General features: G+C 46.4%; 216 protein-coding genes and 5 tRNA genes (2 of these 221 cut by a window edge). 159 read left to right on the top strand and 62 right to left on the bottom strand.

What is annotated here, in order from left to right; genetic code table 11:
* The 6 genes in view from thiC to thiH are tightly spaced (at most 16 nt apart) and all read left to right on the top strand, a layout consistent with a single transcriptional unit that may run on beyond the window.
* Nucleotides 1-1,299, top strand: the 3' portion of a protein-coding gene (gene thiC / locus GT360_RS14475; protein ID WP_164649526.1) for a phosphomethylpyrimidine synthase ThiC. 639 nt of this gene lie to the left of the window's left edge; 1,299 of the gene's 1,938 nt are visible here — the last part of the coding sequence; its start codon lies beyond the left edge, outside the window; it ends in the stop codon at nucleotides 1,297-1,299.
* The gene (locus tag GT360_RS14470) at nucleotides 1,300-2,553 is read left to right on the top strand and encodes a thiamine phosphate synthase (protein WP_164649525.1); all 1,254 of its coding nucleotides are present in this window, start codon (nucleotides 1,300-1,302) and stop codon (nucleotides 2,551-2,553) included.
* On the top strand, nucleotides 2,546-3,337 hold the full coding sequence (locus GT360_RS14465; RefSeq protein WP_164649524.1) for a HesA/MoeB/ThiF family protein: 792 nt from the start codon (nucleotides 2,546-2,548) through the stop codon (nucleotides 3,335-3,337). Before GT360_RS14470 ends, GT360_RS14465 begins: the two co-directional genes overlap by 8 nt.
* Complete coding sequence (gene thiS / locus GT360_RS14460) at nucleotides 3,334-3,543, top strand: sulfur carrier protein ThiS (protein ID WP_164649523.1); 210 nt, start codon at nucleotides 3,334-3,336, stop codon at nucleotides 3,541-3,543. The genes GT360_RS14465 and thiS overlap by 4 nt, the downstream gene beginning before the upstream one ends.
* A gap of 3 nt (nucleotides 3,544-3,546) precedes the next feature.
* A complete protein-coding gene (locus tag GT360_RS14455) occupies nucleotides 3,547-4,314 on the top strand; it encodes a thiazole synthase (RefSeq protein ID WP_164649522.1) in 768 nt (255 codons plus the stop codon).
* A gap of 16 nt (nucleotides 4,315-4,330) precedes the next feature.
* Nucleotides 4,331-5,443: a 2-iminoacetate synthase ThiH gene (gene thiH, locus GT360_RS14450; protein ID WP_164649521.1), complete on the top strand. Its 1,113-nt coding sequence runs from the start codon at nucleotides 4,331-4,333 to the stop codon at nucleotides 5,441-5,443.
* Between the two features lie 129 nt (nucleotides 5,444-5,572).
* On the opposite strand, the gene GT360_RS14445 is transcribed toward thiH, so the two are convergent.
* Entirely contained in the window at nucleotides 5,573-7,363 is a 1,791-nt protein-coding gene (locus tag GT360_RS14445) for an aminopeptidase P family protein (RefSeq protein WP_164649520.1), read from the bottom strand.
* Nucleotides 7,364-7,432: 69 nt separating this feature from the next.
* Nucleotides 7,433-8,368: a LysR substrate-binding domain-containing protein gene (locus tag GT360_RS14440; protein WP_164649519.1), complete on the bottom strand. Its 936-nt coding sequence runs from the start codon at nucleotides 8,366-8,368 to the stop codon at nucleotides 7,433-7,435.
* Between the two features lie 110 nt (nucleotides 8,369-8,478).
* Here GT360_RS14440 and GT360_RS14435 point away from each other — a divergent pair, with 110 nt between their 5' ends.
* Complete coding sequence (locus GT360_RS14435; protein WP_164649518.1) at nucleotides 8,479-9,663, top strand: multidrug effflux MFS transporter; 1,185 nt, start codon at nucleotides 8,479-8,481, stop codon at nucleotides 9,661-9,663.
* 177 nt (nucleotides 9,664-9,840) lie between these two features.
* Nucleotides 9,841-10,125 (top strand): H-NS-like global regulator TsrA, encoded by a 285-nt coding sequence (tsrA, locus tag GT360_RS14430; protein WP_164649517.1) that lies wholly within the window; start codon nucleotides 9,841-9,843, stop codon nucleotides 10,123-10,125.
* An 8-nt stretch (nucleotides 10,126-10,133) separates the two neighbouring features.
* Here tsrA and asnC read toward each other — a convergent pair whose 3' ends face one another.
* Nucleotides 10,134-10,592, bottom strand: coding sequence for a transcriptional regulator AsnC (gene asnC / locus GT360_RS14425; protein ID WP_164649516.1), 459 nt, complete (start codon nucleotides 10,590-10,592; stop codon nucleotides 10,134-10,136).
* A 110-nt stretch (nucleotides 10,593-10,702) separates the two neighbouring features.
* Here asnC and GT360_RS14420 point away from each other — a divergent pair, with 110 nt between their 5' ends.
* Both GT360_RS14420 and GT360_RS14415 read left to right on the top strand, forming a co-directional pair.
* Nucleotides 10,703-11,488 (top strand): class I SAM-dependent methyltransferase, encoded by a 786-nt coding sequence (locus GT360_RS14420; protein WP_164649515.1) that lies wholly within the window; start codon nucleotides 10,703-10,705, stop codon nucleotides 11,486-11,488.
* A gap of 80 nt (nucleotides 11,489-11,568) precedes the next feature.
* Nucleotides 11,569-12,093 (top strand): hypothetical protein, encoded by a 525-nt coding sequence (locus tag GT360_RS14415; RefSeq protein WP_164649514.1) that lies wholly within the window; start codon nucleotides 11,569-11,571, stop codon nucleotides 12,091-12,093.
* Between the two features lie 9 nt (nucleotides 12,094-12,102).
* On the opposite strand, the gene GT360_RS14410 is transcribed toward GT360_RS14415, so the two are convergent.
* Nucleotides 12,103-12,528 carry a universal stress protein gene (locus GT360_RS14410; protein WP_164649513.1) on the bottom strand — a complete coding sequence of 142 codons (426 nt, stop codon included), beginning with the start codon at nucleotides 12,526-12,528 and terminating at the stop codon, nucleotides 12,103-12,105.
* A 209-nt stretch (nucleotides 12,529-12,737) separates the two neighbouring features.
* Between GT360_RS14410 and ftnA the strand changes: the two genes are divergently transcribed.
* From ftnA to GT360_RS14395, 3 genes are all read left to right on the top strand, one after another.
* On the top strand, nucleotides 12,738-13,265 hold the full coding sequence (gene ftnA / locus GT360_RS14405; protein ID WP_164649512.1) for a non-heme ferritin: 528 nt from the start codon (nucleotides 12,738-12,740) through the stop codon (nucleotides 13,263-13,265).
* Between the two features lie 77 nt (nucleotides 13,266-13,342).
* Complete coding sequence (gene uspB / locus GT360_RS14400) at nucleotides 13,343-13,666, top strand: universal stress protein UspB (protein ID WP_164649511.1); 324 nt, start codon at nucleotides 13,343-13,345, stop codon at nucleotides 13,664-13,666.
* Between the two features lie 112 nt (nucleotides 13,667-13,778).
* Entirely contained in the window at nucleotides 13,779-14,972 is a 1,194-nt protein-coding gene (locus tag GT360_RS14395) for a BaiN/RdsA family NAD(P)/FAD-dependent oxidoreductase (RefSeq protein ID WP_164649510.1), read from the top strand.
* Between the two features lie 58 nt (nucleotides 14,973-15,030).
* Here the strand turns inward: GT360_RS14395 and GT360_RS14390 are convergent, their stop codons facing one another.
* Together GT360_RS14390 and GT360_RS14385 are read right to left on the bottom strand one after the other, a co-directional pair.
* Complete coding sequence (locus tag GT360_RS14390; protein WP_164649509.1) at nucleotides 15,031-17,082, bottom strand: sensor domain-containing protein; 2,052 nt, start codon at nucleotides 17,080-17,082, stop codon at nucleotides 15,031-15,033.
* Nucleotides 17,083-17,233: 151 nt separating this feature from the next.
* Nucleotides 17,234-18,148: a DMT family transporter gene (locus GT360_RS14385; RefSeq protein WP_164649508.1), complete on the bottom strand. Its 915-nt coding sequence runs from the start codon at nucleotides 18,146-18,148 to the stop codon at nucleotides 17,234-17,236.
* A gap of 132 nt (nucleotides 18,149-18,280) precedes the next feature.
* Between GT360_RS14385 and rmuC the strand changes: the two genes are divergently transcribed.
* The 7 genes from rmuC to tatC all read left to right on the top strand — a co-directional run bounded on the left by rmuC (nucleotide 18,281) and on the right by tatC (nucleotide 24,508).
* Nucleotides 18,281-19,810 carry a DNA recombination protein RmuC gene (gene rmuC, locus GT360_RS14380; protein ID WP_164649507.1) on the top strand — a complete coding sequence of 510 codons (1,530 nt, stop codon included), beginning with the start codon at nucleotides 18,281-18,283 and terminating at the stop codon, nucleotides 19,808-19,810.
* A 77-nt stretch (nucleotides 19,811-19,887) separates the two neighbouring features.
* Nucleotides 19,888-20,670 carry a bifunctional demethylmenaquinone methyltransferase/2-methoxy-6-polyprenyl-1,4-benzoquinol methylase UbiE gene (gene ubiE / locus GT360_RS14375; protein ID WP_164649506.1) on the top strand — a complete coding sequence of 261 codons (783 nt, stop codon included), beginning with the start codon at nucleotides 19,888-19,890 and terminating at the stop codon, nucleotides 20,668-20,670.
* A gap of 9 nt (nucleotides 20,671-20,679) precedes the next feature.
* A complete protein-coding gene (locus GT360_RS14370; protein WP_164649505.1) occupies nucleotides 20,680-21,285 on the top strand; it encodes a ubiquinone biosynthesis accessory factor UbiJ in 606 nt (201 codons plus the stop codon).
* Nucleotides 21,282-22,946, top strand: a complete 1,665-nt coding sequence (gene ubiB / locus GT360_RS14365) for a ubiquinone biosynthesis regulatory protein kinase UbiB (RefSeq protein ID WP_164649504.1) — start codon at nucleotides 21,282-21,284, stop codon at nucleotides 22,944-22,946. The genes GT360_RS14370 and ubiB overlap by 4 nt, the downstream gene beginning before the upstream one ends.
* 36 nt (nucleotides 22,947-22,982) lie before the next feature.
* The gene (gene tatA, locus GT360_RS14360) at nucleotides 22,983-23,225 is read left to right on the top strand and encodes a Sec-independent protein translocase subunit TatA (protein WP_164649503.1); all 243 of its coding nucleotides are present in this window, start codon (nucleotides 22,983-22,985) and stop codon (nucleotides 23,223-23,225) included.
* Between the two features lie 3 nt (nucleotides 23,226-23,228).
* Complete coding sequence (gene tatB / locus GT360_RS14355) at nucleotides 23,229-23,651, top strand: Sec-independent protein translocase protein TatB (RefSeq protein WP_164649502.1); 423 nt, start codon at nucleotides 23,229-23,231, stop codon at nucleotides 23,649-23,651.
* A 110-nt stretch (nucleotides 23,652-23,761) separates the two neighbouring features.
* Entirely contained in the window at nucleotides 23,762-24,508 is a 747-nt protein-coding gene (gene tatC / locus GT360_RS14350) for a twin-arginine translocase subunit TatC (protein WP_164649501.1), read from the top strand.
* 83 nt (nucleotides 24,509-24,591) lie between these two features.
* Here the strand turns inward: tatC and GT360_RS14345 are convergent, their stop codons facing one another.
* Nucleotides 24,592-25,353, bottom strand: coding sequence for a TatD family hydrolase (locus GT360_RS14345; RefSeq protein WP_164649500.1), 762 nt, complete (start codon nucleotides 25,351-25,353; stop codon nucleotides 24,592-24,594).
* A 240-nt stretch (nucleotides 25,354-25,593) separates the two neighbouring features.
* On the opposite strand from GT360_RS14345, the gene hemB reads away from it, so the two are divergent.
* From hemB to spfP, 4 genes are all read left to right on the top strand, one after another.
* Nucleotides 25,594-26,598, top strand: a complete 1,005-nt coding sequence (gene hemB, locus GT360_RS14340; protein WP_476718531.1) for a porphobilinogen synthase — start codon at nucleotides 25,594-25,596, stop codon at nucleotides 26,596-26,598.
* A gap of 89 nt (nucleotides 26,599-26,687) precedes the next feature.
* The gene (locus GT360_RS14335) at nucleotides 26,688-27,140 is read left to right on the top strand and encodes a GNAT family N-acetyltransferase (RefSeq protein WP_164649498.1); all 453 of its coding nucleotides are present in this window, start codon (nucleotides 26,688-26,690) and stop codon (nucleotides 27,138-27,140) included.
* A gap of 661 nt (nucleotides 27,141-27,801) precedes the next feature.
* Nucleotides 27,802-30,597, top strand: a complete 2,796-nt coding sequence (gene polA, locus GT360_RS14330) for a DNA polymerase I (protein ID WP_164649497.1) — start codon at nucleotides 27,802-27,804, stop codon at nucleotides 30,595-30,597.
* A 193-nt stretch (nucleotides 30,598-30,790) separates the two neighbouring features.
* Complete coding sequence (gene spfP / locus GT360_RS22130) at nucleotides 30,791-30,838, top strand: small protein SpfP (protein WP_438356636.1); 48 nt, start codon at nucleotides 30,791-30,793, stop codon at nucleotides 30,836-30,838.
* 508 nt (nucleotides 30,839-31,346) lie between these two features.
* Here the strand turns inward: spfP and yihA are convergent.
* Nucleotides 31,347-32,015 (bottom strand): ribosome biogenesis GTP-binding protein YihA/YsxC, encoded by a 669-nt coding sequence (gene yihA, locus GT360_RS14325; protein ID WP_164649496.1) that lies wholly within the window; start codon nucleotides 32,013-32,015, stop codon nucleotides 31,347-31,349.
* Nucleotides 32,016-32,164: 149 nt separating this feature from the next.
* Here yihA and GT360_RS14320 point away from each other — a divergent pair, with 149 nt between their 5' ends.
* The 5 genes from GT360_RS14320 to hemN all read left to right on the top strand — a co-directional run bounded on the left by GT360_RS14320 (nucleotide 32,165) and on the right by hemN (nucleotide 36,608).
* On the top strand, nucleotides 32,165-32,782 hold the full coding sequence (locus tag GT360_RS14320) for a c-type cytochrome (RefSeq protein ID WP_164649495.1): 618 nt from the start codon (nucleotides 32,165-32,167) through the stop codon (nucleotides 32,780-32,782).
* Nucleotides 32,783-33,453: 671 nt separating this feature from the next.
* Nucleotides 33,454-34,095, top strand: a complete 642-nt coding sequence (locus tag GT360_RS14315) for a class I SAM-dependent methyltransferase (protein WP_164649494.1) — start codon at nucleotides 33,454-33,456, stop codon at nucleotides 34,093-34,095.
* On the top strand, nucleotides 34,092-34,655 hold the full coding sequence (yihI, locus tag GT360_RS14310; RefSeq protein WP_164649493.1) for a Der GTPase-activating protein YihI: 564 nt from the start codon (nucleotides 34,092-34,094) through the stop codon (nucleotides 34,653-34,655). The genes GT360_RS14315 and yihI overlap by 4 nt, the downstream gene beginning before the upstream one ends.
* Before the next feature lie 8 nt (nucleotides 34,656-34,663).
* Nucleotides 34,664-35,152 (top strand): DUF2489 domain-containing protein, encoded by a 489-nt coding sequence (locus tag GT360_RS14305; RefSeq protein WP_164649492.1) that lies wholly within the window; start codon nucleotides 34,664-34,666, stop codon nucleotides 35,150-35,152.
* 52 nt (nucleotides 35,153-35,204) lie between these two features.
* Nucleotides 35,205-36,608: an oxygen-independent coproporphyrinogen III oxidase gene (gene hemN, locus GT360_RS14300; protein WP_164649491.1), complete on the top strand. Its 1,404-nt coding sequence runs from the start codon at nucleotides 35,205-35,207 to the stop codon at nucleotides 36,606-36,608.
* 59 nt (nucleotides 36,609-36,667) lie between these two features.
* Here hemN and ilvY read toward each other — a convergent pair whose 3' ends face one another.
* Nucleotides 36,668-37,558 (bottom strand): HTH-type transcriptional activator IlvY, encoded by an 891-nt coding sequence (gene ilvY / locus GT360_RS14295; protein ID WP_164649490.1) that lies wholly within the window; start codon nucleotides 37,556-37,558, stop codon nucleotides 36,668-36,670.
* 171 nt (nucleotides 37,559-37,729) lie between these two features.
* Here ilvY and ilvC point away from each other — a divergent pair, with 171 nt between their 5' ends.
* Complete coding sequence (gene ilvC, locus GT360_RS14290) at nucleotides 37,730-39,214, top strand: ketol-acid reductoisomerase (RefSeq protein WP_164649489.1); 1,485 nt, start codon at nucleotides 37,730-37,732, stop codon at nucleotides 39,212-39,214.
* Between the two features lie 178 nt (nucleotides 39,215-39,392).
* Here the strand turns inward: ilvC and ubiK are convergent, their stop codons facing one another.
* From ubiK to GT360_RS14270, 4 genes are all read right to left on the bottom strand, one after another.
* Nucleotides 39,393-39,644 (bottom strand): ubiquinone biosynthesis accessory factor UbiK, encoded by a 252-nt coding sequence (gene ubiK / locus GT360_RS14285; protein WP_164649488.1) that lies wholly within the window; start codon nucleotides 39,642-39,644, stop codon nucleotides 39,393-39,395.
* Nucleotides 39,645-39,758: 114 nt separating this feature from the next.
* Nucleotides 39,759-42,881 (bottom strand): multidrug efflux RND transporter permease subunit, encoded by a 3,123-nt coding sequence (locus GT360_RS14280; protein WP_164649487.1) that lies wholly within the window; start codon nucleotides 42,879-42,881, stop codon nucleotides 39,759-39,761.
* A gap of 11 nt (nucleotides 42,882-42,892) precedes the next feature.
* Nucleotides 42,893-43,999 (bottom strand): efflux RND transporter periplasmic adaptor subunit, encoded by a 1,107-nt coding sequence (locus GT360_RS14275; protein ID WP_164649486.1) that lies wholly within the window; start codon nucleotides 43,997-43,999, stop codon nucleotides 42,893-42,895.
* A gap of 18 nt (nucleotides 44,000-44,017) precedes the next feature.
* Nucleotides 44,018-44,596, bottom strand: coding sequence for a TetR/AcrR family transcriptional regulator (locus tag GT360_RS14270; RefSeq protein WP_239502566.1), 579 nt, complete (start codon nucleotides 44,594-44,596; stop codon nucleotides 44,018-44,020).
* Between the two features lie 281 nt (nucleotides 44,597-44,877).
* Between GT360_RS14270 and rep the strand changes: the two genes are divergently transcribed.
* Nucleotides 44,878-46,893 (top strand): DNA helicase Rep, encoded by a 2,016-nt coding sequence (gene rep / locus GT360_RS14265; RefSeq protein WP_164649484.1) that lies wholly within the window; start codon nucleotides 44,878-44,880, stop codon nucleotides 46,891-46,893.
* 161 nt (nucleotides 46,894-47,054) lie between these two features.
* Here the strand turns inward: rep and GT360_RS14260 are convergent, their stop codons facing one another.
* A complete protein-coding gene (locus GT360_RS14260; protein ID WP_164649679.1) occupies nucleotides 47,055-47,471 on the bottom strand; it encodes a c-type cytochrome in 417 nt (138 codons plus the stop codon).
* A gap of 306 nt (nucleotides 47,472-47,777) precedes the next feature.
* Between GT360_RS14260 and GT360_RS14255 the strand changes: the two genes are divergently transcribed.
* From GT360_RS14255 to GT360_RS14210, 10 genes are all read left to right on the top strand, one after another.
* Nucleotides 47,778-47,854 (top strand) — tRNA-Arg (locus GT360_RS14255).
* A gap of 33 nt (nucleotides 47,855-47,887) precedes the next feature.
* A tRNA-His gene (locus GT360_RS14250) sits at nucleotides 47,888-47,963 on the top strand.
* Between the two features lie 65 nt (nucleotides 47,964-48,028).
* Nucleotides 48,029-48,105, top strand: a tRNA-Pro gene (locus GT360_RS14245).
* 47 nt (nucleotides 48,106-48,152) lie between these two features.
* Nucleotides 48,153-48,228 (top strand) — tRNA-His (locus tag GT360_RS14240).
* A 65-nt stretch (nucleotides 48,229-48,293) separates the two neighbouring features.
* Nucleotides 48,294-48,370, top strand: a tRNA-Pro gene (locus GT360_RS14235).
* 795 nt (nucleotides 48,371-49,165) lie between these two features.
* Nucleotides 49,166-50,887 (top strand): dipeptide ABC transporter ATP-binding protein, encoded by a 1,722-nt coding sequence (locus GT360_RS14230; RefSeq protein ID WP_164649483.1) that lies wholly within the window; start codon nucleotides 49,166-49,168, stop codon nucleotides 50,885-50,887.
* 125 nt (nucleotides 50,888-51,012) lie between these two features.
* Nucleotides 51,013-52,563: an ABC transporter substrate-binding protein gene (locus GT360_RS14225; RefSeq protein ID WP_164649482.1), complete on the top strand. Its 1,551-nt coding sequence runs from the start codon at nucleotides 51,013-51,015 to the stop codon at nucleotides 52,561-52,563.
* Nucleotides 52,564-52,797: 234 nt separating this feature from the next.
* Nucleotides 52,798-53,775, top strand: coding sequence for an ABC transporter permease (locus GT360_RS14220; protein WP_164649481.1), 978 nt, complete (start codon nucleotides 52,798-52,800; stop codon nucleotides 53,773-53,775).
* 2 nt (nucleotides 53,776-53,777) lie between these two features.
* Nucleotides 53,778-54,716: an ABC transporter permease gene (locus GT360_RS14215; protein ID WP_164649480.1), complete on the top strand. Its 939-nt coding sequence runs from the start codon at nucleotides 53,778-53,780 to the stop codon at nucleotides 54,714-54,716.
* A gap of 116 nt (nucleotides 54,717-54,832) precedes the next feature.
* The gene (locus GT360_RS14210; RefSeq protein WP_164649479.1) at nucleotides 54,833-55,771 is read left to right on the top strand and encodes an SPOR domain-containing protein; all 939 of its coding nucleotides are present in this window, start codon (nucleotides 54,833-54,835) and stop codon (nucleotides 55,769-55,771) included.
* Between the two features lie 66 nt (nucleotides 55,772-55,837).
* On the opposite strand, the gene GT360_RS14205 is transcribed toward GT360_RS14210, so the two are convergent.
* From GT360_RS14205 to rpmE, 5 genes are all read right to left on the bottom strand, one after another.
* Nucleotides 55,838-56,992: a conjugal transfer protein TraF gene (locus GT360_RS14205; protein ID WP_164649478.1), complete on the bottom strand. Its 1,155-nt coding sequence runs from the start codon at nucleotides 56,990-56,992 to the stop codon at nucleotides 55,838-55,840.
* Nucleotides 56,993-57,182: 190 nt separating this feature from the next.
* Nucleotides 57,183-57,770, bottom strand: a complete 588-nt coding sequence (locus GT360_RS14200; protein ID WP_164649477.1) for an ECF-type sigma factor — start codon at nucleotides 57,768-57,770, stop codon at nucleotides 57,183-57,185.
* Complete coding sequence (locus tag GT360_RS14195) at nucleotides 57,770-59,080, bottom strand: serine/threonine protein kinase (RefSeq protein WP_164649476.1); 1,311 nt, start codon at nucleotides 59,078-59,080, stop codon at nucleotides 57,770-57,772. Before GT360_RS14195 ends, GT360_RS14200 begins: the two co-directional genes overlap by 1 nt.
* Nucleotides 59,081-59,230: 150 nt before the next feature.
* Nucleotides 59,231-60,514, bottom strand: coding sequence for a malic enzyme-like NAD(P)-binding protein (locus tag GT360_RS14190; RefSeq protein WP_164649475.1), 1,284 nt, complete (start codon nucleotides 60,512-60,514; stop codon nucleotides 59,231-59,233).
* Between the two features lie 267 nt (nucleotides 60,515-60,781).
* Nucleotides 60,782-61,000, bottom strand: a complete 219-nt coding sequence (rpmE, locus tag GT360_RS14185) for a 50S ribosomal protein L31 (RefSeq protein ID WP_164649474.1) — start codon at nucleotides 60,998-61,000, stop codon at nucleotides 60,782-60,784.
* 276 nt (nucleotides 61,001-61,276) lie between these two features.
* Between rpmE and priA the strand changes: the two genes are divergently transcribed.
* From priA to GT360_RS14155, 6 genes are all read left to right on the top strand, one after another.
* Nucleotides 61,277-63,472 (top strand): primosomal protein N', encoded by a 2,196-nt coding sequence (gene priA / locus GT360_RS14180; protein ID WP_164649473.1) that lies wholly within the window; start codon nucleotides 61,277-61,279, stop codon nucleotides 63,470-63,472.
* A 158-nt stretch (nucleotides 63,473-63,630) separates the two neighbouring features.
* Nucleotides 63,631-64,638, top strand: a complete 1,008-nt coding sequence (gene cytR, locus GT360_RS14175) for a DNA-binding transcriptional regulator CytR (RefSeq protein WP_164649472.1) — start codon at nucleotides 63,631-63,633, stop codon at nucleotides 64,636-64,638.
* Between the two features lie 152 nt (nucleotides 64,639-64,790).
* A complete protein-coding gene (locus GT360_RS14170) occupies nucleotides 64,791-65,336 on the top strand; it encodes an SPOR domain-containing protein (RefSeq protein WP_164649471.1) in 546 nt (181 codons plus the stop codon).
* Nucleotides 65,337-65,648: 312 nt separating this feature from the next.
* A complete protein-coding gene (gene hslV, locus GT360_RS14165) occupies nucleotides 65,649-66,188 on the top strand; it encodes an ATP-dependent protease subunit HslV (protein WP_164649470.1) in 540 nt (179 codons plus the stop codon).
* 48 nt (nucleotides 66,189-66,236) lie between these two features.
* Nucleotides 66,237-67,568, top strand: a complete 1,332-nt coding sequence (gene hslU, locus GT360_RS14160; protein ID WP_164649469.1) for an HslU--HslV peptidase ATPase subunit — start codon at nucleotides 66,237-66,239, stop codon at nucleotides 67,566-67,568.
* A 142-nt stretch (nucleotides 67,569-67,710) separates the two neighbouring features.
* Nucleotides 67,711-68,280: an outer membrane beta-barrel protein gene (locus GT360_RS14155; RefSeq protein ID WP_164649468.1), complete on the top strand. Its 570-nt coding sequence runs from the start codon at nucleotides 67,711-67,713 to the stop codon at nucleotides 68,278-68,280.
* A gap of 78 nt (nucleotides 68,281-68,358) precedes the next feature.
* Here the strand turns inward: GT360_RS14155 and GT360_RS14150 are convergent, their stop codons facing one another.
* The 6 genes from GT360_RS14150 to frdA all read right to left on the bottom strand — a co-directional run bounded on the left by GT360_RS14150 (nucleotide 68,359) and on the right by frdA (nucleotide 74,961).
* Nucleotides 68,359-70,416, bottom strand: coding sequence for an alkyl/aryl-sulfatase (locus tag GT360_RS14150; RefSeq protein WP_164649678.1), 2,058 nt, complete (start codon nucleotides 70,414-70,416; stop codon nucleotides 68,359-68,361).
* A 151-nt stretch (nucleotides 70,417-70,567) separates the two neighbouring features.
* The gene (locus GT360_RS14145) at nucleotides 70,568-71,461 is read right to left on the bottom strand and encodes a LysR family transcriptional regulator (RefSeq protein ID WP_164649467.1); all 894 of its coding nucleotides are present in this window, start codon (nucleotides 71,459-71,461) and stop codon (nucleotides 70,568-70,570) included.
* Between the two features lie 135 nt (nucleotides 71,462-71,596).
* A complete protein-coding gene (frdD, locus tag GT360_RS14140) occupies nucleotides 71,597-71,977 on the bottom strand; it encodes a fumarate reductase subunit FrdD (protein ID WP_420825429.1) in 381 nt (126 codons plus the stop codon).
* Nucleotides 71,978-71,987: 10 nt separating this feature from the next.
* Nucleotides 71,988-72,371 carry a fumarate reductase subunit FrdC gene (frdC, locus tag GT360_RS14135; RefSeq protein WP_164649466.1) on the bottom strand — a complete coding sequence of 128 codons (384 nt, stop codon included), beginning with the start codon at nucleotides 72,369-72,371 and terminating at the stop codon, nucleotides 71,988-71,990.
* 2 nt (nucleotides 72,372-72,373) lie between these two features.
* A complete protein-coding gene (locus tag GT360_RS14130) occupies nucleotides 72,374-73,132 on the bottom strand; it encodes a succinate dehydrogenase/fumarate reductase iron-sulfur subunit (RefSeq protein ID WP_164649465.1) in 759 nt (252 codons plus the stop codon).
* A complete protein-coding gene (frdA, locus tag GT360_RS14125; protein WP_164649464.1) occupies nucleotides 73,132-74,961 on the bottom strand; it encodes a fumarate reductase (quinol) flavoprotein subunit in 1,830 nt (609 codons plus the stop codon). The genes GT360_RS14130 and frdA overlap by 1 nt, the downstream gene beginning before the upstream one ends.
* Before the next feature lie 309 nt (nucleotides 74,962-75,270).
* On the opposite strand from frdA, the gene epmA reads away from it, so the two are divergent.
* Nucleotides 75,271-76,245, top strand: a complete 975-nt coding sequence (epmA, locus tag GT360_RS14120) for an elongation factor P--(R)-beta-lysine ligase (protein WP_164649463.1) — start codon at nucleotides 75,271-75,273, stop codon at nucleotides 76,243-76,245.
* A gap of 63 nt (nucleotides 76,246-76,308) precedes the next feature.
* Here the strand turns inward: epmA and flhA are convergent, their stop codons facing one another.
* From flhA to GT360_RS14085, 7 genes are read right to left on the bottom strand one after another with little or no spacing between them, the layout of a single operon-like run.
* Nucleotides 76,309-78,402, bottom strand: a complete 2,094-nt coding sequence (gene flhA / locus GT360_RS14115) for a flagellar biosynthesis protein FlhA (protein WP_164649462.1) — start codon at nucleotides 78,400-78,402, stop codon at nucleotides 76,309-76,311.
* A gap of 51 nt (nucleotides 78,403-78,453) precedes the next feature.
* Entirely contained in the window at nucleotides 78,454-79,587 is a 1,134-nt protein-coding gene (gene flhB / locus GT360_RS14110) for a flagellar biosynthesis protein FlhB (RefSeq protein ID WP_164649460.1), read from the bottom strand.
* A 2-nt stretch (nucleotides 79,588-79,589) separates the two neighbouring features.
* The gene (gene fliR / locus GT360_RS14105; RefSeq protein ID WP_164649459.1) at nucleotides 79,590-80,363 is read right to left on the bottom strand and encodes a flagellar biosynthetic protein FliR; all 774 of its coding nucleotides are present in this window, start codon (nucleotides 80,361-80,363) and stop codon (nucleotides 79,590-79,592) included.
* A 5-nt stretch (nucleotides 80,364-80,368) separates the two neighbouring features.
* The gene (locus GT360_RS14100) at nucleotides 80,369-80,635 is read right to left on the bottom strand and encodes a flagellar biosynthetic protein FliQ (protein WP_164649458.1); all 267 of its coding nucleotides are present in this window, start codon (nucleotides 80,633-80,635) and stop codon (nucleotides 80,369-80,371) included.
* Between the two features lie 2 nt (nucleotides 80,636-80,637).
* Nucleotides 80,638-81,378 carry a flagellar type III secretion system pore protein FliP gene (gene fliP / locus GT360_RS14095; RefSeq protein WP_164649676.1) on the bottom strand — a complete coding sequence of 247 codons (741 nt, stop codon included), beginning with the start codon at nucleotides 81,376-81,378 and terminating at the stop codon, nucleotides 80,638-80,640.
* Nucleotides 81,379-81,394: 16 nt separating this feature from the next.
* Entirely contained in the window at nucleotides 81,395-81,772 is a 378-nt protein-coding gene (fliN, locus tag GT360_RS14090) for a flagellar motor switch protein FliN (RefSeq protein WP_164649457.1), read from the bottom strand.
* The gene (locus GT360_RS14085) at nucleotides 81,769-82,638 is read right to left on the bottom strand and encodes a FliM/FliN family flagellar motor switch protein (RefSeq protein ID WP_164649455.1); all 870 of its coding nucleotides are present in this window, start codon (nucleotides 82,636-82,638) and stop codon (nucleotides 81,769-81,771) included. The genes fliN and GT360_RS14085 overlap by 4 nt, the downstream gene beginning before the upstream one ends.
* 663 nt (nucleotides 82,639-83,301) lie before the next feature.
* Between GT360_RS14085 and GT360_RS14080 the strand changes: the two genes are divergently transcribed.
* Genes GT360_RS14080 through GT360_RS14045 form a run of 8 tightly spaced genes read left to right on the top strand, consistent with a single transcriptional unit; the run spans nucleotide 83,302 to nucleotide 91,284 of the window.
* Nucleotides 83,302-84,165 carry a MotY family protein gene (locus GT360_RS14080; protein ID WP_164649454.1) on the top strand — a complete coding sequence of 288 codons (864 nt, stop codon included), beginning with the start codon at nucleotides 83,302-83,304 and terminating at the stop codon, nucleotides 84,163-84,165.
* Nucleotides 84,166-84,185: 20 nt separating this feature from the next.
* A complete protein-coding gene (locus GT360_RS14075) occupies nucleotides 84,186-85,541 on the top strand; it encodes a sigma-54-dependent transcriptional regulator (RefSeq protein WP_394242860.1) in 1,356 nt (451 codons plus the stop codon).
* A 16-nt stretch (nucleotides 85,542-85,557) separates the two neighbouring features.
* On the top strand, nucleotides 85,558-85,890 hold the full coding sequence (gene fliE, locus GT360_RS22010) for a flagellar hook-basal body complex protein FliE (RefSeq protein WP_164649453.1): 333 nt from the start codon (nucleotides 85,558-85,560) through the stop codon (nucleotides 85,888-85,890).
* A 10-nt stretch (nucleotides 85,891-85,900) separates the two neighbouring features.
* Nucleotides 85,901-87,634, top strand: a complete 1,734-nt coding sequence (gene fliF, locus GT360_RS14065) for a flagellar basal-body MS-ring/collar protein FliF (protein ID WP_164649452.1) — start codon at nucleotides 85,901-85,903, stop codon at nucleotides 87,632-87,634.
* Complete coding sequence (locus GT360_RS14060) at nucleotides 87,624-88,649, top strand: FliG C-terminal domain-containing protein (protein ID WP_164649451.1); 1,026 nt, start codon at nucleotides 87,624-87,626, stop codon at nucleotides 88,647-88,649. The genes fliF and GT360_RS14060 overlap by 11 nt, the downstream gene beginning before the upstream one ends.
* Nucleotide 88,650: 1 nt before the next feature.
* The gene (gene fliH, locus GT360_RS14055) at nucleotides 88,651-89,511 is read left to right on the top strand and encodes a flagellar assembly protein FliH (RefSeq protein ID WP_164649450.1); all 861 of its coding nucleotides are present in this window, start codon (nucleotides 88,651-88,653) and stop codon (nucleotides 89,509-89,511) included.
* Nucleotides 89,508-90,851 (top strand): flagellar protein export ATPase FliI, encoded by a 1,344-nt coding sequence (gene fliI, locus GT360_RS14050; protein ID WP_164649449.1) that lies wholly within the window; start codon nucleotides 89,508-89,510, stop codon nucleotides 90,849-90,851. The genes fliH and fliI overlap by 4 nt, the downstream gene beginning before the upstream one ends.
* A complete protein-coding gene (locus tag GT360_RS14045; RefSeq protein WP_164649448.1) occupies nucleotides 90,841-91,284 on the top strand; it encodes a flagellar FliJ family protein in 444 nt (147 codons plus the stop codon). Before fliI ends, GT360_RS14045 begins: the two co-directional genes overlap by 11 nt.
* A gap of 9 nt (nucleotides 91,285-91,293) precedes the next feature.
* Here the strand turns inward: GT360_RS14045 and GT360_RS14040 are convergent, their stop codons facing one another.
* The 3 genes from GT360_RS14040 to flgA all read right to left on the bottom strand — a co-directional run bounded on the left by GT360_RS14040 (nucleotide 91,294) and on the right by flgA (nucleotide 92,843).
* Nucleotides 91,294-91,731 carry a flagella synthesis protein FlgN gene (locus GT360_RS14040; RefSeq protein WP_164649447.1) on the bottom strand — a complete coding sequence of 146 codons (438 nt, stop codon included), beginning with the start codon at nucleotides 91,729-91,731 and terminating at the stop codon, nucleotides 91,294-91,296.
* 8 nt (nucleotides 91,732-91,739) lie between these two features.
* Nucleotides 91,740-92,030 carry a flagellar biosynthesis anti-sigma factor FlgM gene (flgM, locus tag GT360_RS14035; protein WP_164649446.1) on the bottom strand — a complete coding sequence of 97 codons (291 nt, stop codon included), beginning with the start codon at nucleotides 92,028-92,030 and terminating at the stop codon, nucleotides 91,740-91,742.
* Between the two features lie 81 nt (nucleotides 92,031-92,111).
* Nucleotides 92,112-92,843 carry a flagellar basal body P-ring formation chaperone FlgA gene (gene flgA / locus GT360_RS14030; protein WP_164649445.1) on the bottom strand — a complete coding sequence of 244 codons (732 nt, stop codon included), beginning with the start codon at nucleotides 92,841-92,843 and terminating at the stop codon, nucleotides 92,112-92,114.
* A gap of 192 nt (nucleotides 92,844-93,035) precedes the next feature.
* Between flgA and flgB the strand changes: the two genes are divergently transcribed.
* From flgB to GT360_RS13960, 14 genes are all read left to right on the top strand, one after another.
* The gene (gene flgB / locus GT360_RS14025) at nucleotides 93,036-93,401 is read left to right on the top strand and encodes a flagellar basal body rod protein FlgB (protein WP_164649444.1); all 366 of its coding nucleotides are present in this window, start codon (nucleotides 93,036-93,038) and stop codon (nucleotides 93,399-93,401) included.
* Between the two features lie 3 nt (nucleotides 93,402-93,404).
* Nucleotides 93,405-93,839: a flagellar basal body rod protein FlgC gene (flgC, locus tag GT360_RS14020; RefSeq protein ID WP_164649443.1), complete on the top strand. Its 435-nt coding sequence runs from the start codon at nucleotides 93,405-93,407 to the stop codon at nucleotides 93,837-93,839.
* Nucleotides 93,840-93,849: 10 nt separating this feature from the next.
* Nucleotides 93,850-94,560 (top strand): flagellar hook capping FlgD N-terminal domain-containing protein, encoded by a 711-nt coding sequence (locus GT360_RS14015; protein ID WP_164649442.1) that lies wholly within the window; start codon nucleotides 93,850-93,852, stop codon nucleotides 94,558-94,560.
* Nucleotides 94,561-94,617: 57 nt separating this feature from the next.
* The gene (gene flgE / locus GT360_RS14010; RefSeq protein ID WP_164649441.1) at nucleotides 94,618-95,808 is read left to right on the top strand and encodes a flagellar hook protein FlgE; all 1,191 of its coding nucleotides are present in this window, start codon (nucleotides 94,618-94,620) and stop codon (nucleotides 95,806-95,808) included.
* Nucleotides 95,809-95,819: 11 nt separating this feature from the next.
* Complete coding sequence (locus GT360_RS14005; RefSeq protein WP_164649440.1) at nucleotides 95,820-96,551, top strand: flagellar basal body rod protein FlgF; 732 nt, start codon at nucleotides 95,820-95,822, stop codon at nucleotides 96,549-96,551.
* 11 nt (nucleotides 96,552-96,562) lie between these two features.
* Complete coding sequence (gene flgG / locus GT360_RS14000; RefSeq protein WP_164649439.1) at nucleotides 96,563-97,348, top strand: flagellar basal-body rod protein FlgG; 786 nt, start codon at nucleotides 96,563-96,565, stop codon at nucleotides 97,346-97,348.
* A gap of 20 nt (nucleotides 97,349-97,368) precedes the next feature.
* A complete protein-coding gene (gene flgH / locus GT360_RS13995; RefSeq protein ID WP_164649438.1) occupies nucleotides 97,369-98,046 on the top strand; it encodes a flagellar basal body L-ring protein FlgH in 678 nt (225 codons plus the stop codon).
* A gap of 24 nt (nucleotides 98,047-98,070) precedes the next feature.
* On the top strand, nucleotides 98,071-99,195 hold the full coding sequence (locus GT360_RS13990; protein WP_164649674.1) for a flagellar basal body P-ring protein FlgI: 1,125 nt from the start codon (nucleotides 98,071-98,073) through the stop codon (nucleotides 99,193-99,195).
* A gap of 9 nt (nucleotides 99,196-99,204) precedes the next feature.
* Nucleotides 99,205-99,771: a rod-binding protein gene (locus tag GT360_RS13985; RefSeq protein WP_164649437.1), complete on the top strand. Its 567-nt coding sequence runs from the start codon at nucleotides 99,205-99,207 to the stop codon at nucleotides 99,769-99,771.
* Nucleotides 99,768-101,141: a flagellar hook-associated protein FlgK gene (gene flgK / locus GT360_RS13980; protein ID WP_164649436.1), complete on the top strand. Its 1,374-nt coding sequence runs from the start codon at nucleotides 99,768-99,770 to the stop codon at nucleotides 101,139-101,141. The genes GT360_RS13985 and flgK overlap by 4 nt, the downstream gene beginning before the upstream one ends.
* Before the next feature lie 9 nt (nucleotides 101,142-101,150).
* Nucleotides 101,151-102,059: a flagellar hook-associated protein FlgL gene (gene flgL / locus GT360_RS13975; protein ID WP_164649435.1), complete on the top strand. Its 909-nt coding sequence runs from the start codon at nucleotides 101,151-101,153 to the stop codon at nucleotides 102,057-102,059.
* Nucleotides 102,060-102,128: 69 nt separating this feature from the next.
* Complete coding sequence (locus GT360_RS13970; RefSeq protein ID WP_164649434.1) at nucleotides 102,129-103,184, top strand: hypothetical protein; 1,056 nt, start codon at nucleotides 102,129-102,131, stop codon at nucleotides 103,182-103,184.
* Between the two features lie 94 nt (nucleotides 103,185-103,278).
* A complete protein-coding gene (locus GT360_RS13965; protein WP_164649433.1) occupies nucleotides 103,279-103,866 on the top strand; it encodes a hypothetical protein in 588 nt (195 codons plus the stop codon).
* 179 nt (nucleotides 103,867-104,045) lie between these two features.
* Nucleotides 104,046-104,888, top strand: coding sequence for a flagellin N-terminal helical domain-containing protein (locus GT360_RS13960; protein WP_164649432.1), 843 nt, complete (start codon nucleotides 104,046-104,048; stop codon nucleotides 104,886-104,888).
* A gap of 511 nt (nucleotides 104,889-105,399) precedes the next feature.
* Here GT360_RS13960 and GT360_RS13955 read toward each other — a convergent pair.
* Nucleotides 105,400-105,570: a hypothetical protein gene (locus GT360_RS13955; RefSeq protein WP_164649431.1), complete on the bottom strand. Its 171-nt coding sequence runs from the start codon at nucleotides 105,568-105,570 to the stop codon at nucleotides 105,400-105,402.
* A 135-nt stretch (nucleotides 105,571-105,705) separates the two neighbouring features.
* Here GT360_RS13955 and fliD point away from each other — a divergent pair, with 135 nt between their 5' ends.
* Genes fliD through GT360_RS13915 form a run of 8 tightly spaced genes read left to right on the top strand, consistent with a single transcriptional unit; the run spans nucleotide 105,706 to nucleotide 111,831 of the window.
* Entirely contained in the window at nucleotides 105,706-107,037 is a 1,332-nt protein-coding gene (gene fliD, locus GT360_RS13950; protein WP_164649430.1) for a flagellar filament capping protein FliD, read from the top strand.
* Between the two features lie 9 nt (nucleotides 107,038-107,046).
* Nucleotides 107,047-107,445 (top strand): flagellar export chaperone FliS, encoded by a 399-nt coding sequence (gene fliS / locus GT360_RS13945; RefSeq protein ID WP_164649429.1) that lies wholly within the window; start codon nucleotides 107,047-107,049, stop codon nucleotides 107,443-107,445.
* Entirely contained in the window at nucleotides 107,432-107,737 is a 306-nt protein-coding gene (locus tag GT360_RS13940) for a hypothetical protein (RefSeq protein ID WP_164649428.1), read from the top strand. Before fliS ends, GT360_RS13940 begins: the two co-directional genes overlap by 14 nt.
* Nucleotides 107,734-108,774: a flagellar hook-length control protein FliK gene (locus GT360_RS13935; RefSeq protein WP_164649427.1), complete on the top strand. Its 1,041-nt coding sequence runs from the start codon at nucleotides 107,734-107,736 to the stop codon at nucleotides 108,772-108,774. The genes GT360_RS13940 and GT360_RS13935 overlap by 4 nt, the downstream gene beginning before the upstream one ends.
* Before the next feature lie 9 nt (nucleotides 108,775-108,783).
* Entirely contained in the window at nucleotides 108,784-109,251 is a 468-nt protein-coding gene (locus GT360_RS13930) for a flagellar basal body-associated FliL family protein (RefSeq protein WP_164649426.1), read from the top strand.
* A 12-nt stretch (nucleotides 109,252-109,263) separates the two neighbouring features.
* On the top strand, nucleotides 109,264-109,995 hold the full coding sequence (gene fliA / locus GT360_RS13925; protein WP_164649425.1) for an RNA polymerase sigma factor FliA: 732 nt from the start codon (nucleotides 109,264-109,266) through the stop codon (nucleotides 109,993-109,995).
* Between the two features lie 10 nt (nucleotides 109,996-110,005).
* A complete protein-coding gene (gene motA, locus GT360_RS13920; protein WP_164649424.1) occupies nucleotides 110,006-110,863 on the top strand; it encodes a flagellar motor stator protein MotA in 858 nt (285 codons plus the stop codon).
* Entirely contained in the window at nucleotides 110,863-111,831 is a 969-nt protein-coding gene (locus tag GT360_RS13915) for a flagellar motor protein MotB (RefSeq protein WP_164649423.1), read from the top strand. The genes motA and GT360_RS13915 overlap by 1 nt, the downstream gene beginning before the upstream one ends.
* Nucleotides 111,832-111,886: 55 nt before the next feature.
* Here GT360_RS13915 and add read toward each other — a convergent pair whose 3' ends face one another.
* The 5 genes from add to glnA form a co-directional block, all read right to left on the bottom strand.
* Nucleotides 111,887-112,888 (bottom strand): adenosine deaminase, encoded by a 1,002-nt coding sequence (gene add, locus GT360_RS13910; protein WP_164649422.1) that lies wholly within the window; start codon nucleotides 112,886-112,888, stop codon nucleotides 111,887-111,889.
* 212 nt (nucleotides 112,889-113,100) lie between these two features.
* Entirely contained in the window at nucleotides 113,101-114,501 is a 1,401-nt protein-coding gene (glnG, locus tag GT360_RS13905) for a nitrogen regulation protein NR(I) (protein ID WP_164649421.1), read from the bottom strand.
* Nucleotides 114,502-114,647: 146 nt separating this feature from the next.
* On the bottom strand, nucleotides 114,648-115,742 hold the full coding sequence (glnL, locus tag GT360_RS13900) for a nitrogen regulation protein NR(II) (RefSeq protein ID WP_204274537.1): 1,095 nt from the start codon (nucleotides 115,740-115,742) through the stop codon (nucleotides 114,648-114,650).
* An 80-nt stretch (nucleotides 115,743-115,822) separates the two neighbouring features.
* Nucleotides 115,823-116,362, bottom strand: a complete 540-nt coding sequence (locus tag GT360_RS13895; RefSeq protein ID WP_164649419.1) for a DUF4124 domain-containing protein — start codon at nucleotides 116,360-116,362, stop codon at nucleotides 115,823-115,825.
* A 134-nt stretch (nucleotides 116,363-116,496) separates the two neighbouring features.
* Nucleotides 116,497-117,906, bottom strand: coding sequence for a glutamate--ammonia ligase (gene glnA / locus GT360_RS13890; protein ID WP_164649418.1), 1,410 nt, complete (start codon nucleotides 117,904-117,906; stop codon nucleotides 116,497-116,499).
* A 511-nt stretch (nucleotides 117,907-118,417) separates the two neighbouring features.
* Here glnA and typA point away from each other — a divergent pair.
* Nucleotides 118,418-120,247 carry a translational GTPase TypA gene (gene typA / locus GT360_RS13885; RefSeq protein ID WP_164649417.1) on the top strand — a complete coding sequence of 610 codons (1,830 nt, stop codon included), beginning with the start codon at nucleotides 118,418-118,420 and terminating at the stop codon, nucleotides 120,245-120,247.
* A 128-nt stretch (nucleotides 120,248-120,375) separates the two neighbouring features.
* Here typA and GT360_RS13880 read toward each other — a convergent pair whose 3' ends face one another.
* Together GT360_RS13880 and GT360_RS13875 are read right to left on the bottom strand one after the other, a co-directional pair.
* The gene (locus GT360_RS13880; RefSeq protein ID WP_164649416.1) at nucleotides 120,376-120,900 is read right to left on the bottom strand and encodes an AAA family ATPase; all 525 of its coding nucleotides are present in this window, start codon (nucleotides 120,898-120,900) and stop codon (nucleotides 120,376-120,378) included.
* A gap of 211 nt (nucleotides 120,901-121,111) precedes the next feature.
* Nucleotides 121,112-121,750: a DUF2959 domain-containing protein gene (locus GT360_RS13875; protein WP_164649415.1), complete on the bottom strand. Its 639-nt coding sequence runs from the start codon at nucleotides 121,748-121,750 to the stop codon at nucleotides 121,112-121,114.
* A 173-nt stretch (nucleotides 121,751-121,923) separates the two neighbouring features.
* On the opposite strand from GT360_RS13875, the gene GT360_RS13870 reads away from it, so the two are divergent.
* Genes GT360_RS13870 through GT360_RS13860 form a run of 3 tightly spaced genes read left to right on the top strand, consistent with a single transcriptional unit; the run spans nucleotide 121,924 to nucleotide 124,140 of the window.
* Complete coding sequence (locus GT360_RS13870; RefSeq protein WP_239502638.1) at nucleotides 121,924-122,787, top strand: virulence factor BrkB family protein; 864 nt, start codon at nucleotides 121,924-121,926, stop codon at nucleotides 122,785-122,787.
* The gene (gene dtd / locus GT360_RS13865) at nucleotides 122,759-123,193 is read left to right on the top strand and encodes a D-aminoacyl-tRNA deacylase (RefSeq protein ID WP_164649413.1); all 435 of its coding nucleotides are present in this window, start codon (nucleotides 122,759-122,761) and stop codon (nucleotides 123,191-123,193) included. The genes GT360_RS13870 and dtd overlap by 29 nt, the downstream gene beginning before the upstream one ends.
* A gap of 29 nt (nucleotides 123,194-123,222) precedes the next feature.
* On the top strand, nucleotides 123,223-124,140 hold the full coding sequence (locus GT360_RS13860) for a bifunctional GNAT family N-acetyltransferase/hotdog fold thioesterase (RefSeq protein WP_164649412.1): 918 nt from the start codon (nucleotides 123,223-123,225) through the stop codon (nucleotides 124,138-124,140).
* A gap of 481 nt (nucleotides 124,141-124,621) precedes the next feature.
* Here the strand turns inward: GT360_RS13860 and GT360_RS13855 are convergent, their stop codons facing one another.
* The 4 genes from GT360_RS13855 to hslR all read right to left on the bottom strand — a co-directional run bounded on the left by GT360_RS13855 (nucleotide 124,622) and on the right by hslR (nucleotide 129,933).
* Entirely contained in the window at nucleotides 124,622-126,535 is a 1,914-nt protein-coding gene (locus GT360_RS13855) for an AsmA family protein (protein WP_164649411.1), read from the bottom strand.
* 133 nt (nucleotides 126,536-126,668) lie between these two features.
* Complete coding sequence (pckA, locus tag GT360_RS13850; protein ID WP_164649410.1) at nucleotides 126,669-128,294, bottom strand: phosphoenolpyruvate carboxykinase (ATP); 1,626 nt, start codon at nucleotides 128,292-128,294, stop codon at nucleotides 126,669-126,671.
* A 333-nt stretch (nucleotides 128,295-128,627) separates the two neighbouring features.
* Nucleotides 128,628-129,509: an Hsp33 family molecular chaperone HslO gene (hslO, locus tag GT360_RS13845; protein ID WP_164649409.1), complete on the bottom strand. Its 882-nt coding sequence runs from the start codon at nucleotides 129,507-129,509 to the stop codon at nucleotides 128,628-128,630.
* 16 nt (nucleotides 129,510-129,525) lie between these two features.
* Nucleotides 129,526-129,933 carry a ribosome-associated heat shock protein Hsp15 gene (hslR, locus tag GT360_RS13840; protein ID WP_164649408.1) on the bottom strand — a complete coding sequence of 136 codons (408 nt, stop codon included), beginning with the start codon at nucleotides 129,931-129,933 and terminating at the stop codon, nucleotides 129,526-129,528.
* A gap of 261 nt (nucleotides 129,934-130,194) precedes the next feature.
* On the opposite strand from hslR, the gene gspC reads away from it, so the two are divergent.
* From gspC to GT360_RS13780, 12 genes are all read left to right on the top strand, one after another.
* Entirely contained in the window at nucleotides 130,195-131,034 is an 840-nt protein-coding gene (gspC, locus tag GT360_RS13835) for a type II secretion system protein GspC (protein WP_239502637.1), read from the top strand.
* 38 nt (nucleotides 131,035-131,072) lie between these two features.
* Nucleotides 131,073-133,094 carry a type II secretion system secretin GspD gene (gene gspD, locus GT360_RS13830; RefSeq protein WP_164649406.1) on the top strand — a complete coding sequence of 674 codons (2,022 nt, stop codon included), beginning with the start codon at nucleotides 131,073-131,075 and terminating at the stop codon, nucleotides 133,092-133,094.
* Nucleotides 133,094-134,578, top strand: coding sequence for a type II secretion system ATPase GspE (gene gspE / locus GT360_RS13825; protein ID WP_164649405.1), 1,485 nt, complete (start codon nucleotides 133,094-133,096; stop codon nucleotides 134,576-134,578). The genes gspD and gspE overlap by 1 nt, the downstream gene beginning before the upstream one ends.
* The gene (gspF, locus tag GT360_RS13820; RefSeq protein ID WP_164649404.1) at nucleotides 134,578-135,801 is read left to right on the top strand and encodes a type II secretion system inner membrane protein GspF; all 1,224 of its coding nucleotides are present in this window, start codon (nucleotides 134,578-134,580) and stop codon (nucleotides 135,799-135,801) included. The genes gspE and gspF overlap by 1 nt, the downstream gene beginning before the upstream one ends.
* Nucleotides 135,802-135,887: 86 nt before the next feature.
* The gene (gene gspG, locus GT360_RS13815) at nucleotides 135,888-136,331 is read left to right on the top strand and encodes a type II secretion system major pseudopilin GspG (protein ID WP_164649403.1); all 444 of its coding nucleotides are present in this window, start codon (nucleotides 135,888-135,890) and stop codon (nucleotides 136,329-136,331) included.
* 78 nt (nucleotides 136,332-136,409) lie between these two features.
* Entirely contained in the window at nucleotides 136,410-137,000 is a 591-nt protein-coding gene (gene gspH / locus GT360_RS13810) for a type II secretion system minor pseudopilin GspH (RefSeq protein WP_164649673.1), read from the top strand.
* Nucleotides 136,997-137,350: a type II secretion system minor pseudopilin GspI gene (gspI, locus tag GT360_RS13805; protein ID WP_164649402.1), complete on the top strand. Its 354-nt coding sequence runs from the start codon at nucleotides 136,997-136,999 to the stop codon at nucleotides 137,348-137,350. Before gspH ends, gspI begins: the two co-directional genes overlap by 4 nt.
* Before the next feature lie 4 nt (nucleotides 137,351-137,354).
* Nucleotides 137,355-137,996: a type II secretion system minor pseudopilin GspJ gene (gene gspJ / locus GT360_RS13800; RefSeq protein WP_164649672.1), complete on the top strand. Its 642-nt coding sequence runs from the start codon at nucleotides 137,355-137,357 to the stop codon at nucleotides 137,994-137,996.
* A complete protein-coding gene (gene gspK / locus GT360_RS13795) occupies nucleotides 137,989-139,029 on the top strand; it encodes a type II secretion system minor pseudopilin GspK (RefSeq protein ID WP_164649401.1) in 1,041 nt (346 codons plus the stop codon). Before gspJ ends, gspK begins: the two co-directional genes overlap by 8 nt.
* Complete coding sequence (gspL, locus tag GT360_RS13790) at nucleotides 138,998-140,209, top strand: type II secretion system protein GspL (RefSeq protein WP_164649400.1); 1,212 nt, start codon at nucleotides 138,998-139,000, stop codon at nucleotides 140,207-140,209. The genes gspK and gspL overlap by 32 nt, the downstream gene beginning before the upstream one ends.
* 6 nt (nucleotides 140,210-140,215) lie before the next feature.
* Entirely contained in the window at nucleotides 140,216-140,713 is a 498-nt protein-coding gene (locus tag GT360_RS13785; RefSeq protein WP_164649399.1) for a type II secretion system protein M, read from the top strand.
* Complete coding sequence (locus tag GT360_RS13780) at nucleotides 140,713-141,468, top strand: type II secretion system protein N (RefSeq protein ID WP_164649398.1); 756 nt, start codon at nucleotides 140,713-140,715, stop codon at nucleotides 141,466-141,468. Before GT360_RS13785 ends, GT360_RS13780 begins: the two co-directional genes overlap by 1 nt.
* A gap of 100 nt (nucleotides 141,469-141,568) precedes the next feature.
* Here the strand turns inward: GT360_RS13780 and cysQ are convergent, their stop codons facing one another.
* Together cysQ and nudE are read right to left on the bottom strand one after the other, a co-directional pair.
* Nucleotides 141,569-142,396 carry a 3'(2'),5'-bisphosphate nucleotidase CysQ gene (gene cysQ / locus GT360_RS13775; RefSeq protein ID WP_164649397.1) on the bottom strand — a complete coding sequence of 276 codons (828 nt, stop codon included), beginning with the start codon at nucleotides 142,394-142,396 and terminating at the stop codon, nucleotides 141,569-141,571.
* Between the two features lie 36 nt (nucleotides 142,397-142,432).
* Nucleotides 142,433-142,984, bottom strand: a complete 552-nt coding sequence (gene nudE, locus GT360_RS13770) for an ADP compounds hydrolase NudE (protein ID WP_164649396.1) — start codon at nucleotides 142,982-142,984, stop codon at nucleotides 142,433-142,435.
* Between the two features lie 191 nt (nucleotides 142,985-143,175).
* On the opposite strand from nudE, the gene GT360_RS13765 reads away from it, so the two are divergent.
* Nucleotides 143,176-143,883, top strand: coding sequence for an SDR family oxidoreductase (locus tag GT360_RS13765; RefSeq protein WP_164649395.1), 708 nt, complete (start codon nucleotides 143,176-143,178; stop codon nucleotides 143,881-143,883).
* Nucleotides 143,884-143,943: 60 nt separating this feature from the next.
* Here GT360_RS13765 and nfuA read toward each other — a convergent pair whose 3' ends face one another.
* Nucleotides 143,944-144,531, bottom strand: a complete 588-nt coding sequence (gene nfuA, locus GT360_RS13760; RefSeq protein WP_164649394.1) for a Fe-S biogenesis protein NfuA — start codon at nucleotides 144,529-144,531, stop codon at nucleotides 143,944-143,946.
* 93 nt (nucleotides 144,532-144,624) lie between these two features.
* On the bottom strand, nucleotides 144,625-145,077 hold the full coding sequence (locus GT360_RS21920) for a ComF family protein (RefSeq protein ID WP_239502563.1): 453 nt from the start codon (nucleotides 145,075-145,077) through the stop codon (nucleotides 144,625-144,627).
* Nucleotides 145,078-145,439: 362 nt separating this feature from the next.
* Between GT360_RS21920 and bioH the strand changes: the two genes are divergently transcribed.
* On the top strand, nucleotides 145,440-146,204 hold the full coding sequence (bioH, locus tag GT360_RS13750) for a pimeloyl-ACP methyl ester esterase BioH (protein WP_164649392.1): 765 nt from the start codon (nucleotides 145,440-145,442) through the stop codon (nucleotides 146,202-146,204).
* 129 nt (nucleotides 146,205-146,333) lie between these two features.
* Nucleotides 146,334-146,795, top strand: coding sequence for an ATP-dependent Lon protease (locus GT360_RS13745; protein WP_164649391.1), 462 nt, complete (start codon nucleotides 146,334-146,336; stop codon nucleotides 146,793-146,795).
* A gap of 203 nt (nucleotides 146,796-146,998) precedes the next feature.
* Here GT360_RS13745 and GT360_RS13740 read toward each other — a convergent pair whose 3' ends face one another.
* On the bottom strand, nucleotides 146,999-149,332 hold the full coding sequence (locus GT360_RS13740; RefSeq protein ID WP_164649390.1) for a Tex family protein: 2,334 nt from the start codon (nucleotides 149,330-149,332) through the stop codon (nucleotides 146,999-147,001).
* A 252-nt stretch (nucleotides 149,333-149,584) separates the two neighbouring features.
* Here GT360_RS13740 and GT360_RS13735 point away from each other — a divergent pair, with 252 nt between their 5' ends.
* From GT360_RS13735 to envZ, 4 genes are all read left to right on the top strand, one after another.
* Nucleotides 149,585-151,483, top strand: a complete 1,899-nt coding sequence (locus tag GT360_RS13735) for a putative ATP-dependent zinc protease (protein ID WP_164649389.1) — start codon at nucleotides 149,585-149,587, stop codon at nucleotides 151,481-151,483.
* Between the two features lie 59 nt (nucleotides 151,484-151,542).
* Nucleotides 151,543-152,031 (top strand): transcription elongation factor GreB, encoded by a 489-nt coding sequence (gene greB / locus GT360_RS13730; protein WP_164649388.1) that lies wholly within the window; start codon nucleotides 151,543-151,545, stop codon nucleotides 152,029-152,031.
* 151 nt (nucleotides 152,032-152,182) lie between these two features.
* Nucleotides 152,183-152,902: an osmolarity response regulator transcription factor OmpR gene (ompR, locus tag GT360_RS13725; protein WP_164649387.1), complete on the top strand. Its 720-nt coding sequence runs from the start codon at nucleotides 152,183-152,185 to the stop codon at nucleotides 152,900-152,902.
* Nucleotides 152,903-152,986: 84 nt separating this feature from the next.
* A complete protein-coding gene (gene envZ, locus GT360_RS13720) occupies nucleotides 152,987-154,291 on the top strand; it encodes a two-component system sensor histidine kinase EnvZ (RefSeq protein WP_164649386.1) in 1,305 nt (434 codons plus the stop codon).
* Nucleotides 154,292-154,344: 53 nt separating this feature from the next.
* On the opposite strand, the gene recG is transcribed toward envZ, so the two are convergent.
* Complete coding sequence (gene recG, locus GT360_RS13715) at nucleotides 154,345-156,423, bottom strand: ATP-dependent DNA helicase RecG (protein ID WP_164649385.1); 2,079 nt, start codon at nucleotides 156,421-156,423, stop codon at nucleotides 154,345-154,347.
* 422 nt (nucleotides 156,424-156,845) lie between these two features.
* On the opposite strand from recG, the gene rpmB reads away from it, so the two are divergent.
* The 4 genes from rpmB (at nucleotide 156,846) to mutM (ending at nucleotide 159,125) form a co-directional block, all read left to right on the top strand.
* Entirely contained in the window at nucleotides 156,846-157,082 is a 237-nt protein-coding gene (gene rpmB / locus GT360_RS13710; RefSeq protein ID WP_004728407.1) for a 50S ribosomal protein L28, read from the top strand.
* A gap of 13 nt (nucleotides 157,083-157,095) precedes the next feature.
* On the top strand, nucleotides 157,096-157,263 hold the full coding sequence (rpmG, locus tag GT360_RS13705; RefSeq protein WP_002535344.1) for a 50S ribosomal protein L33: 168 nt from the start codon (nucleotides 157,096-157,098) through the stop codon (nucleotides 157,261-157,263).
* 381 nt (nucleotides 157,264-157,644) lie between these two features.
* Nucleotides 157,645-158,154 carry a hypothetical protein gene (locus GT360_RS13700; RefSeq protein ID WP_164649384.1) on the top strand — a complete coding sequence of 170 codons (510 nt, stop codon included), beginning with the start codon at nucleotides 157,645-157,647 and terminating at the stop codon, nucleotides 158,152-158,154.
* Nucleotides 158,155-158,309: 155 nt separating this feature from the next.
* Nucleotides 158,310-159,125: a bifunctional DNA-formamidopyrimidine glycosylase/DNA-(apurinic or apyrimidinic site) lyase gene (gene mutM / locus GT360_RS13695; protein WP_164649383.1), complete on the top strand. Its 816-nt coding sequence runs from the start codon at nucleotides 158,310-158,312 to the stop codon at nucleotides 159,123-159,125.
* Between the two features lie 16 nt (nucleotides 159,126-159,141).
* Here the strand turns inward: mutM and GT360_RS13690 are convergent, their stop codons facing one another.
* Nucleotides 159,142-159,912: a glycosyltransferase family 25 protein gene (locus tag GT360_RS13690; protein WP_164649382.1), complete on the bottom strand. Its 771-nt coding sequence runs from the start codon at nucleotides 159,910-159,912 to the stop codon at nucleotides 159,142-159,144.
* Between the two features lie 124 nt (nucleotides 159,913-160,036).
* Complete coding sequence (locus GT360_RS13685; RefSeq protein WP_239502562.1) at nucleotides 160,037-161,128, bottom strand: glycosyltransferase family 4 protein; 1,092 nt, start codon at nucleotides 161,126-161,128, stop codon at nucleotides 160,037-160,039.
* A gap of 184 nt (nucleotides 161,129-161,312) precedes the next feature.
* Between GT360_RS13685 and GT360_RS13680 the strand changes: the two genes are divergently transcribed.
* The 5 genes from GT360_RS13680 (at nucleotide 161,313) to GT360_RS13660 (ending at nucleotide 166,871) form a co-directional block, all read left to right on the top strand.
* Nucleotides 161,313-162,305 carry a glycosyltransferase family 9 protein gene (locus tag GT360_RS13680; protein ID WP_164649381.1) on the top strand — a complete coding sequence of 331 codons (993 nt, stop codon included), beginning with the start codon at nucleotides 161,313-161,315 and terminating at the stop codon, nucleotides 162,303-162,305.
* A gap of 105 nt (nucleotides 162,306-162,410) precedes the next feature.
* Complete coding sequence (locus GT360_RS13675; protein WP_420825428.1) at nucleotides 162,411-163,334, top strand: glycosyl transferase family 90; 924 nt, start codon at nucleotides 162,411-162,413, stop codon at nucleotides 163,332-163,334.
* Nucleotides 163,335-163,336: 2 nt separating this feature from the next.
* A complete protein-coding gene (waaF, locus tag GT360_RS13670) occupies nucleotides 163,337-164,392 on the top strand; it encodes a lipopolysaccharide heptosyltransferase II (RefSeq protein ID WP_164649380.1) in 1,056 nt (351 codons plus the stop codon).
* A gap of 5 nt (nucleotides 164,393-164,397) precedes the next feature.
* The gene (waaA, locus tag GT360_RS13665; protein WP_164649379.1) at nucleotides 164,398-165,663 is read left to right on the top strand and encodes a lipid IV(A) 3-deoxy-D-manno-octulosonic acid transferase; all 1,266 of its coding nucleotides are present in this window, start codon (nucleotides 164,398-164,400) and stop codon (nucleotides 165,661-165,663) included.
* Nucleotides 165,660-166,871 carry an O-antigen ligase family protein gene (locus GT360_RS13660; protein WP_164649378.1) on the top strand — a complete coding sequence of 404 codons (1,212 nt, stop codon included), beginning with the start codon at nucleotides 165,660-165,662 and terminating at the stop codon, nucleotides 166,869-166,871. Before waaA ends, GT360_RS13660 begins: the two co-directional genes overlap by 4 nt.
* On the opposite strand, the gene GT360_RS13655 is transcribed toward GT360_RS13660, so the two are convergent.
* The gene (locus GT360_RS13655) at nucleotides 166,833-167,552 is read right to left on the bottom strand and encodes a 3-deoxy-D-manno-octulosonic acid kinase (RefSeq protein ID WP_164649669.1); all 720 of its coding nucleotides are present in this window, start codon (nucleotides 167,550-167,552) and stop codon (nucleotides 166,833-166,835) included. The genes GT360_RS13660 and GT360_RS13655 overlap by 39 nt on opposite strands.
* Before the next feature lie 84 nt (nucleotides 167,553-167,636).
* Between GT360_RS13655 and GT360_RS13650 the strand changes: the two genes are divergently transcribed.
* The 4 genes from GT360_RS13650 to GT360_RS13635 are packed head-to-tail and all read left to right on the top strand — an operon-like array spanning nucleotide 167,637 to nucleotide 171,239.
* Nucleotides 167,637-168,731 (top strand): glycosyltransferase family 9 protein, encoded by a 1,095-nt coding sequence (locus GT360_RS13650; RefSeq protein WP_164649377.1) that lies wholly within the window; start codon nucleotides 167,637-167,639, stop codon nucleotides 168,729-168,731.
* Nucleotides 168,724-169,746: a glycosyltransferase family 9 protein gene (locus GT360_RS13645; RefSeq protein WP_420825427.1), complete on the top strand. Its 1,023-nt coding sequence runs from the start codon at nucleotides 168,724-168,726 to the stop codon at nucleotides 169,744-169,746. The genes GT360_RS13650 and GT360_RS13645 overlap by 8 nt, the downstream gene beginning before the upstream one ends.
* 33 nt (nucleotides 169,747-169,779) lie before the next feature.
* Nucleotides 169,780-170,259, top strand: a complete 480-nt coding sequence (gene coaD, locus GT360_RS13640) for a pantetheine-phosphate adenylyltransferase (RefSeq protein ID WP_164649375.1) — start codon at nucleotides 169,780-169,782, stop codon at nucleotides 170,257-170,259.
* 11 nt (nucleotides 170,260-170,270) lie between these two features.
* Nucleotides 170,271-171,239, top strand: a complete 969-nt coding sequence (locus GT360_RS13635) for a glycosyltransferase (protein ID WP_164649374.1) — start codon at nucleotides 170,271-170,273, stop codon at nucleotides 171,237-171,239.
* A gap of 98 nt (nucleotides 171,240-171,337) precedes the next feature.
* Here the strand turns inward: GT360_RS13635 and lpxM are convergent, their stop codons facing one another.
* Nucleotides 171,338-172,300 (bottom strand): lauroyl-Kdo(2)-lipid IV(A) myristoyltransferase, encoded by a 963-nt coding sequence (lpxM, locus tag GT360_RS13630; RefSeq protein WP_164649373.1) that lies wholly within the window; start codon nucleotides 172,298-172,300, stop codon nucleotides 171,338-171,340.
* Between the two features lie 200 nt (nucleotides 172,301-172,500).
* Nucleotides 172,501-173,442 carry an ADP-glyceromanno-heptose 6-epimerase gene (gene rfaD, locus GT360_RS13625; protein WP_164649372.1) on the bottom strand — a complete coding sequence of 314 codons (942 nt, stop codon included), beginning with the start codon at nucleotides 173,440-173,442 and terminating at the stop codon, nucleotides 172,501-172,503.
* 593 nt (nucleotides 173,443-174,035) lie between these two features.
* Between rfaD and GT360_RS13620 the strand changes: the two genes are divergently transcribed.
* The 15 genes from GT360_RS13620 (at nucleotide 174,036) to GT360_RS13550 (ending at nucleotide 191,673) form a co-directional block, all read left to right on the top strand.
* Complete coding sequence (locus GT360_RS13620) at nucleotides 174,036-174,440, top strand: hypothetical protein (protein WP_164649371.1); 405 nt, start codon at nucleotides 174,036-174,038, stop codon at nucleotides 174,438-174,440.
* 20 nt (nucleotides 174,441-174,460) lie between these two features.
* Nucleotides 174,461-176,197 carry a polysaccharide biosynthesis/export family protein gene (locus GT360_RS13615; protein WP_239502560.1) on the top strand — a complete coding sequence of 579 codons (1,737 nt, stop codon included), beginning with the start codon at nucleotides 174,461-174,463 and terminating at the stop codon, nucleotides 176,195-176,197.
* A gap of 47 nt (nucleotides 176,198-176,244) precedes the next feature.
* A complete protein-coding gene (locus GT360_RS13610) occupies nucleotides 176,245-177,030 on the top strand; it encodes an ABC transporter permease (RefSeq protein WP_164649370.1) in 786 nt (261 codons plus the stop codon).
* Between the two features lie 235 nt (nucleotides 177,031-177,265).
* On the top strand, nucleotides 177,266-178,714 hold the full coding sequence (locus GT360_RS13605; RefSeq protein WP_164649369.1) for a KpsE/RkpR family capsule polysaccharide export protein: 1,449 nt from the start codon (nucleotides 177,266-177,268) through the stop codon (nucleotides 178,712-178,714).
* A gap of 39 nt (nucleotides 178,715-178,753) precedes the next feature.
* Nucleotides 178,754-179,647, top strand: coding sequence for a glucose-1-phosphate thymidylyltransferase RfbA (gene rfbA, locus GT360_RS13600; protein ID WP_164649368.1), 894 nt, complete (start codon nucleotides 178,754-178,756; stop codon nucleotides 179,645-179,647).
* A 357-nt stretch (nucleotides 179,648-180,004) separates the two neighbouring features.
* Entirely contained in the window at nucleotides 180,005-180,550 is a 546-nt protein-coding gene (gene rfbC, locus GT360_RS13595) for a dTDP-4-dehydrorhamnose 3,5-epimerase (protein ID WP_164649367.1), read from the top strand.
* A 179-nt stretch (nucleotides 180,551-180,729) separates the two neighbouring features.
* Complete coding sequence (locus tag GT360_RS13590; protein WP_164649366.1) at nucleotides 180,730-181,545, top strand: glycosyltransferase family 2 protein; 816 nt, start codon at nucleotides 180,730-180,732, stop codon at nucleotides 181,543-181,545.
* Nucleotides 181,526-182,440, top strand: a complete 915-nt coding sequence (locus GT360_RS13585; protein WP_164649365.1) for a glycosyltransferase family 2 protein — start codon at nucleotides 181,526-181,528, stop codon at nucleotides 182,438-182,440. Before GT360_RS13590 ends, GT360_RS13585 begins: the two co-directional genes overlap by 20 nt.
* Entirely contained in the window at nucleotides 182,415-183,323 is a 909-nt protein-coding gene (rfbD, locus tag GT360_RS13580; protein WP_164649667.1) for a dTDP-4-dehydrorhamnose reductase, read from the top strand. Before GT360_RS13585 ends, rfbD begins: the two co-directional genes overlap by 26 nt.
* Before the next feature lie 147 nt (nucleotides 183,324-183,470).
* Nucleotides 183,471-184,595 carry a dTDP-glucose 4,6-dehydratase gene (gene rfbB / locus GT360_RS13575; protein ID WP_164649364.1) on the top strand — a complete coding sequence of 375 codons (1,125 nt, stop codon included), beginning with the start codon at nucleotides 183,471-183,473 and terminating at the stop codon, nucleotides 184,593-184,595.
* Between the two features lie 9 nt (nucleotides 184,596-184,604).
* Nucleotides 184,605-186,965, top strand: a complete 2,361-nt coding sequence (locus tag GT360_RS22005) for a glycosyltransferase family 2 protein (RefSeq protein WP_164649363.1) — start codon at nucleotides 184,605-184,607, stop codon at nucleotides 186,963-186,965.
* A gap of 4 nt (nucleotides 186,966-186,969) precedes the next feature.
* Nucleotides 186,970-188,205, top strand: a complete 1,236-nt coding sequence (locus tag GT360_RS13565; RefSeq protein WP_164649362.1) for a glycosyltransferase family 4 protein — start codon at nucleotides 186,970-186,972, stop codon at nucleotides 188,203-188,205.
* Nucleotides 188,205-189,197 (top strand): hypothetical protein, encoded by a 993-nt coding sequence (locus tag GT360_RS13560; protein ID WP_164649361.1) that lies wholly within the window; start codon nucleotides 188,205-188,207, stop codon nucleotides 189,195-189,197. Before GT360_RS13565 ends, GT360_RS13560 begins: the two co-directional genes overlap by 1 nt.
* A 60-nt stretch (nucleotides 189,198-189,257) precedes the next feature.
* Nucleotides 189,258-190,385 carry a glycosyltransferase family 2 protein gene (locus GT360_RS13555; RefSeq protein ID WP_164649360.1) on the top strand — a complete coding sequence of 376 codons (1,128 nt, stop codon included), beginning with the start codon at nucleotides 189,258-189,260 and terminating at the stop codon, nucleotides 190,383-190,385.
* On the top strand, nucleotides 190,378-191,673 hold the full coding sequence (locus GT360_RS13550) for an alginate O-acetyltransferase AlgX-related protein (protein WP_164649359.1): 1,296 nt from the start codon (nucleotides 190,378-190,380) through the stop codon (nucleotides 191,671-191,673). The genes GT360_RS13555 and GT360_RS13550 overlap by 8 nt, the downstream gene beginning before the upstream one ends.
* Nucleotides 191,674-191,857: 184 nt before the next feature.
* Here GT360_RS13550 and GT360_RS13545 read toward each other — a convergent pair whose 3' ends face one another.
* The 3 genes from GT360_RS13545 to GT360_RS13535 all read right to left on the bottom strand — a co-directional run bounded on the left by GT360_RS13545 (nucleotide 191,858) and on the right by GT360_RS13535 (nucleotide 193,136).
* On the bottom strand, nucleotides 191,858-192,187 hold the full coding sequence (locus tag GT360_RS13545) for a hypothetical protein (RefSeq protein WP_164649358.1): 330 nt from the start codon (nucleotides 192,185-192,187) through the stop codon (nucleotides 191,858-191,860).
* A 58-nt stretch (nucleotides 192,188-192,245) separates the two neighbouring features.
* Nucleotides 192,246-192,656, bottom strand: a complete 411-nt coding sequence (locus tag GT360_RS13540) for an N-acetylmuramoyl-L-alanine amidase (protein ID WP_164649357.1) — start codon at nucleotides 192,654-192,656, stop codon at nucleotides 192,246-192,248.
* 66 nt (nucleotides 192,657-192,722) lie between these two features.
* A complete protein-coding gene (locus tag GT360_RS13535; RefSeq protein WP_164649356.1) occupies nucleotides 192,723-193,136 on the bottom strand; it encodes a hypothetical protein in 414 nt (137 codons plus the stop codon).
* Between the two features lie 248 nt (nucleotides 193,137-193,384).
* On the opposite strand from GT360_RS13535, the gene GT360_RS13530 reads away from it, so the two are divergent.
* The 15 genes from GT360_RS13530 (at nucleotide 193,385) to cysN (ending at nucleotide 210,543) form a co-directional block, all read left to right on the top strand.
* On the top strand, nucleotides 193,385-194,125 hold the full coding sequence (locus GT360_RS13530; protein ID WP_164649355.1) for a helix-turn-helix domain-containing protein: 741 nt from the start codon (nucleotides 193,385-193,387) through the stop codon (nucleotides 194,123-194,125).
* Complete coding sequence (locus GT360_RS13525; RefSeq protein WP_164649354.1) at nucleotides 194,125-194,451, top strand: hypothetical protein; 327 nt, start codon at nucleotides 194,125-194,127, stop codon at nucleotides 194,449-194,451. The genes GT360_RS13530 and GT360_RS13525 overlap by 1 nt, the downstream gene beginning before the upstream one ends.
* Nucleotides 194,452-194,530: 79 nt before the next feature.
* The gene (locus GT360_RS13520) at nucleotides 194,531-196,678 is read left to right on the top strand and encodes a glycosyltransferase family 2 protein (protein ID WP_164649353.1); all 2,148 of its coding nucleotides are present in this window, start codon (nucleotides 194,531-194,533) and stop codon (nucleotides 196,676-196,678) included.
* Complete coding sequence (locus tag GT360_RS13515; RefSeq protein WP_164649352.1) at nucleotides 196,678-197,784, top strand: glycosyltransferase family 2 protein; 1,107 nt, start codon at nucleotides 196,678-196,680, stop codon at nucleotides 197,782-197,784. Before GT360_RS13520 ends, GT360_RS13515 begins: the two co-directional genes overlap by 1 nt.
* A gap of 2 nt (nucleotides 197,785-197,786) precedes the next feature.
* Nucleotides 197,787-198,368: a sulfotransferase gene (locus GT360_RS13510; RefSeq protein ID WP_164649351.1), complete on the top strand. Its 582-nt coding sequence runs from the start codon at nucleotides 197,787-197,789 to the stop codon at nucleotides 198,366-198,368.
* Nucleotides 198,359-199,699: a hypothetical protein gene (locus tag GT360_RS13505; RefSeq protein ID WP_164649350.1), complete on the top strand. Its 1,341-nt coding sequence runs from the start codon at nucleotides 198,359-198,361 to the stop codon at nucleotides 199,697-199,699. The genes GT360_RS13510 and GT360_RS13505 overlap by 10 nt, the downstream gene beginning before the upstream one ends.
* Nucleotides 199,696-201,480: a glycosyltransferase family 2 protein gene (locus GT360_RS13500; protein WP_164649349.1), complete on the top strand. Its 1,785-nt coding sequence runs from the start codon at nucleotides 199,696-199,698 to the stop codon at nucleotides 201,478-201,480. Before GT360_RS13505 ends, GT360_RS13500 begins: the two co-directional genes overlap by 4 nt.
* 279 nt (nucleotides 201,481-201,759) lie before the next feature.
* Entirely contained in the window at nucleotides 201,760-202,644 is an 885-nt protein-coding gene (gene galU, locus GT360_RS13495; protein WP_164649348.1) for a UTP--glucose-1-phosphate uridylyltransferase GalU, read from the top strand.
* Nucleotides 202,645-203,048: 404 nt separating this feature from the next.
* Entirely contained in the window at nucleotides 203,049-203,699 is a 651-nt protein-coding gene (locus GT360_RS13490) for an ABC transporter ATP-binding protein (protein ID WP_164649347.1), read from the top strand.
* Nucleotides 203,700-204,095: 396 nt separating this feature from the next.
* A complete protein-coding gene (locus GT360_RS13485) occupies nucleotides 204,096-205,829 on the top strand; it encodes an SLC13 family permease (protein ID WP_164649346.1) in 1,734 nt (577 codons plus the stop codon).
* 52 nt (nucleotides 205,830-205,881) lie between these two features.
* The gene (gene cysD, locus GT360_RS13480; RefSeq protein WP_164649345.1) at nucleotides 205,882-206,796 is read left to right on the top strand and encodes a sulfate adenylyltransferase subunit CysD; all 915 of its coding nucleotides are present in this window, start codon (nucleotides 205,882-205,884) and stop codon (nucleotides 206,794-206,796) included.
* Between the two features lie 66 nt (nucleotides 206,797-206,862).
* A complete protein-coding gene (locus GT360_RS13475; RefSeq protein ID WP_164649344.1) occupies nucleotides 206,863-207,213 on the top strand; it encodes a four helix bundle protein in 351 nt (116 codons plus the stop codon).
* Nucleotides 207,214-207,409: 196 nt separating this feature from the next.
* The gene (cysC, locus tag GT360_RS13470) at nucleotides 207,410-208,057 is read left to right on the top strand and encodes an adenylyl-sulfate kinase (protein ID WP_164649343.1); all 648 of its coding nucleotides are present in this window, start codon (nucleotides 207,410-207,412) and stop codon (nucleotides 208,055-208,057) included.
* On the top strand, nucleotides 208,057-209,019 hold the full coding sequence (locus GT360_RS13465) for a DHH family phosphoesterase (protein ID WP_164649342.1): 963 nt from the start codon (nucleotides 208,057-208,059) through the stop codon (nucleotides 209,017-209,019). Before cysC ends, GT360_RS13465 begins: the two co-directional genes overlap by 1 nt.
* Nucleotides 209,020-209,133: 114 nt before the next feature.
* A complete protein-coding gene (gene cysN, locus GT360_RS13460; protein ID WP_164649341.1) occupies nucleotides 209,134-210,543 on the top strand; it encodes a sulfate adenylyltransferase subunit CysN in 1,410 nt (469 codons plus the stop codon).
* A gap of 114 nt (nucleotides 210,544-210,657) precedes the next feature.
* Here cysN and GT360_RS13455 read toward each other — a convergent pair whose 3' ends face one another.
* A complete protein-coding gene (locus GT360_RS13455; RefSeq protein ID WP_164649340.1) occupies nucleotides 210,658-211,701 on the bottom strand; it encodes an undecaprenyl-phosphate alpha-N-acetylglucosaminyl 1-phosphate transferase in 1,044 nt (347 codons plus the stop codon).
* 420 nt (nucleotides 211,702-212,121) lie between these two features.
* Between GT360_RS13455 and GT360_RS13450 the strand changes: the two genes are divergently transcribed.
* The 15 genes from GT360_RS13450 to GT360_RS13380 all read left to right on the top strand — a co-directional run.
* Nucleotides 212,122-213,435 carry a capsule assembly Wzi family protein gene (locus GT360_RS13450; protein ID WP_164649339.1) on the top strand — a complete coding sequence of 438 codons (1,314 nt, stop codon included), beginning with the start codon at nucleotides 212,122-212,124 and terminating at the stop codon, nucleotides 213,433-213,435.
* A 41-nt stretch (nucleotides 213,436-213,476) separates the two neighbouring features.
* Complete coding sequence (locus GT360_RS13445; RefSeq protein WP_164649338.1) at nucleotides 213,477-216,215, top strand: SLBB domain-containing protein; 2,739 nt, start codon at nucleotides 213,477-213,479, stop codon at nucleotides 216,213-216,215.
* A gap of 109 nt (nucleotides 216,216-216,324) precedes the next feature.
* Entirely contained in the window at nucleotides 216,325-217,305 is a 981-nt protein-coding gene (locus tag GT360_RS13440) for a Wzz/FepE/Etk N-terminal domain-containing protein (RefSeq protein ID WP_164649337.1), read from the top strand.
* A 101-nt stretch (nucleotides 217,306-217,406) separates the two neighbouring features.
* Nucleotides 217,407-218,930 carry an oligosaccharide flippase family protein gene (locus GT360_RS13435; protein ID WP_204274535.1) on the top strand — a complete coding sequence of 508 codons (1,524 nt, stop codon included), beginning with the start codon at nucleotides 217,407-217,409 and terminating at the stop codon, nucleotides 218,928-218,930.
* On the top strand, nucleotides 218,927-219,988 hold the full coding sequence (locus GT360_RS13430; RefSeq protein WP_204274534.1) for an NAD-dependent epimerase/dehydratase family protein: 1,062 nt from the start codon (nucleotides 218,927-218,929) through the stop codon (nucleotides 219,986-219,988). The genes GT360_RS13435 and GT360_RS13430 overlap by 4 nt, the downstream gene beginning before the upstream one ends.
* Before the next feature lie 12 nt (nucleotides 219,989-220,000).
* On the top strand, nucleotides 220,001-221,737 hold the full coding sequence (locus GT360_RS13425; protein ID WP_164649336.1) for a thiamine pyrophosphate-binding protein: 1,737 nt from the start codon (nucleotides 220,001-220,003) through the stop codon (nucleotides 221,735-221,737).
* A gap of 1 nt (nucleotide 221,738) precedes the next feature.
* Entirely contained in the window at nucleotides 221,739-222,827 is a 1,089-nt protein-coding gene (locus GT360_RS13420; protein WP_164649335.1) for a polysaccharide pyruvyl transferase family protein, read from the top strand.
* A 29-nt stretch (nucleotides 222,828-222,856) separates the two neighbouring features.
* A complete protein-coding gene (locus tag GT360_RS13415) occupies nucleotides 222,857-223,852 on the top strand; it encodes a glycosyltransferase family 2 protein (protein WP_164649334.1) in 996 nt (331 codons plus the stop codon).
* A gap of 50 nt (nucleotides 223,853-223,902) precedes the next feature.
* Entirely contained in the window at nucleotides 223,903-224,772 is an 870-nt protein-coding gene (locus GT360_RS13410; protein WP_164649333.1) for a hypothetical protein, read from the top strand.
* The gene (locus GT360_RS13405) at nucleotides 224,762-226,015 is read left to right on the top strand and encodes an O-antigen ligase family protein (protein WP_164649332.1); all 1,254 of its coding nucleotides are present in this window, start codon (nucleotides 224,762-224,764) and stop codon (nucleotides 226,013-226,015) included. The genes GT360_RS13410 and GT360_RS13405 overlap by 11 nt, the downstream gene beginning before the upstream one ends.
* Before the next feature lie 111 nt (nucleotides 226,016-226,126).
* Nucleotides 226,127-227,269, top strand: coding sequence for a glycosyltransferase family 4 protein (locus GT360_RS13400; RefSeq protein ID WP_239502558.1), 1,143 nt, complete (start codon nucleotides 226,127-226,129; stop codon nucleotides 227,267-227,269).
* Entirely contained in the window at nucleotides 227,265-227,861 is a 597-nt protein-coding gene (locus GT360_RS13395; protein ID WP_164649664.1) for a sugar transferase, read from the top strand. The genes GT360_RS13400 and GT360_RS13395 overlap by 5 nt, the downstream gene beginning before the upstream one ends.
* Complete coding sequence (locus GT360_RS13390; protein ID WP_164649330.1) at nucleotides 227,858-228,490, top strand: acetyltransferase; 633 nt, start codon at nucleotides 227,858-227,860, stop codon at nucleotides 228,488-228,490. The genes GT360_RS13395 and GT360_RS13390 overlap by 4 nt, the downstream gene beginning before the upstream one ends.
* A 15-nt stretch (nucleotides 228,491-228,505) precedes the next feature.
* Entirely contained in the window at nucleotides 228,506-229,684 is a 1,179-nt protein-coding gene (locus tag GT360_RS13385; protein ID WP_164649329.1) for a DegT/DnrJ/EryC1/StrS family aminotransferase, read from the top strand.
* A gap of 191 nt (nucleotides 229,685-229,875) precedes the next feature.
* Nucleotides 229,876-230,686, top strand: partial view of a polysaccharide biosynthesis protein gene (locus GT360_RS13380; protein ID WP_164649328.1) — the 5' end (the start) only. 1,133 nt of this gene lie beyond the right edge of the window; the window shows 811 of its 1,944 coding nt (coding positions 1-811); the start codon lies at nucleotides 229,876-229,878; its stop codon lies off the right edge, out of view.

Raw genomic sequence — 230,686 nt, 5'->3', positions numbered from 1 at the left:
ATCAACCATCCAGAATCTGAGCCAATGATCATTGGCCGTAACTTCTTGGTTAAAGTGAATGCCAATATTGGTAACTCTTCTGTTTCGTCTTCAATCGAAGAGGAGGTGGAGAAACTGGTTTGGTCAACGCGCTGGGGAGGCGATACCGTCATGGATCTCTCGACTGGGCGAAATATTCACGAGACGCGAGAGTGGATTCTGCGCAACAGTCCCGTGCCTATCGGCACGGTTCCCATGTATCAAGCACTGGAGAAAGTGAATGGCATTGCTGAAAACCTCAACTGGGAGGTGATGAGAGATACGCTAATTGAGCAAGCAGAGCAGGGGGTAGATTACTTTACAATTCATGCAGGCTTACTCCTAAGATACGTTCCAATGACGGCAAAACGTGTGACAGGCATCGTCTCTCGTGGCGGCTCTATCATCGCTAAATGGTGTCTAGCGCACCATCAAGAGAGCTTCCTATACACCCATTTCCGTGAGATTTGTGAAATATGCGCCAAGTACGATGTTGCTCTTTCATTGGGTGATGGGCTGCGTCCTGGCTCGATTGCAGATGCCAATGATGAGGCGCAGTTCGCTGAGCTCCGTACTCTGGGTGAGCTGACCAAAGTCGCTTGGGAGTATGATGTTCAAGTGATTATCGAAGGCCCTGGTCACGTGCCGATGCATATGATTAAGGAGAACATGGATGAGCAGCTTAAGCATTGTCATGAAGCACCATTTTATACACTTGGTCCACTCACCACTGACATTGCACCTGGCTATGACCATATCACCTCAGGGATTGGGGCAGCGATGATTGGTTGGTATGGCTGCGCAATGCTGTGTTATGTGACGCCAAAAGAGCATCTGGGGCTGCCAAATAAAGATGACGTAAAGACAGGTTTAATTACCTACAAGCTTGCCGCTCATGCAGCAGACCTGGCTAAAGGCCATCCAGGGGCTCAAGTAAGAGATAATGCGCTCTCTAAAGCGCGCTTTGAGTTCCGTTGGGAAGACCAGTTCAATCTCTCTTTAGACCCGGATACCGCGCGTTGTTTCCACGACGAGACTCTTCCACAAGAGTCGGGTAAGGTCGCGCACTTTTGCTCTATGTGTGGGCCTAAGTTCTGTTCAATGAAGATTTCACAAGAAGTACGAGAGTACGCTAAAGACACCGAACAAGTCGCTGCTGACCAAGCCATCGAGATCAAAATGCTCGATAACCCGCTCGAAGGCATGCGTCAAAAATCACAAGAATTTCGTAATACTGGGTCAGAGCTCTATCACCCAGCCGCCACTTTAGAGGAAGACTAAATGCAACTGCTCGTTCCGCATCAGCAGATCGAATTAACCGAGAAGTTACAGCAGTGTCTATCCGTTGCACAACAACATGGTTTTGCAACGGATTCAGTGATGTTGGGTGTAAGCCCAACATCTTGCTTTCAACTTCAAAGCGACAACACCACGACGACGATTACTCATGATCTAGGATTCGGTTCTGATAGTGATGATTACGTGGATCTTCAGTTTCACTATAACGCTCAGCTCACGGTTGATGATTATCGAGCGAGTAATACGCGTTCGAACCAAATCTTTGTTGGTATTGAAGATAGCGAATGCGACATTGACCTTTGGCAGCATCAAGGGGAAACTCGCGCACTTCGTTATGACTCGTCGTTCAACCGCGATGCGCTGGAGCATTTTTCTTGGGTCGTCACACTGCTCGCTCTCGATTTTCCGATTGAAGATGCGCTGACATTTTCCCGAGCACAGCTTAATGTTTCACGTGAAACATGGGCACATGATTACCAAGTGTTTCCTACACCGATCTTGGACGATGCCCGCTTGAACGTCCGTGTCGGGTGGGCGGCGAATGCTGAACAGACGCAGTTTCCATCCATGGATAAACACCAGATCGGTCTTTATCCAGTGGTTGATAGCGTTGATTGGATTGAAGCTGTACTCAAGCTAGGGGTTAAAACCACACAACTGCGAATCAAAGATACACGTACACCCGATCTAGAGGCTCAAGTGAGGCGAGCGATTGAGCTGGGGCGTGAGTATGATGCTCAAGTGTTTATCAACGACTACTGGCAACTCGCCATTAAGCATGGTGCATACGGCGTGCATCTTGGGCAAGAGGACATTGAAGAGTCGAACCTGAGCCAGTTAGCCCAAGCAGGCATTTGCCTTGGTTTATCAACACATGGTTACTATGAGCTATTGCGTATTGTTCAAATCAATCCGAGCTATATCGCTCTAGGGCATATATTCCCGACCACCACCAAACAGATGCCTTCAAAACCACAAGGTTTGATTCGTCTGGCGCACTATCAAAGTCTGATAGACTCGATTCCGTACACTAGCGAGAGTGACTTAGGTTATCCAACGGTAGCGATCGGCGGTATCGATTTAACCAATGCTAAGCAAGTATGGCAGTGTGGCGTATCAAGTTTAGCGGTGGTTAGAGCGATCACATTGGCCGATGACCCTCTGGCGGTTAAGGTGCAATTTGACGCGGTAATGAGTGATAGATCTCGCGTCGTATTGGAGTCAAACTATGCTTAGCGACCAAGAATTCCTGCGCTACCAACGTCAGATCGCTTTGCCCAATATTGGAGAACACGGTCAATCCCGTTTGTCTGATAGCCACGTTTTGATTATCGGTTGTGGTGGTTTAGGCTCTGCGGCAGGTCTGTATCTTGCCGCTGCAGGCGTCGGCCGCGTGGTGCTGGTGGATGATGATTGCGTTGATTCGAGTAATCTTCAGCGACAAGTGGTGTATCGCGATGTACAGGTTGGACAAGACAAGACCGCCGCAATGGCCGAGCAACTTAGACAACTTAATCCGTTGGTGAACGTGCGTGTCATCAATAAGCGATTGGCCGAAAGTCAGCTAAACCTTGAGGTGATGCTAGCGGATGTCGTTCTTGATTGTACCGATAATATTCAATCTCGACAGCTGATCAATCGTGTCTGCTTTAATCAATCAACGCCGTTGGTATTTGCATCTGCTATCGGTTGGCAGGGACAGTTCTGTGTCTTTGACTTTGCATCAGAAAAAAGTGCTGGATGCTATCGATGTATCTATCCGTTTGATGAGCTACCACAGGCGGGTAAGTGTAGCGATAGTGGCATCATCGGCCCAGTGGTTGGCACCATGGGTAATTATCAATCCCTAGCTGCCATTCAGTTTCTCGCTCTCGGCGCCTTTGCACTCAAGCCTAATACCTTACACCTGTTTGATGGATTAACCATGGGCTGGCAACAGCTCTCAACAAGCAGGGATAGTACCTGTTTGGTTTGTGCATCATCAAATTCAAGCCATGATAATAATGAGATCGCATCATGAACCTAATTAACATTGTGATTAACGACCAAGCGCAGCAAGTCGAAGCTCAATCGAGCTTAGAAGATATTATTAGTCAGTTTTCGTTGCCTAATTTAGGGTGCGTATTTTCTATTAACAACCAAGTTATTTCTCGTGATAAATGGTCATCAACCTTGCTTAGCGAAGGCGATGCGATTTCACTGTTTCAAGCAATTGCCGGAGGATAAACCATGCTAAAGATTGCAGACAAAACCTTTTCATCTCGCCTTTTTACCGGTACTGGTAAATTCTCTAGCAGCCAGTTGATGACGCAAGCGATTCAAGAGTCGGGGAGTCAGTTAGCGACGATGGCGCTAAAGCGTGTGGATGTGAACGACCAGCAAGATGACATTCTCCAGCCTTTGGTGGCGTGTGGCGTGAGCCTACTGCCTAACACCTCTGGTGCCAAGAACGCGAAAGATGCGATTTTCGCCGCCCACTTAGCCCGAGAAGCGTTGGGTACGTCATGGTTGAAACTCGAGATTCATCCCGACCCTAAGTATCTTATGCCTGACCCAATTGAAACGCTAGCGGCCGCAGAGCAGTTGGTGCGTGATGGCTTCACAGTGTTGCCATACTGCCATGCTGACCCGGTGCTATGTAAACGATTAGAAGAGGTGGGTTGTGCCGCGGTGATGCCTTTGGGAGCGCCAATTGGTTCGAACAAAGGCATTGCGTCTCACGATTTTCTCGAGATTATCATCGACCAAGCGAATGTGCCTGTTGTTGTCGATGCGGGTATTGGTGCGCCATCCCATGCCGCCCGTGCAATGGAAATGGGCGCGGATGCCGTTTTGGTGAATACGGCAATCGCTGCATCATCAAACCCAGTGGCTATGGCGCGTGCATTTAAGCAAGCTGTTGAAGCAGGACGGACTGCTTATGAGGCAGGGCTTGCTGGGCAGGTTTCTCATGCGGTGGCGTCGAGTCCACTCACCTCATTCCTTGATGAGCTGTAATAGCTAGGGAGCCACGATGAGTTTTTTGCAGCGCTTTAATCAAATGGATTGGGACGATATATCGCTCTCAATCATGAGCAAGACCGGCCATGATGTTGAACGTGCCTTAAATAAGCCTAAGCGTGATCTGGAAGATTTTAAGGCACTCATTTCGCCAGCGGCAGAGCCATATTTGGAGCAGATGGCGCAGCAGTCTTATGCGTTAACTCGTAAGCGATTTGGCAACACCATGTCGCTGTACATTCCACTCTACCTTTCAAACTTATGCGCTAACGCTTGCACCTATTGTGGCTTCTCAATGGAGAACCGCATTAAGCGCCGTACTCTCGATCAGCAAGAAATTGAGGCTGAGGTAGCGGCGATTAAGAAGATGAAGTTTGATAGTGTGCTGTTGGTGACGGGTGAACATGAAACCAAAGTCGGGATGAACTACTTCCGCCAAATGGTCCCGGTGATCAAGCAGCAGTTTAACTATCTTGCAATGGAAGTTCAGCCTCTTGAGCAAGAGCAGTATGCTGAGCTCAAACAGCTAGGTTTGGATGCGGTGATGGTCTATCAAGAGACGTATCACCCATCGACTTATGCTCAGCATCATCTTCGTGGTAAGAAGCAGGACTTTGACTATCGACTGGAAACCCCCGATCGATTGGCTAAGGCGGGCATCGATAAGATTGGGATTGGCGCGTTGATTGGTCTTGAAGAGTGGCGTACTGACTGTTTCTATGTTGCTGCTCATTTGGATTACCTTGAGCGTACTTATTGGCAAACGCGTTACTCGATCTCTTTCCCACGCCTTCGCCCTTGTGAGGGTGGTTTACAACCCAAGTCAGTAATGAACGACAAGCAGTTAGTTCAACTAATTTGCGCCTACCGCTTACTTAATCCAGAAGTGGAATTGTCACTATCAACTCGAGAATCGCAGGCGTTTAGAGATGCGGTTTTGCCATTGGGGATCACGACTATGTCGGCGGCTTCCAAGACGCAACCCGGGGGGTATGCGATGGATGACGTCGAGTTAGAACAGTTCGAAATTAGTGATGAGCGCAGCGCTTCGTGTGTAGAGCAAGCCATTCGCGCCAAAGGGTTTGACCCTGTTTGGCGTGACTGGCACTCTGCTTATTCAGGATAATTCCGATTATCACGTTAGTGTTTCACGTGAAACAGTCCAACAAAAAGCGCCTCTTGGTTTTCCAAGAGGCGCTTTAATTTATACAGAGCTCTTACTTATACGGAATAGTGTGTATTGAGCGATGGGTTTTTAGCTGTGTTTAAGTGGCTGTGTTGCTCGCTCAAGCCAGTGCTTAGTATCACCCTCAACTTGCTCATGGAGGTCATGCCATACTTTAGCATGGTAGTCATTGAGCCAAGCCAGTTCTGGTTTGGTGAGCAGATCCACTTCAATATTTCGCACATCGATTGGACAACGAGTTAACGACTCAAATGCCAGCACTGGGAAGTCACCGTGTGTCGGCAGTTCTACCACCAACTCAAGGTTTTCAATGCGAATGCCGAATGCATCAGCACGGTAGTAACCCGGCTCGTTAGAGAGCACCATCCCTTTTTCTAATGCGACATCGATTTGGCGCTTGGAGATACTTTGTGGTCCTTCATGCACACTGAGGAAGTGACCCACACCGTGACCGGTACCGTGGTCATAATCAAAGCCTTCGGCCCACAAGTGCTGGCGAGCTAGCGTATCAAGTTGATAGCCACGAGTGCCCGCAGGGAATCGCGCACGCGCAATACCGATGTGACCTTTAAGAGCGAGTGTAAATTGGCGCTTCATTTCATCACTCGGTTGACCGATAGCGATGGTTCGTGTGATATCCGTGGTACCGTCAAGGTACTGACCGCCAGAATCAACAAGGTATAAAGAGTCCATGCTGAGCTTGCCTGGCTCAGGTTGGTTCTCATGATTATAGTGACACATAGCGGCATTACTGCCAGCTGCAGAAATGGTATCAAAGCTCAGGTCGATAAGTGTTGGATCGAGACGTCGGAATGCTTCTAGCTTGTCAGCAAGTTGTGCCTCATCAAATAGATTGCCTTGAGAGACTTCACTGTCTAGCCATGAAAGAAAGTTAACCATCGCAATACCGTCACGTACATGGCTGGCTTTCATACCCGCAATTTCAACGTCGTTTTTACGTGCTTTCGGCAGTAGGCAAGGGTCAGCTTGAGCAATCACTTTTGCGCCACTATTTTGCAGTACGAGCTTAATCCAAGCATTGCTGGTTGCAGGATCCACAATCACTGATTTGCCTGATAGCGCTTCAAGCTTTTGTTCAAGTAGTGCTGGCTCAACAACTGACACACCCTCACCGACATGCTGGCTGAACGTATCAGGAAGACGAGAGGGTTCAATGAAAAACTCGACCTGTCCGTCGCGGTGTAAAATGGCGTGGGAGAGCAGAACCGGTAAGCGTGATACATCCAAGCCACGGATATTGAGGAGCCACGCAATTGAGTCTAGGGCAGTAATGACCGCGGCATCTGCATCCGCTTGCTCGACGAGTTTGGCAATCGATGTACGCTTGGCTTGGCTATCTAGACCGACAGCTTGCGTTTCCATCAAACGCACTTCCGATAACTGTGGTGCAGGGCGATCATGCCATAAAGCGTCAATAGGGTTTGCTTCAACCAGAACCACTTGGTGCTTTTTGCTTAGTTTAGCTTGAGCAGCTTCAAGCCAATTGGCATTGTGCATACGAGGGTCAATGGCAATACGGCCATTTTCTGCAACATTATCAACAATCCAATCTAATGCCGGCTCTTCGATAAGGTGGCGATATTCAAACACAGTGTCAGGAACCTGCTTAGTCACCTGAACGGTATAGCGACCATCAACAAAAATCGCCGCCTTAGTAGACGTCACAACTGCCGCGCCAGCGGAACCCGTGAAGCCAGTTAACCAGTGTAAGCGTTCGTTGTGCTGAGGAATGTATTCGCCTAGATACTCGTCTTCATGGGGCAGAATAAAAGCGTCAAATTGCTGCTCGCTCAACCAATTACGTAGTTGAGTCACCTTTTGCTGTGTTTGTTGATCCATCCGGATAGTTTCCTTTGTTGTTTTTGCACTTCGCATCGCCATTAGAGTGCGAAAGCCTAGACACTCTTTTTATCTTAGATGGGCGGTTTTTTCTACGATAATCTTCTTGAGCCAGTTTATTGCTGGGTCAGATTCTCTCTCTTTACTCCAAAATAGAGTGTATGCCATCGGTGGAAATCTCATTGGCAGCGGCAGTAGTTTTAACCCCAGTTGATGACTTACCATCTTAGTAAAGTGGGCTGGGGCGGTGAACACTAAGTCTGAATAGGTACATAAACTGGCTGCGCTGTTAAAGTCTGGCACCGTGATGGCGATGTCTCGCTCTAATCCTCGATCGGCAAGTCGATAATCAAGCAGCCAGCGATCATTGCCATCACAACGAACTTGGACATGGCGAAGGCTAAGATAGTTCTCCAATGTCCATGGCTGTTTGAGGACAGGATGATCGCTGCGTACTACACACATCTGCTCATCACGATAGATCTCTTGCTCACCAATACCACTCGGAGCAAGCATCGTGAGTCTGGCGTCGTTGATATCAATATCCTTACCCGTGATCCCCATATCGAGTTCACCATCGAGAATGCGTTTAAAGGTATTGCTGTCCCAAGTGTGAGTGGAAAAGTTGATGTTTGGCGCATGGCTAAAGACGTCTGGCATAAAGTAAGGCAAGACCAGTGGGTATACACTCTCTACGGCCGCGAGCTGAAAACGGTGTTGACTTGATTTGGGCTCAAAGTGCTCGGGCTCATTAAGCTGGTCCAGCTGATACACCATTTGCCGAACTCTGGGTTTAAGCGCGAGTGCGCGAGGGGTTGGGCTCAAGCCTTGCGGTGTCCGGATGAATAGGGGGTCATCAAACTGCAGTCGCAGACGAGCAAGGTTTTTACTCACAGCGGACTGGCTTAAACACAGTCGATTCGCAGCCCGAGTGACATTGAGTTCTTCAAGAAGAACATCAAGTTGAATAAGGAGATTGAGATCAACTCTGGTTGTTTTGGCCATACATTACATTCCAATTGGGAATAATAGATATGACTAATTACCACTTCTAGTCATATTGTTGATTCTATACGATATACGGCAAATTACACTTATTCAGTTTAGGTTCCTGCATGCCATCTCCAACCTGTTCCAAATCTATGATTGCTGTACTCGCACTTTTGGTTCTGTTTAGTCCGCTCGGTATCGATATTTACTTACCGGCACTACCGGAGATTGGTGCGGAGTTTCACGTGGAACCTACTTTAGTCAAAGATACGATTACCTGGTTTATGATTGCCATGGGTGTTGGGCAACTATTTACTGGTCCCTTAGCTGATAGCGTTGGTCGCAAACAAGTGGCTTTGATTGGCGCTTCGATCTACGGAGTAGCCTCGGTATTGGCTTGGTTTAGTTCAAGTATCGAATGGTTGTTAGTCGCACGTATACTGCAAGGTTTAGGCGCGTGTGCGACATCAGTGGCCGCGTTTGCCTCTGTGAGGGATATCTACGGAGCGAAAGAGAGCGGCAAAATGATCAGCTACCTCAATGGCATCATTTGTTTTATACCGGCGATGGCTCCTATCTTGGGCGCTTGGCTGACGGAGTGGTTTGGTTGGCGCGCGAACTTTACGACTATGGCGGTGTTCGCTTTGGTTGTTGGCTTGATCGTACTGGTACTCATGCCAAGTGAAAAGCGATCCGATGAAGCGGTAAAAGTCGTCAATGTTCAGCACTACAAAGACGTGCTGAGCCACCCAAGCTTTCTGTTCCATGCCTCGATGTGTTTGATCGCCATGGGGGTGATTCTTGGTTATGTTACCGCCGCACCGAATTTGTTGATGGGCCAGTTAGGGCTGAGTATGTCAGAGTTTACCGTTTGGTTTACCATTAATGCATGCATTAATATTGCCGCGTGTTTTATCGGGCCGCGCTTCCTGCAATCAATGGGCGCCTATCGCACATTGATTATCGGGATCAGCTTGCTGGTGTTTGCGGCGGTATTGATGGCATACGGTGCCAACAATGCAACACCGATGGCATTTATGTTGCCAGTGTTTATTGCTTCAACAGGGTTTGCCTTTATCCTTGGCGCAGCAGCAGGACAAGCACTTGCCCCCTTTGGTGATAAAGCGGGAACGGCTTCCGCCTTGTTAGGGCTGTTTCAAATGACAGGCGCCGGGCTATTAGTCACGTTAACTCAAGGCTGGTTTGAACAATCGAGTCATCATATGGTGTTCCTAATGCTATTGAGTGCACCAGGCTTGTTGGTTCTGATGACTCAATCAGCTAAGCGCTGGCACGGTGAAATCGCATAAGAGCGAGGTGCGGTCGCAAGTGAACTGACTTACAGTGCTTTGTTTTTGCGCACTTTGTGGGTATATTTGTACGCCTCGTACTCTTTTAAAAAATACCCACTCAGTAAAAGTGCGTTTTCGACGCGTGGCACTCTCCAAATACACTCTGAGTCTGGGTTCATACAGTGGAAAATAATCATGTCGTTAACGACCTATGAAATGGCAAAACTACTTGAGCAACTAGACTCGAGCCCAGAAAAGGTAATGTATGGTAAGTTGCTTAGTGAGCTAGGCAACCAAAGTGCAGAGCGTATTCGCAGCGCTGCAAAGCAAGTCCCGATTGAGATGCTGCGTGATATGGTTTTCCACTTTCAGGAAGTGATTGAATCACGAAAGTCAGAGCAAGTGGATATTCTAGCAAAGCAACTCGCAGAGCAAGGTATCAGCCCTGAAGAGTTGCGTGAGTTCCTAGCTAAGAAGTAACGCTGGTATTACGGATTGACATTGCGATTGATGGGGTTTTGCAGCGAGATTAGCGTCTCGGTGGATTGTACTTCATCAATTGCTTGCAGTTTATCAATCAAAACAAACTGTAGCTCTTCAATCGATTTACACATCAGTTTGACGAAGATGTTATACGCGCCTGTCGTGTAATACGCTTCGACCACTTCATCTAATGCGTTCAGCTTTTCCAGTGCAGAGTGGTAGTCCCTTGCTGCATTGAGATTAATACCAATAAAACAGCACACGTCATAACCGAGCTTTTTGGTGTTCACGATCACCTCGGTGCCTTGGATAATGTCTGCCGCCTTCATCTTTTCGATGCGTACGTGAATCGTTGCAGGACTGACATCAAACTCTTTGGCCATTTCAGCGTAAGGAGTGCGTGCATCTTCCATTAACGTTTTTAGAATGGCGCGATCAAGGTCATCGAGTTTTGTGGTCTGCATTGCGATAGACTCCATTTCTATCGGTGAAAAGTGCTGTTTATCTTAGAGCATCCCAGTAAAATTGGGTACACTCACCATGACACAAATTTGTACTTATTTCGGAGCCTACCTTGCGCCTACAGTTGATCTGCGAAGATACATCGCAAACTACTCATTTTGAACAGCTGGTTTCTCGCTGGGGATTACAACATGACTCTAGTAGTGAGTTTGCCTTGGTGCTGACGCCTGAGCGTTTGGAGCTGCGTAAGCTTGATGAGCCGAAGCTTGGGGCGATCTTTGTGGATTTTGTTACTGGTGCTGTTGCTCATCGTCGCAAATTTGGTGGTGGAAAAGGTCAATCTATTGCTAAGGCAGTGGGATTAAACAAAGGCGTGACTCCAACCGTGTTGGATGGCACTGCTGGTTTAGGGCGTGACTCTTTTGTGTTTGCATCACTTGGCTGCAATGTGCAGATGGTAGAGCGTCACCCCGTGGTCGCAGCGCTACTTGACGATGGTTTGGCTCGCGCGCAGCAAGATTCGGAGATAGGCCATTGGGTGAGTGAGCGTATGTCGCTACTCCACGCGTCCAGTCATGATGCGCTCGATGAACTGGCTGATCGAGAGGGCTTTGTTCAGCCAGATGTGGTGTATCTCGACCCAATGTACCCACATCCGGATAACAAAAAGAAATCGGCTTTAGTGAAAAAGGAGATGCGAGTGTTTCAATCTCTGGTAGGAGCCGATCACGATGCGGATGGCTTGTGGCAACCCGCCATGCACCTGGCAACGAAACGTGTGGTTGTGAAAAGGCCTGATTACGCGCCATTTTTGGCTGACCAAGCGCCTTCAATGAAGATCGAAACTAAGAAGAATCGATTTGATGTCTACGTCAAAGCGGCAATGGACAGCGAGTAAGCGATTAACCGCTTGCGTGCGCTTCAGATTCGCGTTATACCTAATTAAGAATCATTATTATTTTTAGTTAGGTAAGCGGTATGACTAAACGTCTTTGCAAACTGAATCGACGCGACATCCAAGAGCATTTGGGGGATATCCATCGCTTGGTTGCTGAGCCAAAGTTTGTATGTCGTTCGTGCGCGCGCAGTGCCGACGACCAATCCCGTCTATGCAAGCCAGCCGCTATCCCGCCTCTATCTTGTCAGAAAAAAGCTCAACAGGAGCAACAGAGCCAATGTGGCTTGCTGCAAGAGACGATAACCCAGCCCGCTGAAATACGGCCAGAACCAATAGTGAATAAAGTCGCAGATGAGAAGCTCACTCAGATAACGGCGCTACCGTTAGTCAAGAGTGATAGCCCAATCGAGTTCGATAGCAGTGAACAAACGCTTAAACAGGCGAAGAAAGCGATTAAGAAACAGAAAAAGCATCTTAAAGCGATGAAAAAGGTGCTTAAAAAGCAGCGCAAGTTGGCGAAGAAGCATCAAAAGCTCAAGCAAAAAATCGAACAGGCATCGAGTGTGAGCCTTAGCCAAGATGCTTCGGTAGAATCGCTACATTAATCGGATTCGTTAGTCCTTAATTGGCACCACAAGCACATCCACCGGTGTGCAGTTAATCAACTGGCGCGTAGACGATAGCAGCTTACTCCAGAAGTCTTGGTGGTGACCGCAAACCACTAAGTCGATATCCATCTCTTCAACCGATTCACACAGCTCACTACTGAGATCTCCGGCACCCACCAGTGTGTTTGCAATCGGATAATCTGTTGCTTCACAAAGCTCATTAAGCTGGCGTAGGGAGCCGGCAGCGGCTTGATCTTGGGTCTGGGCGAGATTGATATCCACTAAACCAGTGTATAGCTCAGCATAGTTCACATCGATATGTGCCAGCGAGACTTTGGCACCCAAAGGTTGGGCTAGAGAGACCGCTTTATCGATCAGCAATCGGCTGTCTGGCGTTAGGTCGACAGCCACCAGAATATGTTGATAACTCATAACTACACCTCCATGAACACCGTTTGATTAACCTCAGCTTAGCACTAACCCTTTGGGGGGAATGTTGCAGTGATCGCATATCCACTTCTTTGGTACAAAGTGTTATCTTTGATCTCAAAGGTATGCTGATAAGTCAAAAGAGGTCACGTTAAAACGTGCCGCAGCGGCGTACACTAGCGGATATTAGAATAAAGGTACTAGGAGTCCCAATGTTAGCTAACGAAATGGTAGAGCAGCTCAACGAGCAAATTAATCTGGAATTTTTCTCATCCAATCTATACTTACAAATGAGTGCTTGGTGTGAAGACAAGGGGTTTGAGGGAGCGGCTGAATTCTTACGTGCTCATGCTGTAGAAGAGATGGAGCACATGCAGCGCCTCTTTACGTATGTAAGTGAGACGGGTGCGATGCCGATTCTGGGTGCGATTGAAGCACCAAAGCACCAATTTGAGAGTCTTGGTGATGTGTTCCGAGAAACCTATGAGCATGAGCAGATGATTACGCAAAAAATCAACAAGCTGGCACATGTGGCGTTCTCTTCTCAAGACTATTCTACCTTTAACTTCTTGCAGTGGTACGTGGCAGAGCAACACGAGGAAGAGAAGCTATTTAAGGGAATTTTAGACAAGCTGGATCTGGTTGGTGAAGATGGTAAAGCGTTGTTCTTCATTGATAAAGATTTAGCTGCAATGGCAAAAGAAGGCTCATCTTCGATCATGGATTCGCCAGCGGAGTAAGATATATCCCGACGGCCCTGCGCTAAGGACTATCACGATCATCTCTGCTCGCCCATGACAAGGTGTAGGGAGGAGAGATGATCAGCAGCGATGTTATTCTATTTTCACTAATGGTAGTGAGTACCGTCAATTTGGCGAGATACCTCACCGCACTGCGATCCCTGATATATATAATGCGCGAAGCTCACCCATTGCTTTATCAGCAAGTAGATGGTGGGGGCTTCTTCACCACACATGGAAACTACACCAAACAGGTGCGCCTGTTCCACTATCTACGCACGCGGGAGTATCTGCAACACCACGATACCGCGTTCATAGACAAGTGTGTGCGAGTTCGGGGCTTATTCGTCTTGAGCATGACCCTTCTTGCTGTGACGGTGTTTGCTGCGTTTATGTTGTGACAATAAACTAAAGTTGGCATGGATAGGCTTTGCCGCTAAAATAGCCACCAATCATGGAGGATGTGCATTTGCACATCCTTTTTTATTTCTGCTTAAAAGTGAGTAACAAGTGATGAGTAAGCACGTTGATGTAGTGATTATTGGTGCGGGCGCAGCAGGATTAATGTGTGCGGCTGAAGCTGGTAAGCGAGGGCGTCGCGTACTTGTTGTGGACCACGCAAAAAAGCCGGGACGTAAAATTCTTATCTCTGGCGGTGGTCGTTGTAACTTCACCAATTACGATGTCAGCGCGCAGAATTACCTGTGCAACAACCCACATTTTGTGAAGTCAGCGCTTTCGCAATACACCAATTGGGACTTTATCTCTATGGTGAGCAAGCATGGTATCGAGTTTGAAGAACGCGACCATGGTCAGCTATTTTGTGTTGGGGATCATACGGCAAAAGACATCGTAAAAATGCTGCTGGCAGAGTGTGACATGCCTAATGTAGCGCTGCAGTATCAGGCGGATGTTCACTCGATTGAGAAACGAGAACAGGGGTTCTCCTTGAGTATCAATACCGAGTCATACACATGTGATTCTTTGGTGGTGGCGACCGGTGGCTTGTCGATGCCAAAGCTTGGCGCAACGCCATTTGGGTATAAAATTGCTGAGCAGTTTGGGCTGCCAGTGATGCCAACCACCGCAGGTCTGGTGCCATTTACCTTGCACAAAGAAGATAAGCAGGCATTAGATGAGCTGTCGGGTATTGCGATTCCGAGCGAGATCACCGCGCAAGATGGCACCATGTTTAAAGAAGCGCTGTTGTTCACTCATCGTGGTTTATCTGGCCCTTCGGTGTTGCAGATCTCCTCTTTCTGGAAAGCAGGTCAGCCTGTGAGCATCAACTTGGTACCGAATGACGATATCGCCAGCTTGCTTGAGAACTCGCGAGAGAAGCACCCGAACCAAAGCCTCAAGAACACGCTGGCAAAAGTACTGCCTAAGCGTTTAGTGGAAGTGCTAATTGCTCGCCGAGAGTTAGATGATAAGCCGCTGAAACAATACAATGCTAAGCAGTTTGAACAGATTGTCGAGCGTTTAGAAAATTGGACTATCCTACCGAATGGTACAGAGGGTTACCGAACCGCCGAAGTGACTTTAGGTGGTGTTGATACAGACCATCTATCATCAAAAACCATGGAGTGTAAGTCAGTTGAAGGCCTGTACTTTGTTGGTGAGGTGATGGATGTGACGGGTTGGCTGGGAGGCTACAATTTTCAGTGGTGTTGGAGCTCAGGGTTTGTGGCAGGCCAGTGGGTCTAAGCTTCACCGATGTAGACCGAGATTTTATATACCCAGCATCAGTGATGCTGGGTTTTTCTTATCTGATGACTTGGGTGGCATCGTTTGTCGTGAGTGGTTTACCAAGGAAATAGCCTTGGCCACTGTGGCAGCCACTTTGGGTTAAATAGTCCATCTGTTCTGCCTGCTCAATCCCTTCTGCAATCACCTCTAGGGAAAGCGTTTTAGCCATTGCAATAATCGCATTAACGATCGAGTTGCTTTCATTGTTGTCAGGTACATCATTGATGAACGAGCGATCAATCTTGAGTTTGTTGAGCGGCAAGCCTTTCAAGTACGAGAGAGAAGAGTAACCGGTACCAAAGTCATCCAGCGCGACACTCACACCAAGCTTTTGCAGCAGTTGCAGATCATGAATGGCCTGATCTTTGTTATCAATTAGGAAACCCTCAGTGATCTCTATCTCGATACGACTGGCAGGGCAGCCCGTGTTGAGTAGGATTTGAGTGAGCTTATCAATAAAATCACGCTGTCTCAGTTGTACCGCAGAGACATTCACCGCGATCTTTCCGAAGTTATGCCCCTCATCCAGCCAGCGCTTTGCTTGTTGGCATGCACTGGTTAACACCCAATACCCAATGGCTTGAATCAACCCTGTGCGCTCAGCAATGGGGATAAACTGTGCAGGGGAGACATTACCGAGCTCCGGATGCGTCCAGCGCAACAGTGCCTCAAACCCTTTTAACTGGTTATTGGCTAGGTCGAACTGAGGTTGATACGCGAGGGAAAACTGCTCTTGCTCTAGCGCATTATGCAGGGCTGATTGAATGCGCACATGTGAGAGAGCGACATCGGTTAATTCAGGGGTGTAAAAGGCGTAACCGTTGCGCCCATTGTTTTTGGCAAGATACATCGCTGTATCAGCATTTTTTAGTAACGCTTCTGCATCAAGTCCATCACTTGGGTACATGGCAATGCCAATGCTGGTGGAAATACGCAGAGACTCGTTGGGTATTAAGTTGAAGCTTTGGTTGAACAAGCTAAAGATGCGCTCAACAACCGCAGTCACTTCAACCATAGAGACGATATCTGTAATCAAAATAACAAACTCGTCCCCCCCGATACGAGCAATATGGTCATGACGACCAAGCTGAGAGCGAAGTCTGCGAGCAAGCTCGGTTAGAATCTGATCGCCACTTTGATGACCGAAGGAGTCATTGATGTGCTTGAAGTGGTCTATGTCGAGAAATAGGGTTGCAAACATCTGCTGCGTGTTACTGGCATGAATGATCTGCTCATTCATGGTCTTAAGCAGAGTCGCTCGGTTCGGAAGCTCTGTTAGATGGTCAAAGAAAGCGAGCTTTTCGAGTTTTTCTTCATGCGCCTTTTGTACCGAGACATCTTCAAATACGCAGATGAAGTTCATCAACTGCTGGTTATTGTCCAGAACCTTAGTAATGGTGGTCATTTGTGGATATAGGGAGCCATCTTTTCGGCGATTAATAAACTCACCTTTCCACTGCAGGTCATTTTCGAGTGTGCTCCACATTGAGCGATAAAAGTCGACATTATGCATGCCCGATTGAAGCAGACGAGGATTGCGGCCAATGACTTCAGAAAGCGTATATCCCGTAATGTTAGAAAAAGCAGGGTTTGCATCCATGATGTTGCCGCGCACATCAGTGATTATCATACCTTCATTGGAGTTGTGAAAAATTTTTGCTGCCAGCGCAAGTTGGTTTTCTACCTGCTTTCTGCGGGTGACGTTACGTGTCATACCAGAAACCCCAATGACCTGGCCGTCATCGTCAATCACAGGGGATTTAATGGTTTCCAGCCATATCTCTTGGCCATTCTCATCAGCCCGAGCACACTCTTCGACGATGTGCTGTTTTCCGGTAGAAAGGGCAATGTTGTCGGTCACCAAGAATTTGTCGGCGAGATCTTTGTCGAAGATCTCGTAGTCGGTTTTGCCAATAATGGATGAGAGAGGGCGACTCCAGGCTTTTTCGACGGCGGTATTACATTGTACATAAACCCCATTGAGATCCTTTATCCAAGCGTGGTCATCAAGGCCATCCCAAAACTGTTTGAGAGTCGCCTCGAGCTGGTGGGGTTTTTTACTGGACATGTGATGCTCCAATCCATGTTACTTGCACACTGGGTGCTATAAGAAGCCTAACTACTTAGGCTTCTATCTATAAAGCAAGAAAATAGGCCCCACATGATACGCCTGTTGTTGAGTATGATCGAGTCCAGTTGTATAGACTTGAATACGTTTCTCAGGCTTTGCGTTCGGAAGCTGAATTGTTGTTGGTTGGCCTTATTTTTAGTTGTTGTATCACCAAGCCAATAATAATCAGCACGAGTCCTACCAACGTGCTCGGGTGGATATCCTCGCCGATAATAGTCGATAAAAGCATGAGGGAAATAAAGGGCGAAGCAAATATCAGGTTACTGATGCGTGCCGTGTTGTTGGTCAGCTTGAGAGCAGATAGCCACAAAACGAAGGTCACCCCCATTTCAAAAAGACCCACATAAGTCACAGCAAGCCAGCCCTGTTGGGTAATATTGGCAAAGCCGATACCTTCATAAATCATCAATCCAATGGCAAATGGAATCGCCACCAAAAAACCGAGAAGAACGGCGACAATAGGGTCCGCTTTGTTTTTGGTATTGAGGATCCAGTAACCCGCCCACAGCAGTGTCGAGAGTAGGGCGAGACCAACACCAAGTGGGCTCTCAAAGTTGAGGCTCAATAGATCACCTTGGGTCGCAATGACAATCACGCCAAAGTAACTCAATGCGCAAGCTATCCAGTCTTGTTTGCGGATTTTCTGGCCAAGAAATACGGCCGCCATCAGGGTTAAGGTGATTGCCCAACTGTAGTTGATGGCTTGTGCTTGTGAGGCAGGAAGCAGATCGTAAGCTTTGAACAGAATGAGATAATAGGCCAAAGGATTGATCAAGCCGAGCAATAGGTAGTAGCCAGGGTTGGCGAGAAAGGTTGGTGCTATTTGCTTGAGGGTTCCTTTTGCCGCGCAGACGCAAAACAAGGCAAGCGCGGAAACCATGCTGGCGATGGTGAGCATTTGAATCGGAGAAAACTCGGCTAGCGTCAATTTGAATGCGGTGGCCACCGTTGACCAAAGAAGCACGGCAGATAGGCCAAATAACAGAGCGCGGCGCTCGTTCATGATGATGTCCATATAAAAACGGGTTAGGGACGCCTAGTTTATAGCCACTCTTATTTGCGTCAAAACTGGACATTTATCCAGTATAAAAATACCATTATTAGAGACTTACTCGCTAACTTAAGGATTGTGACCATGCAGTGGCTCCTCGATCATCAAACCACACTAATGGCATTGGCTGGAGGCAGCATAATTAGCGCCGGTGTTGCCAGCTGGTGGATGAAAAATAAGTTACAGGCACAATGCCAACTGCTTGAGCAAGAGCTTGAGCTGAAAAGCCAGCTACATCAATCAGAGAGTCAACAACTAAAACAGAGTTTAGTGCAGAGCCAGCAAGAGTTGGACGAGCTCGATATTGAAAGAGATAAAGCTGCGCACGAGCTCAAACAAACCCATGGCAAGATGATGGCAATGCTCGAAAAACTGCGTCATTTTGAGTCACTGCGCAATGAGCGCGAGCAGTATGCTCATGACTTGGAGGTAATGCGTGAACAAAAGTCAGAGCTTGAGGCGAGCCTGCGTGAGCAAGAAGCGCGTCACCAACAAGAGAGCAAAGCAAATCAAGAGAAGTTGCAGTTGCTTGAACAAGCCGAAGAGCGCTTGAAACAGCAGTTTGAGCAACTTGCTAATCAGTTGTTTGAGGCGAAAACCGCCAAGGTTGATCAGCAAAACAAGACCAGTTTAGAAGGGTTGTTATCCCCCCTTAAAGAGCAATTAGAAGGGTTCAAGAAACAGGTCAGTGATAGCTTTACCGTTGAAGCCAAAGAGCGTCACACCTTAGTTCATGAGCTGCAAAAATTGCAGCAGCTGAATGAGCGAATGACCCAGGAAGCCGTCAACTTAACCAACGCACTGAAAGGCGATAATAAGCAACAGGGCAACTGGGGGGAAGTGGTGCTTGCGCGTGTATTGGCTGAATCAGGACTGCGTGAAGGGCACGAATACACAACACAAACCAGCTATAAGAGTGAGCTAGGTAAACGCTATCAGCCCGATGTGATCGTCAATCTACCGCAAGGCAAGCAGGTGATTATTGATGCTAAGATGACGCTTGTCGCCTATGAACGCTATTTTAACGCACAGGAAGATACCGAGCGAAAACGTGCGTTAAGTGAGCACTTGCTATCGGTTAGAGCGCATATTAAAGGGTTAGGGCAGAAAGACTATCATCAACTGCAAGGTATCGAGAGCCTTGATTATGTGTTGATGTTTATCCCGGTAGAGCCTGCTTTCCAAGTCGCCATTGAGGCTGACCCAAGCTTAGTGAGTGATGCGTTCGATAACAACATCTTACTGGTGAGCCCAACCACGTTGTTGGTGGCCTTGCGCACGATTGACAATCTGTGGCGCAATGATCGCCAGAATCAAAATGCCAAGCTGATTGCTGAGCGTGCAGGCAAGCTTTATGACAAGTTGCGCCTATTTGTTGATGATATGGAAGGCCTCGGTGGGGCATTAGACAAAGCAAACCAGCAATATCAAGGTGCAATGAACAAGCTGGCAACAGGTCGAGGCAACGCTATTCGTCAGGCAGAAAGCTTTAAACAGCTAGGTGTAGAGATAAAGCGTCCAATTTCTCCAGCCCTGTCTGAGCTGTCGCACAATGATCCAGATACACAAATGCAACAAGCAGAAAGACAACCGATAGAGGATAAAGTAAACTAGTTCGCTGCAGCATTAGGGAGGCGTAAGATACGCTTAAGTTCTTCCCCACGACGTTCGCTGCACCAAGAGGACAGATAATGACGGACACCAGTGTAAACACGCAACTAGAGCAAGAAAACCCTAGCACCACTCACTTTGGCTTTACGACGGTAGCGAAAGAAGAGAAGGTGCAGAAAGTAGCGCAAGTCTTCCACTCAGTGGCAGCAAAATATGACCTAATGAACGACTTAATGTCGGGTGGTATCCACCGCATTTGGAAGCGCTTTACGATTGATTGCAGTGGTGCTCGCCCAGGTCAGCGTATTCTCGATCTTGGTGGTGGTACTGGTGACCTGACCGCAAAATTCTCGCGAATTGTGGGTGAAAAAGGCCATGTTGTTTTAGCCGATATCAACAATTCAATGCTGAATGTGGGTCGCGACAAGCTGCGCGATTCAGGTATCGTTGGTAACGTGCACTATGTGCAAGCGAATGCCGAAGAGCTGCCATTCCCTGATGACTATTTTGATGCCATTACGATTAGCTTCTGTCTACGTAATGTGACCGATAAAGACAAAGCCCTGCGCTCTATGTATCGCGTTCTTAAGCCTGGCGGTCGTTTGTTGGTGCTAGAGTTCTCTAAACCGATCCTTGACCCTCTCTCTAAAATCTACGATGCGTACTCTTTCCACTTATTGCCGAAAATGGGTGAGCTGGTGGCAAACGATGCAGAAAGTTACCGCTACCTGGCTGAATCCATTCGCATGCACCCAGATCAAGAGACTCTGCAGGGTATGATGGATAACGCCGGTTTTGACCAGACGAGCTACTATAATCTGACGGGCGGTATTGTGGCGCTTCACCGAGGCTACAAGTTTTAGGGAGGCTGTATGCCATTGATGCCATTAGTCACCGCGGGCATTGAGACCGCGTTGAACCTCTGTATTAACGAGAGTAGTGATGCTCAGCAGCGCCTTGCTCGCTTAAAGGGGAAGGTGATTCGGGTTCACATCAAAGAGCTCAATCATGGCCTGACTTTTGTCTTTAGCCAGCAAATTGATGTGTTGGCGGCTTATGAGGGCGAGCCTGACTGCGATCTCTCTTTATCGCTTGCTGTGCTGCCTGAGTTGAAAGACCAATCGAATATCACGCGTTTGATCAAACAAGATAAGTTGGTGCTTGAAGGTGATATTCAGCTGGCTCAATCATTAGCAAAACTTTTTGATGAGGCGAAACCAGACGTGGAAGAGTGGCTGTCAAAAGCGACAGGTGATGCTTTTGCTCATTCAGCGGTGTATAGCGTCAAACAAGTTGGGCAGTTTGTTCAACAACGAGCGCAGCGTCATCAAAGGCACATCGCAGAGGTGTTAACAGAAGAGTGGCGCATTGCACCTGCACCGTTAGAGGTAGCTCATTTTTGTGACCAAGTCGATGATGTAAAAAGCCAAGCTGCGCAGGTTGAAGCTCGCCTCAATGCACTGCTGGAGACGCTATGACACTGTCAGAGCTAAAACGTCTCTATCGCATCATTCAAGTCCATCTTGAGTATGGTTTGGATGATCTCCTGCCTAACGAGCAATCTCCGTTTAGTGCGGACGTTTCGCAACGCTTCAAAACTCCGCGTTTGATGCGTAAAACGCTGTTTTGGATGAAAAATCGTCACAGTGACAAGGAGCTTGGCGAGCGTTTACGTGAGGCACTGCAAGAACTTGGCCCAGTATGGATTAAGTTTGGCCAAATGATGTCAACGCGCAGAGACCTGCTTCCGCCGCACATCGCCGACCCACTAGCAGAGTTGCAAGATAACGTCGCCCCCTTTGATGGCCGAATGGCCCGTGAACAAATGGAAAAGGCGTTAGGTGGTAAGCTTGAGCAGTGGTTTACCGACTTTGATGAGGTGCCACTGGCTTCTGCGTCAATTGCTCAGGTTCACACAGCCAAACTAAAAGACTCTGGTCGAGAGGTGGTACTCAAGGTCATTCGCCCGGATATTCGTCCGGTGATTGATGCGGATCTCAAACTGATGTTCCGCATGGCGCACCTGGTGGCTAAGATGCTTCCTGAAGCGCGTCGGCTCAAGCCAGTCGAAGTCGTACGGGAATACGAAAAGACCCTGATTGATGAACTGGATTTGCGCCGTGAGGCGGCAAATGCGATTCAACTGCGACGCAACTTTGAAGGCAGTGAAGAGCTCTACGTACCGGAGGTGATTACCGACCATAGCAATGAGACGGTGATGGTTTCTGAGCGTATCTATGGTTATCAGGTTTCCGATATCGAAGGTTTGCGTGCCAATGGTACGAACATGAAGCTGTTGGCCGAGCGCGGTGTGAGTGTGTTCTTCACTCAAGTGTTCCGTGACAGTTTTTTCCATGCCGATATGCACCCTGGTAATGTGTTTGTTGAAAAAGCACACCCAGAGAATCCTCAGTGGATTGGTCTGGACTGCGGTATCGTCGGCACGCTAAACAGCGACGATAAGCGTTATCTTGCTGAGAACTTTCTTGCGTTCTTTAACCGTGATTATCGACGTGTTGCTGAGCTTCATGTTGAGTCGGGTTGGGTTCCACGTGAAACCAATGTCGATGAGTTTGAGTTCGCAATCCGTATTGTTTGTGAGCCTATTTTTGCTAAGCCGCTGTGTGAGATTTCGTTTGGCCACGTATTGTTAAATCTGTTCAATACCGCCCGCCGCTTCAATATGGAAGTGCAGCCACAGTTGGTGTTATTGCAAAAGACGCTGCTTTACGTTGAAGGATTAGGGCGTCAACTCTATCCACAGCTAGACTTATGGGATACGGCGAAGCCGTTTCTTGAAAAGTGGATGATGAATCAAGTCGGCCCAATGGCGGTTGTGAACGCAGTGAAAGATCGCGCACCATTTTGGGCGGAAAAATTGCCTGAATTGCCAGAACTGCTGTACGATAGCTTGAAGCAAGGTAAGTCGATGAATGTGAAGATGGAAAGGCTCTATCAAGGGTATAGAGATTCCAAACGCAATCAGGCGACTGGACAGTTTTTATTTGGTATCGGTGCCACACTTATGGTGTGTTCAGCGATACTAATGAATCACCATCAGTATGATGAATTATCACTGTTTGGTGCGGTTGGTGGGTGCGTTGCTTGGCTACTAAGCTGGCGAGCATACCGTCGATAGTTGAGATTTTCTTAATAATAACCCGAGGAATAGAGAATGGGTGGTATTAGTGTTTGGCAACTTCTTATTATTGCCGTAATCGTTGTTCTACTGTTTGGTACAAAGAAACTACGTAACATCGGTGGTGATCTTGGTAGCGCAGTAAAGGGCTTCAAGAATGCGATGAACGATGATGAGGCAGCAAAGAAAAAAGACGCTGACTTCGAACAGAAAAACATCGAACAGCAGAAGACCGACGCTTCTGTTGAAGAAACAAAGAAAGACAAAGAGCAGGCGTAATCCGTGTTTGATATCGGTTTTTGGGAACTGGTATTAATCTCTGTTGTGGGGCTGGTGGTTCTGGGGCCAGAGCGCCTACCTCACGCGATTCGCAGTGTGTCTCGCTTTATCTCCGGCGCGAAAGCAATGGCGAATAATGTAAAAGACGAACTGTCTCATGAGCTCAAGGTTCAAGAACTGCAAGAGAACCTGAAAAAAGCGGAGCAAATGGGAATGCAGGACCTCTCTCCAGAGTTGAAGTCTTCCATCGATGAGCTAAAGCAAGCAGCGCAAGACGTGCAGCGACCATATGCTGCAACCAAAGAGAATGCGTCTGCCGAGCCGAATCAGACAGACACGGTCGATACGCAGCCTAAGCGATCAGTAGACGTGTCCGCGGCTAGCGAAACATTAGATGTTAAGCAGCCAGACTCGAAAGCTGATTAATAGATAGAGCTGCATTGTGCAGCTCTTTTTGCCTTTATGATTATTGGATAACGGCATGGCTTACTGCCATGTCTCATCGTCATCCCAAGAGGATATCCAAGAGGATAATTATGTCTTCTGTTGAACAAACCCAGCCACTGATCGCGCACTTACTAGAGCTGCGCGACCGCCTATTGCGCGCTATCGCAGCGGTATTGGTGATCTTCATTGGCTTGATTTACTTTTCAAACGAAATATATGAGTTTGTTTCAGCGCCTTTAGTAGAGCGCTTGCCTGAAGGGGCAACCATGATTGCAACCGATGTTGCCTCTCCCTTCTTTACACCGTTAAAGCTAACGTTGATTAGTGCGGTATTTATCGCGGTACCCTTTATTTTGTATCAGGTGTGGGCATTTGTTGCTCCAGGCCTCTACAAACATGAGCGTAAGCTGATCATGCCGCTGATGTTCTCAAGCTCGCTGCTGTTTTATTGTGGTGTTGCCTTTGCTTACTTTGTGGTATTCCCACTGGTATTTGGCTTCTTTACCGCGATTTCATTGGGTGGAGTTGAGTTTGCTACCGACATCTCGAGCTATCTCGATTTCGTATTGGCACTGTTCATGGCCTTTGGTATTGCGTTTGAGGTGCCTGTTGCCATTATCTTGCTATGTTGGACAGGAGCAACAGACCCGAAAACACTGGCAGAAAAGCGCCCATATATCATTGTTGGTGCGTTCGTCGTTGGCATGATGCTCACGCCACCGGATATGATTTCGCAAACCCTATTGGCAATCCCAATGTGTTTGTTGTTTGAGGTCGGTTTGTTCTTTGCTCGTTTTTATACTCGTAAAGAAGCCCCAGAAGCGGAAGAAGAGTAGCTGAGATAAACGCTCGATACTTATAAACTCGACACCTATAAACAGACCAAGCCTTGTGCTTGGTCTGTTTGTTTTTTGGGAAGTTAAAGCTTGAAGAGCTTTCGCGCATTGTCGGTGGTGAGAACATCAACCTCTTCTATGCTCATTTCACGAAGATCAGCGACACGCTGAGCGACTAATTGAGTATAGGCCGGTTCATTGCGCTTACCGCGATGTGGTACTGGTGCAAGGTAAGGACAGTCTGTTTCTAGGATAACTTTGCTAAGATCAAGATGTGGAATAACCTTATCCATACCCCCATTTTTAAAGGTAGAAACGCCGCCTAAGCCAAGATGAAAGCCAAGCTCGTTGATCGCTTTCGCTTCATCAACACTGCCACCGAAGCAGTGGAATACCCCTCGTAGCTGACCATCTTGCTCCTGTTCAAGCAGGGTCAAGGTCTCTTCTATCGAATCACGCGTGTGGATGACGACGGGTAGGTTAAGCGCTTTAGCCCAATTAAGTTGAGTCGTGAACGCCCACTCTTGCTCTTGACGATAGGTCTTATCCCAATAGAGATCGATACCAATCTCTCCCACAGCAATAAATGGGTGTTTATCGAACCAGACCTTGACCGTCGCAAGTGTTTGCTCAACATCGCCATCGACATAACAAGGGTGTAGTCCCATCATAGAGCGGCAGACGTCTGGGTAACGAGCTTCCGTTGCCAGCATAGGCACTATCGAATCGAGGTCGATATTTGGGAGTAGGATTTGGTTAATACCCTGAGCAAGGGCGCGCTCGACAACCTCATCGCGGTCTTGGTCGAACTCAGAAGCATAGATATGGGCGTGGGTATCAATCATGGTTAGCTATTCATTTTGTCTTCGATAGATAGGTGATAGCTTACCCTTGCGCTTTTTCAAAGCAAGCAGTGATTTTGTGCTGTATTTGCTAGCGCGATTAACGCATAGTGATATTATTCAAACACGTTTTCTTATAATTGCTCACCGCTGAGTAGGTTAGTTTTTATGAGTTTGAGGATATTACCAGTCAAGGAGAACTTTGTGTCAGCAGCAGTATTAGGTCAATTCCCTCTTCGCCGTATGCGCCGTATGCGCAAACATGACTTTAGTCGTCGCTTGATGGCAGAAAATCAACTCTCTGCGAGCGACTTGATCTATCCAATGTTCATTCTTATGGGTAAAGATCGCCGAGAATCAATTGAATCGATGCCGGGTATTGAACGCTTGTCGATCGACTTGATGTTGGAAGAAGCAAAATACCTTGCCGAGCTTGGTGTACCGGCAATTGCCTTGTTCCCTGTGGTGAACCAAGATGCCAAAACCCTATGTGCGGCTGAATCATTCAACCCAGAGGGCTTAGTTCAACGTGCTGTGCGTGAGCTTAAAGAGCATGTGCCAGAAATGGGTGTGATCACTGATGTTGCGCTAGACCCATTCACCACGCATGGGCAAGATGGCATCATCGATGAAGACGGTTATGTACTCAATGATGAGACGACAGCTGTGCTGATTAAGCAGGCGCTATCTCATGCTGAAGCCGGTGCTGATGTGGTCGCACCATCAGATATGATGGATGGACGTATCGGTGAGATTCGCGCTGCGTTAGAAGAAGCAGGTCATATTAATACTCAAATTATGGCTTACTCTGCGAAGTACGCATCATGCTATTACGGCCCGTTCCGCGATGCGGTTGGCTCAGCGTCTAACCTCAAAGGTGGTAACAAGAAAAACTACCAGATGGACCCTGCTAATAGCGATGAAGCGATTCAAGAAGTGGCGATGGACATCAATGAGGGTGCGGATATGGTGATGGTCAAACCAGGCATGCCTTATCTGGACATTGTTCGCCGTGTGAAGAGTGAGCTTCAGGTGCCGACTTTTGCTTACCAAGTCTCTGGCGAGTACGCGATGCATAAAGCCGCGATTGAAAATGGTTGGCTAAGCGAGCGGGACACGGTGCTTGAGTCGCTATTATGTTTCAAACGTGCAGGCGCGGATGGTATTTTGACTTACTTTGCTAAGCAAGTAGCAGAGTGGTTGGCAGAAGATAACGCACAAGCGGCAAAAGCGCTTAAATCAGATTAACGATACAGTTGCTAAGCTTGGTCTTATGCTTTTTGTGGGCTGATGCTCCTTATCAGAGCATCAGCCCTTTTTATTTGGGAGAAAGCAAAATGTCAGCGATTGAAATTCGACCGGGTACGCTCGAGGAAGTGGTGCAGGTGGTTGAGCAAATTACAGAGTTTGCACGCAAAGAAACAACCGATAGCCTTGCTCTGAGGCTCGATGATAAGCAAGGCGTGCTCGTGCTCGTGGCTCTGGAAGGAGAGCAGTTACTTGGCTTTAAGATTGGCTACCAAATCGATCAGCAAACTTACTATAGCTGGTTCGGTGGTGTCTCTCCTGCGGCGAGGAACAAAGGGGTCGCTCAAAAGCTATTAGATAGGCAAGAAGCGTGGGTTGCCGATAGAGGTTATCGAGGTCTTAAAGTGAAATCACGCAATCAGTTTCCAAGTATGCTGCGCTTGTTGATCCGCAATGGTTATCAAATTGAGGACTTTGAGTCAGTGGATCCATTACGCGAATCGCGTATCCACTTCATTAAAAGCCTTGTGGATCTCAAATAGGCAGAAAGATGAGATTAATTCTCAATTAACGCTTGCATTTGAAAATGAGAACTATTATTGTTTATTTCGTCAAAGGGAATAAAGGCAAAGGCGAAGTATCGGGTGGAAAGGTGCTTCATGGTAGCTTCAGCTGCGCCAATGACTTTGTTCACTCAGACACGACATTGCTCACATTGCTTCCAGTGTAATTTGTAGCTTTCGGTGTAGTGGCTGTATTTCTTATGAAATCATTACAACCTCATTTGCTAAGCGGCTCTCATAATGAAGCCGCTTTTTTCTTTTTGGCTTGTTCCTATTTGATCTTATCCAATGACCGACTATGTTTTAGTCGTATGTGTTGCGCAATTGGATCGAAGATTCAGGTGCGTTATCACTAATGCAAATACATTTTTCCACAATCAAGGATCATTCAGCGATCGAAATGCTAGGTGTGGATCTTGAGTTAATCTTCTTTAAAACAGGGGTTTAACTATTTTTTTTTGCTAGAGTGTGAATAACTGCTCTCCATGGCGAAAATTATATGAACAGACTTATCCACAGGCCTTGGTTGCGGCTGTCAAGAAAATAGTCCAGCGTTTTCCTCTGTATCGCATAGAAACCTAGCCTTTGTCGTGGCATTCTAAGCACACTATTTTCAGCTCATCTTTGGATACCTCAAATTATGGCTCGTATTCCTGATAATCCGTTGATTCTTATCGACGGTTCTTCTTACTTATACCGCGCTTTTCATGCTTACCCAGGCACGATGAGTAATGGCGACATTCCTACCAATGCCGTCTATGGCGTTGTGAATATGCTGCGCAGTATGATGCGTCAATTCTCTTCTGAGCGAATCGCGGTGGTGTTTGATGCGAAAGGGAAGACGTTCCGTGATGATATGTATCCAGAATATAAAGCGAATAGACCACCAATGCCGGATGATTTGCGCTGCCAAATTGAGCCGTTACACAATGTCATTCGTGCAATGGGTCTGCCGTTAATATCGATTCCGGGTGTTGAAGCCGATGATGTGATTGGTACGCTGGCATATCAAGCTTCTCAAGCAGGGATGCCGGTGTTGATCAGTACGGGTGATAAAGATATGGCCCAGTTGGTGGATGAGAACGTCACTTTGATCAATACCATGACCAATGTCGTGTTGGATCGTGAGGGCGTTATCGAGAAGTTTGGTATCCCACCTGAGCTGATCATCGATTATCTTGCGTTGATGGGTGATAAAGTCGATAACATTCCTGGTGTTCCTGGTGTTGGTGATAAGACGGCGACGGCACTGCTGCAAGGTATTGGTGGCCTGACGAAACTGTATGAGCAGCTTGATGATATTGCACCGCTTGGCTTCCGCGGTTCGAAAACGATGGCCAAGAAGCTGGTGGACAACAAAGACAACGCCATGCTGTCTTATGAGTTAGCGACGATTAAGCTGGACGTGGAGCTTGAAGAAACGCCAGAATCTCTGGTTAAACAAGACCCAAACAAAGATGAATTGATTCAACTGTTTGGTCAGTTGGTCTTCAAGTCTTGGCTAAATGAGCTTCTAGAGGGTGGTACAGGTGTTGTGGAAGCCGATGGCTCAGCTGCATCAAACTCAAGCAATTCTTCTTCGACATCTCAGTCACAGATGGATACATCAGCGGTGACGATTGATCGCAGTCAGTACGAAACCGTGCTTGATCAAGCGACATTTGCTCAGTGGTTAGACAAGCTCAAAGCCAGTGAGGTCTTTGCTTTTGACACTGAAACAGACAGCTTGGACTACATGGTTGCTAACTTGGTTGGTCTCTCTTTCGCAACAGAGGAAGGGGTGGCCGCTTACGTTCCTGTCGCGCATGACTACCTTGATGCACCAGAGCAGCTTGATCGTGATTGGGTACTGGCGCAGCTCAAGCCTATTCTGGAAGATGAGAACCAAGCTAAGGTTGGCCAAAACCTCAAGTACGACGCTAGCGTGCTAGCGCGCTACGAGATTGAGATGAAGGGCATTAAGCACGATACCATGTTGGCTTCTTACGTATTCAATAGTGTTGGTGGCAAGCATGATATGGATAGCTTGGCACTGCGCTTCTTGCAGCATAGCTGCATCTCATTTGAGCAGATAGCGGGTAAGGGCAAAAAGCAGCTGACCTTTAACCAAATTGAACTTGAGCAAGCGTCGCCATATGCAGCAGAAGATGCCGATGTAACCTTGCGCTTGCACAACCGCTTGAGCCAAAGCCTTGAGCAAGATGAGAAACTTAATCGAATCTATCAAGAGATCGAGGTGCCGTTGGTGCCGGTTCTCTCACGAATGGAGCGCACAGGCGTATTTATTGATGACATGCTTCTTGGTGCGCAATCACAAGAGATTGCCGCTCGTCTCGATGAGCTTGAGCAGCAGGCGTATGAGATAGCGGAGCAAGAGTTCAACATGAACTCGCCAAAGCAGCTACAAGCGATCTTGTTTGAAAAAATGGGGCTGCCAGTGGTAAAGAAAACACCATCAGGCGCACCATCAACCAATGAGGAAGTGCTTCAAGAGCTTGCGCTGGATTACCCGCTACCAAAATTGATTCTCGAATATCGTGGCTTAGCGAAGTTGAAGTCAACTTACACGGATAAACTGCCTAAGATGATCAACGCTGAAACAGGTCGTGTGCATACCTCTTATCATCAAGCGGTCACCGCGACAGGTCGTTTGTCATCGACGGATCCAAACCTGCAGAACATCCCTATCCGTAACGAAGAGGGGCGTCGTATTCGTCAGGCATTTGTTGCGCCGCATGGCTACAAGATTCTCGCTGTCGATTACTCGCAAATTGAGTTGCGTATCATGGCGCACCTGTCTGGTGATGAAGCGCTACTATCGGCTTTCCGTGACGGTAAAGATATCCACGCAGCGACAGCCGCTGAGATCATTGGGGTTGATATCGCAGATGTCACCAGTGAGCAGCGTCGCCGAGCAAAAGCGGTGAACTTCGGTCTCATCTACGGCATGAGTGCCTTTGGTTTGGCAAAACAGCTGGGTATTCCGCGTGGTGAAGCGCAGTCGTACATGGACAAATACTTCGAGCGTTACCCTGGTGTTATGCAGTACATGGAGGACACTCGCAGTGCGGCTTCAGAGCAGGGCTATGTAGAGACTATCTTTGGTCGTCGCTTACATCTGCCTGAAATCAAGTCACGTAATGGCATGCGTCGAAAGGCGGCGGAACGTGCGGCCATTAACGCGCCGATGCAGGGTACTGCTGCAGATATCATCAAAAAGGCGATGTTGTTGGTGGATGAATGGATTGAAGCTCACGGTGAGGGGCGTGTGAAACTACTGATGCAAGTACACGATGAACTGGTATTGGAAGTGGAAGAGTCATCATTGTCCGAAATTGAAAGTAAAGTACAAGAATTAATGGAGTCTGCTGCTGAATTAGCCGTTCCACTTGTTGCTGAAGCGGGTCATGGTGATAACTGGGATCAGGCGCACTAGACAAAAAATGCACAAAATCGACTAAATTACATGAGCCAGCCCACAAGAGTTGGCTTTTTTTTATCGTTAATTAACCTAGGTACGACAGGTGTTTACTGTAAGTTAATAAAACTTTAATGAAAAAAAACTACAAAATCAGTTTCATTTTCTGACTGATTGTTGTACATTTATCTGCGTAGGGTACAGAGGTAAGATGTTCTATCTTTCAGACCTTTTGTTTCACGTTATTGGATTAGGCTGATTCAGCCGCCCCAGCTAGTTTTTAGCTGGGGCGTTTTTTATTGGGCGAAAGAAAAATATCGCATATTAAAATCAATGACTTAAGGTCTGTCATTTTCTTTTGCTAGCGCTCTGTTTTTATACTCTTCATGGACAGAGACGAACATTTCCCATCTTCAAACGACAGAAAATTTCCAACGAGTTATGTAGCAAAATGACAATCACACTTTTGTTATTTTAAGCTTTCAATCAACTGCTCTAAAATCTCATATTTTTGCATATCTAGTTGTTTTTAATAAATTTTATTGTAATTTAGTCTTGTGTTGCGCACCTGTTAAAAGTGATTGAAACGTAACCAAAAATCGGGAATGCTATACGCATAATAATTATTACCTTAATTTCTCTCCCGTTACCCCACTCACCGCAGTGGGGTTTTTATTTTTCTACCATTTGATCGAGAAACCACAGATATAAAAAAGCCCCACTCATTGATGAGTGAGGCGATATTTCAGAACCGATAAGGCCTGAGCTTAAGCGTCAGCTTGACCTTCGTCGTCGCTTTGTTGCTCTTCTTCAGTTTGTGCTAGCGCTTCGATAGCCGGTGCGAACCACTCATCGAGCTTGTTGCGCAGAACATCAACGCCAAGTCCCTTTAATGACGAGAATGCGTCGACACGTACATCACCACCGAACGCTTTTGCTTCTTCGCGGATTTTCAATACTTGTGCTTTGCGAGCGCCTTGCTTGAGTTTGTCCGCTTTAGTCAGCAGAACTTGAACAGGAATACCACTATCCACTGCCCAGTAGATAAGCTGCTGGTCAAGGTCTTTCATTGGGTGACGGATATCCATCAAAACCACCAAGCCTTTCAAGCATTGGCGTTTCTGTAGGTATTCACCGAGAGACTTTTGCCACTTTTTCTTCATCTCAAGTGGTACTTGCGCAAAGCCATACCCTGGTAGGTCAACGATGTGGCAGCCGTCCGTCACCTTAAATAGGTTGATCAGCTGAGTACGGCCCGGTGTTTTACTGGTTTTGGCTAGGCTACGCTGGTTAGTCAAACGGTTCAGTGAGCTAGACTTACCCGCATTGGAACGTCCAGCGAACGCAATTTCGATGCCCTCATCTTCTGGAAGATGACGAATATCTGGCGCACTGGTAATAAAGTGGGTGTTTTGATAATGAATTTTTACGCTCACTGTTAACTCCATCTCGACTTTGTGTAGTCGATTGATTACTTTTTTGTGAAATTGTGTAAAATAACTGTGCTCGGCACAAGGTCGCAATAGTGTACCATGAGTGACACCCCACAGTGGTACTGGAAGCTTGATAATTATAATGGAATGTCATGAAGAAATTAGCGCTAATCTTAAGCCTTATCGTCAGTTGTTCGGCTTGGGCAACAGGCAATATTGAAGCTGGTAAGGCAAAATCTCTCACGTGTGCAGCTTGTCATGGAGCCGATGGCAACAGTCAGCTTGCTATCTATCCAACCATAGCAGGTCAACACGCAAAGTACATTGAAAAGCAGTTACAAGATTTCAAACTGGGGATGACCAGTGCCGGAAAGCAAGGCCGTTATGACCCAGTGATGAGTGGGATGGCGATGCCTCTGTCTGATGAAGATATGGCTGACCTTGCTGCTTACTACGCATCGGTGCCAATTGCGCATGCAACAACACCCGAAGATGTCGTTGACCAAGGAAAAGTGCTTTACGCCGCCGGTGATGCGGAGCGCGGTTTGACTGCGTGTATCGCCTGTCATGGTCCGCGAGGTAATGGTACTGAGTTGTCTGGCTTTCCTAAAATTTCAGGTCAGCAACCAGACTATATTAAAGCGCAGCTTGAGAGGTTCCGATCAGGTGAGCGTGGCAATGATATGAATGCCATGATGCGTGATATTGCTCAGAAACTGACTGATGACGATATTGCTATCCTGTCGCAGTATGTTGGCGGGTTGCACTAAGATCGACATCGGTCTGATGAATAGAATTTGTATGATAAGGCACCGAAGGGTGCCTTATTTGTTTTCTGTGATGTCAAACAAGTTTCGATTTTTCAGTGAAAATCAGTAGCACACTAAATTGCCATAGAGCGTGTGCGAGATCTGCCATACTGTAAATGGCAATTTGCGGATTGTTTTTTTTAAGTTGCTAATATTAAAGTAAATGAGAAAAAATAGTGAAATTAGGTTGAAAAATCCCGATTTTGAGCTTGTTCCAAATAGCGGCTGGGATAAAGTACTCCCATCAGCAGGATGCTGATTAAGGACGATAGACCAAGAAGGTCTCCAAGGAAGCAGGCTTGGAAGCTTGAAAGAACCAGCATGGATAGAACAATCGGCAGGACGCTTATTGCGATATGGATGGTTAACTTTCGTCTAAGGAAAAGACAGTGGAATGGAGCAGGCTAAAGATTAGCTCAGCAACAGGAAGTAAAGACGGATCGGAAAAACTCATCAGGATGATGAACAAATAAAACTTTTTGCAGGGAAAGCGAAAAAAACAAATGGAATATTGGTGCACCTCATTGAGTGCAACACATTTTAGCCGTTAAGGCAGTCAGAAAGCGATAGGGTGACCTATCGCTTTTTTTCTATTTCTGGTATGTTTCGCATCCTTATTTGAGGATCTCGTTATGCATTCATGTCCCTTGTGTTATCACAATGACACACAGCACTTTTTTCAAGACAAACGTAGGAGCTATCAGCAGTGCCAACGTTGTCAGTTAGTGTTTGTGCCGCAAGAGCAGCGATTGGATGCGGAGGCAGAAAAGTCTCACTACGATCTTCATGATAATAATCCGCAAGATATGGGTTACCGAGGGTTTCTTTCACGAGTCGTCGACCCCATACTCGAACGTATTCAACCCGCTTCATCTGGCCTCGATTTTGGCTGTGGACCTGGTCCAACACTACACTTAATGATGCAAGAAGCGGGACACTCAATGGCGCTGTACGATATTTACTATCATCCGCAGCGAGAAGTATTGAGTCAGGCCTATGACTTTATGACGGCAACGGAGGTGATCGAGCATCTCTATGAGCCGGGTAAAGTGTGGCAACAATGGTTGAATCTGGTTAAGCCGGGAGGCTGGATTGGTCTTATGACCAAGATGGTTATCGACGCAGAGGCGTTTGCTGCGTGGCACTACAAAAATGACCCAACTCATGTGGTCTTTTTCAGTCGTGCAACGTTTCAGTTCTTGGCGGAGCGGGATAGGCTCGAACTTGAATTTATTGGTAAAGACGTAATTTTACTGAGGAAGACCCAGCAATGAGTCGTACAAAGAAAGCAAGATCAGGCGGTAACTTAGACGTTATCGTTGTTCGTAATCGTACACAGTCAGATGTAGAAGGCCGTGAGCGTAAAAGACTAAAGAAGCGCAAAGGTTTAAAAACAGGTAACCGCAACTCAGATGCGAAAGCTGAGAAGGCGCAAACCACAGGTCAACAGCGCGACCCTCGCTTGGGCAGCAAGAAGAAGATCCCTCTGATTGTTGAAGCGCCGAAGAAGAAGACCAAAGCAGAGCGTCGTGTCTCTGCTGAGCAAGAGTTGGCTGCGATCGAGAACGATGCACAGTTGATTGTGCTGTTGGATCGCCTTGAAAACGGTGAGAAGCTAGGTGCAGGTCTGCAGAAATACGTTGACCAGAAACTTGATCGCATGGAAGTGCTGATGAAGCAACTGGGCATCTACGACGAAGATCTAGAAGACGAGATCGACGTGGAAGAAGAGATGATTGTTGAACAGCCTGTGAAGGCTGCGAAGCGTCCAGCAAGCGATGATGATCTTCTTTCTCAATTTGAAGACTTAGATCTGAACGATTTTAAAGGATAATAACGGCTATGAATGTAACCTTACTAGCGATCATTGGAGGGCTGATTGTTGTCGGCCTGGCCAGCTATGCTGGTTACCTTCTGCTGCAACTTAAAAAGCAAACGGAGTTGCAACAGCACCACATGAAGTTGGCTATCGAGAAGCGCAATAGCAATATTTTCGATAGCGTTAACACCCTTTGCGCCGCTGGCATCGAAGGGCAGTGTGACCTCTCTGAGATCAGTATCCGTGTGTACAGCATCATGGATTATGTTCAGGGAGAAGACAGAGTGGATTTTGATGCGACTTATCCAGCCATTTCGGAGCTATATCATGTGGTTAAAGACATGGCTCGAGGTGAGGAGCGTCAAGCATTGGAAAAACGTGAGCGAATGAAACAGAACTTGGCTCGCCAAAAGGCAGAGTCACGTTTGAATGATGCGATTGTTGAGGAGCTGAAGCAGCTTAAGCAGCAGATTCAGCCCTTGAACAATCAAATTAATATTCAGATGGTGTAGCATCAGGTGCCCATAGCATTTTCTCTGATAGTGATAAATTGGAATTATGACCATGTCTCATGAAGTAAAGTCTCAACTGGACGATAACCAGCAACAGATTGTTTGGGATCAAGCGGTACTGGATAAATACAACTATTCAGGGCCTCGTTATACCTCATACCCAACTGCGTTGGAGTTTCATGAGATGTTTACGGTGTCAGATTACGATATGGCTTGTACTCAGTACCCAGAACGCCCGCTATCTCTGTACATCCACATCCCATTCTGTCACAAGCTTTGTTACTACTGTGGCTGTAATAAAGTGATCACTCGTCACTCGCACAAAGCGGATGAGTACTTGGATATGCTAGAGCTTGAGATCCGCACTCGTGCTTCGCTACTGCAAGGGCGTCGTGTGACTCAGCTGCATTTTGGCGGAGGCACGCCAACCTTCTTGTCAGAAGAGCAAATCAGCCGTGTTATGGCCATCCTGCGTGGTGAATTTGCCTTTGATGAGACGGCAGAAATCAGCATTGAAGTTGACCCGCGCGAGATTGAGCTGACCATGCTTGATCACCTGCGCAGTGAGGGCTTTAACCGTCTGAGTATTGGCGTGCAAGATTTCAACAAAGAAGTACAGAAACTGGTCAATCGTGAGCAAGATGAAGCGTTCATTATTGCGATGGTTGAGCGGGCGAAAAAGCTTGGCTTCCGCTCCACCAACCTCGATCTCATTTATGGCTTGCCAAAACAGACTAAAGAGTCGTTTGCTGCCACGCTCGAGCAGGTATTAGCAATGCAGCCAGGCCGTTTGTCTGTCTTTAACTATGCTCACATGCCTCAGCTGTTTGCTGCACAGCGCAAAATAAAAGATGAAGACCTACCACAAGCCAAAGAGAAGATGGCTATCTTGCAAGATACTATCGCGACTTTGACGGGGGCTGGCTACCAGTTCATCGGTATGGACCACTTTGCGCTGCCAGATGATGAACTAGCTGTTGCCCAGCGCGAAGGTGAGCTGCATCGTAATTTCCAGGGTTATACGACTCAGGGAGAGTGCGACCTCATCGGCTTTGGTGTATCGGCGATTTCGATGGCAGGTGATGCTTATGCACAGAACCAAAAAGAGCTGAAGCACTACTACGCTCAAGTGGAGGAGCAGCGTCATGCGATATGGCGTGGCGTGGCACTCGACAATGATGACCTGATTCGTCGTGAAGTGATTAAGGAGCTTATCTGTAACTTTAAGTTGGATAAGACCGCCATTGAACGTCGCTTTGACCTTCAGTTTGAGCAGTACTTCAAGCAAGACCTTGAACTGCTACAGACCTTCATCAATGATGAATTGGTTGAGGTGTCTCCAACGCAGATTGAAGTCACATTGCGTGGTCGCCTGCTGATCAGAAACATCTGTATGTGCTTTGATAAATACCTTCGTGACAAGGCGCGTCAGCAGCAGTTCTCTCGCGTGATTTAACTTATCATTGAATGCAAAAGAGCAAGCCAACGGATTGCTCTTTTGCTTTGCAGGGTTAACTAAGGCGCAATGTAGGTATTTTCTGCCACCTGCCATAACGCTTTGACCAGCGGATTATCCTTTTGTGAGCCTTTGCAAACCACGCCAAGCTTAAAGGGCGCGATTGAGGTGGTTTTTAGTCGAGTGATTTTATCTTTCACTGGGCTGTTGTTGATCACGACATCGGGGGCTATGCCAACCCCACAGCCTAGCGCGACCATACTGACAATCGCCTCATGCCCAGACACTTGAGCATAGATATTAGGCTTTATCTTCATTGCTTTAAACCAACTATTGGCTCGCTCCCGAGCTGTTCCAGCCTCCGAGACAATAAAGGGGACTTGATTCCAATCTATCTCATTGCCTTGCAGTGCTTCGCTAAACTGGCTGACCCCTGAAGGCGCAATTACGGAAAGTGGTATCTCACTAATCGTCTCAAACTCTAAGCGAGCGGGTAGGGTGTCGGGCTGAGCTGAGATGGCAATATCGGCCTCGTCATTCAAGACTTTATCTATCGCTTGAGCGGGATCGCCTGTCGACAGCTTAAACTCAATGAAAGGGTGTTGCAGACGGAACTCTGAGAGCAAATCTGGCAAATGGCTATAGCTGGCGGTGACGGAACAAAATAGACGTATCTCGCCCTTTAAGATTTGCTCTTCACTGCTATTTGAGGTGTGGAACTGATGCCACTCAGAGACAATCTTCATGGCGACAGGAAAGAGTCGTTTTCCGGCTGGCGTTAACTCAACGCTACGGTTGTCTCGCACGAACAGTCGTTGACCCGCTTCCTGTTCGAGCTTTTGAATCTGGCGACTTAATGCCGAAGGACTGATGTGCATCGCGGTCGCTGTGCGACTAAAACTTTGGCTGTCACACAAATGTATGAACAATTGGAGAGACTTGATATTCATGGTTGTGTGTTGCATTCCTTGCAAAAAGTAGGTTGTTGCATTATTTGCAACGACAAGTTGTGAATATATCACTTTAAGCAATCAAATGCCTGATTTAGTATGGAATCATTCAGCAAAGATGCTGACCTCAACCAAGTTTGATGGATGAATTCACTGTAAGGAGAAGCCCTCATGGCTAACTATTTCAATACCCTAAACCTACGCCAACAATTGGACCAACTAGGTCGCTGTCGTTTTATGGATCGTGAAGAATTTGCAACAGAAGCAGATTTCCTAAAAGGTAAGAAAATAGTCATCGTGGGCTGTGGCGCACAAGGCCTTAACCAAGGTCTAAACATGCGTGATTCTGGTCTGGACGTGTCATACGCACTTCGCCAAGCAGCGATTGATGAGCAGCGTCAATCATACAAAAACGCAAAAGAGAACGGCTTCAATGTGGGCGCATACGAGACGCTCATCCCTGAAGCTGACCTAGTGGTAAACCTAACTCCGGATAAGCAGCACACTAACGTTGTAGAAACGGTAATGCCACTAATGAAAGAAGGTGCGGCATTGGGTTACTCACACGGTTTCAACATTGTTGAAGAGGGTATGCAAATTCGCCCTGACATCACCGTTGTGATGGTGGCTCCTAAGTGTCCTGGTACTGAGGTTCGTGAAGAGTATAAGCGCGGCTTTGGTGTTCCAACTCTGATTGCCGTTCACCCAGAGAACGATCCGAAAGGCGAAGGTTGGGATATCGCTAAGGCATGGGCAGCGGCAACCGGTGGTCACCGTGCAGGTTGTCTAGAGTCTTCATTCGTCGCTGAGGTAAAATCTGACCTTATGGGTGAGCAGACAATCCTTTGTGGCATGCTTCAAGCTGGCTCAATCGTGTGCTACGAGAAGATGATTGCTGACGGTATCGACCCAAGCTACGCAGGTAAACTACTTCAATTTGGTTGGGAAACAATTACAGAAGCACTGAAGTTTGGTGGTATCACCCACATGATGGACCGCCTATCTAACCCAGCGAAAATCCGTGCATTTGAGCTTTCAGAAGAGTTGAAAGAACTGATGCGTCCGCTTTACAACAAGCACATGGATGACATCATCGAAGGTGAGTTTTCAAGTACGATGATGGCTGACTGGGCAAATGATGACAAAAATCTACTAGGCTGGCGCGCAGAGACGGCAGAAACAGCGTTTGAAAACTACCCATCGAGTGATCTTGAAATCGCTGAACAAGAGTACTTCGACAACGGTATCTTGATGGTTGCTATGGTTCGTGCTGGTGTTGAGCTAGCATTTGAAGCAATGACAGCTTCTGGTATCATCGACGAGTCGGCTTATTACGAGTCACTACACGAACTACCGCTAATCGCAAACACAGTTGCACGTAAGCGCCTGTACGAGATGAATGTGGTTATCTCCGATACAGCAGAGTACGGTAACTACCTATTTGCGAACGTAGCAACACCACTACTACGTGAAAAGTTCATGCCATCGGTGAACACAGATGTCATTGGTAAAGGTCTAGGTGAGTCTTCTAACCAAGTCGATAACCAGCGCCTAATCGAAGTTAACGATGCTATCCGCAACCACCCAGTTGAGTACATCGGTGAAGAGCTACGTGGTTACATGACAGACATGAAGCACATCGCTGTTGGTGGCTAATTAATTAGCACACAATAGAAACACACCTAACAAAAAAGCTTGCCAACCTGGCAAGCTTTTTCAATTCTGGCCTTGAGCCTTGAGCCTTGAGCCTTGAGCCTTGAGCCTTGAGCCTTGAGCCTTGAGCCTTGAGCCTTGAGCCTTGAGCCTTGAGCCTTGAGCCTTGAGCCTTGAGCCTTTACTTATCAGCGATCTTAGCTTCTAAATCTGCCAACTTTTGCTCCATTTCTGTCAGCTTTTGACGTGTGCGTAATAGAACTTGTGTTTGCACATCAAACTCTTCGCGGCTAACAACATCTAGCTTATTGAGTTGGCCTTGGATAACTTGGCGAACTTTTTGGTCTACGTCTGCACCTAGGTCTTTCACTGGTTGTGGCATAGAGTCATGAATTTGCTTTGCAACTTGCTCTAGTTTCTTTGGATCAAACATGATGAATCAAACTCCTATCAATTTGTTCACATTCTATGTAATCACTACGAAGTTGTCGCCATATCAGGGCGAAAAAAAGACCACTTTCGTGGCCTTTTGTCGATTAGCGCTTGTTTAGCTCTTCTCTGCTAACTCTCGATGGGCGGCTTTGCACTCATCAACACGCGCCAGTTTGTCCAGGTCTTTGTCCTCAACGAATACCGGTAGCGGTTTGTGTTGTTCCGCGAGGTAGCTGTAAATCACTGGCAGAACGAACAAGGTAAAGAGCGTACCAATTGCGAGGCCAGCAACGATAACAATACCAATACTAAAGCGCTGCGCAGCACCGGCACCGGTTGCGTACATCAGTGGAATCAGACCGGCAATCATTGCGGCCGTCGTCATCAAGATTGGACGAAGACGCACTTTCGCCGCTTCCATTACTGCATCCATCTTCGATAGCTTGTTGTGTAGCTGCTCTTCTTTGGCAACCTCACAGATCAAGATACCGTGCTTGGTGATAAGCCCCACGAGGGTGATCAAACCTACCTGCGAGTAGATGTTCATGGTGGCAGCGCCCCAGGCCAGGGCAATCAAGGCACCACAAATAGCGAGTGGTACGGAGACCATAATCACCACCGGGTCTTTGATCGATTCAAACTGAATCGCCAATACCAAGAAGATGATCGCCAGTGCCAAACCAAAGGTGGCGTAGAGTGCACTACCTTCTGTCACATATTGACGAGCCTCACCCATATAGTCGTGGTTATAGCCACTTGGCAGCTTGCTCTGCGCAATGTCCTCGAACCAATTGATGGCATCACCCATAGCCACGCCCGGGCTATTTACTGCACCAATAGTCGCCGAGTTGAGCTGGTTGAAGTGAGGCAGTGAGCGAGGCTCGGCCACCACATCAATCGTAATCAGACTACCGAGTGGGATAGCATTGCTATTGGCAGCACGCACATAGTATTGATTCATCGACTCAGGGTTCAGACGCCACTTACGCTCAACTTGTGGGATCACCTCATACGAGCGACCATCCAAGTCGATACGGTTAACGTAACCATCCGCCATCATGGTACTCAGTGTGATACCAATATCTTGCATAGACACACCGTAAGCACCGGCTTTGTCTTTATCGATACTGATTTTCATCGTTGCCGAGTCGTAGTTCAGGTCCAGGTCGGTGTAGACAAACAGTGGGCTTGCCGTCACTTCCGCAAGAATATCGCTGGCGATAGTAAATAGACTCTCGAAGCTACTTGGCGTGGTGATAACAAACTGAATCGGTAGACCAGAACCGGCACCCGGAAGCTCAGGCATCTGGAATGCTGTCACCGCCATGCCAGGTACATTCGCCACTAAGCCACTGACACGGTTTGCTACTTCAGACTGGCTAGCTTCACGCTGACTCCAAGGAACCATAGAGGCAATACCAAACGCTTGGTTAGAGTTAGGCACACCAGTAAACACCTGAGCAAACGCAACCTCTGGCTGATCAGAGAGGATTTCATTGACGTCATTCATGGTGTTTTGCATAAAGTCGAGATTGGCATTGGATGGTGCAGTACCCATCAACATCACCACGCCTTTATCCTCAGCTGGTGCAAGCTCACTTGGGATGAACTTGAATAGCATTGGAAGTGTTGCAAACACGATGATCGCAAAGCCAATGATGACAGGGCGGTGCAACATGACAGCCTTAAGCATGTTGGCGTACCGCTCGGTCATGCGGTCAAGCACGCTATGAACCTTCTGCTCAAACTTGCTCGGCTTCTCGTTGGCCTTAAGCATCTTTGAACACATCATTGGTGATAGCGTCAATGCCACGATACCCGAGACAAATACCGCCCCCGCAAGCGTTAATGCAAACTCTTTAAATAGGGAGCCTGTAATACCACCCATTAATGCAATCGGTGCGTATACCGCGCCTAGGGTCAAAGTCATCGCGATAACCGGCACGGCGATTTCTCGCGTACCGATAATGGCTGCGCGAAATGGTGATTCTCCAAGCTTGATATGACGGTCAACGTTCTCTAGGACAACGATGGCGTCATCGACCACCAAACCAATCGCCAATACCATCGCCAGAAGGGTCATCAAGTTCCATGAGAAACCCATCGCTTGCATCACCATTGCTACACCAATCAAAGAGAGAGGAATAGTCACGATAGGGATAAGAACCGCACGGAATGAGCCAAGGAACAGGGTGATGACCACCAATACGATAATCGCTGCCTCAACGATGGTTTTGATAACCTCATTGATGGATTCGTTGATCGCGACGGTCGAGTCATACATGACGTTCATGCTGATATTGCTTGGCAGATTGCGCTCTAGTTGAGGCAATAAGTCCAAGACATCAGCGGCGATGTTGATCGGGTTAGCACTCGGTGCGGCGTTGATGGCAGCAACGACGGCTTCTTGTCCGTTGGCACTTGCACGGTAAACATCATGACTCTTCTCAAGCGTCACTTTTGCAATATCCACCAAGCGGATGATGTTACCGTTAATCGAGCCCACCACGAGGTTTTCCAGTTCAGCAACGTTAGACACCTGGGTATCTGCCGAGCCGTTATATAGCACAAACTCGCCGACTGCTTGACCAGTTGCAGATTGATAGTTGTTGGCGTTGAGCACGCCCATCACGTCAGTCGCCGTTAGGTCGAGCGCCGCCATTTTTGCAGGATCAAGCCATACGCGCAGCGCGTATTTCATACCACCATACAAATCAACTTTAGACACACCGTTCACCGTAAACAGCTGCGGGTTGATTACGCGCTCTAGGTAGTCGGTAATCTGACTTGAGGACAACTCATCACTGGTAAAGCCGATATACAGCACCGCGGTCGTTGACCCGGTAGACATGGTTACCGTTGGATCCTCAGCCTCACTTGGCAGCTGGGAGCGAACCGAGTTGGTTTTTGCCAATATGTCTGACAATGCCGCATTCGGGTCGGTATTGAGCTTCATGTTGACGGTAATGGTTGACGTACCCAGCACCGACGATGACGTCATGTAGTCAATGTTGTCAGCCTGAGCGATAGCTTGCTCGAGCGGCTGAGTGATAAAACCTTGGATAAGGTCAGCGGACGCACCGTAGTAACTGGTTGTCACCGTAACTACCGTGTTGGTCATGTCAGGGTACTCGCGAACCTGCATCTTGAACATTGCTTGCATACCAAGCAGTGCGATCAAGAAGCTGATCGATACGGCGAGTACCGGACGTTTAATAAAAACATCAGTAAAACGCATAGTCGCCTCGCTTACAGCATCGGAGTTTCAGCAGGTGGTGTTGTCGCATCGCTTTCAACCACCTTCACTTTGGCGCCATTACTCAAACGCACCTGACCGGAAGTGACCACGGTGTCACCCGGTTTCACACCTTCAAGAATGTGTGCAATATCGGCTGTGCGTTCACCCACTTTTATTACCTGTTGCTTAACGCGGGTTTCACCGTCTTCTTCACTCACGATATAGACGTTATCGCCATAAAGCGTAAAGGTAATCGCCGTTTGCGGGAGTGTTACCTGATCAACGATTTTTGGCAGGATGATGTGGGCGCGAGCAAACATACCAGAGCGCAGCAGACCATCACTGTTTGGGATATCCGCTTGCACTTGGATCAGACCACTTTGTACGTTAACTGCTGGTTCGATCGCCGAAATAGAGCCTTGGAAGGTTTTCTCTGGATACGCATCAACGAAGATTTCGATGCTTTGGTCGATGTGGATACGAGAGATGTCAGTTTGCGGCACGGTAAAGCGCAGTCGCATCACAGACGTATCTTCAAGACGCACAATATCCGTACCAGCCTGCAGGTATTGACCCAGATAGACGTTACGAATACCCACGATACCGGCGAAAGGCGCTTTGATTTCACGGCGGTCAATCGACGCCTCAAGGCTATCGATGTCAGCTAAAAGAGAGAAATACGTTGCCTCAGCCTCATCGAATGCTTCTTTCGACACAGAGCCTTTTTTGAATAGGCCTTGGTAGCGTTCATACTTTGCTTTTGCCGCGGGTAGGCGAGCTTGTGAACTCTTAAGGTTTGCTTGTTCGACTTCCGAGTCCAGTAGCACCAGCTTCTGGTTCTCTTCGACTTGTTTACCTGAATCGAACAGAATCTTCTTGATGACACCGCTGGTTTCGTTTGCCACAGTAACACCTTGGTTTGGCTCGATAAAACCAATCGCATCGATCACAGGAACCCAATCGACAGCGTCGACTTTAACGGCCGTTACTGGGAATTCTGGCTCTGGCCTGTTGGCCATGTATTCAGCGATTTTTTGTTGTTTGAACATGTTAAAGCCAATCACGCTACCAAACAGTAGGATGGCAATAAGCAACATGAAGAAAGTCCACTTTTTCATTCTGTTCTGAACTCCGAATTAGTGATTAATAATGGCATCCCAACTGGCATTAAATGCAGCTTCAATATCTTGGGGTGATAACACGTAAAGGCCCATAGCGTTTTTACGCGAGATCGTGGCGCAAGCCTCAAATGTCAGCCCAGCGAGAATCTCATTCGCCAACGGCTTAAAGATTCCTTGCTCCTTACCATCATCAAAGATCTGATTGACCTTGGAGAATAATTGTAGCTCTTGCTTTCGCTTTCGGTAGAAATCAGAGCAGGGTAGTGAGTCGTACTGTAGTCGGCTGCTAAATGATGATGCGTTTGATTCAGCGAGATGCCAGATGTTGAACCACGCTTGTCGATATCGCTGTTTGACGTCGGTGGATTCATCAAGATCTTTCTGAACTTCTGTGGCCACACGGCGCATAACATCAATTCTGACTTCGTCGAGTAGGTGATCCTTATCTTCGAAGTAGCGGTAGATGGTACCTGCCGCAACGCCCGCATCTTTTGCCAGTCGGTTCATTGAGAGCCCTTGGAAGCCGACTTCAGCAATGAGCTTCTCTGCCGATTCCAGGATTCGTTGTCGCTTATCGGATTCCTTCTTACTCATAAATCCTCCAAGTGAATGAACGTTCATTCATTATAAATCGTTACCAATGGTAAAAATCAATGAAAAGTTATTTTTACTTTAGATTCATTTTGCTTGTCGGTTGGTAACTTGGTTATAACAGGTGTAAGCAAAAGTAACCTCAAAGTCCATTGGCGATTTATAATGTAGATTGTTGAGCACGGCAGTAGATGCGCTGTCGCTCGCATCAAAGTAGTGATTAGGTATATCATTGCCCACCAAAATCGCCTTACCCGTTTGCTTAGTAAAAGAGAGTAGTCTTAATGAAACTGAATCCAGCTCAAGATGAAGCAGTGAAATACGTCTCTGGTCCATGCCTCGTGCTTGCTGGTGCTGGCTCGGGCAAGACGCGTGTGATCACCAATAAGATTGCCTATTTAGTTCAGCAGTGTGGCTACAAAGCCAGAAACATTGCGGCGGTGACTTTTACAAATAAAGCGGCACGTGAGATGAAAGAGCGTGTAGGGCAAACTCTGGGCAAAGCCGAATCAAAAGGTTTGATGGTCTCAACATTCCATACTTTGGGTTTGAACCTCATCAAGCGCGAGTATAAACACTTGGGTTTAAAGGCCAGCTTTTCCCTTTTTGATGACCAAGATCAGTTAGCGCTGCTCAAAGAGCTGACAGAAAAGCAATTGGACGGCGATAAAGATTTATTAAGACAGCTTCTTAGTACAATTTCGAACTGGAAGAACGATATGCTGACGCCACAGCAGGCGATAGCACGTGCGCAAGGTGAACAGCAGCAGTTGTTTGCTTTCTGTTTTGAAATGTACGACAAGCAGATGAAGGCCTATAACGCACTTGATTTCGATGACTTAATTCTGCTTCCAGTACTGCTGCTGCGCAGCAATGAAGAAGTCCGCCAGCGTTGGCAGAGTCGCATCCGTTACCTGCTGGTGGATGAATACCAAGATACCAATACCAGTCAGTATGAGTTGGTGAAGTTATTGGTCGGTGAACGCGGGCGTTTGACCGTCGTTGGTGATGATGACCAGTCGATCTACTCTTGGCGTGGTGCAAAGCCGCAAAACCTTGTGTTGCTTGGCGAGGACTATCCAAGCTTACGTTTGATTAAACTTGAGCAAAACTATCGCTCGACCAGTCGAATCTTGCGCGCGGCGAACATTCTTATTGCTAACAACCCACACGTTTACGAAAAGTCACTGTTCTCGGAAATTCCAGATGGTGAAAAGCTCAAAGTGTTGAATGCGAAAAATGAAGAGCACGAAGCTGAGCGCATCACGGGTGAAATCATCGCTCACAAGTTTCTAAATCGTACTCACTACGGTGATTACGCCATCTTATATAGAGGCAACCACCAATCGCGTTTGATTGAAAAATCTCTAATGCAAAACCGTGTGCCATATAAAATTTCTGGTGGTACGTCTTTCTTCGCACGAGCAGAGATCAAAGACATCATGGCTTATTTGCGCGTATTGGTGAACCCGGATGATGACAATGCATTTTTGCGCATCGTTAACACGCCGCGCCGTGAGATAGGACCGGTGACGCTAGAGAAACTCGGCAGCTATGCCAATATGCGTGGCAAAAGTCTGTTTGAATGCAGCTTCGAGATGGGACTGGAGCAAACCTTATCGGGACGTGGTTTGGAAAACCTACGTCGCTTTACCAAGTGGTTGGTTGCTGTGGCTGACCAAGCCGAGCGCGGTAATACCGTTGAAGCCGTGCGTTCATTGGTGCGTGACATCAACTATGAAGATTGGCTCTACGAGACGTCAAGTAGCCCTAAAGCGGCAGAGATGAGAATGAAAAACGTCTCTGATCTCTACTCTTGGATAGTCTCTGACCTTGAAGGAGACAACTATGACCAAGAAGAGAAGACACTCAAAGAGGTGGTTCAGCGCCTGACACTGCGCGACATGATGGAGCGTGGTGAAGAAGAAGAGGACAGTGATGCTGTTCAGTTGATGACTCTGCATGCATCTAAAGGTCTTGAGTTTCCATACGTATACCTCATGGGAACAGAAGAGGGCATTTTGCCTCACCAAACCAGTATTGATGAAGACAATGTCGAAGAGGAACGTCGTCTGATGTATGTGGGCATTACACGTGCCCAGCGAGAGCTGACCTTTACCATGTGTAAAGAGCGCCGCCAGTTTGGTGAACTGATTAAACCGACCCAAAGCAGGTTTTTAGACGAGTTGCCTCACGATGACGTAGAGTGGGAAGTGGTTAAAAAGCCAGTGACCCAGGAGGAGCGTATGGCGAAAGGGCAAGCACATATCGCCAATCTTCGTTCGATGTTCAAGAAGTAGCAAGGACAGGTAAAAGAAGAAGTTAGATTTCAGACTACAGAGGATCCAACACGAGCACCTCTGTATTCTGATTTTTTGACACGGAAACGAGTAACGAGAACAATCCCTTTAACCTTTAACCTTTAACCTTTAACCTTTAACCTTTAACCTTTAACCTTTAACTAAATCCCTTCAATCATATGCTCAATCGCAGCAATGATCTCGTCATCAGAACAATCCATACACGAGCCTTTCGGTGGCATGGCATTAAAGCCATTGATGGCGTGGTCAGCTAACACGTCCATACCTTGTGCGATACGTGGCGACCAGTCTCCCGCGTCACCCGTTTTCGGCGCACCAGTAACGCCAGTGCCGTGACAGGCGGTACAGAACATACTGTACACCGTAGCACCATCACGTGGCCCTGATGCAACTTCTTCAACCACCGGCTCACTGCCTGCAAGGTAAACATTACCTACGGGTTGGATGCGCTGTTCAATGGCATCGTATTCTGCTTGGCTTACGTTAGCAGTCATCGCTGCGCTAGAAAAAGCTAGGGTGGCAAAAAATGCACTAATCATTTTACGAGACATATCCAATAAACTCACTTTACGTTCCGAGGCGGGCAAAGCCGACCTTTTTATTGTTGTAGGCTGCTTCCATGCGCTGCTTTGCGAGAAAGAAAGGCATATAGCTGTTAAATCATTGTAAATATCAGGTGATTATATCCCGATAATTTGTTGCAATAAACCGATTGAAACTGTGTTGTCACTGTTTTTTACGACCAAAATAGGTACTCGTCACACTTTGATTGACGAAAAAGGCATCAAACGCAAAAAAAGTTAAAAAAAACACTAGACGACCTTGTGTGATATCCGTATTATTCCACTCCGCCGATAGGGCATGCGCCCGTAGCTCAGCTGGATAGAGCGTTGGCCTCCGGAGCCAAAGGTCGAAGGTTCGAATCCTTTCGGGCGTGCCATTGCCCTGGAGGATGTATCGGTAAAAAATAATGGTGGCTATAGCTCAGTTGGTAGAGCCCTGGATTGTGATTCCGGTGGTCGCGAGTTCGAATCTCGTTAGCCACCCCATTCTTTCTTTTTTGAATGGGTATGGTAGCATTAGCTTCCTTTCTCGAAAGAGATAAAACATAAGTCGGTGAATAGCGCAGCTTGGTAGCGCATCTGGTTTGGGACCAGAGGGTCGGGGGTTCGAATCCCTCTTCACCGACCACTCTTTATTTTATGGCTATAATATAGCGGTAAATGCAAAAATTGATGGTGGCTATAGCTCAGTTGGTAGAGCCCTGGATTGTGATTCCGGTGGTCGCGAGTTCGAATCTCGTTAGCCACCCCATTAATTTCTTTTAATTAGGACGGTAACGTTTAAGTTTCCCTTCTCACTAGAGATAAAACACAAGTCGGTGAATAGCGCAGCTTGGTAGCGCATCTGGTTTGGGACCAGAGGGTCGGGGGTTCGAATCCCTCTTCACCGACCACTACACAGAACCCTCGTCGAAAGACGGGGGTTTTTGCTATCTGCCCTACAGCGGTAGAGAAAGTGCATGCGGGTCGTGGGCTGGAACGCCAGTCCGATCGAATCCCTCTTCACCGACCACTACATGAAACGCTTGTCGAAAGACGAGGTTTTTTTCGTTTCAGGGGAAAAGAAGAATACAGAAGCCAAGCGTGTGCACCTCTGTACTCTAAAATCTGTATTCTAAAAACTCGTCTTCATTTCCTAAGCAGCAAAACTTCCCTCCAACCTCCCACTGCACCACAATGAATCACCCATCCTACCATAACGCCACAGTTTACAATTTAACCAGATGAAATGTCTGTCCTTTCCTTATTTTACTTATAATTGATCCTGTATTTTTATTTCTAGCTAGGTTAATGTTTTAACTATGTTAAATTTAACGTCGAGATATGACTATTCATCTTTTATGCACTATCTTGGTGCACATGAAAACAGCTCAAGTACAGTTAGTCCGTGCTGCAGAGTGTTTATGCCGACGATTGTGCTGTCAAAAGCATTGGTTAGGCGTGAATTAATATATATCAATCGATTAATAAATATTCAGTCAGAAATGCTTTTGATAGGGAAAATTGAGTTTTTATCCCTTCTTTGTTGCTTTTTCGTGAAATATTTGCCACATTGTCATCCTTGTAATTAGCCAGAATAAAATTCTGGTTTGAATGGAATCATATTGATTTGGTGTTTTGCGTGGATTGCGCGATAGCCGGATCTCAGACAGGGCAGAAAACTGTCTAAAGCAGTAGAGGTCTGATACATGTCTCTTTTAGAAGTTAGAAATCTTCGCATCGAGTACCCATCTCGGCATGGTGTACACGCCGCTGTAAAAGCACTTTCCTTTAATATTGAGCGAGGAGAGATCGTTGGTGTTGTTGGTGAATCGGGTGCCGGTAAGTCAACCGTAGGTAACGCGGTGATCGATCTCCTTAGCCCTCCAGGCACCATTGCTGATGGTGAAGTGTTTCTTGATGGTGAAAAGATCTCTGGCTTAACTCCTGAGCAGATGCGTAAAGTACGCGGCTCAAAAATTGGTTTTATCTTCCAAGATCCAATGACTTCTTTGAATCCACTTTTTACTGTTGAACAGCAGTTGAAAGAGACGATTCACGCCAATATGAACGTCAGTGATGAAGAAGCGTATGAACGTGCGCTATCTCTAATGAATCAAGTGGGCATCCCACAGCCTGAAAACCGCCTAAAACAGTATCCTCACCAATTCTCTGGCGGTATGCGTCAGCGTGTGGTGATTGCGATAGCGCTTGCGGGTGAGCCTGACCTGATCATCGCTGATGAACCGACCACCGCACTTGATGTGTCGATTCAAGACCAAATCCTTGGGTTGATTCGTGAATTGTGTATCAAGAACAACGTGGGCTGCATGTTGGTGACTCACGATATGGGTGTGGTATCTAACGTTACTGACCGTGTTGCGGTGATGTATCGCGGTGAATTGGTTGAGTTTGGCCCAACCAAACAAGTGCTGGGTACGCCAGAGCACTCGTACACGCACAGCTTAATCTCTGCAGTTCCGCGTTCAGATATAAAGCTCGATCGCTTCCCACTCGTGAGCTACATCGAAGAAGCCAAAGAGATGAAGCCGCTGGATGTGAAAAACCACTGGTTGGGTCAAAGCCAAGACCATCGAGAGTACACGGGCTCACTGCTACAAGTGGAAAACGTGAATCTACGCTTTATCACGAAAGACTCTCTGTTTGAAAGTCGCCGTGAATACGTGCAAGCCTCGAACAACGTGAGCTTTGAAGTGAAAGAGGGTGAAACCTTTGGTCTTGTCGGTGAGTCAGGTTCAGGTAAGTCTACGATTGCGCGCGTGATTGCGGGTCTGTACGAGCCAAACTCTGGCCGTGTGAGTTTTGAAGGGGTCGATTTAACCTCACTTCGCTCGGAAAAAGAGCGCCGCCCATTGCGTCGTCAGATGCAGATGGTGTTCCAAAACCCATACACCTCAATGAACCCGCGCATGAAAATCTTCGATATCATCGCAGAGCCAATTCGTTTCCATAAGTTGACGAGCAACGAAGCGGAAACGCGCGCGATCGTTAATGATCTCCTTGATCACGTTGGTCTTGGTCGTATGGCGGGAGTGAAATATCCGCATGAGTTCTCGGGTGGTCAACGTCAGCGTATTTCTATTGCACGTGCATTAGCAACGCGCCCACGTCTTCTTATCTGTGATGAGCCAACATCGGCGCTCGATGTATCGGTACAAGCACAGATCCTCAACCTGCTTAAGGACTTGCAGGATGAACTGAACCTCACCATGTTGTTTATCAGCCACGACTTGCCGGTTATTCGTCAGATGTGTGACCGAGTAGGTGTGATGCAGATGGGTACCTTATTAGAAGTAGCGCCAACTGAGCAGCTATTCACTAACCCTCAGCATGAATACAGCAAGCAGTTGATCTCGTTGATGCCAGAATTTACAGGCCTTCGTGAAGAGATCGTATCAGCGGCGGTATAAGCAAAAGATTCACTCCCAACACAGGTCGTTCAGGGTTGGGAGTAATAGCAAAACCAAGTTCTCTTGGAACAAACAGACGCAAACACAACAACTAGGGATTGGATTCCCGCATAAGGAGTTATGCAATGAAAACCATGAAAAGCAAAATAGCAGTGGCATTAATGGCAGCAGGCCTAAGTTTTGGTGCAGCAGCAGCTGAAATCAAAGTTGCTTACGATGCTGACCCAGTATCACTTGACCCACATGAGCAGTTGTCTGGTGGTACGCTTCAAATGTCACACATGGTATTTGATCCGCTAGTTCGTTACACACAGGAATTAGACTTTGAACCTCGCCTAGCAGCTTCTTGGGAGCGTGTTGATGACACAACATTCCGCTTCAAGCTACGTGAAGGTGTGAAGTTCCACTCGGGTAACGATCTAACAGCGGACGATGTCGTTTGGACTTTCGATCGTCTAAAAGAGTCTCCAGACTTTAAAGCTATCTTCGAACCGTACGAGAAGATGGTAAAAGTGGATGATTACACAGTAGAAATCATCTCTAAGGGTGCATACCCACTGGTTCTTCAGACTGCGACTTACATTTTCCCAATGGACAGCAAATTCTACTCTGGCACGACTGAGGACGGTAAAGACAAAGCAGAAGTGGTGAAGCACGGTAACTCGTTCGCTTCAACCAACGTTTCTGGTACAGGTCCATTCGTTGTCGCTTCTCGTGAGCAGGGTGTACAGACAGTATTTGAACGCTTCGGTGATTACTGGGATGAAGACACAGGTAACGTTGACAAGCTAACGCTAGTACCAATCAAAGAAGACGCGACTCGTGTCGCTGCGCTACTTTCTGGCGGTGTAGACATGATTGCCCCTGTTGCGCCAAACGATCACAACCGTGTTGAATCAGCGAGCGGTGTTGACCTAGTGACGCTTCCAGGTACGCGTCTAATTACCTTCCAACTGAACCAAAACAGCAATGAAGCACTGAAGGACGTACGCGTTCGTCAGGCGATCGTTCACGCAATCAACAACGAAGGTATTGTTAAGCGCATCATGCGCGGTTTCGCAACGACTGCAGGCCAGCAAGGTCCTGAAGGCTACGCGGGTTATAAAGCAGAGCTTACTCCTCGCTACGATGTAGCGAAAGCGAAAGAGCTAATGGCCGAAGCGGGTTACGCAGATGGCTTCACGCTAACTATGATGGCACCAAACAACCGTTACGTGAACGATGCGAAAGTTGCGCAAGCGACAGCAGCGATGCTAGCGAAAATCGGTATCAAGGTTGACCTGAAAACGATGCCTAAAGCGCAATACTGGCCAGAGTTCGACAAGTGTGCTGCAGACATGCTGATGATCGGTTGGCACTCAGATACGGAAGATTCAGCGAACTTCTCTGAGTTCCTGACGATGACGCGTAACGAAGAGACAGGTCGTGGTCAGTACAACTGTGGTCACTACTCAAACCCTGAGCTAGACAAGCTAGTGGATGCTTCTAACGTTGAAACAGACCCAGCGAAACGTGCAGCTCAGCTACAAGAAGTTGAAACTATCCTGTACAACGACGCAGCGTTTGTTCCTCTACACTGGCAGAACCTAGCGTGGGCAGCAAAATCTAACGTTGAGATTGCACCTATCGTCAATGCAATGAACTTCCCTTACTTCGGTGACCTAAAGGTTAAATAAGTAAGGTAGTCAGTGAGTACCCAGTTAGTGGGTACTCACGGTTTTTGGTACTTAGCTTTGTTCAGTCGGGCTAGGTGCCATTTTTGAGACTGAACATCCGACTCACTCGTCTTTTCCCGATTGATAAGCACGAAATAAAACGAACCACTAATGAAGTTCGCACGGCTTGTTACGCCACGGAAAGGAACAGTCAGAGTCACAGACTGAAATTCATGGAAAGTAAAGGGGCAAGGAATGTTTTCGTTTCTGGTCAAGCGCCTGTATCAGGCACTGATAGTGATGTTTGTGATCAGTTTGGTGGCGTTTGCCATTCAAGACAACCTCGGGGACCCATTGCGTGAGCTAGTTGGTCAATCGGTTTCTGAAGCCGAACGTCAAGCGCTACGTGATGAACTGGGCTTGAATGATCCCTTCATTACAAAGTATTCACGATTTGTCGGTAACGCTCTGCAGGGCGATCTCGGCACATCCTATTTCTTCAAACGCCCTGCGGTGGATGTCATCCTTGACCGCTTAGTGGCAACGCTTGAGCTGGTATTTGGTGCCACGCTGATTATTGTGGTGCTGTCGATTCCGCTGGGTGTGTACTCCGCGATTCACCCGAAAAGTTTCTTCACCAAATTGGTGATGGCGGGGAGTAGTATCGGTATCTCTATTCCGGTCTTCCTGACGGCCATCATGCTGATGTATGTGTTCTCGATAGAGTTGGGCTGGCTGCCTTCCTATGGTCGGGGAGAAACCACCAACTTGTTAGGCTGGGAGTCTGGTTTCTTTAATCTTGATGGCTTGCGTCATTTAGTGCTTCCATGTATTGCTCTGGCTTCAATCATGCTGCCTTTGTTTATTCGTCTAGTCCGCTCTGAAATGCTAGAAGTACTGAGCTCTGAGTACATTAAATTTGGTAAAGCGAAAGGCTTGGCCCTAAACAAAATCTACTACCAACACGCACTGAAAAACACCATGCTGCCCGTTATCACTGTGGGTGGTGTACAGATCGGTACTATGGTGGCTTACACCATCCTGACGGAGACAGTGTTCCAATGGCCAGGTACGGGCTTGTTGTTCCTTGATGCGATTAACCGCGTCGATACTCCACTGATTACTGCTTACGTTATTTTTGTGGGCCTTATCTTTGTGGTGACAAACACCATTGTCGACCTTCTGTACGGTCTTATTAACCCAACCGTCAACATTACCGGTAAAGGAGCATAATCATGGAACAAGTAGCAGCAGCTCCTTCTCGTTGGGAGCGTTTTAAGAACTCTGACTTCATTTACTACTTTGTCCGCGACAAAGTGGCGATGTTCAGCTTTGCAGTATTCTTAACCTTTTTATTCGCAGCATTAGCCGCTCCCTTGATTGCACCGAGCGATCCATATGACCTAGGTTCAATTAATATCATGAACTCAGAACTGCCACCATCTTGGTTAGATGGGGGGGAGCCCGAGTTCTTGTTGGGAACCGATGAGCAGGGGCGTGATATTTTATCGACGATCCTTTATGGCTCGCGTCTGTCACTGACCATTGGCTTCCTCGCTGTTGGTTTACAACTGTTCTTGGGTATTGTGATTGGCTTATCGGCGGGTTACTTCGGTGGCCGTATTGATAGCTTCTTGATGCGTTTTGCGGATATTCAGCTCTCTTTCTCAACCATGATGGTGGCGATCATCGTCTCTGCAATTTTTAAAGCGAGCTTTGGCAGTCAGTTCTATAGTCAATACGCCGTAGTGATGCTGGTGGTGATTATCGGTATCGCCGAATGGCCGCAGTATGCACGTACCGTGCGTGCAACCGTATTGGCAGAGAAGAAGAAAGAGTACGTGGAAGCGGCGCGTGTGATGGGTTTTAAAGCACCACGTATCATGTTCCGTCATATCTTGCCAAACTGTTTATCACCGATCTTGGTGATTTCAACAGTACAGATAGCGAATGCGATCATGTCCGAGGCAGCGCTGTCTTTCTTAGGTTTAGGTCTTCCTGTAGACCAGCCTTCGTTGGGCGCACTGATCAGTATTGGTTTTAACTACATCTTCTCTGGGGCTTGGTGGATCACTGCCTTCCCAGGTATCGTGTTAATAACCCTTGTATTGGTGATCAACTTGCTTGGTGACTGGCTGCGTGATGTGTTTAACCCGAAAATCTACAAAGGGTGACCCACTTATACACGCAAACGAAAAAAGCTGTATAAACTAGAACTTAGGTTCTAGCAAACGGAAGTAATAAGAGCCGCACAATGCGGCTCTTTTTTTGCATTGCCTAAGTAGGAATCGTGAAAGCGGCAAAGGAACAGCAAGATATGGACGGTTTGAAATGCCATTGGGGCAAAACAGCGGCAATGATTGGTACGCTTTGTTGGGGGCTTGCCAGCTCTTCAGCGGTGGCACAAGATTTTTTGTGTGATGCAACTCAAGCATCAAACACAGAGCTCGCTGTGTTGAATGCAAGTTGCCCCGTTGGTGATGGGCTTTGGGGGAAGCAACAACCTAAAAAGTCAGTGTCGATTTTCTGGATTCAGTGTGGAATCTTTCCTAAACCTCTAACGCTAAAAGAAGCCAAGCCTCTCTATGACGTGATTAAAACGGATGTGTGGGCAAAGCCAGAAAAGAGCGGTGCTCGTTGCTTAATTGGCCCTTATAAAACCCTATCTGATGCCAATGCAGACCTGCGCAATGTGAAAAAGGTGAACGGCTACAAAGAAGCCTTTGTGCGTGCGGTGTACAAGCAGGGCGCTACCACTGCGGCACCATCGCGCACTGCCAGCAAGCCTAAGCCTAAACCAGCAGCTCCAATGAAGCAGAAACCCCAGCCTAGTGTCCAAGCGAGCCAACCCGTTGCAATTGGCGAATTGCCACAAGCACAAGCCAGCCAATATCAATCAGAAGTCGCGATTCGTCTAGAGAGCGTGGTCAACGGACTAAACTATGCGGTGCCTTACTTGATGTTCAGTGATGAGCAGTTCTATATGGAACACGGCCTCCCTTGGACTCGATTGAACTACGCTTCCGCAACAAAAACCTGTCAGCAGCTTAAAATGCGCCTGCCAAGCGGCAGTGAGTGGCAGCAGTTTCTCAAGGCGAAAATTATGGATAACGGAGAATGGCCAGTGCACCTTCCTTATTGGGGAGAGGAGCGTAAGGGGCTATTTACCAGTGGGCAGGTGAATCAGCTTTCGGGTAAGTCGCTGCTTAATGTGATGTGTGTGAGATAGGGTAAAAAGAACAAAGCCCCATCCATGGGGGCTTTGACTTAAAATGATGACGTATTGCGAGATGGTTTAGAAATGGAGAATCATTTGCGCAGAGATGCCATAATTGTTGTCTGTGCCGTATGAGCCTGAGAGATCTAAGCCAAAGAGGCCGAACGGTTTCAAGCCAAGACCTGCAGTGACCACATCATCAGCATGATCAGTCATCGAGTGGGCATAGCCAACACGGATTTGTGCCCAGCGCCACGCATCAAGCTCTGCACCGAAGCGTGCATATTGCGTTTTGTAGTCAATCTCTTTGAAGTACTCTTTTGAAGTCAGATCAACGTCTGTGGTTAGTGTGTACCATCCACGATCGTAAGATGCGCCAACAACATACTCTGGTTTGATCACGTAAGTGGATGTTTGGCCGAGGTATTCGTTAGTTTCAAGTTCTCGCGAGATAAGGTTGCGAGCCGAAAACGCTAGATTCCATTTGTCGGTTAGCTCATACGCAGCACCGATGTCCATGTTGAAAGCAGCCTCAGTATTAGCATCATCGAAGTCAAAATCATCGTCTTCAAAGTCGTTGACTGATTCGCCATAGCCTAGTGACAGCATTTGCTGCATTTTTGGTGAGATACCCAAGTGAAGCGGCTTATCGAACCAATCAAATTGCTTAGCGAAGGTAAGACCGACATCGAGCGTTGCACCGCCTAATGCGTAGACACTGGAGTGCAGGTCATCTGGGTCATTAATATCAGGATTAAAATCTCGTTCATCAACCAGTGGTACGCCAATCACGTTTGCGTTTAGTAGCGCAAAGAAATTAGTGCTAAGGTACTTATTTGGAATCGCGATAATAATGCCAGTACTCGCTTCTGCGGTTAAGACCTCACCTTGCAGTTCTCGTAGGATGTTTTGCCACTCAGAGGGATCAGCATCAGGATTACCACCCCAGATATCATCTTCCCAGCGCATAAATGCATCATCAAAGCGGTCAATAGTATCCACCATGTCACTGCTATCATGAACACGTGCACTAAAAGTCGGAAAAATCATACCGAAGTTGTCGCTATCGCCGTATTGAGAGGCTAGCGCTGGGTTGTGAATACTGCTGGTAAGGTAAGTCGCCGAGGCGACACCTGTGCCGCCCATTGCAAATGAGCGAGAGTCTACAGTTGCGTTAGCAACAAGAGGTAAACCTAGCGCCACTGACATCGCTAGTGTTGTAAGCCGTTTCATTTTTCGATCCTGCTTGATTCGAATTATTGTTGTCATCTCATCGCATCTAGTTATAACTAATGCGTAAAACACATATGAGAGGGTGTGTTTTTTAGATGAGTGTCACATCTTTGTGAGCGATAAGTGTTTTACCGCTCAAATAAGAACCAAGCAAGGCACGGAAAACGTTAGGGTTTTCCGTAAATTCTTTTTAATAAAGTTGTGCTGACAGGCGAGATTGCAGCCACGCGCGCGAAAAACGTATATCTTTTTCAACCAAGCTGTCACTGCAACCAAGTAATAGGCTTATTTCTGAGATAGTTAGGCCGATATAGTATTTGAGCTTTAGAGCATCAGATTGGCGAGGATAACGCGCCGAAAATCTATCGAGTGCCTTTTCAAAACTGACCAAGCCTACCATTTCACTGACTGTTGCTGATGATTGCGGTTTGGGCTCCTGTAATGGTTGTCGCTTTTGCGCTGCTAGGGCTCGTGAATTATCGATTAAAATTTGCTGCATGGCTTTCGCTGCCAATAAGTAAAAATCACGTTGTGTGTTGAGACTATCTTTTGATAGATGATTGAGTTTTACGTAAGCATCATGCACAAGTGCAGTTGTAGCACTAATACTATCTGATAGAACCTTATTCCCTTCACCATGACGTTGAGCGGATTGTGCTCGTGTAGCGTGAGCGATATCTTTTAAACGCGTATAAGCCAAGCTATACAGCTTGGCTTCCGCTGTTTTATTACCCAGCAAGTATTGCTGGAAAAGTTGTGTATTAACTTGGTCAGTCATTATTGATGCTCTTCTTGCGAGTATGGTTGCAGAACTTTGTCCATTACTGCCTGTTGGATTCTTTTGGGTATCACGTTGCTACCATTCACTCGCTCATAAAAGTGCGTCAATACATCGTGGGTTATGGGCTCTTCGTGTAGTGATTTGTCATAAAGCGACTGTTTGAGTTGATAAGTGATTTCTGTAACCATTCTCTCTTCCCATTTCGTTTGTTGCCGTTTATCAGCAATTGCTAGCGTGAGCAAAAAGAATGCGACAGCCAAACAGAGAGCAAGGCATCCAGAGATAGGATGCCGTTGAATTGCTTTACAAAAGCGATAGCGTTTGTCGTGACACCTTGAAGCAATAGGCCTTAAATTACGAACGTTTTCTATATCTGTAAGTAATTTAGTCGCAGACGAGTAGCGCTGGCTACTCTCCAACGCAGTTGCAAGTTGAATGACCTGATCGATATCCTCACGGTGAGGAAGGTGAGCACAAAGATGCTCTATCACTTTGCCTAATGAATAAATGTCACTTTTGAGATCTATTGGCTGCCCAGCGACCTGCTCAGGACTGGCAAACTGTCGACTACAGGCTGAAAGTGTATTTGAGTCCCTATATTGATGTAGGTGATGCACGATGTTGAAGTCGATGAGCTTCACCTTACCTTCAGGTGTGATAATGATGTTGCTTGGTTTTATATCGGCATGCAATATTTGATGATAATGCGCATGCTCTAGTGCCTGGCAAACTTGAATTGCAATATCCAAGCATTCGTTACGTGTAAGTGCATTTGTTTGTACAAATTTATCTAAAGTGGTGCCCTCTATATATTCCAACACAATATAGATAGTATTTTGGCCATTGAATAATTCGAAGCCCCCATCGAATACTTTGGCAATATTAGGGTGATTTAGTCGTGCAAGCAGATGCGCTTCTTGAAAGGGTTTAGCCGACATCGGAGATTGGCTAAGCACTTTACATACCCATGGTTCAAAAACCTTGATAGCAACAGCCTGCTCAAAGGTTTGATTATCTCGATGGGCGAGATAGACCTGGCCAAACCCACCTTGTCCTAAACGCTGTGTAATCCTATATTTTTCAATACGTTTACCCACTAAATTTTCTGGATGGTAGCAGGTTTGCGCAGCTTCGTGTTGCAGCAGTTCAGTTATATGGTGCTGTTGATCCGAATCCAACATAGACTGAATGAGTTGGTGTTGCTCTGGATTAAGTTGTGCAAGCCGCTCGAGCGTCTTTCGCTGAATGTGGCTAGGTTGATCAATGAGAGAGTAAAATAGTTGGGTTTGGGATGCGGAAAATATCACTGGTCGCTATACGGTTAACTCGACCTAGATGAGTGTAACGACTCTAGTTAATGAGTAAAATGGACTGAAACAATTTGACACAAAAATATATGCTACTAAATGGATAATGCCAGTGAATGTATTTCACTGGCATTTTTTTGAGGACTGTTCTTAGTCTTGCATGTAGCCTTCAGGCATCTCAATGCGAGCGACACCTGAATCAACGGCCGCTTGTGCAACCGCTCTCGCAACGCGAGGAAGTAGACGAGCATCCATTGGTTTTGGGATGATGTAGTCTTTGCCAAACTCTAGCGTATCAACGCCAGCGGCTTGCAGTACATCAGCCGGAACTGGCTCTTTGGCTAGTTGGCGAATGGCCTCTACTGCCGCTAGCTTCATCTCATCATTGATTTCACTTGCACGAACGTCCAGAGCGCCGCGGAAGATGAATGGGAAACACAGCACATTGTTGACCTGGTTCGGGTAATCAGAGCGACCGGTACCCATGATCAAATCATCGCGCACTTCGTGAGCAAGCTCTGGCTTGATTTCTGGATCTGGGTTTGAGCAGGCAAATACCACAGGCTTATCAGCCATTAGTTTTAGGGCTTCTGGTGGCAGAAGGTTAGGGCCTGATACACCAAGGAACAGGTCAGCACCGCAGATCACATCTTCGAGTGTGCGCTTGTCGGTGTTGTTCGCGAACAGTTGCTTGTATTCGTTTAGGTCATCGCGGCGAGTGTGGATAACGCCTTTGCGGTCAAGCATGTAGATCTTCTCACGCATTGCACCACACTTGATAAGCAGTTCCATACAAGCCACGGCAGCAGCGCCCGCGCCCAGACAAACAATGGTCGACTCTTCAAGTTTTTTGCCTTGGAGCTCAATCGCGTTAAGCATGCCTGCAGCGGTAACAATCGCGGTGCCGTGTTGGTCGTCGTGGAAAACAGGCACGTCACAACGCTCAATCAGGCGTTTTTCAATCTCGAAACAGTCAGGTGCTTTAATGTCTTCAAGGTTGATACCGCCAAAGGTGTCTGCAATGTTGGCAACCGTATCAACGAACTCGTCAATTGTGCGGTGTTTGACTTCGATATCGATAGAATCAAGACCAGCAAAACGTTTGAACAATAGAGCTTTACCTTCCATTACTGGCTTAGAGGCCATTGGACCAAGGTTACCTAGACCCAGGATTGCCGTACCATTTGAGATAACCGCAACCATGTTGCCTTTAGAAGTGTATTTGTAAACGTTGTCGGCATTGAGGGCGATTTCACGTACTGGCTCTGCCACGCCTGGGCTGTATGCGAGCGCCAAATCTTTTGCTGAATCAGCAGGTTTGGTGAGTGAAACTGCAATTTTACCTGCGGTCGGTTGAGCATGATAGTCGAGAGCTTGCTGGCGAAATTGTTCTTCAGCAGAAAGTGGAGTAGCGTCGTTTTTATCGTTAGGCATGTGAGCTGCTATTAATCCATGTATGTGAGACAGAGCAATATTTTAGTGGAAGCTGGATCATAAACCTAGGCTAAATTGTGAACTAAGGTAAATTCACAGAATAAAAGTCTGCATATCAGACCAGTATTGCTTAATGATGCTTAGAGAGGGTTGTCGCACGCGTTTGGGGTGTTGCACGCGAGAGGAAAATAATGATTATTGGCTGGGGAATTTTGGGCATTAAAAAAGGACGTCGATGACGTCCTTTTTTTACTCACTTCAGAAGAATTACTTCTTAGAAGAAAGAGCACCGAAACGCTTGTTGAAGCGATCTACACGGCCGCCTGTATCAACGATACGCTGCTTACCAGTGTAGAATGGGTGACATTTGTCACACACGTCTAGGTGGATAGATTCTTTAGTTAGAGTTGAGTTGAACTCAAAAGAGTTGCCGCAAGAACAAGTTGCTTTTACAGCTTTGTATTCTGGGTGGATACCAGTTTTCATAGGGATAACCTCAATTGGGCCGTGTCGCTATCCAACTCTGCGCTGGACACCACACGTAATTTAAAAAAAACGTTTTTCTTGCTATACCGCTTATTCTGTCGTTGAACAAGAAGTGAGCCATACAGCTAAGGCGCGATATAGTAAAGAAAGCTGTAGCTAGGATCAACCAATTTGGCAAATTATTCGCCACTTTTTTAATCAGCCTTGTGCTCAATCATTGGATTGGAGGGCTTTTGCGTATACTATGGCGCTTCCGCAATCGTTTTCAGTCATTACATGCGCCCAACCATTGCTCGGGTATCCTTACCCGTACCATTAGACAGATCGTTTGATTATTTGATTCCTGCTCACCTTTTTCCGGTGATTGGCGGGCGTGTTGCTGTGCCCTTTGGACCAAAGACTCTGATCGGTATTGTGACGGGCTTTGCTAGTGAGTCAGAGTTCGATAAGTTGAAGTCGGTAAAAGAGGTGCTCGACCATGAGCCACTTTGGCCTGAATCGCTATTTCAGTTGCTAAATTGGTGCAGCCAGTTTTATCAGTATCCACTTGGCGATACGTTGGCAAATGCGATGCCAAGTGCGTTAAAGAAAGGCAAGCCAGCGCAAGTTGAAGCGATTGTTGAATGGTATTTGACCGAAGAGGGTCGTTCTCAGTTAATGGCTGGCTTTAGCCGTGCGAAAAAGCAGGCGCACGCGTTGAAGCTATTGGAACAAGGTGGACTGACTCGGGAGGCCCTGGGCGATGAAGGTATCTCTCCTTCGGTTATCAAGGCGTTAGAAGAAAAAGCTTGGATAGAAGCCCAATCGCGTTTGCCAAAAATTCAGCCTTGGGGCAAGCAAGTGGAGCGTGATGTCGATAAGCCTAAGCTCAATGAAGAGCAGGCGGTTGCCATTGCCAGCGTCAATAATCGGCAGGGCTACGGCTGCTTTTTACTTGAGGGGGTCACAGGTTCGGGTAAAACTGAGGTTTACCTCAACTTGATTAAACCGGTACTGGAGCGTGGTCAACAAGCGCTGGTGTTGGTACCCGAGATTGGTCTGACCCCACAAACCATTGAGCGTTTTGCGTCACGCTTTAATGTGTCTGTCACAGTTGTGCATTCTAATCTTAACGAAACTGAGCGTTTGAATGCCTGGCTGGCGGCGCGAGATAGAGCCTGTGGCATTGTTATTGGAACACGCTCTGCGCTTCTGACGCCATTTGCTGATCTGGGCATCATCATTGTGGATGAGGAGCACGACAGCTCTTATAAGCAGCAAGATAGTTTGCGCTACCATGCGCGTGATGTTGCGATCATGCGCGCAAATAAAGAAGCGATTCCTATCGTTTTGGGCTCGGCGACACCAGCATTGGAAACACTACACAATGCGCGCTCTGGTAAATATAGCCACTTGCATTTGACGCAGCGAGCTGGTGCAGCTAAGCCAACAACAAATAAAGTACTTGATATCAAAGGGCTTTACCTTGAAGGTGGTTTATCAGCGCCACTGATTGCAGAAATGCGTAAGCACCTTGAGGCTGGGAATCAGGTGTTGTTGTTTCTCAATCGCCGTGGCTTCTCACCGGCTTTGATGTGCCATGAGTGTGGCTGGATTGCCGAATGTCAGCGCTGTGAGGCTTATTACACCTATCATCAGAACAGCAATGAGATCCGCTGTCACCATTGTGGCTCTCAGCGCCCGGTGATTCATCAGTGCCATGGCTGTGGCAGTACGCACCTCGTGACGGTTGGGGTAGGGACGGAGCAGCTTGAAGCGCAGCTCAACAGTTTATTCCCCGACTATAGTGCGATTCGCATTGATAGAGATAGCACTCGTCGCAAGGGCAGCTTAGAAGAAGCGTTAGAGTCTATTCGTAACAATGAGCACCAGATCTTAATTGGTACTCAGATGCTAGCTAAGGGCCACCACTTTCCGAATGTGACGCTGGTGGCACTGCTTGATGTGGATGGTTCGTTATACAGCAGTGACTTCCGCGCGTCAGAGCGCCTCGCGCAGCTGTTTATTCAGGTGGCAGGCCGCGCAGGTCGTGCTAGCAAGCGCGGTGAGGTCATACTGCAAACACACCATCCAGAGCATACCTTGCTGCAAGCTTTGCTCACTCAAGGCTACGGGCAGTTTGCAGACACGGCACTGCAAGAGCGCAAGATGGCGCAATTACCCCCTTTTAGTTTTCTGACGCTGTTTAAAGCTGAGGCGAATGACAACCAAATGGTGGAACAGTTTCTGCGTCAAGTACGCCACACCCTAGAGGCACATCCGTTGTTTTCTCAGAGTGATGTTGTGCTTGGCCCAACACCAGCACCGCTCTCGAAGCGAGCGGGCAAGTATCGTTGGCAGCTACTTTTGCAGACTCAATCACGCAGCCAAATGCAAAGGCTGCTCTCCAGTGCCAAGCCTGCGATTAATATGCTGCCCTTGGCGAAAAAGGTGCGCTGGAGCTTAGATATAGAGCCTCAAGATCTCAGTTAATCGCGATATGCGCCTAATTGAGTTAACTTGTTGTGATTCATATCACTAAATTACTGTAAAAAATGTTAATCACCCCGGAGCATTACGCTCGTAAATACATACACTAATGGTTTGCTACGGAGTAAAAATTTGAAGATTGAACCAAGAGGACCGATGTTATGGCGACAATGAAGGATGTTGCTTTGTTGGCTGGCGTATCAACCGCCACCGTGTCCCGTGCTTTAATGAATCCAGAGAAAGTATCAGCAGCTACGCGAGAGAAGGTAGAAGATGCCGTGATGGAGTCAGGCTATTCGCCAAACTCTCTAGCACGCAACCTACGCCGCAATGAGTCTAAAACTATCGTCACGATAGTACCGGATATTTGCGACCCTTATTTCTCTGAGATTATTCGCGGTATTGAAGATGCGGCGATGGAGCACGGTTACCTAGTTTTACTTGGCGATAGCGGTCAGCAGAAAAAACGTGAGTCCTCTTTTGTAAACTTGGTTTTCACTAAGCAAGCGGATGGTATGTTGTTGCTAGGTTCTGACTTACCCTTTGATGTGAGTAAATCAGAGCAGAAGAACCTGCCACCAATGGTGATGGCGTGTGAGTATGCGCCAGAGCTAGAGTTGCCAACCGTTCACATTGATAACCTAACATCTGCGTTTGAAGCAGTGAACTACCTGACGCAACTGGGTCACAAGAAAGTGGCTGAGATCTCAGGTCCAGGCTCATCGGCTCTGTGTCAATTCCGCCACCAAGGCTATCAACAAGCCCTACGACGTGCCGGATTAGAGATGAAGGAAGAGTACGTTGAACACTGCGAATTTACCTTTGAGGGTGGGGTTAAGGGTGTCCGCAAACTGCTATCAAACCCAGAGCCACCAACGGCGATCTTCTGCCACTGTGACACTCAAGCGATCGGTGCCATTCAAGAAGCGAAGCGTTTAGGTTTCCGTGTACCGCAAGATTTGTCGGTGGTTGGTTTTGATAATATCGACTTTGGACTCTACTGTGATCCGCCGCTGACGACCGTTGCTCAACCGCGATACGAAATTGGCCGTCAAACCATGCTCATGATGCTTGAAGTACTGCGTGGAAATGATGTTCGTGCCGGTTCACGTCTACTCGAAACTGAGCTTGTGATCCGAGATAGTGCTGCGCCACCAAGATTGATCTAAACAAGCGACATGATAGCGTCAGAATTATCGTAATTCTGCGCGAAACAGAACCGGTTACCCGTTTTTAAGCCCCTTTTCCGGTTAAGTCTGTTCTAGAACGGCATTCTGCTTTACCATGCTGAGTGTCGTTCAATTTATTCATATTATTTGCTGTGGCAAAAGATTACGTAAAACGAGGCCGAGGAACTACCAAACGGCCAACAAAACGCTCCACTCCACGAAGAAAACCGTGGCGTAGTGGTCTTTTGGCGATCCTGCTACTTGGCGGTTTCGGCTATGGATTGTACCTACTGGGGCAAGACTCAGAACCAGAAGCGCCAGTTGTTGTGCAGCCGAAACCTCAGCCAAAGCCAGCGCCGACACCAAAGAAAGTGTTGCCGCCTAAGCCTGAAGAAAAGTGGGACTACGTCGAGACTCTACCAAATCGCCAGATTGAGGTAGAAGCCAAGGAGCTCCAGGTTTCAGATATTCCCTATATCATGCAGTGCGGAGCTTATAAGTCTCTCGAGCAGGCGGAGTCGCGCAAGCTTGATATCGCTTTCCAAGGCATAGAGAGTAAGGTTCGTAAAACGGAGGGAAGCAGCTGGTATCGTGTGGTTCTCGGGCCTTATGACATGAAACGCGACGCTGAGCGAGACAGACATCGCCTAGAGCGCGCCAAGATCGAACCCTGTGCGATTTGGAAGGACTCGCAATAGCTTCTTTAGCCCACTCAAACGAGTGGGCTTTGTTTTTAGCAAATGATTAAACCTGTGACCATCTCATCTGTCATTCTGAACTTGTTTCAGAATCTACTAACCGCGAGCAAAGGCTCCTCGGCTAGATGCTGAAGTAAATTCAGCATGACGGAGCTTCAAACGTCTTGCCTCCGCTTAAGATGTCATAGGTGTGTGAGAGTCAGCATCCACTCCAAGAGGCCACCCAAAATAATCCCGCCCCTTGAATTCCTTACCCAATATCCTCATATATCTTCTATATCCAATGTGAATTCAAAAAATAAGGCCTGACTCATGACTACGATTGTATCTGTTCGCCGTAATAATAAAGTTGTCATCGCCGGTGACGGCCAAGTGTCGCTTGGCAACACGGTAATGAAGGGCAATGCGCGTAAAGTTCGTCGTCTATATAACAACAAAGTACTCGCTGGCTTTGCTGGTGGCACGGCAGATGCGTTTACCCTGTTTGAGCGCTTTGAGAGCAAGTTGCAAATGCACCAAGGCCACCTAACCAAAGCTGCTGTCGAGCTAGCCAAAGACTGGCGTAGCGACCGTGCCCTGCGCAAGCTAGAGGCACTATTGGCCGTTGCTGACGAAACCGCATCTTTGATCATCACTGGTAATGGTGATGTTGTTCAGCCAGAAAACGATCTGATTGCGATTGGCTCGGGCGGTAACTTTGCTCAAGCAGCCGCAACGGCTCTGCTAGAGAATACGGATTTAGACGCACGTGAAATTGCGGAAAAATCACTGAAAATTGCAGGTGATATCTGCGTATTTACTAACCATCACCACACTGTCGAAGAACTAGAAACACCAGCAAACGCTGAATAATGCAAAGATAGTTCGTGTTGAATTGATAAAAGAATTTAAGGAATCCCTATGTCTGAGATGACTCCTCGCGAGATTGTTCACGAGTTAAACCGCCACATTATCGGTCAAGATAAAGCTAAGCGCTCTGTTGCTATTGCACTGCGTAATCGCTGGCGTCGTATGCAGCTTGAAGAGAGCCTGCGCGCAGAAGTAACGCCAAAGAACATTCTGATGATTGGTCCAACGGGTGTTGGTAAAACTGAAATTGCACGTCGTTTAGCGAAACTGGCGAACGCGCCGTTTATTAAGGTTGAAGCGACCAAGTTCACGGAGGTGGGCTACGTAGGTAAGGAAGTGGAAACCATTATCCGTGACCTGACGGATGTGGCGATCAAGATGACGCACCAGCAAGCGATGGAAAAGGTAAAATTCCGCGCGGAAGAGCAAGCTGAAGAGCGTGTGCTTGATGCATTATTACCACCAGCGCGTGACGCTTGGGGTCAAAATGAGCAGACGGAAGATAACTCAAACACTCGCCAAATTTTCCGTAAGAAGCTGCGTGAAGGTAAGCTAGACGACAAAGAGATTGAGATCGATGTTGCTGCACCGCAGATGGGTGTTGAGATCATGGCGCCTCCAGGCATGGAAGAGATGACCAACCAGCTTCAAGGTATGTTCCAGAACCTAGCGGGCGATACCAAGAAGAAGCGTAAGATGAAAATCAAAGACGCATTCAAAGCTTTGACGGAAGAAGAAGCGGCGAAGTTGGTGAATCAAGAAGAGCTTAAAGAGAGCGCCATCAGCAACGTGGAAAACAACGGTATCGTGTTTATTGATGAGATTGACAAGATCTGTAAACGCGGTGAAAGCTCTGGCCCAGATGTATCTCGTGAAGGGGTTCAGCGTGATTTGCTGCCACTGATTGAGGGCAGCACAGTGTCTACCAAACACGGCATGGTTAAAACTGACCACATCTTGTTTATCACTTCAGGCGCTTTCCAAGTCGCGAAACCATCCGACTTGATTCCTGAGCTGCAAGGTCGTTTACCAATCCGTGTTGAGCTTGAAGCGCTATCGAGCGATGACTTTAAGCGTATCCTTACTGAGCCCAAAGCATCACTGACTGAGCAGTACACTGCGCTGATGAAGACTGAAGAGGTCAATGTCAGCTTCACAGAAGACGGCATCAACCAGATCGCAGATGCGGCATGGCAGGTCAATGAGACCACTGAAAACATCGGTGCTCGTCGTCTTCATACCGTGATGGAGCGTTTGATGGATGAGATCTCATTTGATGCAACTGACAAGGCTGGCAGCGAGTTAGTTATTGATCAGGCTTACGTGCAAGCCAAGCTAGGTGAATTAGTAGAAGATGAAGATCTAAGCCGCTTTATTCTTTAATCACCAAAGCTGATGAACAAGACCCTCAATAGTGACGCCCAGTGCGTCACTTTTTTATATTCTCAAAATCAACAATTTAACACTGTTGCATATCATGTTTGAGTATTTATACTAGCGATGAATTGATTATATGGATGTAACAATGAAAAAGACCTATCTCTTGGCAGCTATGCTGCTCTCTTGCTCTGCCTGTGCCAATGCGACTGGATACAATCAAGATGTTTACCTGTCATTGGGTATTTCTGATCATGAACTTGAAGACATCGATGGTTATACGGTTTCCGGAATATTTGGTGCGCGTAACTACTACACACACAACTGGTTTATTGGCGGCGAGTTCGAAGCTGCCTACATCGACAATGAAGAAAAACTCACTGAGGGCGGTATAAGCTATCGTCTTAAAGAGCAATACACTCTCGCGGCAAACTTGCCAGTCGGTAAGCGCTTTGTGGTTTCAGATAAAGTGAACTTGGATCTCTATGGCTTATTGGGTTATTCCGTGACTCGTTTAAAAGAGAAAGTGACCGGTTATGGTGAAGCCGAGAGCAGGTCGACACATGCGCATGGTTTAAAATGGGGCTTGGGCGCGGATGTGGCGTTTAGTGACTATCGAGTGGGTGTGCGCTGGACACAAGCTGATATCGATAGCGATAAGCTCATTAGAGAGTTGCGTCAAGAGGACATCACCTTGACCATTGGCTATCAGTTTTAAGCGATTGAATAGAAAAAAGGGAGGTGCAGTGCACCTCCCTTAGTCTTTTAGCCAACGATGAGTTGTTATGTTTTAATCTTAGTTGTAGATACGAGCGTCTACTTCTTGACCCTGTGCTGGGCGAGGAACAATTTCAAACGCTTCGTCAAACTCTGTTGAAACTTCAGCTAGCGTTTGTAGAACTGACTTGTCGCCAGACATGCCTGCTTGGCCGCCTTCGAATAATGCTTGTAGTGACGTTTTCTTCATCAGGATCTTGTTGATGTCAGACTTGTTGATGTGCAGCGTCGCGTCTGCTTTCTTCAGCTCATCCGTCTTGATGTTGTTCAGGTTACCGTTTGATAGCTCAACAAAGTACGTTTCTTTCAGGTCAGGAACGTTTACTGCTAGCGTAAAGTCTTTACCGTCCGCCTTGGTTGCGATGACTTTCACTGCCATGAAGTCGAGTAGGTTTTCTACTGTCATTGCTGAAAGTACGTCAGCAGAAGCGGTTTTAGGGTTGCCTGGACGTGTGCCAACGCGAACTTCTTGTGCACCTGACAAGAACACGTTACGCCAGCCTGCTCCTTCTGCTTGGTAGCCTTGCTGCTCCCAGTTGTCTGCGAGCAGTTTACGTGCATCAACATGGCTGTCACATGCGCGAACAATGTGGTCTAGCATGACACCAGAGAAGCGGTATTCACCCTTTTCAAAGAATGACTTGGCTGTCTCATAGCCAGCGTCACAGCCGCCGTATGCAGTGACGAAGCGCTCAGCTTCTTGTGCAACCGTCATGCGGTCTAGATTTGCTGGGTTCATGTCAAAGTAGCCTAGGTACATGTTGTATACAGCACGTGCGTTGTGGCTGTATGTACCGTGGTAACCGTTGGTGTGCCAAAGCTGTTGTAGGCTCGCTGGTAGCTCATCGTTGATGGTTGCACCGATGTCTTGTAGAACCATACCGTTGTTAGCTAGGCGAAGCGTTTGGTTGTGTACAAAGCCGTAGTTATCACGTTGTGCTTTCATGTATTCATTGATGTTTTCGTTGCCCCAGATAGGTGCTGAGTGGGAACCCATTAGGATCTCAATCTCACCACCCCAAGCATTGATCATCTCGTTGATGTCTTTTGACCACTTTAAAGAGTCACGTACTTTTGCGCCACGCAGTGTATAAACGTTGTGCATGCCTTGGTATACCATCTCGCCTGTCCAGATCGTGTTGTGCTCTGGTAGGTAAGCAACATTACCCGATGGCGCTTCTGTGCCAGCCGTGTCCATGAAGACGAACTTAACGCCGTCAATTTCACGCTCATGGAACTTTTCTTGGTCACCTGATGGCAGAGTTTCATCTGGCATGACTAATGTAATGTTGTAGTCAGGGCCTTGTGACCAGCCGTTTGAAAGGGCCGCATCAACAATACCCGTTTGTGATGCAGGGCCAAGTGTGGCACCGTATTGGTAAGCCGCGCGACGAGACATCGCGTTACCTGCAAGTACGTTCTCATCTACCGTCTCTTTAACGAAGCCGTGAGGTGCGTAGGTGACAACATCAGGGAAGCGGTCCTGTACCGCGCGCGAACCACCAAAGTGGTCAGCGTGTGAGTGTGAGTAGATCATTGCCACAACTGGCTCGTCGCCGCCTTCTGGCACGTTGCTCAAGAAGAACTCAAGTGAGGCTTCCATCGCTTTGTCGTGCATCAGTACGTCGTAAACAATCCAACCCGAGTCAGATTTAATGAAGGTCGTAGATGCTAAGTCAGTACCACGTACTTGGTAGATACCATCAGTCACCTTGTATAGGCCGTTCGCTGAGAAGTTCGCTTGACCTTGACGCCATAGTGAAGGGTTTACGGTGTCCGGTGATGAGTCATGCAGGCGCAGGCCTTCGTGCAGGTTTACAAAGCGGTCGCGCAGTGTCGCATGAGTGGCTTCGTCAAGCTCAACGATAAGACCACGGTCGTTATCTTGGAATACTTTGGTATCTTCGAAGTTGAGCATTTCAGCATAGCCAGCATTCGCAGCAACAGTGTGCTCAGTTGCCGGTTTGCCCTGTGTACCAGTTAGAGCGCTAACATTAATGTGTTCATGATCGTGATCATTCGCGATCGCGTTTACAGAGAATGCTGATACAGCAATAGCAAGAATAGACTTCTTCATCATCGTCACCTAAAAAGATTTCAAATTACGAAACAGCCAGCGCTTGAGTTGCTTTCTTGCTGTTTCTTTTGATGACAATTATAAGAAGAAGATATTTATGTATAACCCGATTAGCTCATTTCTGATATTTATATTGGTGATATCTAGTCGACTAAATAACTTTAGTGATGGTTTCCCTTAGCCACTGGTTTGCTTTGTTCGATTGCATTTTGGTGAGGGATATCATGTATGAATCAAAGGTATGATTGATAAATGGAAATGACAGCAAGTTAAGGTTGAAGGCGGATTGATAGCGCTTTGCGATGGAGATAGGCACTACGCCAACCGCTTCGCTGTAAGAGACGGCTTCTATCATCCCAAGCAAGGATTTATGTTCGCTGTAGGGTTTGCGTTGTGGCAGAACCTCATCGGTGATCCAATCGACAAACTTAAGGTCTAAACGGGTCAGATCGAAAAAGGCATGTCGCTCTTGTAGGTAACTGGCTCGGTTAATCGTATCCTCATTGAGGCGAGGATGGTCATGTTTAACGATACAGCACAGCTCATCTTGTTTGATGACGGAAGAGGTGAACATGACCCCATCAGGGCGGCTGATATCAATGATGATATCGACTTTCTCGTTGATCAGGTCATCGTAGATACGCTCTTCGTCCGATGGTATTTCAATCAATAGCACCTCGATAGGGCTATTTTTAAGCTCTTTATCTAGGTTTTGACGCATTGAGTGGAAGATGGCTTCGTGGCAATAGACGACAAATCGATGCGCTTGAGTGTCACTGAAGCCATCAATGCTCTCAACGATGCGGTCTAGTTCAAGTAGTGGGCTTTGTAGCTGTTGATACAACTCTTGCGCGAAGCGAGTCGGCGTGACACCACGGCCAGTGCGATTAAATAGGGCTTGGCCAGTGCGAGACTTGAGACGATTGATGCTGTTGCTGACCGCTGATTGGGTCAGGTCAAGCTGCTCAGCCGCTTTCGTTACAGACTGACATTCATAAACAGTGGCAAATGTGCGCAACAAGTTGAGATCCACTTTACTCGCCATATTCAATTCTCTGCACTTGGTAAGATAAAGGCAGCATAACACAGGTTAAAGTGATGAAAGTAGAGGGTTTGATTGGCGGGAATAGAAAGAGAGTAGGTGAGGCGTGAGCGCCTCACCTAAGTTTTGTTTTATGGATTACACCATCAAAACGAACACGATAGCCAGCAGTGTGATTGCCGAAGCAAACCAGTAGCACGCCACTTTACCGACAACGCCAGTATGGATTTTTAGGTCATGCATGCCATGGTGCAAACGGTGCATTGCATGCCACATTGGCAGCGCAAGCGTCGCGATAATAAACAGACCACCGATGATAGAGCTGGCAAAGCTAGAAACGCGCTCATAGCTCAGTGCTTCTGCATCCAGCAGGCCCATTGGCACGAGAATACCGATGACGAAAATCGTGATAGGCGTTAGCATCGCAAACCACGTGCCGCCTGCGCCGAATAGGCCCCACCAGATTGGCTCGTCTGAGCGTTTTGGTGCCGTATCTACCTTAGTATGGGTATGACTCACAATAAACTCCTTAGACAATAATCAGAACGACAAGTGAAATAAATGCAACGGCTGCCCATTGACCCAGCACGATGAGCTTTTTCTCAACCGGTTTGCCTTTGATTTTGATCGGCATTACCTGAGGCATCATGCTAAAGAAGGTATGGGCGTGGAATAAGCTACCCGCGAGCGCCACAATGTTGATCGCGATAACAACAGGGTTGCTCATGAAGCCAAGCCAAGTCTCCCAAGCTTCTGGACCTTGCACCAATGCGCCTAAACCAAACGTTAGGAACAGAGTGAATAAGATCAGAGGTAAAATAGTCGCCTCACGAATCATGTAAAAGCGGTAGAAAGAATGGCCCTTCCACCAGGTACGCTTCACTTCACGTACATAAGGTTTACGGTTACTCATGATTACGCCTCCTCTTTGACAGGTTTGCCATCAGGCTTAAGCATGGCAATCACAAAGTCCATTGATGATGCCACTTTGCCTTGGTTTACAGCTGCTGCTGGGTCGACATTTTTCGGACAAACTTCGGAGCAGTAGCCGACAAAGGTACAACCCCAAGCGCCGTTTTCGCCATTGATCATTGGCATACGTTCAGCGGCGCCGTTATCACGACTGTCTAGGTTGTAACGGTGAGCGAGCGTAAGCGCGGCAGGACCAATGAATTCAGGGTTGAGGCCGAACTGCGGACACGCCGCGTAGCAAAGACCACAATTGATACAACCCGCAAATTGCTTGTATTTCGCCATCTGCTCTGGCGTTTGAATGTTGGTGCCATCTTCCGGTGTGCGGTCGTTGCCAATGATGTAAGGCTTGATTGCTTCAAGGCGCTCAATGAATGGTGTCATATCCACAATGAGGTCTTTCTCGATCGGGAAGTTGGCTAATGGTTCCAGTCTCACGCCATTTGGGTAATCACGCAGGAAGCTCTTACACGCAAGTTTAGGCACGCCATCGACCATGATGCCGCACGAACCACAGATCGCCATACGACATGACCAGCGATAAGAAAGGTTCTTATCGAGGTTGTCCTTGATGTAACCGATCGCATCTAAGATCGACATAGTTTCATCAAACGGAACCTCGAAGGTTTGGAAGAAAGGCTCTGCGTCACGCTCCGGGTCATAACGCATGATTTCGACTTTCTGAATACGATTTGGTGACATTATGCTTGCTCCTCTTCCTTCGCCTCAGCTTGCTGTGCTTCTGCTGCTTTTTTCTCTTCAGCAGCGGCTTTCTCAGCAGCTTCACCGTAAAGACGTGCTTTAGGTTGTGACTTAGTGATGGTGACTTTGCTGTAGTCAATTTGTGGGTCAGCATCTGGTTGATAGAAGGCCAGAGAGTGCTTCAAGAACACTTCATCATCACGCTCAGTACAACCTTCATCTAGACGTTGGTGAGCGCCACGTGATTCTTTACGTAGGATGGCTGAATGCACCATCGCCTCCGCCACTTCAAGGCCGTAGCCCACTTCAATGGCGTAAAGTAGGTCAGTGTTGAAGACCTTACCTTTGTCTTTGATGCTGATTTTCTTGTAGCGTGCTTTCAGCTCTTGCAGTTTCTCAATGGTCGCTTGCATCAGATCTTCTTGGCGGTAGATACCACAGCCCGCTTCCATGGTATGACCCATTTCAGTGCGGATGTCTGCCCAGTTTTCATCGCCTTCTTGATTCAGCAGCGCATTGATGCGCTCTTCAGCGGCAGCCACTTGTGCTTGGATAACCTCTTCATTCCAGCCTTGGAACTCTTCAACACGCTTGACGGCATTTTCACCCGCAACACGGCCGAAGACGACAAACTCAGCCAGTGAGTTAGAGCCAAGGCGGTTGGCACCGTGTAGACCAACAGAGGCACATTCACCGACTGCAAATAGACCTTTGATGCGTGTCTCACACTGACCGTCAGTTTCAATACCACCCATGGTGTAGTGAACGGTTGGACGAATTGGGATTGGCTCTTTTGCCGGGTCAACGTTCACGTAGGCTTTCGATAGCTCACAGATGAACGGAAGGCGCTCTTGCAGGTACTCTTCACCCAAGTGAGTGAGGTCAAGGTGGACCACATCACCGAGTGGGTGTTTGATGGTGTTGCCTTTTTGCTGCTCATGCCAGAAAGCTTGAGAGACTTTGTCACGTGGACCAAGTTCCATGTATTTGTTTTTTGGCTCGCCAACCGGGGTTTCTGGGCCCATGCCGTAGTCTTGTAGGTATCGGTAGCCGTTTTTGTTGACGATGATACCGCCCTCACCACGACAGCCTTCGGTCATCAAGATGCCGGTACCTGGCAGGCCTGTTGGGTGGTATTGGACAAATTCCATATCACGCAGTGGCACACCATGGCGATAAGCCATTGCCATACCATCCCCCGTCACGATGCCGCCGTTGGTGTTGCAGTGATAAACACGACCCGCACCACCGGTTGCGAGAACCACAGACTTGGCTTTAATCGTGATGAGTTCGCCTTCAGACATGTGGATTGCGATAAGGCCTTGCACTTCACCTTCATCGACTATCAAGTCAACCACGAAATACTCATCAAAGCGGTTGATGTTGCTGTATTTCATTGAGGTTTGGAATAGGGTATGCAGCATGTGGAAGCCGGTTTTGTCGGCAGCGAACCAGGTACGCTCGACCTTCATGCCACCGAAGCGACGGACGTTCACTTCACCGTTTTCTTTACGGCTCCATGGACAACCCCATTGTTCCATTTGAATCATTTCGCGGGTTGCGTTCTCAACGAAGTATTCCACCACGTCTTGCTCACACAGCCAGTCGCCACCGCCAACGGTATCGTTGAAGTGGTTATCGAGGCTGTCTTCATCTTTGATTACTGCTGCTGAGCCACCTTCTGCTGCCACGGTGTGTGAGCGCATAGGGTAAACTTTAGAAATTAGGGCAATTTCTAGCTCAGGATTTGCTTCTGCCGCAGCAATTGCGGTTCTCAGACCAGCGCCGCCAGCGCCAATGACTGCGATATCTGTGGTAATTGTTTTCACAGTTATCCTCCAGTGTGTGTAAGTGATATGGCGTTCTACTTCGCCAGTTTTGACATTGCTATCTCATTAGAGCCTATTGATAAGTCCATGAATTAAAGGCTCATTTTTAGTCCACTCATTCCAAAGTGGTATCCCAGTGTAAAAGACTCAGGTTAAGGAAAAATTGATTTACTTAGGTTTTTTGTGCGGTATTTATTCATCAAATGTAAAAGTTAGGGGATCTGTGATAGCTATCACCGCGAGCAAAAGTTTGGGGTTATGAGGTGTCGGGAGTACACTAGCGGCGTTTGAAACTTACGAGAAAACCCTATGTCTACTTTTGCTTGGCAACCCTCAGCATCCATTGAGCAGCTCAAACAGCGCGCACAAGTTATCGCTCAAATCCGTCACTTCTTTGCACAAAGAGAGGTTATGGAGGTGGACACACCTGCGATGAGTCATGCAACCGTGACAGACATTCATCTGCATACATTTAATACTGAGTTTGTCGGACCAGAGTATGCTCAGGGGCAACCCCTTTATCTGATGACCAGCCCAGAGTTTCACATGAAACGTCTGCTTGCCGCAGGCAGTGGCTGTATTTACCAAATCAACAAGGCATTTCGCAACGAAGAGAATGGGCGTCATCACAACCCAGAGTTCTCAATGCTTGAATGGTATCGAGTCGGCTTTGACCACCACGACCTGATGGATGAGATGGATAGCTTGTTGCAGCTGGTGTTGAACTGCGGTAGCGCTGAGCGAATGACCTATCAACAAGCCTTCATTAAGGTTCTAGGAGTTTGTCCACTTGAGGCCTCAATGGATGAGCTCAAACAGGTGGCATGCACACTTGGTCTGGAAGATATTGCCATGCCGGAGCAAGACAGAGACACCTTGCTACAACTGCTATTTAGCATCGGTGTTGAGGTGAAAATCGGTCAGCACGTGCCGGCGTTTGTTTATGATTTTCCAGCGTCCCAGGCGGCGCTTGCAAAGATTAATCCGCAAGACCCGCGTGTGGCGGATCGCTTTGAGGTGTATTTTAAAGGGATTGAGCTTGCCAATGGTTTTCATGAGCTGGATAACCCAGATGAGCAACTGGCGCGTTTTGAGCAAGATAATCAAAAACGTCTTGAGATGGGTTTAAAGCCACAGCCGATTGATTACCATTTAATTGAAGCATTGAAGGCAGGCTTGCCCAATTGTGCAGGGGTTGCTTTGGGTATTGACCGCTTGATTATGCTGGCTTTGAACTGCGAACATATTGATCAGGTCACGGCGTTTGCTTTCCCAAGAGCGTAGTCATTGATAAGAGAGGAATAGAGGTACTACCTTACAAAAAGCAGTACCTCTATTAGGGGTGTTCTAACCTAAGTGACCTAAGACGTTGATGTTCTTATCTTCTGGGATCTCGTTATAAGAGAGCACCACAAGTCCTTTGGCAAACGTTCGAGCGTAGCGCGACAGTAGTGGTCGAAGCTGAGGGGCAACCAATAGCACCGGCTTATAGCCATTCTGCTTAAGCTGTTCACGAATATTTGGCATGTTTTGCTGTAGCTGAGCAAGTAGTGTTGGCTCTACTGGGAAGCCATCTAGCGCGACAGCGCCAGCTTGTTGAGCTTTGTTCAGTGCCGTCATCAGCATTTTCTCAAGATTATCGCTCAGGGTGAAAATGTTGAAATCATTCCCCGTACCCACCAAGTGATTGGTCAGCGTACGCTTAAGGCCAACGCGAATATCTGAAGCAATCAGAATCGGGTCTTTGGTGATTTCGCTGCTTTCCAACATAATCGAAGAGATATTCAATGTATCTTTCACTGGCACTTGATCGGCAAGCAGCTGGCGATAGACACGCATCTGTTGTTGGTGGGTCAGCTGTGTTGCCAAGCTCTCGGCAAGCTTTGGAGAGTGTTGAGCAAGGCGCTCCATAACACGCTCAACATCATCATGGTTAAACAGCTCTGAGGTGTGCTCTTTGATGATTTTGCTCAAGTGGGTGGCAATCACGGTTGCTCCATCAACCACAGAATAACCAAGATTCAGGGCTTGAGGTTTGTTGTTTGGTTCAATCCAAACGGCATCTAATTGATAAGCTGGGTCTTTTGCCAGCACACCGTCGAGCTGGCCATAAACCTCTCCCACGGCTAGAGCCATAAGGCGCTCAGGGTCGATTTCGCCTTTGGCGAGTACTTCACCATATAAGGAAATCGTATATTGAGTTGGTTTTAACTTCAGGTTATCGCGAATCGCAATTTCGGGAACGAGAAAGCCAGCCTGCTCGGTAATGGTTTTGCGCACACCACGCACACGCAATGCAAGAGGTTCACCTTGGTTTTTATCGACAAGGTTAACCAGACGATAGCCCAACTCTAGAGAGAGCGGGTTAACATGCGGTACATCGTGCCAATCTAGAGATGGCGCATCATCTTGCGCCACGGCTTCGGCGACCGCTTCGGCTTGCTCTAGTGGCTCAGGGTTAAGCTGCTTTCGACTCTGTTTCCAAGCGGCGAATGCCAGTAGACCAGCAAAACTGAAGAACGCCAGATGAGGCATGCCGGGAACAATACCGATCACCAGCATAATACCGGAGGCAGTGGCTAGCGTAACCGGTGAAGCCAGCATCTGCTGTTGAACATCATCCGATAGCTCACCAGAATCGCTAACGCGAGTTACGATAATCGCAGCCGCGACGGCAAGCAGTAGTGATGGGATCTGAGCAACGAGGCCATCACCAATGGTGAGTAGTGCAAAGCGCTGGAAAGCTTCTGCAGCACTAAGATCATGCTGCACCATACCAATAGTGACACCACCAAGGATGTTGATGATGAGGATGAGCATCCCGGCAATGGCATCACCACGAACAAACTTGGAGGCACCATCCATCGAACCGTAAAAATCTGCTTCGCGAGCAATCTCTCTACGGCGCTCTTTGGCTTGGTTTTGGTCGATTATGCCTGCATTGAGATCAGCATCAATCGCCATTTGCTTACCTGGCAATGAGTCTAGGGTAAAGCGTGCCGAAACCTCAGAAATACGCTCACCACCTTTGGTGATAACAACAAAGTTGATGATCATCAGGATGATAAACACCACGATACCAACAAAGTAGTTACCGCCGATGACCACATTACCAAAGGCTTGAATCACCTTACCTGCTGCATCACCACCGTTATGACCTTCAAGAAGAACGATACGTGTCGAAGCAACGTTCAGTGTCAGGCGCATCAGGGTTGCGACCAACAATATGGTCGGGAAGACACTAAAATCGAGTGGGCGAGTACTTGATACCGCAACCAGCAAGACGATAACCGCTAAGACGATATTGAAGATAAATAGCGTATCTAGCAGCACCGGAGGCAGTGGCAGGATCACCATCGCCAATACCGTCAACAGAAGGATAGGGATGCCGAAGTAGCTATTTTTAATCGCAGGGAATAATAAATTTAGTCTTTCTTTCATAAGGCGTTTTACTCGAATTAGCGATTTAGGTTGTGGTTAAAAAACGGTGTATTAGTCATGACGTAGTGCCTTTGGTATCGCGATTGGTGGCAGTGGTGTTGGTTTTACCTTGCGATCGCGTTTGTACTCTTTGAGCTGCATGACGTAGGTTAGAACGTGAGCGATAGCGACAAACAGTGGCCCCGGTACTTCTTGATCAACGCGCGTATTGAAATACACGGCACGCGTTAACGGTGGCAGGTTGAGTACTTCAATGTCATTTTGTCTTGCGATGGCTTGAATTCGCAGTGCCATTTCGTCTTCACCCTTGGCGACAACAAAAGGGGCACCGGCGCGGGAGAGATCGTATTTTATCGCGACGGCATAGTGCGTTGGGTTGGTGATCACCACGTCGGCGGTTGGCACAGAATTATCGATACGACGGCGCGACATTTGCTGCTGAAGCTGCTTAATCTTCTGCTTGATCTCTGGTCGACCTTCGGTGTTTTTGTGCTCTTCTTTCACTTCCTGCTTGGTCATCTTGAGCTGCTTGGTGTGGTTCCAGAGCTGATAAGGCATATCAATCAGACCAATCAGCAACACCACAAAACCAAAACAGATCAGCGCCTTGATTAAGTGGCTTAAAGTAACGCTAATACCTTGCTCCAAAGGCGCTCGCTGGGCAGCAATCAAGTTGGCTAAGTTACTGCTTAAGAGCCAATACAGTACGCCACCAATGAAGACAATCTTGAGAATCGATTTTGCGAGTTCAACCAGAGACTTAAGAGAGAACAGTCTCTTTAAGCCTTCAATTGGACTGATTTTGCTTAGCTTAGGCTTAATGAGCTTTAGGGACATTACCCATCCGCCGGGAATCATCGAGCTCAAGATGGTCACTAGAATAAGCACCGCAGCCATAGGCACAAACAGGCCGCCAAGCAGCAACACACTCTCACCAAGCTTTCTGGTCATGATGTCGGGCTGACGAATATCGTCGTAGGAGAGCTGGTAATTAATGACAAACAGCCTCTCTGCTTGCTGACCAAGATAGTGGCCATAAGCCCATAGGAAGAGGGCAATCGCGATAAACAGCACCCCAACCACAAACTCTTTCGACCTAGCCGCCTGACCTTCACGTTTTGCTTTACGCAGTTTCTGGGGACTGGGTTTTTCGCTTTTGTCTTGACTGGTTTGATTTTCTGCCATGGCTAGCTCCCTCCCATCTGACGCATTTGATACAGAATGTTATGAGAGAGCTCGGTATAGATAGCGGGCAAGCCAGAGAGCGAGAGCAAGATGGCACATAGCCCCAACATCATCGACATCGGGAAGCCCAGAGCGAAAACGTTGAGTGATGGCGCGGCGCGGTTCATCACACCAAAAGTTAGGTTAACCGTCAGCATCGCAGCGATGGTCGGCAGCGCAATTGAAACCGCAGCGACAATCATCCAACTGAATAGGCTGACGAGGTTACGTAGAGAGTACTCACTGATCCCGCCGCCAACCGGAAAGCGATCAAAGCTCTGGACTATGATGTCCAACGCCACCAAATGCCCATCGAGAGAGAGAAACAAGAGCGTGGTGAACATCAGAAAGTAGTTACCAATCAGCGCGATAGATATGCCATTGGCAGGGTCGTTCATCATTGCCATACCGAGACCCATCTGCATTGACATGATCTGTCCCACCATACCCATGACTGCAAATAAGAACTGCAGGCAAAACCCGAGCATTGCACCGATCGCGATTTGTTCTAATGCAAGTGCGATAGCTTGAACGGATACCGGATCGACTTCTGGCATTGCTGGTAAAAGCGGGCCAGCAATAATAGCGATAGAGAGGGCAAACAAGACACGCAGTCGAGGGCTTATGTACGCGTCACCAAAGAACGGCATGGTCAAAAAGGCTGCAGACAAACGAAAGAAAGGCCACCAAACTTGACCTAACATCGCAGTAATTTCAGCAAAAGATAAGGCGTACATCGAGGCTAGCTAACAATATTGGAGATAGTGAAGAACAGCTCATTGAAGAAGGTGCTGATGTTACGTAGCAACCACCCTCCGGCGAAAATCAGCATCAACAACGTGGTGAGCAAACGTGGCAAAAAACTCATGGTCTGTTCGTTAATTTGGGTCGTTGCCTGGAAAACAGCAACCACCAAACCGACCAGAAGGCTTGGGCCTATCAACACCACAACCATAGTGATGATCATGTAGATGGCGTCAGAGTATAGATTGGCAATGGCAGGGTTCATCGTCAGAGTCCCCCAAAGCTAGCACTGAGGCTACCCACCGTCATTGCCCAACCATCAACCATCACAAATACCATCAGCTTAAACGGTAGTGAGATAATGAGAGGCGATAGCATCATCATACCCATTGCCATCAGCACACTGGCCACGACGATATCGATGATCAGAAATGGAATGAATAGCATAAAACCAATCTGGAATGCGGTCTTAAGCTCACTGATCACAAACGCTGGCAGAAGGACAGCAAAGCTAATCTCTTCAGGTTCTAGGTCGAGTGGGTCACCAGCGATACGCAGCATCTGCTCGAGAGAGTTCTCATAAGTTTGGGTCAGCATAAACTGGCGAATAGGCTGCTCGGCAACGGAAAAGGCTTGTTGGAGCGTAATCTCACCCGCTTCATAAGGCTTGTAAGCTTCGTCGTAAATGGGCGTCCAAACTGGCTTCATAAGCAGCATCGTCATGGTGAGAGCAATACCGATGAGAATGCGGTTGGGTGGACTTTGCTGCAGACCAAGCGCCTGACGCAAAATAGCCAGAACAACGATGATGCGCGTGAAACTGGTCATCATCATCAGCATGGCCGGTAAGAAAGTCAGTGCAGTCATCAGGATAAGGATCTGAACCTTAACTGAGTACTCTTCACTGCTATCACCGTCCGTAACGGTAATAAATGGGATACCTTGATCGGCAAAGGCTAGGTCAGAGAAGAGACCCAGCCCGATAAAGACAAACAGCCCTAATGCCATTTGTTTGAATAAAGTGTTATAGCGAGACTTCATTCAGTGCGTCTTCCGCAATGCTAGTGATGCGCAGGCCATATTTATCGTTCACTACGACAACTTCAGCATGACCGAGTAAGTGACCGTTTACTTTGACATCCAGTGGTTCGCCATTCAGTTTGTCCAGCTCGATAATTGAGTTGGGACCTACTTGCATCAGCTCACCCAGTGGCAGCGATGTGCTTGCTACTTCAAGTGTTACCGATACAGGGATCTGACGGAAAAAGCTCAGTTCGCGAGGAGCTGCAGTTGTCGGTGTTTCTACTTCAGATGTGACGGTGGTTTCCGAGAAGATATCAGCCACTTCCGCATCAAAGTTCAGATCATCTTCTAGTGATAGATTCAGGGTTTGGTCATTCATGATGAAAAATTCTCAGTTGGATTGATGTGATCAGTTATGTGAAGTACTAAGTGATTGCTCTGCTCGGAAACACGAGCCAAGAAGAGTTTTTGCTCGCCTGAGCTCACTTCGACAATCTCTTTGATGTCCGAGGTAATGATGTCACCAACACGCAGTTGAGCCACTTGTTCCAAAGGCATACTTTGTTGAGCAAGGATTGCGTTTAGTTTTACCGGGACTTGGCGCAGTTGGTGGTTGCGTTTCTCATTGATGGCCTCAGGGCTCAATGTGGCGGCTTTGTTTGATTCGCCAAGGGCGACCAATAAGTTGTCGTCGAGTGAAACACTCAGTTCACCTTTAAGCTCCCCAATAGAAATCTCATATTGAGCGTGCAGGCAACAGGTCTCAAATGCAGGGCTGGTTTCTAATACACGCCAGTTAGCATCAAGCTGTTTTAGGGCGATGGCCCCAAGACGGGCTTGCACTCGTTTTTCACTAGCGTTAAGGCGAAGCTGAGAGACATCTGAAAACTCAGAACTAAATGAAGGCTTACCCCCATAAAAAGCTTCTGCCAATTGAGTCAATAGGTAATGGTTTACCTCTAATCGACAAACACCCTGATGAGAGGTGTGTTGATAGAAGCACGCGGCAGAATGCAGAGGCTTTGTTGGCTTCATCTCAATGCTTAAAGATTTAAGCTCTATGTGACAATCACTGCGACGAACCATCGCGTTGATAGCGGCAGCCAGTGCGTCTTCGATACTGTGCAAATTGGGAGTAAGGTTCGCTTTAGCAATATTCAACGGTCGGCCAAGAGTTCTAGGGTCGATATTAAATACATCGAGTTTTTCACTTTCTTTTTTGATGTGCTTGTTATTGCTTTTCATGCGTAGCCCGAACTTATCTAAATATGGTTATTCGATTTGCTGTTTCCGTATTTCTGTATTTGACATTTACAGGACAGTGTCAAATTCATCCGTATTAAGCACTAACTTTTCTAGGAATAATATTAAAAAAAGATCTTTGGTGAACCGATATCACACTTTTAAATTTATTATTAATTTCATTTAAGTTATGCGGAATGATTGTTTGCGCAAATGACTGACGATCTTGAGTTTTGCCTTTAACTACAGCTGTTTACGTTTTAATGACAGTTGTATCAATAATGTGTTGATTTTGCTGTTATCGCTAAGTATATGGTTTTGTTAACTATTATTACATATATTTAACCGGCGAAATTCGACCATCAATGTGTGTTTTTGCACGTAAAATGTAAGAAAATGTTAATTAGTGATGGGTTTTTATCTGCCAAATGTGATCTTCGTCCAAGCAGTAAAAATAACGTCATTAGCTACTATGGAAAATATTAATAAGCGCAAATAGCATGAGGGCGAATTAAATATATTTTAATTAAATAAAAGCATTTTAATTAAATAATTCTATTCTTGTTGCGATTTTCTGTCGTATCTAAATATAGAGTTTGCCCAGGGAACACTTCCCAGTGCTGATTTACACAAGCGGGTTTAATCAGAGTTACTGAAGGAATTAACATGACGTTTTTTAGGTTGTTAACGGTTGGTGTGTTTGTGCTACCAACAACGTTGCTTGCTCAAGTGATGCAAAAGCCACTCGACTTGGTGGAGTGGCGCTTCGCTGGTGACCGATTTCAATGCCATATGGAGACACCACTCAAGTTTGATGGCCACGCTCGCATCAATGTGCAGTCCGGTAAAACGCCTGAGTTGTTGATTGAGACCTTCCAAAGACCCGCGGCTTTTGACTCTGCTTGGTTGAGCATCAACGATGAAGTGTGGCGCGTGAATGCCGAAGTTGAGCGCTGGCTGGATGGGGATGCAAAGGGTGAGTTTGGCGTGCGCTTTTATGACGCGACAGCCATCAAGTCACTACTGACAAAAATGGAGCAAGGCTCATGGGCACAAGTCTCGGTTCTCGACAAGCAAACGGGTAAACCGGTTAGCTGGGATATACCTGCAGTTAACTTTTCTCACTCCTTACAAGAGATGAAGCAGTGTATGGCCAACCTACTTCCAATGAGCTTCTCTCAGGCACAAGACAATCAGTTTTATTTTGGTACCAATGGGACACAGCTTAGAACCGCTGACAAACGTGTGTTAGATGATTTGGCGCAGTATATCCGCTGGGACTCTTCATTGACTCAGATACTGGTGGATGGTCATACCGATGATCAAGGTCACGCTTTGAGCAATATCGATCTGTCGCGACAACGTGCTAACCAAGTGCGTGATTACCTAGTGAGTCAGGGTGTAAAAGGACAAAAGATTCAAGTTCGAGCACATGGTCAGCGCTTTCCACAGGCGAACAATTTGGATGCCGAAGGTCGTAACAAAAATCGACGCGTTCAAGTGCGCCTAGTTCAAGGGGGTGCATCGTGAATATCGGTGGGCGTACCCAAATCATCTTTGTTCACCCATGCCTTGAGCACACTTATGCTGTTCAGCAAGAAATTGAGTTAGCAGGGTATTCTTGTGTCTGCTTTAACAATGGTTTTGATGCCTTGATTCGATTGAGCGCTGTGCCTGACGCTATCTTGATTGCGTCCTCTAAGCTCAAAGATATGTCTCTTTTAGAAGTTATCGAGAAATCGAAACACCTTTCACCGCACTCCACGACGATTGCGATGGTGGACTACACCAGCAATCAGCTTGCCAGTGAAGCAATGCGTGCGGGTGCCTCTGACTATCTGTTGGAGCCTTATCAATCTCAACAGTTGATTGACTTGATAAAACGAGTATCGACCGTACGCAGAGCCTCAGATGATCTGGTTGCAAGCAGTTGGCGAAGCCAGCAGGTGTTGCAACTTGCACATCGCGCTGCGCAAACCGATGCCACTGTATTAATAACAGGGGAGTCGGGGACCGGAAAAGAGGTACTGGCCAAATATGTGCACCAACACTCGCCGCGTAAAGACGCACCTTTTGTTGCGATTAACTGTGCGGCCATTCCTGAGTCGATGCTAGAAGCGGTGCTATTTGGACATGTTAAGGGCGCATTCACCGGTGCTACCACCTCACAAGCGGGTAAGTTTGAAGAGGCGGAAGGGGGCACTTTGTTGCTTGATGAAATTGGTGAAATGCCGCTCGCTGTGCAGGCGAAGCTTTTGCGCGTTTTGCAAGAGCGTCAAGTTGAACGCTTGGGTAGTCACAAGGCGATTGAGTTGGATATCCGAATTATCGCTGCGACGAATGTCGACTTGCAACAGGCAGTGAGTGAGCGACGCTTTAGACAAGACCTTTACTATCGATTGGATGTGCTGCCACTGCAGTGGCCGCCTTTGCGCGAGCGTAAAGAGGATATCTTACCGCTGGCAGAGCACTTCATCGCCAAATATAACCGAGGTTGTAACGAGACGTGTCGCTTGACGGCAGAAGCACAGCAAGCCCTTGTGAGCTATGACTGGGTGGGCAACATTCGAGAGCTTGAAAATACCATTCAGCGCGCTCTAGTTATGCGACACAGCACTTGGATTACCCCTCAGGATTTAATGCTGCCAACCCTACCCAGTGCTGCTGCCCCCATCAATCGTTCATTGATGCCGGATACGCAGCCACAAGAGCGACTAAAGAACACCAAGAAATACGCTGAGAATCAGTTCATTCTCGATACGTTAGCTAAGTATGACGGTCGCAGAAACTTAACCGCAGAAGCCCTAGGGATCACGACGCGAGCTTTACGTTACAAGCTTGCTGCGATGAGAGAGCAAGGGATTGATGTCGATACCGTTCGCCAATATGCCCATACAGCGGCTTAATTGAGAGAGTCATTTCATGTCAACGCAACATTCTGCTATGCAGCAGAGCATGATCAATACAATGGGAAGTATGCGAGAACGTGCTCAGTTGGGCACAGAGGTTCACGCTAACCCACACACAGGTCAGAGAGATAATTTCCATACCGCGATGAAACAAGCGATTCGTCACGTCGACAATCATCAACAGCATGCAAGCCAATTGACCGCAGATGTTGATGCCGGGCGTTCAGATGATCTCGTTGGGGCGATGGTTGCTAGTCAAAAGGCCAGCATTTCATTTCAAGCCCTATCGCAAGTAAGAAACAAAGTGCTGTCGGCGTATGACGATGTACTAAAAATGCCACTTTAGTGAGGGTTAAATGAGCGTAACAACATTAGACAGTCAGACCAACGAAGCAGAAACCCCTGCACGTTGGAAGCAGTGGCAACAAAAGATAACCGAGTTTAAGAGTAGTCATCACAAAGCATTCATCATTGCGATTCTAGCAGCTTTAATCACGCTGTTTATCGTAGCGATTTTGTGGACCAAGTCAGTCCCTTATAGAGCGTTATATGGTGAGGCTGAGCGTTACGACAGTGCTGAAATTTTAGATGTGCTGACCCAGGTAAAAATTGCCTACAAGATTGATAACCAAACGGGTCAAGTCTTGGTGCCTGAGAACAAGTTAGCGGATGCTCGAATTACTCTGGCAGCCCATGGTGTTAAGGCACAACTTCCGCAAGGCTTAGATATTCTCGATAAAGCAACGGGCTTGGGGACAAGTCAGTTCATTGAAAATGCACGTTACCGCCAAGGTTTAGAGGGTGAGCTTGCACGTACTATTTTAGCCATCAATGTGGTTAACAATGCTCGTGTTCATTTGGCTATCCCAAATCGCACCTTGTTTGTCGGCATCAATGAAGAGAAACCTTCTGCGGCAGTCATGGTAGAGCTATTACCAGGTCGTACACTTGAGCAACAGCAGGTTGAGGCGATTGTTAACTTGGTCAGCGGCAGCATTACAGGCATGCCTGCTGAAGGTGTTTCTGTTGTCGATCAACACGGTAATTTGCTCAGTGCAGACATTCGTGATGGCAATCAGGCGCGCATGAGCGTGCAGTACCATGAGATACAGCAGCGTACAGAGCGCGACATTGTTCATCGCGCAACGGATATGCTGACGCCATTGCTGGGTATGGGCAACTTTAGAGTTCAGGTATCAGCGACACTAAACTTCGACCAGATTGAAGAAACAGCAGAGTCTTTAGAGGGCGACCCTGTTGTGCGCTCTGAGTTTAGTCTTCAGGATAACTCTCAAGGCCAATTGGCACTTGGCATTCCAGGTGCACTAAGCAATCAAGCTCCAGTGGAGGGCGAACAGGCGAATAATGAGTCGAGAAATGAGCGTGCTGAAAACTCTCGCCAATACGATTTTGGACGCAAAGTCCGCCATACCAAGATGGCACAAGGCGGCATTGAGCATCTATCTGTTTCTGTTCTGCTAAACGATTCAGTTAGCGAGCAAGGTTGGCAGCAAGCAGAGCTAGAGCAAATTGCACAGATGGTAAAAGACTCTGTGGGTTACATTGATGAGCGTGGCGACCAGTTCAGTTTGCACGCATTTAATTTTGCAAGGGAGCCCGAGGTGGTAGCAGACCCTATGCCGTGGTGGCATCAACAACATAATTTAGTGCTGATCCAATATGGTCTATACGCACTGATTACTTTGAGCTTTATTTTCTTCGTTCTACGACCTTTGATCAAAACACTCTCGACCTCGCCATCTGAGCGTAGCATCGGTGAGAGTCACACATTGGCGGTGAGCACGTCAGCAGCAAGCTTAGCAGCAGCGCCAAGCCCAGCAGCGATCCCTAGTGGGAAAATGGACAGTGACCAAGACTTAGCGGATGCCCTCATTGACTCAATGATGGGTGGCGGCAGTGTGGAGAATGAAATGGAAGGCAGCTCTACAAGCAGTGGTGACTTGTACGATCTACCCCCTCTTGGTTCTGACCTCGAAGTTCAAGTTGAACACCTGCAGAAATTGACTGCAGCTGAATCTGAGCGTGTTGCTGATGTTGTGAAAAAATGGGTGAATTCGAATGAGTCTTAATAATGTATCTTTGCCAGATGACGTGCTTTTAAATCCAATAGAGAAGTCGGCTATCCTGCTATTGAGTATGGGAGAAGACGCAGCAGCACAAGTCATGGCACACATGTCACGTGATGAGCTTCTTAAGGTCAGTCACGCGATGGCTCACCAGCCTGCAATAAAGAGTATTGAAGCTCAGTTCGTTTTACAGGGCTTCTTTGACGAGTTTCGTGCTCAATCTGGTATCAGTGGCGCATCGCGCACATTCTTGCAGCGTACTCTGGATAAAGCCCTCGGCGGTCGTCTTGCACGTAACCTTCTCGATAGTATTTATGGTGATGAAGTTCGCACAGTGATGCAGCGCTTGCAATGGATACAACCAAGCCAGCTAGCGAATTTTCTCAGTTATGAGCATATTCAGATGCGCGCACTATTTATCGCCTTCTTGCCGGCCAATATCGCATCGGAAACACTCGAAGAGTACGATCAAGAGACGCAAAAGGAGCTGCTATTCCGTATTGCCAACTTGAGTGAAGTGACTCGAGAGGTGGCAGAAGAGCTACAAGAGCTCGTCGATCGCTGCATCGAGTATCTTGCTGACAACGCCAACTCCGTAGTAGAGGGTGAGCAGCAGGCAGCGGACATCATCAACCGTTATCAAGGTGACCAAGCAAGCTTAATGGAAGCACTGCAAGAGCACGACCATGACTTGGTTGAGCGCTTGAAGGGTAAGATGTACGAGTTTGGTATTTTGGCTCGCCAGTCAGAAGCGATTCGCACGCAAATTGTTGAATCGGTACCGATTGAAACCTTGGCGATGGCGATGAAAGGCGCGGATGCACAAACTCGTAAAGCTATCTTCTCTATTTTGCCTAAACGTATGCGCCAGTCTTTCGAATCTGAAATGGCGGCGATGGGTAAAGTGTCAATGAGCCAAGTAAGACGCGCACGCAATGATGTGATGGATTATGTCCGAGAGTTGAATGAGTCGGGTGAACTAACCCTACAGCTCTACCAAGAAAAAACGGTGGACTAATATGTCAAAACGTAATCGCATCGTACGCTTAGAGCCGCATCAATATCGAAGCTTTCGGTTTCCACCGATTGTCGAGCCATCGGCACTGAAGGCGCCCACGCATCAGCCTGAGCCGAGCTTGGATGATGAGTTCGGTCTTGGAGAGTTTACTGGCTTTGATGAGTTTGACACTTTTTCCGATGGTGAGCCTGAGCTGAGTTTTGAAAATGAGCCAGACGCACTTGAAGAGAGTAGCGGTGATATTCAACAGCAATACAGCCAAGGCTTCCAACTGGGCATGACCAAAGGCTACGACGAAGGTGTCAAAGAAGGTCTAGAGAAAGGGCAAGTTCAGGGTTTTGAACAAGGCCTGGTCGCTGGCCAGCAGCAAGGTATAGAGCAGGGCAAGCAAGAAGGCAAAAAGGCGTTTGTTGAAGCGGCAAAGCCTTTTGCCTTAATGGCGGAAAAACTCGACAAACTGTTTGTTGAACAAGAGCGTCGCCAACGAGAACAGGTGTGTGAGCTAGTGAAAAAAGTATCGCAGCAGGTGATTCGCTGTGAACTGACCCTGCAACCACAACAGATTTTGGCCTTGGTCGAGGAAACACTAGAAACATTACCTAGTGAACCTGTTGGCATTAAAGTGATGATGGCCCAGGAAGAGTTTTCACGTATTCAAGAGGTGGCTGCTGAGAAGATTGAGCAGTGGAATATTGTGTGTGATCCGACTTTGCGTCAGGGTGATTGTCGTATTGTCACCAAGAACGCTGAAGCGGATGCCGGTTGCGATCAACGATTAGAAACCTGCATGGAGTCGGTGAAAAAGCACTTGCTTGAAGAGCCCGCTGCTGAGCTCGAAAAAACCGCTGAGCCAGCATTATGACCAGTGCCATAGACCAGCGCTTACAAGAGGCAATGGCCTCAATAGAGGCGATCCCTGTCGCGAAAGTCACGGGTCGCCTTGTTAAAGTCACAGGCTTGATGCTTGAGGCGGTTGGTTGTCGGCTGTTAACGGGCCAACGCTGTTTAGTGGAAACGGGGTCGGGTGAGAAGATTGAAGCTCAGACAGTGGGCTTTAATCACGACGTTGCTTACTTGATGCCGATCCGACCTGCAACAGGGTTGTTTTCAGGTGCGAGAGTTTGGCCAGTCGAGGGTGAGTGTCATCTAAACATCAGTGATGATTGGTTCGGCCGAGTGATTAATGGCTTGGGTGAACCGATTGATGATCTCGGAACGCTGGGCCTTGGTGAGCGAATTAGCTTACAAGGTCAAGCGGTGAACCCAATGAAGCGCCAACCGATCACCCAACCTCTCGATGTTGGTGTCAGAGCGATCAACAGCATGCTGACCATGGGTAAAGGGCAACGTATGGGGCTTTTTGCTGGCAGTGGTGTTGGTAAGAGTGTGCTGCTTGGCATGATCACACGTCAAACTCAAGCCGATGTCGTAGTGGTGGGTTTGATAGGTGAACGGGGTCGTGAGGTGAAGGAATTTATCGATCACGCCTTGGGTAAAGAGGGATTAGCCAAGGCTATTGTAATTGCTTCTCCTGCCGACGAATCACCGCTGATGCGCTTGCGCGCTTCTCAACTTTGTCATCGCGTTGCAGAGCACTATCGAGACCAAGGTAAAGATGTTCTCTTGTTAATGGATTCATTAACCCGTTATGCGATGGCACAGCGGGAAATCGGCTTGGCACTTGGTGAGCCACCGGCCACCAAAGGTTACCCACCTTCTGTTTTTAGCATGCTACCTCAGCTTGTCGAGCGAGCAGGCAATAGTCACCACCCCGAAGGGAGTATGAGCGCCATCTATACGGTGTTAACGGAAGGGGATGATCAACAAGACCCGATTGCTGATAGCGCTCGCGCCATACTTGATGGCCACATTGTTCTCAGCCGTCAGTTGGCCGAATCTGGACACTATCCTGCGATTGATATCGCACAGTCTATCTCACGTACTATGCCTTTGGTGGTTGATAAGCCGCAGGTAGAGAACGTGATGCAATTTAAGCACCTTTACAGTCGTTACCAAGAAGTCAAAGAGCTGATCCCATTAGGAGGCTATCAGCCCGGAAATGATGAGGTGATGGATACCGCAGTGCGAGTCTATCCGGCGCTGATGAGTTTTTTGCAGCAGGCTCAAGATGAAGCGTCTGATTTTGGAAAATCACAACAGCAGTTGGCTGAGTTAATAGGAGAGATTGGTCATGGCCGCTAAACAAGGATTGCAGCGCTTTCGAGATATGAACCAAGACAGGCTCGAAAAAATCGGTCAGCAGCTGCAAAAACAACAGATGCAAAGTGCACGCTTCGAGCAAAATGTTGAGCAGCTAAAGTCTATTTATGATGAGTGCCAAGTGATCGACGGCGAAAGTGCAATGGCTTGGCGTAATCGACATCAACTGCGTGATGATTTGCAACACTTAGAGAAGCTACAACAACAGCACTTTGCGCTCGCCCAAGCAGAGCAGCGCCGTTTGCAATCACATCTACAACAGCAGAATGTTCGCGTTAAGAGTTTGGATACTGTGTTGGATAAACGCCGTAAGATCGAACTTTCCAAGGCAATGAGAACAGAGCAGAGATTGAATGATGAGATCGGTGCACAACGATATTTTCAGCGCAGATTAAATGGAAGCCTACCCCAGTAAAGACTGGGGTTATTCTGGCGCGTAGATTTGTGACTCAGAAGATGATTGAGTCAATTCAGTCAAAATACTTTGCTGCATAGAGAGTAGATGGCCATTGCGCTCATTTTGAGCTTGGCACTCAGAGACCGACTCTTGCAGTTTTATCCAGTTTTTTGTGAGAGGTTTCGCGATGCTATCAGGCAAAGCCTCAATCAGCTTCTCAACCCCTTTTGCATCAGAAGATACACCGATACGCATCAGTAGTTGGCTGCGTTTAGCGGCCCTATCTTCCAGCTTTGCTAGAAACTTTTGGTATTGTGCAGCGGTCTGTTCCAAGCGTTCTGAATCACGCTTTGTCAGCATGGTATGCTGTGCTTTTAGAACTTTTAGCAGTGCCTGATAGTCTTGAACATCCAAGTTTACTGCTTGAATAAAAGCTTTGATGGCCGCTATTTTGTCGCTATTCATCGCCATCTCTAGTCACGTTGGTGAGTGTTTAAGATAGCGCTAGCCAGCTCATTGAGGTCAACGTTAAAGTCGCCCTGTTTTAATTCTGCACGAACTTGGTTAACACGCTCTAGGTCAACATCAGGTAGAGCGCTAAGCTCTTGCTGCAGGGACTCAAGTTGCTGAGCTTGCGGGCTTACTTGGGCCAATGGTGTCACATTTGCCTTAGCTGATTTATCTGCCGTTGCTTTTTCAACAGGCTTACTTTCTGGTGGATTCACTTTAAGCACGTTTGGATTTGCGTTTGGACCAATTTTCATTGTTGATTTCTCTTTACTGGTTTGGGTCACTATCTAATAACGACACGCTTTATTGGGAGCTTAAAAAGTGACGCAGACAAATTAGAAGATACTTTTTACCTTGCCAGGCTCAATAACGATGGCATTAATCACGTTTCCAGAACTGGTATTGCGAACTCGAATTTGCTGTCGTTCATAGCCACTTTCCAGTGCTACCCCCGCCGTTGAAGTCGAAAAGTTTGTCCCTTGAGCAATCATCACCACTTGTTCGCCTCGATGAATGACATAAGGGGCACTGACTCTCTCTGGAGCGATCACTTTTCCTTGGCGCAATTGTCGTTGAGCTCGTTGGCCAATGAGGCGAGAAGGTTGGGAAACAAAATCTCGATTCATGCGAGCCAGAGACATGCTTCTTATCTCAATATCATCACTGAACAATACCTTATCTTTAGCAATGGTCTGTTTTGCGTAGACGACAGGCACAGAGGCATCAAAATAAGCTTGCGCTTGTATAGACCAACCCTCGTCGTCTGGGCAATTGACACGATAGCGAAGATTGCCTGCTGGAAGGCGACGTTTATCGCGTCTTTCTACTGTAAGTGGTTGCTCGCAGCTCAATCGATGGCTCCCAGAGGGGAGCGTGGTGGAGAGCGTTTGTTTTGATAGAGTCCACTGATTTCGTTTCGTCATATGCTCGACCTGACGCATCACATCACCTTTTAGCACCTGTGATATTTTCTCGTTCTTTGTGGTGTCTATATCACTCTTCGCCAAGGTGAACGGACTGACAAAAACAAGCATAAAGGCGCTCACCAACAATCGTTTATTTCTCATCGCTACAACACTCTCTTCTCTCTCATGAATGTTCTTTTCCTGCTTCCGTTGTTACTTCCTCTTGGGGCGGAAATGGTGCTTCCCATTAGCTTATCCACCCGAGTTAATCTCTTTAAAATCAGTAATTTAAATTTTGGCACGTATCTTGTTATGTATTGCGCCTAACCAAGAAAATATTGGCAAGGATACTCAATGACAATCAGTTTTGATAGTGCACTTGGCGTACATCCTCACGCGTTAAATCTGCGTGCGGAGCGCTCAAAGGTTATCGCAGGTAATTTGGCTAATGTCGATACCCCTGGATTTAAAGCGCGTGACTATGATTTTCAAGCTGCACTGGCAGAAGTGGAAAGTCGTGTCCAATCAGGTCAATCCGTGGGTTTGTCTGCGCAGCAGCTGAAATATCGCAATCCATACAACAACGCCATCGATGGTAACACCGTTGAGTTGGGTGTTGAGCAGGCGATGTTTGCTCAGAATTCAATGGATTTTGAAACCAGTTTGACCTTTCTCAATATGAAGTTTAAAGGGCTGTCGACAGCCATAACAGGGCAGTAATTTATGTCTTTTGCAGATATTTATCAGATCACTGGCTCAGCGATGACGGCGCAAACGACGCGCCTCAACACCATCGCGAGTAACTTAGCAAATGCGAACTCTGGCTCAACGACGGAAGCGGATACGTATCGCGCCCGTAAGCCGGTGTTTGCAACGGTTTATGAGCAGCATCAGCAATCTCTTTTTGGACCAACGAATCCAACGTCCGGTGCTCGAGTGCAGGTGTTGGATGTTGTGAACACCGATAGCCCACTTGATAAGCGTTATGAGCCGGGCAACCCAATAGCTGACGCCGATGGCTATGTGTTCTACCCGAATGTCGATGTGGTGCATGAGATGGCTGACATGATGTCAGCATCACGCAGTTTCGAAACGAATGTTGATGTCCTAAGCCGCACGCGCAGCATGCAGCAGGGCCTTCTTAAACTTGGTCAGTAGGGAATAAATCATGCTAGCAGTAATGTCAGATGACAATGCCAACGCTTCAGCTGGTCACGATGGGCAAATCGCCTCTAATGGCGGTCAGGACAACACGTTCCTAACGCTGATGATTGCGCAAATCCAAAACCAAACACCATTGGACCCACTAGATACCACTCAGTTCATGACTCAATTGGCGCAGATGACGCAGGTTGAGACCATGCAAAACATGAACTCGACAGTGACCAACCAGATGGTACTGCTCGATAACATTCAGGTACTAACCACAGCAGGTATGGTAGGCCAAGAGGTGCGTGTTTCTACCGATGAAGTCGAGTTTGATGGCGAGACTCATAAAGGTGTAATTGACCTAACCAGTGCTGTCGAGAGCCTCAACATTGAAATTCGTGATGATGCTGATCAGCTGGTAGAAACCATCGAGCTGGGTGCTCACAAAGAAGGGGAAGTGGACTTTGTTCTTGACCCTAAAGCACTCGGTTTGCCGGATGGTCAATATCAATTATCAGTGGTGACTGATGATTCTTCATATTCACCAGAGCTTATGCTCGATGGCGTTATCGAAAAAATGCGTATCCCACCAGGTGGTGGTTCACCGGAGTTTCTTATCTCTGGTGTTGGTTACGTGCCGTTTTTCCAAGTTACTCAGTATGGCGATCTTGAGGTTAGTGATGACACGCCATCTGTTTCTCCGTTTATGAGTCGTCTCGCGAGAAAGTAAGCCATAGGGCTTTATGCGAGTTATAGACATGAAATTAGATATTTAGGAATCAATAGAATGAGCTTCAACATTGCAATGAGTGGTCTAAATTCCACTTCTCAAGAGCTAAACACAATCAGTAACAACATCGCCAACGTTTCAACGGTGGGTTACAAGTCTTCACGCGCCGAGTTTGCAGCCGTAATGAATGGCGGCATGGGTGGTGGTGTTGAAATGTCGACGGTATCACAAAGCTTTAATGGCGCAAACATGGTCATGACAGGTCGCTCTATGGACTTAGCAATTGGTGGCAATGGTTTCTTTGTTCTAGAAGGTTCAGACGGTACGACGTCATACACGCGTGCGGGTATGTTCCATCAAGATAAAGACAACTTCATTGTGAACAACAATGGTGATCGTCTACAAGGCTACAACGTTGATGCTAATGGTAATGTGATGACAGGTGTGGTGTCTGATCTGCAAGTGAAGACAGGCTCTGTTCCAGCCAAAGCGACTGACAAAGTCGATTTTGCCGCCAACCTTGATGCTGGCGCGTCAGTGATTGATACGGACGAGAATGAGTTTGATCCTGAAAACAACGACAGCTACAACTCGTCTTACACGACGACCGTTTATGACTCTCTAGGTAATGAGCACACGCTGACTCAGTACTTTGTGAAAACCGATGAGAACGAGTGGGAAGTACACTACACCATGAACGGTGACGTTCTGGATGAAACCACAACGATGACCTTTGACACAGAGGGTAATCTAACGGCTCCAACAGGTAATGTTGGTATTAGCTTCAACCCAGAAAATGGTGCCTCTGCAATGGAATTTGATATTGCGATGAGTGGCACAACCCAATACGGCAGCGACTTTGCGGTTTCTACTAACCGTTCAGATGGCCACACTGCGGGTGAGTTGACAGGTGTCACCATCGATGAAGACGGCTTCCTATTTGCAAACTACAGCAATGGTGAGCGAATGATGCAGGGCCAGGTAGTACTCGCTGATTTCCCAAATAGCGGTGGTTTGGTTCAAGTAGGAAACACAGCATGGAGTGCGACTCAAGCATCGGGCCAACCTCTAGTTGGAGCCCCTGGTACAGGTACACTTGGTGCATTGAGTGCAGGCTACCTTGAAGAGTCAAACGTTGACCTAACTGGTGAGCTAGTGGGCTTGATGACAGCGCAGCGCAACTATCAAGCAAACGCACAGTCTCTATCAACTCAGCAAACGCTGACTCAAGTACTCTTCAACCTGTAGGCGCACGCTAGATGGATAAGATGGTTTATACCGCTGCATCGGGTGCCTCACGGGTGTTTACCGCGCAGCAAATCACGACTAACAACCTTGCGAACATCAATACGCATGGCTTTCGTGCAGATATGGAGCGTGCTCAGTCTTACGCCGTACAAGGTGCCGCGTATGACACTCGTGCGCTCGTGCAGCCACAAACCAGCGGTACTCGCTTCGACCCAGCAGCGCTGCAACAAACCGACCGATCGCTTGATTTAGCGATTCGTGGTGACGGTTTTTTTGCTGTGCAGACACCTGACGGTGAGCAAGTCTATACCCGCGCGGGTAATGTAGAACGCGACCCAGAGGGTGACCTATCAATTAATGATATGCCGCTGCTTGGCAATGATGACGCCCCTATTAACGTCCCGCTATTCAGTTCAATTGAGTTTGGCGATAACGGCACCATCAGCATTGTGCCGGAGGGTGAAGAGATCGCGATTGATATCGGCCAGGTGAAACTGGTGAACCCTGACGTTGCTGAGCTTCAGAAACTCGAAACGGGTCTGTTCGGTAGTCAAGAGCCGTTTGCACCAGCGGAAGATGGTGAAGTAATGATGGTTTCTGGCTTTTTAGAGCAGAGTAATGTTGTTGCTGTCGAGGAGATGGTGGCGTCAATGCAGCTTAGCCGCAACTTTGAAATGCAACTGAAAATGATGCAAACCGCAGAAAAAATTGCTGAGGCAGGTAATCGCCTGCTTCGCGCGTAGAGGAAAGATAAATGAACGCAGCACTATGGATTAGTAAAACCGGTCTTGCCGCTCAAGATGCAAAAATGGCGACCATTTCCAACAACCTGGCTAACGTAAACACTGTTGGCTACAAGCGCGACCGCGTGGCATTTGAAGACTTGTTCTATCAGATCCAACGCCAGCCTGGCGCGATGGTTGATGAAGTGAACGAACTGCCAAGTGGTATTCAGTTGGGCTCGGGTGTGCGTGTTGTTGGTACGCAAAAAGTCTTCACTGAAGGTATGTACCAAACCACAAACCAAAGTCTCGATGTCGCTATTGATGGTCAAGGCTTCTTTGAGCTTGAGACAGCCGATGGTGAGCTTGCTTACACACGTAACGGTCAGTTCCATTTGAACTCAGAAGGCATGGTGGTGACGGCACAAGGCCTACCGCTTGCGCAGAACATTCAGGTACCCGATGACGCAGAAACCATCACGATTGGTAACGACGGCACAGTGACTGCGAAAGTGGCCAACAACGATATTCCGGTTGATATTGGCCAAATTACACTGGCTAACTTTATTAATCCAGCCGGCCTTGAAGCGCTGGGTGGCAATATGTACCGCCAAACGGCATCAAGTGGTGAGCCTATTGATGGTATCGCAGGTGAGGGTGCATTTGGTCAGCTAAAGCAGGGCGTTCTTGAAGGCTCAAACGTTCAGGTTGTGGAAGAGATGGTGGATATGATCACCACTCAGCGCGGCTATGAAATGAACGCAAAAGCGCTATCGTCTTCGGATGAAATGCTTCAGTACGTTAACCAAGTTCTCTAAGCACTAGGAAGGTAGCACTCATGCAAAGATGGCTAACACTGTTGTGTAGTGTTTTCGTGTTAGCAGGCTGTGTCTCGAACAGTACGCCGCTGATTGAAGACCGACCAGCACCCGATGACGATGTCTATGCACCACCGGCTCTAGACTATTCTCTGCCAGCAGCAAGCTCAGGCTCAGTTTATCGTGATGACTATATCTGGACGCTGTTCCAAGACCGACGAGCTTATCGCGTGGGGGATATCTTGACGGTATCACTCGATGAAGATACGCGCTCAAGTAAGCAAGCGAACACCAACTTCGGTAAGAGCTCTTCAGCGGGGATCTCGGGTGGTTATGACACTGGAAGTCGCGCAGGGAGTGGCTCTGGTAATCTGTCGGGCGACCGCGACTTCAACGGTGGCTCTGCCAGCTCTCAGCGCAACTCTTTGAGTGGTTCGATTACGGTCATGGTTCATGAAGTGCTACCGAACGGTGTCTTGAGAATCAAAGGTGAGAAGTGGCTGCGCTTGAATCAAGGCGATGAGTTCATTCGTCTTAATGGCTTGGTGCGTGTCGATGACATCAATAACGGCAACGAAATTTCCTCTCAGCGAGTGGGTGATGCGCGCATTACCTATTCACAAAGTGGCATCTTAGCCGATGCTAACGAAGCGGGTTGGTTGACTAAGTTGTTTGTTAACCCACTCTTTCCACTGTAAGAGGCCACAATGATTAATAAAATTATGGCTGTACTAAGCCTCTTTCTTGTCACTGTATTTATCATCTTCACTCAACAAGTGAAAGCGAACGAGTCATTTTCAGCAAGTGAACGTCACTTGATTGATTTGGTGGATATTCAAGGGCTGCGTGAGAACCAACTGGTAGGCTACGGCCTAGTGGTTGGTTTGGATGGCACCGGTGACCGTAACCAAGTGAAGTTTACCAGTCAGTCGGTCACCAATATGTTGCGCCAGTTTGGCTTGCAGCTGGATGACAATATCGACCCGAAGCTGCGTAACGTGGCAGCGGTAAGTGTTCACGCTTCTATTCCACCTATGGCTGGCAAAGGCCAGACTATCGACATTACCGTGTCTTCGATTGGTGACGCGAAAAGTCTGCGTGGCGGCTCGCTGTTGATGACACCACTGCGTGCGATTGACGGTCAGGTCTATGCGGTCGGACAAGGCAACTTAGTGGTGGGTGGTATTAAAGCCGAAGGCCGCACGGGTTCGAGTATCACAGTTAATGTGCCAACCAGTGGCCGCATTCCTTCAGGCGCCATCATTGAGCGTGAGATCCCATCGGATTTTGTATCCAAGCCAATCGTCACTCTCAATCTACTACAACCTAACTTCACCACGGCAAGAAACATTTCTCGCACCGTTGATGAGATGTTTGGCCCTGATACTGCAGTTGCCGTTAGCCATGGTCGCATTGAGCTACAAGCGCCAGAAGATCTCGAGCAGCGTGTCGTTTTCATGTCGATGCTTGAAGAGATGAAAGTCGATATTGGTCGCCAGCGTGCGCGCGTGGTATTTAACACTCGAACTGGCACTGTAGTGGTGGGGCAAGGTGTTCAAATAGGCCGTGCTGCCGTAAGCCATGGCAACTTAACCGTGACCATTGGTGAATCGTTTAACGTGAGCCAGCCAAATGCGTTTGCCGGGGGCAATACCGCCATCGTGCCTGAAACAGACATCGATATTACCCAAGAGCGCAATCCGATGTTTATCTGGCCGGAAGGTGTGGAGCTAGAGACGATCGTCAATGCCGTTAACAGTCTTGGCGCGTCACCGGATGATGTGATGGCAATTTTACAAGCGCTGAATACCGCCGGTGCGTTAAACGCAGAGCTGGTAGTGATATAGGGATAAGTCATGAGTGTAACTATTATGCCGGTAAACCCAATGGCACTGCAGGCTATGCCTTTGAATGCAATCGGACAGTCTCCAATCGCAAAGAACTCTGGCACCTCAGACTCAGTTACAGGAACCGTGACTGCGTTTGATAGCCGTAACCTTAATGACTTGAAGCTCGCGGATGAGCAGCAAGCCTTGGAAGGGGTGGCAGAGCAGTTTGAGTCGATGTTTTTGCAGATGGTGCTCAAGCAGATGCGTCAGGCAAGTGAAGCCTTAAGCAATGATGAGGACAACCCTCTGTTTAGTAGCCGAGAGCTAAAAACCTACCAAGAGTTCTTTGACGGACAAATCTCGATTGAGATGGCAAAAGGACGTTTGGGTCTAGCAGAATCCATCGTTGAGCAGCTCTCCAGAGCGAAAGGTGATTTTGACAGTGAATTAGCCATGAATACATTTAAGGATTCAGGCCAAGAGGTCGCTTTATATTCACAACAGCAGCAGGAACAAGCCGTTGCTAATTCTCAAAATACACGAGCATTTCAGCAACCTCTACTGCTGGTTAATGATAAGGAGTCGACACTATGAGTTTGATGAACATTGGTTTGTCAGGTATCAACGCCAGCAATGTTGGTATGAATGTGACAGCGCAAAACGTGGCCAACATCAATACCCCTGGATATAGCCGTCAGCAAGCGGTATTTGGTACCGTTGGGCCAAAGGGTATGGGAGAGGCCGGTAATGGCGTGAGCGTAAACAGCATTCGCCGTATTACAGACCAATACCAAACTAACCAACTATTCCGCGCAAGTTCTATGATTGGCGCAACGTCGACTTCGGCTCAGCAGCTAGTACGTTTGGAAAACTTGTTATCAGCTGACTCTATGGACCTAGACCAAGGTTTCAATAGCTTCTTCTCTGCCTTAAATGGCTCGAGCGTGTCTCCTTATAACTCAGCGCACCGCACACAGATCATCAGTGAAGCGGAAGCCTTAGCTAACCGTTTTAACCAGCTAAGTAGCTCTCTTGATGGTCAATATGCGGATCTAAACCAGCAGCGTGAATCTGCGGTTTCGCAAGCCAACAGCATACTGACCAACATCAATAAGCTCAACGAAGAGATTCGCAAAGGCGAAGCGGCAGGCGCAAACACCTCTGCACTGCAGGATGAGCGTGATGTACTGATTACAGAACTGTCTGAAATCGTTGAAGTGCGCGTTACAGATGCTGGCGATGGCACCCTTGATCTCTCACTACCAAACGGCCAACCGCTATTAAGTGGCAATCAAGTGGCCCAGTTTGGTCTTACTACCGATCCTAGTAACCCACAAAGCAAGGTACTGTCTCTGAGCTTTAATGGCCAAGACTTCCCTGTGGGTAATGATATCGGTGGTAAGCTAGGGGCGCTGGACGACTATGAACATGACGTGTTGAAACCGGCAATGGATGTCATCAATGACATCGCTCTTGAGTTTGCTACAGCGTTCAACGATCAACTGGCAGAAGGTTTTGACCTGAATGGCGAGGCTGGTAAACCACTGTTTATCTTCGACCCAGAAAATCCAGCGGCCACAATCAAAGTGGACCCAGACTTCAAAGCTGAAGACTTGGCACTATCTGGTGATGGCACCCCTGGCGATAATGGAAATTTGCTGAAGTTGATTGAAATCCAAGAGCAAGAGTTTGATATCGGCCATCTTGGCACTCAAACGCTTGGTGGTGCCTTTACCTCATTAGTTGGTGATGTGGCGGTGAAATCTCGCCAAGCACAATCTGACTATCAAGCTGCGAGCAATATTTATGTGCAAGCGACGGTAGAAAAATCAGGCACCAGTGGCGTCAACATGGATGAGGAAGCGGTCAACTTGATGAAGTACCAACAAGCGTATCAAGCGAACTTGCAAGTTATTAATACGGCCAACCAAACATTCTCTGCTGTAATGCAGTTGTTCTACTAAGGATTAATCATGCGCGTAAGTACTAATCAATACAGTCAAATGATGTCTTCAAGCCTTAACAACAACTCGTTAGGCTTGAACAAACTGATGCAGCAGATGGCGACGGGTAAGCGAGTGCTATTACCATCGGATGATCCAATGGCAGCGACTCGGGTGATGAGTCTTGGTCGTCAACAGGCGGCTATCGGACAGTATCAAAGTAATATCGATGCCGCCGATCTCGCGCTCAAAAGCCAAGAAACCTACCTGTCAAATGGCGTTGATGTGATGCAACAGATCCGCGATTTAATGTTGTGGGCAGGTAATGATACTAACGGCCCTGCAGAGCGTGAGGCGATCGCCAGTGAGCTCGAGCAGCTTCAAGATACGTTGGTGTCGCTGATTAACGCGAAAGATGAGAATGGTAAATATATCTTCTCTGGTAATGAAGTGAACACTAAGCCACTGGACAGAGATGAAGAAGGCAACTGGGTCTACAATGGCGATGATGGCATCCGTGAGGTTGTGATCGGTGATGGTGTGACAGTTAAGCTGAACGTTAATGCAGGCGATATGTTCTTCAACGAGGATGGTTCGAACCTATTTGACCAACTCGATGAACTTATCACAGAGCTACGCGATCCGAACTTTAGTCCAACAGACAGTGATCTTCTTGAAAGCAGCATCAATATGCTAGATCAAGCGTTGGGCAATGTAACGGGTGAAATCACAAACCTGGGTGTACGCCAGAATACACTGACGACTATGTCTGATGGCCACAGTGAGGTGGAGCTGTTTAATAATCACCTCATCGGTCAGCTAGAAGATCTTGATTACGCCGATGCAATGATTGAGTTCAACAACTACTTACTTGCACTACAGGCAACCCAGGCCACTTATATGAAAACGGCCAACATGTCTCTGTTCAGCATGATGTAAGATATCGATTGAGTGGCGTTTGCGCCGCTCTACCTAACCACTAAGACAGACAATAAAGATAGGTAAGATATGGTTTCTCAAATTAGCGACTTTAGAACCGCCTCCGCAGGCAACAATCATCAGCCAAGCGTCATTGCTAAGCGTGCTGAGCAGACGAGCTCAGTAGCAGAGAGTCGCCAACGCGATCCTATTCGTCTATCTCGCACTCTGACGCCAGAACATACTCGCCAGCAAAGCTTACTGCAACGAGCTCAACAGCAGTTGGCTTCAGCGCAAGTGGCCGAGCAGAGCCTGTTGGAAATAGGTAAAGGCCTTGCCGAGCTTAATAAACGACTGAGCAATGCTTCTCGCTCTTCACAAGCGTCTCACCAACTTGAGGCAAATTTCGAAAAACTGACTTCAAGCTTGGAAAACCGTTTCCAGCAAGCAGAGTATCAAGGGCAATCCGTTCTTAGCCGTCAGTTAAAACCTATTTATCACGGTGAGGCGCAAACGACCTTTAAAGTGAGAGGGCTAGATACTCAGCGTGTGGTTAACCGTGATGAGATGCTGGTATTCAACTTAGGTAAAGGTGGAGCTAGTGCGGTGCCAGTTAAAATCCCGGCCAATGCAACACCTGAAAAACAAGCACAGCAGTTCCGTCAGGCGTTCAACGAACATGGGATTGGCGTAGGGCTGGATAAAAAGCGTCAGCTTGTGTTTAGCAGCAACGAGGGCGACTGGGAGCGATTGCAAAAGAGTCTAAAAGTGACTGGGCAGGGCGAGCGTTTTCCTGCTGGTAAAGCCAACCGTGCTCGAGTGGAAACCACTCAACTGCGATTTGAGCCGACCAAACTCAAAGCTGATCGCCAAGCACTGCAAAGTAGCCAGGCGGAAACCAAGCAATTGATCCAGCAAGTCAAAGCCAGCGTGCAAGAACTGCGTGATTATCGCAGAAACATCAATGAGAAGATGGCGAACATCAGCAATCAGCATGCGATTCTCTCTGATCTCTCTTTGGAGTCAGTGCAAAAGGATTTACAGAATATCCTTCCGGTTGAGATGAGTTTTACTCAGGTTTACCGCAATATCCAGACGCAAGCGAATGTCCATCGCCACACGGTGGTCGCATTGCTCTCTCGATAGTTAAATTTTTCGAGAGCCCAGCTTCTAGTCATCAATCATTAGCCCTCTACTCTGAGGGCTTTTTATTACCTTAAATTTAACCAGTGAGGCAAAGATGCAATCACAACTTCCTCCAGGGATAGAAAAACTGGTTCGTATCGAACCGCAGCAGCTAAAAAGTGAACAGCAGCTTTCACAACCATCACAAAGTGCCAGTCATGTACCGGCAAGAGCCGGTCAGCAGCAACTGCCACATATGACGATGCCGCTAGCACAGTGGCAAGTGGTGAGAATGCTTTACCCACCACATTCCAGCACGGCAACCAGCAAAGAGGCCCTATATCAAGTACAGCAAATGGTGTCTCCAACACTGCGTATGCCGACAGAGAATGGGATATTGACAGCAAAATTCGAGTTAGAAGGGCAGGTACATCAGGTTAGATGGCAAATCGCCCAAGGGGAAGCGGTGCTTCTTGCTTCAACGTTAGCGAGTGAACAAGCATTGAAGCTTATTCCCTCAATCAGCGGCGGTTGGCATTTGGTGAGTCGTGGAATGGATATGGTTGAACCATTGCAGCTGTTATGGGGGCCGAACAATAAACTTTCCTCTTACTCTAACGACAATGACTTCAGTATTATCTGGCTAAAACGTATCTTGGTCTTAACTTTTGGTGTCACTGCTATCTTGCTATTAGTTATTTAGGTATCAAATTAATGCAGAAATATCGTGGATTTTGCACAAAAAAGGTGGAAATTGCCCTTAATAAATTTTTTTTCTTGTCGTGGGCGAAAAAAGCAGCAATTTTTCATTTAAGCTCAAGTTTGAGCATGACGTTTTGTAGCTATGTAAGAGATACAGCATAACCAAAAGAGGACTTAACCATGCTATCTATCCACACTAACTACACGTCACTACTGACGCAAAACAACATCAATAAAGTATCTGGTCAAATGGACCAAGCGATGCAGCGCATCTCAACGGGCTTCCGCGTAAACTCAGCATCTGACGATGCTGCAGGCCTACAAATCGCTACTCGCCTACAATCTCAAGTAAACGGTTTGTCAACAGCATCACGTAACGCACAAGATGCAACCTCTATGCTGCAAACAGCAGAAGGTGCTTTCGATGAGATGACTAACATCGCACACCGCATGAAAGACCTAGCAACACAAGCTGCGAACGACTCAAACGGCGATTCTGAGCGTGCTGCGATGCAGGCGGAGTGGGATGAGCTAGCTCTAGAGCTTGACAGCATCATGACGAACACTGAGTACGGCTCAGGCAACACACTTCTTTCAGGTGGTCTACTATCTCAAGAGATGACGTTCCAGATTGGTGCATCTTCTGGTGAGACTCTAGACGTCAATCTAGAAGCTAACATCACAGCGATCGAAGGTTTCATCACAGCTGCGTCGAATGCAACCCTTAATGACCACGATAGTGCACAAGGTGCAATGGATGCAATCGATGATCTTTTATCAGGTGATAATGGTATTTCTGAGACGCGTTCTGCTCTAGGTGCGACAATCAACCGTCTAGACCACACTGTTGTTAACCTTGGTAACATGCGTGAGAACACTGAAATGGCGAAAGGTCGTATCATGGATACTGACTACGCTGTTGAGTCTTCAAACATGATGAAGAACCAGATGCTAACGCAAATGTCTATGTCTATGCTTTCTCAAGCAAACGGCATGTCTGGCATGGTAATGAGCCTAATCTAATCGATTACTCCTTTCCTTATAGTTTCATGCAAAACCGCAGCTGCTTGGCTGCGGTTTTTTCTTTGTATGTGTCAGTTTTATCAGCCTCTTGTGCCGTCATGCTGAATTTATTTCAGCATCTAGTCACGTCTTTCGACTATCCCAACGCGTGGTTAGTAGACCCTGAAATAAATTCAGGGTGACGACCTGTTTATGGATGACGCCTCGTTTTTAGGTGAAGACCCATCTATAGATGATGACCCGTTTATGGGGCTCCCCATTTTTTGAATGATAGTACGTTATCCGTCTCGGTTCGATGCCCCCAAAGCCTCGTCATGCTGAATTCATTTCAGCATCTACTCACGACTTTCGGCTATCCCAACGTGCGGTTGGTAGCCCTGAAATAAATTCAGGGTGACGACCGGCTTATGGATAACGACCCGTTTATAGGTGAAGCTCTATTTACGGGTGACATTCCTTTTAAAGGTTAAATGTCCTGAGTTTAATCACTGCTAATTCCCCACAAAATCAATTAAGAAATCACCACTCCAAGTCGTTTTTTATTGTTTGAAACCTGATGGTTTTTAACGATTTTTAAAGCGGAATAAATGGTGAAAACACTCTCTTCCGTTAAGCGGAAGTTCCCCTTCCGCAAAATATCAAGCTGGCGCTGAAAATGCGCAAAAGTTACGCCTTTCGCCATGAAATAGTGCTGAAAAGCGTCAAAAACGAACAGGTTTAATATTGGAACGCATTTTGCTCTAAGAGGGTGGGGATGTGTTTATACCTGATTGAATCACTGAGCCGCATAGGCAGCAAAAACAAGTAGGAAAGTGAAATGATCGATCCAGCACAAATGGCGATGCAGATGGTAATGATTCAGCGTCAGCCATTTGATATTCAATATGCTAATCAACAAAAAATGTATGAGACTCAGCTAAACGCGTGGAAAGAAATCGATTCAGCGTTTAGCACTTTTAAAACGGCACTTGATGGTATCAATACCCCAGACAACAGTTTTGTCAAAAACTCGGTCACAATCAATGAAGAGGGTTACATCAATGCGACCGCAGGTCGTTATGCGCGCGAAGGCTCTTATGACATTTTCGTAGAACAGTTGGCTAAGGCACAACAAGATGCTATCGGTTTTGGTGGTGAAGAGTTGCCAGCCGATGGCTCGATGTCGATCACACTTTCGTCTGGTGAAGTGGTTGAGCTGAACTATGCTGACTTTGATGACATTCATCATTTAGCGGATCATATCAATGAGTTAGACGCCGGTATCAACGCTAGCGTAGTCCGCAGTGATGGCGAACTAAACCTATTACTGAGTTCTGACGAAACAGGTATAGAAAACGGCTTTACTGTTACCGTAGATGAGCAACAAGTAACTCACAAGCAACTGAGTGAAGCATTAGATGCAGTTATCCATGTAGGCGGTGAAGGTGGCCTAGTTGTCTCAAACAGCAACAATACGTTTGATGACGTAATTTATGGCGTCTCTTTTGAGGTGACTAAAGCTCAAGAGTCGGGTGATGCTCCTATCACTATGGTAGTGGGTACTGACCAAGAGGCATCAAAGGAAGCCGTAGAAGATTTTGTTGATGCTTACAACGACCTAATGAAAGTTCTTCTTAAACATACTCAGACCGAATACAAGATTGAAAACGATGATTCGGATGATGATGATGATGAAGACAGTGACTACGAAAAAGTTACTGAAGCTGGTGTTTTAGCAAGTGATTCAACGGCTCGTAGTATCAAAAACACCCTCAATAATACCATGCGCGGCCTATACGATGAAGGCACACTCTTCAGTATTGGCATCGAAGCAAACCGCGATGGCACACTAAAAATCGATAGTGACCGATTAGAAAAAACCCTTGCGGAAGAGCCTGAAAAAATTGATGCGCTGTTCTTTGGTGAACAAGGTGTACTCAACAATCTTGAGAAAGTCATTGACCCATACACAGGCAGCAGCAATAGCGGCACCAATCTACTAAAGACTCGCCAAGACACCCTCCAAGGCAATATCGACCGCGTAGACGAAAAGAAAGAGCGTCTCGATTACCGTATGGAAAAAACCTATGACCGTTACCTGCGTGAATACACTGCGATGCAGCAAGTGATGTCACAGATGCAGTCTACGGGCTCAATGTTTATGTATTAAGGAATCTAAATGTTTACTGAAGAGTCTGGCTTTGATGCTTATCAACAAGTTGATGTTGAAGCGCAAGCCGCCGCAGCGAGCCCATATCAACTTGTACTTATGCTCATCGAAGGATTTCTCGACACGTTGACGCGTGCAGAGGGTCATATGGAGGCTAAGCGCTTTAAGGAGAAAGGCGAGGCAATTGCTCGCTGCTTAGACATCATCGGTGGCCTCAATAGTGCACTAGATATGGAACGTGGCGGTGAAATGGCTGAGCAGATGAATCGCCTTTATGACTTCTGCAGCTTACGCCTTTTTGAGGCAAGCACTGGCAATGATGCCACTAAGCTGGCTGAAGTTCGTGAGGTGATGACTAACATTCAAGAAGGCTGGAAAAACTTCGGAGTTGCGCATGGAAATAACTAGCACTGACTTAAGAAAGCTCGCTCTACATATCACCCACTGCTGTGATCAAAAAGAGTGGCAGAAGCTACGCACTTTGGATCTCAAAATCCGTGGAGTATTAGAGCACTTTCAGCTTAACCCGGAAAAAGCCAAACGACTCCAGCGAGATATCACCACGCTGCGTGTGCAGCATGAAAAAGCCGTAGATCGCTGCGAGGAAGAGAAAAGTCGTATTGGTCGCACCCTTGCAAAACTTCAATCTGAGCGTGAAGGGTTAGAGGGTTACTACCAAGTTGAGAGGAGTGGGGCATGAGTGTCATTGCCAATACACCTGCGCCTTCGATGACGCATAGCGCTGGGCACAGCGCTATCTCGGCGTCGGCTGACCAAGCTTTGAGCTTTGCAGAGCTTTTGGGCATTGGTGACATTCCCTCAGACGAGAGTGCTGGCGAATACTGGTTCGATCTCTACGACCAACTAAAGCAGCTTGCCGAGCAAGAAGACTGGCAGTTTGATGCAGATAAGCCATTCCTTGCTCAGCTTCCGCCGGAAGGCCAGTTTCGTGTTATCTCGATGGTCAGCCAGTTTGATGGCCAGGTTCAGCAGCAAGTACTGCAGATGATGCGCCGTGCTGATGGGCTGCAAAGTGTCGATGTGCAACTTGGCCAGACACAACAATCGTTATCCAGCCATCATTTAGCGTCTGCGCAAGGTGAACAACAAACCTTGAACTTCACACAAGCTTTAGAGCGCATGATGGCAAACGCGATGGTACCTGTGCGCCCTGAGCACAATAACCCAGAGCTGCTACAAGCCGTAAAGTCTGCACAGATGACCAATGCATCGATGATGATGCAGTCATCAAACTTTGCTTCGACGGCGCCACAAGCAACAACGCAAGCCAATCATACTCACGCTGAATGGGCGCCCATTAAAGTGGATGAAAACAAGCAAGCGTGGGGTCAGCAGATGCTTTCGGTGTTAAAAGACCGAGTGCAAATGCAGATGAATCAAGATGTCTCGCAGGCGCGTATCCGCCTTGACCCTCCTCACTTAGGCACACTTGAGCTGGCGGTGAGAGTGGATAACAACAAGGTACATGTTCAGCTGTTTGCCAGTGACCCAACATTGCGCGAAGCCATTTCTCAGCAAGCGGAACGCCTGCGTTTTGACCTAGAGTCGAAACAGCTTGCCGGTGCAAGCGTTAACGTCGATGTCAGTGACCAACCGCAAGAAGAGCACAGCGAGGATCCTCAGTACCAACAAGAGATCGTCGCTCAGTCTGACTGGCACGAATCGACGCTTGAATTATCAGGTCACAACGACCACAGAATCACACGTTTAATCTAAGGATGACCCATGTTTAACTTTAATCACCCAGGTGTGAAGCTCGTATTTGCAGGCCTATTTTCCGCAGCACTGATTGTCGGAGCGGCTGGTGGTACTTACTACATGCTGAGCAACAACTTGTCTCAGGGAGACAGCTTGTTCTCTGGTAGTCAATCAGAGAACCAAGTGCACTTTATGCCTCTGGATAAGTTTGTTATTTCACTCAATGGTGAAGAGCGCATGCACTACTTATTGCTTGAGCTGGATTTAAAAACCATGAATAACGTGGCGCATGAAGAGCTTTTGGCATTCCGTCCGGTAGTGAATAACGTACTGCTCAAGATGTTTAGCCAGATGAGCTATGAAGAGATGCGTGAAATGGATGACATTGAAGCGCTTCAGTTGCAAGTCAAATCTAAGCTAACCAACACTTTGCAGAAAAACGGTTATCAGCATGCGATTAGCGATGTGTTGTTCACCAAGTTAGTACTGCAGTAGGAAGGAGTCACTATGTTAGATGCTCAGGTTAGCTTACCAGACGAATATGTTGACGCTCAGCCGCAGTCGTCAGCCGTCAATGAAGGTGAAATTCTTAGACAATACCTTCCCTTAGTGAAACGAATCGTCAACCAGCTTCGTCCACACTGTACCGCTACTGTGGGCATCGATGACATGGAGCAGCTCGGGTTGATGGGGTTGCTCGAAGCGTCACGACGTTATGGGGAGATGGATGAAAACTTTCCTATCTTCGCATCACGACGCATTCGTGGCTCGATTCTTGATGAGCTGCGCAGAAGAGATTGGCGACCAAGACAGCTGCGCCAGCAAGCGCATGACCTAATGAACAAGGTCAAGCTGCTGACCAAAAAGTTGGCCCGTGAGCCGAGTGAGCAAGAGATTTTGTCAGAGCTCGGCATCACGAGTGATGAGTATCATCGCACGCTAGCCGTCAGCCAAGCAGAAGAGCTGCAAAGCTTGGATACCTTGATTCAAGAGAGCGGTGAAGCCTACTCGCCTGAGGTAGAGGACGAAGGCACCCAGCAAATGATTGATCACAATATGATTGTGTTCGCACTGGGTAAACTGCCTGAGCGTGAGCAAGTGATTTTGAGTTTGTATTACCTAAAAGAGTTAAGCCTCAAAGAGATTGCCATGGTTGTGGGACTCACCGAGGCGCGCGTTTGCCAGCTGCATAAGTCGGCTGTGAAAAATCTTCAAGTGATGATCAAGCAACAGTTTTAAAGGAAAAATCATGCAAAAAATTATCGGTATTTTGGTCATCATATTTGGTGTCTTTGGTGGCTATGTTGCGGCGGGTGGTTACCTGCATACGATGTGGCAACCGGCTGAACTGGCCATTATTTTAGGCGCAGGTATTGGTGCGCTTATTCTTGGTAACCCACACCATGTAATTATTGAAATGTGGCGCCAAACTCTGTCTATCGCAGTGAAAAAAGACGAACGTCGTCTGTATCAAGAGTTGTTGTCTTTGATGCATCACTTGCTTGAGCAGGTACGCGCGGGTGGTATGCGTGCCCTTGATGAGCATATCGAAGAGCCAAATCAAAGTAGCCTATTCCTTGCTTATCCAGAGATCATGGAACACCCAGAGTTAGTGGTGTTCATCTGTGATAATTTCCGCTTATTAGCGATGGGTAAAATCTCAGCTCATGAGCTGGAAGGGATGCTAGAGCAAGAAATTCTATCAATAGAGGATGACATGCTTGCGCCTTCTCGCAGCATGCATCGTTTAGCCGAAGCGATGCCTGGTTTTGGTATCTTGGCTGCGGTAATGGGCATCGTGATCACCATGACCAATATTGATGCCGATATGGCACAGATTGGTGTTAGCGTGGCAGCAGCGCTAGTGGGTACCTTCTTGGGTATTTTCTTTTGTTACTGTGTGTGTGACCCAATCAGCGCTGCAATGGAAAAGAAAATCAAACGTGAAATCTCAGCGTTTGAATGTGTTCGTGCCATCTTGGTAGCGTATGCCTCTGGCAAAACCTCGATTGTCGCTGTTGACGCAGGGCGCAAACTTATTCTTCTTGATGTGAAGCCAACCTTCGCTGAAATGGAGAGCTGGGTAACTCAGAGAGTATTCCAATAATGCGTACACCTTCAGAACATATCATTATTCGAAAATCTCGTCGCCGAGAGGACGGAAGAAGCAATGGCGGTGCTTGGAAAGTCGCCTTTGCTGACTTCACCCTAGCGATGATGGCGTTCTTCATGGTGATGTGGGTTCTGCAAGTCACCACTGACGATGAGAAAGAGCGCATTGTCGGTAAGTTGGCGGGCAGCCCAGATTTGATCGCCGTTGAAGAGAGCTTTAACAACAACAGCCTATTTCCGATTGATTTTGGTGGCAGTGCGCTACCGGATCAGCTCAGTGCACAGCCTACCAACCCATATGACATGGGAAACAGCTTAACCATCAGCGTGAAAGATGGTGATAGCAACAACTATGGTGGGGAAGGGACGGAGAGCTTGGCTCTTATCGCAGGCCGCTATGACACCCAAGAGCAGATGACGATTCTTGGTCAGTTTATTGATGACTATAGTGAACATCTGAATGTCAGTGAACATCTGCACGTCGAGATTGTTCCACAGGGGTTGCGCGTACTGATCAATGATGGGGAAGACAAGCCTATGTTCTTGCGTGGCGGCTCAACACTGACCTACTTTTTTGAGGACTTGTTGCTCGCGCTCGCTCCGGTTTTCGCCACCGTTGAGAACTCTTTGATGATCTCAGGTCATGCGGATTCGACCGGATTTAATCAACGTAGTGCGGGTAATAACTGGTTGCTGTCAGGGCAGCGTGCGCAGATGGCACGTGAGATTTTGGAGTTCGGCGGTATGCCACCGAGTCGCGTGTCTCAAGTGACCGCGATGTCAGATACCATGCTGTTAGACGAAGAGCGTCCCCATAGTGCAGTCAACAGGCGTATTGAGATTTTAGTCTTAACCGATACAAGTGAAGATATGCTCAATGCGCTATTCGGGCGAGAGCATCACAATGCCGTGGATGAGGCTCGTACCGCCGCGCTGCAAAATGAGCCGGTGAGCGTTTACTAGAAAAATGCCGATGTTGTTTCAACATCGGCATTTTTTTGCTTCATCAACGGTGAGATTAGCGCTTTGCAGCCATATCACGTAAGGCTTGCTTCTCTGTGTTCGACAGGAAGGCCAGTTCAAGGCCGTTAATCTGAGCTTGACGGATTTGCTCTTGGCTTAAGCCAGCGTTAGGCGCTGCAACCTCGTACTCAAACGGCAGCTCAATCCCTTCAACCGCAGGGTCATCAGTGTTGATACAAGCCATCACACCGTGGTCAAGGAAGGTCTTAAGTGGATGGTTCGCTAAAGATTCCACTGTGCTGGTTTGAATGTTCGACGTTAGGCACGACTCAATACCAATGCGGTTTTTCGCAAGATAATCCATAAGTTTTGGATCATGAATCGCTTTCACACCATGACCAATACGCGTCGCCCCCAGCTCTTGAATCGCTTGCCACATACTCTCTGCACCAGCTGCTTCACCCGCGTGAACAGAGACGTTTAGGCCTGCATCGCGCACTTGCTTGAAGTGAGAGACAAAGCGATCACCGGGTTGACCTAACTCGTCGCCTGCAAGGTCAACGGCAACAATATGGTTGCGATGGGCCAGGATACCATCAAGCTCTTGCTGGCACGCTTCGGTGCCGAAAGTACGGCTCATAATGCCAATTAGGTTGGCTTTAACACCAAAGTCACGCACACCTGCCTGCACGCCATCAATCACGGCTTCAACCACACCCGCGACAGGCAGATTGTGCTTCATGGCCATGTAGTAAGGAGAGAAGCGCAGCTCAGCGTAGTCAATCTGTGCATTAAGCGCATCTTCGACATTCTCATACGCGACACGACGACAAGCGTCTAAGTCGCCTAATACTGCCACACCCCAATCCAATTTTGACAGGAAAGCCACTAAAGAAGGCTCTGCTTCAACGATCTGTACGTGCGGCGTTAAGCTCTCCACATCATGCCCAGGCAACGCCATGCCAAACTTCTGGCCTAGCTCGAGGATAGTTTGAGTGCGAATGTTGCCATCAAGGTGACGGTGCAAATCGGTAAGGGGAAGGCTTTTGGTGATCATTAACGTATGTCCCTGCAAATATCAGTCTGTTGAGTGTAGTTGAGTTACTTTCGCAGTGTGTATAACAAAAACAACAAACAAGAAACAGAGTAAATTGTGCGAAGAGCGGTAGCAATCGATTGCCTGGACAAGTTATCGGATTGCCTAGATATAGAGCAGGGTGTCCGGTTGAAGGGTTCAGGCCGGCTAAGATACGGCCTGAACCGTGTTGTTTAATACAGTTCTTTGAGCTTGCGAGTGAGGGTATTGCGTCCCCAGCCAAGTACCTTGGCCGCCTCTTGCTTGTGACCATTGGTATGCTCTAAAGCGGCTTCCAAAAGGATGCGCTCAAACTCTGGGAGCGCGACAGCCAGAATGTCAGAGTCACCTTGTGCGATGGTGTTTTTGGCCCAGCTTGATAACTGGTTTTGCCATGAGCCAACGCCGTCATTGGCTATCGCAGGCTTCTCCTCAACCAACTCACTTGGGAGATCATTCGGTAGGATTTCACTGCCACTGGCCATAACCGTCAGCCAGCGACACACGTTCTCGAGTTGGCGCACGTTACCTGGCCAGTCAAGGCGGTTAAGAATATCAACGGTGGAGTCATGAAGTGTCTTAGTATCAACGCCAAGTTCATCCGCCGCGCGTTTTAAAAAGTGCAGAGTCAGCTGTTCAATATCTTGCTTACGCTCGCGAAGTGCAGGGATTTGTACGCGAATGACATTCAAGCGGTGGAATAAATCTTCACGGAAATCGCCTTTGTGCACCAGCTTCTCAAGATTTTGGTGGGTGGCCGCAACAATACGTACATCGACTTTGATCGCAGAGTGGCCACCTACGCGATAAAACTGACCGTCAGCTAATACACGAAGCAATCGAGTCTGAATGTCCAGTGGCATATCCCCGATTTCATCTAGAAACAGGGTTCCGCCGTTTGCTTGTTCAAAGCGGCCTTGACGCACACTGTTCGCCCCAGTGAACGCGCCTTTCTCGTGGCCGAACAATTCGGATTCAATCAAGTCTTTAGGGATGGCTGCCATGTTGAGGGCGATGAAAGGCTTTTGAGCACGGGGACTATGTCTGTGCAAGGCATGAGCCACCAACTCTTTACCTGTACCAGATTCACCATTGATGAGCACCGAAATAGAAGAGCGTGATAGGCGACCGATAGCGCGGAAAACCTCCTGCATAGCAGGCGCTTCACCGATGATCTCTGGTGTGCTGGTATCGAGATCTTCTTTCATCGACTCTTGGCGCTGCTCTTGGCGATGAGCCAGTGCACGCTCAACCAAGCTTAAGGTCTCATCCACATCAAAGGGCTTTGGCAAATACTCAAATGCACCTTTTTGGTAGGCATTGACCGCGGCATCTAAGTCAGAGTGCGCAGTCATGATGATGACGGGGAGATCAGGACTTTGAGACTGGATCTGCTGCAGCAGCTCGATGCCATCAATTCCCGGCATGCGAATGTCAGAGACCAGTACATCGGGTGTTTCACGCTCAAGAGCGAGCAGGACACTCTCGGCATCGGCAAAGGTCTCACAGCGAATATTGGCTGACGATAAGGTCTTCTCCATTACCCAGCGGATAGAGCTGTCGTCATCAACGACCCATACATATCCTTTACTCATAATCGTTATCCTTAAGCTTGCAAACTGACAAAGTCATAATCATTAAAATGTGTTGTTGATGGAGTCGCGAACCGAGGCGACAACATTGTGTAATTTGTGTTGGTCACTCGCCGAATATCGACGGGTAGCCAAAATTGGTCATTGGTTTATATCGGCAGATAGATAGTAAAAATGGTTCTGCCCGGCCAGCTCTCGACATCAATCTTGCCTTGGTGCTGATCAATTAAATTCTGTGCGATGGATAAACCCAGTCCCGTGCCACCTTCGCGACCACTGACCATGGGATAAAACAAGGTATCTTGTAGGTCGATATCAATGCCTGGGCCGTTATCGATAACCTCAATCCGCGCTGCCAGTTTATGGCGCTTACCGTGGATATTCGCTTGATGCACCGTTCTGGTGCGAATGGTGATTAAGCCGTGCTCTTGTTTCTTTAAGATCTGCCCTGCATTGCTGACAATGTTCAGTAGCGCTTGCTCTACCTGATCGGCGTTCATCAAAATATCAGGTAGGCTTGGGTCATAGTCACGTTCAATCACCACATCAGAGCCGACTTCTAGTTCAACCAATTGACGTACTTTCTCGAGAATTAAGTGGACGTTCTCTTCTTGTTTCTTACCCGGTTTTTGTGGACCAAGCAGGCGATCGACTAGCGAGCGTAAGCGGTCTGCCTGCTCGATAATGATCTGGGTGTACTCTTTTAGCTCTTCCTCAGGAAGGGCGCGTTCAAGAAGCTGGGCAGCCCCGCGTAAACCGCCGAGAGGGTTTTTAATCTCATGGGCTAATCCGCGCACAAGCAGTTTGGCCGCTTGCTGCTGAGCATGTTGGTTAAGCTCTTGGCTTAAGCGGCGCTGTTGATCGATTTTGCGCATTTCAATCAGCAGCATCAGCCCTTTGTTCCACGATAACGGACTCGCAGTGACCTCAAGCATGAGCGGCTTGCCATCAACGACAAAGGTAACATCACTGTCAGTCATGCTTTGACCCGTTTGCAATGGCTGGGTAAGGAGGGCGAGGTCCATCGAGGCGTGTTGAATCAGCTTAGACAGTGGCTGCTCAGTCAGACGCTTAGCACTTTGCCCAAACAGTTGCTCGGTTGCAGGGTTGGCGTAACGCACCACGAGTGTTTCATCGAGCATCATCGTTGCGGTGACGACGTTGTTGAGTATGGCGTGACTGAGTTCTGGGTTCACTTCTGCATCCTTGTACTTGAACGGGTGAGCAAATAACTCATGCACCATTGTGGTGCATCGCTATCAAGTATGGCGCATCATGATGGGGAGAGAAAGTAACATTACCGCGGTTTAAGGCAATAAAAGCGTTACTTAATGCTCGCTCGGTGAAGATGCACCGTTATAGAGCTTGATGATGCAATTACCTTGCCGTCTTTCAGTGCTTGAATCTGAATTTGATGACTGCCTCGGTCAATATTTTTTAGTTTCCACAATGGGTTATAACTGGGTGCGCCATAAGGTTGATTATTGAGTCGCAATTGTAGCGTTTCTCCCACGCTCAGCTTTCGGTTGAGCTCGGATTGCACGGTAATGAAACCACGGTTACTACGAATGGTTTGCTCATGGACAGGCGAGGTGAAGGTAATGACAAGGGGGGGAGCTTTGGCCAGTGGGGTCGATGGTTCATGCTCTAGTTCGTTGACGAGAGTTTGAACATTATCTTGTGAGTCGATAGGTTGTGAAGTAGAGGCTGAGTATGAAGGCAGTGAGATCATTTGGGCATCGCTATTAGATGGGCTATCACTAAAATGTAAGACGCCATCCGCATCCACCCAAGTATAAACCGTCTGCTGCGCTAGAGTGGGTTGGGTAACGATAGTGATGATGAATAGAAAAAGTGTTCGCATGTCTTCGCTCCTAATGGAAGTGATTGACTGATGCTAAATCACTTGAAAATGGGCGCGACATAAAAAAGGCTCGCCTGCGAGGCGAGCCTAATATTCGGTATGAAAACCTATCGGCTTACATTGAAATCCGAGTCTTATACAGAGTAGTAAAGTTCAAACTCAAGTGGGTGAGTTGTCATGTTTACTTTCTCAACATCTTGAGACTTAAGACCGATGTAAGAATCGATGAAGTCGTCAGAGAATACACCACCAGCTGTTAGGAACTCACGGTCAGCGTCTAGACACTCTAGCGCTTCTTTCAGTGAGTAAGCCACTGTTGGGATTTCTGCTGCTTCTTCTGCAGGTAGGTCGTAAAGGTCTTTATCCATTGCTTCACCTGGGTGGATCTTGTTCTTGATACCGTCAAGACCAGCCATAAGCATTGCAGCGAAACATAGGTATGGGTTCGCAGATGGATCACCGAAGCGTAGTTCGATACGACGCGCTTTAGGGCTTGGTACCACTGGGATACGGATAGAAGCAGAACGGTTACGAGCAGAGTAAGCTAGCATAACTGGCGCTTCGAAGCCTGGTACAAGACGCTTGTACGAGTTAGTCGACGCGTTAGCAAATGCGTTGATTGCTTTAGCGTGCTTGATGATACCACCGATGTAGTAAAGTGCCATTTCAGATAGGCCGCCGTACTTATCACCAGCAAATAGGTTAACACCGTCTTTTGCTAGAGATTGGTGAACGTGCATACCAGAACCGTTATCACCTACTAGTGGCTTAGGCATGAATGTTGCCGTTTTACCAAATGCGTGAGCAACGTTGTGTACAACGTACTTGTAAACCTGGATCTCATCCGCTTTCGCTGTTAGCGTGTTGAAGCGAGTTGCGATTTCATTCTGACCTGCTGTTGCAACTTCGTGGTGGTGAGCTTCAACAACTTGACCCATCTCTTCAAGGATTAGACACATTGCAGAACGGATGTCTTGAGAAGAGTCAACTGGAGCTACTGGGAAGTAACCGCCTTTAACGCCAGGACGGTGACCTTTGTTACCGCCTTCTACGTCAGCGCCTGTGTTCCAAGCTGCTTCGATGTCGTCGATCTTGAAGAAAGAACCTGACATGTCTGTCGCGAACTTAACATCGTCAAATAGGAAGAACTCTGGCTCTGGACCAACAAGAACGTTGTCTGCGATACCAGTTGAACGCATGTAGTCTTCAGCGCGCTTAGCGATTGAGCGAGGGTCACGGTCGTAACCTTGCATAGTAGAAGGTTCTAGGATGTCACAACGAATGTTTAGAGTTGCTTCTTCAGTGAACGGGTCAAGAACAGCAGATGATGCGTCTGGCATCATAACCATGTCTGACTCGTTGATACCTTTCCAACCAGCTACAGAAGAACCGTCGAACATTTTGCCTTCTTCGAAGAAGTCAGCGTCAACTTGGTGAGCTGGGATAGATACGTGTTGCTCTTTACCTTTTGTATCAGTAAAGCGTAGGTCAACAAATTTAACTTCGTTTTCTTGGATCAGTGATAGAACGTTTTCTACTGACATCGTGGATAACCTCCAGTGTATTTAAAGCGTTAATGGCTCGATTCTCAGAATCCAGCATTGAATAGTTTTATTTCATTCGTGCTATTCGATGCTGGTTAATCGTTTGCTAAAAGCGTGCCAATTTTTCAATTCCTTTATTTTCAGTCACTTAACCATTTTTGGTGCAGGTCTTCAAACCTCAATGCACCATGATGGAAACCAACTGCACCAAATGGGTGCAAAAGAGACTGATAAGACTCTTTTTGTACCACATTGGTGCACTCATTCAGCCCTGAATCAAAAAAGATGTCAATCTGTTGAAACAATAATCACTGCGAAAATTCGCCGCGTAATCTATGATCTTCAAAGCAACGGGTGATAGGTCACATATTCGTGTGATTTTCATCAAAATCTGGTACATTAACGGCCGTTTTTTTAATCAAACTCGTGGCCAGCTACATCATTCCTTCATTTTTGATAGATAAGGTGTGTTGATAACTGAGCGGCGACTACACCTGAGTGAAGCAAATTCATGGCAACTCCACAGATTGATAAATTGAGAAACATCGCGATCATCGCGCACGTTGACCACGGTAAAACGACCCTAGTAGATAAGCTACTTCAACAATCAGGTACGCTAGAGTCTCGCGGCGAAGTTGAAGAGCGCGTAATGGACTCGAACGATATCGAGAAAGAGCGTGGCATTACCATTCTGGCGAAAAACACGGCCATTAACTGGAATGACTACCGTATCAACATCGTAGATACTCCAGGACACGCGGACTTCGGTGGTGAAGTAGAGCGTATTATGTCGATGGTTGATTGTGTACTACTTATCGTAGACGCAGTAGACGGTCCGATGCCTCAAACTCGTTTCGTAACACAAAAAGCATTTGCTCACGGTCTTAAGCCAATCGTTGTTATCAACAAGATTGACCGCCCGGGCGCTCGTCCTGAGTGGGTTATGGACCAAGTATTCGATCTATTCGATAACCTAGGTGCAACGGATGAACAGCTAGACTTCCAAGTGGTTTACGCTTCGGCACTTAACGGTTGGGCAACGCGCGAAGAAGGTGAAGAAGGCGAGAACATGGAACCACTGTTCCAAACTATCGTTGATGAAGTTGCTGCACCAGATGTTGACCTTGATGGTCCTCTACAGATGCAAATCTCTCAGCTAGATTACAGCTCATACCTAGGTGTTATCGGTGTTGGTCGCGTAACTCGCGGTACGATCAAGCCAAACCAACAAGTAACAGTGGTTGGCGCTGACGGTAAGACTCGCAATGGTAAAGTCGGTACAGTACAAGGCTACCTTGGCCTAGAGCGTCACGACGTTGACCAAGCTGCTGCTGGTGACATCATCGCCATCACAGGTCTTGGTGAGCTGAAAATCTCTGACACAGTATGTGCACAGGGTGACGTTGAAGCACTTCCACCACTGTCTGTTGATGAGCCAACAGTAACCATGACGTTCCAAGTAAACACGTCTCCATTCGCAGGTAAAGAAGGTAAGTACGTTACGTCACGTAACATCCTTGAGCGTCTAGAGAAAGAACTGGTTCACAACGTTGCATTGCGCGTTGAGCAAACAGACGATCCAGACAAATTCCGCGTATCAGGTCGTGGTGAGCTTCACCTATCTATCCTGATCGAGAACATGCGTCGTGAAGGCTTTGAGCTAGCAGTATCTCGTCCAGAAGTCATCATCAAAGAAGTTGATGGTCAGCTAATGGAACCGTTTGAAACGGTAACGATTGATGTTCTTGAAGAGCACCAAGGCGGTATCATGGAAAACATCGGCCTGCGTAAAGGTGAGCTGAAAGACATGGCACCAGACGGTAAAGGCCGTGTACGTATGGACTTCATCATGCCATCTCGTGGCCTGATCGGTTTCCAAACTGAATTCATGACGCTAACTTCAGGTTCTGGTCTTCTTTACCATACATACGACAGCTATGGTCCACACAAAGGTGGTCAAATCGGTCAACGTATCAACGGCGTACTGATTGCTAATGCAGCGGGTAAAGCACTGACCAACGCACTGTTTAACCTTCAAGAGCGCGGCCGTCTATTTATCGGTCACGGTGTAGAAGTTTATGAAGGCATGATCATCGGTATTCACAGCCGTGACAATGACCTAACAGTAAACGCACTGAAAGGTAAGCAGCTAACCAACGTTCGTGCATCAGGTACTGATGACGCTCAGGTTCTGACTCCGCCAATCAAGCACACTCTAGAGCAAGCTCTTGAGTTCATTGATGAAGACGAACTAGTAGAAGTAACGCCTGAAAGCATCCGTATCCGTAAGAAGTTCCTAACGGAAAGTGATCGTAAGCGTGAAGCACGTAACGCTAAGTAATTATTAATTACTTGGTAAGATTAAAAAGCCCCGAGTAGCGATGCTACTCGGGGCTTTTGTTTTTCTTGCTATAGACAGTGGTGTCATTCTGAATTCATTTCAGAATCTAGCTGAAGCGAGCGATAGACCTAAAGCCTTAATTGGCTTTTCACAAACTCAACACGCTCCTCAACGCTGCCCCAAGGCACGTCAATCACCTCAAACCCAAGTTCAACATACGTCTCACAAAGCAGTTGATGGATCTGCACTGCCTCTTCAAAACTATGCGGGCGCACCTCATCCTGCACATAAATCGAAGCCTCAGGTCGACAAACAAACACCGGTGAGTAATAGCCCTTGCTCTCGACACGATAGGCTTCATCGACCTCGCATTGACCCATCTTGAGATAACCAATAATGTCAGGAATCGCTCGATCAACAAAAGCCACTTCATACTGAGATGCGAGACGTTTTTGCTCACTCATCAAATTAAGGCACAATTTGGCAAACGCCGGTAAGTCGGTCCACGGCAAGATACCGTTGGTAAGCTGCGATTGTTCCTCTATGAGCGTGCGAGACCCTTCAGGAAAGGTTGCAAAGCCAGCATCGCCTATCGCATTAAGTAGGGTGGTTTTACCGGCTCCAGGACCGCCAGAAATAATGATAGGTGCCATATTACAGCTCAAGTAAAGAACAAAGATTTCAGAATACAGAAGTTGCAAACCTCAAGCTACCACAAACACTGCTTGACCCTTGACCCTTGACCCTTGACCCTTGACCCTTGACCCTTGACCCTTGACCCTTGACCCTTGACCCTTGACCCTTGACCCTTGACCCTTGACCCTTGACCCTTGACCCTTGACCCTTGACCCTTGACCCTTGACCCTACTGATTCAGCTTCTGCAAAAACTTATCCGACTCAGCAATCGCCGCATTCATCTGCTCAATCGCCAACTCAATGTCGCTCTCCAGGCTCATAAACTCCCCCTGCAGCGAGCCAATCGCACTCGCATTGAGGTTATGCTTCAGATACAGCGTATTATCACGAAGTGTGTCGAGTACAGGTGTCATCTTCTGCTCTGCTTTCCACATTGCCGCAAGCATCGTTTGGTAAGAGGCTTTGGTGTCACGAAGCTTTTGCTCACTCGAACGACGCAGTTTGTCGTTACTATAAAGCGCTAACTCTTGCTGCCACTCGTCGAATAGGGCATCTGAAACATCTTCAATCGCCTCAATGCGATCGCGTACGTCTTGCGCTGCCGCTTCACTGGCTTCATAGCGACTATTGATATCTTTGTAGACGCTCTCCAGTTCACCACCATCAAAGTTAGTGAGTGCTGACAATGCTTCAAGAGCACTGGTAAATTCTTGTTGAGCCTCTTGTTGTGACTCTTTGGCGTCTTCAACGCGGTCAACCATGATGTCTCGCTTGTGATAACCCACTTGCTCCATAGCGGCGTAATAGGTTGATGAACATCCGGTTAATGTCATCAAAGAGATCACAAAAGCAACGAGATAGCGCATAACGACTTCCTTTCGTTTAGAATGAGTATGTTAATAACTATAACCTAATGTTGTGTGAAGGAAAATTTCAAACTCGAATGGTCATGGAAGAATTAGTAAAGAAATACCTTAGCCCTAAGCTCATCGGTCGATTGATACCGATCTACCAGTTTTTTAATTATCTTAAAAACCGGATGTCGCATGATCGCGTCAATGTGAATGCGGGATATCTCGCTTACATTACGCTGTTGTCTATCGTGCCGATGCTGACGGTGTTGCTCTCGATTCTCTCATCGTTTGCCATTTTCTCTGGTGCGGGAGAGGCGATTCAAGACTTTGTTATCACGCATTTTGTTCCTGCAGCAGGGCAGGCGGTGAAGGAAGCGTTGGCGGAGTTTGTGGCAAATACAGGCAAGATGACTGCCGTGGGTGGTGCAGCACTTTTCGTTGCCGCCATGATGCTGATCTCTAACATCGACAAAAACTTGAACTACATCTGGCGAGTGAAGAAAAAGCGTCGCGCGATTATCTCTTTCTCGATGTATTGGATGATTTTAACTTTGGGGCCAATACTCGTTGGGGCAAGTTTGGCTGCTACTTCTTACATCACCTCACTGACGATATTGAGCCACGAGGTGGCCTCGGGCGCTTACAACCTATTACTTCGATGGCTGCCCTTTATTTTGTCGACCTCTGCATTTGTGGTGCTCTACCTCGTTGTGCCGAACAAAAAGGTACGCGTTCATCATGCTGTTATCGGTGGCATGCTAGCGGCGCTGCTGTTTGAGCTAAGTAAAAAAGCATTCGCAGCCTACATTACTCAATTTCCTTCCTACCAACTCATCTATGGCGCGCTTGCCGCTATTCCGATCTTGTTTGTGTGGGTTTATTTGTGTTGGATGATAGTGTTGCTAGGCGCAGAAGTGACTGCGGCATTAGGAGAGCGTGAACACTGGAGCCAAGGTTCTTACGTGGTAAACTCTTCGCAACAAAAAGGTGTTAAACAACAAAGAAGTACAGAGGTAACCAGTGATAGCACTGATCCAGAGAGTGAGTGAAGCCGCAGTTCGAGTTGATGGCGAAGTGGTTGGTGAGATCAATAAAGGTTTATTGGTTTTACTCGGCGTTGAAAAAGACGACGATGAAGCGAAAGCAAAACGTTTGATGGAGCGTGTGACCACTTACCGCGTTTTTGAAGACGATGCAGGTAAAATGAATCTTAATGTGCAGCAGGTTGAAGGTGAAGTATTGGTTGTTTCGCAGTTTACTTTGCCAGCAGACACCAAAAAGGGCACTCGTGCAGGCTTTTCTCGCGGTGCGCATCCAGCAGATGCCGAGCGCTTGTACGACTACTTTGCTGACCAATGTGAGTTAGTATTACCAACTCAGCGTGGGCGCTTTGCCGCTGATATGAAAGTCTCATTGATTAACGATGGACCAGTGACGTTCTGGCTCCAAGTGTAAGCCTAGGAAAACGAAACGACAGGGAAGCTATGTTTAAACTCATTACGCCAAAGACCGAAAATCAGTGGAACAAATACTATCAGTTCCGGTGGCAGATGCTACGCGAACCATGGCGCATGCCTGTTGGCTCAGAGCGTGATGAGTTTGATACCATGAGCTATCACCGTATGATCACCGACAGTCGTGGTCGTCCTATGGCAATAGGTCGCTTGTATATTACGCCAGACAATGAAGGTCAGATTCGCTTTATGGCGGTAAAGCAGAATCGCCGCAGCAAAGGCTTGGGCTCATTAGTTCTGGTGGCTTTGGAGTCACTTGCGCGTCAAGAAGGCGCTAAGCGCTTGGTGTGTAATGCTCGCGAAGATGCGATTGCCTTTTACGAGAAAAATGGTTTTGAGATGCGCGGTGAGCTGAGTAACGAGCGTGGTCCAGTACGTCACCAACAGATGGTGAAGCCGCTCGACCCGATGGCGAATGTGCTGAGAAAGCCGGAATGGTGCCAGGAGCTACAGCAGCGCTGGGAACAACAGATCCCAATCAGCGACAAGATGGGCATTAAGATCACCCAATACACCGGCTATCAGTTTGAGTGTAGTGCACAGCTCAACCCTAATCTTAACCCGCACAACACCATGTTTGCAGGCTCAGCATTTACCCTTGCAACCCTTACGGGCTGGGGGATGACTTGGTTGTTGATGAAAGAACGTAATTTGATGGCGGATATCGTGTTGGCCGACAGTCAGATTCGCTATCGCCATCCGGTGACGGAAAACCCAGTGGCCCAGACATCGCTGGATGGTATTTCAGGTGACTTGGACCGGCTGGCGACAGGTCGTAAGGCACGAATAGTGATTAGTGTGACGATATACAGCGGAAGTACCCCGTCTGTGGAGTTTGTGGGTACTTACATGTTGTTGCCGAATTATCAGGATACTTTGGACGATTAGCCGTTGTGGACAATAGCCAACGAGCTAAGTTGCACAAGTATCCGTCACCCTGAATTTATTTCAGGGTCTATGTACCGCGCGTTGAGAACCCGAATTTCTTTGGGTAGATACTGAAACAAGTTCAGCATGACGCGCTGTGGGCTGAAAGTTATGGAAGTAGATTGTATTCGCACATCACCCTGAATTCATTTCAGGGTCTATGTACCGCGCGTTGAGAACTTGAAGTTCTTTGAGTAGATACTGAAACAAGTTCAGCATGATACGCTGTGGGGTGAAAGTTATGTACGTAGCATCAGTACGTCGCCCTGAATTTATTTCAGGGTCTATGTACCGCGCGCAGAGACTCCGAATTTCTTTGAGTAGATACTGAAACAAGTTCAGCATGACGCGCTGTGGGCTGAAAGTTATGGAAGTAGGTTGTATTCGCACGTCACCCTGAATTCATTTCAGGGTCTATGCGCAGCGCTTTGAGAACTTAAATTTACTCCAAGATCTCCTCATCACAACCACTAACCTCACGTGTCTCCCCACTCAACACATCCACCCACCATTGCTCACATTCACCATTAAACTGAATCCATAGAGGCTCATCTTTAGGGTCAACCCAGTCATACTCACCGCTGAAATCTCCCTTAGAGTGAGTGCCTACTAACCGTTTAGTAGCAAACTTAACGACCCCTCGATTAAATGTGCTGTATAAACCGGACATCTCAAACGGCTGAATAGTGGTCTGCGAGTTGCCATCTTTCTCTGTATGGTGGACCAAGGCTGCCTCGCGCATCCCAATATCAATATGCCCATCCATTGAGTATCGGAGTATTTCGTTGGTCTTACTGAGGCCTTTCAGATCCCCTTGCATATCCAGCAAACCAGACAACTCAAAAGGTAGCCAATCAAATTGGTTGAAGGTGTCGATGGGTAAACTATCAACAGTGAAGTCGAGTTGCCAAGGCAGACTATCTCCAGAAAGCTGTCTCACACCCGTTGCATCCACATACCCATGCTCGAGGGGAATAAACAACCGATTGAGTCGCCACTCGTTTTTATCGACATGGGTTTCAATGATCCCTTGCGTTGTGATGATGTCATCATAGCTCGCACTATTGATAGAGAGCTCTAGCTCACCTTGCCATAGTCCCCACTGTTCAGCGCGTTTTACTATGAGCTGTGCACCTTTCGCATTTACTCCTGAGGCTTGCCAGAAGGGTTCACTCTCAACTTGCAAGATTTGACTGCGTGCAATAATCAAATCATCAATGGTTATCTCTCTGAATAAATTAGATTTATTTCTCATTTCTTGCAGCTGTTGTAAGGTGTCATCCAGCAACTTCACCCCTGACATGTGCAGCTTTTTGAGCTTTAGACTTGCCGGTGTCCAAAGCCCTGACACCTGTAATCGACCCTGCCAAAGGTCACTATCCCACTCTTCAATCTCTAATTGGTTAGGGGCTAAATTTACCTTAGCTTTTGGTGCTATAAATGAAAAATCACCATAAGAGATTGAATCCGCATCAAAAGAGAAATAGCCGCGATCTTGTTGCCATATCTCTCGATCTAACTGGATCTCTTCGATCGAAAGATTCAAGTTTTCCACCTGCCAGATCTCGGTGGATATTTGGCTGTTAATCAGATCTAAACTATTAATATGATTAACTTTAAATCTATCCAACAGCTCGGTGTGTAGCTCATTGATTTGTTGCTCTTCAAGACCAATATCCAGTTGTCCGATGGTGACATTAATCAGTGACCAAAAATCATTAATCAGCTCAGCTTGTCCACTGAACTTGGCACCGTTCCAATTAAATGAGGCGCCGTAGACGGTACTCTTTTCTGGCTGGTGGACGACGTTAAGAAGGGCGTCATCCAAGGCTTCTCCTTCGATATAGACTTGCTCGGCCTTAAATTGAATATCGCCATAGGGAAGTCGTTGCTCGGTGCTGAGCCAGCGTGGGGAAGCGATTTGTATGCTCGCATCACGCAATATCCAGCCATCAAGCTCCATATCCACATGCTGCAGCGCAAGTTGGTGAAACTTAATGTGTTCAAGAAACGTGGAGTTGAAGACTGGGAGTGAGCGCAGGTGCTGTTGATCATTAAGCTGAACGCCCTCAATCAATACACTATCAATAATGATTTGGTTGTCATAGATAATGCCGGGGTTTAACCAAACGGTCGCAGAAGGTAAATATAGGTCGTTCTTTTCACTCGACAGGCCCTCCACTTGCAGCTTATAGGGCGGCGTATAATCGACGCGTTCAACGCTGAGCTGATAGGGCTCTAGGAAAGCATTGACCAAGCGAGTTTTCTGCTCGACAGGAAGCCACCATAACACCGCAATACTCGTTGCAACGAGAAGTAATAAGGTGATGACAACAATGGCTAGCCACTTCTTCATTCACGGCATCCTTGTGTGATTAACGGCTGAGTTGATAGCACATGCTATAGCTTGGAACAGTTTAATCATGACGGCAACAAAAAAAGCCCTTCAAAAGAAGGGCTTGTAAGCTAGTTATCAGTTTTTATTAGAATCAATCGAGTTGTGGACCAGCCGCAACCAGTGATTTGCCTTCGTCGTTGTCAGTGTATTGAACAAAGTTATTGATAAAGCGCTGTGCGAGATCTTCCGCTTTGCTTTCCCACTGTAGTGGGTCTACATAGGTTTCACGTGGATCTAGGATGTCTTTATCAACACCAGGAAGATCCAATGGAACTTCAAGGTTGAAGATTGGGATTTGCTGAGTTTCAGCGTCATCAATTGAGCCATTAAGGATAGCGTCAATGATACCGCGTGTATCTTGGATAGAGATACGTTTACCCGTGCCATTCCAGCCTGTATTGACTAGGTAAGCCTCTGCTCCAGCGGCTTCCATACGTTTCACTAGCACTTCTGCATATTGCGTTGGGTGCAGCGTCAAGAACGCAGCGCCGAATGCGGCAGAGAAGGTGGGTGTTGGCTCAGTAATGCCACGTTCTGTACCTGCCAGTTTAGCGGTAAAGCCTGATAGGAAGTGGTACTTGGTTTGCTCAGGAGTGAGCTTCGCCACAGGTGGTAAGACACCAAATGCATCTGCTGTTAAGAAAATAACCTTCTGAGCATGCCCAGCTTTAGACACCGGTTTAACGATATTGTCGATATGATGGATTGGGTAAGAAACACGAGTGTTCTCTGTTTTCGAACCATCATCGAAATCGATAGAGCCATCGTTACGCACGGTGACATTCTCGAGTAGAGCGTCACGGCGGATAGCGTTATAAATATCTGGCTCAGCTTCTTTAGATAGACGAATCGTCTTCGCGTAACAGCCACCTTCAAAATTGAAGATACCGTCGTCGTCCCAACCGTGTTCATCATCACCAATAAGCTGGCGTTTTGGATCCGTCGATAGCGTGGTTTTACCTGTGCCCGATAGGCCGAAGAATACCGCGACATCGCCCTCTTCACCGACGTTTGCCGAGCAGTGCATTGATGCAATACCTTTCAATGGCAACAGGTAGTTCATCATCGCGAACATGCCTTTTTTCATCTCACCGCCGTACCAAGTACCGCCGATAATCTGCATGCGCTCTGTTAAGTTGAAGGCAATGAAGTTTTCAGAGTTCAGACCATGCTCTTGCCACTTCGGATTGGTTGTCTTCGCGCCGTTCATGACAACAAAGTCAGGCTCGAAGTTTTGCAGCTCTGCTTCTGTTGGGCGAATAAACATATTTTTAACAAAGTGAGCCTGCCAAGCCACTTCTGTAATGATACGCACACTTAGGCGAGTATCTGGGTTTGCACCACAGTAACCGTCGATAACGAACAGGCGTTGACCTGATAGTTCTTCAGTCACCAGTTGTTTTAGATCACGCCAGACCTCTGTTGAGATTGGCTTATTATCATTCTTACCTTGATCTGACCACCACATGGTATCGCGCGTTGAATCGTCTTTGACAATGTATTTGTCTTTCGGCGAACGCCCGGTAAAGATACCCGTGTCGACAGCAACAGCGCCTAATTCAGTCACTGTGCCTTTTTCAAAACCTTCTAATTCTGGGCGAGTTTCCTCTGCGAACAGCTGGTCGTAACTGGGATTGCGAACAATCTCTTTAACGCCAACAAGTCCGTATTTGGAAAGATCGAGTGTTGCAGCCTTTGTATGTTCCATAACAGTCATAGGTGCTCCTTTTAAGAAGTGTAGGGATTTTGTAAGAGTGTTTTTATTTTAATCTGTCCACCATGCTAGCAACGCGACGGGGTTAAAACAGGGAGATAGCTCAAAAATTATCCACCAATTTTTTGTGGTTTTTGTGCCTACATCACAAGCTGGTTGAAATATTCTATCGTTAACTGAAAGGTTTGCGCTATAGGTCTATTATTAATAAATTGTAAAAATAAAGTTAAATTAAATTGTGATGCAGGCAGGGGTTTTCATGAACTGCAGGCATAAAAAAGACCAGCCATAAGGCTGGTCTAGTACGTATTTTATGTGCTTTATTGTTAGAGCAAATTAATGGATGGTGTCGCTACCTTTACCACCCGTTGCTTCAGCGAAAAGTTCTGCTACTTGAGCTGAATCAAAGGAGTAATTGCTGCCACAGTAGTCACAGTGAAGAGCGATACTCCCTTCCGTTGCTAGGATGTCATCTACTTCAGCGCGATCTAACGTTACGATCGCAGAGCCGCTACGCTCACGAGAACAACCACAGAAGAACTCAACTGGCTGAGGTTCAAACAGACGAACCTTCTCTTGGTTGTATAGACGATATAGTAGCTCTTGCGCTTCAAGAGTGAATAACTCTTCGTCTTTTACTGTGTTAGTCAGCTGTTCTAGGTGCTCGAAGTCATCTGGTGTGCCTGTTCCGTCTGGCATTACCTGAATCAGCATACCAGCAGCGTGCGCTTTGCCTTCTAGCTCGCCAGTGCGAATCCAAAGACGCGTCTTTAGCTGCTCAGAGTTTGCGAAGTAGTTTTCGATCACTTCTGTTAGGTTGTCACCCTCTAGGCCCACCACACCTTGGTAGCGCTCGCCTTTTTTCGGGTCGATGGTGATCACTAGGTAACCTTTACCCATCATGTCATGCAGGCTTGCGTCATCCGCAATATCGCCTTCCCAGCGCGCGACACCACGCACTTTCTGATCGTGGTCACCGTTAATCACAGCCAGAGAGACAGGGCCATCACCTTGAAGCTGGATAGTGATAGAGCCTTCAAACTTCAGCGTCGCTGTCAGTAGAGTGGTTGAAACCAGTAGCTCACCCAATAGCGTTTTTAGTGGCGCTGGGTATTCCTTGCTAGAGATAATCTGTTGGTATGCATCATCCATTTGTACCAACTCGCCACGTACAGAAAGGTCTTCAAATAGGTAGCGATTTAAAACATTGTTTGCCATAGAAGGAAGCTCCAGCTTATTGGTGTTTAAACTTAATGATATCGCGACGCTGCTTTTTATCAGGGCGTCGGTCAGGGCTCGGGTTGTGTGCGTGTAGCTTACGCTGCATTGCGTTACTTTCACGTTTTTCGACACTCTCCGAGGTTTCGCTGTACAGCGTTTGCGCTTCAGGCGCGCCGCGACGTTGGTCAGAGATACGTTCAATCACGACAGTTTTCTCTTCGTGACCTTGGCGCAAGGCAATAGTGGCTCCCACTTCAACAACCTTACTTGGTTTGCTGCGTTGACCATTGTAGTGCACTTTACCACCATCGATCATATTGCGAGCGATTGAGCGTGTCTTGTAAAAGCGGGCTGCCCACAGCCATTTGTCGAGACGTACTGCTTGTTCACTTTGGTCGTTGCGTGTGTTGTTGGAACCCATATTGGCTTGTTTTCTCCTACCATTAATTTATGAATCACACACACAATGGTAGCGCGGTCGCACTTTTTCAAGGTGTAATGGTTTGTAAAGAACAAAAAAGCGTTTGAAGTTTGCGTATATGATATAGTGAAATATTTAGTATCTATAATACCGCTCCAATTTAATTGTAATAAGGACATGGGTTTGGCGACAAATGCCTTCAATTTGACTCGTTTTGATGGACAGTCATTACTGAATCTTCTTAAACAGCATCAGCAGCGCATGAGTATGCTGCTCGTTATTATTTTGCTGTCTGCTTCGGCCTGGTTGTTAGGCAAGATGGTTTGGATGCTACTAGAGCCAGAAACGGAGATAACCCCATGGCGTGCAGGGCAGGTTTCAACCAGCGGCGACTCTAATCTTTCTTCTATCGATCTCTCTGATGTACATAACGCCCATTGGTTCGGTCGTTACCAAGCGGATGCGGCTCCAGTCGAGCGCCAGCAGCCAGTGGTCACTGATGCGCCGAAAACCAAACTTAACCTAACTCTTGTTGGCGTTGTGGCGAGCAGTAACGGTAATAAGAGCCTTGCGGTTATTGCCAACCGCGGTCAACAAGCCACCTATGGTTTGGATGAGGTTATTGAAGGCACTCGCGCGAAACTTAAAGCGGTATTAGTAGATCGCGTCATCATCGAAAATGCAGGCCGTGATGAAACATTAATGCTCGACGGGATAGATTACGCAAAACGTTCACAATCTCCTGCTGCAAATCCTGTACAATCTCGCCAAGCTGCTGCACCAGAGCCAGATTCCGGCCGTTTGGAGCAGATTCAACAGGAAATTTCGCAAGATCCGCAACAACTCTTCCAATATGTTCGCATGTCGCAGGTGAAACGCGATGGCGATGTCGTGGGTTATCGCTTGAGTCCAGGCAAGGACCGAGAACTATTTGAGTCGATTGGTTTGCAAAATGGCGATATTGCCACGCAACTCAATGGACAAGACCTAACCGATCCAGCGGCGATGGGTCAAATTTTTCAAGATATCGGCAATTTATCCGAGTTGAGCCTCACGGTAGAGCGTGATGGCCAGCCGTACGATGTCTATATACAGTTTTAAACCCTGAGTCAGCAACCGCTCAGATCTAGGAGTACACCGTGAAGCATTGGCTTAAGAAAAGTGCTTGGCTACTGGCAGGAAGCTTGTTAACAACAACGCCCGTTCTAGCTGAAGACTTTAGTGCAAGTTTTAAAGGCACTGACATACAAGAGTTCATCAATATAGTAGGTCGCAACCTTGAGAAAACCATTATTGTCGACCCTTCTGTTCGAGGTAAGGTGGACGTACGTAGCTACGATATGTTGACAGAAGAGCAGTACTACAGCTTCTTCTTGAACGTATTGGAGGTTTATGGCTTTGCTGTTGTCGAGATGGACAACGGTATTCTAAAGGTCATTAAGGCTAAAGATGCGAAAACCTCGGCCATCCCGGTTGTCGGTGATGACAGTGCCGCCGGTGATAGCGTCGTGACACGCGTTGTTGCAGTACGTAATGTTTCAGTGCGTGAACTTTCTCCTTTGCTGCGTCAGCTAAACGATAATGCAGGTGCGGGTAACGTGGTTCACTACGATCCTGCAAACATCATCTTGATTACGGGCCGCGCCGCGGTAGTAAACCGCCTGGCTGAAATCATCAAGCGAGTAGACCAAGCGGGCGACAAAGAGATTGAAATTGTTGACCTTAAAAACGCATCCGCTGCCGAAATGGTGCGTATCGTTGAAGCGTTGAATAAAACCACCGATGCGAAAAACACGCCACCGAACATGCAGCCAAAGCTGGTGGCGGATGATCGTACTAACTCGATTCTTATCTCTGGCGATCCTAAAGTCCGCGCGCAGCTAAAGCGCCTTATTAAGCAGCTTGATATTGAGATGGCAAGCAAAGGTAATAACCGCGTGGTTTACCTCAAGTATGCTAAAGCAGAAGAGCTTGTGGATGTCCTGCGTGGCGTCTCTGATAACCTTCAAGCAGAAAAATCTGCAGGTCAAGGTAGCAGCTCTTCAAGTGCGCGTGGTGAAGTGACGATTGCCGCTCACCCTCACACCAATGCATTGGTAATGACTGCGCCGCCAGATATCATGAACGCACTGCAAGAGGTTGTTGCTCAACTAGATATTCGTCGTGCTCAAGTTTTGATTGAAGCCCTGATTGTTGAAATGTCAGAAGGTGATGGCATCAACCTTGGTGTGCAATGGGGTAACCTAGAAACCGGCGCCATGATTCAATATGGCAACACGGGTGCATCTATTGGTAGTGTGATGGTGGGTCTAGAGGAAGCGAAAGATACAACAACGATCGACTATACCTTTGACTCAGACGGTAACCCTGTTCAAATCGAAAAAACAAACCCAGGCGACTACACCACTCTGGCTGCTGCATTGTCAGGCGTCAATGGTGCTGCAATGAGTATTGTTATGGGGGATTGGACAGCCCTGATTAGTGCCGTTTCATCCGATTCTCACTCTAACATTCTATCTTCTCCAAGCATCACAGTGATGGATAATGGCGAAGCGTCGTTTATTGTTGGTGAAGAGGTTCCGGTTGTGACCGGTTCTACTGCTGGCTCCAACAACGACAACCCATTCCAAACCGTCGATCGAAAGGAAGTGGGTATTAAGCTCAAGGTTGTACCTCAAATCAATGAAGGTAACTCGGTTCAGCTCAACATTGAGCAAGAAGTGTCAAACGTACTGGGTGCCAATGGCGCCGTCGATGTGCGCTTTGCTAAGCGTCAAATCAATACCTCAGTCATGGTCGATGATGGCCAAATGATTGTATTGGGTGGTTTGATTGATGAGCGAGCACTAGAGAGTGAGTCAAAAGTACCACTACTTGGCGATATTCCTTACCTTGGCCAACTGTTTAAATCGACCAGCACGCAAACAGAGAAACGTAACCTAATGGTGTTTATCAAACCAACCATTATCCGTGACGGTATGACAGCTGATGGTATCTCTCAGCGCAAGTACAACTACATCCGTGCAGAGCAACTACTGAAAGCAGAACAAGGCTTGAAGCTGATGGATGATGAGCATATTCCTGTTCTTCCAGAGTTCAATCAGCCTCGACAACATGCACCAGAGCTGCAAGCTCTGATCGATCAAATGGAAGCGAAGTAATGGAAGCAGAGGTTATTCATCACCGCCTGCCGTTTAGCTTTGCCAACCGTTTTCAAATGGTGTTGGAGCATGGCGAAGAGGGTAGTGTTCTCTACCATTTAGAGCCAATCTCAATGAGCGCGTTGCTGGAAGTGCAGCGCGTGTCACCACGCGCCTTTACTCTGCAATCGATGAGTAAAGAAGCCTTTGATACCAAACTGACCCAAGTCTACCAACGTGACTCGAGCGAAGCGCGTCAGTTGATGGAAGACATTGGTGCCGACAGTGATGACTTCTTCTCACTGGCAGAAGAACTGCCACAAGATGAAGACTTGCTCGAATCAGAAGACGATGCACCGATCATCAAATTGATTAACGCCATGCTCAGTGAGGCGATCAAAGAGGGTGCGTCGGATATTCATATCGAAACCTTCGAGAAATCTCTGTCGATACGCTTCCGTGTCGATGGGGTACTGCGCGATATCTTAGCGCCGAGCCGCAAGCTTGCGCCGCTACTCGTATCACGTGTGAAGGTGATGGCGAAACTCGATATTGCAGAGAAACGCGTGCCGCAAGATGGTCGTATCTCACTGCGTATCGGTGGCCGCGCCGTCGATGTGCGTGTCTCCACTATGCCATCTTCACACGGTGAGCGTGTGGTAATGCGTCTTCTTGATAAAAACGCGACCCGTCTCGACCTTCATAGTTTGGGCATGACACCTGCGACACACGAAAACTTCCGCAATATCATCGGCCGTCCACACGGCATTATCCTAGTTACAGGCCCAACGGGTTCTGGTAAATCAACCACCTTGTATGCGGGCCTACAAGAGCTCGATAGCAGCGAAAGTAATATCTTAACGGTTGAAGACCCAATCGAATTCGATATCGATGGTATCGGTCAAACTCAGGTTAACCCTAAAGTGGATATGACCTTCGCTCGTGGTTTGCGTGCGATTTTGCGTCAAGACCCAGATGTGGTGATGGTGGGTGAAATCCGTGACTTGGAAACTGCGCAAATTGGTGTTCAAGCCTCACTGACCGGTCACTTGGTGATGTCGACTCTGCACACCAACACTGCGGTGGGTGCGATTACTCGTCTGCGTGATATGGGCATTGAGCCATTCCTCATCTCATCTTCCTTACTTGGCGTTCTTGCGCAGCGTCTGGTTCGTACTCTGTGCAACGACTGTAAGACCCCTTATCAGGCAGACAATGAGCAGAAGAAATGGTTTGGCGTGCCAGCAGAGGAAGAGCTGACCCTTTACCGCCCGAATGGTTGCGAACACTGTAACAACAAGGGCTATCGCGGTCGTACCGGTATCCACGAGTTATTGTTGGTGGATGAGCAGGTTCAGGAGTTGATCCACAGTGAAGCGGGTGAGCAATCGATTGAAAAATGCGTTCGTCAACATACCCCAAGTATTCGCCAGGACGGTTTGAATAAAGTACTTCAAGGGAAGACGTCGCTTGAAGAAGTGCTGCGTGTCACTAAGGAAGGCTAATGGCAGCGTTTGAATACAAGGCACTGGATGCGAAAGGCAAACAGAAAAAAGGCATTATCGAAGGCGACAATGCCCGTCAGGTGCGTGCTCGTCTCAAAGAGCAGGGCTTAATCCCGGTTGAAGTTGCCGAAACGCGCGGCAAGTCGAGCAAGTCATCGTCAGCCAAAAAGCCAGCATTTCAGCGTGGTATCAGCACGCCTGATCTTGCGCTGATCACTCGCCAGCTTTCGACGCTGGTGCAATCGGGTATGCCGTTGGAAGAATGTCTTAAGGCGGTGTCTGAACAATCAGAAAAGCCGCGCATTCGAAACATGCTAGCGGCAGTACGCTCAAAGGTCACCGAAGGTTATACCTTAGCTGACAGCTTGGCCGATTACCCACATATTTTTGATGAGCTGTTCCGCTCAATGGTGGCAGCCGGTGAAAAATCAGGCCATTTGGATGCGGTGTTAGAGCGATTAGCGGACTATGCTGAGAACCGTCAGAAGATGCGCTCTAAGCTCCAGCAAGCGCTGATTTACCCAGTGGTGCTTGTGGTCTTTGCCATCGGTATCGTTGCCTTTTTGCTTGCGGCGGTTGTGCCAGAGATTGTTGGTCAGTTTATCCAGATGGGGCAAGATTTGCCTGCATCGACCGAGTTCTTATTGGCATCAAGTGACTTTGTCAAAGAGTGGGGCGTTGCCATTTTAGTCGCCATTATTGTGCTGGTTTATCTCACCAAGCTTGCTCTATCGAAACCCAACATACGCCTAGCATGGGATAAACGTATAGTTTCAATGCCGATGGCAGGCCGAATCAGCAAAGGCCTGAATACCGCACGATTTGCTCGTACCCTGTCGATTTGTACATCCAGTGCAATTCCAATCCTTGAGGGGATGAAAGTCGCCGTCGATGTTATGTCTAACCACTTTATTAAACAGCAAGTCACTATTGCGTCGGATAATGTGCGTGAGGGTGCGAGCCTGCGTAAAGCACTCGACCAGACCAAGCTGTTCCCGCCGATGATGTTACACATGATTGCCAGTGGTGAGCAAAGTGGTCAGTTGGAGTCGATGTTGACGCGAGCGGCGGATACGCAAGATGCGAACTTTGAGTCCACAGTCAACATTGCCCTTGGGATATTTACCCCCGTATTGATTGCCCTGATGGCAGGGTTGGTGTTGTTCATCGTGATGGCAACCATGATGCCAATTCTAGAAATGAACAACCTAATGAGCGGCTAACGATTTTTCTCTTTCCGTTTTGTGGGAAGAATTTTGAATTTCCAGACCTATCTCAGGTCTTGATAGTGTTGTTTTTGGAGAAAAAAATGAGAAACAAACTAAAGAAACAATCAGGCTTTACCCTACTAGAGGTAATGGTGGTTGTGGTTATCCTAGGTATCTTGGCAAGCTTTGTTGTGCCAAACCTACTTGGTAACAAAGAGAAAGCAGACCAACAGAAAGCGATCACTGACATCGTTGCACTGGAGAACGCTCTTGATATGTACAAGCTAGATAATAGCGTGTACCCAACAACAGACCAAGGCCTAGAAGCGCTAGTGACTAAGCCAAGCAACCCTGAGCCACGCAACTACCGTGACAATGGCTACATTCGTCGTCTACCAAAAGACCCATGGGGTAATGATTACCAATACCTAAGCCCTGGCGATAACGGCACGATTGATATCTTCACTTTAGGTGCAGATGGTCAAGAAGGTGGCGAAGGTGCTGCGGCCGATATCGGTAACTGGAATCTACAAGATTTCCAATAAATTGATTATTTGGGGTAAGTCTTTACTTACCCCAACCTTCAGAGTGTGATTGTGTTTTTTGCCTCAAATCCGAGTAAGTTGAATCGCCATAATGGCTTTACACTACTAGAGCTGCTTCTTGTATTAGTGCTGGTTTCTGTCAGTGCGGTTGCTGTCATCTCTACCTTTGTCAGCTCAACGGAAGATCAAGCGAAAGAAGAGAGTCAGCGCCTGTTTCTGCAGCTACAGCTGCTCAATGACGAAGCGTTGCTCAGTGGGCAAAACTACGGCCTGCGCATAGACGAAAAACAGAATCGCATTCACCTAATGTCTTTGGGTGATGATGGCTGGAAAGCGATGGAGCTTGATGGCATGGCGAATGAAATTACTCTGCCAGAGAGTTTGATGATGGAGATGACTCTTGGTGGTGATGTTTGGTCAAACAACGATAGCCTGTTCAATCCTGGCTCCTTGTTTGATGAAGATATGTTTGCAGATGTTGAAAAGGATCGCAAACCACGCCCACCACAGATCTTTATTTTGTCCAGTGGTGAGATTACGCCTTTCAGCCTGCATGTGCTTGCCAACAATGAGCCGGTCAATGATGACAACTGGCGAATTATTGTGGCGGAAAACGGTGTGATTCATCGATTGGCACCAGGTGAAGCTGCGCCGGGAGATGAACGATGAAACGTAAATCTTCGGGCATGACCTTATTAGAAGTGCTGGTGGCATTGACGATATTTGCCACGGCCGCCATTGCGGTTATTCGTTCGGTCAGCCAGCACATTAATACATTGAGCTATTTAGAAGAGAAAACCTTTGCTGCGATGGTGGTGGATAACCAGATGGCGAAGGTGATGCTAGAGCCAAGCAAGCTCAAAGCGCAAAAAGGCACAGAAGAGCTGGCAGGGCGAACCTGGTATTGGCAGGTTGCACCCGTAAAGACGTCAGATAATTTACTCAAAGCATTTGATGTCAGTGTTGCAGCCAACAAAGACAGCTCACCAGTCGTTACGGTGCGAAGCTATGTCCCGTAAAGTGATGAACCGTAGAGCAACACAGCACGGCTTCACCCTGATCGAGGTGCTGGTAGCGATTGCCATCTTCGCCAGCTTGAGCGTGGGAGCATACCAAGTACTTAACCAAGTACAGCAAAGTAACGAGGTGTCACTGCGCAGCAGCGAGCGCCTTAAAGAGCTACAACGTGCTCTGGTCATGATGGACAACGATTTTCGTCAAATGGCGACGCGAACCATGCGCACCAATGGCGAAGAGCCCAGTTCTGCGCTGTTGTTTTGGCAAGACTATCTGCTTGATTCCGATACCAAAGGGCTAGTGTTTACTCGTTTGGGTTGGCACAACCCAGAGCAGCAGTTTCCTCGTGGTGAGGTGACGAAAGTGGGGTATCGCACCCAAGAGCAAGTGCTTGAGCGTGCTTGGTGGCGCTACCCTGACACACCGGTCGGGCAAGAGCCGATTGTCGCGCCACTGCTCACCGGGGTTGAGAGCTTTGATGTGCGTTTTTACAACGGCTCAGAGTGGCTAACAGAGTGGACGGTGAGTAATCGACTGCCACGCGCAGTCTCGGTAAGGCTGGAGCTAGAAGACTACGGTGAGATTGAACGTATCTACCTCACCTCAGGTGGTCAGTTGAATTCATCGGGAGGAGAGGACGATGGCTAACGTATCGACGCTCTCTTTACCAAAGGCGGCGAAACAGCAGGGTGTCGCCATCATCGTTGTATTGATGATTCTTGCGGTGATGGCATCGATTGCTGCCAGTATGTCTGGGCGTCTGTTTACTCAGTTTAAACGGGCGACCAACCAGATTAACTACCAACAAGCGTATTGGTACAGCTTGGGTGTTGAATCATTGGCGATAGTGGGTATTGAACAAAGCTATAAAGACAGCGATACCATTAACACCTCACAGGCGTGGGCGCTTGAAGAGCAAACCTATCCGCTTGATTACGGTGTAGCGCGAGGTCGTATTTGGGATCGCCAAGCCTGTTTGAATTTGAATGCGATTGGCTCGGCAACTATCCCGACCAACTCAAATCAACGCCCTTACATTATGCGTGTTTGGCAGCAGCTATTAGAAGCGGTGGATGTCGATAACTACTTAGCGGAGACCATTACGGATTCTACTTATGAGTTTATTGACCCAGATACCAACACTCAGACCATCAGTGGCGTAGAAGATAGCTACTATGAAAGTGTTCAGCCCGCCTATTTAACGGCCAATAGTTGGATTGCAGATAGCACTGAGCTTAGAGCGATCAATGGAGTGACCGGCGAGATCATGCAAAATGTGGCGCCAATGGTGTGTGCATTGCCGACCGATCAGTGGGTACTCAATGTAAACACGATAGAGCCGCATCAAGCGCCGTTGTTAGAGGCGATGTTTCATCCACACCTCTCTGACAGCGATGCTAAAAACCTGATTGAGGGACGACCTTATGATGGATGGAATTCAGTTGATGATTTCCTTGCCGAATCCGAAATGGCCAGCGTCCAAGCTGGTGTGCGTGATGAAGCAAAAGCCTTTTTAGGTGTGGATAGTCAGTATTTCGAGCTAGATGCTCAAGTTTGGGTTGAGCAGTCTAGAGTAAGAATTAGAAGCCTATTGTACAGTAGCAATAGGGAAACAGCGTCGGTGGTACGCCGTCGTTTTGGAGGGATCAGTGAGCGAGTTTCTGACCGTTCGACTAACTAGCCAGCCGAACTCTCCCGTTCCATGGTTGGTGTGGTCTACACAAAATAATGAAGTCATTGCTAGTGGTGAACTAGCCAATGAATCAGAACTAGAGACGCTGCAGAGTTATGCTCAGCAGCGTAGCGTTATCCTATTGTTGTCAGCAACCGATGTGGCATTAAACCGCGTAGAGATTCCCAAAGGGGCTAGTCGCCAGTTTGAATCTATGCTGCCGTTTTTGCTCGAAGATGAACTGGCACAAGACGTCGATGACTTGCACTTTACTATTCTGAGCAAGAAAGGCGATGAGGCGTGGGTTTCCGCCGTTGCCCTTGATTGGTTTGAGCAGATGCTTGAGAAGTGTCGAACACTCGGTTTTGACGTTAAGAAAGTCATGCCAGATGTGCTAGCGCTACCAACTAATCAAGATGGCTTGAGTGCTGTTCAATTGGGTAATGAGTGGCTGGTGAAAAAGGGTTCGGACTTAGGGGCTGTGGTGCCAAGCGATTGGCTTGCACTGACAGCTCAGTCAGACTGGGTCAAAAGCGCAGATGAGTATCTACCTCTGCAAGCCTATACACCTTTACCAGAGCTGAGTTTGTCAGAGGGGCAAGAGTGGCACAATGCGCCAGCTGAGCTGCCGATGCAGCTGCTTGCGACTCAAGCGATAAGCAGCAAAGTCAACCTGTTAACAGGCGCTTTCAAGCAAAGCTCATCCATCATGAAGCACTGGAAAGTGTGGCAAAAAGCCGCCATCGCAGCAGGTGTGCTGCTGGTGGTCTTGATGGGGCAGTACGTACTTGAAATTCAGCGTTACGAGTCTCAGGCATCAGCTTATCGTGCCGAGAGCGAACGTATCTTCCGTGATTTAACCGGTAAGAGTCGCATCCCGACAACGAGTTACCTAAGACGTGAAATGGAGTCTGAAATTGCTCGTCTCTCTGGGGGCGCGGGGGAAGACTCGCTGTTGAACTGGTTCTCGAACCTTTCAAGTTCACTCGGTGCGAAACCAGACATTCAGATGCAAAGCTTACGCTTTGATGCCAATCGTGGTGAGGTGCGTATAGTGGCTCAAGGTGCTGACTTCCAAAGTTTTGAAAAGGCTCGAGTCGCATTGGCAGAGCGTTTTGAGGTTGAGCAAGGTCCACTCAATCGCAACCAAGATGTTGTGACTGGCACGTTCACGATTAAGGCGCAGTAGAGGGTGATGATGGAACAATTAGCAACCGTAAAAAGCTGGTGGCAAGGACTATCTCAGCGAGAACAGCGTCTGGTTGGCGTGTGTGCTGGCTTTGCTTTACTGGGTATTTTGTACTGGGGCTTGATTCAGCCAATCCAAGCTAAGGCGGAAAACGCACGCTTGCGAATCGATGCCGAAAGACAACTTCTGAGCTGGGTAACCAATAAAGCCGATGAAGTGACACAGCTGCGTGCTCAAGGCGGTATTGTCACTAGCAATCAGCCTCTCAATCAGTTGATTTACTCATCTGCCAGTCGTTACCAAGTTGAAATCATTCGTATGACGCCTCGCGACGATATGATGCAGGTGTGGGTTCAACCTATCCCGTTTGAACAACTTTTAAATTGGATCTCATACCTGAAAGAGCAGCAAGGAGTGGAAGTGGCGTTCCTCGATGTTGATCGCACAGACCGCGCAGGTTTAGTTGACGTGAAGCGCTTGCAGTTCCAAAAGGGAGGCAACTAATGCGCCGTATTATCTTAATCTCACTACTGTGTGTTGTTGTGTTCTTGGTGAGTGTGATTGCGCATATTCCAGCGAGCTTTGCATTGAGCTATCTGCCTAAGCAGGTAGCTCAGGTTGAAGGTGTCTCAGGTACGATTTGGAATGGTCAGGCACAACGTGTCACTGCGCAAGGGCAACAAATCGGCTCTTTGCAATGGCAAGTGAAACCTGCTTCCTTGTTGATGGCTCGCGTAGAGGCTGATATTCGCTTTGGCCGCGGAAGTGCCATTGATCTGCGTGGTCGTGGCACCGTGGGTGTTGGTCTGTCTGGCCCTTACGCAAAACAGTTTGTCGCTTCAGTCCCAGCTTCGTATGTAATGTCGCAATTACCGATGCCAATCCCAATTGATGCCTTGGGTCAGGTTGAACTCACCATGCGAGATTACCAGTTTGACCAGCCTTATTGTGCATCAGCAGAAGGAACTATTGCCTGGGCTGCTGGTGAGTTAAGCACGCCTGTAGGCCCAATCCTTCTAGGTCCAGTGATTGCCGATATCAGTTGCCAAGACAGCCAGTGGCAAGTCAACGGTGCACTGCAAAGCGCGCAGGTGAGTGGCGAGTTTAGTGCCACACTAGAGTCAAATAATCGCTATGATTCACAAGGCTGGTTCAAGCCAGAGGCCGAGTTTCCGTCGATACTCTCTAGCCAGCTGAGCCTAGTTGGCCAGCCAGATAACCAAGGGCGTTATCAGCTGAGTCAGAAAGGGCGGTTCTAAAGCAGAATTAAGGTTGAAGGTACAAGGTGGAAGAAAGTTAGACGTCGCATATAGAAGCGGCTTACTCTCCCTTTAACCTTTAACCTTTAACCTTTAACCTTTAACCTTTCTCTTCCAGAATCTCACCCCAATCCAACGACTCATCCCCAAGTACAATAAAGTTCGGGTTCTCCAACGTATCGCGCTCGTTGTATGACAATGGCTGCAAATGAGTATCCAAAATTCGACCACCGGCCTCTTCGACAATACACTGCGTGGCAGCGGTATCCCATTCACCAGTCGGCCCTAATCTCAGATAGCAATCCACAGCACCTTCCGCAACTAAACACGCCTTTAGTGCCGCAGAGCCCAGTGGCACAAGCTCATAGTTCCACGCTGAGCTCATACGACCGGTGATACGGTTGATGTCTTGACGACGGCTAATAGCAATCGCGATTGGCTGCATCTTTCCTGGATGCTGGTGCGATTTTATCCGCACACTCTCAGCCATGTCCGGGATCTTCCACGCGCCTTTATCTCTGTATGCGTAGTACGTGACACCTGAAACCGGGGCATACACTACACCCATAATCGGACGATTGTTGTCAATCAAGGCAATAATGGTGGCGAAATCTCCGCTACGAGCGATGAACTCTTGTGTGCCATCAAGCGGGTCAACCAGCCAGTAACGATCCCATTGTGCGCGTTTTTCTAGGCTAATGTCTGCTGCCTCTTCCGAGAGAACAGGGATATCAGGGGTCAGCTCGGAGAGCTGTTTGGTGATCAGTTTGTGTGCAGCGATATCAGCACTGGTGACTGGCGTTTCATCCGACTTTGTGTACTCCTCGTACTGCTTTTTTTGGTAGATGTCTAAAATAAGCTGCCCAGCTGAGCGGGCTATCTCGATGACATTGGGTAGAAGAGGAGAGAGGTCGTGTGAGGTGGTCATGCAAAATCCTTTCAACAGAGTCCAATTAAATGATGACTACTGGCTATTTAAAAAGCGTAGCGCAAGCAGCAGGGCGGTAATACTGCGTGCTTCACAGAAATCTAAGTGAGTCAGTAACTCTTCCGCTTGTGCTAGTGGCCAGCGAACGATCTCGAGTGGTTCTGGCTCATCACCTTCCAATGTTTCAGGGTAGAGATCTTGCACCACGAACAGCGTCATCTTACTGGAAAAATAGGAAGGCGCGAGTACCACCTCTTTGAGTGGGATAAGGCTGTTGGCCCCAAACCCAATCTCTTCTTTGAGTTCACGATTCGCCGCTTGCTCTGGTGTTTCACCTAAATCAATCAAGCCTTTGGGAAACCCAAGCTCATAGCGCTCCGTTCCAGCCGCGTATTCACGCACTAGGAGGATATCGCCAGAGTCGCTAATCGGAACCATCATGACCGCATTTCGTCCACTTGGTTTCATGCGCTCATAGGTACGCTTTTCACCATTACTGAACTCAAGATCTTGCGACTCAATCGTAAACAGACGCGATTGCGCCACCACTCTCGTTTCAAGGATGTTAGGTAAAGAACGTTTTTTCAAAGCAAGCTCCCTTTGAGGCGTGAGGCCATGAGGTGTAGATAGCCTTACTATAGGTGAAAACACGAGAGGAATAAAAGAGTCAGATCTTAGTGGTAACGTTTACATTTTTCAGTGTTGCTCACATTTCGTCCTACCGAGTTAGGTTAGATTAGAGGTTATCTATCTGGAATACAGAGAACGGGCAGCAAAGTATGAATCAAAAGACCGTTATGGTGACGGGAGCAACTTCCGGAATAGGCAGAGAAATCGTCATGCGTTTAGCTGCACTCGGCGCGAATGTTGCGTTTTGTGGGCGCTCGGAACAAAAGCTAAAACACTTGCTTGAAGAGTTGCCTGAACATTCCGGCAATATGTATTATCGCGCGTTTGATGCCACAGACAGTGACATGACCAAAGACTTTATCATCGGCGCACTACTGGAACTGGGACAAGTCGATGTGCTGGTCAATTGCGCGGGTGCGAATACCTCAAGACATAAAGTCGAAGCGTTACCCGTTGATACCTTAAATGAGCTACTCGCACTTAACACTGTATCGCCATTTGTTTTCATGCAGGAGATTTATAATCGTTCCATGAAGCCGCGAAACGAAGGGATGATCATTAATGTCCTATCCACCGTTTGCCACTTTTCTAACGAGGGAATCGGCGCATATACCGCATCGAAAGCAAGCTTTGACGCGCTAACGAAGGTGTTTAGAAAAGAAGTTAGGGAGAATGGGATTAAGGTTTGCGCGATATACCCAGGAGGCGTTGATACACCATTTAGAGAGGCTGAAAGGCCGCGGTACTTGAGCGCAGAGCAAGTTGCTGATGCGGTTCTTTATATGGCAAGCCAACCCGCACAGGCAGTGGTTGATGAACTTACCATTCGCCCATTAGTTGAGAAAAACTACCCATAATAAAACACCTCAATACAGGGCTGTATTGAGGTGTTTAGTATCGTTTAGTTGGCGCAAGGCTTAGTAGTAAGAGTGCTCACCCGCTTGGTGCTCAGTGGCGTCTTTCACGCCCGTTAGCTCACCAGCAAACTCTTGGATAAGCTGCTTCTCGATGCCTTCTTTCAACGTCACATCAACCATTGAGCAGCCATTACAACCGCCGCCGAAAGCGACGATAGCCACACCTTCGTCAGTGATCTCTACAAGATTTACGTGACCGCCGTGACCTGCCAGTTGCGGGTTCACTTGTGTTTGAATCACGTACTCAACGCGCTCGATCAGTGGCGCATCGTCAGACACTTTACGCATTTTTGCGTTAGGTGCTTTTAGGGTCAGTTGAGCGCCCATTTTATCCGTCACGTAGTCGATCTCAGCATCTTCTAGGAAGGGTAGGCTAAGTTCATCTACGTATGCAGAAAAAGGTTCGTAAGCAAATTCCGTGTCGGTAGCTTCAACCGCTTCTGGTGGGCAGTATGATACGCCACACTCAGCGCTTTGTGTTCCTGGGTTTACCACGAAAACACGGATGTTGGTGCCTTCGGGTTGTTGAGCCAATAGCTTGGCAAAGTGTTCTTGAGCTGATTCAGTAATCGTAATCGGATGTGACACGGCTAATACCTGACTATTTTTGTAAACTATTTTTTGTATTCTACTCCTGATAACGATTAGGTCTAGTATTTTATTTAGCCACTGTTTTTCAGTTTAAACACTAGGGTTGGTGTCGTTCAGGGTAGTGCGACAGACACAATAAATATCAATGGTTTCCACGCCAACATCAAGCAGTAATTTGCACAGTTGCTCGATAGTCGCCCCTGTAGTAACCACATCATCAACAATCGCGACATGCTTGTGAGAGGAAAGGTGATTGATAGCGAAAGCAGTCTTTAGGTTGCTCTGACGCTGCCTGGCGTTCAAGCCCTGCTGTGGTTTGGTGCGCCTATTCCGACGCAGTAAGTTAGGTTCAAACTCACTGCCAAGTCTATTTGCTAAGAAATACGCCAAGTGTTCACTTTGATTAAAACCGCGCCATAACCTACGACTCCAGTGCATTGGCACACAGGTAATAATAGGAGCGGGCTTTTCAATCACTGCCGCAAGTTCGAGAGCCAGCGGCCTTGCATGCCAGAACTGTCTTTGATGTTTCAGTTGAGTCACGAGATCACTCAGTGGTGGTTGATACCCGCTCAGACAATAAAGCCGATGCCACGGTGGAGGGGCGGCTAAGCACGCACCACAATGCTCAGCATTCTTCTCCTGAGTCGGCAATCCACAGCGGCGACAGCGATGAAGCTGAATCAGGTCTTTACCGCAACTTGTACACCAAAAGGCGTGATGAGAAGATGTAAGCTGTTCGGCTTCAATATTCATCCTACACAGGCAACAGCTCGGGTCAGTGAGCCGAGCGATGTTTTTTTGCCACCAATCCGATAACATGATGTGATTCACCTTGATTAAGAATATTGAGATTTTGTCCTAGTGAGAGTCAGAAGATAGGGCAAGCAGGAGACTTTGCGAGTATGAGCACAAGATTACATTGGCAGACACAAGGCCAGGGACCGGATGTGATTTTATTGCATGGTTGGGGAATGAATGGTGCGGTATGGGAGGCGACGGCGCAGCAGCTAGCACAGCACTTTACTGTACATGTTGTCGATCTTCCCGGGTATGGTCATTCAGCCGATGTTGAAGCCACTGATATGCACAGCATTGTTTCGCTATTGATTGAGCAAGCTCCAAAGCAAGCTACCTGGATAGGCTGGTCTTTGGGGGGCTTGGTCGCCAGCCAAGTGGCACTCTCGCACCCAGAGCGAGTTCAAAAATTGGTGACGGTTGCGAGTTCCCCCAAGTTTGCCGCGGATCTGCCATGGCGAGGGATTAAGCCTCAAGTACTCTCCGCATTTACCGAACAACTCACGCAAGACTTTGATACCACGATAGAGCGCTTTATGGCGCTTCAAGCGATGGGTAGCCCGTCAGCAAGGCAAGATGTCAAAACCATTAAACAAGCGGTGCTGTCGCGTCCTAGCCCTAACGAAAATGCCCTGCAGCTGGGTTTGAGCTTTCTGGCAAATATTGATCTGCGCGAGGCCGTTTCAGAATTGACACTACCAGTGTTGCGGCTTTACGGCCGATTAGATGGTTTGGTACCGGTCAAGGTGGCTGCGGATATGCAGTCGCTTCTGCCGAGCAGTTCGCAATTCATCTTCACTCAATCTGCACACGCGCCATTTATTACCGAGTCAGAAGAGTTCAATAAGCAACTTGTTACATTTATTGGTTAATTTTGTTTAAGTAATGGAGGCTTGTGGTCGATAACAGATCACTAACCTAGCGTTAGTTGCTCGCAAGCAGCCCTTTTTATTGAAGAAGTGTTGTGCAATGCGGGTGTCATGGCGGATGAGGAGGACTCGATGATTGTTTCACCAAACAATGTCAGCATGCCTTTAATAGCCCCGTCAGTGAACGTGCAAACGGAGCAGGTTGCAAGAGAAAATCGAACAACAGAGCCTGTGAAGCCTGCGGTAGAGTTGGCTAAGTCCAATGCCGAGAGAAAAATCAAAGAAGATGATAAGCGACAGCGTCAGTCAGCCTGGGATCCAGCGGAGCACCCAGATTACGATCTCGAACCGGAAGAGGAGCAAGACGAGGCCTCTCCTCAAAATGAGCTCGACCGACTGTTCAGCTTAATTGCGCTTAACAGCTACAGCGAAGATCAAGGTAAGGGATATACCATACGTTTTAGGCTACCCAAGCACATCATTGAAGCCGCAATACAAGAAGGTCAGATGGCAAGACGCCGCACAGTGATTCGATATCACTACGGCCACTCTGTCGCTCCGCATCCTCCTTCCGATGTGATTGCGGTTTTGTAAGGCTAATTATGAGAAAGGGTCAGAGATAGTATCTATCTCTGACCCTTTTTGTCTCGCCATGCTAAATGTATTGCTTGCCCTTAACACACCGTCACCCTGAACTCGTTTCAGGGTCTACTCGCAACTCGAGACATAGCCGATGGCGTCAGCTAGATGCTGGAACAAGTTCAGCATGACGTTGCTTTAAGCCTTAGGTGAACGGGTTATTTCTTTGCCTTAGCAAACGCCGCAGCAAATGCACCACCCATCGCACTGTTACCCGCATCATCACGAAGGCGTTGACCACCTCGTTGATTATCTCGACCTCTTGCAGGCTGCTGACCACGAGGTGCTGAGCTGCGTTGTGGGCGGTTATCCTGGCCTGGCTCATCCTTCAGACGCATAGACAGACCAATACGCTTACGCTGGATATCCACCTCCATCACTTTGACCTTAACGATATCGCCCGCTTTCACCACTTCACGTGGGTCAGAGACGAAACGGTCAGTCAACGCAGAGATGTGTACCAAACCATCTTGGTGAACACCAATATCGACAAACGCACCAAAGTTGGCCACGTTCGATACCACACCCTCCAAAATCATCCCAGGCTCAAGGTCTTTCACCTCATTCACACCTTCAGCAAAGGTGGCGGTTTTGAACTCAGGGCGCGGGTCACGACCCGGTTTGTCGAGCTCTTTGATGATGTCAGTAACGGTTGGAACACCGAAGTTATCATCGGTGTAATCCACCGCATGCAGCCCTTTTAAGAACACTGAATCGCCAATCAGCGCCTTGATGTCTTTGCTGTTCTTTTCCGCGATCGCCTTAACCACAGGGTAAGCCTCTGGGTGAACCGATGAACCATCAAGAGGATTCTTACCGTCCATGATGCGTAGGAAACCCGCACACTGCTCAAACGCCTTTGGACCCAAGCGTGGCACTTTCTTTAACGCAGTACGTGCATCAAAGCGACCATTTTCATCACGGAAGTCGACAATGTTTTGCGCAATGGTGGTGGTTAAACCCGCAACGCGAGTTAATAGCGCTGCAGAGGCCGTATTCACATCAACGCCCACCGCGTTCACACAGTCTTCAACCACGGCGTCGAGTCGTTTGGCGAGCATAGACTGGCTAACATCATGCTGATATTGGCCCACACCGATCGATTTCGGGTCAATCTTCACCAGCTCTGCCAGAGGGTCTTGCAGGCGACGAGCAATGGATACCGCGCCACGGAGTGACACATCCATATTCGGGAACTCTTTCGCTGCCAGTTCAGAAGCCGAGTAAACCGATGCACCAGCTTCACTCACCATGATTTTCTGAACCTTGAGGTTGCCACGTTTAATCAAATCAGCCACAAAGCTATCAGTTTCACGCGAAGCCGTACCATTACCAATCGCAATCAAATCCACGTTATATTTTCGCACCAGCTGATCGACAATTTGTGCAGACTTGTCATATTGATTTTGTGGCGGGTGAGGGTAGATGGTTTCTGTTGCCAACACCTTACCTGTCGAGTCAACGATAGCGATCTTAGAGCCGGTACGCAGGCCAGGGTCTAAACCTAGTGTCGCGCGAGGGCCAGCCGGGGCGGCCATCAATAGATCTTTCAGGTTGGTGGCAAACACCTCAATCGCTTCAATCTCGGCGCGCTCTTTCATCGCACCCATCAGCTCAGTTTCCATGTGCATCGACACCTTGATGCGCCATGCCCAGCTAATCACTTGTTTACGCCAAGTATCAGCAGGTGCGCTGCTCAGCGTGATGCCGTAGTGATCGGCAATAATCGTCTCGCAGTAAGACTGACGCACGCCCTCTTCTTGCTCAGGGTCTGCGTTCATGCCAATGGTCAGCATACCTTCGTTGCGACCACGCAGCATGGCGAGTGCGCGGTGTGAAGGCACTTTGCTGATGGCTTCAGAGTGCTCAAAGTAGTCTTTAAACTTCTCACCCGCTTGCTCTTGCCCTGCAACCACTCGAGCCTCTAGGTGAGCATTTCGGTTTAGGTGATTACGCACCTTCTCTAATAAATCCGCGTCTTCAGCAATACGCTCCATAATGATCGCGCGCGCACCATCAAGTGCGGCTTTGGTATCTGCAATGCCTTTCTCGGCATCAATGTACAGACCCGCTTCATTCTCAGGCTCGGTTTCTGGGTGGTGCCATAGCTTATCCGCTAGCGGCTCTAAGCCCGCTTCAATCGCGATTTGACCTTTGGTGCGACGCTTTGGCTTGTAGGGTAGGTAGAGATCTTCAAGGCGTGTTTTACTGTCGGCCTCATTAATCGATTTCTCTAGTTCAGGCGTCAGTTTGCCCTGGTCTTGAATCGATTTCAAAATGGTAGCACGGCGATCTTCTAGCTCTCGCAGGTAGCTCAGGCGGCTATCAAGGTTACGCAGTTGAGTATCATCAAGACCACCGGTCACTTCTTTACGGTAGCGGGCGATAAATGGGACGGTGTTACCATCATCAATCAAAGTGACGGCTGCCGTTACTTGATCAACACGGACGTTTAGCTCTTGTGCGATCAGTTGGCTTATTGTTTGGCTCATTCCAGTGGCCTCGTTATTTGTGCTTAATGTCAGGATATAAGGGTGCAGGGGAACTTTTGCAATAGTGATATGCTCATAGATTCTAAGAATTATTTCTCAACCAACATTTACTTTGGTAAGAAATGTGTCAAAACTTTATATAACTCATCAAATTAACATGATGTATCGCATCAGATTTGGGAAAATCGAACACCTTTTGCGGTCATACAGGTTGGCTCGCGTTTGCCGGTCTTTAACTCACGGAACTAAAGAATGAGAAAAAAACTACTCACACTCATCGCTAGCCTTTCGGTGGCGCTTAGCACTGTCGCAACTCCTGTTATCGCAGAGACGCACGAGCGTTTGGATGCGACGACGCAACACCCACTGTTTATGCTTGACGATCGCCCGGTGTTGGGCGGTATTGAGAATGTGTATTACAGTGACATTCCTGAGCTTGAAGGTGTAGCTTTCACCGGTAAGATTGACACCGGAGCGGATACCACTTCGATGCACGCTATCGATGTGCATGTCTATAGCACCAATCCAAAATATGAAGGCCTGCGTGATGAAGCCTTTTTAGAAAAAATGGTGGCTGAGTATGGCGGCCCAAAAAGCAACTGGTGGCTAGACAGTTACGGCGATGTCGCTGAAGAAGTGGCGGGTTTTGTCACTTTTGTTATTCCACACCCATACACGGGTGAAAAAATCGATGTCGAACTTCCTTTGGCTCGTCCTAGCGTTGTGCGCAGTCGCACCAGTGAAAAACCGATTTACCGCCCAGTGGTGAGAATCCCGATGACCATCGCCGGCGAGACCGTAATGACAGAGGTCAATCTCACTGACAGAGCACACTTCTCATCGCCGATTTTGATCGGTAAAACCTTCCTGCGTGAACACGCATGGGTATTTACTGGCTACGATTTCCTGCAATCAAAATCTGAGTCTCAGCTGATTGGTAAAAAAGAGGTCCTCGATATCGAAGGCTTACCCCACACCACCAGTCTATCGCTCGCCAACCGTTACACCATTTTCCATGCCACCGATGTGCAGCTTGACGAGGATGAGCTGCAAGTGAGCTTTACACTGCACGGTGATAACGATAAGGCACAGGAGATGACACTGCCCGTGGTGCGTCTGGCTAATATTTCAGGCAATGAACGCCCTTTGGTCTATCTGCCGGTTGATTTTGGCCCGCTAGGCACCAAAATGGTGTTGGCTTATCCGGATGATCGTTCAGACAACTCATCGCTGTTACGCCTTGGCCATGAAATCCTTAATCAGTGGTTCGTGATTGATACTGACAAGAAACAGTGGCTAAACGGGGAAGGTCAAACTTATCAAGAGGCTGTGAGTGACGGTGCGTTGGTGGTTTCTCCTGTTGAAGAGATCAGCGTAGATGGCATTCCGATGGACGCAGAGCCTTCGTTTGTTGTCCAGACTTCACTGTTGAAAGTGCCAGACTATCGCCTCACTAAGAAAGGCAAGAAAGAGTTTGTGACTTACAGCCTGATTGATCAGCGAGGCGAGCCGGTGAGTGTCACCAAACCTGTTGAGCGTAAAGTGCGAGTGGGTGATGAAGTTCGCCCAATCATCGACTCTGAACTGACGCTAGGCAAAGTCACAGATGATCGTGAAATTGCTATAACTCGACTGTCTGAAAACGAAGAAAACCCGTACTTCGTTCTAGGTCAAACCTTAGTGAAAGCGCAAGTGCTGGTGGATACACGTACTGACCACATCCTCGATAGCTACCCGCTATTTAAAGCCGGATATATTGAGCAAGCGACGGTTGAAGGCCTAACTTTCCCTGTGAAACTCGATACAGGGGCTGACATTACTTCAATCAGTGCCACCGACATTCAGCAGTTCGAGCGTGATGGCACCTCGATGGTCACCTTCGACTACAGTAACCGCTCAGGTCAAGAACAAGAGTTCACACTAGAAGTGGTGGATGTCATGCGCATCAAAGCGAAAAAAGGCGAAGAGACCAACGTGCGCCCAGTTGTGATGATGAACATTAAGCTAGGCGATGTTGAGAAGAAAGTGCGTGTGAACCTGCAAGACCGCTCACGCTTTGAATACAGCATGATTCTAGGTAAAAACTTCTTGAAGTATGGTGCTGTGGTTAGCAGTGATGAGCAATACATCTACACGACCAAACCGGAATAGCGAAATACCCCTTTCCTTCGTAAGGGAGAGGGGCTAATGAATACGAAGAACATAACCAAGTGAAAACCAAACTGATCACCCGCGAGGGCTACAACAAACTAAAACAAGAACACGATTACCTATGGAATGAGCGACGCCCAGAAGTGACCAAGATCGTGACATGGGCTGCGAGTTTAGGCGATCGTAGTGAAAATGCCGACTACACCTTTAATAAGCGTTTACTGCGCCAGATTGACCGTCGTGTCCGCTTCCTACGTAAGTTTCTACCCGATGTCACGATTGTGGATTATTCACCTCAGCAAGAGGGCAAGGTGTTCTTTGGTGCTTGGGTAGAAATCGAGAATGAAGCTGGTGACGTAAAGCGCTTTCGTATTGTCGGCCCTGAAGAAATCTACGGAGACTCAAAGGGCTACATCTCTATCGATTCGCCTATGGCACGAGCGCTGCTGAAAAAAGAAGTCGATGATGAGTTTGTCGTCAGAACTCCCGAAGGGGATAAAGAGTGGTTCATCAATTCGATTGAGTATGAAAAAGAGTCACTTAATTAGGCTTTGCTCAAGAAATACTCATTAACAATTATCTCAACCTTGGTGCAGAAAAAAATGTTACATTTTGCCTAATATTCTGTACCAACGCCGCCAACTTAGGGCAAATAGCGAATAAACGGTGGCAATAGCCTGTTATTAATAGGACGGTTTCATGCAAGAAAACTTTAAGATCTTAGTGGTCGATGATGATGCACGTTTACGTGCTCTACTTGAGCGTTACCTTACGGAGCAAGGTTTCCAAGTGCGCAGTGTCGCAAATAGTGAGCAGATGGACCGTCTTTTAACTCGCGAAAGCTTTAACCTAATGGTGTTGGACTTGATGCTGCCTGGTGAAGATGGCCTATCTATCTGTCGCCGTCTGCGCAACGCCAACAACATGCTGCCAATTCTGATGCTGACCGCGAAGGGCGATGAAGTCGATCGTATCGTTGGCCTAGAAGTGGGCGCAGATGACTACCTACCGAAGCCATTCAACCCACGTGAACTGCTCGCTCGTATTAAAGCCGTGCTACGTCGTCAGAATGTAGAAGCGCCGGGTGCGCCAAGCTCCGCAGAATCTGTGGTAGAGTTCGGTGAGTTCCGTTTAAACCTAGGGACACGTGAAATGTTCCGCGGTGAAGAGTCAATGCCACTGACGTCAGGTGAGTTTGCTGTGCTGAAAGCACTCGTCACCAACGCTCGTGAGCCCATGTCGCGCGACAAGCTAATGAACATGGCACGCGGCCGTGAATACTCGGCGATGGAGCGTTCGATTGACGTACAGATATCTCGTCTACGCCGCATGCTAGAGGTTGACCCAAGCAAGCCACGCTATATTCAAACGGTATGGGGCTTGGGCTACGTCTTTGTACCAGACGGTAAAGCAGTATAAGCTTACATAAATAGAATTAAGGCGCTCTATAGAGCGCCTTTTTAATGCCGCAACGCCAGCTTGCACTCACTATAAAGGAACAATATGCGTGTTCGAAGCTCGATAACTCAATCCATCATTCTGTTTCTGACCATCTTGATCGCCAGTCAAATCTACTCTTACTACGCGGTGTTTAACTATGCCTTGCTACCGAGCTTAGGTCAGTTCAATAAACTCCTAAGCTATGAAATTCAGTTAATGATGGATAACGGCCAGGCAATCGATGAAGAGCTTGAAAGGCCGGTGCGTCGCCGCGTATTGCGCGAGCTAGGAGTGACTCTCCACGCTAGAGACAGTGATTACGGACAGAAGTACCATCAAGCGATGAGCATTGACCTCATGAGTGAGGATATGAGCCAAGAGCTTGGCCAACAAACAGAAGTGCGTTTGAGTTTGGGTGATGATAGCTATGTGTTGTGGATGAGCCTGGATGCGCTGCCTGATTCGGTGATCCGTATCCCTTTGACCGAACTGCAAGAAGAGGATTTTTCACCGCTGTTTTATAACAGTGTGATTATGGCGTTGGTTCTAGTGCTGGGTGGTTGGCTATTCATTCGTCTGCAAAATCGACCACTACTCGCACTGGAAAAGGCCGCGATTAAAGTGGGTAATGGTGAAATCCCACAACCACTGCCAGAGCAAGGCTCAACCGAGATTCGTTCAGTAACGCAAGCATTTAACCAAATGTCACGCGGCATACAAGCCCTTGAGGAAGACAGAGCGTTATTGATGGCGGGTATCAGTCACGATATCCGCACTCCGCTCACCCGTATTCGTCTTGCCACTGAGATGATGTCGCCAGAAGACAGCTATCTTGCTGAGGGTATTATTAGCGATACCGAAGAGTGTAATGAGATTATCGGTCAGTTTATGGATTATCTGAAGCCTGTACAGGCTGACCAGTTCGTGAAAGTGGACATCAATGGTATCGCCGAAGAGGTCGCCTCTGCAGAGTATGGCCCTGAGGTCAATATCGAGGCGATTTTGTCAGACGACCTGTGTGACGCCAAAGGCAGCGCGATTGCGATTAAGCGCGCAGTGGGTAATTTGGTGATGAATGCCACTCGCTACGGCAATGGTTGGATACGAATCTCGACGGGCATGACAGCCGATAGAAAACTGGTTTGGGTAACCGTGGAAGATAATGGCCCTGGCATAGCAGAGGATCAGATCAGTAAGCTGTTTGAACCGTTTACTCGAGGCGATACCGCTCGCGGTAGTGAAGGGACAGGATTAGGGCTTGCCATTGTTAAGCGCATTGTGAGTCAGCACCACGGCGCGATTGTGATTAATAATCGTAGTGAAGGTGGATTGAAGGCACAGATCAGTTTTCCTACCACGAAGAAGTAGGGTTCTAGTTAAAAGTTAAAAGAGGAAAGTCGTTTGTGATTTCCTCTTTGTCTTTATGCCTTAGCGTAATGGTCTCGTTCGCCAAGCCATCGTTCAATAATCGCTTTAGCGTTGTCTGGGTAGTGGTCATGCACATGCCGAGCAAGCTTCTGCACTTCTGGAATCAAACGCTGGTCTCGCACCAGGTCGGCAATCTTAAAATCCGCTAAACCCGTTTGCTTAGTACCAAGTAGCTCACCCGGACCACGGATCTCTAAATCACGCTGAGCAATCACAAACCCATCATTACTTTCTCTCAATACCGATAGGCGCTTTTGCGCCGTCTTCGATAGGGGAGAGTGGTAGAGCAGCACACAGTGGCTGGCTACAGAGCCACGGCCAACGCGACCACGCAGCTGGTGAAGTTGGGCAAGGCCAAGGCGCTCAGGGTTCTCGATAATCATCAAGCTCGAGTTTGGCACATCAACACCGACTTCGATAACCGTCGTCGCTACCAATAAATGAAGCTTGTTGTCTTTGAAGTCTTGCATCACAGCCTGTTTTTCTGCGGACTTCATTCGACCGTGCACCAAGCCAATTTTGACATCCGGTATCTTACGCCCAAGCTCTTGCGCGATCTCTTCTGCTGCTTGTGCCTCTAAGACTTCAGACTCATCGATTAGCGTACACACCCAATACGCCTGTTTACCTTCATTGAGACAAGCATTCTTTACACGCTCGATAATGTCATCACGCTTGGTATCAGGAATCGCAACGGTCTGGATAGGCGTACGTCCCGGTGGCAGCTCATCAATCACAGACGTATCTAAATCCGCATAAGCCGTCATCGCCAGTGTCCTTGGAATCGGCGTAGCCGTCATTATCAATTGATGTGGGAAAACCCCTTGCTGCTCACCTTTAGCGCGCAGCTCAAGGCGCTGGTGGACACCAAAACGGTGCTGTTCATCAATAATCACGAGCGCCAGCTTTTTGAACTCAACCTGTTCTTGAAACAGAGCGTGTGTGCCGACCACCATTTGCGCTTCCCCAGAAGCAATACGCGCTAGCTCTTTCTCTCGAGCCTTGCCTTTAAGCTTTCCGGCAAGCCAGCCTACCGATATGCCCATAGAATCGAACCAAACAGCGAAGTTAGCGGCATGCTGCTCGGCAAGTAGTTCAGTGGGCGCCATGAGGGCGACTTGATAACCATGCTCAATTGCCCGAACCGCAGCAAGCGCCGCAACAAGGGTTTTACCCGAACCTACATCCCCTTGAACCAAACGCATCATAGGGTGGGGCTGAACAAGATCTTCTTCGATCTCGTTCACCACGCGTTGTTGCGCCCCGGTTGGACTAAATGGCAGTAAATCGAGCAGTTGTTGCTTTAGCTTGTTGGAGGTTGGAAGGGCTATCGCTGCATCACGATGCCCTTGTGTGCGTACTGCCAGCATCGATAAGTTCTGCGCCATTAGCTCTTCAAGGATCAAACGCAGCTGCGCTGGGTGCTTACCTTCATCAAACTCTTCCATATTCAGGTTTGGTGGTGGGCGATGAATGGTGTGCAGAGCCTGTGAAAGGGTAATCTGGTGGTCATATAGGCCGCTTGGTAGCAGCTCTTGCACTGCACTGCCTTCCAATAGCTTCAATGCTTGGTCAGTCAAGTTACGCAGCGTGATCTGCCTTAGCCCTTCTGTGGTCGGATAAACCGGCGTCAGCGTCTCTTCCAGCTTCTCAGTGCGCTCGGTTGAATGCAGCTTATATTCAGGGTGAACGATCTCCAGCCCCATATTGCCACGCTTAAACTCACCGTAGGCCATGACGGTTTTACCCTGAACAAAGTTGTTTTTCATACCTGCAGTGAAGTTAAAGAATCGCAGTGTCACCGTGCCATTGCCGTCACTGATTTTTACCGTCAGCATCTTACGACGGCCAAAAATCGTATCGGTTGCCATCACTTGTCCTTTAACACATCCCCACAACCCAGGGTGAACGCGCGCCATGGGATAGATACGCGTACGATCTTCGTAGCGCAGAGGAAGGTGGAACAACAAGTCTTGAACATTGTTGAGACCAATTTTTGTCAGTTTCTCGGCGACTTTTGCGCCAACACCGGTTAATGAAGTCAGTGGAATCGCAGACAATAGTTGTGACATAGCAATAAAATTTTATTGGAATTGAAGTTAGTTAATCATCTAGCTGTGTATTTGTACAGTTTTAACTCTTACTAGATGAATGAAGCGTTTCACAAAAAGCCTTATTCGATATGGATTTGCGTGCATTTCAGTCACTTAAAACTAATTGACGATTTTAGTTGTTCAAAGGGAGAAATCTGCTACAATCCTCCGACAATTTTTAACCTAATTTCAGCTCTGCTCAAAAAAAGATCACGAAAATCCGCAAAAAGGATCTGTTCGGGTCTTGAGCAATGCTAGTCAAGTTAGTATAATGCGCGACCTTTGATAGCCTTGTATGGATTTTCCATAACGGTTTTTACCTCTAGATTCTGCTTTATTGAAATAGAGAGGTTCGGCCACCAAGGTTGATATCGAGCTGAAACGATTTGGAGAAGACATTCATGTCCCGAGTATGCCAAGTAACTGGTAAGCGTCCAGTAACGGGTAACAACCGTTCACACGCACGAAATGCTACTAAGCGTCGTTTTCTGCCGAACCTACAAACTCATCGTTTCTGGGTAGAGAGCGAAAAACGTTTTGTTAAACTACGTCTAACTGCTAAAGGCATGCGTATTATTGATAAGAAAGGCATCGATGCTGTTCTTGTTGATATCCGTGCTCGCGGCGAAAACGTTTAAGAGGAATTAAGCAATGGCTAAAGGCATTCGTGAGAAAATCCGTCTAGTATCTTCTGCAGGTACTGGTCACTTCTACACAACTGACAAAAACAAGCGTAACATGCCAGGCAAATTTGAGATCAAAAAGTTTGATCCAGTAGTTCGCCAACACGTTATGTACAAAGAAGCTAAAATCAAGTAATTGATTGCCTCTTTGCAGATTGTGTTAAAAACCCGGCTTTTTAGTCGGGTTTTTTATTGCCTAAAGAAAAGGTACAAGAAGAAAGGGCGCTTCGCTTCAAGGTTAAAGGTAAATGCGCGTTATATTTTAATTTACCTACACCAAAATGTTGCGAACTACTCGAAGGCCGATAAAATCCCTTGTCCCTTGTCCCTTGTCCCTTGTCCCTTGTCCCTTGTCCCTTGTCCCTTGTCCCTTGTCCCTTGTCCCTTGTCCCTTGTCCCTTGTCCCTTGTCCCTTGTCCCTTGTCCCTTGTCCCTTGTCCCTTGCCCCTTGCCCCTTTCACCTTTCCCAAAGATCCCGTAAAGTAATAAACATCAAAAGCTTATTCAGGGTGAGAGTATGCGGAACCAGTCAACCCAGCGCCAACGTCGTTGGAACAACATTCTAATCCTCGGCATCATTTCGTTTATGGTATTGATGAACGCCCCTAAGCTAATTCAAACCTACCTTATTGGTGAGCCAGAGCAGACTGAATCGGTCTCAACTGGCAACAAAAGCCAACTTCCAAGGCTCCTAGACCCCAACCATGCTGTTGAGGCCCTATACTTCAATGGAGCTGAGTTAAAGTGGGAGAATGGCCAATGGACATCAAACCTGAACACTCAAGATGTACCTATTCCTGAGCTCATTACACGGTGGCAATCTTTAGAAGGCACATTGCTTGAAAATGATATCTTCGATGCCATACGATCAAATCTAGGATCCCCAGAGACGATCGAAATCTGGTACCAAGGCGTAGAAGAACCACACCGAATCACCTTTTATCGAGGAGACGAGTTCTGGGTTTTCCAAAACTGGCAACAACAGTGGATCGCAATTTCATTCGAAGTTGACTACTTGATTCCATAAGTAAAGTTCGTCGCTGCAACTAAAAATCAGCAGCCCTGAACTAAAGCCTGATACCAGAGCAAAAGCTTGTCATCCAAAACAAAAGACCGTCATCCTGAACAAAAGAATGTCATCCTGAACTCGTTTCAGGATCTACCCAAAGCGAGCACAACCCCATGCCCGAACTACCCGAAGTCGAAGTCAGCCGCCTAGGCATCACACCACACCTGCAAGGCCAAACCATCGCAAAACTCACCTTCCGAGCCCCCAAACTACGCTGGGACATCCCACAGCAAGAGCTAAAAAAAATGGAAGGGCAGGTCATCACGAAAATCTCTAGACGAGCCAAATACCTGTTGATTGAAAGCAACGTCGGCAGCGCAATCGTCCATCTAGGCATGTCTGGCTCGCTAAGAGTCCTCGACGCTGACTTTCCTGCCGCTAAGCATGATCACGTCGATCTGCAGCTAGAGAACGGAAAAATCCTCCGCTACAACGACCCAAGACGCTTCGGAGCGTGGCTATGGTGTGAAAAAGGGCAATCACATCAGGTGCTGGAAAATATCGGCCCAGAGCCGCTGACAGATGAATTTAACGCTGATTACATCATCGAAAAAGCCAAGAACAAGCGAGTAGCTGTGAAGCAGTTCATTATGGACAACAAAGTCGTTGTGGGAGTAGGGAACATCTACGCCAATGAGTCTTTGTTTAAAGCGAAAATCAGCCCATTACGCCCGGCAAATAAAGTGACCAAGAAAGAGTGGTTGTTGCTGGTGGCTGAAATTAAAGCCACGCTTGAGACAGCGATTAGGCAGGGTGGAACCACACTCAATGACTTTGCTCAACCCGATGGCAAGCCAGGGTATTTTGTGCAGGAGTTACAAGTGTATGGTAAAGCGGGAGAACCCTGCCCAATTTGCGCCGAAGAAATTCAAGAGCAGAAAATTGGGCAGAGGAATACGTTTTATTGCAGAGAGTGTCAAAAAGACTAATAAAGGGGAGAGTTAACTACTCGCCGCGAACAAATCGAGTTGGAGCATGTGTAGAACGCAGGGTAAACAGATGACGAATGTTTTGGCTTAAGTTGAGTAGCATACTTTTGGCCTTGTTGAGCAATCGCATCGTCGCGACCGTGTAGTCTTTTTTCCCTTTTCTTTTCCTATCGCCGATTAATGAAGGTTTGTTTCCTCCCCATAGACCTGCTTGCCAGATACCAAACATGGGTTGTTTGTGAACCCAAACATTTCTCAAAAATACATCGACAGGATATAAGAACTCGTCACTGCTTTCCAAAAATGCTTTTGCCGCTTTGGGAGAGATTGCATAGGCAGTCGTGCATTGAGGAACTTTGAGAAACTTGACTAAGTCTTGGTTATCGTAGTTGTGGGTTGCATAAGAGAGAATTTTTCGCCCCGTATTTTCGAGTCGAATGTATCCACACTCATTGATATGCTCTTTTGTTATTTCAACCGATCTTTCAAAAGCTTCTACGTCGATATTTAGGTCATCTTCCAAAACTAATATCGGTTCATTTTCTTCGATACACTTTTGCCAAATGAGATAATGACTTGCATAGCAACCAAGTTCACCTATTGCCGCCTCGCGTCCCATACGGTAAGAGTATTTTCTTTTGTTGTAATTATCTAAAAGAGGATGTTGCGTGGTTCTAGCATCGACACCATAGAAAAACTCTAACTCTAGAGAGGTTTGACTCATTACTTGAGTGATGTGCTGCTGCCTGTCACCACAACCTTTTAAGGTTATACAGTAAGCTTTCATAATTGATAAAAAAGATGATAAAGAGTTGGGGAAGAGTACAGAGTGGAATTAGATATGTCTAGGTTGCATATCTTGGTTTAATACAATTTAGTCAATACATCAGTACAATATATAAATGCAAAGTCTAATTACTGGAGTTTTCTGAGAGCGCTTTACGATCAGTTTGCTCCATAACTTGAAAGTACAACTTCTCGTACATCTTGGATGCCACAGTTAAAGAAAACTTCTCAATGGTTTTGGAGCTGGCTTTGGCCATCGAATGAACTAAATCTGGATTATCATGTAGATAAGCAATGCTCTCGCATAAGCTTTGCGAACAGCCAGGCTGAGATAGAAGTCCGTTGTGCTTGTGCTGGATAATATCGGGAATACCGCCAGAGTTGCTACCGATAACGACAAGTCCTGCCTTCATACCCTCTAAAATGACAGAGCCTAGCCCCTCATTATAGGATGGGTGGACTTGAAGGTTTGCAGCTTTAAACCAGTCCCCCATATTTTCTTGTTTTCCTACAAATGTCACATTGTTTAGCCCAACCGCGAGAGATTGGAAGAAAGGCATGTCTTTACCATCACCCAACAAGCAAAAATGAATACTAGGATGAGATGTGGCTAATTTTTTAGCAGCCTCTATGGTTAAGTCAAAACCTTTATGCTTAAGCATATTCGCAGCTTGTATAATGATGAACTTGTTGCCAAACCTCTCTTTTATCTGCGAGACATTTGTGTCTGAAACAGGGTAGCTAACAGGAGAGCTAGGGATTTTGAGCACGTTTTGCTCAGGATTACACTCTAGCAAACGGTTAACAATGGTATTGCTCAGGCCGACAGTTGCTGACGCCTTCGAATAGGCATGTTTTGTAATCCACTTCTGGCTGATTACGTTATCAATGCGACGTGTGATGACATATGGAGTTTTGTACAAATAGTGGTTAATCAAACCCCAATAAGTGGCTTTGCCCTCATGTATATGGACGACATCAAATGAAGACGCTTTTTTAGTTAGATGCCCAAATACAAAATGCCTAACTGGGATAACACTACAGCTTAGAGTTGAGATTTTTTTATGGAGTTTGCTATTTGCTTTAACAACGACGGTTATGTCATAACCTAGCCCTATTTGGTGCTTTATGAGCTCATAAGTTTGGTTTTCACCACCGTTGAAATGAGTGGCTAGGTTTACGTGACAGATATGCATAGATTTTAGTTGTTTAGCCATCCTACTTACTTTCGTTTCAAAAGTTTCCATTTTTCTTTTGCAGACTTTTATAGATGTAATGCTTGGCAAAAAGTGCTCGAAAGTGAAGTTTTTGGTTTCGAATACCATCTAGCTCAGTATAGTGACACAATTTTGGTACAATACGAAGCAATATGTCATAGCCGCTTGTTGGATAGAGTTTATCGTGAAAAATATTGCAGTATTCGTCCCTCATAGAGACCAATTTGGGAACATTACGACACAATTACCGATGCTATGTGCTTTGAGAGAAGAGTACCCGTCTGCAGAAATCACTCTTTACAGTAAAACCGATAATAGCTCACTTCTGGCTTCGTGTGGTGTTGCTGATCACGTTGTGAACTACTCTTCATGGAGCACCCGAGCACTATTAAGTCACGTAAACTCAAAGAAGTTTGAGCAGGTGTATAACGTTTATTCGGGCTCAGAGCGAATACACTGTGTTGTCATGCTTTCAAATGCCAAGAAAAAGTATGGCTTCAGCAACTCTAAGTGGGTGCATCGATTTGGTAACTATGATCACCATATTTTCACGCAAAAAGGTAAGCAGTACATCGCCTTGAACAACCTTGAATTGGTGAATCAGGTTTCTCAAAAACAGTACGATACGACCATTATCGAGAAGTACGGCTCGCTGACCGAGATGAAGCCAAATAACGTTGTAGTGTTGCCTGGCGGTGGTGCTGGTGCCTTTAAAGTTTGGGATATTGAAAACTACTGTGAAGTTGTCTCTGAACTCGATAAGCAGTTTAATGGGCAAGGACAATATGCATTTACTTTTGTTTTAGGCCCTGATGAAGCAGAAAAACAGCAAGTTATTGAGAAACAGCTTGCTGGGTATGACAATGTTTATATTGCTCAGTCACCAAATATTACGGACCTGATTGCTTTGGCGTCGAAAGCCTCTTTGGTGTTATCCAACGACTGCGGCCCTTGTCATATTTTTCAGATGTTGAAAGCACCCATGATTATGGTCTGGGGTTGGCAAGAGATAAAAAATGGTTGGCGCTCTCCTTACCATGTCTTGACGGAATGGTACCTCGCTCATGATGCGTCATGGTGTGTATTTCCCGCCGAAGACAAAAAAAACATAAACGCTATCGTGCCAGAGCAGGTGACTGACATTGCGACCACTTACCTTGCTAAACAAAGCCTGTAATATCCGATATGTGTATGAGGTGGCTGCAGAAGTTTTGGCTTTCTGGTCATCTTTTATCTTAAAAGTGATATAATTTCACCAACTTGAATTCGAGATTTTGACTCTGTGAAATTAAAATACTATTTCAACTACTTCAAACGCCGTATGACCCCCAAGGCTCTCCTAAACTTGCGTAGGCGCGGTCTAGAAAAGAAGTATGTATCGCAGCAAGATTACATAAAGCAAAGAGTCGGCTACTACATCAAGCTAGATCGCTCTTTCAGGTTACCTAACGAAGCTGTATCGATAGGCCGGTTTAATCACAAAGGGCAGAGCCAATATGTTATCGATTTGATGTCGGTTATGCGCTTTTTTCCGGACACTTTTCGTTTTCTTTATCACTTTGGTGATGAAACACACATCGAGCCTTATCCCACTATTTTTAAGGCAAGACCAATCGATGGTGACAATGAAAACTCTATCATCATGAAACTGGTCACGTACCGTCACTTTAGATTTGTGGAAGATAAAAAAGATTTCGCGGACAAAAAGGACTTGGCGGTTTTCAGAGGGGCGGTAACCCAGCCTCATCGTATCCGTTTTATGGAGCAAATGTTCGACCACCCTCTCGTTGACGCAGGTCAGTCAAATCAATCAGACAGCCACCCAGAGTGGAAAAAACCATTTATGTCGGTTGAAGAGCAACTAGACTACAAATTTATCATCTGCTTAGAGGGCAATGATGTTGCCTCAAATCTAAAATGGGCGATGTCGTCTAACTCTGTTGTAGTTTCTCCTAAAATGAAGTTTGAGACTTGGTTTATGGAGGGCACTCTAGTGCCAGGCATTCACTATATTGAGGTTAAAGATGATTGGTCTGATCTCGAAGAGAAACTTAGCTTTTATATATCTAACCCCGATGAGGCAAGAAAAATAGTCAGCAATGCGCATGACTATCTCAAGCCCTTTAGAGATGAAGACCTAGAGGAGCTGGTTAGCATCAAAACACTTGAAACCTACTTTAGCCTCTCTGGGCAACTAACACGATAGTTATGAAGAAAATACTTGTTATAGGACCCTCTTGGGTTGGCGACATGGTTATGTCACAAGGCTTATACAAAGAGCTTGTTAAGCAATACCCAGATGCAAAAATTGATGTTTTGGCTCCTGGCTGGTGTAAAGCGATTTTAGAGCGAATGCCGGAAGTTAATTCAGCGATTGAAATGCCATTAGGTCATGGTCAATTTGATATAAAAACACGGTATCAATTAGGTGTTGGCTTGAGAAAAGCGCAGTATGACTTGGCCTTTACTCTTCCCAACTCAGCCAAGTCGGCGTTAATCCCGTGGTTTGCTAAAGTTCCCAAAAGAGTGGGCTGGAAAGGCGAAATGCGCTTTGGTTTGCTTAACGATATTCGAACCAACAAAAAGTCTTTTCAGTATATGCTTGAGCGTTATGTCTCACTGGCTCACCCCAAGCATCTAATGACAGGAACGGGATGTTTAGGTGAGTTGGAGGATTTGCCCTTTCCTGAGCTAACTCTCTCACAGAGTGCTCAACAAGCGCTGTCAGAAAAGTTTAATCTTGACGTCACTCGCCCTATCATTGGCTTATGTCCTGGCGCAGAGTTTGGCCCGGCGAAACGATGGCCCGAGCAACACTTTGCTGTGGTAGCTAATCAGATGATAGAAAAGGGTTATCAAGTCGCTCTGTTTGGCTCTGCGAAAGACAAAGAAGTCACAAGTAAGATTGTTGAACTGATTAATCCGGAGAACGAGTCGTCTGTGCGAGACTTAGCTGGTGAAACGAGTTTACTCGAAGCCATTGATTTGATTGGCATGTGTAAAACGGTCATTAGTAACGATTCTGGGCTCATGCATGTGGCAGCTGCGGTAGGTTGTAATGTTGTTGCCATTTATGGTTCAAGCTCACCTAAATATACGCCTCCACTCACGAGTAAACTTGCAGTGTTGAATACGGATATTGAATGTCGACCATGCTTCCAAAGAACGTGTCCGAAAAAACACTTGAACTGTTTAAATGAGTTGCCTCCTACTCGTGTCATTGATGCCATTAATAACTTTGACCTGATTGTTCGAGGCTCATAACACCCATGCTTGCTCGCTGGCTATATACCTTAGTTCTCTTTTTGCTGAGCCCTGTTCTACTTTGGGGTTTGTACCGAAAGCGGTCTAACAAACCTAGTTTTAATCAACGTTGGGTTGAGCATTTTGGCTTTACTCCTCAGCTGTTTGGTTCGAAGCGCCCTGTTATTTGGATTCATGCGGTATCAGTGGGTGAAGTGTTAGCAGCGAAGAGGTTGATTGCTGATCTCGTAAAAAAATACCCAGAGAAGTTGGTGCTCGTTACCACAACGACGAGCACGGGGGCTGAGCAGGCTCAAAAAATTGAGGGTATCGAGCATAGGTATATGCCGATTGATTTTAGTTGGTGTGTGAAAAACTTTCTTAAGGTGGTTGACCCACAAGTATTGTTGATTATTGAAACGGAACTGTGGCCAAATACAATCAACGCTGTCGCTCGAGCGAAAGTACCTATTGTGTTAGTCAATGGACGGCTATCTGAGAAATCATTGAACAACTACCAAAAAATTCAGCCTCTTATTCGCCCCCTTCTCAAGCAAATTGATCTCGTATTAACCGTTGGGGAGCGTGATAAACATCGCTTTGAGAAATTGGGTATAGCCACTGACAAAGCGCTGTCTACTGGCAACTTAAAATATGATGTAAGAGTCCCTGAACATGCTCAGCGAAATGGCGCCGAACTGAAGAGGCTTTTAGGTGAAGATAGAAAGGTCTTAGTCGCTGCAAGTACACACCAAGGAGAAGATGAGATTGTACTCAAGGCTTTTATGCAGGCGAGGCAATCCATACCCGAACTTTTGCTGATATTAGTCCCTCGTCATCCTGAGCGATTTGACGATGTCGCCGCCTTAATCAGTAGCAATAATCTAAAGTATGTTCGCAGAACTCAACAGGAAAACGAACTCGACCTTGATGTCTACCTAGCTGACACGATTGGGGAGATGTTTACTTTCATGTTCGCCGCAGACTTGGTATTGATGGGAGGGAGCTTTATTGGAGACAAAGTCGGAGGACATAATTACATCGAGCCATTAGCCGCTTCTAAACCATGCTTGACTGGACCGAGTTACTATAACTTTCAGGAAATAGCAGAAGATTTGATTGAATTAAATGCACTGACTGTAGTCTCAGAAGATAACCTTAGTGATACAATTGTCACCCAATTGCTCGCGCCGACTGTTCAAACGCTTACCCCAAATTGGGCTGCCTATATTGACAGTAAAGCAAGTTCAATAGACAAGACAAAAGCTTATATAACGAGATACCTTCAATGATACATAGATTAGACACCTCTCTTAAGTGGTTGTTTTTTGCTCTTCCCACAACCGCTTTTATGGGGCATAAATTTCTGGTCATTAATGCAGTCCTGATCTTCTTGGTTTCTTTAACGCGGATGACTAGGGATGCATTCCAAAACAATGCCTTCAAACCTTTGATCTATGCATTCTTGCTGACGATTCCTTTATCAATACCTCATGTCATTATCGATGGGGGGAGGATGGCTGCTCTTGATACACCTAGTCGTTACCTTTTGGTTGCTATTATGGCGATGGGTCTTAGTCAGTTTCGCGTAAGCCTTGACTGGTTTTATAAGTCTTTTATGGCAGCTTCAATCGTCTCTTTTATCCTTTTCCCGATCTATTGCCACTTGTATCTGGGAACGGACCGTTACTTTACAGAGCTTTTTGGAAAGCATGTCTATGTTTTAGCCGTTGCCTACTATTCGATTATTGGAATGTTGGTGTGTGCTTGTGCTATCCGTTCATATTTAGGGCGAGGGCAAACTAAATGGGCTATATACGCCGCAATGTGTTCAATACTATTTTTCATCACCTCATTTCTATCGGGCTCGAAAGTATTGCTGGTATCATTGCCCATTTTGGCACTGATAGTTGCCTTGAGCGTGCTGCAGTTAGAAAAGTCTCAACGACCTAAAGTCTATTTAGCAAGTTCTATTGTGATCGTTGCTTCCATTGTATTTTTTCCTACCACTACAATGTTTGAGCGAATTGAAAGAGATGTTGAAAACATAAATCTTGATACTACTACATCAACTAATGCGCGTATTGAAATGTTAAAAAGTGGCTACCATACGTTCATTGAAGCACCTTTGTTTGGTATGGGCTATGAGAAGCGTAAAGAGTTCAATAACAAGCTGTATGATGAGGGGGTGATATTTTTCCCTTACCTCGAAGATGGTAAACACTCACTACACAATGAATACGTGAATGCGCTAGCCAAGAAAGGAATCATTGGTTTCATACTAGTGAGTCTGTTATATCTTGCTCCGATCTACTGTGCGTACAAGCTGCGTGAAAACAATGGTGATGTACTGTTACTCATCACCGTTTTTGTTGGGGCCTTTGTTTGCATTGGAGCAACACAAGCGCCACTGTTTGGCTCTAGTACATCGACATACTACGCCATCATATCTCTCTTTATTCTACTCACCCTGCGTAGGGGCGCGGTATCCAGCCAGTAAGGCATCTATTTGAGAAGAGTGATATTGGATAGCCCCTTTTTCAGCTTCTTTTTTGAAAGAGCGAAATAGACGGTCCATATTACTCTTCTTCCAATGATCACCTGAATGAAAATAGCATTTGTCAAAATCAATAATCCATACCGCTCTCGATGCATCAATTAAGATATTGTGGATGTTGAGATCCGTGTGGTTTACCCCGACATCATGCATCTTTCTGATCTGCTCGCCAATGGCGTAAAAGTCCACTTCAGTTTCTATTGGCTTACCTAACAGGGTATAGAGGTCCTTCGCGCCTGAAATTCTGCCAGTAATGATATCTGCGGTGTATGTGATTAAACCTTGAGTGACCTTTGCGGCAACCGGAGAAGGGACATTCACTCCCGCATCTGAAAGGCGTTGAAGAATCTCTAGTTCTTGATAGCTTCTGGTCCGTTTCAAACCCAGGTTTAAGTAACTGTCTCTAACCAACTTGCCAAAAAGGCCACCTCGTCGATAGTGACGAATCGCAAACTCTCCTGCTAAACCTCGAACAAACCAAGTTGTACCTCTTCCCTGAGCTGAGCCGACAACCGCCTCTTGGTTTTTCCAAAAGTTCATATCAAAGGCACACTCAACCTCTTCGGTGAGAAGGTCTGGGTTATACCAGTAATGAGTGTTGTTGACTTGTTTGTATTTCAGCATGATTTTTTGAGTAGCAGAAAGGGTTTGTGGCATACTAGCGCATAGTGAATGCTCAAAGCTAGCCCATTTAAAATGACTCAAATAATGAACTGTAAGCGCATCTTAGTGTTAGCAACACATTGTATCGGAGACAGTCTTCTTGTGACGACTCTGACACGTAGCCTGCGTCGAAAGTATCCCGACGCCCAAATTGATGTGCTAGTGACCCCAAGAGGACGGCTCATATTTGAGCTTAACTCTGACGTTAATCAAGTCATCGATTTTCCTCAGAGACCAAAGCCAAAAGACTACTTTCAGTTTTTGCGTCAGTTCGGTCGATATGACTTGGTTGTCAACGAGCGAGTGACCGATAGAACCGCGATTTATTGTTTGCTGTTTGGACGTTTTCGTTTAGGGGTGGTTGATGAACATTTCGGTGGAGCTTGGTTTAAGAAGCGCATCTACAACCATCATATTTTAGAGCGTCAAAACAATGAGCACAAAATGAGCCGTATGGCGAGAATGCTGGATAAAATTGACGTAGAGATTGAGCCTCTGCTTGTGGCTCCGCAAGAAGCGCTGCCTAAGTCAGTGGTTGAGCAACTTCCATCGCAATACCTTGTAGTGCATGCGCCCTCGTCAAATGAAATCAAGCAGTGGCCAGTTGAACATTGGCAAGAGACCCTCTCGTTATTACTTGAGAGCGGTTACCATATTGTGCTTACCGGCGCGCCGTCGGAGCGGGATACGAACATAGTAAATTCTTTGGTCTCTTACTTTCCCGATCAAAGCCGACTCGTCAGCCTGCTAGGAAAGTTATCTTTGCCGCAAACAGCGACCCTGATTAAGCAGAGCTTGGGTTTTGTCGGGCCAGATAGTGGCCCTGGCCACCTTGCATCGGGCTTTCCAGTCCCCATTATTTCTGTAATCAGTGTCGCACCGGCAAGTAAGTGGTCTCCTTGGCCTTATGAGATGCCTGTTGATCGTTCGACAAACTTGTATCACAACCGAATTCCTGTAAAACAGGTCCACAACAATGTTGCTGTTTTGCAGTCTGAAAGGGATTGCGTGCCATGTGATGGTAGCAAGTGCAGGATCAGTGATGGCATATACTCACCTTGCTTGACGGATATCACGCCAAAGCAGGTGGTGGAGACAGTGAAAGAAATGGTCCCTTTAGGAGATGAATCAGGTGAATAAACCTCATCCTAAGTCGATCTGTATTCTTCGCTTATCTGCCATCGGTGACGTCTGCCATGCGTTATCGACGGTGCAACTTATTCAGCGTACCTTTCCCAATACTCAAATTACTTGGATCATGGGTAAGGTTGAGGCACAGCTATTAGGAGACCTACCTGGAGTCAATGTGGTGGTTTTCGATAAGTCGCTTGGCCTAAAGGGTATGCAGTCGGTTTGGAAGCAATTATCAAACCGTCGCTTTGATTACCTGCTGCACATGCAAGTGGCGTTGAGAGCCAGTGTTTTGACACTGGGCATCAAAGCGAAGGTCAAATTAGGTTTTAGCTGGAAAAGAGCCAAAGAGGGGCAGTGGCTGTTTACTAATAAAAAGCTGCCTGCAACGCATGCAGAGCATGTTTTAGATAACTTCAACCAATTTGCTCAATACTTGGGGTGTCCAGACGCTGAGCCTAGCTGGCAAATTCCAACATTACCTGCCGATGAACTGATTTTAAACCCGCTTCCTCAACGCTATATCGTGATCAGTCCAGCGGCGAGTAAAGATGAGCGCAACTGGCTTGTCGAAAGCTATGCTGAAGTCGCTGACTACGCAGTAGAGAGAGGTGTTGGTGTCGTTCTTTGCGGTGCGCCCACCGAGAGAGAGCAAATACTGGCAAAGGCGATTCAATCGAAGGCTAAGAATGACCTCGTGAATCTCGTTGGTCAAACAACCCTAAAGCAACTCTGTGTTGTGCTGAGAAACGCTCAATGTGTTATCGCGCCAGATTCTGGTCCAGCTCATATCGCAACTACACAAGGGACACCTGTCATCGGCTTATATGCTCACAGCAACCCTAAACGAACGGGGCCATACAACGCCTTAGAAACCGTCGTGTCAGTTTACGAAGATGTCGTGAATGAGCAGTTTGGAAAACCAGCAAAAGATCTTAAATGGGGCACGCGAGTGAAGGGTAGCGACCTGATGGCACGAATTCCCACTGAGAGAGTCAAGCAGGTACTACAGCGCTTTATCTAGCTTGACCAAAAGTACACAATAAAAGACGAAAATATGAAAATTGCGATTTATCCAGGCACCTTCGATCCCGTTACTAACGGTCATTTTGACTTAATTCGTCGTGCTGCATGCATGTTTGACCAGATCATTGTGGGAGTAGCAGAGAGCCCAAGTAAGAAAACCCTATTTACCCTTGAAGAGCGCGTAGAGCTGCTTGAAGAAACCTGTGCGGACTTACCCAATGTGACCGTTAAAGGCTTCAGTGGGTTACTGGTCGATTTCGCGACTCAAAATCAGGCAACAATATTGATTAGAGGTTTGAGAACCACCATGGACTTTGAGTATGAGTTTGGTTTAACCACCATGTATCGCCGTCTTAAACCCGAACTGGAAAGCCTATTCCTTACGCCTTCTGAAGAGTTTGCATTCCTCTCCTCGACGTTGGTGAGAGAAGTCGCGATTCACGGTGGTGAAGTCGATACTTTTGTGCCCCAAAATGTGTATGCGGCAATTAAAACTAAGCTCAAAGCATAAGGGGTCGCGCAGTGAATATTTTAGTATTTAGTACCAAAACCTTACCGGTTAAGAATTATGGTGGGACGGAGCGTGTCGTCTGGGATTTGGTCGAAGCCTTGCACCTTTTAGGCCATCAAGTGACTTTGCTGTCAGGTAAAGGAACTCAGTGTGATTGGGCGAGAGTGATCGAACATCAACCGAATGTTCCTCTAAACGAGCAAATTCCCCAAGATATCGATATTGTTCATTTCCACTCGAAGTTTGAACCCATAGATAAACCTTATGTGATCACTCAACATGGTAATTCGAGCGGTCCGATTGATGCGAACACCATTTTTGTGTCTAAGCAGCACGCGCAAAATCATGGCGGTGTGGCTTATGTGCATAACGGCTTAAATTGGGACAACTACTTACAACCAAACTTCAGCGTTCCTAGAGAGCGTTTTCACTTTCTAGGCAAAGCCGCGTGGAGAGTGAAAAATGTACAGGGCGCGATTGACATCACGCGCAAAGCGGGCGAAAAGCTTGATGTATTGGGTGGTCATCGCTTCAACTTCAAGATGGGTATTCGTCTAACCTTTGATCGACATGTGCGTTTTCAGGGGATGGTGGACGACCACACCAAGTCGCAGCTCATGAATGCCTCCAAAGGTTTAGTTTTTCCGGTGACTTGGCATGAACCTTTCGGTTTGGCAATAACGGAAAGTTTGTTCTTCGGCTGCCCGGTGTTTGGTACGCCATATGGCTCGCTTCCTGAGCTAGTCTCTCCCGAGGTCGGTGTGCTCTCGAAAAAGGAGTCAGACTTAGTCGATGCGATTAAAGATGTGGGAAGGTTTAATAGCGTTCAATGCCATGAATATGCAAGAGAGCGCTTTAATGCTTTAGTGATGGCGAAAGAGTATGTTGCAAAGTATGAGTCGGTGCTGAATCAAAACCGATTGAATCCGGAGCTGGGCGAGATAATTAGTCAGTTTAAGCGGCTAGACTATTTTAAATAGTTTACCAGGTTTAACTAGCCAACCAGATTTAAATAGTCAGCGAGGTGAATGCCTTCATCAGGTTCAACCCACATGAAGGCATTGATATGATCGCCCAGTTACCAGTTTTCCTGTTTATAAGGCTCTTTACCATCTCGTCTGGTTTTCAGCAGTTTCAGGATCCACATATACTGCTCAGGTTTAGGTGTCACGAACATTTCAACCACTTGATTCATTGCGCGAGCATCCCCCTCATCATCACCAGATAGGGCATCCATTGGCTCACGAATATCCACTTCATAGCGCCCTGTCTCCGCATCAAAACTCGCAAATACAGGCACGATTTTCGCGCGACTGACTTTAGCGAGTTTACCGAGGGCGGGTAGGGTCGCCTTCTCAGTGGCAAAAAAGTCCGCAAAGACACTTTGCTCAGGTCCGTGGTCTTGGTCTGGTAGGTAGTAGCCTAGATAACCGTCTTTAACAGACTTAATGAAAGGTTTGATACCACCGCTGCGATCATACACTCGACCACCATGTTGCACGCGCTGCTTGTGCATTAGCCAATCGAGAACGAGGTTCTTCTGGCTATTGGCCATCGCCGAAACAGGCAGCCCTTTGGATGCTAACAATATTGCCGGAATATCAATAGCCCATGAGTGGGGTACCAATAGAATCGCTTTCTTGCCATTAGCCTCTAACTTTCTAATATGCTCAATACCTTTCACGTCAGTATTGTTATCAAGCCATTGTTTACCTTTGAGAGTGACAGCCGCAAAGCCAGAGAGGAAGGTGCCAGCCGTAATTAAGTTTTGCTCTAAGACGGCCAACCGCTGCGCTTCACTCCAGTCAGGAAAACAGAGCTTAAGGTTGATCATCGCTCGACGAACCGTACCTCGTTTTTTCTTTATTTGACCTTTAATCAGAACACTGACCAATTTGCGACGAAACGCATTAGGCAGCAGAGCAAGAGGCAGAGCGATAACCACCGCCAGCCATGTTCCCCAATATTTAGGTGCTAAAAAAGACCACTGAAACTCAGGGTTATAAGCCTTGGGGTCAAAATCGTCACGTTTATCCGTCATAAACACCACAAAAACACGAGCCCAAAATCCAAAGATTTCGGGCTACAAAAAAATAATTACTTAAAGACTAGTTGACACTACAAGCAAAGAAAACAAACTAACTTGCACCTTGCACCTTGCACCTTGCACCTTGCACCTTGCACCTTGCACCTTGCACCTTGCACCTTGCACCTTGCACCTTGCACCTTGCACCTTGCAGTCTAGCCGTTAATTTCCGCCATATACTCAGCCACACCCTCAGCGACTGTTTTAAACGTATGATCACAACCCGCTGCACGCAGCTTGGTCAGATCCGCTTGAGTGTATTCTTGATAAGCACCCTTTAGATGCTCTGGGAAAGGAATGGTTTCGATTTCGCCCTTACCATGATAAGCAATCACCGCTTTAGCCACTTCTTCAAACGACTCAGCGTTACCGGTGCCTAGGTTAAAGATGCCTGATTGGCCATTTTCTAGGAACCAAAGATTCACTGCAGCCACATCACCCACAAAGACAAAATCACGCTTAAAGTGCTCGCTACCCGCGAACAATTTAGGGTTTTCACCCGCATTCATCTGGTTGTTTAGGTGGAAGGCAACGGAGGCCATCGAGCCTTTGTGCTGCTCACGTGGGCCATACACGTTGAAGTAACGGAACCCCGTCACTTGAGAAAGCGTCTCACCGTGCTCTTCGGCGTCTTGCCATACGCGGCGAACATAGTTATCGAACTGCTGCTTCGAGTAACCATAAACGTTTAATGCGCCTTCATACTGCTTCTCTTCAATGAACGTCTCAGTCTCGCCGTAAGTCGCTGCTGATGAAGCATAAAGGAAGGGGATTTCACGCTCTAGACAGTAGTGAAGCAGCTCTTTTGAATACTCATAGTTATTGAGCATCATGTACTTGCCGTCCCACTCAGTGGTTGCTGAGCATGCACCTTCATGGAAAACCGCATCGATAGGGCCGAAGTCATCACCTGCCATGATTTGCGTTAAGAAGTCATCACGGTCCATGTAGTCGGCGATGTCCAAATCAACCAGGTTCTTAAACTTCTTACCATCTTTAAGGTTGTCCACCACCAAAATATCGCGAACACCCTTTGCGTTAAGTGCCTTAACGATATTGCTGCCGATCATGCCAGCGCCACCAGTGACGATAATCATAACTTCTTCCTATCTTAATGAGCTTAATTAACAAAAGTATATCACTGGGGGGATATGGGATCGAGCGAGTGAAAGGCAAAGGCGATGAAAATGGGATACAGCGAAAAATGCAAACTGGAACACAGATCTCATGTTGACTTGCTTACTAAATAGGAAGTTTGTTACAAAATTGTAGTTTGCAACCGTGTGCATATTAAGTGTTATGTATATCAACAGGTTGCTTTTTGTGAGTTAGATCCCGGAACTGATATCACAAAAATGACGCCGTACGGCGTTTTCATGTAGGTTATTTGTTGACTATAAGTAAAAAATAAAATTTCTTAAGTCGCTAAGCTGGTGTTTTAAAAGGAAATTAAGTTCTGTCACTAATTACAAAGGGGTATAGGGTATTTACGTGACGAAAATCACTCAGTAAACTGGCCCAATTCAATATGCTCATGTGGCATGTAACATTAGTGTCATGATCGTATTGTTGGATATAAAAAAATTACAAAACTATTTCATATAGACAAACAAAAAACAGTGGCAAAACGCAAAGCTTCGTAGGGAAATTAGCTGCAAACCTTCTGGCGGTAGCGTGCCTAAACAACGTCATGAAACTTAAATACTTATTATTATTGAGTTCGTCAGTATTGCTAGGATGCACCAGTCAGCCTCGTCAGGTTGATGCCAGCCTCCCTCTAGTGAATCTTAATCAAGCTCCAGTGGGTGAGGTGATCGATACCAAGTATTGGTCACAGCTCGACAGTGATATGTACACATCACTGAGCCACTCTGAGTTTGATATTCAACTCGAACCCGCCTATTTATCTGCACTCGGTTTAACGTGCAGAGTTTTGACCATCCAAAATTTAACCTCCAATGCTCATTACAACCAAGTGAATGCGCCTGTGAAGCGAATCGCTTGCAAACAACCTCGCCAAATAGAAGGTGTTGTTGAGCAAGGGTGGTATCTCATTAATAACACTGTCGAGACATCGACGGTGGTAGAAATTTAAATACATAAGCGAAAAACATTATGTTGAAGCGACTATTTATCTTCACACTGAGCCTGTACTCGGTGGGAGCAGTTGCAACCGGTATGGACACCGCACAGCTTATGGCGCAATCCGGTATTGTGCCTGCTGCATCATCGACTACCGCGCAACCAACAATATCCGCCTCTCCAAACGAAATGTTGGAGATGGGCACCTATGCTCGCGAAAATCGTAATAATCTATTACTGCCTGGTGAAACCGATGTGCGCGACCTGTTGCCGTCATCGGGTGAGAACCTACCCCCGCCATATGGCGCAAACCTATTTGCGGGTGGCTACGAAACAGAGCGCAGTGATGGCCTCAATGACAACTACCTTGTTGCAGCGGGCGATAAAATCAACCTGTGGCTTTGGGGCGCAGTGAGCTACAGCAGCGTGCTGACTGTGGATAACCAAGGCAACATCTTTATCCCTGAAGTTGGTCCTATTCGCGTGCAAGACGTGCGAGCCAGCGATATCAATCAGCTAGTGACCTCAAAGATTAAGCAGATTTACACCAACAATGTCAGTGTGTACGTCAACTTGCTCACCGCAACACCCGTCAGTGTATACCTTTCAGGCCCAGTGATCCGACCGGGTCAATACGCAGGCATGGCGTCAGACAGTGTGCTTTACTTCCTTAAGCGAGCAGGTGGCATTGATTCAGAGCGCGGCAGCTACCGTGAAATCGAGATCCGCCGTAATGGCAAAACCATTCAAAGCATCGACCTTTACGACTTCATCCAATCAGGTGAAATGCCAAGTGTTAGCTTTAAAGATGGTGATGTGATTCTGGTGAAGCCACAAAAAGCAGCCATCACAGTGGCAGGTGGCGTTCGCAACCCATTCCGCTTTGAGCTTGATGGTGAAAGTGCCGCCGGTGAACAGCTGGTATCGTACTCACGACCACTCGCCAAAATCAGTCACGTTGGTGTGATGGGCAATCGTGAGTCTGGCCCATTCTCTAGCTACATCTCGTACGACGATTTCAAAACCTTTGCACTGGAAGACGGTGACAAGGTGATCTTTAACGATGACCTGCACGCACAGGTGATCGACATTCAGGTCAGTGGCAGCTACCTAGGGCCTTCCTACTTTGTGGTACAGAAGAGTGCCCGCCTGCATGATCTTCTCAACCAGATCCCTGTCGAAGAAGACCTGGCGGATTATGGCTCAATCTATCTGCATCGACAGAGCGTAGCCGAAAGACAACAGCAAAGCTTGAATGATGCGCTTGATCGTCTAGAACGCAGTGTGTTTACCGCACCAGCATCTTCTGAAGGTGAAGCGAGAATTCGAGCAGAAGAGGCGCAACTGGTATTACAGTTCACTGAGCGAGCAAGACAAGTTCAGCCGCTGGGTAAAGTGATTGTGGCCGATAACGGCAACATCGCCAACATCCGCCTAGAGCAAGGCGATGTCATTGTCATCCCACCAAGAACCGATTTGATCAATATCTCTGGTGAGGTATTGATGCCGCAAGCGGTGGTCTTTAACCCCAACGCGAAGATTGATGACTATGTGGCTTGGGCTGGCGGATTTACTGACCGAGCAGAAGACCAAAGAATTGCGATTGTACGCGCTAACGGCCTAGTGGAATTTGGTAGCGATAAACGCATTCAAAAAGGCGATCAAATTCTCGTGTTGCCGAAAGTCGATACGAAGATGATGCAAGCGGTGAAAGACATCACGCAAATCATTTATCAGATTGCAGTCGCCGCAAATGTCGCAATCAACTAGGTAGGTCTAGATGCGAGATTCTAGATTCGAGAATAGGGTATGCGCTGATGGCTAAGGTGAAGCAGCGCAGCCTATTAAAAGTGTGGGGCGATGTCATCTTTGCGATTTTTGTGCGTGAGATAAAGAGCAAGTCGCAAGATAAGCTGGGTGTAGCTTGGTTGGTGGTATCACCGGTGGCTTTCATCTTTATGCTCTCATACATGCGCGGAAGAATGGATGGCGGCGAGACACACGGAATATCGACCTTCTTCTTTATGGCGATAGGCATGGTTTTGGTTCAGGCTTTTTTGGGGATGGTCGGATCGGTATCGACCTCAATCAAGAAAAACAAACCACTATATGCCTTCAGGCAGGTTCAGCCAATCAGCTCTGTACTAGCTATCTCAGGCATGGAGCTACTGATTAAGATTTTTGTCGTCTTAGTCATCGGTGTTATCGCTTTTTACCTCGGCCATACAATGCAAATGGCAGACCCGATAGAGTTAATTCTCATCCTGCTAAGAGTCTGGTTAATCGCAACAAGTATTGGAACCTTGTTTGCACTTGCATCGTGCTTCGTACCAGAGATAGACAAAATCCGCTCACTCGCAATGAGACCGATTTTCTTTATTTCGGGGATTTTCTTTAGTCTGCAAGATATTCCGAGAGAGTATTGGCATTACCTAACCTGGAACCCTCTACTACACGCAGTCGAGCTAGCAAGATACGCAGCCTATCCGCACTACGGTGACGCAGGCGTAAGTTACTTTTACTTAGATTTATGCACATTAACACTCACATTCGCCGCGTTGGTTTGTTATCAGGCAAGTTGGAAGCAAGCGATAAGTCGGTGATACAGGGGTAAGGGCGTTGCTTTGCAACTTGCAAGGTACAAGGTAAAAGAAAAGCAAGAGATAGAAGCAGGTTGAAATTTAGTGTCAGTCAAACAAGCGCCATGCTTGAACCTTGAACCTTGAACCTTGAACCTTGAACCTTGAACCTTGAACCTTGAACCTTGAACCTTGAACCCCACGCATTCAAAGGATTGAGACCTAAACGCACTCTCTTCGCGATAGGTCCTAGATACAAATGATTGAACAAAAATTCCAAGAATTCAGAAAATCAATAGCGCCAGGAGAGTTCAATTCGATTGAGTTCTTAACGGCACGTGCTCAGCAGCTAGAGGCTGATGACCCCGATCTATCGCAGCGAATTTTAGTGCGTGTGACTAACCTTAAGCGCGAAAAACAAAAGAAAGCGGAAGAAGCAAAGAAAGAAGAGGCGCTTGCAAAAGCGAAGCAGGAAGAGGTTCAAGAAAAGAGGGTTGAACCGAAAAGCGAAGTGATCTCAACACCTGCGGCAAAGCCTGCAGAGGAGCAAAAGAAAAAAGCAGAGCACAAAGCGAAGGGGAAACTCTCGCATCTGATCTCTAGCAACCCGCTCCTAAATAAACTAAAACAATCGCCATTCACTGCGTTAGTGTTAGTCCCAACGCTCATCTTTGCCTTCTATCAACTCTTTTGGGCAACGGAACGTTTTGAAAGCCAAGCGCAAGTTATTGTGCAGCAGCCCGATGGCATGGCCACCATGGATGCATCGATGGCCGTGTTGACTGGATTAGGAATGCCAAGTACCGGCGTATCTGACACCGAGCTAGTCAAGGCTTACATCTTATCCAACGATATGCTTCGTTACCTAGAGGATAAACTCAATCTGAGCGCGCATTATAGCCAGAGTGAGATAGACGTATTCAGTCGACTTGACTCAGATTCGAGTTGGGAGAGCTTCTTTGAATTTTACCAAAAACACATCAATGTGTTTATCGATGCCAAATCGAACATCGTGTTTGTTCAAGGGCAGGGCTTTGATGCAGATTTTGCCCATCGCTTAACCCAAACCATTGTTGATAGAGCAGAATGGTACATCAACTCTATTGGCCATCAATTGGCAGAAGCTCAGCTAGAGTTTATTAAAAATGAGCACGCCAATATTCAGTCTCGCTTAGAGGAAGCACAAGCAACACTACTGAACTTCCAACAGCGCTATAACTTGCTAGACCCGGCCGCAGAGGGCATGGCAATGCAGCAGATAGCCTATGGGCTGGAAGGGCAAATCTCAGCAAAAGAGGCTGAACTAAAAAGCCTCAATGCGATCATGAGTGACCAAGCTCCACAAGTTCGCGCACTACAAAATCAACTGACAGCCTTGAAAGAGCAGCTCGTTAAAGAGCGCGGAAAGCTATCGGCGGATGATGAACAAGTTATCCCCGTTAGTGAAATACTGGCCAATTACACCGATTTAAAAGTCAAAATGGAGCTTGCCCTGCAAGCCTACACTTCCTCTGAAGTGTCTTTAGAAAAATCACGCATCGAGGCATACCGCCAGCTGAAATATTTGGTTGTAGTAGAAGCAGCGACACTGCCTCAAGACAGTAAATACCCCCATGCGTTATACAACATCAGTCTTTTTGCTTTGGTGACAATGATGTTATTCGCCATCGGCAAAATTATTATTTCAACCATTCGAGAGTTGAAGTAAACACAACACGTCAGTACCCCACAAACTAGGAATACAACCATGCTTAACCCTCAAAGAAGAAAGGGAATTGTCTTAGCCGGTGGCTCCGGTACGAGGTTATTTCCCCTCACAAGAGCAGTCAGCAAGCAGTTAATGCCGGTCTATGACAAGCCAATGATCTACTACCCAATATCTTGCCTAATGATGGCAGGGATCCGCGAAATCGCAATCATCACCACCGAAGAAGAGCAGCACCGTTTCATTCGTCAGCTAGGTGATGGCTCTCGCTGGGGGGTAAAATTCGAGTACATTGTTCAGCCATCCCCTGATGGCCTAGCTCAAGCCTTTATCTTGGCAGAAGATTTCTTAAAAGGTTCTTCAGTTGCGCTTGTGTTAGGTGACAACCTTTTCTATGGCCATGACTTGAAAAAATCACTGCAAAAAGCCAACGATCAGATGGCGGGCGCCACTATCTTTGGCTACCACGTAGCAGACCCTAAAGCTTACGGCGTGGTGGAATTTGATGATGAAGGCAACGTGCTCTCGATTGAAGAGAAGCCTGAAGAGCCAAAGTCAAAATATGCCGTCCCAGGATTATATTTCTTTGATAGTGATGTGGTTGAGTTTGCTAAAAACGTGAAGCCTTCTGCACGTGGAGAGCTAGAGATCACCGAAGTAATCGAACAGTACCGCGCAGCCAACAACCTCAAAGTTGAGCTCCTTGGCCGCGGAACCGCATGGCTAGACACCGGAACCCTAGATGACCTACTCGATGCCGCCGTTTTCATCCGTGCAATCGAAAAACGTCAAGGCCTAAAAATCAACTGCCCTGCAGAAGTTGCGTACCGCATGGGTTATATCGATGATGCAGGCTTGCGCGACATTGCAGTACCACTACAAAAATCAGGCTACGGCCAATACCTATTGAGGTTACTAGAGCACAAGGTGTTCTAGAGGCTGGGTAAGAGCAGTTGGACTTGAATGGAATAGAGGTAAGGTACAAGGGCGTTGCTTTGCAACTGCAAGGTACAAGGTTAAAGAAGAGCAAGAAGAAAGTAGGAAAGTAGGAAAGTAGGAAAGTAGGAAAGTAGGAAAGTAGGAAAGTAGGAAAGTAGGAAAGTTTGACACTCCCCATAAGGTCGTCAAGATGTTTCACCTTTCACCTTTCACCTTTCACCTTTCACCTTTCACCTTTCACCTTTCACCTTTCACCTTGAACCTCTGTTCCCCGAGTCTATCTTCCCAGCCTCCGACAAAAAACGAATCCAATAACAAACATAAATCGAATAACCAAAAAGTCATTCTAAGATTATGAAATTTATTAGTACTAAAATTCCAGACGTTAAAATCATAGAGCCACAAGTGTTTGGTGATGAGCGTGGGTTTTTCATGGAAACGTTCCGTACCTCTTCATTTAATGAAGTGTGTGGGGAACGTGAGTTTGTCCAGGAAAACCACAGCAAATCAGCGCACGGTATTTTGCGAGGTTTGCACTATCAAACTGAAAATACCCAAGGCAAACTGGTGCGTGTGGTGAGTGGTGAAGTCTTTGATGTCGCGGTGGATATGCGTAAAGACTCACCTACGTTTGGTCAATGGGTTGGCGTGTTGCTTTCTGCTGAAAACAAGCGCCAACTTTGGGTACCAGAGGGCTTTGCCCATGGCTTTTATGTCACAACAGAAGAAGCCGAGTTTGTGTATAAGTGTACCGATATTTATAACCCAAACGCCGAAGTGTCAGTGAAGTGGGATGACGCCACGATCGGTATCGACTGGCCTTTGGTGAACGGCGCATCACCTAAGCTATCAGCAAAGGACGAAGCAGGTCTAAGCTTCGAAGCTGCACCGAAGTTTTAAGAAAGGCAGACCGGGCAGAGTTAGAGAGAAACGAGTCAAAGAGAAAGAGTTAAAGAGATAAACAGGTAAAGAGAAAAAGCACTTTTCTTTTTATCTTGTCCCTTGTCCCTCATCCCTTGCCCCTTTCTTCTTGAAGCCGCAAAGCGGCGCTCTTGCTCCCTTCCGCCTATCGAGGCTTTGTGAAACTATATTTTTCCGTCGTATCTCATCTTCATCACGACATACTGATTCAACTTAACACCTTAAAGCGCTTGGCTGAGCATCCGGATATTGAAGTGATTTTTCGCGACAACATCCAAACGGGGGAGCTTAAACAGTATTGCGCTGATCACAATATTCAGTATGTCAGTAATGAGGTTGAGAAAGGATTTGCGACCAACAACAACTTAAATTATTTGCTTGCTCAGTCGGAAGGAATGCAACCGGAAGACTATTTTGTTCTTCTTAACCCGGATATCAGTATTGATGAGGTCATGCTCAACCGTTTGGTTGAACTAACCAAAACGAGTTCAGATGCGCTGATGACCGTCAACCTCTTCTTAGATGAAGAGAAAACACTATTTGATGACAATCTACGAGCGTATCCAAGGTTCATCAATTTTATTCGCAATTATGTGTTTGGTGACCGCAGTACGGTGATCGACAAGACACAACCCACCGATGATAAAGAGTGTTGGAGTTCGGCGGCATTCTTAGTGGTGAAAGCAGGGCTTTATCAACGCCTTCAAGGCTTGGATGAAACCTACTTTATGTATTGTGAAGATATAGATTTCTGTCTGCGTGCCAGTCAAATTGGTGAGAGGGTGAAATTTGTACCCGAAGTGGAAGCCATACACTACCGGCATCGCTGCAGTCAGCAGTTTTTGTCTCGAGCGTTTTTTCGCCATGTAAAGAGCGTGCTGCTTTTTACTCTCGCGAAACATCGCTTACGAAGACACAAATCAATATTAGTCACCTCATCGCAGAGTAACACGTGTGAAATCCAGCAACATTAAAGTCGCCGCCGTAGTGGTGTTCTACCACCCAAATCTACAGGCAATCAATAGCCTGAAGAAGCTAAGTAAGATGCTGCCGGTGGTGGTGGTGGATAATACCGAAGAGGGTGAGCCACTGGAGTGGGTGGAAAGCGAGTCAGTAAATATTATTCGTAACATGTGCAACCTGGGGGTGGCGAAAGCGATCAATCAGGGTGTCGAATATTGGCAATCGCAAGGCATGAATTGGTGTTTTCTGTTTGATCAAGACAGTGTTATCGATGATGGGTTTATCGAAGAGATGATAACGCCCATTACCAGTAAGCGAGCGCCAGCGGATAATGTGGCCGCTTATGTGCCAAGCTATTATGCCAAAAACCTAGAGAGTTACGGCTCAATCATTCAGGTAGAGAAATTTGGTATCACACGTAGGCACCCGAAATACGCGAGACGCAATGAGTTGTGGGCATCTTATGCCATTAACTCGGGAAGCTTGATTAACTTAAATAGCTTTAACACCATTGGCCCCTATCTTGAGGGGCTTTTTATCGACTTTTGCGACATCGAGTGGGGCCTTCGAGCCAATGCCAAAGGGTTTCAGATTATCACCAACCCCGAAGCCACACTGATTCAAGAACTCGGTGAACAGCCTATCTCATTCATGGGCAAGAAAATCGTCAATCATTCGCCACTTAGGCACTACTACTACATTCGAAACGCGATACATATGCTGCGCTTGAAGCACGTCCCACTGGTTTGGAAAACAGTGGAATGCGCCAAGATGCCAGTGCGCTTTGCACTGTATAGCACGATGACCAGTAATCGAATTCAACACCTCAAGGCCATGACCTTGGGACTCATACATGGCTTAAAGAATAAACAAGGGAAGTATTGTGAAAGTACTCGTAACCGGTAAAGGTGGTCAGTTGGCATGGGAGTTAGAGCAAACTCTCCCACCTCATATTGAATTGGTTTCACTGGGAATTGATGAGCTTGATATCACTGACAATCAAGCGGTTTTCTCAGCATGTCTTGAGCACAAACCGACGATTGTCATAAACGCAGCCGCATACACCGCCGTCGATAAGGCCGAAACTGATCAAGAAACTGCGTATGCGGTTAACGAAAAGGGCAGTGAAAACCTAGCCCTAGCGTGTAAAGAGATCAAAGCCCCACTGATCCATGTTTCTACAGACTTTGTATTCGACGGCTCTAACACGAGCCCTTATCAGCCTGAGGATACCCCAAACCCCATCAACGTCTACGGCGATTCAAAACTGCAAGGCGATATCAAAGTTTCAGACATTCTTGGCAACCAAGCCACCATCATTCGCACTGCTTGGGTTTACTCAGCCCACGGTAATAACTTCGTCAAAACCATGCTGCGCCTAATGGCTGAAAAAGAGCAACTAGGCATTGTGTATGATCAAGTCGGCACACCAACGTGGGCGAAGGGCCTCGCGAAGATGATTTGGAGTTTGGTTGAGGAGCAAGGTACAAGCAGCAAGGTACAAGAAGATGGCGAACTCGGTAAGGCTGAGATTCTTCATTGGACGGATGCAGGTGTGGCTTCTTGGTATGATTTTGCGGTTGCGATTCAGGAGCTAGGAATCGAGAAAGGCATGTTGGATAAAGAGATTCCAGTAGGGCCGATTCCTGAGAGTGCTTATCCAACGCCAGCTAAGCGCCCTAGTTTTAGTGTAATTGATAAAACAACGGCAGAGAAAGCGAGTGGTGTAAAAACCGTTCATTGGCGCAAGCAACTATCCAGCATGCTAGATGAACTCACTAATTATTAAAAGAAAGCCACAGTGCTTTTGACCTGAAAGTCAAAATAAGCCCCAAACTAATTCAACTTTCAACTTTCAACTTTCAACTTTCAACTTTCAACTTTCAACTTTCAACTTTCAACTTTCAACTTTCAACGCAGTAAGCTCTTTAAAATTATGACTCAACGTAACCTTCTAGTCACCGGTGGCGCAGGCTTTATCGGTGCAAACTATGTTCATTACTGGTTAGAAACTTACCCCAACGACAAAGTGGTTGTCTTAGACGCACTGACTTATGCAGGCAATAAGGCAAACCTAGAACCCGTCGATAACAATGAAAACTTCATCTTTGTTCACGGCGATATTTGCAACACTGAACTCGTCGAGACGCTACTCAAAGAGTATCACCTTGATACCATCGTTCACTTTGCTGCAGAGTCACACGTGGATCGTTCAATCACCGGCCCTGATGCGTTTATTGAGACCAACATTCTTGGCACATACAGTTTGCTAAAAGCTGCCAAAAAAGTATGGATTGATGAGCCAAAAGCTCAAGGCAAAGAGCCGCTAACTCACCGCTTCCACCATGTTTCAACTGATGAAGTCTACGGCACACTAGAAAAAGACGACCCAGCGTTTACTGAAGAAACAGCTTACGCGCCAAACTCGCCATATTCAGCATCAAAAGCGGCATCGGATCATCTAGTACGTGCATACCACCACACTTATGGCCTTGAAGTCACGACGTCAAACTGTTCAAACAACTATGGTCCATACCATTTCCCAGAGAAGTTGATTCCGCTCATCATCACCAACATTCTGTTTAATAAACCTCTTCCTATTTACGGTGATGGCCAGCAAATCCGCGATTGGCTCTATGTAACTGACCACGCACGCGGTATCGACCTAGTTCTAAACAAAGGTCGTTTAGGTGAAAACTACAATATCGGCGGCCACAACGAATGGGCCAACATCGATATCGTGACAGTCGTCTGCAAGCTAATGAACGACTACTTCACTGGTACTGCGCACCTAGCATCTAGCAACTCGAATCTAGACCTGAAAGCGAAATTCCCACAGGCTACGCTAGCTGCCGAAGGTAAATGCGAAGAGCTCATCACCTACGTTACCGATCGCGCAGGCCATGACCGCCGCTATGCAATTGACGCAACCAAAACAAATAACGAGTTGGGCTACAAACCAGCTGAGTCATTTGAAACAGGAATCAAGAAAACCGTTGAATGGTATCTCGCCAACGATGCTTGGTGGAGTGAACTACTGACTTCAAACAAGGAAGGATAAGTTAGCAGTATGAGTTTATGGTTGAAAAGTAAGCTTGGGCGAGTGATGAACGCTCATAGAACCGAGCCAGAAAATGATGTTGGCACAGCAGAGGTAGAGACTACCGTTGAGCCACAATCATCCATACTTCAATGTTTGGATCTTTGCGGTGTTTATCAAGACCACCTTGTTGTTCGCGGTTGGTGTGTTGATGGTGACAGCCCAATCAAAGTGTCTGTTTCGAGTGCTGAAGGCTATTCAGCCCCTTTGATTGCGGAAAAAAGTGAAGCACGTACCGATGTGGCTGAACATTTAGGGCTTCAAGAACACAGCTTGGATCTAGGGTTTTCCCATGTTTACGACATAGCAGACTTACCTGATGATCTTGTGATCAACTTAAGCTCTGAGATTTCTTCACTCACTTTGCCTTTGCAGTTGGCCCAAAGCCCAATGATTGAAGTTCGCACCGAGTGGGAGTCCTTTGGACTTGAAGAGGACAACACTCCTGAGCCTGTTGTTGAACTCGTGGCGGTTGAAGAAACTGTTTTGCAAGAGCAAGAGCAAGAGCAAGAGCAAGAGCCACAAGACGAAGTGGCGGAATTGCCTGAGCCAGAGCCTGAAATTGTTGAGCCATATAACCCCATCCGTCACAACATTGAAGTGGCAGGCATTTACAAAAACAAACTGGCGATGATTCGCGGTTGGTGTGCAGATATTGATTCGGGTGACAAAGTTTGGGTATCAGCAAAACAAGATGCTATCCCAGTCCGTGTAGTTAAGTACATCAAGCGAGAGCGCCCAGATGTGGCGGACTGCTTTGGGCTGTCTAGCTCAAGTTCAGACTATGGCTTTCTGATGTTGATTGACCTCACCTACACCTTTAATGGTGAGATCGAGCTTGAACTGGCGTGTGGTGAGCATCAATCTATTGTTTCACTAAACGAACTCACTCCACTGACAAAAGATGACGTTGAGCATAACTTGGCTGATGGTGACGCCATGAGTCTTATTGATACTAAGCGTTTTCTACTTGAGGTGTTAGGTGAAACCTATTTCGCTGACCTGCAAACCGATATGGTAGAAACCAGTGAGGTGACCACGAACATTCACGTTGAGTCTGGCTTTGCGTTGGAGCATGGCTGCTTTATTCGCGGTTGGATTGACGACCACTCTGGTGACTTGCTCTCTTTGCATATTACAGATGGTCGTATCCTCTCTGAAGATATTCTGCCGAGTATGGTGCGTAAGGTACGCCCGGATGTGAACGATGCCTTTCTTCACCTTCCAGTGAACTTTAAGGCTGGTTTCTTCTGCTACACCGAGTTAAAAGGTTACAGCAACCCACTGTTTGCAGTGCTGTTCGACAAATCAGGCAAGGTGGCAAAACTACCTCTATCACTCAACAGTATTGACGAAGACGAAGTCGTTGCCACGCAGCATATGCTGACAGAAGTCGATCCGCATTCTAAAGATTTACCTAAGGTGTATGAAAAGCACATCGGTCCAGCTCTGTTGAGTCTGTGGAAAGAGCGCACACGTCTACCTTCTATCGAAAGCACCACGGTGTATAACTTCGGCAAACAACCTGACTCACCGCTTTGTTCGCTGATTGTGCCTTTGTACGGGCGTTACGACTTTGTCTTGCACCAAATCAGCCAGTTTGATAACGACCCCGATTTCAAAAATGTTGAGCTGATCTACGTGATAGACGACCCACGCATTGAGCAGGCAACGAAAGCACTGTGTGAGGATGTGTCGCAGCTGTATTGCGTGCCGTTCAAGCTGGTGACGTGTGGCCGCAATCTCGGCTTCGCTGGTGCCAATAACCTGGGGGTAAGGTATGCCAACAGTGAGCACTTGTTGTTGCTTAACTCAGATGTACTGCCATCCGAGCAAGGTTGGCTATCAAGAATGGTTGAGCAATACCAACGCACTGAAAACATTGGTGCTCTGGGCGTGAAATTGGTGTTTGAAGATGAGTCAATCCAGCACATCGGCATGAACTTCAATAAGAGCCCTGAATATGGGGATCTATGGCTTAATGAGCACCCTTACAAAGGGATGCCAGAGTATCTCGCACCAAAGTTTGAGTTGAAGAAAGTTCCGACAGTGACGGCGGCGTGTCTATTAGTTGAAACAGCAAAATACCGCGAGATTGGTGGTTTTGAAACCCAATATATTTTGGGTGATTTTGAAGACTCAGATTTGTGTCTCAAGTTACTGGAAAGTGGCTATGACAACTACATCTTAGGTACGGAAAAACTCTACCACCTAGAACGTCTATCTCAGTCTCTGGTTGACCAAGGAGACTGGAAATTCAAGCTAACCCTCTTTAATGGTTGGCAGCATACCCAGCGTTGGAACCCACTCATCACCAGTCTACAGGCGTAACCCAATGAGTAATGAAAAAATCCTAATTGTCTCGCACGGGCACCCAGACATCAGTAAGGGTGGCGCAGAAGTTGCGGCATACAACCTGTATCAAGAATACAAAAATCGAGGCATTGATTGCCTGTTTTTAGCACGCACTGATAGACCTGCTCATGGCGGTTCAACCTTCTCAACCCGTAATGGCGGTGAAGAGGTGCTATTCCACACCCATATGGGTGACTTCTTTTTGTTCCAAAATGGCTACAAAAAGCACGTTTGGCAAGATTTCAAGTCGCTGCTTGAGCAATATCAGCCAACAGTGGTGCACTTCCATCACTACATTCATATGGGGCTTGAGTTAATCAAGCAGGTGAAAAACTCACTGCCAGACACCAAGATTATTCTCACCTTGCATGAATACTTAGCGATCTGTGCCAATAATGGCCAGATGGTGAAGCCAGGTGGTCAGATGAAGCTGTGTTACAAGTCGACCCCGTCAGATTGTGCCAGCTGCTTTCCTGATAAGAGTGCGTCAGACTTCTTCCTACGTGAAAAGTACATCAAATCCGTCTTTGAGCAGGTGGATCACTTTGTCTCACCTAGCCACTTCTTGATTGATCGCTACAAAGCGTGGGGCATTGAAGAGGAGAAGATGACCATGATTGAAAATGGTCAGCCTCAAGTCGAGTTCTTACCGCCACGTCCACTTGCGAAAGATGAGCCAAGGGGCAAATTTGCTTTCTTTGGTCAGGTCAACCCATTCAAAGGCATCGATATTCTGCTAGAAGCCTTCAGAGCTTTGCCAGAAGATGTGCGTGAACAGGTTCACTTGGATATCCACGGTGCAAACTTAGAAAGCCAGACAAGCGAATTTAAAGACAAGGTAGCAGAGCTTCTAGAGGAGTTAGAAGGCACGGTGACGATGCACGGCTCTTATGAGTCCCATGAAATGGGCCAACTGCTTGCGCAAACGGACTGGGTCATCATTCCTTCAAACTGGTGGGAAAACTCACCTATGGTGATTCAAGAAGCCTACAAACACGGTCGCCCACTAATTGGCAGTGACATTGGTGGTATGGCTGAAAAGATCGTTGATGGTGAGACGGGGATATTATTCCGCGCTAGGAACTATGTCGATTTGGCTAAGAAGATTGAAGATATTGTGGAAGACAGTTCTAACTGGGAATTATTTGTAGAGAATATTCAAGTTCCTTTAACCATTGAAGAGTGCGCGGATATTCATCTGGGAGAGGTATACTGATGCCAACGCTGTATATTCATATTGGTCACGAGAAAACAGGCACTACAGCTATACAAAGATTTTGTGCGAATAACAGAGAAAAGCTGGAAGAGTATGGGGTTTTATATCCTTCAATAGGTTACCAAGACTTTGTTCATTCATCTCTGGTAAATTGTATTCATGACTTAGATAATAATACATTTCTAGAGTTTTTCCCTGAGGGAGTTGATACTGAACCAGAAAACGTTTGGGGAGAGTTGGTGAAAAATGCTGCATCTTGGGATAAGGATATACTAATTTCGTCAGAGCATTTTATATCTAGACTTAGAGAGAAAGGGGTAGAATATATCAAAGCCTACCTTAAGGCTAACTTACCGAAGTATCAGGTCAAAATTATAGCATTCTTGAGAAGGCAAGATGAATGTTATGTTTCTAGGTTGAGTACATTATCAAAAGCTGGTGCTGTACAGGGCGTTAATTTTTGGGAGTCGGAAGTTCTAAATAAAAACATCTATTACGATTACTATACTCTGATGAAGTTGTGGGCTAATGCTTTTGGTTCTAATTCTATTATTTTAAGAGAGTATGATCGCGAGTCTGATGTAACTAAAGATATACAAAGTATTATATTTAAAAGTGGCTATGATTTAATTGATGTCAAGTCTAATCGAGAAAATACCTCTTGGAGTCCAGTGGCTACTCATATAGGGTTTAAAGTAAATAGCATATGTAAGAGAATGAGTGTTGTTGAAAGAAGAAACAAGATTAATAAAATAAATAACCTTCTTTATGAACATGGCGAATATAAGCATACTTTTAATGGTTATAGTTTGATAGATTTTGTTTTGGCTAAAAGAATCAATGAGATATATCATGACTCTAATCGAATGCTGGAGAGTGAGTTTTATAATGGGAATCGAATTTTCAGAGAGTTAAATGATTCTGAATACACAAAGACGGTTAGTCACCTGTCGGATTCTGATATTATCAGGGCTCTATTTAAAATTGTTTAGTTTGCGATTGGTCTAAATTTACATAGGTTTCTTTGTTAGGTTGATTGTAATAGGTGATATATGACGGATACGTTGTTTTTTATTTTGGAAAACCCTGATTGTCGAAGTTTGGAACTATGCAAATACTCAATTAATTATGAGAGCACTAAGTTTGATAGTAAAGAATATGAAAAGGCAAGGGGTGTGAAATTCAAAAACAGAAAGGAAGCATATAATGACTGGCTGTGTAATGGACGTCCATTAGGCACTGCCTATAATAGGAGTTCCAATAGTTTGCTGAGGATCATACTGAAAGCAAAGGATGAACCTGAATTAATAGAAGCTTGGTTGCAGCATCATGGAAACTTGGTTGGTTATGATAATATTATAATAATGGATACAGGTTCAACTAGCAAAGAGTATCTAGATATTTTGGAGAGGTACAAGAATGATGTTATTATTTTTGATTATAAGAAGCACTATAATGCACTTCATAACCCTAAGGTAAATAGAGAATTATTTGAACTATTGTCTATTAGCAGTAAGTATCTAATGGTGTTAGACGCAGATGAGTTTTTGTTTTGTTTCGATGAAGGTGAGCTGACTTCAGTGCTACCCTCCCAAATGCTAGCTGAAAGTGAAGAGGAAATTTTTTGTGGTACGTGGCTTAATAACCTTTTTCCCGCAGAGTTTGATTTAGATGGTAAGTTGGACTTATCTAAAAGTTACTGTTTTGACATTTCAGGTGATAGAATAAAGTCAGGTACGATAGCGGGTAAGTCTATAGTCAAGTCTAGCACATCGAAAAGCCTTAGTCATATAGGGCACAACTTGCACTCTCAGCAAAATTATAAATTAATAACCAGTAATTCTTTTGGGAAGTTTTTCATTTTACATTTTGATAATCTAGGTAAAGAATTAACACAGAAAAGAATAAAAAAACACCTTGCTACTCAAGGGTTTAATACTGAGTTGTTGAGCCTTTTTGAAAGTGGTAAGGAGCTGTTGGATTATGTAAAGAAAAACAACTTTGAAGTTCCGTCACCGAGAGTTGTGAAGTATATTAATTCTTACTATTACCGGCATGAATTGAAGGGTGAAAGTGACTCAATAAGGATTGACTTATATAATGGTGTGGATGATGAGGATGTTTATAGTCTACAGTCACTCGTATATAACACTAACTGGATGAGTTTTTTAAATGATTAAAGCAAAGATAGACTCTGTTAGCCATAAAGACAGTCATTATAGTGTAAGTGGTTGGGCTTATAAGTTAGATGGCAAAGATAAAATTCCAGTAGATTCAATAGTATGTCAATCCGAGCAGGAATATAGAATTGATAGAATTGAGCGCCAAGATTTTGGGTGTGAGATAGGGTTTATTCTATATACAAACTCACTAAAGCTTGTAATAGACATAGTTTTCAATGCTATTGATGTGACTGCTTTTTCTTCAGGTTTTTGTGAGAAAATAGTAGTAGGCCCAAGGGCAAAAGCTCAATTTTTTTGTGTTCTTTCAAGTGATATTGATGATGTTCACTCTCCTTTATTATTGCAAAGTATCATGCCAAAAGTTGCTAGGTTTATGAAAAATAAACATGCCTCTGAGATTGCAACTACCTCTGGGTTTAATCTTGATGTGGGTTCAAGAACTTACTGCAACAGTGTAGTCGTTGGCTTGAAAGGCTTTTTATTTTTGGTAGGAGGAAGTAATAATCTTGAATATCAATATGAGTGCCCTCCGGATAATGAATTGTTAAATAGTTGGTGCCAACTGATAGAGGAGAGAGCAAAGATATTTGATAGTTTAAATATTAAATATCTAAACTTTATTATTCCAGAAAAGCAAAGTGTGTTAACTGATGAGTATCCAGGCGAGATTAGTTGTTGCACACCTTTATTAAGTGGTATAACTGACAGGCTAGGAGGGAAGGAGTTTTTCTTTGACGCTTATGGTTATATGAGGAGCAAATACATTGAAGGTAGCAAGTTTTATAGAAAGCTAGATTCACATCTCAGCTATATAGGTAATCTAAGTATTCTTGAAGCCGTGCTTTCCAAATTGAACATTAACATTAATAGTGGAGATCTATTTGCTGGAGAGCTGAGCGTGGAAAAGATACCTGGAGATTTATCAAATAGATTCTGTTTTGGTCAGATGAAAGAAGAGCACTTGATTGGAACAGACAAGTTAAATAATCCTGAAGTCGTATACTCTTACTCTCCTGAAGGAGGTCATCAACGATCTCATTATCACTGGAAAAATGATAATCCCCTTGTGAATAAGAAAGTGATTATTTTTGGTAATTCTATGTTTGAGAGGGGAGATAGTGCTACTGGCTTGTCTTACTGGTTCTCTAGAATTTTTTCAGAAACAGTTTTTTATTGGTCTAAATCTGTAGAAATGTCATTGGTGAATGAATTTAAGCCAGATGTTGTAATAACGCAAACAGTAGAGCGATTTTTAATGGGGATCCCAGAAGATAACCTCATATAAGATTATTTTTCTACCTTTCGAGCCTCAAAGGTTAGATATGAAACGATAGAATTGGAAAGTGTAGAGTCACTGCTCTTGATGGAAAGAGCAAATCAAGCGCGATCAGGCAAGTCTTTAATCTGTAACAAGTTAAGTTTTAATGGAGCTGTGCTCGTCTGCAAATTGTGAATGACTCTACAGCATATCACTTTCTTTTAGGTATCACTCCGCCAGTAAGGTACAACCCAATCGCAGCCAAAACAGGATACCCAAACGCCTCATTAATCATTTCACCAATCGGTTTCCAGTCATAACCATGCATGCACCCCAGAACCACTGTGGTGTGCAAAATGACATAGGGAATCGTAAATGACAGCACGATATATCGCTGCACTAATTTGAAGGGCTCATAGGCCTTGAGAAGCGCTATTTTGTGTTTGGCTTTTTCTTCATCAGTGAAAAACATGGCGTCTCCTGATTGGGGTAGGGTGTCGATGAGGTGTTTGGTGCCGAAGATTTTGGAGAATAGGGTCATGACGGTCCTTTGGGGTGAAAGTAGAAAGTTGAAAGAGGGCTGCTTTGCAGCTTGAAAGTTAAAAGTGGGTGTTTAGCCAGGCTTTTACGTTGAAACTGGGGCAGGCGGTGTTGGGGTTGAGGTCTTTGTGGCCGTAGACTTTAGTGGGTGTGATATTGTAGATGGTGCTTAGTAGGGTTATTGAGCTTTGCAGAGTTTGCCATTGTGGGTTGGTGAAGTTGTTTTCTGGTTTGCCGGATGGACTTGTTCCGCCCACCAGACAGATTCCGATGTTGTTGGTGTTGTGACCCTTGACGTGTGCACCTGCTTTGGTCATTGGGCGACCAGCTTCCAGTTTTCCGTCTCGGGTGATGATCCAGTGATAGCCGATATCGCTCCAACCTCGGGCTTTGTGCCATTGGCGGATGTCACGCGCAGTGATGTTCATTGTGGGTGGGGTGGCTGAGGAGTGGATGGTGATTTTGTGCATTTGGGTTTCTCCTTGAGAAGGTAAAAAAGAGGAAAGTGGGAAAGTTAGTTGCTTTGCAACTGAAAGTTAAAAGACGGGGACTTGATTCTGAAGGTGGGTTTCGAAGCTTTCCAACTCTGATTGCAGTTGGTCTTCTATTTCGTTGGGCGGTGTTCCTTGTTTTAGTTGTGAGTGAATGTACTTTGCGAGCAGTTGGTAGCTCGATGGACTAAATCGAAGGTATCGGATTTCAAAAATGGTGTAACCCATAGGGTGTGCTTTTTGTGCTTTTAAACTTTGCCAAAGAAGTTCCTCCTGAAGCTCATGTAACGGTTTTTTTGATGGGGTGCGAGTTGTTTCAATACTGGCCGTACGCGCAGTATGAAGACCAATAAGTAGTTCAAGCTTTGTCAGATGATCTCCTCCATAAAGTGAGTGATAAGATAAATACAAAAGAGTTAATCGTTGTGTAACTCCAGCCACACAGCGACGCTCTTTCAACTTTCAACTTTGGTTCTCATGCGCCAAACCTACACCCGAACTCGAACATTGAAATAATTAATTAACCCCAAAAGTACAACTCCTCACCATCCTTCGACCCACATCACACCCCAGTGATGCAAACAATGTTGAGCATGGTGGAGTGAAGGTCAACTTGGTTAAGATATTGCTCATGTTACCGTTTGGTTAAATTTCAAAGTGGCATTTTGCTGTTTGGATATAGGCTTCATTCACAATGGAGCTAAACCATGACCAAAGAAAATCTGATTTGTGCACTGGCGGTGAAAACGGGTTCACCGATCACCAAATTGCTATTGGTGAAACTGACGGACAGTGCCGATCACCAAGGGTATTGTTTTCCCTCGTATGAGTATCTTGCCAAGAGCTGTGAGATCTCGGTGCGAACGGCGAAGCAGCACGTCAACAAGCTTGTTGAGCTTGGGTATCTGACCAAAACCAGTCGCTTTCGACGTAATGGCATGCAGCGCAGTAATGGCTATCAACTGTGCTTGCCACCAACGGTTGCCAGTCAACAGTACACCGGTGAGTATGGGGGTGTAGATGGTGCACCCATAACTAAGAATAAAAATAATAATATTCTTGAAGGGTGCAGCTCAGGGGAAGAAGTGGTGCGTTTGCTCTCCTCTGAAGGCGAAGTCGTGATTGGCCAAACCTTCTTTGATGTGCTCAGAGATACTTACCCAGGGGTTGATGTTTATAAAGAGCTCACCGAGATGCGCATGTGGTTGTATCTCAATGAAAGCAAACGCCAACCTGCGAACACCATCAAGTATTTTGTAAACACTTGGCTGCGCCGAGTCGTTAAGGTTAAACGAGGGCAGCAAGAGTATTCTCGTGTTGCTCGTCAATCTGAGCCCCAGACAGCGATTAAAGAGTCGTTGCTCGCTTATCAAAGAAAGAAGAATAAGCACCCGATTGAGGCACGCATTCAAACCCTGATTCAACAAAAGAAACTGGGGGCGAAGTAATGGAGTGGCAACTCTCGATTGACGAGCAAAAACAGATTCTTCAACGCTACATCAGTTGTTCTTCGGGGCGAACACGCCAATTATTGGATGTGCTGTATGACGAGTTTCCTGAGCCAATATCAGAGGCGCAACTGATGAAGCGTATCGGAGTGCGCAAGCGTGGTACCTTTTACGCGCAGTTGCGTAACGGCAATTCGGCGGTGGGTATCAAGCTGAAAAAATGCAAACGCCGTGGTCGCAGTTTTGTATTAGACGGCTACTTTTTACGAGACATCGCGATGCACCGTTGGGTGCACAAAACGATGTCTCAATCACTTAAGCATTAACTCAAGTAAGAACTCAAGTGAGGTGCAGTGTTATGTTGTCCTGCATTTCAGTTTATATCGATTCGAATGAAAAGGACTTATGTTGTACTTATTAAGAAGAGCACTCTTTAAAGCTCGCGCTAAGCTGAATCCACAGCTGTTGGTGGATGCCAAGGCTTATCACTTAATTGGAGAGTCAGGGCTGTTTGATCAGGACTACTACGCCAAAGTGGTGGGTTCTATCGCCCCTTATAAGGATCTGCTGTCGCACTTTGTCGCCGTTGGCCATCGTAAGCAGTTCTCGCCAAGTCCGTTTTTTTCTACTGAGTATTACCTGTCACAAAACGAAGATATTCGCCAAGCCGGTGTCAATGCACTGGCTCACTATATTGAATACGGTGAAGCGGAGGGGCGCAGCCCAAATCCATTTTTTAACCCTAAAGAGTATTTAGAGTTAAACCCAGATTTGGCGGCATTTGATAAGAGTTTGCTGTTTCACTATCTGCAACTTGGCAGGGCAGAAGGTCGCAGAGTCAGCGCCAGTGATATTGTCGAGTCCTCGCTTAGCCCGTATCAGGCTTGGATAAGCCAAAATGAGACGGAAACCTACGCTGAGATTCATCAAGGATTGGCAAGTTTCTCTCATAACCCACTGATCTCGATTGTTGTTCCCGTCTACAACCCAGACGAGCAACACCTTATCGATTGTATCGAATCGGTGCGTAACCAGTCTTATCCTCACTGGGAGTTGTGCTTAGCCGACGATAAATCAACACAAGAGCATGTGAAGCCTTTATTGGAACACTACGCGCAGCTAGATTCTCGCATCAAGGTTGTGTTTAGAGAGCAAAATGGCCACATCTCAGCAGCAAGCAACAGCGCATTAGAAGAGGCGACAGGCGAGTGGACGGCACTGTTGGATCATGATGACGAGCTGCACCAACACGCTTTGTATTATGTGGCGAAGGCGTTACATGAACAACCAGATAGCGAGTTTGTCTACAGCGATGAAGATAAGATAGATCAACAGGGCAAACGCAGTGATCCGCACTTCAAATCGAGCTGGAACTTAGATCTGCTCTACAGTCAGAACTATGTGTCGCATTTAGGTGTGTATAAAACACAGATCCTAAAACAGATAGGCGGTTTCCGTATCGGTTTTGAGGGCAGCCAAGATTTCGATTTGCTGCTGCGCTATTCGCGAGAAATTGACCAGAGCAAGGTAGTGCACATTCCACGTGTGCTGTATCACTGGCGCATGGTGGAGGGCTCAACCGCCTTAGGTGCAGGCGAAAAATCTTACACCACAGAAGCGGGCATAAAAGCTTTACAAGACCACTTTCAAGCGCTGGATAAGCCCGTTCATGTCGAGAAGGGCAAGCACGACAATATCTATAAAGTCAGTTGGTTGATGCAAGAACCGCCTTTGGTGTCTTTGATCATGCCAACCTACAACGGCTATGCCATCACCAAGCAGGCGATAGATTCAATCATCGAGAAATCAGACTATCGCAACTTTGAAATCTTGCTGGTCGATAATAACTCGGATGACCCACAAGCCTTGGCTTACTTTGATGAGATAGATAAGCACGAGCAAGTGCGTGTGCTGCGTTATCCGCACCCGTTTAACTTCTCCGCGATTAATAACTTTGCGGCGAAGCACGCCAAGGGCGAAGTGCTTGGTTTTATCAATAATGACATCGAGGTGATTAACCCAGAGTGGTTGACCGAGATGGTGTCGCAAGCGGTGCGTGAAGATGTTGGCTGTGTGGGGGCTATGCTCTATTACCCCAATGACACCATCCAGCATGCGGGTGTCATCACAGGTATTGGTGGTGTCGCGGGACATTCCCACAAGTATTTCAAGCGTGGTGAACATGGCTACTTTAGCCGCCTACACCTAGTGCAGAACCTCTCAGCGGTGACCGCAGCGTGCTTGTTGGTGCGCAAATCAATATTTGAACAAGTTGATGGCCTGAACGAGCAACACTTAGCGATAGCGTTTAACGATGTCGACTTCTGCCTGAAAGTGCAGGCCGCGGGCTATCGTAACTTATGGACGCCCTATGCTGAGCTTTATCACCATGAGTCGATTACTCGTGGTGCAGAGGATAATCCTGAGAAGGTTGAGCGCTTTAATAAAGAAATGAATTACATGAAGAACACGTGGAAAACCCACCTCAATGTGGACCCTTGTTATAGCCGTAATTTAAGTACCACTAGAGAAGATTTTTCACTGGAGATGTAATGAAGATTGGCATCGCAGCAATTTTCAAGAATGAGTTCCCATACATTTTAGAGTGGTTGGCTTACCACCGTCTGTTGGGCGTCGATAAGTTCTATATTGCAGATAATATTAGTAACGATGGCTCCACCGAGCTACTCGAGTCCCTCGATGAGCTTGGCTATATTACACGCATTCCCTTTCATCGAGTGGCTAACCGTTCTCCACAGAAAGATGCCTACAATCATATCTTGCAAGAGTATGGCTCAGAAGTGGATGTGCTTGGTTATATTGATGCGGATGAGTTTATTCACGTCGATGGTGATTTTAGGCAGTTAGTACAGCGCTTTCATGACAGTGAGTTCGGGGCGATGGCCTTGAACTGGAAAATTTATGGCTCAAACCATGCCTTCTTTCCAACGTCAGATTTGGTCATTGAGCGGTTTACCAAACATGCTCCAATGGATGAAGACAACAATCGCCACATCAAGACCCTGGTCAAACCAAACAAAGCGTCAGAGATGAATATCCATGAGTGTACGTTGGCGGATTCAGCTTATTGTCACACGGGTTTGGAACTGTGTGAGTTCGACGACTCAAAAGCTAAGACAGTACAAGTACGCCACGAGGGCGCGTATGTGAAACACTACGTGGTGAAGTCGCGGATTGAGCATTTTATTATGAAGATGAACAAAGGCTCAGCGGCAGGCAGTGAAAAGCGCAAAAAAGGCATCAGCTATTTCGTTGGGCACGACATTAACGTGCTGGATGAGCAAGTGGATTCGGCGTTGGTTGTCGAGCTTAAGGCTCAGATTGAACATATTCAAAATGACTTGATTCACAACTCCTCATTTATGCGTGCGGGTCACGGTGTGGTCAACATTGATAGAGAAGAGCGAGTGATAAGAGGCTGGGTGGTTGGTGAGAACAAAGTGCCTGCCACCATCAAGTTTACCTATGGTGATAATGAGAAAGTTATCCCTGTACGCTTAAACCGACCTGATGTAGTGCGCAAAGGCATTACTAATGAAGTGAAGTGTGGCTTCAACTCAAAGCTTGATATTAACTTTGATGAATATGAGTGTAAGGCGTATATTACCGGCTCAATACAAGAGCTAAAAGTAGAATAAGAATGAAAGTATTTCAGATTGGCTTCAATAAGTGTGGCACCACCAGTATCGGTCACTTTTTTGAACGGAACGGTCTTAAAGCCGTTCATTGGGGGGCTGGGCACTTAGCTCGTGTGATGAAAGCAAACTACTTGTTGGGCAATAAGTTACTTGAAGGGATTGAGGATTACGATTTCTACAGTGACCTAGAATTTGTGAACGATGATCAGTTTATTTATGCCTTCAAGGACTACTTCAAGTTGCTTGATCAGCAGTACCCGGGTTCAAAGTTTATTTTGAATACTCGCTCAGTGACTAAGTGGATTCAAAGCCGAATTAATCATGGCGGCGGCACTTACCTGACACGGTTTAAACGTATTTATAAAGTAGAGACAGAGGAAGAAGTGATTAGCCAGTGGTTAAAATTGTGGTATCAGCATCATGCCGATGTCATCACTTACTTCCAAGATAGAGACAACTTTCTACTGTTTGATATCGAAAATGATGATGCAGACAAACTGGTTCAGTTTATGTCACCGATGAACATGGACAAGAAACACTACATGCATATCCATAAGACGAATTTAGATAGCCCATGTCATTAGAACTACTCAAGAATAAAGGGGTCGTGGTTGCACGGCCAGCGACGAATCAGCAGCAAAAGACCTTCGTAGTGGTCGGTGTTGCTCGTGGTGGCACCTCTATTGTTGCTGGGGCGCTTTATCACCTAGGCATTCCAATGGGTAATGCATCCGCACCTGTGTTCGAAGACTTACGGCTGAGCTTGGCTTTTGAGAAGCAGTCAAAAGAGAAGTTTGAGCAAGTGGTGGCTGAATATAATCAGCGACATGATGTTTGGGGCTGGAAGCGCCCATCGACCCTGCATGCACTTGCGAGGATCGCCAGAAAAGTCAGAAACCCGCATTTTATCTTTGTGTTCCGCGATATGCTCTCGGTGGCGAATCGAAACACAATTTCGATGCACATGGGGGTGGAATCAGGCTTGTTGGGTGCCGTTGAAGATTATCGAAAGATCGTAAAGTTTATTGAGAAATCAAAGCAGCCTGCGTTGCTCGTTTCATCGGAAAAGGTGGTTAAACACAAGACGCCATTTATTGATGCACTGGCCGACTTCTGTGGTGTCGAGGCAACGCAATTGCAAGTTGATGCTGCCATGCAGTTTCTTTCGCCGGACCCTAAAGCGTATCTCAATAAAACCCGAGTGACAGAATCAAAGGGTGCAATTGATGAATCGGCGCTCAAAGCAGGCATCTTGAAAGGTTGGGCTTATTACTCTTTGCATCAGCGTGAAGCGATCGTAGAAGTTCGAGTGAATGGCGACCTAGTGGCCAGCCAGGCTGCAAACCTACAGGTGGATGCCTACAAGCAATCAGCAAAACATCCAACGGGTCAGTGTGGTTTTGAAATTGATCTTAAAGTACTTGGCGCTCATCCAAGTGACAAAATAGAGATTAAAGTGAAAGATGATGTTGTTCCTCTTACTATGGAACCATCAATCTTGAGAGACTTGCTTGATTGGGGAACCGAAGTGGAGCCCATGGATTTAGTGAATCCAATGGGAAAAATAAATTATCCCCTACTGCAAACCGGTTTGCTCAAAGGGTGGGCGAGAACGGAGCTTGCTAGCAAACCCGCATTAATTGGCATTTATATCAATGGCTGCGAGTTTGCCAGGGTGCCAGCCTCCATTTATCGAGAACATCTCAAGCGTGATAAGGCACACCCAACAGGTTGCTGTGGTTATGAGTTTGATTTAAAAGCGCACGGAGTGAGGCCAAGTGATCGTATTGAAGTACGGTTGGAAAATGCCGACTGTGACATTCATTTAGAGCCCATTTGTTTCCCTCATCTAGAAGAGTGGCTCTCTCAAAGCGATCTTAATGCTGTTCAACATAAACAAGTGGCTCAAGGATGAACAAATTAGTACAACGCCTCCCAAGTCACTGGAAGAAAAACCTTAAGAAGAATCGAGTCATTCTTGGGGCATACCAAAGGCTGCTTAATTTCACGAGAAAAGACTATCGCTATTGGATAAAACATGCAGAGCCTCAGTTGTGGAGTGCTCAGTCCGAAAATGAAGATATTCTCTTTTCTATTGTGGTTCCAGTCTACAATCCGCCGCTGAAATTTCTCAAGGCGTGTGTAGAGTCGGTGTTTGCTCAGACCTACTCGAACTGGCAGCTGGTGTTAGTCAATGATGCGTCTACTTGTCCTAAAGTGAATGAGTATTTGGCTCGTTTGAGTGAGGAGCATAGCGATGACAAGCTTCAGGTGATCTTTTGTACTCGGAATCAACACATTAGTGTGGCCTCCAATAAAGGGATTGAGCAGTGCCGTGGTGAGTTCGTGTTGTTTTTGGATCATGATGATCTCTTTGCTCCACAAGCACTGAATGAGTTTGCCACTTCGCTTGCAGATAACCCTCATCAAGAGCTTATCTACAGCGATGAGGACTTGATGACGGAGAAGGGCATTCGTGTCACGCCTCACTACAAGTCACAGTGGAATCCGTATCTATTGCAAGCGCACAACTATGTTACACACCTTTGCGCCTATCGCTATGAAAGGCTGGTGAAGTTGGGTGGATTGCGTGCCGGCTATGAAGGTGCTCAAGACTACGATTTGGCCTTGCGGGCGTCTAGAGAAATATCAGCAGACAAGATTGGTCACATACCGAAAGTCTTGTATCACTGGCGTATGCATAGCGGCTCAACTGCCTCACAAGCCAGCGTAAAACCCTACTCGCACAAAGCGGGTAAGCAAGCACTCACTGAACATATAGAAGCCCTCGGTATCTCTGCAACAGTAGAAGATGGCGACCTCGATAACTTTTATAAAGTCACTTATCAGCGTGATGTTTGGCCTAAAGCAACGATCATCATTCCAACTCGTGACAACAAGGCGCTACTGAAAGCTTGTGTGATGAGTGTCTTGGAGAAAACCGACTATCCAGACTTTGAAATTTTAGTGATGGACAACCAGTCGCAAGAGCCTGATGCGCTTGAATACCTTACTGCACTAAATCATCACGAGAAAGTCCGCGTCATCGAGCATAACAAGCCATTTAACTACTCTGAAATCAATAATGAAGCGGTTGAAATAGCGGATGGTGAAGTGGTTGTACTGCTTAACAATGATACCGAAGTGGTGACCCCTGATTGGTTGACTGAGATGGTTGGCCTCGCGATGCAGCCTGATGTTGGCTGTGTGGGGGCAAAGCTGCTCTATGCCGACAACACGATTCAGCATGCAGGCGTGATTTTAGGCTTGGGTGGCTATGCCGCGCACTCCCATCGCTGCACACCACACAATGCCTCAGGCTATTTCAACCGCACCAATTTGAACCAAGTGCTCTCTGCTGTCACAGGCGCATGCTTGGCGATTCGCAAACAAACCTATTTGAAGGTGAATGGCCTCGATGAAGACTTTCAAGTCGCCTACAACGATGTCGACTTTTGTCTCAAGGTTCAACAGGCGGGCTTTTACAACGTCTATTGCCCCCACGCCGTGCTCTATCACTACGAGTCAAAAACCCGCGGTGATGATCACCTAGACGAAGAAAAAACCGCCCGCTTCGATAAAGAAAAACAACGACTACTGGAAAAGTGGCAACCGCTTATTGAGAACGATCCCTACTACAACCCGAACCTGACGAGGGCTAGGGAGGATTTTTCTATAAACACGGAAAAGGTTTAAGAGCGAGGTGGAAGGTGCAAGGGCATTGCTTTGCAACTGCAAGGTACAAGGTACAAGGTAAAAGATTAAAGAGTAGTATGAGATAAGAGGTAAAAGCAGATTGATATTTAGCTTCAGTCAAACAAGAGTCATGCTCGAACCTCGAACCTCGAACCTCGAACCTCGAACCTCGAACCTCGAACCTCGAACCTCGAACCTCGAACCTCGAACCTCGAACCTCGAACCTCGAACCTCGAACCTGAACTTAACCCCAAACCAACAACTAAAGATTTCAACGTCATGATTAAAAAATGTTTATTCCCTGCCGCTGGCTACGGCACTCGATTCTTACCAGCTACAAAATCCATGCCTAAAGAGATGATGCCGGTGGTGAACAAGCCACTGATTGAATACGGTGTCGAAGAAGCCATCAGCGCGGGTATGGAAGGGATGTGTATTGTCACTGGCCGTGGCAAGCACACCTTGATGGACCACTTTGATAAGAACTATGAGTTGGAGCATCAGATTGAGGGCACCAATAAAGAAGTACTGCTTGATGATATTCGTCGCCTGATTGATTCAGCGCGCTATACCTATATTCGCCAGCGCGAAATGAAGGGGTTAGGGCATGCGATTCTAACCGGTCGAGAGCTTGTCGGCGATGAGCCGTTTGCGGTTGTTCTCGCCGATGACCTGTGTGTGAACCCAGAAGGCGATGGCGTTCTAGAGCAGATGGTGGATCTGTATAAACAGTTCCGCTGCTCAATTGTTGCGGTTCAAGAAGTGCCAAAATCGGAAACCCATAAATACGGCGTGATTGCAGGCGACACGATTCGCGATGATCTCTTCCGCATCACCGATATGGTAGAAAAGCCAGCCCCAGGCACAGAGCCAAGCAACCTCGCCATCATCGGCCGATACATTCTTACGCCAGACATCTTCGAGCTTATCGAACAAACCGAGCCAGGCAAAGGCGGCGAAATCCAAATCACCGACGCGTTAATGAAGCAAGCCGAAAAAGGCTGCGTCATCGCCTACAAATTCAAAGGCAAACGCTTCGACTGCGGCTCAGTAGAAGGCTACATGGAAGCGACGAACTACTGTTTCCAGCACATGTACCTGAAAGATAAAAATGTGGAACTGAAGCAGGAAGTGACGGTGAAGGAAGAAGCGCAAACGGCTTAGAGGTCTAAGGTACAAGGTTCAAGGGCGTTGCTTCGCAACTTCAAGGGAAAAGGCTTGACACAGTACAAGTCCCTAAAAAAATGAATTGCACCTTGCACCTTGCACCTTGCACCTTGCACCTTGCACCTTGCACCTTGCACCTTGCACCTTGCACCTTGCACCTTGCACCTTGCACCTTGCACCTTGCACCTTGCACCTTGCACCTTGCACCTTGCACCTTGCACCTTGCACCTTGCACCTTGCACCTTGCACCTTGCACCTTGCACCTTGCACCTTGCACCTTGCACCTTGCACCTTGCACCTTGCACCTTGCACCTTGCACCTTGCACCTTGCACCTTGCACCTTGCACCTTGCACCTTGCACCTTGCACCTTGCACCTTGCACCTTGCACCTTGAGAAACGCATGATAAAACTAACCAACCTAACCAAATACTACCCGTCTGATCTCGGCGACCAGTACATCTTCAAAAATCTCAACTTCCAGTTCCCGAAAGGGCACAACGTGGCGTTGTTGGGGTCGAATGGTGCGGGTAAATCAACGCTGTTCCGGATCTTGGCAGGCAGTGAATACCCCAACTCAGGAAAGGTGGAGTCTGACAAGGCGATCTCTTGGCCTGTGGCCTTAGCGACAGGGATTCACCCTCAAATGACGGGACGTGAGAACACGCGCTTTATTGGTCGGGTCAACGGTGTGGCGGATCTCAAAGAGTTTGAAGAGAAAGTAAAAGCCTTTGCTGAGCTAGGGATCAAATACGACTTACCCGTCAATACTTACTCAAGCGGTATGCGTGCTCGCTTAGCGTTCGGCTGCTGTATCGCGATTGATTTTGATGTGTACCTGATTGATGAGGCGACATCGGTGGGCGATCAGAGCTTTCGTAAAAAAGCGAAGCAAGCACTACTAGAAAAGGCAGAAACCGCCCAGGTGATCATGGTTAGTCATGAATTGGATGAAATCCGCGAGTTTTGCGACAGCGCCGTGCTACTTCACAAAGGCGAGTTGGAGTTCTTTTCTGATTTAGAACAGGCCATTACAAAATATAAAACTTTGTGATATAAAACACGCTTAATAAAAACAAAGCGCATTTAATTTGCGTGACCTTGGTTCAGGGAATGGACTGAAAACAGAGCGTTAGTAGGAAAGTAGGAAAGTAGGAAAGTAGGAAAGTAGGAAAGTAGGAAAGTAGGAAAGTAGGAAAGTAGGAAAGTAGGAAAGTAGGAAAGTAGGAAAGTAGGAAAGTAGGAAAGTAGGAAAGTTTGACACGCCCTACGGACTGGTCAATATATTTCACCTTTCACCTTTCACCTTTCACCTTTCACCTTTCACCTTTCACCTTTCACCTTTCACCTTTCACCTTTCACCTTTCACCTTTCACCTTTCACCTTTCACCTTTCACCTTTCACCCGCAAAGCGGCACCCTTCCGCCTCTGTTATTACAACGAAACTAAAATGCTAGGTATTCAACCATCTTATGTCGTGATAGCACTGTTTATCGCGACCATTGTTGGGTTGGTAAAAAATCAGAATCGGCCTGAAAGAGTGTTCGGGATGCTCCTTCTTGTGCTCTATGCCGGTAATCTTGTGACCACTCAACAAGTCATCACCAGTTTTGCGAATCAGGGATTATTGACCTTGGTATTGCTGATGGTGTGCTCGCTTGCACTTGAGAAGACCAAACTGCTCAGGCAAATAGCCAGCTTTATCATCAAGCCAAACTATCGCTCAACGTGGCTGCGTCTTTTCTCCATGACGGCACTGTCTTCGGCGATCCTCAATAACACCGCCGTGGTCTCGACCATGCTTGCCCCGATCCGTAATAACCCACACCATCCAGCCAGTCGTCTGTTGTTGCCACTGTCTTATGCAGCAATATTAGGCGGCACACTGACCTTGGTGGGGACATCAACCAACCTGATTGTGAACAGTATGGTGATTGATGCTGACCTTGAGCCGTTGAGCTTCTTCGACTTCACCGCCGTGGGAAGCCTATTGGTCATCGGCTGTGGTGCTCTGCTGTTTGTACTCTCTCGCTATCTGCCACACAAAGAGAAATACTCCGTGGTGGCGGCGGATTACTTTATCGATGCCAAAGTTCAAACCGGTTCAAGCTTGATTGGCAAAACCATCGAGGAAAACGGCTTACGTAATCTTGAGGCGCTGTTTTTAGTCGAAATTCTGCGTGATGGCCGCTTAATCTCGCCCGTTTCACCACAAGAGGTGATAGAAGAGCACGACCGCTTGATGTTCAGTGGTGACATCAAAAAGGTCACCCTGCTCAAGGAGTTTGATGGTTTAAGTCTGTTTGCCCATGAGAATGGCTTGCCACTGAATAACCTAATTGAAGTGGTGATTCGCCCTGAGAGTGTGCTTTGTGGACGCACGCTGAAAAAGGCCGGTTTTCGTGCTCGCTTTGATGCGGCCGTAGTCGCGATGAAGCGTGATGGTGAGGCGGTATCAGGCAAGCTTGGGGAAATGACGTTGATGCCGGGGGATTATCTGGTGTTGGCGGTGGGTGAAGACTTTAGGTCTCGACACAATATCGCCAAGAACTTTTTTATGATCAGTGGCGTTGAGACCGATCACCTTTTAGAGGGGGGCCGTGGTCACCTAGCGACGGTGGGCTTTTTCGGCACCATCTTGCTCGCGGCGGTGGGCCTGGTTCCGCTGTTCCAAGGTATGTTGCTGTTGCTTGGTGTGTTGATCCTGTCCAAGTGTCTAACGGCCAATGAAATTTTGCAGCGGTTACCTAAGCAAATCTGGCTGATCATCTCATCGGCATTACTTCTGTCACAGGCGTTAGAAAACACAGAGGCACTGGGTGTATTAACTTCGTTTATAGAGCATAACCAAAACGTCTTTACCCCCTTCCTTGGCTTGGTGTTAGTTTACGTTATGACCTGGTTATTAACTGAACTGGTGACGAACAATGCCGCTGCAGCACTTCTGTTTCCAATCGCATGTGGTTTGGCGATTGGTTTAGATGCCAATCTGCACAGTTACATTCTGGCCGTGGCTTTTGGTGCGAGTGCCAGTTTTGTCAGCCCTTACGGCTATCAGACCAACTTGATGGTGTATAACGCCGGGCGATATCAGATTAATGATTTTATCAAGGTAGGCTTACCGATAAGCCTGCTGTACGGAACAATCGTAATTACTTCGATTACATGGATCTATGGAGTGTAACAAGCCTGCATTAGGCTGTTACACAAATAACTAGAAAATGGGAAAACAGAGAATGAACATTTCTCCAGAGCGTATGACTCACCTCAAGCAACTTGAGGCAGAGTCTATTCACATCATGCGTGAGGTTGCGGCTGAGTTCGACAATCCGGTGATGCTTTATTCAGTTGGTAAAGACTCTTCAGTTATGCTGCATCTAGCGAAAAAGGCGTTCGCGCCGGGCATCCCGCCATTCCCGCTAATGCATGTAGACACGACTTGGAAATTCAAAGAGATGATCCAGTTCCGTGACTACATGGCAGAAAAGCTAGGTATGAAGCTGATTGTTCACCAAAACCCAGAAGGTTTGGCGATGGACATCAACCCATTTGTACATGGCAGCTCACAGCACACCGATATCATGAAAACCCAAGGCTTGAAGCAGGCGCTTGATAAATATGGTTTTGATGCTGCTTTTGGTGGCGCACGTCGTGACGAAGAGAAGTCTCGCGCGAAAGAGCGTGTGTACTCTTTCCGTGATGAACACCACCGCTGGGATCCAAAAAACCAGCGCCCAGAGCTTTGGAACGTTTACAACGGTAAGGTAAACAAAGGCGAAAGCATTCGTGTATTCCCACTTTCAAACTGGACCGAGCTAGACATCTGGCAATACATCTATCTAGAGAGCATCGAGATCCCAGGCCTATACCTATCGGCGGTTCGCCCAGTCGTTGAGCGTGATGGCATGCTGATCATGGCAGATGACGACCGTATGGAGCTAAAAGACGGCGAAGATATTCAACACAAGATGGTTCGCTTCCGTACCCTCGGCTGTTACCCACTCACCGGCGCGGTTGAATCAGAAGCAACAACGCTTCCAGAAGTTATCCAAGAGATGCTATTGACCACAACATCTGAGCGCCAAGGCCGTGCTATCGACCACGACAGTGCTGGTTCGATGGAGAAGAAAAAGCGTGAGGGGTACTTCTAAGCGGAGCTTAGAAGTACAGGTGTAAGGGACAAGTAACAAGGGGCAAGGAAAAGATAGGGGCAGCACTTGAGATTTGAGGATTTGGATGTTTGGAAGCGTTCTGCGCGTTTGTCTGCTGAGGTTTACAAACATTTTGCCCGAGCTAAGGATTTTGGCTTTAAAGATCAAATTACACGTAGCTCGCTGTCTATTTCTTCGAATATTGCCGAAGGCTTTGAACGAAAGAGTAATAAAGAGTTTATAAACTTTTTATCTTACGCACGGGGTTCCAGTGGTGAGTTAAGGTCTCAAATCTATATAGGAATAGAGATTCAATATATTGATTCTAGATTAGGTAAAAAATGGGTCTCTGAAACAGAGGAAATTTCAAGAATGCTCACAGGCTTAATGAAAGCCAGAGCAGCAAGGCTTGACTGAGAACAACGTTCATAAAAAACATGGTTTTTGAACCTTGAACCTTGAACCTTGAACCTTGAACCTTGAACCTTGAACCTTGAACCTTGAACCTTGAACCTTGAACCTTGAACCTTGAACCTTGAACCTTGAACCTTGAACCTTGAACCTTGAACCTTGAACCTTGAACCTTGAACCTTAAATACATAAGGATAGTTGGATGTCATCTCCATACGAAGTGAAACAAAACGACTCCGTCAGCGATGATGTGGTTTGGCATAACAGCACGGTGAGTCACCAGGACCGCGTGAACCAAAAGCAGCAAAAACCCGTGGTGCTTTGGTTTACCGGCTTAAGTGGTTCGGGTAAGTCGACCGTGGCGAATGCCGTAGAGAGCAAGCTTTTGAGTTTGGGTAAGCACAGCTACCTGCTTGATGGTGACAATGTGCGTCATGGCTTAAACAAAGATCTCGGTTTTAGCGATGCAGACCGCGTGGAAAACATTCGTCGTATTGGCGAAGTCGCAAAGCTGTTTGTTGATTCTGGTTCGATTGTCTTAACGGCCTTTATCTCACCTTTCATTTCAGACCGTGCGCAAGCTCGTGATTTGATGCAAGAGGGTGAGTTTTTGGAAGTGTTTGTTGATACACCGCTTGAGGTGTGTGAGCAACGTGACCCGAAAGGGCTGTACAAAAAAGCACGAGCAGGTGAAATCAAAAACTTCACTGGTATCGATTCAACCTATGAAGCGCCGGTGAACCCTGAGATTCACCTAGAAACGGCAAACAAGTCGATTGAAGCGTGCGCTGAGTATGTGGTTGAGCAGCTGGCGGTGAAAGGCTACCTGACGCTGGAAGGAGCGAAGTAATGCATTACGATCTCTTTAATGGCGATGCCGACGGCATCATTGCTTTGGTGCAAATGCGACTGGCTGAGCCAAAAGATTCGGTATTGGTGACGGGCGTTAAGCGTGACATCAAACTGCTGAGCAAAATTGCAGACAATGATGATGTGACTTCAATAACAGCACTAGATATCTCAATGGAAAAGAACCAAGCGCCGCTGGCAACATTGCTAGCGAAAGGCGTTGAGGTTTTCTATTGCGACCACCACCGTGCGGGCGATATTCCACAATCGGACAAGCTTGAAGCTTTGATCGATTTGGATGCTGAAGTTTGTACTAGCCTACTTATCAACCAAAAGCTTGGTGGTCAGTTTGCCAAGTGGGCAGTGGCTGCGGCATTTGGTGACAACCTGTTTACGAGCGCGGAAAAGCTGGCGAGTGAAATCGGCTTATCTCAAGAAGATACTGAGTTTCTTAAAGAGCTTGGCACGCTGATTAACTACAACGGCTATGGCGCATCACTGGATGACCTGCATATTGAGCCAGCTGAGCTGTACAAAATGCTGGTGGAGTACCCATGCCCATTGGCACTGCGTGATGAGCCAGTCTCACCATACTACACCCTGAAAAAAGGCTACGAGTCTGATTACGCCAATGTAGCAGCACTAGAGCCAATCAGCGCAAATGAGGTTGCTCGCGTTTTTGAGTTGCCATGTGAAGCCTGGGCCCGCCGAATCAGTGGCGTGTTTGGTAATGAGCTTGCCAACCAAGCCCCAGATACTGCGCACGGCGTGCTAACCATGAACGCGAGTGGTGAAGATTACACAGTAAGCGTACGTGCCCCACTAAATAACCGCATTGGTGCCGATGAGATCTGCTCATCCTTCCCAACCGGTGGTGGACGAAAGGCAGCTGCGGGTATCAATCAGTTACCGATTGATTTGAAAGCACAATTTATTGAAAAACTGGAAAGTTTTTACTCATAGAAATTTTAGGCACAAGGTTCAAGTGACAAGGTAAAAGGTGCAAGGGGCGCTAAACGCTCTTTTCCTTACACCTTGTCTCTTATTCCTTGCCCCTAATCCATACAAGGATTTGAAATGTCACACTCTTCTGAATTGATCGCGACGGATATCGAAGCGTATCTAAAAGTTCACGAAAACAAAGACCTACTTCGTTTTCTTACCTGTGGTAACGTTGATGACGGTAAATCAACGCTGATTGGTCGCCTACTTTTTGATAGTAAGCTTATCTATGAAGACCAAATGGCAGCGATTGAGAAAGACTCACAGAAGTTCAACACCACCGATGAAGCTTTCGACCTAGCTCTATTGGTAGACGGTTTGCAATCTGAGCGCGAGCAGGGCATCACTATCGATGTGGCTTACCGTTACTTCTCAACAGACAAGCGTAAGTTCATCATTGCCGATACTCCAGGACACGAGCAGTACACGCGTAACATGGTTACCGGCGCGTCTACGTGTGACCTTGCTATCGTGATGGTGGATGCTCGCCACGGCATTCAAACGCAAACTAAACGTCACAGCTACATCTGTAGCCTATTAGGCATCAAGCACATCATTGTTGCTATCAACAAAATGGACCTGATGGAATACAGCCACGATGTTTACCAGAAAATCAAAGCGGACTACCGTGAGATGGCGAAGAGCTTCAACATCGACGACATCCGTTTTGTGCCAATCTCTGCACTAAAAGGCGATAACGTGGTTACGCCAAGTGAAAATATGGATTGGTACCCAGGCGCAACACTAATGAAGCTGCTTGAAACGGTGAAGATTGGTCAAGACAAAGACTTAGAACACATGCGCTTCCCTGTGCAGTACGTGAACCGTCCAAACCTAAACTTCCGCGGTTTCTGCGGCACGCTCGCTTCTGGTGTGGTTCAAGTGGGTGATGAAGTGACTGCGCTGCCTTCTGGCAAAACATCACGCATCAAGTCGATCTTTACTTACGATGGTGAGCTGGTTACTGCACAGCCGGGTCAGGCAATCACGTTGACACTGGAAGACGAAATCGATGTATCTCGTGGTGATATGCTAGTGCATACGGGCCATGAGCCAGTAGTCACTAACAAGATGGATGCTCACATAGTATGGATGGATGAGAATCCAATGCGTACGCACAAAGAATACATCTTCAAGTTCGCCACCAAGTCTTGTGCGGGTAAAGTGTCGAACATCGAGCACAAAATTGATGTGAATACACTTCAGCAACACGCGGAAAACAGTGAAACACTGGATCTCAACGAGATTGCTCTATCGAGTCTTTCTCTCACCGATAAAGTGGCTGTGGATACCTACGGCAACTTGCCGCAAACCGGTGCGTTTGTCGTCATTGACCGTCACACCAATGTGACAGTAGGCGCCGGTATGGTTAGCCACTTAGCCGACGGCAGCGATGAGTCAGTGCGCATCTACTCACAAGCCGAGAAAGACCTAAACGCTTACGTGCGCAAGCACTTCCCAGAATGGGGCTGTAGCGAAATCTAAGTTTCTAAATTTAAATAGAAAAAGCAGCGTTCGAAAAACGCTGCTTTTTTTTGCATTTAATTCAGATTACTTTATTATTATTATTCTTGTCCCTTGTCCCTTGTCCCTTGTCCCTTAACGCCCACGGCAGTTGCGAGAAACCCGGCGAAGCGCATAGTGTTTGAACGCACAAAATAGGGCAAAAGCCATCAGAAAAACAAAAAACATCACCGCTTCTGGGATATGGGTTATTTCGCCCCAAAGACCAAAACCAGCCGCATAAATACCGATGAGGCTCATGGTTGTTCTCGTTTTAGCTTCTGACAGGCCTAGTCCGATAAGTGTGTGGTGGAGGTGGTTGTAATCTGGTTTAAATGGTGACCGCTCTAGTTTGATTCGATAGAGGATAACATGCGCCATATCCATCAGAGGGACAGCAATAAGCCACAGTGCGGTAACTGTTCGAATCGAACTTTGACCTGACTCTTGGGTTGTTGCCTCAATGAGAAGCCATATGATCGTAAACCCAATCAGTGTGCTTCCTGCATCCCCCATAAATATCTTTCTTTTCTGTCCCCATCGGCCGATATTAGCCCGTAAGCAGGGTAAAAGAATGGCAGAAGTGGCAAAGCAAAAGACCATCTCTTGGTAGTTGCCAGAAAGCGTAAACCCGATACCAATGGCGACTAGGGTGATAATTGATTGCGTAATCAGTAAGCCATCAACGCCATCAATCATGTTAAATGCATTGATAGCACCGAGAATCGCGAGCAAGGTGACGATATGTGACGTGTAGAGCAGCGTGATGTCGCCAATGGCAATCAAGTCACCAAGTTCAGTGATCTTAATATTTAATCCAAAAATCATAATACCCGCCAGAAAGCTCTGAATAATGAGCCGGTATCGGTAGGAAATATCAAAACGGTCGTCAATAACCCCTAAGCAGATAAGCACAGTAACGCAGAATATATATTGTGATTGAAAGGGTAAGAGGGGTTCAAGGGTGGAAAGTAGACCAACGGTAGCAGCAAAAAAACAGACACCACCAATCAGTGGGTATTGCTCCGTTGAACGACGATCAACTAGACCTACACGACGAGCTTGTTTAGCGAGTAGTTGAATGAGAGCTACATTCACTAAACAGAAAACAGCAATCATCGAAAGACTATATATATACATTCCATTGTCATTGTCATTCAAAGAAAACGCTAATTTACCACAACAGCTCGACAAAATCCTTACAATCATAAGCAACATTGAGTTATGCAATAGGTTTTTTATTGAAAATGGCAGCAAACTCTCTGTTGAACAGTGGCTTGGGGCTAAATCATTGAATGTTATAGTTATAAATTATTTCTGTGATCTTGGTTCAAATAATGATGATTTCGGAAGCAGTGTTGAAAGTAATTACATACTTCGCTGGCAGGCTGTTTTCTTCCTTACATCTAGTGTCAGTTTCAGGTAAACTTCGACCCACAAAAAAAAATAAATAAAAATATCAAACTTGCCTTTAGGAGCCAGACCTAAGGGCGGTAGCGTGCCAAAAATGTTATAAAATTCGGCTGGTTACGGGCTTTTGAAACGTTAGGGTTAGTTTTAATGAGGTTTAACAAAGGACTATCTAATCGCACCAAATTAAGTGCGGGAATGTGTTTTGCTACCATTCTAGTGTCATTACCAACGATGGCCTCCCCTTGGCTAGAAAGTAATGATCCCTTCTTACGTTCTTCTCTTCATAAACTTTCTGATAATCATCTGTTGCTTGCCCCGATGAGTAGTTACCCGCTACGTTGGAGCACGCTTGGTGATGACATCAAAACAAAACACTCCGATGCGAGTGTTCGCTATGCCGTACAACACCTTCGCCATGCGATGAACAATGCGCAGTTTTCCCGTGGCAATGTCATGGCCAAAGCCATTTATCAGTCGACACCTCAAGCTCATCTTGGCTTTGGTGATAAAGGCACTGATAAGTGGGGAATCTACTCTAGTTACGATCACCTAGACGATGATTTTTCATTCCGATTAAGTATCAATTACGCAGATAGCCTTAAACCGAGCGCGTCTCTTTCAGGTTCAGACTCAAAATACGATACCGATGTGAACTTCAAAGGCAGTCACTTGTCTTTTAATCTGGGGTTCGGCCTTGTTTCTTTGGGTTATCTTGAGCGCTGGTGGGGGCCTTCTTGGCAGCACAATGTTCAGCAAGCGAGTTTTGGTGAGGCGGCTCCATCACTACAAGTATCGTGGGTGGGTGAACAGATGCCTGTTCTTGGTTTCTGGAACTTTGATACAGTGGTGGATTACATCGACCAAGAGGCAAGCTATGTCTGGTCTAACCGATTCATCGCAAAGCCGCATCCTGCGTTTGAATTTGGCCTCAATTATCAGCTTTCTGATGAGGATAAATCAGAGAGCCAACTGATGATTTATGGTATCGATGGTCGTTTGACTCTACCTAAGTTTCAAGGCTTGAGCCATGCGGTTTTCGCCAACTATCAAAATATAGAGCTTGATGAATCGACATCCGCTGTCGTTTATGGCTGGGAAGGGCATTTGCATGCTTGGGGTACCGAGGTCACGATTGTTCTTGAGGGGCAATCTGTAGACGAACAAGACAGAGAAAAGTGGTCTGGGACGCAACAACGAGTGCTTAATGATCGCACTTCAACACTATGGGGTGATAGTTATTCTTTAGCCTTTTATGGGCAATTACCAAATGACCATCGCATTAGCATTGTTAGAAGAGACTCACAATCTGATCGCACGCACGAAAAAGCATCACAAATTGATTACCATATCCCATTCCAACAAGGTATGTTTAGTTTTGGACTGGGGTATGTTGACTACGCATCACCGAATAAAACCATTGATGAACCCAATTTCGACTTTGGTTATGAATATCGTTACTAATCACTTATTAGTTACCAGTTAGCAAGGAACTGTCACTTAACATGAAGTTGTTAAATAAAATCACTCTAGCGACGACGTTATTCGCTAGTCAATTTGCCTTTGCAGCACAGCCAACGCCTGCGCAAATTGAACAATTCAAAAAGCTGCCAAAAGCTCAGCAAGAGCAACTCGCTCGTCAATATGGTGTCGATGTGAGCATGATTACGGGAGCAGGTCGCTCTTCAGCATCATCTCAAACAGAAATCGCCGCACCAACACGCGCAATGGCAGGTAATGAAGCAGAAACCGTGCTAACTGATGCTGACTATGAGTTGATGCTAAAAGACTTGACGGATGAGCAAGTCAAAGAGCTGATGAACCATATTAAGCTTCAGCAAGAAGAGCTGATGCCATTTGGTTACGATGTTTTAAAGGGATCACCTGACAGTTTTGTTGCGTTCGATAACATCCCTGTTCCTAGTGACTATGTGGTTGGCCCTGGTGATGAGATCCGTATCCAGCTGTTTGGTAAAGAAGATGGCGAAGAGGTCGTCACGGTTGACCGTAATGGTCAAATTACAATTCCTCGTGTTGGTCCTGTCAATGTGGCAGGCAAATCATTCAGTGTCATGAATGATGAGCTCACAAGCTTGATTCAAGAGCGCATCATCGGTGGTAATGTTGTTATTTCGATGGCCAACATGCGCATGATGCAAGTGTATGTGGTTGGTGAAGCGACTCAGCCAGGTGCTTACAACGTCAACGGTGTAACCACGCTTACTCAAGCCCTTATCGCTGCTGGCGGCGTAAAAGAGACCGGTTCACTGCGTGAAGTTCAGCTGAAGCGTCAAGGTCAAGTGGTGGCTACGCTTGATATGTATGACTTGCTGCTTAAAGGTGACAGCAGCAACGATGTTCGCCTTGAGAAAGGCGATACGCTATTTATCCCTGCCAAGAAATCGAACATTACGGTTCAAGGCTCTGTGACACGCCCTGCATATTATGAGCTGGACCGCCCGACACTACTGTCTACCGTGTTGAACTATGCGGGCGGCACCCTGTCTGACGCTTACCTAGGTCAAGTGACCGTTTTACGTCGCAGCAAGAATGGTATTGATGTTAAAACGTTAGATGTGACGAAAGCATCAGGGAAGAATTTCAAAATCCACAATGGCGACGTAGTCCAGATTGGCCAAATGACAGAAAATGTCTCTACTGCAGTCGGTGTGCGTGGTGAAGCGGTACGACAAGGTGGTTATCAGTTCACAACTGGCATGCGTATCTCAGATGTATTCCAAGACATTACTAAAGACCTTAAGCCAACGGCCGAGCTTGATTACGCATTAGTGGTTCGTGAAATCAACGTTAACAAAGACATTGAAGTACTGCAATTTGACCTTGGTAAAGCGATTAAGTCACCGCATTCTCGTGATGACCTAGTACTGAAAAATCGTGACCAAATCTTCGTGTTCAGTAACAACCTAGATGTGGATTACTGGCTGGGCAAGAACACTAAGTCTCAAGCAGAGCTTGAAAAGATCCGTCAGGAAACCGAGGCTTTGGCGAGACTTGAGCGTGATTTAGCACAGCAGCAGCAGACAGTAACAAAGGTCGACCCGGAAACTGGCGCATTAAAAGAAGTAACGAAGGGCTCAGCAGACAACACCTCTAACAATAAACTAAATGAGCTTGTTCAAGATGATGAGCTTTCTTCTCGAGCAAAAGAGCTTCAGCCGATCATCGAGCGGCTAAAAGCTCAAGCAAGTATCGATGAGCCTTTAAAACTGGTAGAAATTTCAGGTGATGTCAAACACCCAGGTGTTTACCCGTTGAGCAAAAATATGGAAATTGCAGACCTGCTAAAAGCAGCAGGTGGTCTTCAAGAGTCTGCATTCTTATTGGAAGCCGAGCTTTCTCGTTTTCTTTCAAATGAAGGTGACATGGATGACAAAAACCTCCATCACAGCCGAATTGATCTAAGCGGAGTATTTGCTGGAAATCCAGTTGCAAACAAGATGCTGACTTCTAAAGATCGCTTGATCATTTTCAAGAAGCCAAGCTGGCAGTCTGAGATGGTGGTTGAGCTGCAAGGTGAAGTGAAATTCCCAGGTAACTATTCAATTAACCGTGGTGAAACGATTGGCGACATTATTGAACGTGCTGGTGGTTTGACTCAGTGGGCCGATCCAAATGCGGCAGTCTTCTCTCGTGAAAAACTTAAGCTTCGAGAACAGCAGCAAATGGCATATCTACGCCGCGAGCTGCAAAATCAAATCTCAGGTTTGACTCTGCGTAAGAACAGCTCTTCTGCAAGTTTCTCATCAAGCCCTACCGAAGCAATGGAGTTGGTTAATAATCTTGGAAATACACCTGCGTTAGGACGTATGGTGATTGACATGCCAGCCATTCTCGACGGTAGCAAAGATGCGGATATTCGTCTTGCTAACCAAGATAAGATTTATATTCCGGAGTTCGAAAAGACAGTCTCTATTATCGGTGAAGTGCAATTCACCTCTACGCATACCTTTGATAATGCGAAGACAGTTGATGACTACATCAATCTAGCGGGTGGTACGAAGAAGCAAGCAGACACTGATAGAGTTTATGTTGTTCGTGCTGACGGCTCAGTAATGATTCCAAATAATTCGTATTGGTTCAGCCGCAGCAGCGAATCACTTCGTCCTGGCGATACGATTATCGTGCCGATCGATGTGGATTACCTAGATGGCCTAAGCACAGTGACGTCAGCCACGCAGATTCTTTACCAGCTAGGTGTCGCTTGGAGCGCTATCAAAGACTAACGTAACCGTCAGTAAGTTAGTCACTCGTACTAAACGCCCCTCCTCAGTACTTGGGGAGGCTATGTGGGGTGAAAGCCTCACTTTGGTTATTTCAGAAAGAACTTTATCAATGTCAAAATCTCAAAACGTAACCAATAACGAAGGGCAATACCCATTCCCTCCTGGCTACTATCCTCAGCCTCAATCTAACGGTGATGAAATTGATCTACATGAGCTTTTCAAAGCTTTATGGCGAGGAAAGTGGATCATTGTTCTAACGACATTTGTATTTGTTGTAGCAGGGGTTTTGTTCGCCATATCTCAGCCTAACACTTACAAATCAGAAGTTCTGTTGACTCCAACATATAGTAGCAGTGGCGGGGGGCTTTCGGGCTCACTTGGAACTCTGGCCACATTTGCTGGTGTAAATATAGGTGGTGAGGCTAAAGCTGATCCCAAAGTTGAGGCCATAGCCATATTACAGTCACGCAAGTTTATTGAAACTTTTATCAAAAAACATGACTTATTGGCGCCACTTATGGCGATAGACGCATGGAATGAAGGCTCAAACCGAGTGTATTATGATGCTGAGCTATATGATGCTATAGCAAAAGAGTGGCTTTTTGATGATGAGAATGAATCTCTTGAACCAACGCTTTGGGAAGCACACAAAGAATTCAAAGAGATTCTCGATGTGAGTGAAGACAAAACTACAGGGATGGTAACGATTTCGATTATCAGCAAGTCCCCATTCATAGCACAAGACTGGGTGACACTTCTTGTCCAAGACTTGAATGAATGGATGAAAGAGCGTGCTTTGTCAGAAGCAAGCACGAAAATAGCCTACCTCCAAGAACAGATAAATCGAACTCAAGTTACTGAGTTACAAAATATGTTCTACTCATTAATAGAAGAACAATACAAGACACAAATGCTAGCGGAAGTTGAAGAGGAGTTTGTGTTTAAAACGATTGACCCTGCTGTTGTACCCGAAGAAAAAGATGGTCCTAAAAGAGCAATAATATGTGTGCTGGCCCTTTTGTTGGGTGGTGTACTTGGGACGTTGATTGTTTTAGTACGTTTTGTACTGAACGGTCAGAAAGCGAGTTAAATTGAGATGTGTATCGAAAAGTTAACGTTGTAGCTAGGCTTTGAAAACAAGAATAGCTGAGAGAAATTGAATTTTATGAATAGTTTGAATTAAGCAGTAGAATGGTCAGTAAGAGAATATTCAAAAATACATTTATGCTATATATCAGGCAGCTGATACTGTTAGCCGCAAACCTTTATATAGTCAGGGTTGTTCTAGATGTACTTGGAGTCGAAGACTTTGGTGTTTACAGTGTTGTAGCTGGCATTGTTACTTTTTGTACTTTTTTAAGTGGGAGTTTAGGCTCTGCAACACAGCGTTATTTTTCATTTGCGCTAGGTAAAAAAGATAGGAATTTATTGTCTAGTACCTATTCTTTGACAGTGTTTATTTATGTAAGTATTGCTCTGTTCTCACTACTTTTATTTCAAACGTTAGGGTTATGGTATGTTGAAGAAAAACTGCTACTGCCTCCTGAGCGCATTGAAGCTGCTTTCCTTGTTTATCAGTATTCAGTAGCAACATTCGTATTATCAATACTTACAGCCCCTTTTATTTCAATTATTATTGCTCACGAGGATATGCATTATTTTGCCTCAATATCAATATTAGAGGCGCTAATCAAGCTAGCCGCGGTATTTTTGCTAGTTTATGTTCCTGGTGATAAGCTTGTTCTTTATAGCCAATTTCTATTGGTTGTTGGATTAATAACATTATCAATCTATTTTGTGACCTGCATATATAATTATGATGAATGTAGAAAGATAAACTTTAGCTGGCAGAAGCATCAAGTAAAAGACATGATGTCTTTTGTTGGCTGGACGATGTTTGGTCAATTTTCTACGTCTATCCGTGTTCAAGCAGTGACAATTTTAATAAACCAATACTTCAACCCTGCAACGGTGGCCGCGAGAGCAATTGCAGTTACTATCGCTTCAAAGGTCAACTTGTTCTCAAATGGTTTCAACACGGGCATCTATCCTGCAATTATAAAAAGTTATGCTTCTAATGAACGTAAAGAATTTGAGTCATTAATTTCAAATGGCTCAAAGTTGACTTTTTTCTTGATGTGGGTTTTTGCATTACCACTGATTATCGAAATGGAAGTGGTTTTAGGTATATGGTTAGTTGATATTCCTTCTGAAGCTATATTGTTTACTCGGCTCGCACTAATTGAAGCTCTTATTTTGTCAATAAGCTTACCGCTAGCTACAGCCGCCAGAGCTCCCGGGAAGATGAGAGGGTATGAGTTGACTTTGGGCATTCTACAAATGTTCATATTTATATTCGCTTACTTACTATTGAGTCTCGGTCATCCAGCATTTGTTGTGTTTATCGTCGCTATAATAGTAAATGTCGTAATGTTTTTTGTAAGACTATTTCTTGTCTCAAACTTGGTGAATATCTCAAAGAGAAACTTCTTTCTTGATGTTTGCAAGCCAATGATGCTCTTAGTCGTTACCTCTACTTTATTTGTAATACCAGTAAAGCTATTGCTTGGCCATGGTTATATCCCATTCATAATGGTTGTTTTCTCTAGTATGGCTGTATCGACTGTTGCAATGTACTTCTTTGGTCTTGATGAGGTCTGGAGAGAGAAAGTTAAGTCATTTGTTCTGACAAAATTTAAGGGAAAAGTTGCGTGAAGAAAGCACTATTACTTGGCGGTACTGGAGCAATGGGAGTCTATCTACAAAGTCTCTTAACTGACAATGGATACGAGGTTACGGTGACATCCAGAAGTTCAAAAACTTCAGAAAATGTAAATGTCAAGTTTATTCAGGGTAATGCTCAAGATGACGATTTTATTGATGAAGTCTTAACTTTGGGGTGGGACGTTGTAGTTGATTTTATGATCTACTCTACGTCATCTTTTGAGAAAAAAGTAGATAAATTATTAAAGTATACAAAACAATATGTATATTTGAGCTCTGCTCGAGTATATGCGGACTCAAATGGGAAAATAACTGAAAACTCTTCTCGACTATTGGATGTATCAAAAGATACTGAGTTTCTAGCAACAGATGAATATGCCTTAGCTAAGGCAAGACAAGAAAATATACTATATTCGAGTAAAGCCAAGAATTGGACCATAGTCAGACCGTATATTACCTATGGTGATAACCGTCTTCAGTTAGGAGTTTTGGAAAAGGAATCTTGGTTATATAGAGCTTTGAAAGGCAAAACGATAGTTTTCTCGAAAGAGATGTGTGGTAAGCGCACCACAATAACTTCGGGTTATGATGTGGCTAAGGCGATCTCTAGTCTACTGGGTAGAGAAGGTGCCTTGGGCGAGGTCTTTCATATCACGTCTAATGAGTCAACTTCTTGGGAAGAGGTATTAACTCTATATTGCGAAGAAATAGAGAAGCAACTTGGATTTAGGCCTAAAGTTCTACTCCAAGACTTACCAGAATTCAGTTCTCATCATGCATCTATTTATCAGATTAGGTATGATAGATTTTATAATCGAACTTTCGATAACTCAAAAATTGAAAGATTTATAGACGTTAATGACTTTACTTCTTACTCTGAAGGATTAAAAGCTTGTCTAAATACTTTTGTCTATAATCCCAAGTTTTTAGCGATAAACTGGAGAAGTGAAGCTATTAAAGATAAGTATGCAGGAGAGTATACTCGTTTAAGCGAAATTGATGGAGTTAAAAATAAGTTGAAGTATATTTACTTCAGGTTTATCAAATAAGGTTTTAAAAGAATGACTCAACTAATTACAAAAGAAAAGAATGCACAAATTGTGATTTCTTTGCTTAAATCCCATGGGATCAACAAAGTAGTAGCTTCACCAGGTACTACTAATGTAGCGTTGATTGGTAGTATACAGAACGATCCATACTTTAAAATTTATTCAGCTGTAGATGAACGTTCAGCGGCATATATGGCGTGTGGTTTAGCCGAAGAAACAGGCGAGCCAGTGGTAATTAGTTGTACTGGTGCAACAGCATCGCGCAACTACGCGCCTGGATTGACAGAAGCTTACTATCGTAAACTACCGGTTCTTGCAATTACATCTATGCAAGACTTCGCGAAAGTAGGACATCTTGTTGCTCAAACGTTAGATAGAAGCACTATCCAGAATGATGTCGCGAAGCTCAGTGTAGAACTGCCAATCGTTAAGGATAAAGATGATATTTGGAATTGTGAGATTAAGGTAAATAGAGCAATTTTGGAACTTACCAGAAACGGTGGTGGTCCAGTTCATATTAATATTCCTTCTACTTATACCTTGCCTTTTGAGCGTTCTGAATCGCCACGATACAAAAAGATAGAAAGACATTTCTTAGGTGATAACTTGCCTCATTTGAAGGGAAAAGTAGCTGTATTTGTAGGTGCTCATAAGAGATGGACTGAGCTTGAAACAGAGGCATTAGATAAGTTCTGCGAAGTCAATAATGCCGCGGTATTTTGTGACCATAGTAGTGGCTATAAAGGAAAATACCGAGTGCTAACATCTCTGTTGTCTTCTCAGGTATATATGAATAAAGAAAAATATAGGCCCGATACACTTATCCACATAGGAGAAGTTTCGGGAGACTACTCGATTGGTCCTTTAGTCGGCAAAGAAGTTTGGCGAGTCAATGAAGATGGGGAACTGAGAGACACATTTAGAAAACTGACAAATGTCTTTGAAATGAAACCATCAGACTTCTTCAAGCAATACTCTAGTGAAGAGTCTAAAACTAGTTCTTACTTCGAGAGTATTAACGAAAGCATCAGTGGGATTAAAAAATCAATACCTGATTTACCCTTTTCAAACATATGGATGGCTTCTAAGTTATCAAGTGTAATTCCGAACGATAGTAATCTGCATTTTGCTATCTTAAATAGCCTCCGTTCTTGGAATTTCTTTGAAATAGATTCATCCATAAATACTTCGTCAAACGTTGGTGGTTTTGGTATTGATGGTGCTCTTTCAACCACACTCGGTGCTTCATTAGCTAATACTGAACGATTAAACTTTTGCATCGTTGGTGACCTTGCATTCTTTTACGATATGAATGCTCTCGGAAATAGGCATGTAGGTAAAAATCTCAGAATTCTAGTTATCAATAATGGTAAAGGAACAGAGTTCAAAAACTATAATCACCATGCTGCATATTTTATGGAGTCGAGTGATGAGTTTATCGCAGCGGCAAATCACTTTGGTAACAAATCTCCTAGTTTAATTAAAGACTATGTTCAAAACTTAGGCTTTGACTATCTTTCAGCAAGTAGCAAAGCTGACTTTGAAGGTTGCTATCGAGCATTTGTTGATAACAATGTATCAGAACGTTCGATTGTTTTAGAAGTATTTACTAACCATGAAGATGAAAGTAAAGCATTAGAACTCATGAACTCAATCGTAAAGGATCATGCATCTACATTTAAAGTTGGAGCAAAAAAGATTCTAGGCAAAGGTGGAATCAACGTAGTTAAGAAGGTTTTAAACAAGTAAAATGACCATCAAAGAAAATAAGAAAAAAGTAGGGATTGTAACTTTCCACGATGCCCATAACTACGGTGCGCTACTACAAGCATATGCGCTCAAGCATAAAATTAGTTCATTGGGCTATGATGTTGGTTTTGTAGATGCAAAAAACGAAAAACTGAGTGGCAAATACAATATTTGGCCTACAATCAAAACAGACAGAAGCTTAGTCGTTGAAGCTAAAAAAATGGTTAGACTACTTCTCGACTTCAGCAGAAAAAAAGCCAGGTATAATGGTTTCAATCAGTTTATAGATAAATACATAAATACAGACATACCCAATTCATTGGATTCTATTGTTATTGGCAGTGATCAAGTATGGAACTTCAATATCACTGGTGGAGTTGACCCAATATATTTTGGTGAGATTGAAGGCGTTTCTACAAAGAATGTTATTTCCTATGCTGCGAGTATGGGCAATGGCATGAAGCCAGAGAGCTTTACATCAGAGTTTCGTGGTAAGCTTGAAAACTTGAATCAAGTTGGGGTAAGAGAAAAGCAGCTTCAAGAAAGTTTAGCGGACAACTTTGGTGTTGAGAGTGTAGTAACACTGGACCCAACTCTTTTACTTACAGAAGAAGAATGGTCGGAGATCACCCCTTCAAGCAAGCAAAAGAAAAAGTATGTTGTGGTGTATCAAGTTGTAGAGCACCCAATGGCAAATCCAATTGTAGATCTAATTGCTGAAAAACTTGGTTTAGAGGTGATCGTTCTAACTTCGAAGACAGATCACAGTGTGAGTAAAAGTCATTTCTCGACAGCATCTCCAGATGATTTCTTATCACTATTCAAGAATGCTGAGTTTGTTATAACGAGTAGCTTCCACGGTACTGCTTTCTCTATCATAAATAAAGTGCCGTTCTATACGATGAAATTTGGCAATACGGTAGACTTACGTTCTGAAAACTTATTGTCGAGTGCGAATCTATTAGAAAGACATATTTCTGATATTTCTGAAGTCGATTTAGATGCAGTTATAGATTTCGAAAACGCGGAAGAGAGTTTAAGCAAGGTACGTGAGCAGTCAGTAGCATACCTTCAGTCTTCATTGAGATAACAAAGAAAGTTGTTTCAATTAGCTCAAGGATGAGCAGCTATGCTCCTTTTAGAAGTAGCAAACACGTTAGTGCCTTTATTGTAATAAGAGTATTTTTGGTAGTTGGTTTTATGAAGTTGTCTATAGTTATTCCTTGCTATAACTCGGGAAAGAAGATTGCGAGTCTTTTGGTTAGCATTTTTTCTCAGATAGTCGATAGTGTAGAGGTCGTTGTAGTGAATGATGGTTCTAGAGATAATACTCTTGAGACCATTAATAATGTCTTGGAGCAGCACGGTCACCTTCGTGATCAAGTAAATGTTGTCACGATCGAAAACTCTGGTGCTGGCATGGCTAGGCAAGTGGGATTGGAGCGCGCTCAAGGAAAATATGTGTTCTTTTGTGACTCTGACGATAGAATTTCAAGTGATTTCATCCAGCCTATACTCAGTGCAATTGAAAATACACCGGATATGATTTACTTCTCCTCGGTAGTGTCAGACGTAGATGGTAACTATATTCGAGATAAAATCAAAGTGCCCCAAAATATGAGCTTGTCCGATAGTAGTCAGGCATTTAATAAGTTATTCTCTGATTTTGGTTATACTTCAGCAGTCTGGAGTTTTGTTTTTAATAGAAGTCTTGCAATTTCCTCCGGCGCATCGTTCATAAACAGGCCTGTTCATGAAGACCATATGTTTACTCTCACTCTGTTAAGTAATGCGAGTCGTATTTTGTTTTTGGGTGAAGTGTTATATTATTATGTTGATGAAGAAGGGTCTTTAACAAGAAGTAATAAGAATTTGAGCTATTTAAAGCAAAGATATGAAGCTTATGATGAAACAAAAGGACTCGTAAAAACTAGCTTTGGTAGTGCTAACTTCAAATTGTATCGTGATTGGTCAATCCGCTCTCTATTGGCTTTGGTGTCCGATAATAAACAGTTGTTCTATAAGTTTAAGAACTGTTCATTCTTGAAGTCTATTTTAATTAATGATGGCTTAGTTGTATGCAAGGTAATTGTTAGGAAAGTGTTGGGTTTTTAGTGTGGTAGTCCAAACTAAAATTTTGGTTGGTTGATTTTTAAGGTTTTACAATGAAGTTTTTTAGTAAGTTGGTGTTTTATTTTGTGTCGATGATTCACCAATTGTATTACTATGTGGTGAATCGCTTGACTAGCAAGTCTATTAACTTAGATCCAAAGTCAAAGTATTCAATATCTCTTACTTCTTATGGTGAACGATTAAACACGGTTTACCTAACGATAGAGTCTTTAGCTAAACAAGTTTGTGCTCCAGTTAGTATTACTCTTTGGTTATCTAAAGAGGATATAAGCCCGGAAGAAATTCCTCGTTCTTTGAAGAGATTAAAAAGCAGAGGGCTTGATATTAAGTTTATCGATGAAAATATTCGGTCTTATAAAAAACTTTACTATGAATACATCGAAAAAAAGGAGTCTGTTAGTTTTATCATGACTGCTGATGATGATGTGTTTTATCCAAGTTGGCTCGGACAACTGGCTTTAGAGCAAGCATCTATTAATTCCCAAAGTGTAGTTTGTTTTCGCTCGCATTTAATGAGGTTTACCTCAACAGGTGACATTCTTCCTTACACCCAATGGGAAAAGTGCCAAGGGACGGTGGAGGATAGACAGGATGTATTCCCTACAGGGGTTGGCAGCGTCTTATATCCTACAGGGGCTCTGGTAAACCTCGACAGTCATAGGGCTGCTTTTCTTGAACATGCACCATATGCTGATGATGTTTGGTTTAAGGCATGTACTTTGAAAAATGGTTACACATCTACAAATGTTGGACATAACCTTGAACACTTCTATTGTGTTCTATCTAAACAAAGAAAAGGTTTAGAAAAGGTGAATATCGGAGAGGGAAAGAACGATACACAACTAAAGGCTACTATGTCTTATTTTGGGCTGACTTCAAATGACTTTGGATATGATGACTAGGTCAAAGCCAAATAGAAATAACGAGTTGTATTATTTCTATTTCCCATTGGCTTTTTTGCTATTCCCAACATTCCCAAGACTCACCAGTAATGGTGATTATATCGTCTTTATGTTTGGGGTGGGGTTTGTTTTATTTACTTTTCTGTTTTTATTTAGAAGTATAAAAGTTCCCCTCAAGGTTAGTGCATATTTTCTGATAATGCTACTTTGCCTTTCTTGGTCGCTTGGTTTAGATGGTTATAATGGTATAGTCACTTTTTCTGACATCTCCGAACTTGCAAAGGTTTTGTGTTACTTTGTGTTTTTCTTGTACCTTTATAACTCAAGGGGAGATCCTCAAAGTATATTGAATGGTTTTATCAAGCTTATTTGGGTGTTTTCATTATTTGTGGTTGTATTTAACCTGCTTGATGTCTTTAATTTGCTCGGGTTTAGGGAGGTCTCTTACTACCTTTATAAAAGAGAGTCTGTACCTATCTTGGGTAATAAAGCTATTTCTCCTTTTTTTACAACGTACAACTTCGCCTCTTTTATGTTGTGGCCCATGTCATTTTTCTTCTTGTGCGCATTTAAATGTAGAGGCTTGTCATATCGCATTAAATCTTTAGTAATGTTTTTTTTGGTGTTCGTTACGATACTACTATCCCAAAGTCGAAGTAGTCTTTTAACTATCGCTATAGCATTACTATTAATGTTGTTTCTTATATTAAATGTTAAGCGGATGTTTGTGGTCGCTGGTGGTGTTTCCTTGATGGTTTTTTTCGGGATTTACTATATTCAGGAGCTTAAAGAACTTATGCCATATATGTTTGATGGTATAGAGCAAATTAGTCAAGGGAATAGTAATTCAGTTAATTACAGGCAAGATCAAATAGATTATGTGTTTGACAAAATCAATACTCCTTTAGGCTTTGGTGTTGCCAAATCCTTGTACATGTTCGAATCATTGTACTCCCTTTATCCATCTAGGTATGGTCTGTTTTTTCTTGTTTTGTTTCTTTTTGCTTGCGTTTTTACTTCATTCATTTACTTTTCAGTGTCTCGTCGAAGTGCTTTTAATCCAGTGCAAAGTTGTTTTGCTCTTTCGCTTTTTGTTTGGTATATAACCTATCCTATTTCAGGTTTGAGCTCTGCTCACCACGACACAACTAAGTTTTCTTTGTTCTTTTATGGATTTCTTGGCTTGGCCTTGTATTTGAACCAGTCTTTCAAACGTCAAGAAAGTTTACTAAGCTCCAATTAATTTTTTGAAATTTGGGTTATTAATAAATTGCATATTCTCTATTTACATCAGTATTTTGCTACACCTTCCTCTAATGCAGGAACGCGGTCATATGAAATGGCAAAGAGGTTAGTGAAAAATGGAAATCAGGTAACATTTGTTACAAGTTCGGCGTTCTTATCTAGTGAGTTTAAACTCCAGGATGGTTGGAACATTTTGGAAATCGAAGGCATTAAACTACATGTTTTGCATTTGCCGTATTCGAACAAAGACTCTTATGTCAAAAGAGTCGTAAAGTTTTTTAGCTTTGCAATTCGCTCTTCTTTGAGAGCGTTGAAAATTAAAGCAGATGTCGTCTTTGCTACAAGCACACCTCTTACGATAGCCGTCCCAGGGATACTTTATTCTAAACTAAAGGCGAAGCCGATGGTTTTTGAAGTGCGAGATTTATGGCCAGAATTACCAGTTGCCATCGGAGCGATAAAAAATCCCCTTGTAATCAAAGCAGCTAAGTTTCTTGAAAGAGTAGCGTATCGCAATTCTGAGCACATTGTAGCGTTGTCACCAGGTATGCGTGATGGTGTTATTCGCTGTGGAATAGAACCATCAAAAGTAACGATAGCAACGAATAGTTGTGATACTAGTCTTTTCGATGTTAATCCCGAGGTAGGGGCGAGATATAGAGAATCCAAGTTGGACTTCATTAAAGACCGCAAATTAGTTGTCTACACTGGCACTTTCGGCGCTATCAATGATGTTAGCTATATTGTTAAGCTGGCAGAACATGCTAAAAGTGCATTCCCAGAGCTGTGCTTTCTTGCTGTCGGGGATGGTATGGAAAAGTCCTTAGTTGTTGAGAGTGCAAAACGAAATGGTGTTTTCGAAAAGAATCTCTTTATTCTTGACCCAATACCCAAAACTGAGGTTGTTGAGTTACTATCTTGTGCAGATCTTGCTTTGTCCCTTTTTGGTCCAGTCAAAGAGATGTGGCATAACTCTGCTAACAAGTTATTTGACGCTTTAGCTTCGCAAACACCGGTTGCTGTAAATTATGGAGGATGGCAGAAAGAGTTTATCGAGCATAGCCAGTGTGGCTTGATTCTAGACCCACAGGACCCTGCTTCATCTGTCAGAAACGTCTCAGAATTTCTTTCATCGGAGACTCAATATCAATATGCTGTAAAAGCCTGTAAACAGCTTTCATACAATCAATATTCCCGAGACATAATGGCGAATCGACTGGAAAATGTACTTTTAGGTGTAGTAAATGATTAAGCGTAGTTTTGATATCCTGGTTTCATTAACCGCTTTGGTGTTGTTATCCCCCATTATAGTTTTGCTTGCTTGGAAGATTCGCAAAAATCTTGGTTCGCCAATATTATTCCGTCAGACCCGGCCAGGGTTAAATGGCATGCCATTTGAGATGGTTAAATTTCGCTCAATGAAGGATGCGATAGGGGACGATGGTCAACCGTTACCTGATTCAGAAAGAATGACTCCATTTGGCACCAAGTTGAGAAATAGTAGCTTAGATGAGTTACCTGAACTTTGGAATGTTTTGAAGGGAGATATGAGTTTAGTTGGCCCTCGCCCTCTTTTGATGCAATACCTTCCTCTTTACAACGAAATGCAGGCAAGACGGCATGAAGTACGCCCTGGAGTTACAGGTTTAGCGCAAGTAAACGGACGTAACGCGATAAGTTGGGAGGAGAAGTTCGAGCTCGATGTCCGTTACGTAGACAACCAAAGTTTGTTTCTTGACCTTAAGATCCTTTTTCTTACAGTGAAAAAAGTGTTAGTTAAAGAGGGGATATCAGCGGAAGGTCACGTTACTACTGAGCCTTTTAAAGGTTCTGACAATCAATGAAGACTTGTGCAATTTTAGGGGCTAGCGGCCATGGAAAGGTTATCGCGGAAATTGCAGAATTGAACGGCTTTAACCAAATTACTTTCTTTGATGACCGTTGGCCTGAGCTGACCAGCATAGAACATTGGCCAGTTTTAGGAGATTCGAGAACATTACTCGCTTCGGCGGCACAATATGACTTGTGTGTTGTTGCTATTGGAAACAATAAAGTGCGTCTGGAAAAGTTTCAACGACTCAAAGAAGTTTCCGCTACGCTATCGGTCTTGAGACATCCTAGCGCAGTCATTAGTCAATACGCGCAAATCCATGCTGGGACGGTAATTATGGCGCAAGCCGTAGTTAATTCGTTTTGTCACATAGATGAAGCTTGTATCATAAACACATCTGCTACGGTTGATCACGACTGTAAGCTTGGCAAAGGAGTTCATGTTAGCCCTGGTGCGAATTTAGCCGGAGCAGTAGAAGTCGGTGAGAACACTTGGATTGGTGTCGGTAGTCAAGTTAAACAACAAGTCTCAATTGGTAGAGATGTTGTTGTTGGTGCTGGTTCAACAGTGGTTAAAGACGTACTCGACAGTAAAATTGTAGTAGGTACGCCTGCTCATGAATTATCAATTAAGAAAGACTAATAATTAGGTGATATTGTGCTTAATACCCCATTTTCCCCATGGCCCTCTTTTACACAAGAAGAGGCAGATGCAGTAAGCCGAACGCTGCTGTCTAACAAAGTTAATTATTGGACAGGAACTGAATGTCGTGAGTTTGAAAAAGAGTTTGCAGCTTGGACTAAGTCCAAATATGCAATTGCCTTGGGCAATGGAACTCTTGCGCTTGACTTGGCTCTCAAAGCTCTGGGGGTTACAGAGGGTGACGAAGTAATAACTACACCAAGGACCTTCCTCGCTTCAGCTTCTTCTATTGTCACGTCTGGTGCTTCACCAGTCTTCGCTGATGTTGACTTGAACAGTCAAGCTATTACTGCTGAATCAATTTCTAGCGTTTTGACACCTAAAACAAAGGCTGTGATCGTTGTGCATCTTGCTGGTATGGCAGCTGACATGGACACCATTATGGAGCTTTCAGACAAGCATGGCTTCTACGTTATAGAAGACTGTGCTCAGGCTCACGGCGCTAAGTATAAAGGAAAAAGCGTGGGTACTATCGGTCACATAGGTGCGTGGTCTTTTTGTCAAGATAAGATTATGACTACAGGTGGTGAAGGCGGTATGGTCACCACGAATGATAAGCAACTTTGGTCTAAAATGTGGTCTTACAAAGATCATGGTAAAAGCTTTGATGCAATATACAACCGAGAGCATCCACCGGGTTTCCGTTGGTTGCACGAAAGTTTTGGTACAAACTGGCGAATGACTGAATTGCAAGCTGTTATAGGGCGTGTTCAACTAACTCGTATGGAGGAGTGGACCGAAAAGCGTCAGTCAAATGCTGCACAGATAGATTCAGCGGTTGAGGACTTAAAAGTAGTTCGTAGAGTGGAAGTGCCGGAACACATAGAGCATGCGGAGTATAAGCATTACCTATTTGTTGAGCCCAAGTATCTTGCTGATGGGTGGACTAGGGATCGTATCGTTGAGTCTATAACAAAACGTGGTGTGCCTGCGTTTCAAGGCAGTTGTTCTGAAGTGTATCTAGAGAAAGCATTTGACGACACACCTTGGAGACCTAAAGAACGGTTGAATAACGCAGTCAGGCTTGGGGAAACTAGCCTAATGTTTTTGGTTCACCCTACGTTGACCGATAATGAAATAGCCATCTCATGTCAAGTAATTCGAGAGGTACTTTTAGAAGCTCAAGTGGAATAGTTATTAGTCACAGACAGTATACTAAGTGTATCTGTCTGTGGTACTTCAGCTCGTTATCCTAAATTAGAGGCATAGACGTAGCTCCTGTCTCTAATACTTGTTCGTTTAATTCATCACGCTAATAGTGGTGCGTAGGACGTTTTTTTTTTACTATGAACGGACTCTAATGGGTCATTATTAAAAACTCAATTATGCAGCGTCTACAATTTTTATGGCAACTACCTCGCACTAATAAGCGCATTATCGGTGTGCTGGTCGATTGCGGTTTGATATTTTTTGCGTTTCATCTGGCTTTGGTTGCTAGGATGGGAAACTTTAGCTATTTGTCCCAAATGAACGTGTGGGGGATATTGAGTGTTCTGATAGTAGTAACTATTGCGGTGTTCGCACGTCTCGGTCTCTACAAAGCAGTCCTGAGATACCTCACATTTCAAGCACTATTTGTGATCACATCTGGTGCAGCGCTTTCTGCGATACTACTAGCGTTGCTTAGTTTTTGCTTGAGTGATCCTCTCCCTCGAACAGTACCAATCATCTATGGTGCTTTTTTGGCTCTGTTTTGTGGTGGCCCTCGTGTAATAGTTCGCTCTTTGGTCGCACAGTCAAAGAGTAAGGCTAGTAAAGAGGTCGTAATTTATGGGGCTGGCTCTGGTGGTCGTCAGTTAGCCTTCGCACTAAGAGCCTCTGGGGATTATCGTGTCCGAGCCTTTATTGATGGTGATAAGACGTTAACTAATACGATGATCTTAGGACTTCCTGTGATATCGGTAAACGACGCTATGTCAGTAATTAGTAAGTACAACGTTGATCAAGTTCTTCTTGCAGTGCCTAGTGCATCACGCGCACGCCGAAAAGTGATACTTGACCAGTTAGCAAAGCTACCAGTTGAAGTTAAAACAGTACCTGACATGACTGATATTGTCAGTGGTAATGCAAAAATCGATGAGCTTAAAGATGTTCCTATCGAAGATTTGCTTGGTCGAGATCCTGTTGCTCCTCAGC

It is taken from the genome of Vibrio astriarenae (assembly GCF_010587385.1).
Classification (GTDB): domain Bacteria; phylum Pseudomonadota; class Gammaproteobacteria; order Enterobacterales; family Vibrionaceae; genus Vibrio; species Vibrio astriarenae.
The sequence above is the reverse complement of the archived record's forward strand: the minus strand, read 5'-3'. Positions and strand labels throughout refer to the sequence as shown.

Bases quoted from the DNA above. Each gene is read 5' to 3' on its own strand.
- GT360_RS14470 (WP_164649525.1), top strand. From the start codon at position 1,300: ATGCAACTGCTCGTTCCGCATCAGCAGATCGAATTAACCGAGAAGTTA.
- GT360_RS14465 (WP_164649524.1), top strand. From the start codon at position 2,546: ATGCTTAGCGACCAAGAATTCCTGCGCTACCAACGTCAGATCGCTTTG.
- thiS (WP_164649523.1), top strand. From the start codon at position 3,334: ATGAACCTAATTAACATTGTGATTAACGACCAAGCGCAGCAAGTCGAA.
- GT360_RS14455 (WP_164649522.1), top strand. From the start codon at position 3,547: ATGCTAAAGATTGCAGACAAAACCTTTTCATCTCGCCTTTTTACCGGT.
- thiH (WP_164649521.1), top strand. From the start codon at position 4,331: ATGAGTTTTTTGCAGCGCTTTAATCAAATGGATTGGGACGATATATCG.
- GT360_RS14445 (WP_164649520.1), bottom strand. From the start codon at position 7,363: ATGGATCAACAAACACAGCAAAAGGTGACTCAACTACGTAATTGGTTG.
- GT360_RS14440 (WP_164649519.1), bottom strand. From the start codon at position 8,368: ATGGCCAAAACAACCAGAGTTGATCTCAATCTCCTTATTCAACTTGAT.
- GT360_RS14435 (WP_164649518.1), top strand. From the start codon at position 8,479: ATGCCATCTCCAACCTGTTCCAAATCTATGATTGCTGTACTCGCACTT.
- tsrA (WP_164649517.1), top strand. From the start codon at position 9,841: ATGTCGTTAACGACCTATGAAATGGCAAAACTACTTGAGCAACTAGAC.
- asnC (WP_164649516.1), bottom strand. From the start codon at position 10,592: ATGCAGACCACAAAACTCGATGACCTTGATCGCGCCATTCTAAAAACG.
- GT360_RS14415 (WP_164649514.1), top strand. From the start codon at position 11,569: ATGACTAAACGTCTTTGCAAACTGAATCGACGCGACATCCAAGAGCAT.
- GT360_RS14410 (WP_164649513.1), bottom strand. From the start codon at position 12,528: ATGAGTTATCAACATATTCTGGTGGCTGTCGACCTAACGCCAGACAGC.
- ftnA (WP_164649512.1), top strand. From the start codon at position 12,738: ATGTTAGCTAACGAAATGGTAGAGCAGCTCAACGAGCAAATTAATCTG.
- uspB (WP_164649511.1), top strand. From the start codon at position 13,343: ATGATCAGCAGCGATGTTATTCTATTTTCACTAATGGTAGTGAGTACC.
- GT360_RS14395 (WP_164649510.1), top strand. From the start codon at position 13,779: ATGAGTAAGCACGTTGATGTAGTGATTATTGGTGCGGGCGCAGCAGGA.
- GT360_RS14390 (WP_164649509.1), bottom strand. From the start codon at position 17,082: ATGTCCAGTAAAAAACCCCACCAGCTCGAGGCGACTCTCAAACAGTTT.
- GT360_RS14385 (WP_164649508.1), bottom strand. From the start codon at position 18,148: ATGAACGAGCGCCGCGCTCTGTTATTTGGCCTATCTGCCGTGCTTCTT.
- rmuC (WP_164649507.1), top strand. From the start codon at position 18,281: ATGCAGTGGCTCCTCGATCATCAAACCACACTAATGGCATTGGCTGGA.
- ubiE (WP_164649506.1), top strand. From the start codon at position 19,888: ATGACGGACACCAGTGTAAACACGCAACTAGAGCAAGAAAACCCTAGC.
- GT360_RS14370 (WP_164649505.1), top strand. From the start codon at position 20,680: ATGCCATTGATGCCATTAGTCACCGCGGGCATTGAGACCGCGTTGAAC.
- ubiB (WP_164649504.1), top strand. From the start codon at position 21,282: ATGACACTGTCAGAGCTAAAACGTCTCTATCGCATCATTCAAGTCCAT.
- tatA (WP_164649503.1), top strand. From the start codon at position 22,983: ATGGGTGGTATTAGTGTTTGGCAACTTCTTATTATTGCCGTAATCGTT.
- tatC (WP_164649501.1), top strand. From the start codon at position 23,762: ATGTCTTCTGTTGAACAAACCCAGCCACTGATCGCGCACTTACTAGAG.
- GT360_RS14345 (WP_164649500.1), bottom strand. From the start codon at position 25,353: ATGATTGATACCCACGCCCATATCTATGCTTCTGAGTTCGACCAAGAC.
- hemB (WP_476718531.1), top strand. From the start codon at position 25,594: ATGCGCCGTATGCGCAAACATGACTTTAGTCGTCGCTTGATGGCAGAA.
- GT360_RS14335 (WP_164649498.1), top strand. From the start codon at position 26,688: ATGTCAGCGATTGAAATTCGACCGGGTACGCTCGAGGAAGTGGTGCAG.
- polA (WP_164649497.1), top strand. From the start codon at position 27,802: ATGGCTCGTATTCCTGATAATCCGTTGATTCTTATCGACGGTTCTTCT.
- GT360_RS14320 (WP_164649495.1), top strand. From the start codon at position 32,165: ATGAAGAAATTAGCGCTAATCTTAAGCCTTATCGTCAGTTGTTCGGCT.
- GT360_RS14315 (WP_164649494.1), top strand. From the start codon at position 33,454: ATGCATTCATGTCCCTTGTGTTATCACAATGACACACAGCACTTTTTT.
- yihI (WP_164649493.1), top strand. From the start codon at position 34,092: ATGAGTCGTACAAAGAAAGCAAGATCAGGCGGTAACTTAGACGTTATC.
- GT360_RS14305 (WP_164649492.1), top strand. From the start codon at position 34,664: ATGAATGTAACCTTACTAGCGATCATTGGAGGGCTGATTGTTGTCGGC.
- hemN (WP_164649491.1), top strand. From the start codon at position 35,205: ATGTCTCATGAAGTAAAGTCTCAACTGGACGATAACCAGCAACAGATT.
- ilvY (WP_164649490.1), bottom strand. From the start codon at position 37,558: ATGAATATCAAGTCTCTCCAATTGTTCATACATTTGTGTGACAGCCAA.
- ilvC (WP_164649489.1), top strand. From the start codon at position 37,730: ATGGCTAACTATTTCAATACCCTAAACCTACGCCAACAATTGGACCAA.
- ubiK (WP_164649488.1), bottom strand. From the start codon at position 39,644: ATGTTTGATCCAAAGAAACTAGAGCAAGTTGCAAAGCAAATTCATGAC.
- GT360_RS14280 (WP_164649487.1), bottom strand. From the start codon at position 42,881: ATGCGTTTTACTGATGTTTTTATTAAACGTCCGGTACTCGCCGTATCG.
- GT360_RS14275 (WP_164649486.1), bottom strand. From the start codon at position 43,999: ATGAAAAAGTGGACTTTCTTCATGTTGCTTATTGCCATCCTACTGTTT.
- GT360_RS14270 (WP_239502566.1), bottom strand. From the start codon at position 44,596: ATGAGTAAGAAGGAATCCGATAAGCGACAACGAATCCTGGAATCGGCA.
- rep (WP_164649484.1), top strand. From the start codon at position 44,878: ATGAAACTGAATCCAGCTCAAGATGAAGCAGTGAAATACGTCTCTGGT.
- GT360_RS14230 (WP_164649483.1), top strand. From the start codon at position 49,166: ATGTCTCTTTTAGAAGTTAGAAATCTTCGCATCGAGTACCCATCTCGG.
- GT360_RS14225 (WP_164649482.1), top strand. From the start codon at position 51,013: ATGAAAACCATGAAAAGCAAAATAGCAGTGGCATTAATGGCAGCAGGC.
- GT360_RS14220 (WP_164649481.1), top strand. From the start codon at position 52,798: ATGTTTTCGTTTCTGGTCAAGCGCCTGTATCAGGCACTGATAGTGATG.
- GT360_RS14215 (WP_164649480.1), top strand. From the start codon at position 53,778: ATGGAACAAGTAGCAGCAGCTCCTTCTCGTTGGGAGCGTTTTAAGAAC.
- GT360_RS14205 (WP_164649478.1), bottom strand. From the start codon at position 56,992: ATGAAACGGCTTACAACACTAGCGATGTCAGTGGCGCTAGGTTTACCT.
- GT360_RS14200 (WP_164649477.1), bottom strand. From the start codon at position 57,770: ATGACTGACCAAGTTAATACACAACTTTTCCAGCAATACTTGCTGGGT.
- GT360_RS14190 (WP_164649475.1), bottom strand. From the start codon at position 60,514: ATGCCTAACGATAAAAACGACGCTACTCCACTTTCTGCTGAAGAACAA.
- rpmE (WP_164649474.1), bottom strand. From the start codon at position 61,000: ATGAAAACTGGTATCCACCCAGAATACAAAGCTGTAAAAGCAACTTGT.
- priA (WP_164649473.1), top strand. From the start codon at position 61,277: ATGCGCCCAACCATTGCTCGGGTATCCTTACCCGTACCATTAGACAGA.
- cytR (WP_164649472.1), top strand. From the start codon at position 63,631: ATGGCGACAATGAAGGATGTTGCTTTGTTGGCTGGCGTATCAACCGCC.
- hslV (WP_164649470.1), top strand. From the start codon at position 65,649: ATGACTACGATTGTATCTGTTCGCCGTAATAATAAAGTTGTCATCGCC.
- hslU (WP_164649469.1), top strand. From the start codon at position 66,237: ATGTCTGAGATGACTCCTCGCGAGATTGTTCACGAGTTAAACCGCCAC.
- GT360_RS14155 (WP_164649468.1), top strand. From the start codon at position 67,711: ATGAAAAAGACCTATCTCTTGGCAGCTATGCTGCTCTCTTGCTCTGCC.
- GT360_RS14150 (WP_164649678.1), bottom strand. From the start codon at position 70,416: ATGAAGAAGTCTATTCTTGCTATTGCTGTATCAGCATTCTCTGTAAAC.
- GT360_RS14145 (WP_164649467.1), bottom strand. From the start codon at position 71,461: ATGGCGAGTAAAGTGGATCTCAACTTGTTGCGCACATTTGCCACTGTT.
- frdC (WP_164649466.1), bottom strand. From the start codon at position 72,371: ATGAGTAACCGTAAACCTTATGTACGTGAAGTGAAGCGTACCTGGTGG.
- GT360_RS14130 (WP_164649465.1), bottom strand. From the start codon at position 73,132: ATGTCACCAAATCGTATTCAGAAAGTCGAAATCATGCGTTATGACCCG.
- epmA (WP_164649463.1), top strand. From the start codon at position 75,271: ATGTCTACTTTTGCTTGGCAACCCTCAGCATCCATTGAGCAGCTCAAA.
- flhA (WP_164649462.1), bottom strand. From the start codon at position 78,402: ATGAAAGAAAGACTAAATTTATTATTCCCTGCGATTAAAAATAGCTAC.
- flhB (WP_164649460.1), bottom strand. From the start codon at position 79,587: ATGGCAGAAAATCAAACCAGTCAAGACAAAAGCGAAAAACCCAGTCCC.
- fliR (WP_164649459.1), bottom strand. From the start codon at position 80,363: ATGTACGCCTTATCTTTTGCTGAAATTACTGCGATGTTAGGTCAAGTT.
- GT360_RS14100 (WP_164649458.1), bottom strand. From the start codon at position 80,635: ATGAACCCTGCCATTGCCAATCTATACTCTGACGCCATCTACATGATC.
- fliP (WP_164649676.1), bottom strand. From the start codon at position 81,378: ATGGCATTAGGGCTGTTTGTCTTTATCGGGCTGGGTCTCTTCTCTGAC.
- fliN (WP_164649457.1), bottom strand. From the start codon at position 81,772: ATGAATGACCAAACCCTGAATCTATCACTAGAAGATGATCTGAACTTT.
- GT360_RS14085 (WP_164649455.1), bottom strand. From the start codon at position 82,638: ATGAAAAGCAATAACAAGCACATCAAAAAAGAAAGTGAAAAACTCGAT.
- GT360_RS14080 (WP_164649454.1), top strand. From the start codon at position 83,302: ATGACGTTTTTTAGGTTGTTAACGGTTGGTGTGTTTGTGCTACCAACA.
- fliE (WP_164649453.1), top strand. From the start codon at position 85,558: ATGTCAACGCAACATTCTGCTATGCAGCAGAGCATGATCAATACAATG.
- fliF (WP_164649452.1), top strand. From the start codon at position 85,901: ATGAGCGTAACAACATTAGACAGTCAGACCAACGAAGCAGAAACCCCT.
- GT360_RS14060 (WP_164649451.1), top strand. From the start codon at position 87,624: ATGAGTCTTAATAATGTATCTTTGCCAGATGACGTGCTTTTAAATCCA.
- fliH (WP_164649450.1), top strand. From the start codon at position 88,651: ATGTCAAAACGTAATCGCATCGTACGCTTAGAGCCGCATCAATATCGA.
- fliI (WP_164649449.1), top strand. From the start codon at position 89,508: ATGACCAGTGCCATAGACCAGCGCTTACAAGAGGCAATGGCCTCAATA.
- GT360_RS14045 (WP_164649448.1), top strand. From the start codon at position 90,841: ATGGCCGCTAAACAAGGATTGCAGCGCTTTCGAGATATGAACCAAGAC.
- GT360_RS14040 (WP_164649447.1), bottom strand. From the start codon at position 91,731: ATGAATAGCGACAAAATAGCGGCCATCAAAGCTTTTATTCAAGCAGTA.
- flgM (WP_164649446.1), bottom strand. From the start codon at position 92,030: ATGAAAATTGGTCCAAACGCAAATCCAAACGTGCTTAAAGTGAATCCA.
- flgA (WP_164649445.1), bottom strand. From the start codon at position 92,843: ATGAGAAATAAACGATTGTTGGTGAGCGCCTTTATGCTTGTTTTTGTC.
- flgB (WP_164649444.1), top strand. From the start codon at position 93,036: ATGACAATCAGTTTTGATAGTGCACTTGGCGTACATCCTCACGCGTTA.
- flgC (WP_164649443.1), top strand. From the start codon at position 93,405: ATGTCTTTTGCAGATATTTATCAGATCACTGGCTCAGCGATGACGGCG.
- GT360_RS14015 (WP_164649442.1), top strand. From the start codon at position 93,850: ATGCTAGCAGTAATGTCAGATGACAATGCCAACGCTTCAGCTGGTCAC.
- flgE (WP_164649441.1), top strand. From the start codon at position 94,618: ATGAGCTTCAACATTGCAATGAGTGGTCTAAATTCCACTTCTCAAGAG.
- GT360_RS14005 (WP_164649440.1), top strand. From the start codon at position 95,820: ATGGATAAGATGGTTTATACCGCTGCATCGGGTGCCTCACGGGTGTTT.
- flgG (WP_164649439.1), top strand. From the start codon at position 96,563: ATGAACGCAGCACTATGGATTAGTAAAACCGGTCTTGCCGCTCAAGAT.
- flgH (WP_164649438.1), top strand. From the start codon at position 97,369: ATGCAAAGATGGCTAACACTGTTGTGTAGTGTTTTCGTGTTAGCAGGC.
- GT360_RS13990 (WP_164649674.1), top strand. From the start codon at position 98,071: ATGGCTGTACTAAGCCTCTTTCTTGTCACTGTATTTATCATCTTCACT.
- GT360_RS13985 (WP_164649437.1), top strand. From the start codon at position 99,205: ATGAGTGTAACTATTATGCCGGTAAACCCAATGGCACTGCAGGCTATG.
- flgK (WP_164649436.1), top strand. From the start codon at position 99,768: ATGAGTTTGATGAACATTGGTTTGTCAGGTATCAACGCCAGCAATGTT.
- flgL (WP_164649435.1), top strand. From the start codon at position 101,151: ATGCGCGTAAGTACTAATCAATACAGTCAAATGATGTCTTCAAGCCTT.
- GT360_RS13970 (WP_164649434.1), top strand. From the start codon at position 102,129: ATGGTTTCTCAAATTAGCGACTTTAGAACCGCCTCCGCAGGCAACAAT.
- GT360_RS13965 (WP_164649433.1), top strand. From the start codon at position 103,279: ATGCAATCACAACTTCCTCCAGGGATAGAAAAACTGGTTCGTATCGAA.
- GT360_RS13960 (WP_164649432.1), top strand. From the start codon at position 104,046: ATGCTATCTATCCACACTAACTACACGTCACTACTGACGCAAAACAAC.
- GT360_RS13955 (WP_164649431.1), bottom strand. From the start codon at position 105,570: ATGGCGAAAGGCGTAACTTTTGCGCATTTTCAGCGCCAGCTTGATATT.
- fliD (WP_164649430.1), top strand. From the start codon at position 105,706: ATGATCGATCCAGCACAAATGGCGATGCAGATGGTAATGATTCAGCGT.
- fliS (WP_164649429.1), top strand. From the start codon at position 107,047: ATGTTTACTGAAGAGTCTGGCTTTGATGCTTATCAACAAGTTGATGTT.
- GT360_RS13940 (WP_164649428.1), top strand. From the start codon at position 107,432: ATGGAAATAACTAGCACTGACTTAAGAAAGCTCGCTCTACATATCACC.
- GT360_RS13935 (WP_164649427.1), top strand. From the start codon at position 107,734: ATGAGTGTCATTGCCAATACACCTGCGCCTTCGATGACGCATAGCGCT.
- GT360_RS13930 (WP_164649426.1), top strand. From the start codon at position 108,784: ATGTTTAACTTTAATCACCCAGGTGTGAAGCTCGTATTTGCAGGCCTA.
- fliA (WP_164649425.1), top strand. From the start codon at position 109,264: ATGTTAGATGCTCAGGTTAGCTTACCAGACGAATATGTTGACGCTCAG.
- motA (WP_164649424.1), top strand. From the start codon at position 110,006: ATGCAAAAAATTATCGGTATTTTGGTCATCATATTTGGTGTCTTTGGT.
- GT360_RS13915 (WP_164649423.1), top strand. From the start codon at position 110,863: ATGCGTACACCTTCAGAACATATCATTATTCGAAAATCTCGTCGCCGA.
- add (WP_164649422.1), bottom strand. From the start codon at position 112,888: ATGATCACCAAAAGCCTTCCCCTTACCGATTTGCACCGTCACCTTGAT.
- glnG (WP_164649421.1), bottom strand. From the start codon at position 114,501: ATGAGTAAAGGATATGTATGGGTCGTTGATGACGACAGCTCTATCCGC.
- glnL (WP_204274537.1), bottom strand. From the start codon at position 115,742: ATGGTGCATGAGTTATTTGCTCACCCGTTCAAGTACAAGGATGCAGAA.
- GT360_RS13895 (WP_164649419.1), bottom strand. From the start codon at position 116,362: ATGCGAACACTTTTTCTATTCATCATCACTATCGTTACCCAACCCACT.
- glnA (WP_164649418.1), bottom strand. From the start codon at position 117,906: ATGTCAGTAGAAAACGTTCTATCACTGATCCAAGAAAACGAAGTTAAA.
- typA (WP_164649417.1), top strand. From the start codon at position 118,418: ATGGCAACTCCACAGATTGATAAATTGAGAAACATCGCGATCATCGCG.
- GT360_RS13880 (WP_164649416.1), bottom strand. From the start codon at position 120,900: ATGGCACCTATCATTATTTCTGGCGGTCCTGGAGCCGGTAAAACCACC.
- GT360_RS13875 (WP_164649415.1), bottom strand. From the start codon at position 121,750: ATGCGCTATCTCGTTGCTTTTGTGATCTCTTTGATGACATTAACCGGA.
- GT360_RS13870 (WP_239502638.1), top strand. From the start codon at position 121,924: ATGTCGCATGATCGCGTCAATGTGAATGCGGGATATCTCGCTTACATT.
- GT360_RS13860 (WP_164649412.1), top strand. From the start codon at position 123,223: ATGTTTAAACTCATTACGCCAAAGACCGAAAATCAGTGGAACAAATAC.
- GT360_RS13855 (WP_164649411.1), bottom strand. From the start codon at position 126,535: ATGAAGAAGTGGCTAGCCATTGTTGTCATCACCTTATTACTTCTCGTT.
- pckA (WP_164649410.1), bottom strand. From the start codon at position 128,294: ATGACTGTTATGGAACATACAAAGGCTGCAACACTCGATCTTTCCAAA.
- hslO (WP_164649409.1), bottom strand. From the start codon at position 129,509: ATGGCAAACAATGTTTTAAATCGCTACCTATTTGAAGACCTTTCTGTA.
- hslR (WP_164649408.1), bottom strand. From the start codon at position 129,933: ATGGGTTCCAACAACACACGCAACGACCAAAGTGAACAAGCAGTACGT.
- gspC (WP_239502637.1), top strand. From the start codon at position 130,195: ATGAGTATGCTGCTCGTTATTATTTTGCTGTCTGCTTCGGCCTGGTTG.
- gspE (WP_164649405.1), top strand. From the start codon at position 133,094: ATGGAAGCAGAGGTTATTCATCACCGCCTGCCGTTTAGCTTTGCCAAC.
- gspF (WP_164649404.1), top strand. From the start codon at position 134,578: ATGGCAGCGTTTGAATACAAGGCACTGGATGCGAAAGGCAAACAGAAA.
- gspG (WP_164649403.1), top strand. From the start codon at position 135,888: ATGAGAAACAAACTAAAGAAACAATCAGGCTTTACCCTACTAGAGGTA.
- gspI (WP_164649402.1), top strand. From the start codon at position 136,997: ATGAAACGTAAATCTTCGGGCATGACCTTATTAGAAGTGCTGGTGGCA.
- gspJ (WP_164649672.1), top strand. From the start codon at position 137,355: ATGAACCGTAGAGCAACACAGCACGGCTTCACCCTGATCGAGGTGCTG.
- gspK (WP_164649401.1), top strand. From the start codon at position 137,989: ATGGCTAACGTATCGACGCTCTCTTTACCAAAGGCGGCGAAACAGCAG.
- GT360_RS13785 (WP_164649399.1), top strand. From the start codon at position 140,216: ATGATGGAACAATTAGCAACCGTAAAAAGCTGGTGGCAAGGACTATCT.
- GT360_RS13780 (WP_164649398.1), top strand. From the start codon at position 140,713: ATGCGCCGTATTATCTTAATCTCACTACTGTGTGTTGTTGTGTTCTTG.
- cysQ (WP_164649397.1), bottom strand. From the start codon at position 142,396: ATGACCACCTCACACGACCTCTCTCCTCTTCTACCCAATGTCATCGAG.
- GT360_RS13765 (WP_164649395.1), top strand. From the start codon at position 143,176: ATGAATCAAAAGACCGTTATGGTGACGGGAGCAACTTCCGGAATAGGC.
- bioH (WP_164649392.1), top strand. From the start codon at position 145,440: ATGAGCACAAGATTACATTGGCAGACACAAGGCCAGGGACCGGATGTG.
- GT360_RS13745 (WP_164649391.1), top strand. From the start codon at position 146,334: ATGATTGTTTCACCAAACAATGTCAGCATGCCTTTAATAGCCCCGTCA.
- GT360_RS13740 (WP_164649390.1), bottom strand. From the start codon at position 149,332: ATGAGCCAAACAATAAGCCAACTGATCGCACAAGAGCTAAACGTCCGT.
- GT360_RS13735 (WP_164649389.1), top strand. From the start codon at position 149,585: ATGAGAAAAAAACTACTCACACTCATCGCTAGCCTTTCGGTGGCGCTT.
- ompR (WP_164649387.1), top strand. From the start codon at position 152,183: ATGCAAGAAAACTTTAAGATCTTAGTGGTCGATGATGATGCACGTTTA.
- envZ (WP_164649386.1), top strand. From the start codon at position 152,987: ATGCGTGTTCGAAGCTCGATAACTCAATCCATCATTCTGTTTCTGACC.
- recG (WP_164649385.1), bottom strand. From the start codon at position 156,423: ATGTCACAACTATTGTCTGCGATTCCACTGACTTCATTAACCGGTGTT.
- rpmB (WP_004728407.1), top strand. From the start codon at position 156,846: ATGTCCCGAGTATGCCAAGTAACTGGTAAGCGTCCAGTAACGGGTAAC.
- rpmG (WP_002535344.1), top strand. From the start codon at position 157,096: ATGGCTAAAGGCATTCGTGAGAAAATCCGTCTAGTATCTTCTGCAGGT.
- GT360_RS13700 (WP_164649384.1), top strand. From the start codon at position 157,645: ATGCGGAACCAGTCAACCCAGCGCCAACGTCGTTGGAACAACATTCTA.
- mutM (WP_164649383.1), top strand. From the start codon at position 158,310: ATGCCCGAACTACCCGAAGTCGAAGTCAGCCGCCTAGGCATCACACCA.
- GT360_RS13690 (WP_164649382.1), bottom strand. From the start codon at position 159,912: ATGAAAGCTTACTGTATAACCTTAAAAGGTTGTGGTGACAGGCAGCAG.
- GT360_RS13685 (WP_239502562.1), bottom strand. From the start codon at position 161,128: ATGGCTAAACAACTAAAATCTATGCATATCTGTCACGTAAACCTAGCC.
- waaF (WP_164649380.1), top strand. From the start codon at position 163,337: ATGAAGAAAATACTTGTTATAGGACCCTCTTGGGTTGGCGACATGGTT.
- waaA (WP_164649379.1), top strand. From the start codon at position 164,398: ATGCTTGCTCGCTGGCTATATACCTTAGTTCTCTTTTTGCTGAGCCCT.
- GT360_RS13660 (WP_164649378.1), top strand. From the start codon at position 165,660: ATGATACATAGATTAGACACCTCTCTTAAGTGGTTGTTTTTTGCTCTT.
- GT360_RS13655 (WP_164649669.1), bottom strand. From the start codon at position 167,552: ATGCTGAAATACAAACAAGTCAACAACACTCATTACTGGTATAACCCA.
- GT360_RS13650 (WP_164649377.1), top strand. From the start codon at position 167,637: ATGAACTGTAAGCGCATCTTAGTGTTAGCAACACATTGTATCGGAGAC.
- coaD (WP_164649375.1), top strand. From the start codon at position 169,780: ATGAAAATTGCGATTTATCCAGGCACCTTCGATCCCGTTACTAACGGT.
- lpxM (WP_164649373.1), bottom strand. From the start codon at position 172,300: ATGACGGATAAACGTGACGATTTTGACCCCAAGGCTTATAACCCTGAG.
- rfaD (WP_164649372.1), bottom strand. From the start codon at position 173,442: ATGATTATCGTCACTGGTGGCGCTGGCATGATCGGCAGCAATATCGTT.
- GT360_RS13620 (WP_164649371.1), top strand. From the start codon at position 174,036: ATGAAACTTAAATACTTATTATTATTGAGTTCGTCAGTATTGCTAGGA.
- GT360_RS13615 (WP_239502560.1), top strand. From the start codon at position 174,461: ATGTTGAAGCGACTATTTATCTTCACACTGAGCCTGTACTCGGTGGGA.
- GT360_RS13610 (WP_164649370.1), top strand. From the start codon at position 176,245: ATGGCTAAGGTGAAGCAGCGCAGCCTATTAAAAGTGTGGGGCGATGTC.
- GT360_RS13605 (WP_164649369.1), top strand. From the start codon at position 177,266: ATGATTGAACAAAAATTCCAAGAATTCAGAAAATCAATAGCGCCAGGA.
- rfbA (WP_164649368.1), top strand. From the start codon at position 178,754: ATGCTTAACCCTCAAAGAAGAAAGGGAATTGTCTTAGCCGGTGGCTCC.
- rfbC (WP_164649367.1), top strand. From the start codon at position 180,005: ATGAAATTTATTAGTACTAAAATTCCAGACGTTAAAATCATAGAGCCA.
- rfbB (WP_164649364.1), top strand. From the start codon at position 183,471: ATGACTCAACGTAACCTTCTAGTCACCGGTGGCGCAGGCTTTATCGGT.
- GT360_RS22005 (WP_164649363.1), top strand. From the start codon at position 184,605: ATGAGTTTATGGTTGAAAAGTAAGCTTGGGCGAGTGATGAACGCTCAT.
- GT360_RS13565 (WP_164649362.1), top strand. From the start codon at position 186,970: ATGAGTAATGAAAAAATCCTAATTGTCTCGCACGGGCACCCAGACATC.
- GT360_RS13560 (WP_164649361.1), top strand. From the start codon at position 188,205: ATGCCAACGCTGTATATTCATATTGGTCACGAGAAAACAGGCACTACA.
- GT360_RS13555 (WP_164649360.1), top strand. From the start codon at position 189,258: ATGACGGATACGTTGTTTTTTATTTTGGAAAACCCTGATTGTCGAAGT.
- GT360_RS13550 (WP_164649359.1), top strand. From the start codon at position 190,378: ATGATTAAAGCAAAGATAGACTCTGTTAGCCATAAAGACAGTCATTAT.
- GT360_RS13545 (WP_164649358.1), bottom strand. From the start codon at position 192,187: ATGACCCTATTCTCCAAAATCTTCGGCACCAAACACCTCATCGACACC.
- GT360_RS13540 (WP_164649357.1), bottom strand. From the start codon at position 192,656: ATGCACAAAATCACCATCCACTCCTCAGCCACCCCACCCACAATGAAC.
- GT360_RS13530 (WP_164649355.1), top strand. From the start codon at position 193,385: ATGACCAAAGAAAATCTGATTTGTGCACTGGCGGTGAAAACGGGTTCA.
- GT360_RS13525 (WP_164649354.1), top strand. From the start codon at position 194,125: ATGGAGTGGCAACTCTCGATTGACGAGCAAAAACAGATTCTTCAACGC.
- GT360_RS13520 (WP_164649353.1), top strand. From the start codon at position 194,531: ATGTTGTACTTATTAAGAAGAGCACTCTTTAAAGCTCGCGCTAAGCTG.
- GT360_RS13515 (WP_164649352.1), top strand. From the start codon at position 196,678: ATGAAGATTGGCATCGCAGCAATTTTCAAGAATGAGTTCCCATACATT.
- GT360_RS13510 (WP_164649351.1), top strand. From the start codon at position 197,787: ATGAAAGTATTTCAGATTGGCTTCAATAAGTGTGGCACCACCAGTATC.
- GT360_RS13505 (WP_164649350.1), top strand. From the start codon at position 198,359: ATGTCATTAGAACTACTCAAGAATAAAGGGGTCGTGGTTGCACGGCCA.
- GT360_RS13500 (WP_164649349.1), top strand. From the start codon at position 199,696: ATGAACAAATTAGTACAACGCCTCCCAAGTCACTGGAAGAAAAACCTT.
- galU (WP_164649348.1), top strand. From the start codon at position 201,760: ATGATTAAAAAATGTTTATTCCCTGCCGCTGGCTACGGCACTCGATTC.
- GT360_RS13490 (WP_164649347.1), top strand. From the start codon at position 203,049: ATGATAAAACTAACCAACCTAACCAAATACTACCCGTCTGATCTCGGC.
- GT360_RS13485 (WP_164649346.1), top strand. From the start codon at position 204,096: ATGCTAGGTATTCAACCATCTTATGTCGTGATAGCACTGTTTATCGCG.
- cysD (WP_164649345.1), top strand. From the start codon at position 205,882: ATGAACATTTCTCCAGAGCGTATGACTCACCTCAAGCAACTTGAGGCA.
- cysC (WP_164649343.1), top strand. From the start codon at position 207,410: ATGTCATCTCCATACGAAGTGAAACAAAACGACTCCGTCAGCGATGAT.
- GT360_RS13465 (WP_164649342.1), top strand. From the start codon at position 208,057: ATGCATTACGATCTCTTTAATGGCGATGCCGACGGCATCATTGCTTTG.
- cysN (WP_164649341.1), top strand. From the start codon at position 209,134: ATGTCACACTCTTCTGAATTGATCGCGACGGATATCGAAGCGTATCTA.
- GT360_RS13455 (WP_164649340.1), bottom strand. From the start codon at position 211,701: ATGTATATATATAGTCTTTCGATGATTGCTGTTTTCTGTTTAGTGAAT.
- GT360_RS13450 (WP_164649339.1), top strand. From the start codon at position 212,122: ATGAGGTTTAACAAAGGACTATCTAATCGCACCAAATTAAGTGCGGGA.
- GT360_RS13445 (WP_164649338.1), top strand. From the start codon at position 213,477: ATGAAGTTGTTAAATAAAATCACTCTAGCGACGACGTTATTCGCTAGT.
- GT360_RS13440 (WP_164649337.1), top strand. From the start codon at position 216,325: ATGTCAAAATCTCAAAACGTAACCAATAACGAAGGGCAATACCCATTC.
- GT360_RS13435 (WP_204274535.1), top strand. From the start codon at position 217,407: ATGGTCAGTAAGAGAATATTCAAAAATACATTTATGCTATATATCAGG.
- GT360_RS13425 (WP_164649336.1), top strand. From the start codon at position 220,001: ATGACTCAACTAATTACAAAAGAAAAGAATGCACAAATTGTGATTTCT.
- GT360_RS13420 (WP_164649335.1), top strand. From the start codon at position 221,739: ATGACCATCAAAGAAAATAAGAAAAAAGTAGGGATTGTAACTTTCCAC.
- GT360_RS13415 (WP_164649334.1), top strand. From the start codon at position 222,857: ATGAGCAGCTATGCTCCTTTTAGAAGTAGCAAACACGTTAGTGCCTTT.
- GT360_RS13410 (WP_164649333.1), top strand. From the start codon at position 223,903: ATGAAGTTTTTTAGTAAGTTGGTGTTTTATTTTGTGTCGATGATTCAC.
- GT360_RS13405 (WP_164649332.1), top strand. From the start codon at position 224,762: ATGATGACTAGGTCAAAGCCAAATAGAAATAACGAGTTGTATTATTTC.
- GT360_RS13390 (WP_164649330.1), top strand. From the start codon at position 227,858: ATGAAGACTTGTGCAATTTTAGGGGCTAGCGGCCATGGAAAGGTTATC.